At 40.8% G+C, this 230,686-nt stretch carries 194 protein-coding genes, 1 tRNA gene and 1 pseudogene (2 of these 196 only partly in view); 67 read left to right on the top strand and 129 right to left on the bottom strand.

The annotated features are described in order from the left end of the window. The 9 genes from WAA86_RS02565 to hemH all read right to left on the bottom strand — a co-directional run. Positions 1 to 561, bottom strand: the 5' portion of a protein-coding gene (locus WAA86_RS02565; RefSeq protein WP_337299402.1) for a PA0069 family radical SAM protein. The gene continues 513 nt to the left of window position 1, outside the view; only the first 561 of its 1,074 coding nucleotides appear in the window; its start codon is at positions 559 to 561; its stop codon lies off the left edge, out of view. Between the two features lie 47 nt (positions 562 to 608). Continuing rightward, positions 609 to 2,159: a hypothetical protein gene (locus WAA86_RS02560; RefSeq protein WP_337299401.1), complete on the bottom strand. Its 1,551-nt coding sequence runs from the start codon at positions 2,157 to 2,159 to the stop codon at positions 609 to 611. A 23-nt stretch (positions 2,160 to 2,182) separates the two neighbouring features. Beyond that, positions 2,183 to 2,965: an enoyl-CoA hydratase/isomerase family protein gene (locus WAA86_RS02555; RefSeq protein ID WP_337299400.1), complete on the bottom strand. Its 783-nt coding sequence runs from the start codon at positions 2,963 to 2,965 to the stop codon at positions 2,183 to 2,185. 75 nt (positions 2,966 to 3,040) lie between these two features. Continuing rightward, positions 3,041 to 4,447, bottom strand: a complete 1,407-nt coding sequence (locus WAA86_RS02550; protein WP_337299491.1) for an ATP-binding protein — start codon at positions 4,445 to 4,447, stop codon at positions 3,041 to 3,043. Positions 4,448 to 4,570: 123 nt separating this feature from the next. Further along, positions 4,571 to 5,122: a CopD family protein gene (locus WAA86_RS02545; protein ID WP_337299399.1), complete on the bottom strand. Its 552-nt coding sequence runs from the start codon at positions 5,120 to 5,122 to the stop codon at positions 4,571 to 4,573. A 92-nt stretch (positions 5,123 to 5,214) separates the two neighbouring features. Beyond that, a complete protein-coding gene (locus WAA86_RS02540) occupies positions 5,215 to 8,352 on the bottom strand; it encodes a VPS10 domain-containing protein (protein ID WP_337299398.1) in 3,138 nt (1,045 codons plus the stop codon). A 78-nt stretch (positions 8,353 to 8,430) separates the two neighbouring features. Next, the gene (locus WAA86_RS02535) at positions 8,431 to 11,565 is read right to left on the bottom strand and encodes a VPS10 domain-containing protein (protein WP_337299397.1); all 3,135 of its coding nucleotides are present in this window, start codon (positions 11,563 to 11,565) and stop codon (positions 8,431 to 8,433) included. Positions 11,566 to 11,613: 48 nt separating this feature from the next. Then, positions 11,614 to 13,005 carry an MATE family efflux transporter gene (locus tag WAA86_RS02530; RefSeq protein WP_337299396.1) on the bottom strand — a complete coding sequence of 464 codons (1,392 nt, stop codon included), beginning with the start codon at positions 13,003 to 13,005 and terminating at the stop codon, positions 11,614 to 11,616. Continuing rightward, complete coding sequence (gene hemH / locus WAA86_RS02525) at positions 13,005 to 14,036, bottom strand: ferrochelatase (RefSeq protein ID WP_337299395.1); 1,032 nt, start codon at positions 14,034 to 14,036, stop codon at positions 13,005 to 13,007. The genes WAA86_RS02530 and hemH overlap by 1 nt, the downstream gene beginning before the upstream one ends. Positions 14,037 to 14,221: 185 nt before the next feature. Between hemH and WAA86_RS02520 the strand changes: the two genes are divergently transcribed. The 3 genes from WAA86_RS02520 to WAA86_RS02510 all read left to right on the top strand — a co-directional run bounded on the left by WAA86_RS02520 (position 14,222) and on the right by WAA86_RS02510 (position 19,789). Further along, positions 14,222 to 15,310 carry a mechanosensitive ion channel family protein gene (locus tag WAA86_RS02520; RefSeq protein ID WP_337299394.1) on the top strand — a complete coding sequence of 363 codons (1,089 nt, stop codon included), beginning with the start codon at positions 14,222 to 14,224 and terminating at the stop codon, positions 15,308 to 15,310. 104 nt (positions 15,311 to 15,414) lie between these two features. Then, positions 15,415 to 18,933 carry a TraB/GumN family protein gene (locus tag WAA86_RS02515; RefSeq protein ID WP_337299393.1) on the top strand — a complete coding sequence of 1,173 codons (3,519 nt, stop codon included), beginning with the start codon at positions 15,415 to 15,417 and terminating at the stop codon, positions 18,931 to 18,933. Positions 18,934 to 18,943: 10 nt separating this feature from the next. Further along, positions 18,944 to 19,789 carry an N-acetylmuramoyl-L-alanine amidase-like domain-containing protein gene (locus WAA86_RS02510; protein WP_337299392.1) on the top strand — a complete coding sequence of 282 codons (846 nt, stop codon included), beginning with the start codon at positions 18,944 to 18,946 and terminating at the stop codon, positions 19,787 to 19,789. A gap of 217 nt (positions 19,790 to 20,006) precedes the next feature. On the opposite strand, the gene WAA86_RS02505 is transcribed toward WAA86_RS02510, so the two are convergent. From WAA86_RS02505 to WAA86_RS02450, 12 genes are all read right to left on the bottom strand, one after another. Beyond that, on the bottom strand, positions 20,007 to 20,411 hold the full coding sequence (locus tag WAA86_RS02505; RefSeq protein ID WP_337299391.1) for a hypothetical protein: 405 nt from the start codon (positions 20,409 to 20,411) through the stop codon (positions 20,007 to 20,009). Positions 20,412 to 20,444: 33 nt separating this feature from the next. After that, the gene (chrA, locus tag WAA86_RS02500; RefSeq protein WP_337299390.1) at positions 20,445 to 21,584 is read right to left on the bottom strand and encodes a chromate efflux transporter; all 1,140 of its coding nucleotides are present in this window, start codon (positions 21,582 to 21,584) and stop codon (positions 20,445 to 20,447) included. A gap of 39 nt (positions 21,585 to 21,623) precedes the next feature. Beyond that, on the bottom strand, positions 21,624 to 22,274 hold the full coding sequence (locus tag WAA86_RS02495; protein ID WP_337299389.1) for a M24 family metallopeptidase: 651 nt from the start codon (positions 22,272 to 22,274) through the stop codon (positions 21,624 to 21,626). Between the two features lie 32 nt (positions 22,275 to 22,306). Beyond that, positions 22,307 to 23,743 carry a pyridoxal phosphate-dependent decarboxylase family protein gene (locus tag WAA86_RS02490; protein WP_337299388.1) on the bottom strand — a complete coding sequence of 479 codons (1,437 nt, stop codon included), beginning with the start codon at positions 23,741 to 23,743 and terminating at the stop codon, positions 22,307 to 22,309. A gap of 297 nt (positions 23,744 to 24,040) precedes the next feature. Beyond that, complete coding sequence (locus WAA86_RS02485) at positions 24,041 to 24,643, bottom strand: short chain dehydrogenase (RefSeq protein ID WP_337299387.1); 603 nt, start codon at positions 24,641 to 24,643, stop codon at positions 24,041 to 24,043. Positions 24,644 to 24,701: 58 nt separating this feature from the next. After that, positions 24,702 to 25,859 (bottom strand): N-methyl-L-tryptophan oxidase, encoded by a 1,158-nt coding sequence (solA, locus tag WAA86_RS02480; RefSeq protein WP_337299386.1) that lies wholly within the window; start codon positions 25,857 to 25,859, stop codon positions 24,702 to 24,704. A 48-nt stretch (positions 25,860 to 25,907) separates the two neighbouring features. Next, the gene (locus tag WAA86_RS02475) at positions 25,908 to 26,948 is read right to left on the bottom strand and encodes a zinc-dependent alcohol dehydrogenase family protein (RefSeq protein ID WP_337299385.1); all 1,041 of its coding nucleotides are present in this window, start codon (positions 26,946 to 26,948) and stop codon (positions 25,908 to 25,910) included. 129 nt (positions 26,949 to 27,077) lie between these two features. After that, complete coding sequence (locus tag WAA86_RS02470; RefSeq protein ID WP_337299384.1) at positions 27,078 to 27,692, bottom strand: MarC family protein; 615 nt, start codon at positions 27,690 to 27,692, stop codon at positions 27,078 to 27,080. Between the two features lie 200 nt (positions 27,693 to 27,892). Beyond that, a complete protein-coding gene (locus WAA86_RS02465) occupies positions 27,893 to 29,083 on the bottom strand; it encodes a transglutaminase domain-containing protein (RefSeq protein ID WP_337299383.1) in 1,191 nt (396 codons plus the stop codon). 303 nt (positions 29,084 to 29,386) lie between these two features. After that, the gene (locus tag WAA86_RS02460) at positions 29,387 to 30,727 is read right to left on the bottom strand and encodes a DUF4932 domain-containing protein (RefSeq protein WP_337299382.1); all 1,341 of its coding nucleotides are present in this window, start codon (positions 30,725 to 30,727) and stop codon (positions 29,387 to 29,389) included. Between the two features lie 253 nt (positions 30,728 to 30,980). After that, complete coding sequence (locus tag WAA86_RS02455) at positions 30,981 to 33,005, bottom strand: hypothetical protein (protein ID WP_337299381.1); 2,025 nt, start codon at positions 33,003 to 33,005, stop codon at positions 30,981 to 30,983. Positions 33,006 to 33,397: 392 nt separating this feature from the next. Further along, on the bottom strand, positions 33,398 to 34,288 hold the full coding sequence (locus WAA86_RS02450; RefSeq protein ID WP_337299380.1) for a helix-turn-helix domain-containing protein: 891 nt from the start codon (positions 34,286 to 34,288) through the stop codon (positions 33,398 to 33,400). 204 nt (positions 34,289 to 34,492) lie between these two features. Between WAA86_RS02450 and hemA the strand changes: the two genes are divergently transcribed. The 13 genes from hemA (at position 34,493) to WAA86_RS02385 (ending at position 46,845) form a co-directional block, all read left to right on the top strand. Next, on the top strand, positions 34,493 to 35,749 hold the full coding sequence (gene hemA, locus WAA86_RS02445; RefSeq protein WP_337299379.1) for a glutamyl-tRNA reductase: 1,257 nt from the start codon (positions 34,493 to 34,495) through the stop codon (positions 35,747 to 35,749). Further along, positions 35,746 to 36,660: a hydroxymethylbilane synthase gene (gene hemC / locus WAA86_RS02440; protein ID WP_337299378.1), complete on the top strand. Its 915-nt coding sequence runs from the start codon at positions 35,746 to 35,748 to the stop codon at positions 36,658 to 36,660. The genes hemA and hemC overlap by 4 nt, the downstream gene beginning before the upstream one ends. A gap of 37 nt (positions 36,661 to 36,697) precedes the next feature. Next, a complete protein-coding gene (locus WAA86_RS02435; protein ID WP_337299377.1) occupies positions 36,698 to 37,384 on the top strand; it encodes a uroporphyrinogen-III synthase in 687 nt (228 codons plus the stop codon). Positions 37,385 to 37,401: 17 nt separating this feature from the next. Next, positions 37,402 to 38,430: a uroporphyrinogen decarboxylase gene (hemE, locus tag WAA86_RS02430; RefSeq protein ID WP_337299376.1), complete on the top strand. Its 1,029-nt coding sequence runs from the start codon at positions 37,402 to 37,404 to the stop codon at positions 38,428 to 38,430. Next, positions 38,430 to 38,924, top strand: coding sequence for a DUF6973 domain-containing protein (locus tag WAA86_RS02425; RefSeq protein ID WP_337299375.1), 495 nt, complete (start codon positions 38,430 to 38,432; stop codon positions 38,922 to 38,924). The genes hemE and WAA86_RS02425 overlap by 1 nt, the downstream gene beginning before the upstream one ends. Continuing rightward, positions 38,921 to 39,823: an oxygen-dependent coproporphyrinogen oxidase gene (hemF, locus tag WAA86_RS02420; protein WP_337299374.1), complete on the top strand. Its 903-nt coding sequence runs from the start codon at positions 38,921 to 38,923 to the stop codon at positions 39,821 to 39,823. Before WAA86_RS02425 ends, hemF begins: the two co-directional genes overlap by 4 nt. A gap of 12 nt (positions 39,824 to 39,835) precedes the next feature. Next, positions 39,836 to 40,222, top strand: coding sequence for a YchJ family protein (locus WAA86_RS02415; RefSeq protein ID WP_337299373.1), 387 nt, complete (start codon positions 39,836 to 39,838; stop codon positions 40,220 to 40,222). Positions 40,223 to 40,314: 92 nt separating this feature from the next. Next, positions 40,315 to 41,289: a porphobilinogen synthase gene (gene hemB, locus WAA86_RS02410; protein WP_337299372.1), complete on the top strand. Its 975-nt coding sequence runs from the start codon at positions 40,315 to 40,317 to the stop codon at positions 41,287 to 41,289. Positions 41,290 to 41,433: 144 nt separating this feature from the next. Beyond that, the gene (locus WAA86_RS02405; RefSeq protein ID WP_337299371.1) at positions 41,434 to 41,901 is read left to right on the top strand and encodes a DinB family protein; all 468 of its coding nucleotides are present in this window, start codon (positions 41,434 to 41,436) and stop codon (positions 41,899 to 41,901) included. 418 nt (positions 41,902 to 42,319) lie between these two features. Further along, a complete protein-coding gene (locus WAA86_RS02400) occupies positions 42,320 to 43,549 on the top strand; it encodes a hemolysin family protein (RefSeq protein WP_337299370.1) in 1,230 nt (409 codons plus the stop codon). Next, positions 43,549 to 44,022: a methylated-DNA--[protein]-cysteine S-methyltransferase gene (locus WAA86_RS02395; protein ID WP_337299369.1), complete on the top strand. Its 474-nt coding sequence runs from the start codon at positions 43,549 to 43,551 to the stop codon at positions 44,020 to 44,022. The genes WAA86_RS02400 and WAA86_RS02395 overlap by 1 nt, the downstream gene beginning before the upstream one ends. Positions 44,023 to 44,340: 318 nt before the next feature. Then, a complete protein-coding gene (locus WAA86_RS02390; RefSeq protein ID WP_337299368.1) occupies positions 44,341 to 46,131 on the top strand; it encodes a DUF4153 domain-containing protein in 1,791 nt (596 codons plus the stop codon). Next, a complete protein-coding gene (locus WAA86_RS02385; protein ID WP_337299367.1) occupies positions 46,132 to 46,845 on the top strand; it encodes a 3'-5' exonuclease in 714 nt (237 codons plus the stop codon). Here WAA86_RS02385 and WAA86_RS02380 read toward each other — a convergent pair. Together WAA86_RS02380 and WAA86_RS02375 are read right to left on the bottom strand one after the other, a co-directional pair. Further along, a complete protein-coding gene (locus tag WAA86_RS02380) occupies positions 46,842 to 49,052 on the bottom strand; it encodes a S8 family serine peptidase (protein ID WP_337299366.1) in 2,211 nt (736 codons plus the stop codon). The genes WAA86_RS02385 and WAA86_RS02380 overlap by 4 nt on opposite strands. A gap of 167 nt (positions 49,053 to 49,219) precedes the next feature. Next, a complete protein-coding gene (locus WAA86_RS02375) occupies positions 49,220 to 50,194 on the bottom strand; it encodes an endonuclease/exonuclease/phosphatase family protein (protein WP_337299365.1) in 975 nt (324 codons plus the stop codon). Between the two features lie 76 nt (positions 50,195 to 50,270). Between WAA86_RS02375 and hflX the strand changes: the two genes are divergently transcribed. Further along, on the top strand, positions 50,271 to 51,482 hold the full coding sequence (gene hflX / locus WAA86_RS02370) for a GTPase HflX (protein WP_337299364.1): 1,212 nt from the start codon (positions 50,271 to 50,273) through the stop codon (positions 51,480 to 51,482). A 687-nt stretch (positions 51,483 to 52,169) separates the two neighbouring features. Here the strand turns inward: hflX and WAA86_RS02365 are convergent. From WAA86_RS02365 to WAA86_RS02315, 11 genes are all read right to left on the bottom strand, one after another. Beyond that, entirely contained in the window at positions 52,170 to 53,102 is a 933-nt protein-coding gene (locus tag WAA86_RS02365) for a DUF3078 domain-containing protein (protein ID WP_337299363.1), read from the bottom strand. Positions 53,103 to 53,171: 69 nt separating this feature from the next. Continuing rightward, a complete protein-coding gene (locus WAA86_RS02360; RefSeq protein WP_337299362.1) occupies positions 53,172 to 53,675 on the bottom strand; it encodes a DUF2480 family protein in 504 nt (167 codons plus the stop codon). A gap of 28 nt (positions 53,676 to 53,703) precedes the next feature. After that, positions 53,704 to 54,033 carry an SUF system Fe-S cluster assembly protein gene (locus tag WAA86_RS02355; protein ID WP_337299361.1) on the bottom strand — a complete coding sequence of 110 codons (330 nt, stop codon included), beginning with the start codon at positions 54,031 to 54,033 and terminating at the stop codon, positions 53,704 to 53,706. Between the two features lie 41 nt (positions 54,034 to 54,074). Next, on the bottom strand, positions 54,075 to 54,497 hold the full coding sequence (locus tag WAA86_RS02350; RefSeq protein ID WP_337299360.1) for a SufE family protein: 423 nt from the start codon (positions 54,495 to 54,497) through the stop codon (positions 54,075 to 54,077). Between the two features lie 37 nt (positions 54,498 to 54,534). Further along, positions 54,535 to 54,966 carry a hypothetical protein gene (locus WAA86_RS02345; protein WP_337299359.1) on the bottom strand — a complete coding sequence of 144 codons (432 nt, stop codon included), beginning with the start codon at positions 54,964 to 54,966 and terminating at the stop codon, positions 54,535 to 54,537. A gap of 74 nt (positions 54,967 to 55,040) precedes the next feature. Then, entirely contained in the window at positions 55,041 to 56,102 is a 1,062-nt protein-coding gene (locus WAA86_RS02340; protein WP_337299358.1) for a zinc metalloprotease, read from the bottom strand. A 208-nt stretch (positions 56,103 to 56,310) separates the two neighbouring features. Further along, the gene (locus tag WAA86_RS02335) at positions 56,311 to 57,525 is read right to left on the bottom strand and encodes an aminotransferase class V-fold PLP-dependent enzyme (RefSeq protein ID WP_337299357.1); all 1,215 of its coding nucleotides are present in this window, start codon (positions 57,523 to 57,525) and stop codon (positions 56,311 to 56,313) included. 170 nt (positions 57,526 to 57,695) lie between these two features. After that, entirely contained in the window at positions 57,696 to 59,012 is a 1,317-nt protein-coding gene (sufD, locus tag WAA86_RS02330) for a Fe-S cluster assembly protein SufD (protein WP_337299356.1), read from the bottom strand. Between the two features lie 68 nt (positions 59,013 to 59,080). Beyond that, positions 59,081 to 59,833, bottom strand: a complete 753-nt coding sequence (sufC, locus tag WAA86_RS02325; protein ID WP_337299355.1) for a Fe-S cluster assembly ATPase SufC — start codon at positions 59,831 to 59,833, stop codon at positions 59,081 to 59,083. A gap of 52 nt (positions 59,834 to 59,885) precedes the next feature. Further along, on the bottom strand, positions 59,886 to 61,331 hold the full coding sequence (gene sufB, locus WAA86_RS02320) for a Fe-S cluster assembly protein SufB (RefSeq protein WP_337299354.1): 1,446 nt from the start codon (positions 61,329 to 61,331) through the stop codon (positions 59,886 to 59,888). Between the two features lie 68 nt (positions 61,332 to 61,399). Then, on the bottom strand, positions 61,400 to 61,729 hold the full coding sequence (locus WAA86_RS02315) for a HesB/IscA family protein (RefSeq protein WP_337299353.1): 330 nt from the start codon (positions 61,727 to 61,729) through the stop codon (positions 61,400 to 61,402). Between the two features lie 280 nt (positions 61,730 to 62,009). Between WAA86_RS02315 and thiL the strand changes: the two genes are divergently transcribed. Further along, a complete protein-coding gene (gene thiL / locus WAA86_RS02310; protein WP_337299352.1) occupies positions 62,010 to 63,059 on the top strand; it encodes a thiamine-phosphate kinase in 1,050 nt (349 codons plus the stop codon). On the opposite strand, the gene WAA86_RS02305 is transcribed toward thiL, so the two are convergent. Beyond that, entirely contained in the window at positions 63,060 to 63,314 is a 255-nt protein-coding gene (locus tag WAA86_RS02305) for a hypothetical protein (protein WP_337299351.1), read from the bottom strand. A 267-nt stretch (positions 63,315 to 63,581) separates the two neighbouring features. Here WAA86_RS02305 and brnQ point away from each other — a divergent pair, with 267 nt between their 5' ends. After that, positions 63,582 to 64,874, top strand: coding sequence for a branched-chain amino acid transport system II carrier protein (gene brnQ / locus WAA86_RS02300; protein WP_337299350.1), 1,293 nt, complete (start codon positions 63,582 to 63,584; stop codon positions 64,872 to 64,874). Between the two features lie 93 nt (positions 64,875 to 64,967). On the opposite strand, the gene WAA86_RS02295 is transcribed toward brnQ, so the two are convergent. Further along, positions 64,968 to 66,260, bottom strand: coding sequence for an aminopeptidase P family protein (locus WAA86_RS02295; protein WP_337299349.1), 1,293 nt, complete (start codon positions 66,258 to 66,260; stop codon positions 64,968 to 64,970). A gap of 289 nt (positions 66,261 to 66,549) precedes the next feature. Here WAA86_RS02295 and WAA86_RS02290 point away from each other — a divergent pair, with 289 nt between their 5' ends. Next, positions 66,550 to 69,408 (top strand): VPS10 domain-containing protein, encoded by a 2,859-nt coding sequence (locus WAA86_RS02290; protein ID WP_337299348.1) that lies wholly within the window; start codon positions 66,550 to 66,552, stop codon positions 69,406 to 69,408. Positions 69,409 to 69,478: 70 nt separating this feature from the next. On the opposite strand, the gene WAA86_RS02285 is transcribed toward WAA86_RS02290, so the two are convergent. After that, positions 69,479 to 70,468: a succinylglutamate desuccinylase/aspartoacylase family protein gene (locus tag WAA86_RS02285; protein WP_337299347.1), complete on the bottom strand. Its 990-nt coding sequence runs from the start codon at positions 70,466 to 70,468 to the stop codon at positions 69,479 to 69,481. 315 nt (positions 70,469 to 70,783) lie between these two features. Between WAA86_RS02285 and WAA86_RS02280 the strand changes: the two genes are divergently transcribed. From WAA86_RS02280 to WAA86_RS02260, 5 genes are all read left to right on the top strand, one after another. Next, positions 70,784 to 71,452: a succinate dehydrogenase cytochrome b subunit gene (locus WAA86_RS02280; protein WP_337299346.1), complete on the top strand. Its 669-nt coding sequence runs from the start codon at positions 70,784 to 70,786 to the stop codon at positions 71,450 to 71,452. A gap of 2 nt (positions 71,453 to 71,454) precedes the next feature. Continuing rightward, a complete protein-coding gene (locus WAA86_RS02275; RefSeq protein ID WP_337299345.1) occupies positions 71,455 to 73,458 on the top strand; it encodes a fumarate reductase/succinate dehydrogenase flavoprotein subunit in 2,004 nt (667 codons plus the stop codon). A gap of 53 nt (positions 73,459 to 73,511) precedes the next feature. After that, positions 73,512 to 74,258, top strand: a complete 747-nt coding sequence (locus WAA86_RS02270; RefSeq protein ID WP_337299344.1) for a succinate dehydrogenase/fumarate reductase iron-sulfur subunit — start codon at positions 73,512 to 73,514, stop codon at positions 74,256 to 74,258. 102 nt (positions 74,259 to 74,360) lie between these two features. Further along, positions 74,361 to 74,843 carry a very short patch repair endonuclease gene (locus tag WAA86_RS02265; RefSeq protein ID WP_337299343.1) on the top strand — a complete coding sequence of 161 codons (483 nt, stop codon included), beginning with the start codon at positions 74,361 to 74,363 and terminating at the stop codon, positions 74,841 to 74,843. Between the two features lie 62 nt (positions 74,844 to 74,905). Continuing rightward, positions 74,906 to 76,063 (top strand): methionine aminotransferase, encoded by a 1,158-nt coding sequence (locus WAA86_RS02260; protein ID WP_337299342.1) that lies wholly within the window; start codon positions 74,906 to 74,908, stop codon positions 76,061 to 76,063. On the opposite strand, the gene WAA86_RS02255 is transcribed toward WAA86_RS02260, so the two are convergent. From WAA86_RS02255 to trhO, 8 genes are all read right to left on the bottom strand, one after another. Next, positions 76,060 to 77,214, bottom strand: coding sequence for a serine hydrolase domain-containing protein (locus WAA86_RS02255; RefSeq protein WP_337299341.1), 1,155 nt, complete (start codon positions 77,212 to 77,214; stop codon positions 76,060 to 76,062). The genes WAA86_RS02260 and WAA86_RS02255 overlap by 4 nt on opposite strands. 36 nt (positions 77,215 to 77,250) lie before the next feature. Further along, positions 77,251 to 77,772 (bottom strand): GNAT family N-acetyltransferase, encoded by a 522-nt coding sequence (locus WAA86_RS02250; protein ID WP_337299340.1) that lies wholly within the window; start codon positions 77,770 to 77,772, stop codon positions 77,251 to 77,253. A gap of 377 nt (positions 77,773 to 78,149) precedes the next feature. Then, entirely contained in the window at positions 78,150 to 78,803 is a 654-nt protein-coding gene (locus WAA86_RS02245; RefSeq protein ID WP_337299339.1) for a CoA transferase subunit B, read from the bottom strand. A gap of 2 nt (positions 78,804 to 78,805) precedes the next feature. Beyond that, positions 78,806 to 79,507 carry a CoA transferase subunit A gene (locus WAA86_RS02240; RefSeq protein WP_337299338.1) on the bottom strand — a complete coding sequence of 234 codons (702 nt, stop codon included), beginning with the start codon at positions 79,505 to 79,507 and terminating at the stop codon, positions 78,806 to 78,808. 110 nt (positions 79,508 to 79,617) lie between these two features. After that, a complete protein-coding gene (locus tag WAA86_RS02235; RefSeq protein WP_337299337.1) occupies positions 79,618 to 81,948 on the bottom strand; it encodes a penicillin-binding protein 1A in 2,331 nt (776 codons plus the stop codon). Beyond that, the gene (locus WAA86_RS02230; protein WP_337299336.1) at positions 81,948 to 82,430 is read right to left on the bottom strand and encodes a gliding motility lipoprotein GldH; all 483 of its coding nucleotides are present in this window, start codon (positions 82,428 to 82,430) and stop codon (positions 81,948 to 81,950) included. Before WAA86_RS02230 ends, WAA86_RS02235 begins: the two co-directional genes overlap by 1 nt. Next, a complete protein-coding gene (locus tag WAA86_RS02225; RefSeq protein WP_337299335.1) occupies positions 82,423 to 83,649 on the bottom strand; it encodes a PSP1 domain-containing protein in 1,227 nt (408 codons plus the stop codon). The genes WAA86_RS02230 and WAA86_RS02225 overlap by 8 nt, the downstream gene beginning before the upstream one ends. Before the next feature lie 233 nt (positions 83,650 to 83,882). Next, entirely contained in the window at positions 83,883 to 84,914 is a 1,032-nt protein-coding gene (gene trhO / locus WAA86_RS02220; protein WP_337299334.1) for an oxygen-dependent tRNA uridine(34) hydroxylase TrhO, read from the bottom strand. 309 nt (positions 84,915 to 85,223) lie between these two features. Here trhO and recA point away from each other — a divergent pair, with 309 nt between their 5' ends. From recA to WAA86_RS02200, 4 genes are all read left to right on the top strand, one after another. Further along, positions 85,224 to 86,231: a recombinase RecA gene (gene recA, locus WAA86_RS02215; RefSeq protein ID WP_337299333.1), complete on the top strand. Its 1,008-nt coding sequence runs from the start codon at positions 85,224 to 85,226 to the stop codon at positions 86,229 to 86,231. 88 nt (positions 86,232 to 86,319) lie between these two features. Next, on the top strand, positions 86,320 to 86,742 hold the full coding sequence (locus WAA86_RS02210; RefSeq protein ID WP_337299332.1) for a hypothetical protein: 423 nt from the start codon (positions 86,320 to 86,322) through the stop codon (positions 86,740 to 86,742). A 37-nt stretch (positions 86,743 to 86,779) separates the two neighbouring features. Next, positions 86,780 to 87,313: an RNA polymerase sigma factor gene (locus tag WAA86_RS02205; RefSeq protein WP_337299331.1), complete on the top strand. Its 534-nt coding sequence runs from the start codon at positions 86,780 to 86,782 to the stop codon at positions 87,311 to 87,313. Positions 87,314 to 87,331: 18 nt separating this feature from the next. Next, positions 87,332 to 88,828, top strand: coding sequence for a hypothetical protein (locus tag WAA86_RS02200; protein ID WP_337299330.1), 1,497 nt, complete (start codon positions 87,332 to 87,334; stop codon positions 88,826 to 88,828). Positions 88,829 to 88,900: 72 nt separating this feature from the next. On the opposite strand, the gene WAA86_RS02195 is transcribed toward WAA86_RS02200, so the two are convergent. Further along, positions 88,901 to 89,659 (bottom strand): lysophospholipid acyltransferase family protein, encoded by a 759-nt coding sequence (locus tag WAA86_RS02195; RefSeq protein WP_337299329.1) that lies wholly within the window; start codon positions 89,657 to 89,659, stop codon positions 88,901 to 88,903. Between the two features lie 72 nt (positions 89,660 to 89,731). On the opposite strand from WAA86_RS02195, the gene trpS reads away from it, so the two are divergent. Beyond that, positions 89,732 to 90,700, top strand: coding sequence for a tryptophan--tRNA ligase (gene trpS, locus WAA86_RS02190; protein ID WP_337299328.1), 969 nt, complete (start codon positions 89,732 to 89,734; stop codon positions 90,698 to 90,700). 272 nt (positions 90,701 to 90,972) lie between these two features. Here trpS and dprA read toward each other — a convergent pair whose 3' ends face one another. Next, positions 90,973 to 92,076: a DNA-processing protein DprA gene (gene dprA / locus WAA86_RS02185; RefSeq protein ID WP_337299327.1), complete on the bottom strand. Its 1,104-nt coding sequence runs from the start codon at positions 92,074 to 92,076 to the stop codon at positions 90,973 to 90,975. A gap of 104 nt (positions 92,077 to 92,180) precedes the next feature. Here dprA and WAA86_RS02180 point away from each other — a divergent pair, with 104 nt between their 5' ends. Together WAA86_RS02180 and WAA86_RS02175 are read left to right on the top strand one after the other, a co-directional pair. Next, on the top strand, positions 92,181 to 93,125 hold the full coding sequence (locus tag WAA86_RS02180; RefSeq protein ID WP_337299326.1) for an SPOR domain-containing protein: 945 nt from the start codon (positions 92,181 to 92,183) through the stop codon (positions 93,123 to 93,125). Positions 93,126 to 93,182: 57 nt separating this feature from the next. Continuing rightward, positions 93,183 to 93,698 (top strand): acyl-CoA thioesterase, encoded by a 516-nt coding sequence (locus WAA86_RS02175; protein ID WP_337299325.1) that lies wholly within the window; start codon positions 93,183 to 93,185, stop codon positions 93,696 to 93,698. Between the two features lie 55 nt (positions 93,699 to 93,753). Here WAA86_RS02175 and WAA86_RS02170 read toward each other — a convergent pair whose 3' ends face one another. The 23 genes from WAA86_RS02170 to WAA86_RS02060 form a co-directional block, all read right to left on the bottom strand. Beyond that, complete coding sequence (locus tag WAA86_RS02170; RefSeq protein WP_337299324.1) at positions 93,754 to 95,016, bottom strand: murein hydrolase activator EnvC family protein; 1,263 nt, start codon at positions 95,014 to 95,016, stop codon at positions 93,754 to 93,756. 1 nt (position 95,017) lies between these two features. Then, entirely contained in the window at positions 95,018 to 95,791 is a 774-nt protein-coding gene (locus WAA86_RS02165) for a DUF4292 domain-containing protein (RefSeq protein WP_337299323.1), read from the bottom strand. Between the two features lie 17 nt (positions 95,792 to 95,808). Beyond that, positions 95,809 to 96,729: a tetratricopeptide repeat protein gene (locus tag WAA86_RS02160; RefSeq protein WP_337299322.1), complete on the bottom strand. Its 921-nt coding sequence runs from the start codon at positions 96,727 to 96,729 to the stop codon at positions 95,809 to 95,811. 24 nt (positions 96,730 to 96,753) lie between these two features. Further along, positions 96,754 to 97,770 carry a sugar phosphate nucleotidyltransferase gene (locus WAA86_RS02155; RefSeq protein ID WP_337299321.1) on the bottom strand — a complete coding sequence of 339 codons (1,017 nt, stop codon included), beginning with the start codon at positions 97,768 to 97,770 and terminating at the stop codon, positions 96,754 to 96,756. Between the two features lie 82 nt (positions 97,771 to 97,852). Beyond that, positions 97,853 to 98,287 carry a dUTP diphosphatase gene (gene dut / locus WAA86_RS02150; protein WP_337299320.1) on the bottom strand — a complete coding sequence of 145 codons (435 nt, stop codon included), beginning with the start codon at positions 98,285 to 98,287 and terminating at the stop codon, positions 97,853 to 97,855. Beyond that, on the bottom strand, positions 98,284 to 99,747 hold the full coding sequence (locus WAA86_RS02145) for a lipopolysaccharide biosynthesis protein (RefSeq protein ID WP_337299319.1): 1,464 nt from the start codon (positions 99,745 to 99,747) through the stop codon (positions 98,284 to 98,286). Before WAA86_RS02145 ends, dut begins: the two co-directional genes overlap by 4 nt. A 51-nt stretch (positions 99,748 to 99,798) precedes the next feature. Beyond that, positions 99,799 to 100,314: a hypothetical protein gene (locus tag WAA86_RS02140; protein WP_337299318.1), complete on the bottom strand. Its 516-nt coding sequence runs from the start codon at positions 100,312 to 100,314 to the stop codon at positions 99,799 to 99,801. 146 nt (positions 100,315 to 100,460) lie between these two features. Further along, positions 100,461 to 101,321 carry an ATP synthase F1 subunit gamma gene (gene atpG / locus WAA86_RS02135; RefSeq protein WP_337299317.1) on the bottom strand — a complete coding sequence of 287 codons (861 nt, stop codon included), beginning with the start codon at positions 101,319 to 101,321 and terminating at the stop codon, positions 100,461 to 100,463. A 116-nt stretch (positions 101,322 to 101,437) separates the two neighbouring features. Continuing rightward, entirely contained in the window at positions 101,438 to 103,018 is a 1,581-nt protein-coding gene (gene atpA / locus WAA86_RS02130; RefSeq protein WP_337299316.1) for a F0F1 ATP synthase subunit alpha, read from the bottom strand. Positions 103,019 to 103,068: 50 nt separating this feature from the next. Next, positions 103,069 to 103,608 (bottom strand): ATP synthase F1 subunit delta, encoded by a 540-nt coding sequence (atpH, locus tag WAA86_RS02125; protein WP_337299315.1) that lies wholly within the window; start codon positions 103,606 to 103,608, stop codon positions 103,069 to 103,071. 9 nt (positions 103,609 to 103,617) lie between these two features. After that, positions 103,618 to 104,118, bottom strand: coding sequence for a F0F1 ATP synthase subunit B (locus WAA86_RS02120; RefSeq protein WP_337299314.1), 501 nt, complete (start codon positions 104,116 to 104,118; stop codon positions 103,618 to 103,620). 94 nt (positions 104,119 to 104,212) lie between these two features. Next, on the bottom strand, positions 104,213 to 104,401 hold the full coding sequence (atpE, locus tag WAA86_RS02115) for an ATP synthase F0 subunit C (protein WP_062056832.1): 189 nt from the start codon (positions 104,399 to 104,401) through the stop codon (positions 104,213 to 104,215). A 35-nt stretch (positions 104,402 to 104,436) separates the two neighbouring features. Next, a complete protein-coding gene (atpB, locus tag WAA86_RS02110) occupies positions 104,437 to 105,615 on the bottom strand; it encodes a F0F1 ATP synthase subunit A (RefSeq protein WP_337299313.1) in 1,179 nt (392 codons plus the stop codon). A gap of 80 nt (positions 105,616 to 105,695) precedes the next feature. Further along, on the bottom strand, positions 105,696 to 106,097 hold the full coding sequence (locus tag WAA86_RS02105; RefSeq protein ID WP_337299312.1) for a DUF6168 family protein: 402 nt from the start codon (positions 106,095 to 106,097) through the stop codon (positions 105,696 to 105,698). Between the two features lie 4 nt (positions 106,098 to 106,101). Next, on the bottom strand, positions 106,102 to 106,329 hold the full coding sequence (locus tag WAA86_RS02100) for an AtpZ/AtpI family protein (protein ID WP_337299311.1): 228 nt from the start codon (positions 106,327 to 106,329) through the stop codon (positions 106,102 to 106,104). Next, a complete protein-coding gene (locus tag WAA86_RS02095; RefSeq protein ID WP_337299310.1) occupies positions 106,307 to 106,726 on the bottom strand; it encodes a bactofilin family protein in 420 nt (139 codons plus the stop codon). Before WAA86_RS02095 ends, WAA86_RS02100 begins: the two co-directional genes overlap by 23 nt. A gap of 4 nt (positions 106,727 to 106,730) precedes the next feature. Continuing rightward, the gene (gene porW / locus WAA86_RS02090) at positions 106,731 to 109,286 is read right to left on the bottom strand and encodes a type IX secretion system periplasmic lipoprotein PorW/SprE (RefSeq protein ID WP_337299309.1); all 2,556 of its coding nucleotides are present in this window, start codon (positions 109,284 to 109,286) and stop codon (positions 106,731 to 106,733) included. Between the two features lie 132 nt (positions 109,287 to 109,418). Continuing rightward, positions 109,419 to 110,114 (bottom strand): ABC transporter ATP-binding protein, encoded by a 696-nt coding sequence (locus tag WAA86_RS02085; RefSeq protein WP_337299308.1) that lies wholly within the window; start codon positions 110,112 to 110,114, stop codon positions 109,419 to 109,421. A gap of 30 nt (positions 110,115 to 110,144) precedes the next feature. Next, the gene (locus tag WAA86_RS02080; RefSeq protein WP_337299307.1) at positions 110,145 to 111,617 is read right to left on the bottom strand and encodes a DUF5687 family protein; all 1,473 of its coding nucleotides are present in this window, start codon (positions 111,615 to 111,617) and stop codon (positions 110,145 to 110,147) included. A 55-nt stretch (positions 111,618 to 111,672) separates the two neighbouring features. Then, positions 111,673 to 112,371 carry a hypothetical protein gene (locus tag WAA86_RS02075; RefSeq protein ID WP_337299306.1) on the bottom strand — a complete coding sequence of 233 codons (699 nt, stop codon included), beginning with the start codon at positions 112,369 to 112,371 and terminating at the stop codon, positions 111,673 to 111,675. After that, positions 112,368 to 113,006, bottom strand: coding sequence for a hypothetical protein (locus WAA86_RS02070; RefSeq protein ID WP_337299305.1), 639 nt, complete (start codon positions 113,004 to 113,006; stop codon positions 112,368 to 112,370). The genes WAA86_RS02075 and WAA86_RS02070 overlap by 4 nt, the downstream gene beginning before the upstream one ends. Continuing rightward, a complete protein-coding gene (locus WAA86_RS02065; protein ID WP_337299304.1) occupies positions 113,003 to 113,671 on the bottom strand; it encodes a hypothetical protein in 669 nt (222 codons plus the stop codon). Before WAA86_RS02065 ends, WAA86_RS02070 begins: the two co-directional genes overlap by 4 nt. 11 nt (positions 113,672 to 113,682) lie before the next feature. Next, positions 113,683 to 114,021 (bottom strand): PadR family transcriptional regulator, encoded by a 339-nt coding sequence (locus tag WAA86_RS02060; RefSeq protein ID WP_337299303.1) that lies wholly within the window; start codon positions 114,019 to 114,021, stop codon positions 113,683 to 113,685. Positions 114,022 to 114,145: 124 nt separating this feature from the next. Here WAA86_RS02060 and WAA86_RS02055 point away from each other — a divergent pair, with 124 nt between their 5' ends. Beyond that, the gene (locus tag WAA86_RS02055) at positions 114,146 to 115,195 is read left to right on the top strand and encodes a ferredoxin--NADP reductase (protein WP_337299302.1); all 1,050 of its coding nucleotides are present in this window, start codon (positions 114,146 to 114,148) and stop codon (positions 115,193 to 115,195) included. Positions 115,196 to 115,229: 34 nt separating this feature from the next. Here WAA86_RS02055 and WAA86_RS02050 read toward each other — a convergent pair whose 3' ends face one another. The 3 genes from WAA86_RS02050 to WAA86_RS02040 form a co-directional block, all read right to left on the bottom strand. Further along, positions 115,230 to 116,042 (bottom strand): patatin-like phospholipase family protein, encoded by an 813-nt coding sequence (locus tag WAA86_RS02050; RefSeq protein WP_337299301.1) that lies wholly within the window; start codon positions 116,040 to 116,042, stop codon positions 115,230 to 115,232. A 95-nt stretch (positions 116,043 to 116,137) separates the two neighbouring features. Next, a complete protein-coding gene (locus tag WAA86_RS02045; RefSeq protein WP_337299300.1) occupies positions 116,138 to 116,314 on the bottom strand; it encodes a hypothetical protein in 177 nt (58 codons plus the stop codon). Between the two features lie 144 nt (positions 116,315 to 116,458). Beyond that, positions 116,459 to 117,454 carry an NADP-dependent oxidoreductase gene (locus WAA86_RS02040; RefSeq protein ID WP_337299299.1) on the bottom strand — a complete coding sequence of 332 codons (996 nt, stop codon included), beginning with the start codon at positions 117,452 to 117,454 and terminating at the stop codon, positions 116,459 to 116,461. Between the two features lie 315 nt (positions 117,455 to 117,769). Between WAA86_RS02040 and WAA86_RS02035 the strand changes: the two genes are divergently transcribed. The 8 genes and pseudogenes from WAA86_RS02035 to WAA86_RS02000 all read left to right on the top strand — a co-directional run bounded on the left by WAA86_RS02035 (position 117,770) and on the right by WAA86_RS02000 (position 127,764). Next, positions 117,770 to 118,465: a DUF2064 domain-containing protein gene (locus WAA86_RS02035; protein ID WP_337299298.1), complete on the top strand. Its 696-nt coding sequence runs from the start codon at positions 117,770 to 117,772 to the stop codon at positions 118,463 to 118,465. Between the two features lie 64 nt (positions 118,466 to 118,529). Next, the gene (locus WAA86_RS02030) at positions 118,530 to 121,733 is read left to right on the top strand and encodes a SusC/RagA family TonB-linked outer membrane protein (RefSeq protein WP_337299297.1); all 3,204 of its coding nucleotides are present in this window, start codon (positions 118,530 to 118,532) and stop codon (positions 121,731 to 121,733) included. A gap of 9 nt (positions 121,734 to 121,742) precedes the next feature. Next, positions 121,743 to 123,194, top strand: coding sequence for a SusD/RagB family nutrient-binding outer membrane lipoprotein (locus WAA86_RS02025; protein ID WP_337299296.1), 1,452 nt, complete (start codon positions 121,743 to 121,745; stop codon positions 123,192 to 123,194). Between the two features lie 35 nt (positions 123,195 to 123,229). Next, complete coding sequence (locus WAA86_RS02020) at positions 123,230 to 124,561, top strand: sodium:solute symporter family transporter (RefSeq protein ID WP_337299295.1); 1,332 nt, start codon at positions 123,230 to 123,232, stop codon at positions 124,559 to 124,561. Next, positions 124,549 to 125,163 (top strand): annotated as a pseudogene (locus WAA86_RS02015) (metallophosphoesterase family protein); the annotation flags it as partial. The gene WAA86_RS02020 and the pseudogene WAA86_RS02015, both read left to right, overlap by 13 nt. Positions 125,164 to 125,415: 252 nt before the next feature. Next, entirely contained in the window at positions 125,416 to 125,751 is a 336-nt protein-coding gene (locus WAA86_RS02010; protein ID WP_337299490.1) for an arsenosugar biosynthesis-associated peroxidase-like protein, read from the top strand. A gap of 108 nt (positions 125,752 to 125,859) precedes the next feature. Continuing rightward, positions 125,860 to 126,915 (top strand): arsenosugar biosynthesis radical SAM (seleno)protein ArsS, encoded by a 1,056-nt coding sequence (gene arsS, locus WAA86_RS02005; RefSeq protein WP_337299294.1) that lies wholly within the window; start codon positions 125,860 to 125,862, stop codon positions 126,913 to 126,915. Positions 126,916 to 127,149: 234 nt separating this feature from the next. Continuing rightward, positions 127,150 to 127,764, top strand: coding sequence for a TetR/AcrR family transcriptional regulator (locus WAA86_RS02000; RefSeq protein WP_337299293.1), 615 nt, complete (start codon positions 127,150 to 127,152; stop codon positions 127,762 to 127,764). A gap of 8 nt (positions 127,765 to 127,772) precedes the next feature. On the opposite strand, the gene WAA86_RS01995 is transcribed toward WAA86_RS02000, so the two are convergent. The 3 genes from WAA86_RS01995 to WAA86_RS01985 are packed head-to-tail and all read right to left on the bottom strand — an operon-like array spanning position 127,773 to position 130,407. Continuing rightward, entirely contained in the window at positions 127,773 to 128,774 is a 1,002-nt protein-coding gene (locus WAA86_RS01995) for a glycosyltransferase family 9 protein (RefSeq protein WP_337299489.1), read from the bottom strand. Positions 128,775 to 128,832: 58 nt separating this feature from the next. Beyond that, entirely contained in the window at positions 128,833 to 129,438 is a 606-nt protein-coding gene (locus WAA86_RS01990) for a DUF4254 domain-containing protein (RefSeq protein WP_337299292.1), read from the bottom strand. 30 nt (positions 129,439 to 129,468) lie between these two features. After that, entirely contained in the window at positions 129,469 to 130,407 is a 939-nt protein-coding gene (locus WAA86_RS01985) for a DUF6427 family protein (protein ID WP_337299291.1), read from the bottom strand. A gap of 39 nt (positions 130,408 to 130,446) precedes the next feature. On the opposite strand from WAA86_RS01985, the gene WAA86_RS01980 reads away from it, so the two are divergent. After that, positions 130,447 to 130,668 carry a DUF6341 family protein gene (locus WAA86_RS01980; RefSeq protein ID WP_337299290.1) on the top strand — a complete coding sequence of 74 codons (222 nt, stop codon included), beginning with the start codon at positions 130,447 to 130,449 and terminating at the stop codon, positions 130,666 to 130,668. Positions 130,669 to 130,755: 87 nt separating this feature from the next. Here WAA86_RS01980 and purD read toward each other — a convergent pair whose 3' ends face one another. The 25 genes from purD to WAA86_RS01855 all read right to left on the bottom strand — a co-directional run bounded on the left by purD (position 130,756) and on the right by WAA86_RS01855 (position 159,288). After that, positions 130,756 to 132,030, bottom strand: a complete 1,275-nt coding sequence (purD, locus tag WAA86_RS01975) for a phosphoribosylamine--glycine ligase (RefSeq protein ID WP_337299289.1) — start codon at positions 132,028 to 132,030, stop codon at positions 130,756 to 130,758. 201 nt (positions 132,031 to 132,231) lie between these two features. After that, entirely contained in the window at positions 132,232 to 133,218 is a 987-nt protein-coding gene (locus tag WAA86_RS01970) for a UDP-glucuronic acid decarboxylase family protein (protein WP_337299288.1), read from the bottom strand. Positions 133,219 to 133,321: 103 nt separating this feature from the next. After that, positions 133,322 to 134,674 carry an exopolysaccharide biosynthesis polyprenyl glycosylphosphotransferase gene (locus WAA86_RS01965; RefSeq protein ID WP_337299287.1) on the bottom strand — a complete coding sequence of 451 codons (1,353 nt, stop codon included), beginning with the start codon at positions 134,672 to 134,674 and terminating at the stop codon, positions 133,322 to 133,324. A gap of 75 nt (positions 134,675 to 134,749) precedes the next feature. After that, positions 134,750 to 135,865 carry a glycosyltransferase family 4 protein gene (locus WAA86_RS01960; RefSeq protein ID WP_337299286.1) on the bottom strand — a complete coding sequence of 372 codons (1,116 nt, stop codon included), beginning with the start codon at positions 135,863 to 135,865 and terminating at the stop codon, positions 134,750 to 134,752. A gap of 21 nt (positions 135,866 to 135,886) precedes the next feature. Next, positions 135,887 to 137,191, bottom strand: a complete 1,305-nt coding sequence (locus WAA86_RS01955) for a lipopolysaccharide biosynthesis protein (RefSeq protein ID WP_337299285.1) — start codon at positions 137,189 to 137,191, stop codon at positions 135,887 to 135,889. Then, the gene (locus WAA86_RS01950; protein WP_337299284.1) at positions 137,184 to 138,365 is read right to left on the bottom strand and encodes an O-antigen ligase family protein; all 1,182 of its coding nucleotides are present in this window, start codon (positions 138,363 to 138,365) and stop codon (positions 137,184 to 137,186) included. The genes WAA86_RS01955 and WAA86_RS01950 overlap by 8 nt, the downstream gene beginning before the upstream one ends. Positions 138,366 to 138,411: 46 nt before the next feature. After that, positions 138,412 to 139,473 (bottom strand): hypothetical protein, encoded by a 1,062-nt coding sequence (locus tag WAA86_RS01945; RefSeq protein ID WP_337299283.1) that lies wholly within the window; start codon positions 139,471 to 139,473, stop codon positions 138,412 to 138,414. Between the two features lie 6 nt (positions 139,474 to 139,479). Further along, positions 139,480 to 140,652: a hypothetical protein gene (locus tag WAA86_RS01940; protein ID WP_337299282.1), complete on the bottom strand. Its 1,173-nt coding sequence runs from the start codon at positions 140,650 to 140,652 to the stop codon at positions 139,480 to 139,482. After that, positions 140,645 to 141,385, bottom strand: coding sequence for an acyltransferase (locus tag WAA86_RS01935; protein ID WP_337299281.1), 741 nt, complete (start codon positions 141,383 to 141,385; stop codon positions 140,645 to 140,647). Before WAA86_RS01935 ends, WAA86_RS01940 begins: the two co-directional genes overlap by 8 nt. Before the next feature lie 9 nt (positions 141,386 to 141,394). Continuing rightward, positions 141,395 to 143,197 carry an asparagine synthase-related protein gene (locus WAA86_RS01930; RefSeq protein ID WP_337299280.1) on the bottom strand — a complete coding sequence of 601 codons (1,803 nt, stop codon included), beginning with the start codon at positions 143,195 to 143,197 and terminating at the stop codon, positions 141,395 to 141,397. 74 nt (positions 143,198 to 143,271) lie between these two features. Beyond that, positions 143,272 to 144,579: a hypothetical protein gene (locus WAA86_RS01925; protein ID WP_337299279.1), complete on the bottom strand. Its 1,308-nt coding sequence runs from the start codon at positions 144,577 to 144,579 to the stop codon at positions 143,272 to 143,274. 1 nt (position 144,580) lies between these two features. Next, positions 144,581 to 145,627 carry a pseudaminic acid synthase gene (gene pseI / locus WAA86_RS01920; RefSeq protein WP_337299278.1) on the bottom strand — a complete coding sequence of 349 codons (1,047 nt, stop codon included), beginning with the start codon at positions 145,625 to 145,627 and terminating at the stop codon, positions 144,581 to 144,583. Then, positions 145,611 to 147,500, bottom strand: coding sequence for a UDP-2,4-diacetamido-2,4,6-trideoxy-beta-L-altropyranose hydrolase (pseG, locus tag WAA86_RS01915; protein ID WP_337299277.1), 1,890 nt, complete (start codon positions 147,498 to 147,500; stop codon positions 145,611 to 145,613). Before pseG ends, pseI begins: the two co-directional genes overlap by 17 nt. Then, entirely contained in the window at positions 147,478 to 148,182 is a 705-nt protein-coding gene (gene pseF, locus WAA86_RS01910; protein ID WP_337299276.1) for a pseudaminic acid cytidylyltransferase, read from the bottom strand. The genes pseG and pseF overlap by 23 nt, the downstream gene beginning before the upstream one ends. Then, positions 148,175 to 149,323 (bottom strand): UDP-4-amino-4,6-dideoxy-N-acetyl-beta-L-altrosamine transaminase, encoded by a 1,149-nt coding sequence (gene pseC, locus WAA86_RS01905; RefSeq protein ID WP_337299275.1) that lies wholly within the window; start codon positions 149,321 to 149,323, stop codon positions 148,175 to 148,177. Before pseC ends, pseF begins: the two co-directional genes overlap by 8 nt. Next, complete coding sequence (gene pseB, locus WAA86_RS01900; RefSeq protein WP_337299274.1) at positions 149,320 to 150,333, bottom strand: UDP-N-acetylglucosamine 4,6-dehydratase (inverting); 1,014 nt, start codon at positions 150,331 to 150,333, stop codon at positions 149,320 to 149,322. Before pseB ends, pseC begins: the two co-directional genes overlap by 4 nt. A 17-nt stretch (positions 150,334 to 150,350) precedes the next feature. Then, positions 150,351 to 151,127, bottom strand: coding sequence for a dTDP-4-dehydrorhamnose reductase (gene rfbD, locus WAA86_RS01895; protein ID WP_337299273.1), 777 nt, complete (start codon positions 151,125 to 151,127; stop codon positions 150,351 to 150,353). Next, positions 151,124 to 151,669 carry a dTDP-4-dehydrorhamnose 3,5-epimerase gene (gene rfbC / locus WAA86_RS01890; RefSeq protein ID WP_337299272.1) on the bottom strand — a complete coding sequence of 182 codons (546 nt, stop codon included), beginning with the start codon at positions 151,667 to 151,669 and terminating at the stop codon, positions 151,124 to 151,126. Before rfbC ends, rfbD begins: the two co-directional genes overlap by 4 nt. Positions 151,670 to 151,694: 25 nt before the next feature. Further along, positions 151,695 to 152,552 carry a glucose-1-phosphate thymidylyltransferase RfbA gene (gene rfbA, locus WAA86_RS01885; protein WP_337299271.1) on the bottom strand — a complete coding sequence of 286 codons (858 nt, stop codon included), beginning with the start codon at positions 152,550 to 152,552 and terminating at the stop codon, positions 151,695 to 151,697. A gap of 62 nt (positions 152,553 to 152,614) precedes the next feature. After that, complete coding sequence (locus tag WAA86_RS01880; protein WP_337299270.1) at positions 152,615 to 152,968, bottom strand: four helix bundle protein; 354 nt, start codon at positions 152,966 to 152,968, stop codon at positions 152,615 to 152,617. Between the two features lie 82 nt (positions 152,969 to 153,050). Then, entirely contained in the window at positions 153,051 to 154,076 is a 1,026-nt protein-coding gene (gene rfbB, locus WAA86_RS01875) for a dTDP-glucose 4,6-dehydratase (RefSeq protein WP_337299269.1), read from the bottom strand. 3 nt (positions 154,077 to 154,079) lie between these two features. After that, complete coding sequence (locus tag WAA86_RS01870) at positions 154,080 to 155,135, bottom strand: hypothetical protein (protein ID WP_337299268.1); 1,056 nt, start codon at positions 155,133 to 155,135, stop codon at positions 154,080 to 154,082. A gap of 3 nt (positions 155,136 to 155,138) precedes the next feature. Continuing rightward, positions 155,139 to 156,824, bottom strand: a complete 1,686-nt coding sequence (locus WAA86_RS01865) for a DUF6909 family protein (RefSeq protein ID WP_337299267.1) — start codon at positions 156,822 to 156,824, stop codon at positions 155,139 to 155,141. A gap of 87 nt (positions 156,825 to 156,911) precedes the next feature. Further along, positions 156,912 to 158,411, bottom strand: coding sequence for a GH3 auxin-responsive promoter family protein (locus WAA86_RS01860; protein WP_337299266.1), 1,500 nt, complete (start codon positions 158,409 to 158,411; stop codon positions 156,912 to 156,914). A gap of 7 nt (positions 158,412 to 158,418) precedes the next feature. Then, positions 158,419 to 159,288 (bottom strand): M23 family metallopeptidase, encoded by an 870-nt coding sequence (locus tag WAA86_RS01855; RefSeq protein ID WP_337299265.1) that lies wholly within the window; start codon positions 159,286 to 159,288, stop codon positions 158,419 to 158,421. Positions 159,289 to 159,487: 199 nt separating this feature from the next. Here WAA86_RS01855 and tatA point away from each other — a divergent pair, with 199 nt between their 5' ends. The 6 genes from tatA to WAA86_RS01825 all read left to right on the top strand — a co-directional run bounded on the left by tatA (position 159,488) and on the right by WAA86_RS01825 (position 170,298). Beyond that, positions 159,488 to 159,679, top strand: a complete 192-nt coding sequence (gene tatA, locus WAA86_RS01850) for a twin-arginine translocase TatA/TatE family subunit (RefSeq protein ID WP_337299264.1) — start codon at positions 159,488 to 159,490, stop codon at positions 159,677 to 159,679. Between the two features lie 427 nt (positions 159,680 to 160,106). Next, a complete protein-coding gene (locus WAA86_RS01845; RefSeq protein ID WP_337299263.1) occupies positions 160,107 to 165,290 on the top strand; it encodes a gliding motility-associated C-terminal domain-containing protein in 5,184 nt (1,727 codons plus the stop codon). A 40-nt stretch (positions 165,291 to 165,330) separates the two neighbouring features. Next, positions 165,331 to 166,251, top strand: coding sequence for a PorP/SprF family type IX secretion system membrane protein (locus tag WAA86_RS01840; RefSeq protein ID WP_337299262.1), 921 nt, complete (start codon positions 165,331 to 165,333; stop codon positions 166,249 to 166,251). A gap of 337 nt (positions 166,252 to 166,588) precedes the next feature. Then, complete coding sequence (locus WAA86_RS01835) at positions 166,589 to 169,228, top strand: OmpA family protein (protein WP_337299261.1); 2,640 nt, start codon at positions 166,589 to 166,591, stop codon at positions 169,226 to 169,228. Positions 169,229 to 169,600: 372 nt separating this feature from the next. After that, positions 169,601 to 169,771 (top strand): DUF6747 family protein, encoded by a 171-nt coding sequence (locus WAA86_RS01830; protein WP_337299260.1) that lies wholly within the window; start codon positions 169,601 to 169,603, stop codon positions 169,769 to 169,771. A 356-nt stretch (positions 169,772 to 170,127) separates the two neighbouring features. Further along, on the top strand, positions 170,128 to 170,298 hold the full coding sequence (locus WAA86_RS01825) for a DUF6747 family protein (protein ID WP_337299259.1): 171 nt from the start codon (positions 170,128 to 170,130) through the stop codon (positions 170,296 to 170,298). 264 nt (positions 170,299 to 170,562) lie between these two features. Here the strand turns inward: WAA86_RS01825 and WAA86_RS01820 are convergent, their stop codons facing one another. From WAA86_RS01820 to WAA86_RS01810, 3 genes are all read right to left on the bottom strand, one after another. Beyond that, entirely contained in the window at positions 170,563 to 171,555 is a 993-nt protein-coding gene (locus WAA86_RS01820) for a DUF4837 family protein (RefSeq protein WP_337299258.1), read from the bottom strand. 20 nt (positions 171,556 to 171,575) lie between these two features. After that, on the bottom strand, positions 171,576 to 173,198 hold the full coding sequence (locus WAA86_RS01815) for a lytic transglycosylase domain-containing protein (RefSeq protein ID WP_337299257.1): 1,623 nt from the start codon (positions 173,196 to 173,198) through the stop codon (positions 171,576 to 171,578). A 116-nt stretch (positions 173,199 to 173,314) separates the two neighbouring features. Further along, complete coding sequence (locus WAA86_RS01810; RefSeq protein WP_337299256.1) at positions 173,315 to 174,508, bottom strand: phosphoglycerate kinase; 1,194 nt, start codon at positions 174,506 to 174,508, stop codon at positions 173,315 to 173,317. A gap of 217 nt (positions 174,509 to 174,725) precedes the next feature. Between WAA86_RS01810 and WAA86_RS01805 the strand changes: the two genes are divergently transcribed. Together WAA86_RS01805 and WAA86_RS01800 are read left to right on the top strand one after the other, a co-directional pair. Next, positions 174,726 to 175,877, top strand: a complete 1,152-nt coding sequence (locus tag WAA86_RS01805; RefSeq protein WP_337299255.1) for a DNA polymerase III subunit — start codon at positions 174,726 to 174,728, stop codon at positions 175,875 to 175,877. 33 nt (positions 175,878 to 175,910) lie between these two features. Further along, the gene (locus tag WAA86_RS01800; RefSeq protein ID WP_337299254.1) at positions 175,911 to 176,309 is read left to right on the top strand and encodes a DoxX family protein; all 399 of its coding nucleotides are present in this window, start codon (positions 175,911 to 175,913) and stop codon (positions 176,307 to 176,309) included. A gap of 74 nt (positions 176,310 to 176,383) precedes the next feature. Here the strand turns inward: WAA86_RS01800 and WAA86_RS01795 are convergent. The 7 genes from WAA86_RS01795 to WAA86_RS01765 all read right to left on the bottom strand — a co-directional run bounded on the left by WAA86_RS01795 (position 176,384) and on the right by WAA86_RS01765 (position 199,949). Next, a tRNA-Cys gene (locus WAA86_RS01795) sits at positions 176,384 to 176,454 on the bottom strand. A gap of 301 nt (positions 176,455 to 176,755) precedes the next feature. Further along, the gene (gene folB / locus WAA86_RS01790; protein WP_337299253.1) at positions 176,756 to 177,112 is read right to left on the bottom strand and encodes a dihydroneopterin aldolase; all 357 of its coding nucleotides are present in this window, start codon (positions 177,110 to 177,112) and stop codon (positions 176,756 to 176,758) included. Positions 177,113 to 177,156: 44 nt separating this feature from the next. After that, a complete protein-coding gene (locus WAA86_RS01785; RefSeq protein ID WP_337299252.1) occupies positions 177,157 to 178,104 on the bottom strand; it encodes a PorP/SprF family type IX secretion system membrane protein in 948 nt (315 codons plus the stop codon). 25 nt (positions 178,105 to 178,129) lie between these two features. Continuing rightward, positions 178,130 to 195,052 (bottom strand): T9SS type B sorting domain-containing protein, encoded by a 16,923-nt coding sequence (locus WAA86_RS01780; RefSeq protein WP_337299251.1) that lies wholly within the window; start codon positions 195,050 to 195,052, stop codon positions 178,130 to 178,132. Positions 195,053 to 195,339: 287 nt separating this feature from the next. Beyond that, positions 195,340 to 195,477, bottom strand: coding sequence for a hypothetical protein (locus tag WAA86_RS01775; RefSeq protein WP_337299250.1), 138 nt, complete (start codon positions 195,475 to 195,477; stop codon positions 195,340 to 195,342). Positions 195,478 to 195,579: 102 nt separating this feature from the next. After that, positions 195,580 to 197,685, bottom strand: coding sequence for a PorP/SprF family type IX secretion system membrane protein (locus WAA86_RS01770; RefSeq protein WP_337299249.1), 2,106 nt, complete (start codon positions 197,683 to 197,685; stop codon positions 195,580 to 195,582). 5 nt (positions 197,686 to 197,690) lie between these two features. After that, a complete protein-coding gene (locus WAA86_RS01765) occupies positions 197,691 to 199,949 on the bottom strand; it encodes a gliding motility-associated C-terminal domain-containing protein (RefSeq protein ID WP_337299248.1) in 2,259 nt (752 codons plus the stop codon). 262 nt (positions 199,950 to 200,211) lie between these two features. Between WAA86_RS01765 and WAA86_RS01760 the strand changes: the two genes are divergently transcribed. From WAA86_RS01760 to WAA86_RS01745, 4 genes are all read left to right on the top strand, one after another. Further along, entirely contained in the window at positions 200,212 to 201,897 is a 1,686-nt protein-coding gene (locus WAA86_RS01760) for a glutamine--tRNA ligase/YqeY domain fusion protein (protein WP_337299247.1), read from the top strand. A 345-nt stretch (positions 201,898 to 202,242) separates the two neighbouring features. Next, on the top strand, positions 202,243 to 202,572 hold the full coding sequence (locus WAA86_RS01755; RefSeq protein ID WP_337299246.1) for a YtxH domain-containing protein: 330 nt from the start codon (positions 202,243 to 202,245) through the stop codon (positions 202,570 to 202,572). Between the two features lie 6 nt (positions 202,573 to 202,578). Beyond that, positions 202,579 to 202,929, top strand: a complete 351-nt coding sequence (locus tag WAA86_RS01750; RefSeq protein WP_337299245.1) for a hypothetical protein — start codon at positions 202,579 to 202,581, stop codon at positions 202,927 to 202,929. Further along, on the top strand, positions 202,926 to 203,141 hold the full coding sequence (locus tag WAA86_RS01745; protein WP_337299244.1) for a DUF6327 family protein: 216 nt from the start codon (positions 202,926 to 202,928) through the stop codon (positions 203,139 to 203,141). Before WAA86_RS01750 ends, WAA86_RS01745 begins: the two co-directional genes overlap by 4 nt. Positions 203,142 to 203,225: 84 nt before the next feature. Here WAA86_RS01745 and WAA86_RS01740 read toward each other — a convergent pair whose 3' ends face one another. Beyond that, positions 203,226 to 204,176, bottom strand: a complete 951-nt coding sequence (locus WAA86_RS01740; RefSeq protein ID WP_337299243.1) for an SPFH domain-containing protein — start codon at positions 204,174 to 204,176, stop codon at positions 203,226 to 203,228. A 150-nt stretch (positions 204,177 to 204,326) separates the two neighbouring features. Next, positions 204,327 to 205,838: a glutamate--tRNA ligase gene (gene gltX, locus WAA86_RS01735; protein WP_337299242.1), complete on the bottom strand. Its 1,512-nt coding sequence runs from the start codon at positions 205,836 to 205,838 to the stop codon at positions 204,327 to 204,329. 337 nt (positions 205,839 to 206,175) lie between these two features. Here gltX and WAA86_RS01730 point away from each other — a divergent pair, with 337 nt between their 5' ends. The 5 genes from WAA86_RS01730 (at position 206,176) to WAA86_RS01710 (ending at position 213,733) form a co-directional block, all read left to right on the top strand. Beyond that, on the top strand, positions 206,176 to 209,622 hold the full coding sequence (locus WAA86_RS01730) for a hypothetical protein (RefSeq protein WP_337299241.1): 3,447 nt from the start codon (positions 206,176 to 206,178) through the stop codon (positions 209,620 to 209,622). Further along, the gene (gene ybeY / locus WAA86_RS01725; protein ID WP_337299240.1) at positions 209,615 to 210,034 is read left to right on the top strand and encodes an rRNA maturation RNase YbeY; all 420 of its coding nucleotides are present in this window, start codon (positions 209,615 to 209,617) and stop codon (positions 210,032 to 210,034) included. The genes WAA86_RS01730 and ybeY overlap by 8 nt, the downstream gene beginning before the upstream one ends. Positions 210,035 to 210,043: 9 nt before the next feature. Next, a complete protein-coding gene (mnmG, locus tag WAA86_RS01720; RefSeq protein ID WP_337299239.1) occupies positions 210,044 to 211,912 on the top strand; it encodes a tRNA uridine-5-carboxymethylaminomethyl(34) synthesis enzyme MnmG in 1,869 nt (622 codons plus the stop codon). Positions 211,913 to 212,151: 239 nt separating this feature from the next. After that, positions 212,152 to 212,976: a class I SAM-dependent methyltransferase gene (locus WAA86_RS01715; protein ID WP_337299238.1), complete on the top strand. Its 825-nt coding sequence runs from the start codon at positions 212,152 to 212,154 to the stop codon at positions 212,974 to 212,976. Positions 212,977 to 213,226: 250 nt separating this feature from the next. After that, entirely contained in the window at positions 213,227 to 213,733 is a 507-nt protein-coding gene (locus WAA86_RS01710; RefSeq protein ID WP_337299237.1) for an OmpH family outer membrane protein, read from the top strand. A gap of 61 nt (positions 213,734 to 213,794) precedes the next feature. Here WAA86_RS01710 and WAA86_RS01705 read toward each other — a convergent pair whose 3' ends face one another. The 3 genes from WAA86_RS01705 to rnr all read right to left on the bottom strand — a co-directional run bounded on the left by WAA86_RS01705 (position 213,795) and on the right by rnr (position 217,395). After that, positions 213,795 to 214,460 (bottom strand): LysE family translocator, encoded by a 666-nt coding sequence (locus WAA86_RS01705; RefSeq protein ID WP_337299236.1) that lies wholly within the window; start codon positions 214,458 to 214,460, stop codon positions 213,795 to 213,797. Positions 214,461 to 214,466: 6 nt separating this feature from the next. Then, on the bottom strand, positions 214,467 to 215,147 hold the full coding sequence (locus tag WAA86_RS01700) for a head GIN domain-containing protein (protein ID WP_337299235.1): 681 nt from the start codon (positions 215,145 to 215,147) through the stop codon (positions 214,467 to 214,469). Positions 215,148 to 215,208: 61 nt separating this feature from the next. Then, entirely contained in the window at positions 215,209 to 217,395 is a 2,187-nt protein-coding gene (gene rnr, locus WAA86_RS01695) for a ribonuclease R (protein ID WP_337299234.1), read from the bottom strand. 628 nt (positions 217,396 to 218,023) lie between these two features. On the opposite strand from rnr, the gene WAA86_RS01690 reads away from it, so the two are divergent. Then, on the top strand, positions 218,024 to 218,455 hold the full coding sequence (locus WAA86_RS01690; RefSeq protein ID WP_337299233.1) for an RpiB/LacA/LacB family sugar-phosphate isomerase: 432 nt from the start codon (positions 218,024 to 218,026) through the stop codon (positions 218,453 to 218,455). Positions 218,456 to 218,522: 67 nt separating this feature from the next. Further along, positions 218,523 to 218,969, top strand: a complete 447-nt coding sequence (locus tag WAA86_RS01685) for a GNAT family N-acetyltransferase (RefSeq protein WP_337299232.1) — start codon at positions 218,523 to 218,525, stop codon at positions 218,967 to 218,969. Positions 218,970 to 219,015: 46 nt separating this feature from the next. Here the strand turns inward: WAA86_RS01685 and WAA86_RS01680 are convergent, their stop codons facing one another. Beyond that, complete coding sequence (locus WAA86_RS01680; protein ID WP_337299231.1) at positions 219,016 to 219,390, bottom strand: hypothetical protein; 375 nt, start codon at positions 219,388 to 219,390, stop codon at positions 219,016 to 219,018. 178 nt (positions 219,391 to 219,568) lie between these two features. On the opposite strand from WAA86_RS01680, the gene WAA86_RS01675 reads away from it, so the two are divergent. Continuing rightward, on the top strand, positions 219,569 to 219,925 hold the full coding sequence (locus tag WAA86_RS01675; RefSeq protein WP_337299230.1) for a HopJ type III effector protein: 357 nt from the start codon (positions 219,569 to 219,571) through the stop codon (positions 219,923 to 219,925). Here WAA86_RS01675 and WAA86_RS01670 read toward each other — a convergent pair. The 4 genes from WAA86_RS01670 to WAA86_RS01655 are packed head-to-tail and all read right to left on the bottom strand — an operon-like array spanning position 219,920 to position 223,463. Continuing rightward, on the bottom strand, positions 219,920 to 220,891 hold the full coding sequence (locus tag WAA86_RS01670; protein ID WP_337299229.1) for an MBL fold metallo-hydrolase: 972 nt from the start codon (positions 220,889 to 220,891) through the stop codon (positions 219,920 to 219,922). The genes WAA86_RS01675 and WAA86_RS01670 overlap by 6 nt on opposite strands. 10 nt (positions 220,892 to 220,901) lie before the next feature. Further along, positions 220,902 to 221,471, bottom strand: a complete 570-nt coding sequence (locus WAA86_RS01665) for a pentapeptide repeat-containing protein (RefSeq protein ID WP_337299228.1) — start codon at positions 221,469 to 221,471, stop codon at positions 220,902 to 220,904. 56 nt (positions 221,472 to 221,527) lie between these two features. Next, complete coding sequence (locus tag WAA86_RS01660) at positions 221,528 to 223,072, bottom strand: GMC family oxidoreductase (RefSeq protein WP_337299227.1); 1,545 nt, start codon at positions 223,070 to 223,072, stop codon at positions 221,528 to 221,530. Between the two features lies 1 nt (position 223,073). Then, positions 223,074 to 223,463 (bottom strand): hypothetical protein, encoded by a 390-nt coding sequence (locus WAA86_RS01655; protein ID WP_337299226.1) that lies wholly within the window; start codon positions 223,461 to 223,463, stop codon positions 223,074 to 223,076. Between the two features lie 317 nt (positions 223,464 to 223,780). Here WAA86_RS01655 and WAA86_RS01650 point away from each other — a divergent pair, with 317 nt between their 5' ends. From WAA86_RS01650 to WAA86_RS01630, 5 genes are read left to right on the top strand one after another with little or no spacing between them, the layout of a single operon-like run. Next, on the top strand, positions 223,781 to 223,945 hold the full coding sequence (locus WAA86_RS01650) for a Lacal_2735 family protein (protein WP_337299225.1): 165 nt from the start codon (positions 223,781 to 223,783) through the stop codon (positions 223,943 to 223,945). Between the two features lie 28 nt (positions 223,946 to 223,973). Then, positions 223,974 to 224,195 (top strand): hypothetical protein, encoded by a 222-nt coding sequence (locus tag WAA86_RS01645; protein ID WP_337299224.1) that lies wholly within the window; start codon positions 223,974 to 223,976, stop codon positions 224,193 to 224,195. A gap of 10 nt (positions 224,196 to 224,205) precedes the next feature. Continuing rightward, positions 224,206 to 224,754, top strand: coding sequence for a glutathione peroxidase (locus WAA86_RS01640; protein WP_443217561.1), 549 nt, complete (start codon positions 224,206 to 224,208; stop codon positions 224,752 to 224,754). 33 nt (positions 224,755 to 224,787) lie between these two features. Next, complete coding sequence (locus WAA86_RS01635; RefSeq protein WP_337299223.1) at positions 224,788 to 225,225, top strand: DUF2452 domain-containing protein; 438 nt, start codon at positions 224,788 to 224,790, stop codon at positions 225,223 to 225,225. After that, complete coding sequence (locus WAA86_RS01630) at positions 225,218 to 225,499, top strand: TIGR03643 family protein (RefSeq protein ID WP_337299222.1); 282 nt, start codon at positions 225,218 to 225,220, stop codon at positions 225,497 to 225,499. Before WAA86_RS01635 ends, WAA86_RS01630 begins: the two co-directional genes overlap by 8 nt. Positions 225,500 to 225,584: 85 nt before the next feature. Here WAA86_RS01630 and WAA86_RS01625 read toward each other — a convergent pair whose 3' ends face one another. From WAA86_RS01625 to WAA86_RS01590, 8 genes are all read right to left on the bottom strand, one after another. Continuing rightward, positions 225,585 to 226,349 (bottom strand): hypothetical protein, encoded by a 765-nt coding sequence (locus WAA86_RS01625; protein ID WP_337299221.1) that lies wholly within the window; start codon positions 226,347 to 226,349, stop codon positions 225,585 to 225,587. Positions 226,350 to 226,368: 19 nt separating this feature from the next. Continuing rightward, complete coding sequence (locus tag WAA86_RS01620; RefSeq protein WP_337299220.1) at positions 226,369 to 227,406, bottom strand: methyltransferase; 1,038 nt, start codon at positions 227,404 to 227,406, stop codon at positions 226,369 to 226,371. Positions 227,407 to 227,745: 339 nt separating this feature from the next. Further along, positions 227,746 to 228,354: a YkgJ family cysteine cluster protein gene (locus tag WAA86_RS01615; protein WP_337299219.1), complete on the bottom strand. Its 609-nt coding sequence runs from the start codon at positions 228,352 to 228,354 to the stop codon at positions 227,746 to 227,748. A gap of 112 nt (positions 228,355 to 228,466) precedes the next feature. Then, positions 228,467 to 228,925 carry a DUF4174 domain-containing protein gene (locus tag WAA86_RS01610; protein WP_337299218.1) on the bottom strand — a complete coding sequence of 153 codons (459 nt, stop codon included), beginning with the start codon at positions 228,923 to 228,925 and terminating at the stop codon, positions 228,467 to 228,469. Between the two features lie 88 nt (positions 228,926 to 229,013). Further along, positions 229,014 to 229,205: a cold-shock protein gene (locus WAA86_RS01605; protein WP_337299217.1), complete on the bottom strand. Its 192-nt coding sequence runs from the start codon at positions 229,203 to 229,205 to the stop codon at positions 229,014 to 229,016. A 109-nt stretch (positions 229,206 to 229,314) separates the two neighbouring features. After that, positions 229,315 to 229,944, bottom strand: a complete 630-nt coding sequence (locus WAA86_RS01600; protein ID WP_337299216.1) for a chloramphenicol acetyltransferase — start codon at positions 229,942 to 229,944, stop codon at positions 229,315 to 229,317. 17 nt (positions 229,945 to 229,961) lie between these two features. Continuing rightward, positions 229,962 to 230,438: a nucleoside deaminase gene (locus tag WAA86_RS01595; RefSeq protein ID WP_337299215.1), complete on the bottom strand. Its 477-nt coding sequence runs from the start codon at positions 230,436 to 230,438 to the stop codon at positions 229,962 to 229,964. A gap of 242 nt (positions 230,439 to 230,680) precedes the next feature. Continuing rightward, a protein-coding gene (locus WAA86_RS01590; RefSeq protein WP_337299214.1) for a S41 family peptidase crosses the window boundary here: on the bottom strand, positions 230,681 to 230,686 show its 3' portion. It continues 1,623 nt past the right edge of the window; only the last 6 of its 1,629 coding nucleotides appear in the window; its start codon lies beyond the right edge, outside the window — the gene reads right to left on this strand; its stop codon occupies positions 230,681 to 230,683.

Genomic DNA, 230,686 nt, shown 5'->3' with positions numbered 1-230,686 from the left:
CAGGCTATCCTTTGCCAGTTCCTTTAACAGATCCAAATCCTTTAAAACCATGGCATTTTTGGTAATGATCCCTACTGGATGTCTATATTTTAAGAAAACCTCCAGACAGGCCCTAGTAATACCATATTCCCGTTCCGCAGGTTGGTAACAATCCGTATTCCCCGAAAGTACAATGGTCTCGGCCTTCCAACGTTTCGATTTAAGTTTTTCCTCCAATAAACGGGGTGCATCCTTTTTAATAAGGATCTGTCTTTCAAAATCCAATCCGGCACTGTAACCCCAAAATTCATGGGAATTGCGAGCGTAACAATAAATACACCCATGCTCACAACCCTGATAGGGATTCATGGAATAATGCATCCCCACATCGGGACTGCTCACCTTATTTACGATGGATTTAGGAAAAATGGGGAGGTATCTCGTTCTGTTATTATCTGCCTCTTCCCCCTCCAAACGACAAAATTCCAAGAAATCATCCCGTAGTTCATGGATATCCCTTAAAAAGCGATTCGGGACATTTTGTTGGGCACCGCGCCCTTTCAGATAATCGTTTGATTTCAAAACATGGATTTATTCCAAAATTATGGAATATTTCCAATTAATGAAATTTAATTAAAAGATACTTTTACCAATTGTTTCTTTGTGCCCCTTTTTGCATAAAAGAGCATGCTATTATCTGCTTTATCGGTAAAAGGCAAGGAAACCATCAATGGGAGTCGCGCATCCTTATCATCAATAACCTTTTCATAGCTCATATCCCCTTTTGCGTCCAATTTGATCAAAAAAACATTTCTGTTCCTGCTATATCCCTGTTTGAAAATAATTCGTTGGTTGCTCAACTGTTGTGGGTTTTCACTTGCGGTGCTGATAAAAAAATAGGTGTCGTTCCCCAAAGTATAGGTACTATAGGAGGCATAGGCTGCATCGTTTTGGGTAACCTCTGATTTATTGATATTCCTGGTCCATATCAAGTCGCCTGAAACATTCAATTTGGCACTGACCATATCATTGTAATGATAACGGTCTATATGTAGGCGGGCACCACTGGCGTCTTGTTGTATGCTCTTGGTCACAAAATACTCCTCCGCATTAAAGAGGATATCCTTTTCCTCGGTCACACTCACACTCTTAAAAATCAGGTTGGTAATTTCCCGCTCTTCCCCAGTACCAAATTTATCGGCCATAAATTGTTGGGAAAAAGGATGGTATTTTTTTTGTATATGCTCCAAGGAGTCTGGATCCAGTTCAAAATATACCAGTCCGTTGTAACGATTGTCCTTTCTATCGGCATAAAAACCAACAAACACCAATTTGTCATCGATAAGTATTGGCTTCAGCGCTTCTGAAAATTTACCGGGATCATCAAAGGTCTGTGTCCTCCCTCCATTTTCATCTATCAACAACAATTCGTATTGAAATTTCCGCTCGGTGGCCGAAAACCGCTTTTTCTTGAAATAGGCCTTGCCAATGAGGTAGACCTTTTTTAAATCTTTGGAAACCGCAATATCCTCAAAAGCATAGTTCTTTTCCTCTATCTCGGCGGAAAAGTCGTACTCCATAAGCTTGGTTCCATTGATATCGAACAAATAAACAAAATGCTGGTTATCTTTCCGTTTCTTAAAGTGGGTGGTAATGGCAAAGGCCGATTTATGCTCATTGAACAGGACAGAAGTTGTAAACCCCGAACCGAAATTCCTGTTGTAATAATTCTTGTCCAATGGGTTTTCTACCGCTACCGATGGAATGGAAAGAATTACATCCTCTTTAAAATCCATTACCGATAGCGGTGAGCGGTGGATTACATATTCATAGGCTTCCGTACCTGCATTATATTTCAGTAAAAGAAGGTTCAGATGGCCATTTTTGACATAACCTTCCACAAAATCGATATCTGTGATCCTGTAATTAAATTCAGAGACCAGTTCCAGGTCCTTATTGTAATGCTCAATGTAAAATCCCTTTGGTTTCAGGATCAAACCGGTATAGTAGGATCTGACCAAAATGGAACCACCATCCCCATCATCTGCCATGGTCAGCAAGTTGGAATATTTGTAGCGGTCACTGTACCGCTCTCCAAAATCATAACTAACGGGCATTTTTTGGGCATAGGCCATCATGTTGGCAGCCAACAAAAAGAGTACAATAATCCTGGTTTTCATAGAATTTGTAGGTTTAAGATTGGTTATGAACCGGGGAATTCAGCCTTTCTTTTTTCCAAAAAGGCAGTAGTTCCTTCTTTAAAGTCTGCGGTACCAAAACATTTTCCAAATGCCTTTACCTCGGCCTTAAACCCGTCCACATCATTTTTAAAACCCGCATTTACCGCTTTTATTGCATAACCAATGGCCACAGATGAATTATTCGATATCTTGCTCGCCAATTTCTCACACAGGGGCATTAGTTCCTCTTGGGTCACTACATAGTTCACCAAACCATGGGCCAAAGCTTTCTGTGCATCTATCATGCCAGCGGTCATGATAAGTTCCATAGCCAGGCCTTTTCCTACAAGCTGGGGCAAGCGCTGCGTACCTCCATAGCCCGGAATAACCCCTAGGGATACTTCTGGAAGTCCCATTTTTGCATTGTCACTGGCCACCCTAAAATGGCAGGCCATGGCAAGTTCAAGGCCACCGCCCAAAGCAAATCCGTTAACCGCAGCAATTACGGGGGTGGAAAGGTTTTCTACAAAACTGAAAAGCTGCTCCTGCCCTTTTTCGGCAAGTTTATGTCCTTTTCGTTCGCTAAAATGGGCAAATTCAGAAATATCGGCACCGGCCACAAAAGCCTTTTCACCACTCCCTGTAATAATGATCGCCTTAACATCTTTGGCTTTGTCCAGCGCTTTAAACGCTTCATGGAGATCTGCGATGGTGGCCTTGTTCAGTGCGTTCAACTTTGTTGGCCTATTGATGGTGATCACCGCCATGGCATCTTTCTGTTCTACCAGTATGTTCTCGTAACTCATAGTTCTGTTATTTTTTCTATTATCAATTTTTTCGATTGGTGTACCTCAACCATTAAGTGCCCAAATCGGGCAGGACTATGCCTTGGGGAACCTCACGGTAAAGACCGTACCCGTATCCTTTTTGGAGGTAAAATCGATCGATCCTTTGTACATTTCCACGATATTCTTTACCATACCCAGGCCAAGGCCCATTCCACTGGATTTTGTTGTGAATTTTGGCTCAAAAATCTTTTCCCGGTACTCATCCTCAATACCAACTCCATTGTCCTCCACGGTGATCTTTACATCCTCACCTTCAGAAGCTACGGTAACCAGAATTCGGGGCGCTTCCACCATAGGAACGGCCTGAATGGCATTCTTCACCAAATTGGTGACCACCCTGATCAATTGGGTACGGTCCCATTTGGCAATAATTTCTTCCTCCTCACAAATAAAGTGGATATAATCTTCCTGAAAAATATCCAACGCCAATTTTACAATTTTCACCACATTAAGGGTTTCATTTTGTTGTGCCGGCATATCGGCAAAATTGGAAAACGCGGAAGCGATATTGCTCAAGGTATCTATCTGTTGTATCAGGGTTCTGGAATATTCATCTACCTTTTTGTGAATATTGGGATCTTGGGGGTCAAACTTACGCTCAAAACTCTGGACACTTAGGCGCATCGGGGTCAAGGGATTTTTTATCTCATGGGCCACTTGTTTCGCCATCTCCCTCCATGCCTGTTCCCGCTCACTTCGGGCCAATTTTACAGCACTCTGCTCCAATTCGTCTATCATGGCATTGTAGGCCTCGATCAACTTTCCTATTTCCTGACTGGGATTGTCCACCAAGATCTTCTCGTTCCGTTTTTCAAAATTGGTCTGGTTCAATTTGTCGGATACGGTCTGTAGGGACCGTGTAATATATTTTGAAATAAAATAGGCCAGGGCAATGGCTATCAACAACATCAATAGATACACCCCGCCCAAGCGCATCAAGAATTCTTTCAGCTCCTTATTGTTAAATGAATTGTCCTCAAAATAGGGCAAGTTGAGGATCCCTACCGGTTTAAATTTGGTATCTGTTATATAGGTATAGGAAGCTTGGTATTTATCGCCTGCTGTGCTCTTTTCCTCTACATAGCGTTCATCGGTACTGTCCTGTAAATTGTTCAAAACCTCTGCCGATAGACAGGTGGAAATGGAATCCCTTTCAAAGGTGGGCCTAGAGCTCTTGATCAATTGGCCTTCGAGATCATATATATTGAAATTCACATTTTGCACATCTGCAATCTGGTAGATTTCATCCATAAAAATATATTCCAGATTCTCTGTGGTAACGGGATATGTAGTCTTTTGGATGGTATAAACGATACTTTGTTTGATCTGTTCCTCTTTCCGCTCCAAACGATCTGCATGATAATCCTTGGATTGTTCCCGATATTGATAAATGGTCACCCCAGCGATCAAGACCGATGCAATGAGCACCAGTAGGATCATGGTAATGAATATCCGGGATCTAAGCGATAATTTAGTGAACAAGAATGACCTATTTTGTGCTAAATATAGCAATTATCACGCCAAATGGGGGCAACCAATCCAACCGTATAAAAAAGTCACACATCAGGCATTTGGGTTTTTATTGCGGATCCCCTTGTATATTTTGATACCCAGCATCAACAGCACTCCTAGGGCAATGATTCCCACCACCCCAAAAATCCAATTGAAGGTGCTTTTTAGAATCACCAAGAACACTACAGCAAAAAGGATCAAGGTGGCACCTTCGTTCCAGAGTCTCATAAAATTGGAGGTATACTTCACCTCATCCCGTTGTAACTGCCTGAATATTTGGTGGTTTTTAAGATGATATAGGATAAGCAGCACTACAAAACCCAATTTAATATGCATCCAGGGTTGTTGTAACCAAACCGGCATCAATACCAATAACCAGATGGCAAAAAGGGTAGCCAGTACTGCTGACGGCCACGTAATGATATACCATAACCTTTTGGTCATCAATTTCAATTGTTCGGTCAGGATTTCTTTCTCCGGAGATCCCTTCTGCGCTGCTTCAATATGATAAATGAACAACCTGGGGATATAGAACAACCCTGCGAACCAAGTGATCACAAAAATGAGATGTAATGATTTTATATAATTGTAATAGTCTTGCATGACATTCTACTGTGAGGGAACAAATTTCGGGATTTAAAGTTCAGGAACAAATGGAAAAATGGTCGTTTTGGAAATTATCACCCGCGTACCAACTATCCCTTATTCCCAACCCTGATCGCTCCGATCCCCGCCTTCCACAATTCCCTGTTATATTCCGGAATTTCTATCTCCATTAACCTTAAAGCCCTTTGATCCAACTCTTCCCATTGGGCATCCAACTCCATTTTTCGATCTATGGAAGATTGATTTACCCTAGGGATATCGCCACTGGTCTGATTGATCAAAAACAAGTATTCGGCGGTAAACTTATTGGGAAAATTCTCCACGTCATCATAGGCCTGTGATTTTCGTTGTACCATATCCGCATCCCATGCCTCCAACCGGTTCAAAAGTTCCTCCCCTTTCTTCTTCAATGTGGAGTCCTCCAAATCCGAAACAATTTTATGCAACTGCTGTTGGGCCGTATATAAAAGATTGACCTTTCGGTGCATTTCGGAAACGTTCTGCTCCATGGATGTCATTAGCTCATCATAGGTCTTATACTGTGCTGCACTGATTTTATAGGTAGGAATTTCCAAGATGGTCCCTATGGTTTCCACCATTGCACCTTGGGTCCTTAGCTTTAGGGTATAGTCTCCGGGAGGCACTATGTGGCCCCGAAAATTGGCCTCCATATATACATGGGGAATGCCTTCCAAAATGGGATATTTCAGATCCCAAACAAAACGGTTTAGGCCTTCTTTTTTAGACAATAGTGGTGCCGGTGGAGGTCCGCCACCATTATTTTTCACATAATTGGCATCGTTTTCAGAAGAAATGCTGCGCACCAGTTTGCCCGATGCATTATAAATTTCCAGAGCTATTGGAGTTGCATCTTCCATCTTTGGCAATATATAATATATGACCATCCCGTTTGCAGGGTTGATCCCATCAAAAGAATCTGACCCCGTAAACCCTTCGGAACTGCCGCTCAAGGGGCTGCCCCATGATCCATTGTAAGCTGGACTTGGCCTTAAAATTCGGACCCCCTTTTTGCTTGGGTCGTACTGCGCCAAGGCCTTCAGGTCATCCAAAATCCAAAATGATCGGCCCGAAGTGGCCACGACCAAATTACCCTGATGGACCTTTAGATCGGTTATTGGGGTTTTGGGCAGGTTCAACTGGAAGCTCTCCCAGTTTTTGCCCCCATTCCAAGAAAGGTAAACTCCCTTTTCGGTACCGGCAAATAGCAAATCCTTTCTGGCTGTATCTTCACGTACCACTCTGGTAAAGCTACCGTATGGAATCCCCGAACTGATGTTGGACCAGGTTTTACCGTAATCCGTGGTTTTGTACAAGGCCGGGGTATAATCATTGAATTTATATCTTGTAGTGGCAATATAGGCCGTTCCAGGATTATGGGGAGACACTTCTATGGCGTTCACCAAACATTCCTGAAGTCCTTTGGGCGTTACATTCTCCCAGCTTTCCCCGCCATTTTTGGTGATATGCACCAGGCCATCATCACTTCCGGTCCAAAAAACGCCTTTTTCATGGGGAGATTCTACCATATAGGCAATGGTACCGTAGTTTTCGGCCCCCACTGCTTCGTTGGTATATGGTCCACCGCCTTTACCTTGCTTATCGTCCATATTCCGGGTGAGATCTGGAGATATTTCCTCCCAGGTCACCCCCATGTCCCTTGTTCTGAGCACCAATTGTGCACAATGGTAATAGGTATCGGCATCGTGTTGCGACCGTATGATGGGCGCATTCCAGTTGTACAGATATTTCATATCCCTGGCATCCCTTCCGAGATATTGGATAGGGGCGGCCATGATCTGTGTGGAAGCCTTGGACTCCGTATCCAAAAGTTCTATGGTGCCCAGGTAACTACCTCCCATCACATACCTAGGATTTTCGGGATCAAAGGCCAAAAAAGCACTTTCCCCACCGGCGGAATAGGTCCAATCTTCCCGGGTGATACCTCCTCTACCTATGGATAGACTTGCAATCTTTACCGAGGTATTGTCCTGTTGCCCTCCATAGATATTGTATGGAAATAGGTTGTCCGTACTGATACGGTAGAACTGTGCCGTGGGCATATTGCTCTGTGTGGACCATGTTTTCCCAAAATCAAAACTGATACCGGCCCCACCGTCATCAGAAATGACCATATTCTTGGAGTTCTTGGGATTGATCCAAAGGTCATGGTAATCGCCATGTGGGCCAGAAAGTGTTTCCCAGGTTTTTCCGCCATCCTGCGAACGCAATGCAGGGGCACTGAGCACATACACCGTATTTTCATCGTTGGGATCTGCAAAGACCTCTATATAGTACCATGCCCTTTGTACCAGTCGGTTATCACCGCTTACCATACTCCATGACTTCCCTGCATCTTCAGAAACAAAAAGTCCGCCTTGATCCTTATTGGAATCGCTCTCAATCAAGGCATACACCTTGTTGGAATTGGCCGGACTCACGGCAATGGCCATTTTACCCTTTTCTTCAGGCAGTCCCTGGTGGATTTTGAACCATGATTCTCCACCATCGACCGACTTATAGAGACCACTGCCCTCACCCCCACTGATGACCATGTTCGGTTTTCTTTGGTGGTGCCACATTGCGGCGTATAAAACTTCCGGAAAGTTGGCATCCATGGAAAGTTCAACACCCCCCGTTAGCTCATTTACAAAGAGTACATTCTTCCAGGTGAGTCCCCCATCGGTGGATTTGTAGATGCCACGTTCCTTAGTTGGACCGTACAGTGCGCCTTGGGCCGCAACCCATACTACATCTGGATTTGTTGGGTGAACCACAATCCTTGAGATATGCTGGGTCTTTTCCAACCCCATTTTTTTCCAGGTCCTACCAGCATCAGTAGACTTATATACTCCATCCCCATAGGAGGTCATAACCCCCCTTGGGGCATGTTCCCCCATGCCGCAATAAACGATATTGGGATTGGAATTGGAGACGGTTACTGCACCTACGGACCCCAATTCAAAATATCCGTCCGAAATATTCTCCCAACGCTGACCTGCATCCGAGGTTTTCCAGAGTCCGCCTCCCGTGGTTCCCATATAGTAGGTCAAAGGATCACCAACCACCCCCGTGGCAGTAACAGACCGGCCCCCACGAAATGGCCCAATGTTCCTGTACTTCAAAGGTGAAAAATAGTTTTCTGCAGTTTGTCCAAAGAGCATGGTCCATGGCACTAAACAAACGAATAGTAATAGTTGTTTTCTCATAATGTTGGTTGGTTCAATGGCATGTAAAGAAAAAGGTCCCAAGAATAAAATATCCTTTGGGACCTTTGGGCTTTATATTTATTCCAAAAACAGATAATTGAGTTTTAAATTATTGAAGGCCTCGTTGAATGCCTTTATCTCGGTATCCACAAGGGCGTCAAAAGTTGCCAATTCTTTGTTGATCTCTGCTGTCAGTTCGTTTTTGACAACGATATCCTGATCTGTTGGCGGAAAATCATCCATGGTCACCAGACTGTTCAAGTGTCCCAATTTGTTGGTAAGCCTGATGGGGAAATTTAAGGGATCTTGTCCGCTCCTGTTCTGTGTTTGGTATAAGGCCTTCTCTATTTCCTCAAAATCCGCTTTCATCTTTTTGGCCTTTTCTACCAACTCCTTGGTAGCTTCATTATCCTTGTACTGCTTGGTAAAAGCATCCAATTGCGCACTGATCTTGCGAATTTTTTTGATGGATTGGTGCGCCCTGTCCACAGTGGCGTTAACGTCCTCCACAAAATCATACTGCTTTTGCATGGCTTCAACACCCACTTCGGCCCTTGGGTCGGGTAAGATGGTAAAGGTTTCTGAAGTGTTCGTACCGTTTACATTTAAATGCACTTTGTAATCTCCGGGAACTGCCTTGGCTCCTTCCAAATTGGCCCACCAAAGGATCATTCCATCCAGTTCTTCGGCACCTTTACCTTGGGTATCCCAAACAAAGGTGTTCCCGCCTTTTTTTACGGTTAATTTCTTGTCCTTTTCCGTGGCCTTGGTACTGTAAGATTTCAAGGTATCCCCGGCCATAGTAGTAAAAGTCAGGGCAATCTTGTCTTCTTCCTTCACATCGTTCAAGTAAAAATGGGTAATAACACCATTGGGATGGTTCATCCCTGCGGTCTTTGAAGGAGTTCTGGCCGCCCTTCCCTTGGTCCTATAGGAATCTTTAGGTTTGTACAGGATCGTATTGGTGTTTTTCTTTGCTTCGTTCAACTGGTGCAAAACGGTTAGGTCATCAATAATCCACAGGCTTCGTCCTTGTGTAGCCACAATAAGATTGTTGTCCTTAATGGTCAAATCTGTAATAGGCACTATGGGAAGGTTCAATTGGAATGGTTTCCAATTGGCTCCGTCATTGAAAGAAACATACATACCGGTTTCTGTACCAGCGTACAAAAGCCCTTTGCGTTTTGGATCTTCCCTGACCACCCTAGTAAAATGCTCATTGGCTATCCCATTCGTAATTTTGCTCCAGGTCTTTCCATAATCCGTGGTTTTGTAGAGGTAAGGCTCAAAATCTCCCAATTTGTAACGGGTGGCAGCCACATAGCAGGTCCCTTCATCAAAGGCGGAAGGCTCTATGCTGTTTACCATAGACCATTCTGGCATTCCCGATGGGGTTACATTCTCCCAGTTTTGTCCACCGTCCTTGGAAACATGGATTAGGCCGTCATCACTACCCACCCAAAGCAAGCCTTCTTTCAACGGACTTTCATTGGCCGCGAAAATGGTACAGTAATATTCCACACTGGTATTATCCTGGGTAATAGGTCCCCCACTGGAAACCAATTTTGTGGGATCGTTCCTTGTCAGGTCACCGCTCAATAATGTCCAGCTCTGCCCTTCATTTTCGGTTACATGGACATGATTGGAAAAAGTATATAATTTCTTGGGATTGTGCTTACTGAAAATGATGGGGAAATTCCATTGGAAACGGTATTTCATACCTTCCGCTCCATGCCCCATTGGGTTGTCTGGCCATACATTGATACCTCTTACGGTTCCTGTCTCGTGGTTTACGCGGGTCAGGAATCCGTCATAACTACCCCCATAGACAATATCATTGTTGGTTGGGTCTACGGCAATATGGGCCGATTCGCCACCGGCAGTCTCCTCCCAATCCCCTTCGCCAATACTGAATCCGTCACTTCTGTGATTGATACGTATGGTAGAGTTGTCCTGCTGTGCCACATAAATGCGGTATGGGAAGGAATTATCCGTTGTCACCCTATAAAACTGGGCAGTTGGCTGGTTGTAATACGTACTCCAAGTTTCTCCTGCATCATAGGAAATCTGAGCACCGCCATCATCTCCTATAATCATTCTATTGGAATCCTCTGGTGCTATCCACAAATCGTGGTGATCTCCGTGTGGGGCATTGAAGGTTGAAAATGATTTACCGCCATCCGAAGATTTATGGTAGTTGACATTCAATACATAGACCACATCTTCATCTTCAGTATCGGCATACACCCTGGTGTAATACCAAGCTCTTTGTCGCAATTTCCGTTCATCGTTTACTTGGGTCCATTTATTCCCCCCGTCATCACTGCGGTAGAGACCTCCTTTGTCCTTATTCTCAACAATGGCCCAAACGCGCTCACTATTTTTGGGGGAGACGGTTACGCCAATGATTCCCAAGGTATCTTTTGGAAAGCCTTCATTTTTGGATATTTCCTTCCACGTTTCCCCACTATCGGTACTTTTCCAAAGGGCAGAACCTTCCCCTCCACTGCTCAAGCTGTATGGAGTTCGTTGGGCGCGCCAGGTAGAGGCATATAATATTCTTGGATTGTTGGGATCAAAGGTAAGATCTACGGCTCCCGCTTGATTATTTACAAACAACTTTTGGGTCCACGTTTTTCCACCATCGGTACTTTTATAAATACCCCTATTCTGGGTAGGTTTGTATATGTTCCCCAAGACAGCGGCATAAACAACATCTGCATTGGTAGGATGTATACGTATCCTGGGCACATGTCTACTATCTTTTAATCCTGCGGAAGTCCATGTTTTTCCCGCATCCTCGGATTTCCAGATTCCGTACCCGGAAGACACGTTACCTCTCAAGGTTTTTTCGCCCCCTCCTACATAGATCACATTGGGATCGCTTTTGGCCACTTCGATAGCGCCGATGCTCCCTCCAAAAAAGCCGTCCGAGATATTCTCCCATTCACGTCCGCCATTTTCTGTTTTCCAGACACCACCTCCGGCGGCTCCAAAATAAAATAGGTTGGGCTCCCCCGGTACTCCGGTCACTGCAGCGGAACGACCGCCACGGAAAGGACCAACAAGGCGGTATTCCAAACTGGAATAGAGCTCTTCTGGATATTGTGTATCCGTACTTGAGGATTTTTTCTTTTTTTGTGCGTTACTACTTAAGGGCAATAAAATAACGATCAGCAGGAAGATGCCAATCCTTGAAAGGAAAGATTTCATTTAAGGTTGTATTAGAATTAGTCCCTCTAAAAATAGGATTAAAACAATTTATGACGAAATCTTTATGATTAAATTAGTACGAATTTCCTTACGCAGAAAATATCCGGTGACCAAGGTCGCCAAAACATCTGCAATGGGAAAGGAGATCCAAACCCCCAATTCTCCCAGATATTGGGGCAATACAAGAACCAATGGTATAAAAAAGAACCCTTGTCTGCTCAAGGTGAGCAACAAGGCAGGAACCGCTTTGCCCACTGCTTGGAAATAGGCAGCACCTATCAATTGAAGGGCAATTATTGGTGTAGCCGCAAATACCCACCTCATGGCACCGGGGGTATTTTCCAGCACAAAAGCGTTCATGGCAATTTCCGATGGGGTCATTCCCGGTTTTTCACTCAAAAACAAGGAAGCAATTTCTGCCGGAAAGATCATGAGGCCCACAAAAACCATTGTCGCCAGAATGGCCGCATATTTTATGGCCGTATTTATGGATTCCCTGACCCGCTCGTATTTTTCCGCCCCGTAGTTAAACCCGGCAATAGGAAGAAAACCTTGCGTCACTCCGAATACCGGGAACAGGGCAAACATCAGCATGCGCCCAATAATGGCATATACGGCCACCATGGCCTCTCCGCCAAGGTTGAACAGTACATTGTTCATGATCAGGTAGATGATGCTGACAACCGCCTGCCTGGCCATGGTTACAAAGCCCAAGGCCCCAATTTCCTTCAATATCCTGCGATCTAGCCCAAAATGGCTCCAAGAGATCTTCAGTTCCGAGTTTTTGGAGAGGAAAAAATAGAAAACATAGCTGAAACACAGGAAATAACCAATGGTGGTTGCCCAGGCGGCACCTTCCATGCCCCAATCAAAAACATAAATGAATATATAGTCCATCAGTAGGTTGCCAACGGATGGAATAATCATGGCAACCATGGCAAATTTGGGCTTCCCTTCTGCTCTGATGACGGTATTGCCCATCATACATAAGGCCAAAAATGGCACTCCGTAGAGTACAATGGTGTAGTAGATCTTGGCCGGGCCAAAAATATCACCCTTCCCCCCAAAGGCAGGGATCAGGGAATCAATAAAATAGAGTCCAAGGAACACCATGGTAATGGTGACCAAGAGCGAAAGGGTAATCTGGTTGCCAAAAACCTTTAGGGCCTTTTCCTTGTCGTTGGCGCCAAGGGCCCGGGAAATAATACTGGATCCGCCTATCCCTATGGACATTCCCAACGCCCCAATAAAAAAGGACACGGGCAATACCACATTGATGGCCGCGATGGCGATGGAACCAATCCAATTCCCAACAAAAATAGAGTCTACCAGAACATTGAGCGACATCACCAAAATACCGATGGATGCCGGCAGGGCCTGCTTGATAAGCAATTGCCCTATGGGTTCAGAGCCCAGCTGTTCCGAAGACACCTTGGCCATTAGACGGGGAGTGTTTCAGTAGCTTCCCATTCATTGACCCATTGTGCCATAAGGTTGACCCATTTTGGACTATCATTGAGGCAGGAAATGTGCTTGTAGTGTTCTCCACCAGCCTCTTCGAACTGTTCCTTGCCTTCCATGGCAATTTCTTCCAACGTTTCCAAGCAGTCCGAAACAAAGGCAGGGGTTACTACTGCCAAACGTTTTTTACCTTCTTTGGGAAAACGTTCAAATTCATAATCGGTGTAGGGCTTCAACCATGGATCTCCCGCCAAACGCGATTGAAAGGAAACGCTCACCTTGTTTTTAGGAAGGCCCAGGTGTTCAATGACCAATCTGGTCATCTCATAACATTGGTGCCTGTAACAGGTGTGGTGGGCCACTGAATTGATCTGGCAACAACTGCCGTCTATCTTACAGTGAAATTTGGTAGGATCGGATTTACGGATATGCCTTTCTGGTATCCCGTGGTATGAAAACAATATTTGGTCGTATTCAAAATCTTCCAGTCCCTCCGCAATACTTTCCGAAAGAATTTTAATATAATCAGGATTTTTATAGAAGGCAGGAAGGGTGGTCACCTTCATTTCAGGGAAGTAATTTTGTTGGTCCTGCATCACCTTGACCACTACCGTCTCATAGGAAGACATGGCATAGTGCGGGTACAATGGCACCAACAATACTTCATCCACGCCTTGATCCTTAAGCTCCTGAAGGGCATTTTTAATGGTCATGGAGCCGTAACGCATGCCCAATGCCACTGGCATTTTGGTGTTTTTTCTAACCGCCTCGGCAAACCTTTCAGAAATTACAATCAAGGGTGAGCCTTCTTCCCACCAGATCTTCTTATAGGCTTCGGCTGATTTTTTGGGTCTTGTCTGTAAGATAATCCCCCGAACTAGGATGTTCCTCAATATTTTGGGGACATCAATCACCCGTTCATCCATTAAAAACTCATCCAAATACGGTTTTACATCTTTCGGGGTTGGGCTATCAGGAGACCCAAGGTTTACCAACAAAACTCCTTTCATGTATCTAAATCTTTAAATTTTCTTTTTCACCGCAAAAATAACACTTGTAGGGGAACTATAATTTAAAAGCACAAAATACTTTCTTGATGCCGGTATAGACAAATCCAATTTTAAACCAGAAAGTGGCCTTAGAAATAGGGTTTTTTGTAAGTTAAGGGCTTCAATGGAAAACAGGGAAGCAAAAAATGGATAAATTATTCAATAATTCGGACATCCAGACCACGGTATATGCCTTGGGAACCTTTCTCATTCTGGCCACACTTTACATCATCACCAATTACACCTTGCGAAAACTGGGTGCCAACCCCAAATACCTGATCCCCAAAGATTCCATCAAAAAGGTGGGCACCCCCTTGTTTCTCTTGTTTTTCGCGTTTTTGATCCGCTCCCAATCCCTTCAGACCATTTTAATGGTGGAGGATTTTTCTTATGCCATCCGCAAAACCAGTACCCTGTTGATCATAGGGTGTATTACTTGGTTGATCCTAGTGGCCCTTAAAGTCGCCAAAAAACTGATCATCCAAAACTATGACGTACAGGCCACCGACAACCTGAAGGCCCGGAAAATATACACCCAATTCAATATTTTGGAACGGATATTCATTGTTGTTGTGGTCCTCTTGGCCATTGCCGCAGCATTGATGAGTTTTGAAAGTATCAGGGAGGTTGGGGTAAGCCTCTTTGCCTCAGCGGGAGTTGCGGGCATCATCATAGGGTTTTCTGCCCAAAAAATGATAGGTACCATCCTGGCAGGGATACAGATTGCCATTACCCAGCCCATTAAAATTGATGATGTGGTAATCGTTGAAGGGGAATGGGGGCGCATTGAAGAGATTACCCTGACCTATGTGGTGATTGCCATTTGGGACAAAAGGCGACTCATTGTGCCTACCCCTTATTTCATAGAAAAACCTTTCCAAAACTGGACCAAAAGTTCTGCCGATATTATGGGAACCGTTTTTATCCATACTGATTATCATGTGCCTTTTGATAAATTAAGGGAAGAGCTTACCCGTATTTTGGAAAGCACCGAACTATGGGACGGCAAGGTTAACGTACTTCAGGTTACGGATGCAAAAGAGAGGAGCGTTGAGATCCGAGCCCTGGTAAGTGCTTCAGATTCCCCTACCGCCTGGGACCTGAGGGTACTGGTGCGGGAACAACTGATCACTTACCTCCAAGAAAATTACCCGGAAAGCCTGCCACATACCCGACTTTACCTTAAAAATGTAACTGAAGAAAAATCAGAAAACGAACCAAAAGATAAAAAATAACCGGTTTTTGAAATAACTTCTGAGCCAAGAAAACGTTAATTACCCAATAACATTTTATTTCTATGTTTTTTTAAGGCATTTTTAATCCTAATTAAGAGATCCTTATGCGCTTCTTCGTGGCCCTGGCCATTATCTTTAATATCGTTGGTTCTGTTGCCCAAGATAATAACAGCCTGCTTTGGGAAATTTCCGGAAACGGATTGGAACAGAGCTCCTACCTCTATGGCACCATGCATGTCAGCAAAAAAATTGCCTTCCGCTTGGATGATGTATTTTATGAAGCCTTGGAACAAAGCGATATGGTTGCCTTGGAATCAGATCCCGATACTTGGTTGGATGATGAGGAAGGTCTATATGATTCAGGCTATGGACAGGGTGCCAACTTTGCCGCCAAAGGTTTTTATATCTATCCATTTCTGGTCAAGAATCCAAAAAAAGAAGATATAGCCGCCTATTTGGCCTTTGAAGACCGACTGATCAACACCATTTTGTATCGGTCAGATGGGTTCTCGGGGAATTTTGAGGAAGAAACCTATCTGGACATGTTCATCTACCAGGCCGGTAGAAAATTGAACAAGCCCATCATCGCATTGGAGGAATTGGCCGAATCAACGGCACTGGTGGGAAGGGCCAATTTAAATGCCCTAAAACCCAAACCTGACGAATGGCTCCAAAAGACAATACAACAGCAAGACCCCATCGTCTTGATCCAAGACGCCTATAGGGAAAGGAACATCAATTTCATTGATAGCATCAACCAAGCGATCTACAGCAAGTACTATCTAAAAAACATGCTCTATGAGCGCAATCTCCAAATGGTACAGCGCTTGGATTCCATCATGAAAAAAGGGAAAGTGTTTACTGGCATAGGCGCAGCACATTTGCCGGGCAACAAAGGGGTAATTGCCCTATTGCGCGACAAGGGATATACCGTGGAACCGTTGACTTCAAAGTTGAGCAGTAAAGGACGCCGTATAAAAGAGCAGCTGGAGAAGCAAGTGATGGTCAATAACTATGGGGAAACCCGACCGGATGATGACTTTTTTTCCATTTTGTTGCCCAGTAAACTCTACCCCATTTCCGAGTTGACCAATACAACCTATATAGCACCCGACCTGGCCAATGGCAGCTATTTTATGGTCAATCGCATTCCCACCCATAGCTTTCTAAAAAAGGATGCCCGTTTCACCATTGAGGATATAGATCGGTTTCTTTTCGAAAATATTCCTGGAAAAATCAGCGAAAAAACAGCACTTTTCAAAGATGGATATTATGGGTTGGATGTAAAGAACGAACTGAAAAATGGGGATCGCCAACGGTATCAAATTTATATCACCCCTTTGGAAATCCTCATCTTTAAAATGGGGGGACAAGGGGATTATGTGACCCAATATTCGGACACCATTTTCAATAGTATCAAGTTCAAAAAAATTACGGCCCAAAAAGAACTGGTGAGCTCTGGTTATAAGGATTTTCAGGTCAAAATGCCCTCTTTGTACACCTTTCCCAATCGCTACCGTAATGGCGCCAGGTCTCTTGAAGGCCACGACCAAAACACAGGGGCCTACTTCTTTTTGAAGAAAGTAACCTTGAATGATTTTAATTTTATTGAAGAAGACAGCTTTGAACTGAAGCAGATACAGCAACGTTTTTACGATGACCTAGCGTTGGATCCAAAGTTTGGCAAAGTGACCGATAAGTCATTGCGTTCCGCAGCACCTTTTTCTTCCGGACAGAAATTGCACCTAAAAACGGTGATCAACGGTGGGGATTACTATCTATTGGGGGCCCTGACCAATAGTGACCTTGAGGCCAATTCCTATTTTAATTCCTTCAGCCTACATCAATCCGTTTATTCCGAGCCTTTTGAAAAGGTCAAGGATACCGCTCTTTATTTTACCACGGTAAGTAATGTTGTTCCCCCAAAATTCGTGGAGAACAGCAACCATTATTACGCTGGCAAGAACAAGCCAAAACCATATAGCCCATTTGTAAAGAAGACCCTTTATTTGAACAAGAACAATGAGGCTATTACCGTTGAACTGAGCAAAGCCCACGATTACCTCATGTTTCCCAGTATAGATTCGGTCTGGGCGTTACGTAAAAAGATTTATTCCAACAGAAATTTTACCATCCACGATGAGCAAAGCTCCGTCTCCCCCAAAGGATATTATGAACTAAATCTCAGTTTGGGGGATTCGGCCAGTTCTACAAGAATTATGGTAAAAAACATTGCCAAGGGGGGACTGATGTATGAGCTTAAAACCAATACGGACACCCTTGTTGAACCAACAGCCTTCGTCACTGAATTCTTTGACAACTTTAAACCCATGGATACCCTAATCGGCAGGGATCTCATGGAGGACAAAGTGCCCGATTTCTTTAAGGCCCTAAGGGAGCGCGACAGTATTAGTATGGACGGCATCAGATTTTTGCATTTTACAAGAAAACATTTGGATTCTCTGATGCACTATATTTCTGATTTTAATTTTAGGGAAGACCAGAAGAACATTCAAGCAACCCTAATCCAAAAAATGGGTGAAATTGATGATCCCGCGGTTTTTCCATTTTTTAGGACATTTTATGTAAACTCCTACAACAACTCCAATGCCCAGACCAAAATTTTACAGGCGATATCCAAAAAAGCAGATGACAGTTCCACAGAGCTATTATTGGATCTTATGTCCAAAGATCTGCCGTTGATTTCCAATAAACTGGAAATCCACACCATCTTTAAACCCTATATGGAAAACCTCGAGCTCGCCAGTAAACTGTACCCACAAATATTGGATTATAGTACCATTGAGGAATACAACAGTCCCATATTTTCCATCTTGGCCGATTTGGTCTCCAAAGGGATGATCAAGCCAAAGCGTTATAAAAAATATAGCAAGCAAATACTCAATGATGCCAAATTACAACTGAAAAGACATTTAGGGCAATGGATCTCCCCGGATAGCCAAAAGCGATTTTTTAGCAATACCCAATTACAGAACACCAATATTCTGGAAGACTACGAAATATTGCTGTATCCATTTATCAAGGACAAAGAGGTACAACAGTTTTTTAACCGACTTTTACTGAGCAATGATCCAAAAATAAGAACCACCTATGTTACCCTGCTGGCCCAGGACAATAAAAATATACCTTTTGGAATGATCGATTCCCTGGCCGCCAATATCAACAGCAGATCCCTTTTGTTCAACAAAGTGAAAGACATGGACAAGCTCTACCTTTTCCCTGTGCAATATAGGACACAGCAGCAGTTGGCTGAAGCCTCATTCTTTGATCAGGAGGAATATGACGCATCAAGGAACACCATACAGTACCTGACCTCCAAAAAATTGGAATATGAAAACAAGGAATATACCGGTTATTATTTTAAATTGAGGAACAACCAAGATTATGACGACGGCTATCAAATGTACCTTGTGGTATATAGCAATGACCAAGGCCTACATACGAAGCCATTTTACAAGAGCCAGGGCCTCCGAATAGAAGATACAGAAACCGATCTTGAGCTCATAGATCTGGTCACCGAAGAGTTTATGTTAAAGGATAGGCAACGTGCCATTGTGTACAGGCCCTATCAATTCAGTAGTTATAATCAGTTCGGTTTTTAATCTTTGCCATATGAAAAATACACTCTTTTGGATATTCCTCTTACTATGGTTCCAGCCAATCCTATCACAAGAAGTGGTTTGTTCGCCCAAGGACAGGACCGCTTTTGAGCAAAAAATTGCCGCACTCCAAAAAGTAAAGGTGACTGCCGACTATGGATCGTTATTGGCAACCATTGGAAAGACATTTTTAAAAGTTCCCTACGTTGCCAAAACGTTGGAAATAGGTACTACCGAGTCCTTGGTGGTAAACCTACAAGGTCTGGACTGTACCACCTATGTGGAAAATGTCATGGCCTTTGCGTCCATGGTACGGAAGGGCAAAACCGATTTTGACACCTATTTAAATACCTTGGAACATATTAGATATGAGCATGGCAAGCTGGACGGATACGCCTCACGACTCCATTATTTTTCCCAATGGATCAAGGATAATGAAAACAAGGGTCTCGTTAAGGATATTACCGCTGACCTGGGAGGGCTAGAAATCTCCAAGGAAATCAATTTTATGGGCACCCATAGGCACCTTTATCCGTTCTTAAAGGACGACACCAATTTTAAAAAGATACAAGAGACAGAAAAGCACCTCAACCGACAACCGCTCTGTATTTTGCCGCAGGACAAAATTGCGGGCAGTGAACACCTCATACAAACAGGTGATATCATTGCCTTGACCACGAACATCAAAGGATTGGATATTACCCATACCGGATTTGCTTTGCGGAAAGCAGATGGTCGCATCCATTTATTGCACGCCTCCACAGGTTCCATGCAGGTAGAGGTCTCAGAACTGCCCTTAGCAGATTATCTCAAGAAAATAAAAGGAAATACCGGCATTATGGTGGCCAGACCGCTCTAGAATCAAATTTTGGAGCCAGATTCATGCTATTAGCTAGTTCTAACTGAACCTTGATTACAGACCGACCGGTCTGCGGTACCATTAGGTAATGCCCAAAAGTATCAAAAAATGACCTTTGACCGATACGGCCTTCCCTTTCATCAAACTGATACCTGCGCTATAACATGGTATGGAAACCAAAAAACCAACCCATCAGTCGGTTTGCGCCCTATACTGCCTATTCGCCTTTGTTTACAAAGATTTCCTGCAATTTTGCTTGGTCTTCTGGAAATATTCCTTCTAAATCGATCTCCAATAGGGCCCCATCGGTCATGGTAAGGAAGAGGGTATTGTTTTTTAGGACTACCCCGCCAACTTGGTTAAAACGCACGGTCTTTCCAAAGCGCGTTTTGATCTTATAAACAATTTTTGTTTTGTTCCATTCCACGTAATTTTTGTGCCAGAACATTTTGCTAAAATGAAGTCCAAAAAACACATAGCCTACGACCGTGGAGGACGCCGTCCATATATTACCCTGTCCCAGATAATTTTTATAAAAGCCAATCAAGATTAAGGTCAGGCCTATCAATAAAAGGATAATGGCCTGAAAACGATTCAATTTATTAAAATGGATATGTTTCATAGAATTTTGTTTATAGTAATTACCCTGTAATATTTACAGGAGCATCAGCAGATATCCCAACAATGCCCCTCCCAATACGATAAAGGCACTGTTCAACTTTTTAAAAACGAATACCAACACCAAACTTGCCATAGCGATCACCACGGTCCTCCAATCGGTCAACGTTTCCTTTCCCATGGAAACACATACTGCGATGATTACCGCCACCGCAGCTACATTAACGGCATCCAGAAAGGCGCCCATTATTTTTGACGCACGCATTTTGGGAATCATCGGATTTAAGATGGCCACAAATATAAAGGAAGGCAAAAAGATTCCCAAGGTCGCCGCCAATGCTCCCCAGATACCGTTCATTTGCCAACCTATGAATGTGGCAGTGGAAAGCACGGGCCCTGGAGTAAATTGCCCTACCGCTACGGCATCGATAAGGGCTTGCCTGGTGAGCCAACCCTGTGTTACCAGCTCCGCATCCAAAAAGGCAAACAGCACATACCCACTTCCGTACAAAATGGCCCCAATCTTTAAAAAGGTCAAAAATATATGCCAGGTATCCATTTTGGCCATACCAATTCCTTGCAAAAACAACAAGGGCATGATACTGTGTAGGGTCTTGCCCGGTTTTTTAAAAAAATATAACAACAGCCCCAAGCCGCCACAACCAAAAAGAGCCAAAATCTCATTCAACCCCAAAAGACAAGCGGCCAGGGTGGCCAATCCCAAGATCCATAGTTCCGTAGATTTAAAGGCCTTGGTCCCAAGCCGATAGGCAGCCATTGCTATAATGGCTATAACGGCGGGTTTGATGCCATAAATATAGGGCTCCACTGCTGGCAACTGTCCATATTCCTGATACAGCCAGGCAAAGACACCAGTGATGATCACTGCAGGAAGAATAAAGCAGCATCCGGCCACCAAAAGGCCTTTCCATCCTGCTCGCTCATAACCGCAGTGCATGGTCATCTCCGTAGAATTGGGACCCGGGATAAGATTGGTGGCTCCCATCACATCCAGAAAATGCTGCTGGGTCATCCATCCCCTTTTTTTGACCACCTCATCTTCCATCATGGCAATATGGGCGGCAGGTCCTCCGAAAGAAATACTTCCCAGCTTAAAGAAAAGGGCCGCAATTTCTTTCAAACGGGAATTTTTGGAATCTAGATCTCTTGCACTCATTAAATATCCTTATTCTTGATAAACATTTTTCTTGGGAAACTAGGTCAATAACTGCTCGTAAAAACTACCAATCTCCCTTTCCCTGTCCACAAAATGTATTTCGAGGATCCACTCCCTTTTATTTCCCTTGGTATCCGGGGCCAACATATTTTGATGGTTATTGGGGTGTACATAATTCGTCTTTATTTCCTTCTCCAATTTCTCGTGAGGGAAATGACCGATCAGATGCCCTGCAATCTCCCCGCCAAATTCCCATCCATATCTTTGGGCGGTGGCCACTACATGGGCATAAAATTCAGCACCTGTTATTTCCGTCCTAAGATCGAAATAATCTTTACATTCCTTCCAAGCTTTGGCCGTATCTTCCTTGATCTTATGTTTTATCGGATCATTGCCCAGCACGAACGTACGACCGAAGTCGGCCTCCCATTCGTCAAAGATGGGACCAAAATCTATAAACAGGATATCGTCTTCCTGTAGGGTAAGGTCCTCCGGATTTTCATCATAGGGCTTTAACGTATTTTTTCCTGCCCTTACGATTCTTTTATGCCAATATTTTTCGATGCCATAAAGTTCATAGGCCAGATCAAAAATATCCTTGTTCAGTACCTTTTCCGTTTTACCGGCCACTAGGAGACCCCTTTTTTCAATTTCGGCGAACAAAGCTGCTGCCTTAAGCTCTGCCTCCATTAAATTTTTCTTTGCTATATCCATATGTACTACTACTCTCCTTTATTATTATTTGTGAGGTCCACAGCCGTTTCTTTGATGGATTTCCAGGCATTTTTTATATGGGATTGCGCCACGTTGGTCTGCCCTATGGACATGCGTAGGGTATATATGCCATGGATTTTGGTATGCGTCAGGTACAGCTTGCCCATGGCATTCAACTTCTGCATCAACTGCTCATTGAGCGTATTGAGATCTTCCAATTTATCAACGCCCTTGGGCACGTACCTGAAACAGATCAGGTTCATACTTCGGGGTACCACCAGCTCAAAATCGGGTCTCTTGTTAATTTCAGTTTCCATCCAAACGGCCAATTCGATATGAAACCGCAATAATTTTTGTAGGCCTTCCATCCCATAATACCGAAGTACGAACCATAGTTTTAGGGACCTAAAGCGCCTTCCCAAGGGAATGCCCCAATCGCAATAATTGTTCACCAGTCCGTCTGAAGCTGTTTTCAAATATTCCGGCAAGATAGAAAAGGTATTCAGGAGCCCCTTCTTGTCCTTTACAAAATAGGCCGTACAATCAAAATTGGTGAACAGCCATTTGTGGGGATTAAAGACAAAACTATCTGCCCTTTCAATGCCACTCATCAGAATTTTGTACTCGGGCAACAAAAAGGCAGCCCCGGCATAGGCCGCATCCACGTGCAGCCAAATGTTATGATCGTTTGCAATCTTTCCTATGGCCTCCAAGGGGTCCATGGCCATAGTCCCGGTGGTCCCCAGGGCAGCAACTATACACAAAGGTTGAAATCCCTCCGCTATATCCGCTTCTATTTGTTCCAGCAATAGGTCGGTTCGCATTTCCAATAGATCATTGGTGGGGATCTTAATGACATTCCTTTTCCCTACCCCTGCTATCTTAGCTCCCTTTTCTATGGAGGAATGGGTCTGGTCCGAGCAGTACACCCGTAAATTGGTGTACCCTCCATACCCCTCATCATTGACCTGATAGTTGGAGCGTTTCTCCCGGGCTGTTAGAATGGCCGATAGCGTGGCCATGGACGCTGAATCTTGGATCACTCCGGCCCAGCCTTCGGGAATACCGATACCGTCTCCCAGCCATTCCATCATTTTCTCTTCCAATTCGGTAGCCGCCGGGGAGGTTTCCCATTTCATTCCCTGTACTCCCAGGGTTGCCGTGAGCATTTCGGCCAAAATGGAAGGCGGACTCGTATTGGCTTGGAAATAGGCGTAAAAGTTGGGGTTCTGCCAATGGGTTATTCCCGGTAAAATAATCTTCTTGAAATCGCTGAATATGGATTCCATTTTTTCACCCTGTTCGGGGATTGCAGCATGGATCTGTTCATAGATGTCACGGGGCGCTACCTGGGATTTTACCGGATAGTCCTCTACATTTTCCATATAATCGGCCATCCAATCTACCATAAGATGGGCTTGCTTGCGAAATTCGTTGGAATCCATTTTTTATTTTTAAACCATTATTGATGCTGTAGGAAGCGCAATCCAAGTATGCTACACTCGGGCTAAAATAGGAACAAAAAAGAAGAATGTAAAGCCCTTGGCTACAAGTAGGACGACCCCGAAAATAGCATTTCCGATAAGACATACATTTTTTCCCAAAATACCTTATGGTTGTTCTATGTAGCCCTAAAAGGGCTTAAATTAGGCTGATATTCGCACAATACTGAATCAATAATAGTTTTTTAATAACCAATAAGCATCATTAAAACCGGTTAGAATTACCCTTTTTCAGGACTTTCAACCATAAATCCTGATCACTTCCCCATTCCCTATACCTTTTACACTCCGTACATAACCATTGATGACCTTCTGCATCGGTATCGGATTGTGACCCGGGAAGTAATCCTTGTATTTTTCATAGGCATCCTCCACCATTCCGGATGACACCACATTGACGCGTACTTCATTTTCCATTTCCAGGGCAGCAGCCTGTACAAAACTGTGAATACCACCATTGACCATGGCCGCACTGGTCGTTTTCACCACTGGATCATCGGCCAGGATTCCGGTGGTCAGGGTAATGGAACCTTTTGGATTCACATAATGCTGCCCTATACGCACCAGATTTACCTGTCCCATCAGCTTGCTCTTGAGTCCTATATAGTAATCCTCTTCGGACAGTTCGCTGAAACTTGCCCATTTGGCTTCACCTGCAATACAAATTACGGCATCGACCTTTCCAATTTTCTCGAACATTTTTTTGATGGAACCGCTATTGGCGATATCAACGGTTACATTGCCGTTACTACGCCCTGCGATCAATACTTCGTGTTCCTCTTCAAAATGGGCGGCAACCTTGTTTCCAATGGTTCCATTCCCTCCTATGATCAATATCTTCATATGCTTCTATATTCATTGTTTTTCTATGTGATCGTTTCTACCCCCAATCGTTTTCAATTTACATCCTAAACCGCTCTGACGACAAAAAGTCGATAGGGTTGTCGGTTTTGCCCTCCAAACTAAGATCGGCCAAAATTTCCCCGACCAAGGGGGCAAACTTAAATCCGTGCCCGCTGAATCCACAGGCCAGGCTCACATTCTTATGCTCATGATGGTTCTCCAATATAAAATCTCCATCATCCGAATAGGTATAGATACAACTTTTAACCGTCTGTACCGTTTGGAAGCCTTCAGGAATATAGACCGACATAAATTCCTTGATCATTTTTGATTCCTTTTCCCGATCAAAATTGTGCAGCTCATAAGGATCAATAGCTACGCCAGGAGCATGATACCCAATTTTTATCCCCATTAACCCCGAACCGTTCCCCAAGGGAAGCATTGGAAAACCATAAAAACTAGCAGGCAGGTCTTGGGTGGTATATAAAAAACACGGAAACTTTTCACTGGTAAACCAAGCAGGATTTTTTGGTTGGAACCAGCAAATCACCTGTCTTCTGGTTACCAGACGAGTATTGAGGAAGGGCAATAGCCTTTGTGTAAATCCACCTGCCGTAAAAATAATTTTCTTGGCGGTATACGTAGTGGTTCGGGTTTTTACGGTAACGGTTTGGTCAACATCGGTCCACGATTCTACCCTTTGGTTCTCCAAAATGGTTGCACCTTTACTTATGGCCAAGTCGCAATACCGTTTTACCACCTCTTCCGGAATTACATAACCGGCATCTGGTTCCAGTAAATACTCATAGTCATGGGGCCGTTTGAAACTTGGAAACCTTTTGGCACAATCCTTCTCGTTCAGATGCTCCAATGGGATATCATATTTTTGTGCGGATAGTTTCACCCCTTCCAAAAGTTCATTTTTCTTGGGTCCGGCATAAAAAATTCCGGTTTTGTGAAATAGTTTTTTGCCGGCCATTTCTTCCAGATCGGACCATAGTGCATACGTTTTTTCCAAGAGTGGCACATAATCAGGATGTTCAAAATAGGCCTTGCGCACCATCCTGCTCTGACCGGCATGGGAACCGTTTTCGTGTACAAGGCCAAACTGCTCCAGGCCCAGCACTTTCACTCCCCTAGAGGCCAAGGAAAAACAGGTAGCTGCGCCCATGGAGCCAACACCTACCACGATGACATCAAAATGCTGATTGGACATATAACCGAGCTTTTATTTTTCTTTAGATTGTATATTTTGATTTTGCCTTTAAAACGAATTGATCACCATGACCCCTTTGTGTTCAAATTTGTTCATATGGGGCAGGGCAACACAGGCCTCCTCCAGTGAAATGGTCTTTTCTATGAGTTTTTCGGGCTTTAATTTTCCATGCTTGATCATGTCCAGCATTTCTGGGTATTTAAACGCCTGCATGCCATGGCTCCCAATAATTTCCAGTTCGTTGGCCAAAACTTGGTCCATAGGCACTTTTGGATGCTGATGGTCACCCGTCATTAGTCCGACTTGAATATGCTTTCCTCTTTTTCTCAGGTTGGCTATGGAATTGAAGCAGGTGGTCTGGCTCCCTAGGGCATCCATGGAGACATGGGCCCCACCCTTGGTCAAGGCTTTGATCTGTTCTACGACATCCTCATTTTTGGTGGCATTGACCGTGACCATAGCTCCCATTTCTTTGGCCAATTTTAGCGACCTGTCATTAATATCCACAGCTATTACCTGTGCCCCCAGCGCATTGGCGATCATAATGGCGGACAACCCCACCCCTCCACAACCGTGGATGACCACATATTGGCCTCCAGTGACCTTGCCCTGTTCCACCATGGCCCTGAAGGAAGTAACAAACCTACAGCCCAGGGTGGCAGCGGTCAGCATATGGATGGCCTTGGGAATTTTCACCAGATTGATATCGGCATGGTCCAATGCCACATATTCCGCAAAGGAGCCCCAATGCGTAAACCCCGGTTGTGATTGGTGGTCACATACCTGATGGTTACCCGAGATACACTGCCCACAGCTGCCACAACCGCAAACAAAGGGAACCGTTACCCGGTCTCCCACCTTAAAATTTCGGACCTCTTTACCAATGGCAGCAATGGTTCCGGCCAGTTCATGTCCTGGAACATGGGGCAAATTAATATCAGTGTCGTGCCCCATCCACCCATGCCAATCGCTTCTGCAAAGGCCCGTTGCTTTAACCTCAATTACCACCCCATGGTTTTTTGGCGTGGGATCAGGAACATTTTGTACGGTGATGGGACCTTGAAATTTCTCGTATACGGCTGCTTTCATGACTCTAGAATTGGTTATAGAAATATACGGACTTATTGCTTAAAAAGCATCCAACGCCAATATGAATTGTAGGTCACTTGCCCTTTGGAAAGCAATATAATTTCAGAACTATGGGATGTATTGCCCGTCCTATTCCAATACCACGAAAAATCCCTTTAGACCTGACAAAATACTTTGAATGGCGTAGGACGCCAAGATCAATCCCATGATTTTACTCACCACCGTAATTCCGTATTCGCCCACGCTTTCTTTTACTTTGTTCGCGGCAAGGAGCAATAAGCAGGTAAGAAGAATAACTACGAACACTAAAATGGTAGTGATAATTTGTTGCTCTATGGTATACACATGGTTATCGGTCATCAGCACTACCGCCATAATGGCCCCTGGGGAGGCAATGGACGGGATGGCCACAGGAAAAATGGTCACGTGCTTGTAATCTGTGATCAGATGTTTTTCGGACTCTGGTTTGCCATCACCAAAGATCATGGTCAGGGCGAAGAGGAACAAAATTACCCCACCGGATATCTGAAAGGCATCCAAAGAGACCTCCATCCCTTCCAGTACGAGTTGCCCGAGGACGATAAAAATCAATAACACCACAAAGGCCACGGCCGAACCTTTCACGGCAATACGTTTCCGATGTTTTAAATCGAATTGTTTTGTAGCTTCCAAATAAACGGGCACGGAACCCAAGGGATCTATAACGGCAATTAGAAAAAGTATGGTGGTTAGGATTTCATTCATAGGGACAATTACTTCTAGTTTTTAAAAGTAAATATTTAAGTTTTTTGCAGGGTAGTACTGAAGGATAATTTTCATGAAGAGGCCCACATTTATCAAAAAACAACCAATTTGTCCATTTTTTAGCAAAAATATGGCATATTCCTAGAAATAACGCATGAATCTAAGAAATCATAAAAGTAACACAGGTAGTTGTTCCCTGCTTACTGTCTTTTTTGATAATACTCCCAGTTCTTACCAATTGAGGCTTCCAATTTTAAATTCGATTCCTTTAGCTGGGCAATATAGGCGAGGAGATTTTTTTTGTTTGTTGTCGTATGCTGGAGATGGTCCTTATTGTTCCCTAAATACTCCAAACTCCCGAGCTGGGATTCGGCCATTTTTATAAACGCCTTTCCTTTGGCGAGGTGATCACTGGCATTGCCGAGGTTTGTTTTGATCCCCCTATCTCTTTCTTGTGACTCCCCTTGTTTTTTATTGATCATCTTAAAAAAGGCGTTGTGGTAGGCTACCGCAGAATTGATTTCATCCACAGCCAGCTTTAGTTCCCCATTGATGGCATTGAAACGGGACACCCAATGATTATAGTGGTAATATTGAATCAAATTCTCCATTTGAGAGATTTCTTCCCGAATAAGAACGTTGGTCACCCCGGCCTTTTTTATCCTAGCAATGCTTTCTTTTATGCTGGAAATGGAATCCAATGTGGTCATTTTTGCAATGGAATCCCGAAAGGCAAAATTTCCCTTTTGCCCCAGTCTTGAAAAATCTTTGGAGGCATAGGCTGTATGGGTCATGGGATTGTTAAGAAACTGCCAAATGGGATCAAAGGGCATATGGGTTTTTAAAAATTCCTTTGGCTCTATCAAAAAGAAGTCGTCCTGGAACTCGTGCACATAGCCGCCTTTGTTAAAATACCCGGCATCCCAAGTGGCGTCTACCAGGTAGTATTTGTTGTTTACCACTACGCCATTCCAGGCATGGTTCAAAGGATCAATTTTAGCACCGTCTGCCTGTCTGGTATAGCCGGGAATCACATAGGAGGGTATCCCAATGGCGCTGCACATGCGGGTAAAGAGTTGGGCATAGTGTTCACAAACGCCTTTTCTGTTTTTCAGGGCCTCCTCTGCAATATCCGTCTCTTCGGTATAGGTGATGGGAGTACTGATCTGGGCCATATCGTATTGGATATTATGGGTGATCCAGATATAGATGGCCCTTACCTTTTCGTCTTCCTTTTTTAGATCTTTGGTGAGATAAAGGGCAATTTCATCTGCGGTATTTAACCCCTTGGGCACTTTTTGGGACGCACTGTCTATGACGTTAAAACCAGTTTGCCCAAAAAGTGGGACCATGGATACAAAGAGGAGTAAGAAAAAAAGGGCTTTGGTCATTACGGAAATGGCTTAGTTCTAAATGGAGTGATGTTAATCAATTTTCTTGCCAAGGTATATTAAATGAATTGTTTAATGCAGAGTACACTTATAAACGCCCAAGGGAATGTTTGTTAGTAACGATTTAGGCTATCATTTGGGTTGTTGAGATTTGATGTTAATTAAATCGAGCTTGTGATCACACAGGTCCAATGTACCGTAACTTTGAAATTTTAGTATAAGCTACTTTGTGGTCCTTACCTGTGACAGGTTATTCATAGAGTCAACTTTTCATTTATGTTAGCGCCGAGACCTTTCCTCCGTTTACTTGATACTTTTCATCACATTTAAAATATCATCATATGAATCATATAGCGTCCGACTAGTATTCTTCATATGATTTTGCAGTTTTTCATTGAATACCTTAAACTTAGAAAAACCTCTTCTTTCCATTAGGGATATTCGTTTATCAATTATTGTTTTTGCAATGTCCTTAGAATAATTCTCCAAGATATAATGACAAAATACCGCATGGGTCATATATTCATTAAATATGGCATACTCACTTTTATAATTATGTTGTGCATCCTTTGTTGCCCATAAATCCTTGTTGTGAAATAATGATTTGATTTTTTGAACATATTCATCACTTGTTGGATTAACATAATTGTGGTCAATTTCAGTAAATACAATTCCAGACATAAGACCTTCTTTAATTTTTTCTGAGTAGTCAGGGTTGGAATCAATATTTTCGGTAGCGTTGACGAACATAACACATTCCTGAAATTCTGGGTCACGGAAAAATCCTTTTTGAAATTTTTGGGTGCTATGCGAACCCTCGATTAATGGAGAGAAAATAATTTTATAAGAATCCATTCTTTGTGGGAATTCTTGCTCAAGCCACTTCCACATACGATGGATAGGCATTAGTTCTGCTTCCCTTTCTTTTAATCTTTCATAGTACTCCAGATTGTTGTTATAGAAACCCCTAAAATTTGATAGATCAGCAAAATCCTGGATGAGGTAAAGCATGTTCCTAAATTGACCACCCATGATTTCAGAATTGTCCCAATAAACTTGTTTATATGGTGTATCGTAGGTCAAATATTCTTCAACAAATTTAAAGGCCATGCTGTTTTCTCGAAAGCCGTAATAGGTATCCCAATAATCCGATTTAGAACATTGCTGGTTCAAAATTTGAATTAGCTTATGGTTTTTAAAGGCTGAAAAATGTTCTGCTAGATTTTTAACATAAGCCGTATTTTCGGGATAATTATTCGTTTTTTTCGAACATTCGCTCAAATAGAGAATTATGTTTGCGAGCTCATAGGCCTCTGGAATTTCAAAGCTTGCTTTTCCTTTGTTATTTACAATATAGTTATCGTCAAAATTGGAGGTGCTTGCTTGGAACCTTAGAATGCAGAGTGTTGTGTCCGTTGAAGATACTAAAGGAATTTTTATTAGTTGCTCAAATGGGTAGTTTACATGGGGTATTTTAATAGTATCCAAATCGGTCCAAATCTCAAAATAAACTCCTTTGTAGCCATTGGTCCCCCAGTTAATAGTTTCGTCTTTAGATATCCCTAACCTCAATTCTTTGTCCCATTTTGGACTATGTATATATACAGAATCATTACTACTCCTTAATGTATCCGGATACATCATTTGTGGTTCCAGGTTTTGAGCCACTACTACCGAGATTAACAAGCATGAGAATATAAAAGAATAAATAAGTGATTTAATGCCTATCATAATATGTATCGAACAATTGAAGATAACGGTCTTGTATATGAAAAGTAGCGGATTTTAAGCTATAACTTTTCGGTTTATAGCTGACCTTTGTTGTATTATTTATGTTTAGTTTAAACACTTAAACCGCTATTTTTTATATACGTTGTTGCCTACAGTATTTTTATTTCTATGCAAAAAGTTTATCAAAAAATGCACTATGTCTGTTTTGGGCTATATCTAATAATTTTCTAAATGTCATAACTTCAATATGCATATTCAATTCAGATTGAATTTTGTAATAAGTTCCAAATGGCGTTTTTTTCCATCCTTTTCCTTCGTTAAATTTTGCTAAAAGTGGTGGAATTACGTCTAAAACTATGAATCCAAATTTTGGGGTGTTTTCCGTTATTATAACGTGATTTCCTTTATAATTTTTTTTGTCTTGTTTGTAAAGAAATTCATCAAAATAGGGTTCCACTAAATCAGAGAATTGCCATCTATAATCTCCTTTGTTTTTCTGATGAGCAATTTCTCCTGGACGCTTAAACTCAAAAATCACCATTGAATTGACTTCTCCCGCACTTCTATTTCCAAAACTAATTGGATTATCAAACATTTCTGGGTTATCTGTCAAAAGTAAATCAGGTTCTTTACTACTTTTCTTTTGTGAAAAAGATGTTATAGATTTATCTGAAGCGATAAACTTATAATTAATAAACCTTTCGTCCAATAACCATAGATTATGGTTTTCGTATGAGGTTTGGTCATTAGTCAAACCCATTGGAAAAATTATGTTGTGAACATCTTCCTCTAATTTATATCTACCTTCTTCATCAGCATCTAAAAATTTCTCGAACAATTGGATCATTGCTTTACGTCTTGTCATATAGTCCGCTAAACTGTCAATGTCGTATGCAGTTTTTTCTCTTATGTCATCTTTTATCTTTTCAATTGATTCTTCACTAATATGTTTTTCCGCAATGAATTTTTCAATATGATTTTCAACTTTTTTACGTGCCGAATATGAAATCTTATATAGATGTTCCTCTAGTTTATCTTCCGAAAGATTTGGTGGAATAGAATCTAAAATTGCAGGATTTTTTAAAAAACTCCTGTATCTAGGCGCATTGTCAATTATGTAATTTTCTATTTGCTTTTGACTTTTAATTTTAGAGTCTTTTACAAATTGGTCATATTCATCTTCTAAAACTTCTGTAAGTTTTTCTTCAATATCTTGGAATGTAACCTGTTCTGAATTGTTAAAAAGTAGATTTTCGTTTTCTTTTGGAATATTAAACCCGTTTCTAGTGCTAAACGCTTTTTGATTTAAAAATTCTGATACTACATAAACATCTAAATAATATAAATTACCGTTTTTAGAAATAGGATAATTAAATAGGCTATTGAAATTTTTAATGTTTTTTGGATTACCAACCACTCGTGAATTCGCACAATAATAAACGTAATTGTTTTTTCTGTTTCCTTCTTTTGGTGTTTTAGTAATGTAAATTTTAAAAGGATGATTTTTTACAGTAAATGTTCTTTCTTTTTCTTTTGAAACTCTTGCAAAAAGGTCATTTATATATTCTGCTTCTTTGCCTTCTTCATCATAAACGACAATACTTGGTAAGGAATCATTGAGGTAATAAATTAAACAATGTTCCATAATTTTTTCTGAAATCTGAATTAATGATAAAGCAGATTTTTCTTTAATAATTTCATTAAAGCAATTACTTAATTCAACAGTTGTTTTTGATTCTGGCTTGTCTGAAATCTCGAATCTTATTGGTTTGAGTTCGTCATTTGAGTTAAATTCAAATTCTCTATAATGCCAATCTCGATTTTCAAAATAATTACTTCTTGCTTTTAAATTTTCAAATGCTGCCAAAACTGTAAATCTACCAATGCCTTTACAGCCGAATTCTTTATTTATTTTTGAGAAAGGTGTTTCAAATGATTTGTAATTTTTCTCGTTGAATCCAATTCCATTATCAGTAATGACAATGCTATCAATAGTTCTTATATTGTCGAAGCTTGCTTGTTTTGGTGAACTACCTCGAATGATTTTTACTTGAATAATTTTTTTATCATTTGGTTTGTCCAATTGTTGCAAGCTAATAACAGAATTTACTATACATTCCATCATTGGCAATAGAACGTCATCAGCTGTTAAATCAACAGTTTCAACAATATTTTCGACAGGCACAATCATTCTTTATGGTTCTTTTTTCAGAATTGTAGGCAAGGTCTGAATAAAGTAAACCATATGGCCCACCTATCCATTTATAATTAGACACAATATAGAAAATAATACGATAGTACGCTTCACGAAATGCATAAAAGAAATCTACAATTTTAAGTTGAAAATATAAGACCATTAAATAGTTGGAGAAATACAAGAAACCGCCTATTTATAGCCAATAAGCATTAAAAAGTCAATTTTAATAGTATTTGAGGTATCAAAAAAGAAAAATTGATTACCAAGAAGCATCAATAAAAACCAATAACTATGCTAAGTTGCTTTTGGAAAAAGGAGAAAGACAACAGGAAAAGAGAAATTTCCTACCCCATATTCATATCCCAAACCCAAAAGGCGCCAGTGCCCTAGCCATTGGCCAGTGACATCAGGTATTTCTTGGGCGTGGTGCCATACTTTTTCTTAAAGGCAGCAATAAAGTGACTGGCAGTACTGTACCCCACTTTGAGTCCCACTTCATTGACATTGTGCATACCAGATTCGAGCATCTTGCGGGAGTACTCCATCTTATAATCGAACAAAAAGCTATAGACGCTGTCCCCATAGATCTGCTTGAAACCTTCCTTCAGTTTTTTAAGGCTGAGCCCTATTTCCTCGGAGAGTTCTGCAAGGGATGGGGGTTCGGCCATTCTGGCGATGATAATTTCCTTGGCCTTGCGGATACGTTTAATATTGTCCTCATCCACCAAAAACGGACACTGCTCCACATCAGCATCCTCACTACGGTTAAAGTATAGTGCAATAAGCTCGTAGATTTTTCCTTTGATATACAACTCCTTAATGGAAGGGTGCAAATGGTAGTTCATGACTTGGCTGAGGATCACTGCAATCGCCGGGGTTACCACCTCTTGGGTGTAGTATTTTTTATCCTTGTTCTCCGCACTGAGGAAAGGGATGTAATTGGCCTCTTTGGAAAAAAGGGAATGGAATTTCCGAATGGTCATCACCACGGACACCAACCAGGAATTAGGGTTGAGCTCCAGGTTCAAGGGGAGGTCCATCTGGGTATTGTACAACAACAGGGAGTTCTCTTCCGATACGTCCAGAGCGTAGCGCCCATCATTAAAAATAAATTTGGCACCCCCTTTCAAACAGAAGTGGAACTGTATAAAAGAACTATCAATCTGTCGCGTAACCTTTTGAATCTGAGGCGCATCATTCTGGATTTTAAGCACATAAAATCCATCTTCAATAAAAACTTCCTCGAATGAACCTTCAGCGATATTTTTTGTTTCCATAAACCTTTTTCTATGTGAGCAATCTATTTAGAAACGTTCTAAATTATTTTTTGTAGAATTTCGTTAACCCTAACAAAAATAGCACATATGGGCGAATTTGACCTAAAAATGACGTTAAAAAACTTGAATCGTTACTTATTGTTCCTACAGCGTTATTTTTATAGCTTCTATGAAATTATTTTTGTGGTCGATTGAAAGGATTGTATGAAGAATTACCATATCTCCAAACATAACTCTTTTTACACCATTGGCCTGAACTACAAAAAGGCAGACGCCGAGGTCCGTGGAAAGTTCAGTTTGGAAGAAGAAGCCATGGAAAACTTATTGAGGCAGGCCAAGGACCAGGATATTGATGGTCTTTTGGTGACATCTACCTGTAACCGTACCGAACTGCACGGTTTCGCCCAGCACCCTTTTCAATTGATCAAATTGCTTTGCGACAATACCAATGGCACCGTGGAGGAATTCCAGGATGTGGCCTATGTGTACAAGAACAATGACGCCATCAGCCATTTGTTCCGCGTGGGAACTGGATTGGACAGTCAGATATTGGGCGACTTTGAGATTATCAGTCAGTTAAAACAAAGCTTTAACCGCTCCAAGCGTCTCGAGATCGCCAATCCGTTTTTGGAACGTTTGTGCAATTCGGTCATACAGGCCAGTAAGCGCATCAAAAACGAAACAGAAATTTCTTCAGGGGCCACTTCCGTAGCTTTTGCCTCGGTACAATATATCATGAACAATGTACCCAACGTTTCCGACAAGAACATTTTACTTTTTGGAACGGGAAAAATAGGGCGCAATACCTGTGAAAACTTAATAAAACATACCAAGAATACACATATTACCCTCATTAACCGCACCAAGAACAAGGCCGAAAAGATAGCTGGCAAGTTCAACTTATTGGTCAAGGACTATGGGGATCTACAGACCGAGATCCGCACCACGGATGTACTGATCGTGGCTACGGGCGCACAATCGCCCACCATTTCCAAAGAATTGATCTATACCAAAAAGCCATTGTTGATCTTGGACCTTTCCATTCCCAAGAATGTTTCCGATGATGTAGCGGCTTTGGACAATGTGACCGTAGTTCATTTGGACGACCTGTCCCAGATGACGGATCAGACCTTGGAACGAAGAAAGCAGTATATTCCTCAGGCCGAAGTGATCATAGACGAAACCAAGGACGATTTCATCAAATGGTTGGAGACCAGAAAATTTGCTCCTGTCATCAAGGCCTTAAAAAAGAAATTAAAGACTATGAAGGAGGAAGAGCTCGATTTCCAGAGCAGAAAACTGTCCGACTTCAATTCCATACAAGCGGAAATTATTTCTGACCGCATTATCCAAAAGATTACCACCCGTTTCGCCAACCACCTCAAAGGGGACGATACCGATGCGGATATCAGCCTGGATCTGATCCAAAAGGTATTTCAATTAGAAATAGAGTCCAAATGAGTAAGGTAATACGCATTGGAACGCGCGATAGTGAATTGGCACTATGGCAGGCAAACACTGTTAAGGACAAGCTTTCCGCATTGGGGTACGAATCCGTGCTCTTACCGGTAAAGTCCCAAGGAGATATTATCCTTGACAAACCTTTATATGAACTGGGGATCACCGGCATTTTTACCAAGACGTTGGACATTGCCATGATCAATGGCACCATTGATATTGCGGTTCATTCCATGAAGGATGTCCCTACCGCCCTCCCCAAGGGCATGGTACAGGCAGCAGTTTTGGAACGCGCCCGCACCGAGGATATCCTCGTCCACAAAGGTTTGGGATTCTTGGAGGCAGAAGGAACCATTGCCACGGGAAGCTTAAGGCGAAAGGCGCAATGGCTCAATAAATACCCATCCCATACCGTAGTTGATCTCAGGGGCAATGTGAACACCCGTTTGCAAAAACTAAAGGACAATGCATGGAACGGCGCTATTTTTGCCGCTGCAGGATTGGAGCGCATCAACCTATTGCCAGAACATTTTTTGAAATTGGATTGGATGGTCCCAGCCCCGGCACAGGGAGCCATGGTCGTTGCTGCCATGGAAAAAGACTCCTATTGCAGGGAGGCATTGGCAAAACTCAACCATTCCCAAACAGAAATCTGCACCACTGTGGAAAGGGAGTTTTTAAAAACACTCGAAGGTGGCTGTACGGCACCCATCGGAGCCTTGGCGACCATAAAGGATGATGTACTAGACTTTAAAGGGGTCCTGTTTTCTTTGGATGGGTCTCAAAAATTACAAATAGAAAAAAGCATTCCCCTGGTACAGGCAAGCGGTTTTGGCAAAAGCTGTGCCCAAAATATATTGCAAAATGGAGGAGCCCAACTGATGGCTACCATAAAGAAAGAGATGACAAACTAACGTTTTCCTACTCAAGGAAGACGAAGTTGAACGTACTATGAAGACCATACTATCCACAAAAATCCTGTCCCTTGCACAAAAGGAACGTCTGCTGAACGCTGGGATTGCCGTGGTTTCGTACGATGCCATTACCATAGCGTTCGCTGATTTCTCCATGGACAACAGTTTCCAAAATCTAATTTTTACCAGTCAGAATGCGGTTATGGCCTTTCTAGAAAATATCAGCAAGGAAAAAAATGTGGATCTCTCCCTTTTGAAGTGCTTTTGTGTGGGTGAAAAAACAGCTGCTCTTTTGGAAGAAAATGGACTAAAAGTGGTTGAAATAGCCAATTATGGGGCAGAATTGGCCGAAACCATCATCAAATCTCATAAAAATGAGTCTTTTTTGTTTTTGTGCGGCAATCTACGACGCGATGAGCTTCCCAATCGCCTGCGCGAGAACAACATCCCTTGTAAAGAGATCACGGCCTATGCCACCAGACTAAATCCCAAAAAATTCGACCGTCATTTTGATGGGGTATTATTTTTTAGTCCGTCTGGAGTAGAAAGTTACTTGACGGCAAATACCATAGGAAACAGTACAGCTTTTTGCATAGGCACCACAACGGCCGCTGCTCTAGAAGCATTGACAGACAACATAGTCATCGCAAATAAACCAACCATAGAAAATGTGTTGGTACAGGTAATAAAAACATTTAATAATAGGCCCTTGGAGAGCGCTTAGGGTTACAACATTTATATATGAGCATAAAAAACGACTTATTCTTAAGAGCTTTAAAAGGAGAAACAGTAGAAAGACCCCCGGTTTGGATGATGCGCCAAGCAGGACGCTACTTGCCAGAATTTATGGCCTTGAAAGATAAATATGATTTCTTCACTCGTTGTGAAACTCCAGAATTGGCCTCTGAAATTACAGTACAGCCCATACGCAGGTATGGTATGGACGCCGCCATTCTCTTTTCGGATATTTTGGTAATCCCTCAGGCAATGAATATTGATGTGGAGATGAAGCCCAACTTTGGACCTTATTTACCAAATCCCATTCGCTCCCAAAAAGATCTGGACCGCGTGATCGTGCCAGACATCCAAGATTCCTTGGGCTATGTGATGGAAGCCATTAAAATGACCAAAGAAAAACTGAACGATGAAATCCCCTTGATCGGTTTTGCGGGATCCCCATGGACCATACTTTGTTATTGCGTTCAGGGACAGGGGAGCAAAAATTTTGATAAGGCCAAAGAACTTTGTTTTACACAGCCGGTAGTGGCGCACGCGTTATTACAAAAAATAACGGATACCACCATTGCCTATTTAAAAGCTAAAGTGGCTGCAGGAGTCAATGCGGTGCAGGTATTCGATTCTTGGGGAGGCATGTTGTCACCCACCGACTACCAGGAATTTTCTTGGCAATACATACAGCAGATCATTGATGCCCTAAAGGATGAGATTCCGGTCATCGCCTTTGGAAAAGGATGTTGGTTTGCCTTAAAGGATATGTCCACTTCCGGAGCATCGGCATTGGGTGTAGACTGGACCTGTTCCCCCCAAAACGCCCGCTATTTGAGTGGTGGAAAAATAACTTTGCAGGGAAATTTTGATCCTTCCAGGTTATTATCGCCACCAGCGGAAATCAAAAAGATGGTAACACAGATGATCAATGAGTTTGGGAAGGACAGGTATATTGCCAATCTGGGCCACGGTATTTTACCCAACATTCCCTTGGAAAATGCCAAGGCTTTTGTGGATGCCGTAAAGGAATATAAAGGATAATGGACTTTTGGGGGGTATGGAGATTGGTGACGCCCAGGGATGCTTGGCGACTTTTGAAGCTACTCCTTCGTTTTCCCTTGTTCGCATACCCCACATTAAGTGCCACGATACAATGTATACGCCTCTGCAATGCATATTTCGGTAGGAAACACCACAAGAACAATGTGGCCAATGCATTTAGACATGCGCTATGGAACTTTTTGATTGCAGCTGAATGCAAAAAATGGACCCGCAAGAACAGTAAGGCCGTTCTTTGGGCTGAATTGATCACCAACTGGCATGAAGATTTTTCACCAAACAGGGATCTGGCCAGGGCCATGGACCTCCACAATAATGAGGTGGGCAGGAATGTATTCTTAGGAAACGGCACCGTGTCCAAGGAAGAAGGGATAACTCAATTAAAATTGAAGCTTCCCGATGCAATAAAAATTAAGACCTCGGATGGTTTAAAGAAGCATACTGATCGACTTGTATATATAGTAGACCTAAAATGAAAGATAAATTTTACAATTACATACTTCAACTTCAGGACACCATCACGTCCAAACTATCGGAAATTGATGGTAAGGCGAATTTCAGGGAGGATCTTTGGGATCGTCCTGAAGGTGGTGGTGGTCGTACCCGGGTTATAGAAAATGGCAATGTCTTTGAAAAGGGCGGTGTAAATATTTCAGGGGTACATGGAGAGCTCCCCAAAAGCATGCAGGATTATTTTGGCGTGAAAGATGCCAATTTTTTTGCCTGTGGCCTGAGCCTGGTGCTTCACCCCAAAAATCCAATGGTGCCTACCGTACATGCCAACTGGCGGTATTTTGAGATGTACGACCAGGAAGGGAATATTGTTGACCAATGGTTTGGAGGAGGACAGGATCTTACCCCCTACTATTTGTTTGATGAGGATGCCGTCCATTTCCATTCGGTTTGTAAAAGAGCCTGTGATGCCCACAACCCTGAATTCCATGTAATGTACAAGAAAAAATGCGACGAATACTTCTGGAATACCCATAGAGGCGAGGCCAGAGGTGTAGGCGGACTCTTTTTTGACTATTGCAAGGCCACCGAAGAAATGGACATGGATGCTTGGTACAATTTTGTTACAGAGGTGGGAAATAGCTTTTTGGAAGCATATGTACCGATTGTTATAAAGCGAAAGGAGCTGCCCTATACCAAAGAACATAGGGATTGGCAGGAGATACGTCGCGGCCGTTATGTGGAATTCAATTTGGTACATGACAAAGGCACCTTATTTGGTTTAAAGACCAATGGGCGTATCGAAAGTATTTTGATGAGCCTACCGCCGCATGTGCAATGGGTGTACGATCACCACCCGGAAAAAGGTAGTGAAGAGGAACGTTTATTGGAAATTTTAAAATCGCCCAAAAATTGGGTTTAATCACTGCGATATATGTACTGTCCTTGTGGAAATGATAAAAAATATACCGATTGTTGTGAAATCTCCCACCAGAATATTTCTGATGCGGTGACTGCGGAACAATTGATGCGTTCCCGGTATACGGCCTTTGTATTGGCCAATGGGGATTACCTGATGGCAAGCCACCATTCCTCGACCAGACCTTTGAAAGAAAAAAAGGCCATTGTTGAATGGGCAAAATCGGTCAATTGGATCCGGCTGGAAGTTTTGGAATCTACCCTAGGCTCCCGTAAGGACAACCATGGAACCGTCACCTTCAATGCGTATTATTACAAAGATGGCAAGGTGGAGGTCCTCCATGAGAAATCGGCTTTTGAACGTGAAAACGGCCATTGGATGTATGTAGGTCTGGCAGAATAAAAATAGAAAACATATTAATCGACATCAAAGTTAAGGATCATTGGCAGCATTTGGCATTCCTTTATCTTTACTGTACTAAAATAGCATAAACTATGTACCCTTTAAGACGCAATAGAAGACTCCGAACCAACGAATCCATCCGCACCTTGGTACGTGAGAACATTATAACCCCAAGTGATTTTCTGGTTCCACTGTTTGTAGTGGAAGGAAAAGGGGTAAAAGAAGAAATACCTTCTATGCCCAATTACTTCAGGTTGAGCTTGGACCATTTGGAGAATGAAGTAAAAGAACTGTGGAAGATGGGCTTGGGCGCGGTTTTGCTTTTTGTAAAAGTTCCTGACCATTTAAAGGATAATAAGGGCACAGAGGCCCTAAATCCAGATGGCCTGATGCAACGGGCCATTAAGACCATTAAAAATGCCTGTCCGGACATGTTGGTCATGACAGACGTAGCTTTGGATCCGTATTCCTCCTATGGTCACGATGGCATTGTGGAAGACGGACAGATCATCAATGACGAAACTGCTGAAGTCTTGGCCGAAATGAGCATATCCCATGCCCTTGCCGGAGCAGATTTTGTGGCTCCCAGTGATATGATGGATGGCAGAATCCTGACCATCCGCGAAGCTTTGGAAGAAGAGGGTCTGGTCCATACGGGTATCATGAGTTATAGTGCCAAATATGCCAGTGCGTTCTATGGCCCTTTTAGGGATGCCTTGGACTCCGCACCCGGTTTTGGCGACAAAAAAACCTACCAAATGGATCCAGCGAACCGTTTTGAAGCCATTAAAGAGACCGAAATGGATATAGATGAAGGCGCGGATATCGTCATGATAAAACCCGGATTGTGCTATTTGGATATTGTTCGCGAAATTAAAAATGCCGTTGATGTCCCAGTAGCGGTCTACCAAGTATCTGGAGAATATGCCATGGTAAAGGCGGCAGCCGAGAAAGGATGGCTAGACCATGATGCCGTGATGATGGAGCAGCTTTTGGCGATAAAAAGGGCCGGCGCCAACATTATCGCTAGCTATTTTGCCAAAGACGCCGTTAAACTAATGGGATAAGGCCAATAGCCTTCCCAAAACATTTATAAATGCCTTTACATGAATCATGTGAAGGCATTTTTTTTGAGTAAATTACAACCGCTAAATAAACAATACGCTACAGTCCAAATGAAAATTCTCAGTTTTATACTCCTCAGTCTATTTATGAGTCAAGCTCACTCCCAGGACCAGACCATACCCACATTTCTCGAAAAATGGCAGAATTCAAAGGCTTACTTATTGGAAGTTGCCGAGGCCATGCCCCTTGAACAATACGACTACAAACCTACCAGCAGGGAAATGACCTTTGTAGCGCAGTTGCTACATATCCAGCAGAATATGGAATGGTTGGGAGAAACCTACTTCAATACACCGAAAAGGGAACCCATAACCGACACCGATCTAAAGGTGCAGACCATCACCAACTTGTCCAACGCATTTGATATGGTAAGCGAGGCCATAAAAAATACACCCCCAGAAGACCTGAATACGAAGGTGGCTTTCTTTGCGGGTGAAAAGTCAAAACTTCAAATATTGAATTTATTGCAGGACCATGTTACCCATCATAGGGGCCAATTGATTGTCTATCTAAACCTCAACCATATAGAACCCCCGAGTTATAGAGGATGGTAATCCTCTGATATATTTTCCATGATTCCCCATAAGCAACTACCCACCGTGCTTCGTCACTACTAAAGAACCTTGTGCCTTTATAAATTTAGTAATGTATTGTATTGCATCTACTTATCACCCAAGACTTACAAACTTACTTTAATACTACAAATTGCTTTTCCAAATAGGCCAAAACTGCAAAACTATTTGGTATTTTTAACCAATCGTTATTTTTTTAGGCTCTAACTTCCTTAAACCACGTAGAGCTATGGCCCACGATTTGGTAAGGATTAAAATCCGATTCTCTGCAAGGTGCCCACTGAATCCATCCCCTTTGATAAGTAGCGCTTTGAAACTTCAAGTGGAAAGGATCACAATCTCTTCGTTTAGGGCTATTCTCTTTTTCATTTTATGCTTACCTTAGAATTTTAAAAAATATATGGGTCTACTCATTCTCTTTGCCATTATCTCGATTCTGGTATCATTTATCTGCTCTATCCTAGAGGCCGTGCTATTAAGCATTACTCCAACATTCATCAATGTCAAAAAAAAGGAGGGCAAAGGTTTTGCCTTTATTTTAGAAGACCTTAAAAAAGATGTTGACCAACCGCTAATCGCAATTCTGACTTTAAATACCATAGCCCACACCGTTGGGGCTATTTTAGTGGGAGTCCAAGCCAAGGTTGCCTATGTGGAACTCTACGGGAGCACCGAGAAAAATCTTTTTGGGATACCCTTTACGGAAGAAGCCATGGTAGGGCTTGTATCTACCATTATGACCATCCTTATATTGGTGGCTTCGGAGATCATTCCAAAAACGATAGGAGCCACCTATTGGAAAAAATTGGCCAATTTCTGCGCCAAATCATTAAAAATTATGGTATTGGGACTTAAATGGACAGGTCTTTTATGGACCCTACAACTCTTTACCAAACTTATAGGCGGAAAAGGACATCACGGAAGCATACTCAGTAGGGAAGATTTTACGGCCATGGCAGATATTGCGCAAGAGGAAGGCGTGTTCGAAAAATCTGAATCCACCGTGATCAAAAACCTGTTGAAATTTGACCAGATTGTGGCCAAAGATGTGATGACCCCAAGATCGGTGATGAAAACGGCCTCTGAAAAGATAAGTATCAAAGAATTTCGTGAAGCCAACCAAAAGCTCCGGTTTTCAAGAATTCCAGTCTATAATGAACGTGTAGATAACATCTCGGGTTTTGTCCTCAAAGACGAGGTCCTGGAAGCTATTATCAATGAAGAGGGGGACACCCCCTTATCGGAAATAAAAAGGGATATTCTGGTGGTGGAGCGCCACAAGCCCATTCCTGAACTCTTTGAGAAATTTATATCCAAGAGGGCACATATTGCCCTCGTGGTTGATGAATACGGCTCTGTAAGTGGGTTGGTCACCATGGAAGATGTCATAGAGACCTTGTTGGGACTTGAAATCATGGATGAAAGTGATGATACGGAGAATTTGCAGCAGCTGGCCCGAAAAAATTGGCAAAAAAGGGCCAAAAGATCGGGTATCATTGATGATACCAAGCCACTGGATAATTCCAAAACCCGTAACACCAACACCGCGAACCCAGAGGATGACAACAGTAATGCCGAAAAGGCCAAGGAAGACAATTCCAATAAAGACCTTACCGAAGAAGACAAGTAATGGAAACAGCTTTCATAAAGACGCCATTGGGGATTGCTAAACTGGAAGGTGATAAAATGGGGCTGTCCAATATTACGATATTGGATTCCCAAGAAAAGTTAACCGATATTATTCCGGAAGAATTGGAGGATGCCGCCTATCAGCTCCAAGAATATTTTGAAGGAAAGCGGACGCAATTCAGTCTCTCTTTAAATCCCGAAGGCACCGAATTCCAAAAAAAGGTCTGGGAGGCACTGCAACAAATTCCCTACGGTAAAACCGTATCCTATATGGACCTATCCAAAGACTTGGGCGATCCAAAGGCCATTAGGGCCGTTGCGGCCGCCAATGGGAAGAACCCGCTGTGGATTATTGTACCCTGCCATAGGGTTATTGGCAGTGATGGCTCCTTGACCGGTTATGCAGGGGGCCTGCACCGCAAAAAATGGCTTTTGGAACACGAAAGTCCGGCTAAACAACAATCCCTTTTCTAAAAATTACAGACCGCCCGGTCTGTTTAAACTCCACATGGGCTACCATCTGTTCAAATGGTCGCCATACAACGGTTATTCTTTGTTTTCAACCCAGATCCCAGGCCGCCAATCCTATTTGGACCAATTACAAAACAAACCCCATGGTCTGTTTTATGGTATATGGACTATTAAGATGAACATGTCCACTTAAAGTACATTGGAACAGCCAAAACGCTACCTCCATATATTGCAAATCCACAAAATTGGCGAAGACACCATGTACACCCTATATCGATCATAGCGTAAATTTACTTATCTTTAATAGAGAAAAACCAACCTATGAACCTTCCATCCATCAAAGAAATCATCACCCAGGCCAGGGATGCTTTCCAGAGATTTCCGATTACCTTGAGTTGGGCTGTCCTCGGTTCCCTTTTTGGCCTTTATATCATAGAGTACAAACCCACCAGCCTATTTGAAGAGCATGGGGGTACAGTTCTAACCCTCATCATGGGCATTGGTTGGCTTCTGGGAACCCAGTTTTTTGTAGAGCAAACCGCAAATCCCAAGAAATGGAAATGGCTAAAGATCGCTGTACTTCTCCTCCTCTTTTTATATTACTACCATCTCCCGGAATTCATAGAATTCGACATCAATCCCAAATATTTTATACGTTTCTTCCTGTACCTCTTGGCGGGACACCTCTTTGTCCTGTTTGCCCCTTTTGCCTTTACCTGGAACAGTCCTGCCTATTGGAACTATTTGAAAAACATTGTCCTCTCCATTGTGAGGAGCCTTTTCTTTTCTGGCATTCTATTCCTTGGATTGGTACTTGCCATGACGGCCGTAAAGTTTCTTTTTGAATTTGATATTGATGCCAAGCGCTACGGCCAACTGTTTATCATCTGTCTGGGTATAGTGAACAGCTGGATCTTTATGGCCGATTTCCCAAAAGATATCATGAAGCATACACAGGTAAAATATGCCAAAGCCCTTGAGGTCCTGGTCTCCAGTATCCTAATACCCCTGGCCCTGCTCTATATGTTGATCCTATATGCCTATAGCATTAAAATTATTGTGGCCTGGGAATTGCCCAAGGGATGGGTCTCCTATTTGGTAACGGCCCTGGCCTTTTTGGGATTCCTGATCCAAGTCCTGATCAACCCGGTACAAAAAACCTTAAAATCCTGGTCCATCAATTACTTTTATCCCCTATTCTACCTTTTGCTGGGACCCTTGTTGATCTTACTTTTTGTGGCCATTTCCAGACGTATCGCAGATTACGGGATCACGGAAAATAGATATTTTGTATTTGCCCTGGCTCTATGGATTTTGGGCAATACCCTATATCTTTTATTGAGCAAGAAAAAATCGCTCCGCATACTGCCCATTTCCCTGTTCTTGATTGCCATGGTCGTATCCTTCGGCCCTTGGGGTGCCTTTACCGTCTCCAAGACCAGTCAGGCCAATCAATTTGAAAAAGTATATACCCACATCAAGAAAAATAATGGCCAAGCTTCTGGATCCGAATATGAACAACTGCGCTCCATTCTAATATACCTCAACGAACGGGATGCCATCCCCCTTTTGAACGAGGTAACGGGCATAGCAATTGACAACGCTTTTAAGGATTCTACCGAGACCACTACCAGATTTGGATATCTGCCCACGGAACGAATCCTGGATACTTTAAATATCCGGTTAGATCCCGATACCATAGATACCTTTGGCAATGCCAACAACTACTTTAGTTACTATGATCCCAATGAAAAGGTCCATAGCTACCCCATTTCCGAATATGATTATTTTGCCACTTTAACCCATTACATGAACGAGAAAAACCAGTCGAACATAGGGCCTTTTACAGCGACATTCGATACAGCCAATACCGAAATGATCATTTCGAGAGCGGATCAGAAAGTGGTACTGACCGTCCCCCTTAAAGAACGGTTTAAAAGGTTGGCCTCCTACAATGACTATAATGCCGTGCTAGACCAGGATCTGGTTTTCAAGGCACAAAATGATAGTATTACGGCAGAGCTAATCTTTACTGAATTAGGATTCAATCTGAAAAAAGATTCCGTTCAAATAAACAATGTAAAGGCTTTTCTTTTCCTAAAACAATACTAAATGTTGCATAAAATAAACTTGGAACACATCTTGTTCCTCGATATTGAAACGGTCCCAGAACAAGAAAACTATGCCCAATTGGATGGGGAAAAACAAGAACTGTGGGAATTGAAATCCAAATACCAGCGCAAGGAAGATTATACGGCTGAGGAATTTTATGAAAGGGCCGGTATTTGGGCCGAGTTTGGAAAAATAATCTGTATTTCCGTTGGCTATTTTACCCATAAGGGAGAAATTAGGAATTTAAGGGTCACCAGCTTCCATGGGGATGAAAAAAGCCTTCTTAAGGAATTCAAAAACCTGTTGGATTCTTATTTCAACCACCCCAAATATTTGCTCTGCGGCCACAACGGGAAGGAATTTGATTTTCCGTATATCGCCCGTAGAATGATCATTAATGGTATTAATTTGCCAGCAAAATTGGATCTTTTTGGGAAAAAACCATGGGAAATCCCACATTTGGATACCATGGAACTATGGAAATTTGGGGACTACAAGCATTTTACCTCCCTAAAGCTCATGGCAAATGTCTTGGGTATCCCATCACCAAAAGAAGACATAGACGGGAGCATGGTCAAAGAAGTTTATTACAAGGAGAAAGATATAGACAGGATCATCAAGTACTGTGAACTGGATGTGATCACTACGGTTCAGGTGTTTTTACGATTGCGGAATGAAGAACTGCTGCACCAGGACGATATTGTCCGGGTTTAGCTCTTGTAGAACTTTGTGGACTTTACACCTTCCAAATCCTGAACGGTAAGGATATATAGTCCGGTAGAAAGATTGGCAACATCAATTTTCTTCTGACTGGCCTCTCCGGTCTTCACGGTAAGACCCATGGTGTTAACAATAGAGAAACGTGCATTTTCAGAAACAGCTCCATTAATACTGATCTGCTCTACGGCAGGGTTGGGATATATGGCCAATTTAAGCGGCTCTTCTATGGAAAGCACTTCGTATACCGCCTCTTCTTCCATCTTTGTCGCTTCACCTTCAAAGGTAAACTCCATTACAGAAGTATAATCCGACATCACATTCTCACTACAAAAGGTCCTCAATCTAACCTCATATATCTTACCGTTGGTAAGACCATTGAAAGTCTTTACAGCTTCGTACTGATATTCCGTTGTCCAATTGGCAGCACCTTGCTCCTTGTACTGTACTTCAAAAAGGGCATCGGTCTGTGCATTCCAAGAAATGTTTACCTGCTCTTTGGAAGCTTCGGCAATAGTTGTTCCTGTTGGTACAGTGATAGCACAATTGTTGGTTTTGATACCGGAAACAACAAGAGAGAAATTTTGTAGTTGCCCTTTCAGAATACCCTTGTTGGTAACCACTATAGTGTATTCCCCAGCAGCATTACCGATTTCAACTCTTTCATAAGGATCTACCGTATTGTCCCCTTTGGTAGCCGCAGCCGTGGCCTTGGCAGCACTTAATTTCCAAGGCAGGTATTCTTTTCCGTCCTTTAGGATTCTAATATCCAAATCGTTCACCAAAGCAGGAGTAATATCGTTCAATATCCCTCTGTTCACATATTCGGCAGCAGGATCGGTCCAAGAAATAGAAGCTATTAAAGGATGGGTACCATCGGCCTTAACGGTCATGGTAAAAGTCGCTCCGTTGTTCAATGTTTCTTCAGAAATTATGGAGGTATAATCCTTGTTGGTAATAAGTTCAGCAGCTTTTTTGGCGTTCATTACTCCCCATCCCATTTTAAAATCAGGACCTGGAGCATCCACATCGTCCGCAGTATGCAAAACGATCCCCTTCAAGGTGGCCGCCTTCATAAAGGTAGCGTTCAAACGCTCGTAATACTGTTGCAACAACAACATAGAACCGGTGATTCCCGGAGTAGCCATAGAAGTACCGGAGGAAGTATCGTAACTGGTAGTACTGGAGGAATTGGCGGCATAAATGTTGTTTCCACCTCCTGCGATATCTGGTTTGATACGGCTATCATCCATAGGACCAAAATTGCTGTAGTTGGTTACGGTTGCAGAAGCCAAAGAACCATCGCTGTTGATCCTAGTATCGGCAGCAGCAACGGTCACACCGTTTTTAGAAGCGGCAAAACCCAACATCAAATCAAAACCATCAGACGTTTTTCCAAAAATAGGTGCTGCATTGTCTCCCATTCTCTGGGCATTTCCTGCAGCGCTTACCATTAAATAGTAGGGAGCATTGAACATGATTTTGTCCCAATCTTGAGATACCTTGATATAAGAACCAAAATACCATTCAGGGACCCTATCACTTTTTATACCGTAAGAATGGTTGGACAATAAAAGACCGTTGGCAGCAGCTTCGGCCACTTCAATCTTATCCCTGGACCAATCATTGGTTGTAGCGTTGGCCTTAAAGGCAACACCTTTGGCCTTTTCCTTGACACCTGATGCGATAAGGGTTCCCAATACCATAGTGGCGTGGGCACTTACCGAATTGGCGGCATCACCGATATTTGCTCTTGTATCGAACTCTTGGTGTGACGATAAGGCTACACCACCATCCCAAACACCAACTTGCATTCCCTCACCGGAAAGATCAAGTTGCAGAGCACCATTGCTGTATAAGGCATTGGCTCTTGACACCTGACTAACATTGTCACTAAACGTACTGTAATAAATTGGGGCTCCATCTGGACCAACTTCCTGTAGTTCCACAAAATTACCATCCTTCAGTGTCTCGGAAATTTTCCATCCATTGGCTTTGGCCATGGACAATACTTTGGATCTGGAAGTGGTAAAATCTTTTTTAAGTTCTGATGTAAAAGACTGGATATCGGAGACGTTCGTTTCTTCTTGGATTCGCAACGCCTGTTCCCTGTTCTGACCGAAGGACAGAACTGAAGTAAGCAGTGTAAGCGTTAGAATAATACGCTTACAAGTTGGGAGACTTGTAGGAATATTAATATCCATAACAGTAGGTTCATTAAGATTGGGATGATAAATGTAGGACAATACCATTTATTATCGATAAAAAACATCTTTTTTTCGATGAAATACACTATTGTTTTCGTATTGTGGGGTTTTTGTAGTCCTAAATCATCTTTTCAGTAGGAAAAAGTAGCGAGGAGTAACGTAGTTCAGGTATTATATTTCAACTGTATGTAGACCGGAAAATGATCACTGTACCCTCCTTTGTATTTATTACCCACAAACGTTCTTAAGGGACTGCCCTTGTACCTGCCCTTGTCCTCCTTCAAAAAATGCTCGTCAAAAATGTTGGCATGGGCAAAACTGTGGGTTCCTTTTTCATAATTAAAAAAATTATGGGAAACGATGATCTGATCGAACAGGTTCCATTGTCTTTTATGTTGTGCACTGCCCCGAAAAGGACTGTGCATCTTCTCCATAGGATTGTACAATTGTTTGGACGCGACCAAATGCTGCATACTTTCAGAACTGGGATCATCATTAAAATCCCCCATCACGATGTAGTTTGGATCCTGATGGCTTTCCTCCAGTTTGGCCATATACTGCAGTATTGTATTGGTGGCATGCATCCTTTTATAAGCTGTTGCCACACCTCCCTCCCTACGAGAAGGCCAATGGTTAATAAAAAGGTGCACCTCCTCTCCGTTTAATGTGCCAAACACATATAAAATATCCCTGGTCCTGTCCACGACACCTTCCAGACTGTATACATCCAAGGGAATGGCCTCTGTTCGGATCACATTAAAATACCTTTTTCTGTACAAAAGGGCCGTATCTATCCCGCGTTCATCCGGGGAGTCAAAGTGCACATAACCATAATCGGTTTTTTTAAGGCTGTCGGTTTGTATCAGGTCGTTGAGCACCAGTCCGTTCTCCACTTCGGACAAACCGACCAATACGGGTGGATGTTGATTGAATTTTTCACCTATCCGGGAGATGGCCCTGCCCAGATTCACAATCTTCTTTTGGTATCGTTTAGGGGTCCATTTCTTAATGCCATTGGGGGTAAAACCTTCATCCAAAATATGGTCATTGTTCCGGATATCGAACAAATTTTCCAAGTTGTAAAAAGCAACGGTATAAAGATTTTCGGTAGTATTGGATCTAGGAGATGTAAAAAGCATTCTTTTTAAGCTTATGGGTTAAAAATACGAAAATCGCTTGGCAACTATTCATTAGATTTGTACTTTAAATCATCCTATGATAGAGAAGAAAGTTATTGAATATGAAAAAGCGGTCCTTATTGGAGTAATCCATAGGGAACAGGACGAGAAAAAGGTAACCGAATATTTAGATGAGCTGGAATTTCTTACCTATACCGCTGGGGGCGAAGTTTCAAAACGGTTCGTACAGCGTATAGATGTCCCGAATCCCAAAACCTATATTGGGAGCGGTAAATTATTGGAAGTGGAGAACTATGTGGCCCAAAACGATATAGGCACCGTAATTTTCGATGATGAACTTACTCCTGGCCAACAACGAAACATTGAAAGGCAACTGAAGTGCAAGATCTTGGATAGGACCTCCTTGATTTTGGATATTTTTGCCCAACGCGCCCAGACCAGTTATGCCCGTACCCAGGTGGAACTTGCCCAATACGAATATTTATTGCCCAGACTGACCGGACTATGGACCCACTTGGAACGCCAGAAAGGGGGTATTGGAATGAGAGGTCCCGGGGAAACAGAAATAGAGACCGATAGACGTATTGTCCGTGACCGTATCTCCCTGTTGAAAAAGAAATTGCTGAAAATTGATAGGCAGATGGAAACCCAAAGGGGCAACCGGGGTGCCCTTGTTAGGGTGGCACTGGTAGGATACACCAACGTGGGAAAATCTACCTTGATGAATGTAATCAGTAAGAGTGAGGTTTTTGCAGAGGACAAATTATTTGCCACCCTGGATACCACGGTACGGAAAGTGGTCATTGGCAACTTGCCATTTTTGTTGACGGACACGGTTGGTTTTATTCGAAAGCTGCCTACCCAATTGGTGGAAAGCTTTAAGAGTACCTTGGACGAGGTCAGGGAATCAGACCTATTATTGCACGTGGTAGACATCTCCCACCCCACCTTTGAGGAGCATATAGAGTCCGTAAACAAGATTCTGGACGAAATTGACAGTGCCGACAAACGGACCATTATGGTCTTCAATAAAATTGACCAGTACCATCACGAAACCATTGATGATGACGACCTGATGACCGAAAGGACACAAAAACACTTTACACTGGAAGAGTGGGAAAGGACCTGGATGCAAAAGGTTGGGGACAAGGCCATCTTCATCTCTGCCCTGAACAAAGAAAATCTGGATGAGTTCCGTAAAAGGGTATACGATGAAGTGAGGGATATCCACGTGACCCGTTTTCCATATAACAACTTTTTGTATCCGGAACAGTTGGACGAATATTAGAATGACCAAAAAAAATAAATGTAGTTCACCGAATAAAAACAACAGTTTATTAGTACACCACAAATTACACTAGGTTCACATCAAAAATTTAGGCAGAAGGAACACAAGGCATATCTTTACCATGTATTAAAATAGAAGTGATCGTGTTTAACCCCAAATAATACCATCGCTTTAGCAATAAAGTGTTATGATTCCCCAAATCGACACTTGAACTTTTAAAGAATTATGCCGATTAACCATCGGAGCCAAACTAAATTTTTCAAGACCTACTTGACTATCAAAAAGCCCTTTACAGAGGGCTTTTTTTATGCCATAAATCAAAACCTGGCCTCCCAATCCCATTGTTGCTCATCACCCATTGGTACATAGGTAAATTCTTACCTTACCCCTTACGATTGGATTTCGAATCTGAAAAAATTGGTTGTTCATCGGGAAAAACAAACCGTTTACTATTTCGCAACAGATAACTACCCCTTCACAACATAAATTGTTCGAATACCGTACTACCTCTGTATCTTTACATTGTAATTAAGAGATAGTATTTACCCCAAATAAAACTATACTTGACAATAAAGTACCTTTTTTCCCAAATCTGTACTTAACCAAAGACAAACCCCAAGTTTGCGAACCCTACAAAACAAAAAAAGCCCTCCAGAAGAGGGCTTTTTTTTATCTTAATAGTTTCTACTAGAATGAATAGTTCAATCCCAAGACCCAGTAGGTCTGCAATTTGTTGTCCACGGTCTCAAAGGTAGGTGTTGGATCTGGCATCGCTTGGGTCTTCAAGGCATAATTCAAGGCCTCCTGTTTGTTCTTGCGAAGACCAAAATCAAATCCCACCCCGATCATTTTCCATAGGGTATAGCCAAAGGAGTTTGTCCACGTCCAATTGGAAAAATCGGCGCTCTTATAGCTTTGGAAGGCGGAAAGGTTGGATTTAAAGCTAACCTTGCCCAACTGCCTTGTGTAATCGGCTACGATTTTGGCACCCAGGGAAGATTCAAAAACATTGTCACCCTTGCTGAACACAAAGTTATAGTTCAAAGGATGTACCACGACCACAAGGTCCTCTATGGGTGTCCAAGTGGCACCCACACCCAGATCCAAATACCCAGGATCGTTAAAGTTGCTCAAGATGGTGGTCCTATATTCCCCTAAGGTTGAGATGGCAAATTTCTTGTTCAATCTGTGACCATATAGGGATGTAATGTTAAAGACATCGTTGGCCTGTCTAAAAGAATCATCATCCGTTGGGTCGTCCGTATCATCTATTTTCACCCAGCTCAGGTTTATATTGGCAGCGTTCCTCCAAAAGAACTTGTCTTCCTTTAAGTTCGCATAGGAATTAACGGTAAATCCAATATTTCCAGCTGAAGAATTGGGAATACCCTTGGCATACCAGTTATTGAATTCAGAGAAACTCCCCCCAATGGTTCCAAAGGCGCCAATTTTCCAACCAGGCATGGCATCAATCTTTTTTTGAATGGCGTTTATTCTAGATTGGATGGCGGCTACCGAATCCTTTTTTGGTGCCATTTCCGATTTTAATTCTTCAACAGTTTGGGCATAGGTCCCCAAGGTCCCAGCAATTATTGCAAGGATCAGAAGTATCTTTTTCATTTTTTCCGTGTTTATTGTTTTACTAACAAAGGTAAGAAATGAAATCTATAACCATGATTGAAGTGGATGCTACCTCCTTTTAAATAGGGGTACCGAGGAGCAAGCTTCCCCGTACATGACGCTTTTGGCAACGGTCTGCATTTTGGAGGTGATCCACAGATAAGCGTTGGGAGGTACGGGTTTGTTACTGCACCCTTTGATAATAACGGGCCTGTCCTTGTATTCAGAGAGGTCCAGGCTCTCGATGATAGGTTGATATAGGCTTGTTTCCAGTTGCTCCAGGTCCCCGATCAGCATGTTTTTTGCATAGGGCTGCAACTGCGTGGCAATGAGCATATAGGCCCATCCGGGAACAATGGCATCCGTTGAGCACGTAAGAGCCACATAAGCATCACTATATTGCTCCCAGTCATGGTTGCTGATAGCCGCCCTAAACTCCTTTTCCCGCAAGATAAGTCCTTCGTACAGCCATTCTTTTATATCCAGAAGTATACGCTCCCCTTTGGGGTAATAATCTTCCAGGTTAAAGGTGACCAAAGCACTCTGGGCCACACGGTTTACAATTTCGGACATAACTAACTGAATTAAATTTTTGGACGTTTTACAGCATCCCCAACTCCAACTTCGCTTCCTCGGACATCAGATCCTGGGTCCAAGGGGGATCAAAGGTGATTTCTACCTCCACATCCTTAATGGCATCGATAGATTTTACCTTCTCCTCTACTTCTACAGGCAAGGTTTCTGCCACGGGGCAGTTGGGAGAGGTCAATGTCATCAATATTTTGACCTCATAGTCCTCATTGACAAAAACATCATAGATCAATCCCAATTCGTAGATATCCACTGGGATCTCCGGATCATAAATTGTTTTCAGTACCCTTACTATCTTTTCTCCCAGCTCTTGGGTATCTACAGTTGTCTCTTCACTCATTTTTATTTCCTTTTGGGGTTATCCCAGATTTTTGGTCCCTCTTAACTTAATTGTGTTTGGTAGGCTATGGCGTACATTTTCAATTGTTTGATCATACTGACCAATCCATTGGCCCTAGTGGGGGACAAATGCTCTTTCAGTCCAATCTCATCGATGAATTGGGTGTCCGCCTCCATGATATCCTTGGGCTTTTGGTTGCTGAATACACGGATCAGGATAGCTATAATGCCCTTGGTGATAATGGCATCACTATCGGCCGTAAAAACAAGCTTGTCGTCCTGCAATTCCGCATGGACCCAAACTTTGCTCTGGCAGCCCTTAATGATATTGTCCTCCGTCTTGTATTGCTCCTCTATCATAGGCAGGGATTTCCCCAACTCAATCATATATTCATAGCGCTGCATCCAATCATCGAACATGGAAAATTCATCTACAATCTGTTCCTGTATCTCTTTTATACCCATATCAAAATTTTGTCCAAAGGTACAACAACTCTTCTACCTATTCAATACTTTCAGACAAGGTTAACATGTACGCTACCAATCGTTTTAGGGGCTGTGGTGGATTTCCATGATCAAAGGAACAGGAATACCTGTGATTTCCCGTTTCAATTTCCAAGTGGGCTATGGCCGCTGCATCTACTTGGCTTTTGGTAGAGGGCGATGCCATGGAATTGAGCTTTCGGACATCAAATTCCGAAATAAGGGTGACGATGCGCTGCCATTTTTCATCAGTGAACGGTTTGTTTATGGAATTGTCCCCTTCCCTGCTTCGCTCAACTATAATATTCTCTTCATTGATTTCTATATTTATGTAAAAACCTCTGGTACCAGCATTGTAATTCACTGATTTTATCTTGGAAATATCTGCCGTCCTTTGTGCGCAGCCCATGGTGGGAAGCACCATTGCCAATAGTATTAGATATAATTTCATAGACTTAAAATTAACAAGTAATATTACAAAAAAAGGCGCCACTAGGGGCGCCTTTTCAATTAAAGGTTGGTTGACTAATTAACAAAACCTTCGCGTGCTCCTCCAGGGACAAACAAAGCTCTCATTCTATCGTTTTGACCATTGGAAAACATATACATACAGTCATCCTGCACGTAGTCCATATAGTTCATGGTCATATCATTGGATTGGCAATTTACGGTTGGGTAAGATGGACAGTTGTAGTTTGGACCATCAGAGGTAGGGGTATCGGCTACAAAATCATCTTGCCTACATCTCCCGTCTCCCCAAATGTGTCTCAGGTTCAACCAGTGGCCCACTTCATGGGTGGCTGTTCTTCCCTTACCATAAATACCTCCTGCAGCTGTTTCACCGAAGAAATCTGTCCCTATCACCACTCCGTCCGTAGTGGCAGATCCGCCAGGAAATTGGGCATAACCCAAGATTCCGCCACCTATTTCACATACCCAAATATTCAAGAAATTAGATGTGTCTGTGGCATCGATACCTCCTTGTGAGGAAAGCTTCATGGCATCATTGGTCCCCCAAGAGGTTCTGGTATCTACCTTTCGAACCACATTGGCCAAGGTAAATGTCACATTGGCATCAGCTACCAAACCTGCAAATTCACTCGGCACATTACTTGTCCTAGGGTTGTTGTTGTTAAAATCTTGGTTAAGTATGGCTATTTGAGAATCGATCTGGGCTTGTGTAACATTCCCAGCAATTTTTTCAATGATATTTACCACAACCGGGATTGAAACAGGTCCGGCATAAATTGGGGGTGGGGTACCTCCCCCGTCACCACCGCCTGGCTTGCCCTTACCGTTAGCATTTTTCATGGCAATGGCTTTCCTGGTCTGATACTCTATATCGTACATTCTTTTGTGAAGACCTTGGTCTTTTTTGAGTCGGTACTCCAAGTTTTTCATGGAATGGCACTTGTCCAACGCATTAGCAGATTTTCCTGCGAGATCATCGTCGGCGACCAGCAGGGTAAAATCGCTCATATCTACCTGCACCTCTTGGGTAGACTCAAGATTGGCGTCGTTTTGATCTTGCTCACAAGAGACAAGTACCATAGCTAGCGCCGCAAAACTTAGGAAAACTTTTTTCATAATTTGAGTTGGTTTTTTTAACAATCGATGCTTAATATATAATTATTTAACATATTATTCACATACTGTTAAATTATTTTACCAAAACTCCATGAGATCAAAGGTTGCATTTCATCGATGACCTGCCGTGTTTAAAGAAAGAAAAGAGCCCCAAAAAAATAAAATTTTTTTGGGGCTCAAATGCCTTTATAATGAAAAATGTGGGGAATTACAACAACATGGCTTTGGCTCGCTTTACGCTGGACACCAAAATATCCACTTCTTCTTTGGTATTGTAAAAGCTAAAACTCGCCCTAACCGTACCTGGGATCTTATAAAAGTCCATGATGGGTTGGGCACAGTGATGACCTGTACGTACGGCCACCCCTAATTTGTCCAAAATAGCTCCTATATCATAGGGATGTATCCCTTCTATATTAAAAGAAATCACCGCCGTTTTTTCTTTGGCCTCCCCATAGATCTTTAATCCCTCTATGGCCAAAAGCTGTTTCGTGGCATATTCCAATAGCTCATGCTCATAGGCCGCAATATTGTCCAAACCAATGCTGTTCATGTAATCCAAGGCTGCTCCAAAAGCGATGCCTCCACAGATATTTGGGGTTCCGGCTTCAAATTTATGGGGCAGATCTGCATAGGTGGTCTTTTCAAAACTCACCTCTGCAATCATTTCTCCACCCCCTTGGTATGGTGGTAATTTTTTAAGCCATTCCTCTTTTCCGTATAACATACCTACTCCTGTAGGTCCGCATAATTTATGGGCAGACACTACATAGAAATCCACATCCAACTCCTGAACGTCTGCTTTAATATGTGGTGCTGCCTGGGCCCCATCTATGAGCACGGCTGCACCGACCTCGTGGGCCGCATTAATGATTTCCACAATGGGGTTTACCGTACCCAGAGCATTCGAAACATGGTTACAGAATACTAGTTTGGTATTCTCGGAAAGCAGCTGGTGGTATTCTTCCATGACCAATTCCCCATTAAGATCCATGGGAATGACCTTTAGGGTGGCTCCCGTGCGTTCACAGAGCATCTGCCAGGGCACAATATTGGAATGGTGCTCCAAGGCCGAAACTATTATTTCATCCCCTTTTTCAAGGATGGACGCAAAACCATTGGCCACAAGATTGATGGCGTGGGTGGTACCGGAGGTGAATATCATCTCATAGGGATGGGCAGCATTGAAATGCTGTTGTATTTTTTGTCTGGACTGCTCGTAGGCATCCGTAGCTTCCTGGGATAGCGTATGCACCCCTCTATGTATATTCGCATTGTACCTGCTGTAGTAATCCACGATCACATCTATCACCTGTTGGGGAGTTTGTGAGGTTGCAGCATTGTCCAAATACACCAAAGGCTTTCCATTCACTTCCCGATGTAGAATAGGGAAATCTTTTCGGATTTTAAGTACGTCTATCATAGCTATTTCCATAGTTACAAAGGTAACAACTATTTGCCTATATGCCCCTTCAACAAAGGGTTGTATTCGTTAAATTATGCTAAAAATAAGATTTATGAAGTCATTTTGCACCCATAAAAAAAGGGGCCAATTGGCCCCTTTTAGGTTAAAGTATTCGGTATGCTACTAACTTATAGGTCGAACCCTAAATTAACCCCCAATTTGTTGGCGATCAACTTATTGATTCTTGTTTTTAGTTCTGGAATACGCACACTGGCCAATACGTTATTGGCAAAAGCATACATTAACAAGGCCCTTGCTTCTTTCTTGGGGATTCCCCTAGACTGCAAGTAGAAAAGGGCATCCTCGTCCAACTGACCAATGGTACACCCATGGGAGCATTTTACATCATCTGCAAAAATTTCCAATTGAGGTTTGGTGTTGATGGTAGCCTTATCACTGATCAAAATATTATTGTTCTGCTGAAATGCGTTGGTCTTTTGGGCTATTTTGTTCACAATGATCTTCCCGTTGAAGACCCCAGTAGAACTATCGCCGTAAATACCCTTATAGTCCTGGTGGCTCTCACAGTTAGGTTCAATGTGGTGCACCAAGGTATGATGGTCTACATGCTGCTTATCTCCTAAGATGGTTACCCCTTTCATGGTAGAATCTATATATTCTCCGTTCTGGTAAAAATTAAGGTTGTTTCGGGTCAGTTTTCCTCCAAAGGAGAACGTATGCACCCTTACCACACTTTTGTCTTTCTGATCTATATACGTGTTGTCTATCAAGGAAGCCGAAGCGCTATCGTTCTGAACTTTGTAATAATCCACATTGGCGCTTTTGGCCGCAAAGATTTCCGTTACCGCATTGGTGAAAACTTCATTGGTGGTAAGACTCTGATGGCGTTCTATCACCTGTAATTCCGCATTCTCCTCTGCAACGATCAAGCTACGTGGCTGTAACATCATGGCAGCCTCATTTCCCGTAGAAAAGTGTATGATCTCTACCGGTTTTTTAGGCACCTTGTTTTTGGGGATATAGATATAGGCCCCTTCTTTACTGAAGGCTGTGTTCAAGGTGGTCAGCGACTCGTCCTTGGAAGCTATCTTGTTGAAGTACACGTCGATCACAGCCTTGTAATCGGGTTTGTTCAATGCAGAACTCATCAAGCAAATGTCCACACCGTCATGGGTGGTCTCTGAAAGATAAGAGCTGTATACTCCATCAACAAAAACGATCTTATAACTATCTATCTCGTGTAAAAAATACTTTTTTACATCTTTATATTCCAAGGTAGCTTCCTTTTTTGGAAACACGCTGAAATCTACCTTTTGTAGGCTGTTCAACGATGTATATTTCCAAGCTTCCTCTTTTTTGGTAGGAAATCCTTTAGCCTCAAAATTCTTAATGGCTTCAGAACGGATATCGTGTACCGGGTGGTCCACATCTATATTGTTCTCGAATGCCATAAAGGAAGAAACCAATTTCTCTTTTAAATCCATTTTTTTCAATTTTCAGTTCTCAACAAAATACTTGTGCCCTGTGACACCAAATTTGCTGTTCACTCCAATTATACTGCAGTTTCCGGTTTCAACCAGTCGTATCCTTTTTCCTCCAATTGCAGTGCCAATTCCTTGCCACCGGTTTTTACGATCTTACCGTCGTGCAAAACGTGCACGAAATCCGGTACGATATAATCCAACAAACGTTGGTAGTGGGTAATTACGATTACCGCGTTATCCTTACTCTTCAATTTGTTCACCCCATTGGCCACAATACGAAGGGCATCGATATCCAATCCTGAATCCGTTTCGTCCAGGATGGCCAATTTTGGTTCCAACATGGCCATTTGGAAGATTTCGTTACGCTTTTTCTCGCCTCCCGAAAATCCTTCGTTCAAGGATCTGGACAAAAATTTACGATCGATCTCCAATAGCTCCGATTTTTCGCGGATCAACTTCAACATCTCATTGGCGGGCATATCCTCGAGACCTTTGGCCTTTCGGGATTCATTGATGGCCGTTTTCATAAAGTTGGTCACGGACACCCCTGGTATTTCCACGGGATATTGGAAGGAAAGGAAAACACCTTTATGTGCTCTTTCTTCCGGGGAGGTTTCCTCCATATTTTCACCGTCCAATTCCACAGAACCTTCGGTTACCTCAAATTCCTCTTTACCGGCAATGACCGAAGCCAATGTACTCTTACCCGATCCGTTTGGTCCCATGATGGCATGCACCTCTCCTGCCTTTACTTCTAGGTTTATTCCTTTTAGTATCTCCTTGTCGTCTACACTCGCATGTAGGTTGTTGATTTTAAGCATGTTCAATTTTTTATATATAGTAACTTACTTTCTTGTTTTGGATGTCCAGCGTTTATCCTACGGACCCCTCTAAACTGATTTCCAATAATTTTTGTGCCTCTACAGCAAATTCCATTGGCAGCTTGTTCAATACCTCTTTACTGAACCCGTTTACGATCAGGGCAATGGCTTTTTCGGTATTGATACCCCTTTGGTTGCAATAGAAAATCTGATCCTCCCCAATTTTACTTGTGGTGGCCTCATGTTCAATTTGAGCTGTCTTGTTTTTTACCTCGATATATGGGAAAGTATGGGCTCCACATTCGTTCCCCATCAAAAGGGAATCGCACTGGGAAAAGTTCCTTGCATTTTCTGCCCTACTATTTATCTGTACCAAGCCCCTGTAACTGTTCTGGGATTTCCCTGCAGAAATACCCTTGGAAATAATGGTACTTTTGGTGTTTTTACCAAGATGTATCATTTTGGTACCCGTATCGGCCTGCTGATAGTTGTTGGTCACCGCAATGGAATAAAATTCCCCTATGGAATTGTCCCCTTTCAATATACAGGAAGGATATTTCCATGTCACGGCAGATCCGGTCTCTACCTGCGTCCAGGATATTTTAGCATTCTTTTCGCAAAGACCTCTTTTTGTCACAAAATTATAAACACCACCTTTTCCCTCTTTGTTCCCGGGAAACCAGTTTTGAACGGTAGAATACTTTATTTCCGCATCATCCATGGCGATAAGTTCTACCACGGCAGCATGCAATTGATTCTCGTCTCTGGACGGTGCGGTACACCCTTCCAAATAACTCACATAGCTTCCCTCATCGGCAACGACCAACGTTCTTTCAAACTGTCCCGTTCCTGCTTGGTTTATCCTAAAATAAGTTGACAGTTCCATGGGGCATCGTACTCCTTTTGGGATGTAACAGAAAGATCCATCTGAAAAAACAGCTGAATTCAGTGCCGCATAAAAGTTGTCCTTTTGGGGAACTACGGTCCCTAAATGCTTGCGCACCAATTCAGGATGCTCCTTTATGGCTTCTGAAATACTGCAGAAGATGATTCCTTTTTCCGCCAACGTCTTTTTAAAGGTGGTCGCTACGGAAACCGAATCCATCACGATATCGACCGCTACACCGGCCAATTTCTTTTGCTCGTCCAAAGAGATGCCCAATTTCTTGAAAGTCTCCAACAATTCTGGGTCTACCTCATCAAGGCTATCGTACTTTGGCTTTTTGTTCGGTGCCGAATAATAGGAGATCGCCTGAAAATCGGGCTTCGTATAATTTACATTGGCCCATTCCGGCTCCACCATTTCCTTCCATATACGGAATGCCTCCAATCTCCATTCGGTCATCCATTGTGGTTCTTCCTTTTTCTTGGAGATGGCCACGACGATTTCTTCGTTAAGACCATTGGGAAAGGTATCCGATTCTATATCTGTGTAAAAACCATACTCATATTCTTTGGTCTCCAGCTCCTTCTTTAATTCTTCCTCTGTATATGCCATTTTAGCAACTTTTCTCCCTAAAAAGGGATTTTACATTTTATTCTTTATTCGATCAAACCTGTTTCCTGTTACAATGAGAAACTCTCACCGCACCCACAGGTCCTCTGTGCATTGGGGTTGTTGAACACAAACCCTTTACCGTTCAGTCCACCTGAATATTCCAAGGTGGTCCCTACCAGGTACAAAAAGCTCTTTTTGTCTACAACGATCTTTACGGCGTTATCCTCAAACATCTTATCCGACTCCTCAATTTTATTGTCAAAACTTAGGTCGTAAGACAGTCCACTGCAACCACCGCTCTTCACACCCACGCGGACATAATCCTTTTCCGCATCATAGCCACTCTCCGTCATTAAGGAGACTACTCTATGTTTGGCTGTTTCCGATACTTTTATCATAGTCTAATTGGATTTATTCTAAATAATTTACAAATATACGCTATAAGTAGGGTTTTCCCATACTTCCTAACATTATTATAACGAATTGTCATATAAACTTTATCTATTAGAAATAGTTCTTGTATAGGCCTTGAAATCTTCGGTTTTAGCAAGAAAACTTCATTTTGATTCCCATTCTACCAATGGACCTCCTTTGAACCAGAGTCCTGTTAATGAAAACATTAGCAGTTTATGGCCACAAAAGATTCATAATCACAGTAATCCTACTTATTTTTGCACCATGCTTGAAAACAAAAACACAGAAAAAACGTCTTTGGAGTCATTGGGGGAATTTGGTTTGATAGACCATTTGACCAAAAACTTCACCCTTAAAAACGAATCCACCATCAAAGGCATTGGCGATGATGCGGCCGTATTGGACTTTAAGGACAAGAAAGCCGTCATATCAACTGATCTGTTGATTGAAGGGGTACATTTTGACCTCAGCTACATGCCTTTAAAACACTTGGGGTATAAATCGGTCATGGTGAACCTCTCCGATATTTACGCCATGAATGCCAAGGCGACCCAAGTTACCGTTTCCATGGCCGTATCCAACCGCTTCCCTCTGGAAGCCCTGGAAGAATTTTATAGCGGTGTGGCCTTGGCCGCAGAACTATACAATGTAGATGTAGTTGGCGGGGACACTACGTCTTCTACCAAGGGCATGCTGGTCAGTATTACGGCCATTGGCGAAGCCAAAGATGAAAATATCATCTATAGAAATGGCGCAAAGCCCAATGATCTCTTGGTTGTTTCAGGGGATTTGGGAGCTGCCTATTGTGGGTTGCAGGTATTGGAACGTGAAAAAGAAGTTTTTAAAGTAAATCCAAACAGCAATCCGGACCTATCCATGTATACCTATATCGTGGAACGCCAACTGAAACCGGAAGCCAGAAAGGACATCGTGGAATTATTGGATACCTTGGGGGTCAAACCTACTTCGATGATCGATATCAGTGACGGACTTTCATCTGAAATCCTGCATTTGTGCAAGCAGAGTGGGGTAGGATGCAATTTATATGAAGATAAAATTCCACTGGATCCTACGGTAATTGCTGCCTGTGAAGAGTTTAATATTGATAGCACCTTGGTAGCGCTTAGTGGAGGGGAGGACTATGAACTTCTGTTCACCATAGACCAAAAAGAATTCCTGAAAATAAAAGGCAATCCCAATTTAACTGTCGTGGGGCACATGACAGAACAAAACGAAGGGGCGCATTTAATCTCCAGGAACAATACTAAAATTCCGTTGACCGCTCAGGGCTGGAATTCGTTTTCCAATGATTGATTAGGCTACCTGTTGGGCAGTGCTCCTATGTTTTTTCTGATATAAATGTTCAAGGGTATTGTTGATATCCTGACGTTCAGGGGTCAAACTGGAAAGGTTGCCACTTACATCTGTGGTCACCTCTTTTTGACAGTGGATACATTTGTACTCCTTGATGTGGAAGGTAACTCTTTTTGATACCGCGTAGTGATGTCCAAAAATGCCGCAGCAGAAGGAGCTGAGCTTTGTGCCGTAGTTAGAAAAGACTTTTTTCATAATGTAGGTTTTAGGTGTGCATCGGTTCGGTTTGGGGACCTTAAATGCAAAAGTTAGACTAGGTTTCTTCGGGGTAATAGCAACTCATTGACCTGCTATAATTTAACAACGTAAGTAGATACGATTATATTGGGCGCATTGGATGTTTTTTTTACTTTTTTCGATGAACGTAACTTTTTTTCTCGAAACGCTCCATTTTAATCGGATAAAAAACACGTTTTGAAGTATGTCATTTTCCACTATCTTTCGGTTAATTTTAATTAAAATATGAACAAGACCAAAGAAACCCTCATAACCGCCTTTGCGCTTTTTTCCCTGTTCTTTGGTGCTGGAAATTTAATATTACCACCACTTTTGGGCTTTAAATCTGGCGATCTATGGTGGTTGGTGACCCTTGGATTTTGTCTTTCGGCCGTGCTTATCCCCATTCTGGGGATCTTGGCACATGCCAAGCTACAGGGAACTATCTTTGATTTCGGTAAAAAGGTATCCCCAACATTCAGCCTGGTCTACTCCCTTATTATCTATGCCATTTCCATTAGCCTGCCCTCCCCTAGGACAGCCTCGGTGACCCACGAAATTGCCATACAGCCTTTTTTTGACACTCCATATCTCCTTACCAGTATCATATACTTTGGTCTGGTCTTTCTTTTTGTTATGAACCGATCCAAACTATTGGATATATTGGGAAAATTACTGACCCCGGCCATCATTTTCATTCTTTTGATGATCATAGGGATAACCCTGTTTTCGGAAGATTTCAATTTTGGGATATCCCAATTCAAAAGCCCATTCACGGATGCTATCTTGGAGGGTTACCAGACTTTCGATGCCATAGGCGCCGTGGTCGTGGGAGGGGTAATTATTGTTTCCATTAATCTTAAGAGCACAGCCACCTATGCCGATAAAAGAAGTCTTATCCGCCGTGCCGGCTGGTTGGGCGGTCTGGCCCTCTTTTTGATCTACGCCGGATTGATATTGACAGGGGCCTTGAGGCACAACAATTTTGACGGTGAAATAACCCGAGTGGCCCTACTGACGGGAATCAGTATCCAAACCCTGGGCAGTACCGCCAATCTGTTTTTAAGTCTTCTGGTGAGTCTGGCCTGTTTTACCACAGCCGTAGGAGTGGTGACGGGAACAGCCGATTTTATGAAATCACGGTTCCGAGAGTCCCAATTGGCCTATAATATAACGGCTGTTGTTGGGTGCCTTTTGGGAGTCCTAATGGGGCAATTTGATGTGGCATATATCATTGCAGTGGCGCTCCCCGCACTTATGTTCATCTACCCTATTACCATTGTGCTCATTGTTTTGAATGTAGTGCCCAACAAGTGGGCCTCCCCTTTTGTTTTCAAGGCTGTAATCCTAATGACCACCATTTTCAGCATCCCTGATTTTATGAACAGTATCAACCTGGGATCCTACTTGGGAAATATTAACCCCATGATTCCCTTAAGCGATTATAGTTTAGGCTGGGTATTGCCCGCTCTTGTAACTTTTATCATTGCCAATTTACTGCGTAAAACTCCTCCCCAGAATGCTGACGATCCAGCATAAAAAAAGAGGGACTCGCAAAAGCCCCTCTTGTAATAATTTTAAATCGTACCAACGGCCATCAGTTTTTGAATTAAAACCGACTCGTTTCTGGATCTATTGGTTCATCAATGTTTCGATCTCCTCCACCTCAATTGGAATATTTCCCATCAGGTTGAACGGCTCCCCTTTTTCTTGGATCACCACATCGTCTTCCAAACGGATTCCAAAACCTTCCTTGGGAATATAGATTCCAGGTTCTACGGTGAACACCATGTTTGCCTTCATAGGGGTTTTCAACAATCCGTAGTCATGGGTGTTCAATCCTATATGGTGACTGGTACCGTGCATAAAATATTTCTTGTATGCAGGCCATTCCTTCTTCTCGTTTTGTACATCGGCCTTATCCAACAATCCAAGCCCCAGAAGCTCGGAGGTCATCAATTTCCCGACCTCTTTATGGTATTCTGCCCATAGGGTCCCTGGCACCAACATTTTGGTCGCTTCATTTTTTACCCTGAGTACCGCTTCATAGACCGCTTTTTGCCTGTCTGTAAATTTTCCGTTCACCGGGATGGTCCTACTGAGGTCACTGGAATAATTGGCGTATTCGGCTGCAACATCCATCAATAACAAATCTCCATCCTTACACTGTTGGTTGTTCACCACATAGTGCAGCACATTGGCATTATTTCCCGATGCAATAATTGGGGTGTAGGCGAAACCTTTGGATTTGTTCCTCAAAAATTCGTGCATCAATTCTGCCTGGATCTCGTATTCCCAAACGCCAGGTTTCACAAATCCCAACAACCTCCTAAATCCTTTCTCTGTGATATTACAGGCTGTCTGCATAATATCGAGCTCCTCCGGTTCTTTGATGCCCCTGATCTCCTGTAGGATCGGGTTACTTTTTGCCCATTGGTGGGCCGGGAAGTCCTGCTTGCATTTTTTGATAAAACGGTCCTCACGAGTTTCGGTAACCACCGCTTGGCGATAGTGTTCGTTGGTGTTGAAGTAGATCGTATCTGCCTCCGTCATCAGGTCAAAGAATATTTTGTCGAATTCACTCAACCAATAGATTGTTTCTATTCCTGAAACTTCAGTTGCCTTTTCTTTGGTGAGTTTTTCTCCCTCCCAAACGGCAATGTGATCATTGGTCTCGGTTACGAACAATATTTCCCGATGTTTTTTGTCCATGGCTTCAGGAAAAAGCAACAATATGGTTTCTTCCTGATCAGCGCCACTTAGATAGAAAAGATCTCGATCTTGCTCAAAAGCCAAGGTGCTATCTGCACCTATAGGGTATACATCATTGGAATTGAAAATCGCAATACTCTTGGGCTTCATTTGTGCCATGAATTTTTTGCGGTTCTTAATAAATAATGAATTGGGTATCTGATCGTATTTCATCTGTTGATTTTGATTAATATTTTATTCCATGGATCCCTTGAAAAGAGTTGCTCTCTATCCACTTTTTTCAGGGCATTCCCAGAGATTTTTGATTTTCCCAAAAGTAGCGAAATCAATATCCAATCAAAAAAAAGCAGCAGGTAATTAAATTTCTTTAACTTTTATTTAGACAATAAAAGACATGGCCCTATATATTGGGACAAACACTATCCCTTCTACAAGCCCCCTCTTTTGACAATGAAACAAATTGCTTAACTTACCCCCTTATACTCTAATTCACTTTACTTCAATGAAAAAACTTCTCTTATCCGTTATTTTGGCTTCTACAGCAGTAGGTGCCGCTCAAATAGCACCAACCTCAAAGGCAGACATTCAAAAAGCAGTCCAACAGAAGGAATCCAAAGACGCCAGCTCTTTGGTGAAAAATATCCCGTTCAAAAATATTGGCCCCACTATCATGAGCGGTCGTGTGGTAGATATTGATGTTAATCCCAATAATCCGACCGAATTTTATGTGGGCTATGCCTCAGGGGGACTTTGGTACACCAACAATAACGGAACATCGTTTACACCGGTCATGGACAACAGTCCGACCCAAAATGTTGGAGATATCGCGGTAGACTGGAAATCGGGGACCATTTGGGTAGGTACCGGTGAAAATAATGCATCCCGTTCGTCCTATGCCGGTATCGGTCTGCTCAAATCTGAGGACAAAGGCAAGACCTGGCAACAAATGGGACTGGAAGACTCCCATCATTTCGGAAGGATCCTGATCAACCCCTCAAATCCCAACGAAGTCGTGGTTGGTGTCACCGGGCATCTGTACTCTCCCAATGAGGAGCGAGGTGTCTATAAAACCACCGATGGCGGAAAAACATGGAACAAAACCCTTTTTGTATCCAAGAATACAGGCATCATAGATGTGGCCATGGCGCCAAACAACTTTAATATCCAATTTGCGGCTTCTTGGGAAAAAGACAGGAAGGCTTGGGATTTCATTGGCAACGGCAGTGGTTCCGGAATTTACAAAAGTACGGATGGAGGAACATCATGGAACAAGGTTTCCACAGCACAAAGCGGATTTCCCACAGGAGAGGGAGTAGGCCGTATCGGTTTGGCCGTTTATGATGAAAACACGGTATATGCAGTGCATGACAGTCAATTCCGGCGTGAAAAAAAGGGCGAATCAGAAAAGAAATCCGATGGGCTGACCAAAGAGGACTTTAAGAGTATGAGCACGGAAACATTCCTGAAATTGGAGGACAAAAAATTGAACGAATTCTTAAAAACCAATGGCTTTCAAGAAAAATACCGCGCCAACAATGTAAAGCAATTGGTGGAAAGCGGTACCGTAAAACCAATTGATATTGCCCATTATCTGGAGGACGCCAATTCCATGCTGTTTGATACCCCTGTTGTAGGGGCAGAGGTGTACCGCAGTGATGATGGGGGCATGACCTGGAAGAAAAGGAATGAAAATTACATAGACGATCTATTTTATAGCTATGGGTATTACTTTGCCCAGATTGCCATTGACCCATCCAATAAGGATAAGATTTATCTGGCGGGTGTGCCTATTATCAGATCCGATGATGGCGGTAAGACCTACACCTCCATCAACGGTGACAACGTGCATTCCGACCACCATTCTATTTGGATAAACCCCAAGATGTCCGGGCATATCGTAAACGGTAATGATGGTGGTGTAAATATTTCCTATGATGATGGTGCCCATTGGATCAAAAACAACACCCCTTCCGTAGGGCAGTTCTATTACATCAACGTAGATAACGAAGAGCCCTATAATGTATATGGCGGACTCCAGGACAATGGTGTTTGGAAAGGCGCACACAATGCACAGGAGAATACGGAGTGGCACCAAGATGGACAGTATCCTTGGAAATCTATTATGGGAGGCGATGGTATGCAGGTACAGATAGATGTAAGGAACCACAACATCGTGTATACCGGATTTCAGTTCGGAAACTATTACCGACTGGATTTGGAAAATAACAAACGCACCTATATTCAGCCAAAACACGAGTTGGGAGAAACCCCATATCGCTTTAACTGGCAGACACCAATTTTACTATCTACCCACAACCAGGATATCCTGTATATAGGAGGTAACAAATTACACCGCTCCATGAACCAGGGCGATGATTGGGCAACCATATCCGGAGACCTGACCAATGGTGGCAAAAAAGGAAATGTGGCCTATGGCACACTGACTTCCATTTCCGAATCCCCATTCAAGTTTGGACTGATATATACCGGTAGTGACGACGGTTTGGTCCAAGTGACTCAGGATGGAGGAAGTCGTTGGGAAGTCCTAAATCCAGTTGGCAATAGCAAACCCGCTGAGCTATGGGTAAGCCGTGTGGTTGCCTCGCAACACAAAAAAGAAAGGGTCTATGTTGCCTTGAACGGATACCGCTGGGACGACTTTACACCCTATATTTACATGAGCAATGATTACGGAAAAACATGGAAGAACATCGCCAATAATATTCCGACCGCTCCAGTCAATGCCATAATTGAAGATCCTGCGAATGAAAATGTTTTATTTGTGGGAACGGACAACGGGGCCTATGTCTCTTTTGACCAAGGAGGTTCTTGGGAAGCATTCTCGGAAGGACTTCCCAATGTGGCCGTACACGATTTAAAAATTCAGGCCAAGGCGAAACATTTATTGGTAGGCACACATGGTCGCAGTATCTACAAAGCCGATATTGGAAATATTCAGCAAATGGAGTCGGCCGACCTCAACAAAAATCTTGTGGTATTCAAGGTAGGGGATATCAGGCATTCGGATAGATGGGGCAATTCTTGGAGCTCATGGTCAAAACCAAGCACACCCGGAATAGACCTGACTTTTTATACCTCAAAACCCGGTAGTTTTACCACTAAGGTGCTGACCGATGGAGGTATCGAGGTGAGCCAGGGCCAGATGGACGCCGACAAAGGCTTCAATGTAGTTTCGTATGATGTCGCCTTTTCAAAAGCAGGGAAATCTGCCTTTCTAAAGAAAAACAAAATGGAACTGAAAGAGGCCGGGAATGGCAAGACCTATTTGCCCAAAGGAAAATACACCATGGAAATTTCTGGAAATGGCAGTTCGGAAAAAGTAAGTTTTGAACTGAAATAATATCAGCAAATCACCTAATAAGTTAGAAAAGCCCCGAACCATACCTTGGATCGGGGCTTTTTAATGGGATCTATTTCCCAATGTGAAAAAGGGCGTCTCCCTGGTTGACCACCGCCTGATGGTTGATGCAGAAAACATATCCATCATAGGGGGCCTTAATTTCTTTGTTGTAGGTGGCAAAGGTATCGGCAACAATTCCCAAGATCTGTCCTTTCGTGATTTCCGAACCGTTGGTCACTTTGGGGATAAACATTCCGGCTGTTGGTGCACGGAGCCATTTTTTCGTCAATAAGTGCTTACTGCGTTCCTGTTTCTTGGACAAGGGGTTGATCCTGTCTATCATCTCAAAATTGATCATTACGTTCAATATTCCCTGGATCCCGCGTTTAATGGCAAAATCATCAAAACGCATGCTCTCCCCCGCCTCATATACAATGGTCGGAATTCCCTTTCTAAAGGTGGCCTTCCGAAAAGATTTGTTGATCAGGTCTGAGGAAAATGTAAGAGGGGCATTGAATATGTCGGCAATCTGCTTACTGGCCTCATCCCCTTCAGTATACCTCACTTGGGGGAAGTTGTCATGACGGGCACCTCCGGTATGGAGATCAATGCCATAATCGATCTGGGGAAATATCTCCGTGGTGTAATGATGGGCGATCCTACTGGCAAGGGAGCCTGTTTTACTGCCTGGAAAACTTCTGTTTACGTCCTTGCCATCGGGTACATCCCTGGAGAAATGTATAAATCCGAACACGTTCAACAAAGGCACTACCAATACGGCTCCCCTCTTGACCTTGAAATATTTTTTGTGCAACATACGCCTCACAATCTCAATGCCGTTGATCTCATCCCCGTGGAGTCCTGCCTGAATCAGTACCGTTGGTCCAGCTTCCTTGCCATTGAACACATATATAGGAATATCGATCAATGTCCCCGTAGGAAGACGGTCAATATTGATGTGCAACAACTTTTGTTGGCCGGGAGCCACGCGTTCCCCCCTGATTACAATATCCTTATTCTCTCTAATAATATCCATTTCTGTTCCTTCGATTTTTTCCATGGGCCATCCACAGGATTATAAAACTGCGACCAAAAGTAAGGCTTCCCAAATTGTTGTATGTCAATTTTAAAGGAATATCACATAAAAATAAGATTGTCTCAATTCCACCCCGGAGACCGTTAAAAAAATACAAATATTTACCGGACAAAAACTTTTTTTTGTTCAAGATATCAGGAAAAACTACATCGTTTTCGGCTTAAATCTTAAACTTGTTGAAAACTTCTTTAAACTGGTTCTAAATAATAGTAGGAATACCGTCTAAAGTTTGTTAATAACTCTCTTGTGCTGTAAATTTGTTTTTAAAACTAATAACTAATGAGTGGTTTGACAAAATCATCTATCGCCAGAAAAGTAGTAATGGCTTTATCTGGCCTTTTTTTGGTCTTATTCCTTGGGCAACATTTTACCATCAACATTACTTCGGTAATTGCCCCCGACACCTTTAACGAATGGTCGCACTTTATGGGTTACAACCCCTTGGTGCAATATCTGCTTCAGCCGATCTTGATCGCTGGTGTGGTCATTCATTTTGTAATGGGCTTTGTTCTGGAAATCCAGAACAACAGAGCTAGAGGTGTCAAATACGTAAAGTACAACGGAGGTTCCAATGCCCCATGGATATCGCGAAATATGATTGTTTCAGGTGCCGTGATTTTGGCTTTCCTTGCTTTGCATTTCTATGACTTTTGGGTACATGAAATGACCTATAAGTATATAGAGAGCAACCCTGAGGACCCAACGAGATACTATGCGGAAACGGTTGAGAAGTTTGAACCGATGTGGCGTACCTTGCTTTATGTACTGTCCTTTGGCTTATTGGCCCTGCATTTGTTGCACGGTTTCGCATCTTCCTTTCAGACCATGGGGGTGAACAACAAATACACTCCGGCCATAAAAAAATTCACTAAGATATATGCGATTGCCATCCCATTGGGATTTGCCTTTATCGCCTTGTACCATCACTTTAACCCAATTACACATTAATTATGGGAATATTGGATTCGAAAATTCCATCCGGTCCCTTGGCCGACAAATGGACAAAACATAAAAACGATATTGATCTTGTCAACCCTGCCAACAAACGTAACATTGATGTTATCGTGGTAGGAACGGGCTTGGCCGGTGGTTCTGCAGCCGCAACATTGGCAGAACTTGGCTATAACGTAAAAACATTCTGCTATCAGGATTCTCCAAGAAGGGCACACTCCATTGCTGCCCAAGGAGGTATCAATGCAGCAAAAAACTATCAGGGAGATGGTGACAGTAACTACCGTTTGTTCTACGATACCGTAAAAGGTGGTGACTACCGTTCCCGTGAGGCCAACGTTTACCGATTGGCCGAAGTATCAGGAAACATCATTGACCAGTGTGTGGCCCAAGGGGTACCATTCGCACGTGAATATGGTGGACTCTTGGATAACCGTTCTTTTGGTGGGGTGTTGGTATCCCGTACCTTCTATGCCAAAGGACAGACTGGCCAGCAATTGCTACTCGGTGCCTATTCTGCGATGAACAGACAGATTAACAGAGGTAAGATCCAAGCATACAACCGTCATGAAATGATGGATCTGGTAAAGGTAAATGGCAAGGCCCGTGGTATCATTGCCCGTAACCTGGTTACTGGTGAAATTGAACGCCACTCGGCACATGCCGTAGTTTTGGCATCCGGTGGTTATGGAAATGTCTTTTTCCTTTCAACCAATGCCATGGGCAGTAACGTCATGGCCGCATGGAGAGCACACCGTAGAGGGGCTTTCTTTGCCAATCCGTGCTTTACACAAATTCATCCTACCTGTATTCCTGTTTCAGGGGAACACCAGTCGAAATTGACCTTGATGTCGGAATCGTTACGTAATGATGGTCGTATCTGGGTACCTAAGCACAAAAAAGACGCGGAAGCCATACGAAATGGACAATTGAAGCCTACACAGCTTAAAGAAGAAGACAGGGATTACTACTTGGAAAGAAGGTATCCAGCCTTTGGTAACCTTGTACCGCGCGATGTGGCCTCAAGAGCGGCCAAAGAGCGTTGTGATGCCGGTTTTGGTGTAAACAAAACAGGAGAAGCTGTTTATTTGGATTTTGCTTCTGCCATCATGAGATACGGTAAGGAAAAAGCATTGACTTCCGGATTAAAGGATGCAGATGACAACACCCTCCGCCAATTGGGTGAAGAAGTCATCGAGGCCAAATACGGTAACCTTTTCCAGATGTACGAGAAGATCGTGGATGAAAATCCATACAAAACCCCTATGAAAATATATCCTGCCGTGCATTATACTATGGGTGGACTTTGGGTTGATTACAACCTACAGACAACCATTGAAGGATGTTATGCCGCAGGGGAAGCGAATTTTAGTGATCATGGAGCCAACAGATTGGGTGCTTCCGCTTTGATGCAAGGTTTGGCAGACGGATATTTTGTGTTGCCATACACCATCGGTGATTACCTGTCCAAAGATATCAGAACAGGAAAAATTCCTACCGATACCGCTGAATTCGATGCCGCTGAAAAAGAGGTACGCGATAGAATTGCGAAATTAAAGGCAGGAAAGGGTACACATTCTGTTGATTACTACCATAAGAAATTAGGTAAGATCATGTGGGACAAATGTGGAATGTCGCGTAACGCCAAAGAACTTCAAGAGGCTATAGACGAGATTTCTGCACTTAGAGCAGATTTCTGGGAAAATGTACGAGTTCCTGGAAGCCCTGAAACCAAAAACCAAGAATTGGAAAAAGCAGGTAGAGTGGCTGATTTCTTGGAACTGGGAGAGTTGTTCGCCAAGGATGCCCTTTCAAGAAATGAATCTTGTGGTGGTCACTTCCGTGAAGAATACCAGACTCCGGAAGGAGAGGCCTTAAGGGACGATGAAAACTTTAAGTTTGTTTCTGCTTGGGAGTACAAAGGAGAACCAAAGGATGCCGTACTTCACAAGGAAGACCTAGTGTACGAAAACATAGAACTGAAGACAAGAAGTTATAAATAGATTACCGCTGTTGGTGATGCAAAAAACCAACTACTAACAACAAAGCAAAAGCTATGAAGCTGAATCTAAAAATATGGCGTCAGAAAGATGCCAAAACAAAAGGCCAAATGAAGAACTATCCTATCGATGGGATCGATGGAGATATGTCTTTTTTGGAAATGATGGACATCCTTAACGAGGACCTAATCACCCAAGGTGAAGAGCCCGTAGAATTTGACCATGATTGTAGAGAAGGTATCTGTGGATCTTGCTCCATGCAGATCAATGGGGAACCACACGGGCCAGATCGTTTGGTGACCACTTGTCAGTTGCACATGCGTAAGTTCAAGGACGGGGACACCATCGTGATAGAACCTTTTAGGGCAAAGGCATTTCCGGTTATCAAAGATTTGATAGTGGACAGGAGCGCATTTGATAGAATTCAACAAGCAGGAGGTTATATATCCGTAAACACTTCTGGAAATACTGTGGATGCCAACGCTATTCCGATCAACAAGGAGAATGCAGACGATTCTTTCTATGCTGCTGCCTGTATCGGTTGCGGAGCATGCGTGGCCGCTTGTAAAAATGCCAGTGCCATGTTGTTCACCTCGGCAAAAGTGTCCCAATACGCTCTATTACCACAGGGGCAAGTGGAAGCTACTGAAAGGGTTCAGAACATGGTCCGCCAAATGGATTTGGAAGGATTTGGCAACTGTACCAATACAGGAGCCTGTGAAGTGGAGTGTCCGAAAGGAATTTCCTTGGAAAATATCGCTAGGATGAACAGGGAGTATTTAAGTGCCAATATAAAGGGATAACCCTTTACCATATATCTTTCATAACAACAGAAACATACCCCATTCCCTTAAAGGAATGGGGTTTTTGTTTATAGGTACCTTAAAAATCCCGTATCTTTAAATATGTCCAAAGTATATGATGAAGAACGAATCAAAGTACCTCGTTTCAATGAAGCGTTAGGTTTTTACACCACTCCCGAGCGTTCCAAGATGATGGGCAAGATCAGAGGAAAAAATACCATGCCCGAGATGCAGTTCAGGAAAGCCTTATGGGCAGCGGGCTACAGGTACCGTATAGATTACAAAAAGCTCATGGGCAAACCGGATATAGTCCTTGAAAAATACAAGACTGTCATCTTTATCGATGGGGAATTTTGGCATGGATACCAATGGGAAGAACGAAAGGGGAATATAAAGACCAATAGGGAATTCTGGATCCCAAAAATAGAGCGGAACATCCAAAGGGACCGGGAGGTGAATGCAGCATTGAAAGCATCGGGTTACGCTGTATTCCGTTTTTGGGAAAAGGAAATAAAAAAGGAACTGGAATTCTGTTTACAACAGGTGATCTCACATTTGGAAAATCGTACTCCCAAAACACAATAATGCTCACATTGCTATTTCCGAACAACCTTTAATTATAATACATTTATAATTCAAACACAGCCATGCCAAACCAAAGGAATCCAATCCATAGTAAATTACCCCAGGTGGGCACAACCATTTTCACCACCATGTCGCGTCTTGCGGCGGATCACAAAGCCCTAAACCTATCCCAGGGATTTCCTAATTTCCCACCAGATCCCCTCCTTGTACAATTGGCAACCGAGGCCATACAGGGAGACTATAACCAATATGCCCCTATGCAGGGAATATTTCCCTTGCGGGAGGCTATTTCGGAGAAAATCCAGAATCTACATGGCATCCATTACCATCCCGAAACAGAAATAACCATTACGGCCGGAGCTACACAGGCTATATACACCGCCATTTCTACCTTTGTACGGCCTCATGACGAAGTAATCGTAGTTAAGCCCGCTTACGACTGTTATGAACCAGCCATAGCCGTGAATGGAGGCATTCCGGTGTATGTACAGCTCCAAGGGAAGGACTATCACATGGACTGGACGGAATTTCGGGATAAAATCAATCCTAAGACCAAAATGGTCATTATCAATACCCCCCATAACCCGACAGGAAAGGTATTCTCCAAAGAAGATATGTTCACACTGCAGGAGATCCTAAAAAACACGGACATTGTACTATTGAGTGACGAAGTTTACGAACATATCGTATTTGACGGAACAGCGCACCATTCTGCATGTGCATTCCCTGATTTGGCCGAAAGAAGTATTATCTGTGCTTCCTTTGGAAAGACCTTCCATATCACTGGTTGGAAGATGGGTTACTGCATAGGGCCCAAAGAACTGATGCAAGAATTACAAAAAGTGCACCAATTCAATGTCTTTTGTGCCAATCATCCATTGCAAAGGGCGTTGACCACCTATTTAAAAAATCCAGCCCATTATCTGGATCTCAACAATTTCTACCAAGGTAAAAGGGATCTTTTTCTCAACGGTCTGAAAGGTTCCAAATTTAGGTTCACCCCGGCCCAAGGCACCTATTTCCAACTGCTGGATTATAGCCTAATTACGGAGGAACCTGACCATCTGTTTGCGGAGCGACTCGCTATGGAACATAAAATAGCCAGTATCCCAGTGTCCGGCTTTAACCTAAACCAAACGGACCATCATCAATTGCGGTTTTGCTTCGCAAAAACAGATGACACATTACACAAGGCCATAGATATCCTACGAAAGGTCTAATACAAGGCATTATTCACTTTTACCATAAATTCCTCGATCTTTGACGGTTCTAACCAACGGGTAACCACCACAAGATCGTGCTCCTTATCAACCACAATAAAATTACCGCCAAATCCAGCGGCATAGTAGATATTTTCAGATAGTTGCTTCCAATTTCTATCCCCTTTGGAATTCAACCACCACATAAAGCCATAATTCGTATTAGGTACCGATGGGGTCATTGCTTCTTTGATCCATGCCTTACTGATGAGCTGTTCATCCTTCCATTTTCCGTCATTCAGGAACAACAATCCAAATCTGGCCATATCCTCCGTATTGATAAACAGGCCTCCACCCGAGTGCCCACCCCCTGTAACGGATTTCATTTGGATACCGTCAATTTCCGTCCATGCATTTTCATAGCCATACCACCTCCAAGTGCTGCTGGCCCCAATCCTATCCATGATCTCATCCTTGAGTACCATGGGCATTGGTTTTCGCCAAACATGCGTTAAGGCATAAGCCAGTACATTTACACGAACATCATTATATTCCATTACGGTACCCGGTTCTTGCAGCGTTCTGTATTTCCAATCATCAACACCACCTTCCTTTGGGGGCCTATCGGCCCAGTCCTTTCCGCCCCATATCTCACCAGACCAATCGGAGGTCTGTTGCAACAGATGCCTCCAAGTAATTTTATTGTTGTGCTCCCCATCAAATGTACCATCCCAAACATAGGACGATACCCTATCGTCCACCTTGGAAATAAGCCCTTGGTCTACAGCAAGGCCCGCCATCGTAGACAAAAAGCTTTTGGTGACACTGAAGGTCATATCCACCCTTTGGGTATCTCCCCAAGATTTGATCACAAAACCATTTTTCAGGATCATGCCAGCCGGTCCCCCACGCTTCTTGGTCGGACCCAGAACATCGTGGTAAGGCTCACTTTTGAATCCTTCAAGAATAGCTATTCGCAAATCTCTGGAGCCCGAATATTCGTTAGCCTTGGCAAAATCGACTGCCATATTCAACTGATCATTGCTTATGTTCAAGTCCTTGGTATCCTTTTGAAGCCATACCCCGTTACTTGCAGGAAAATAATAAGGTGTCTGTGCATCAACCGGAGCCAGCGCCAAACCACAAAATAATACCATCAAAATTAACTTCATATTCCAAATTTTTAATTCTATTTGAGTCCCTATAAACTACCTTTCTACATCACAGCGCATCAACCAATCGGTCTGCTTGTCCGTGCCAATATAATATGGGTGTGTTCCAAATTTTCGGAAGCCATACAACTCATAAAAGGCTATTGCCTTAGTATTGTGCTCCCACACCCCTAACCAAACGAACGACTTTTGTTTGACGAGGGCCAATATTTTCACCTGCTCCAACATCCATTTTCCTATCTGTTGCCCTTGATATTCTTTCAAAACATATATCCGCTCCAATTCCAAGGCCTTTTTATCTTTGATATCTGTTTGAGAGTCCAATTGATTTAGCTTGAAATACCCGACTATTTCTGCATGCAGGTATACAAAATAAAAATGGGAGTCCGCATCCTGCACCTCTGCCGCAATCCGGTCCGGGTTAAAGGCAAAATCGAGATAGCTTGCAAAATCTTCCGGATTATTATCCTTTTCAAAGGCATCCACAAAAGTTTTTTTAGATATTTCCACAAGGCGATCCAGTTGATCCAATCCACATTTTTGAAGCCGTAATTCCATTGGGAAAAATAGATGGTTTAAAGACGTTTGAAGATAAAGAAAAAAGGCATAAAAAAAGAGCAATGTCATGGACATTGCTCTTTAATTCTTTCAAAAAAAGGAATTTACAGCATGAACAGTTTTTTTACCAAGGCAAAAACACCTCTGTAAAAACCGCTTCGGTCAATGTAAATTACTTCTTCTTCAGGCAAATGGTTCATTTGTAATTCCATAACATGAATTTAGGCAAAAATTAAATTTGGGGTTTAATTTTTAGGTTCGTCACAAGATATTTCCTTTAACGTAAATTTCAAAATAATTGTTGTGTATCTTATCGAAAATGTGGCAAGAAAATTAAAATTTTTGGTCTATCCGATGAACGACACCCTAAAGACTTACTACAGCACCATTTCAGGAATATTCCCATCTACGATCAGGGTACCTTCCGTTGCCTTTTTAACATCTTCAACACTGATCCCTGGAGCTGTTTCCAATAATTTAAATCCTTTTGGAGTTACTTCCAGCACCGCCAAATTGGTCACTATTTTTTTTACACAGCCTACTCCTGTCAAAGGCAAAGAACAACGTTTCAACAATTTTGATTCCCCAGCTTTGTTGGTATGCATCATGGCGACGATAATGTTTTCTGCAGAAGCTACAAGGTCCATGGCACCTCCCATACCCTTCACCATTTTTCCGGGGATTTTCCAATTGGCAATATCCCCATTTTCGGAAACTTCCATGGCACCGAGGATGGTTAGGTCTACATGTTGACCTCTGATCATTCCAAAACTTGTTGCCGAGTCAAAAAATGAAGCTCCGGGCAAGGTGGTAATGGTCTGTTTACCCGCGTTGATAATATCAGCATCTTCCTCCCCCTCAAAAGGGAAAGGTCCCATACCCAATACACCATTTTCACTTTGGAATTCCACACTGATATCATTTCGAACAAAATTGGCCACTAGAGTGGGTATGCCGATTCCCAAATTGACATAATATCCGTCCTTTACTTCCTTGGCTATGCGTTTTGCTATTCCGTTTTTATCCAACATAACTATGATCTTTGTCTTACGGTTCGTTGCTCTATTTTCTTCTCATAGGACTTTCCTTGAAATATTCTCTTTACGAAGATTCCCGGAACATGTATTTCATTGGGGTCCAAGGAGCCCGCAGGCAATAATTCCTCAACTTCGGCTACCGTGATCTTGGCGGCACCACACATACATGGATTGAAATTTCTTGCGGTTCCCTTAAAAATTAGGTTCCCGGCCTCATCTCCTTTCCATGCCTTTACAAAGGCAAAGTCGGCCTTAAAAGCTTCCTCCAGCACATACATCTTCCCATTGAATTCCCTGGTTTCTTTCCCTTCTGCCACTTCAGTTCCATATCCGGCCGGAGTATAAAAGGCAGGGAAACCAGCTTGGGCAGCCCTACATTTTTCTGCAAGCGTTCCTTGGGGGGTCAGTTCCACCTCGAGCTCACCGCTCAACATTTGTCGTTCAAATTCATCGTTCTCGCCCACATAGGAAGAGATCATTTTTTTTACCTGATGCTTTTGTAGGAGCAAGCCAAGTCCAAAATCATCCACCCCCGCATTGTTTGAAATACAGGTAAGGTCCTTTATGCCCAAACGCACGAGCTCATTAATCGCATTCTCTGGGATCCCGCAAAGTCCAAAGCCTCCCAACATAAAGGTCATTCCGTCCTTTACGCCAGCCAACGCTTCCTCCACAGATCCTACTGTTTTAGATATCATATACTGAAATTTTGTGCAAGTAATTTACGAAAAACATCCTTAAAACAAGGCGTATTTACACACCTGGTTTGACCAAAATAATTCACCCGATACGATTTTGGGATAGGATACTAGAAGTCCAGGTCATCCAAATCATCACTCGGCTTCTTCTTACCCGGCAACGCTTCCTTGGCCCTACTGCAATCCACATTGATGTTCAAATCCTCCGGCATTTCAAAAGCGGCCTGGGAAACTCCCAGATCATTTATGGCGTAGTTCTTCTTCATGTAAAGGCCCCAAATGGGAAGGGCCATAGTGGCTCCCTGACCGTAGGTAATACTCTTAAAGTGCGTAGCCCTTTCTTCTCCTCCTACCCAAACACCGGTGACCAAATTGGGGACCATTCCCATAAACCAACCGTCACTTTGGTTCTGAGTAGTTCCTGTTTTACCGGCTATGGGATTTTTGAATTCGTAGGGATATCCGGTAATCACCTCTTTATAAACAGATTGTCCTATAGCCCCGGTGGTCCTTAAACGTGTTCCCGAACCTCCCTGGGTAACACCTTCCATTAGATTGACCATGGCATAGGCCACATCTTTACTCAATACATCCTTGGTTTCTGGTACATATTCATAGAGTACGGTCCCATTTTTATCTTCGATCCTGGTCAGCATTACCGGTTTTACATAAACCCCTTGGTTGGCAAAGGTCCCATAGGCCCCTACCATTTCATACACATTTATGTCCGGCGTTCCCAAGGCTATGGAGGGGACCTCTGGAATATCGGAGCTAAGCCCTAGGTTTTTAGCTATGGTTACCACAGATTTAGGACCAATCCTATCCATAAGCTGTGCTGTAACAGTATTGACGGAATTGGCAAGCGCATGCTTGAGCGTCATGTTCTCCCCAGAATATTTTCCATCTGAATTGGAAGGGCACCAAGCTTCCATGTTCCCATGTTTATGAGCTTCTATGCAATATTGGATATCGGAGAGCATATCGCAGGGCGATAAGCGCAACTGATCAATGGCAGCAGCGTAAACGATGGGCTTAAAGGTAGAGCCTACCTGACGGGCACCTTGGATAACATTGTCATATTGAAAATGCTTGTAATTTAAGCCCCCTACCCATGCCTTAACATGGCCTGTTTGTGGTTCCATGGACATCATAGCGGTCCTTAGAAAGGATTTATAATATCGTATGGAATCCATAGGAGTAAGCGTAGTATCTTTTTCCCTGGTAGGACTGTTCCAATCGAATACAGTCATTTCCGTTGGCACTTTAAAGGAAGCCCTGATTTCTTTTTCCGATTTCCCTTCATTTCTCATGATCCTCCACCTATCCGAAGATTTCATGGCCCTTTCCATGATGGAGTTCACCTCTTCAGGCGTGATATCCAAAAATGGAGCAGTTTTGTTTCTATCAGGGGTATTCTGGTGAAAGAATTCTGCCTGAAGTCTTTTCATGTGTTCCTGTACCGCTTCTTCCGCATTTTGCTGCATACGGGAATCTATGGTGGTATATACTTTCAATCCGTCTGAAAAGATATCATATCGCTCTCCGTCTGGTTTGGGGTTTTCCCTTACCCATTTGTTCAAAAATCCTTGAATGTACATCCTAAAATAGGTAGCCAATCCTTCCCGGTGGGATTCAGGGTTAAAATTGATGTCCATTTTTGTAGCCTGCAGGGAATCGCTAACCGCTTCAGTAATATAATCGTACTTGGCCATTTGCTCCAGAACGGTATTTCTACGGTTGAACACCAATTCTTCGCGGCGAATTGGGTTGTACAAAGAGGAGTTCTTTAACATCCCTACCAATACGGCAGATTCTTCAATTTTAAGGTCTTTGGGTTCTTTTCCAAAATAAATTTTTGAGGCGGATCGTATTCCATCGGCAGCATAGTTGAAATCATAGATGTTCATATACATCGCAATGATTTCTTCTTTGGTGTATTGGCGTTCCAATCGGATGGCGATGACCCATTCCTTTACCTTCTGCAGTATCCGGTCCAAGGTGCTCGAAGATGCCCTTTCCGTAAATAACAATTTGGACAATTGTTGGGTGATGGTACTAGCACCTCCTTTGGTGCCCAGATAGGCTACTGCGCGGATGGTTCCCCTGGCATCTATGCCCGAATGATCATAATATCTGGCATCTTCCGTTGCTACCAGTGCATCAACTAGGTTTTGTGGCAAATCTGAATATACTACAGGGGTTCTGTTGTCATCCAAATACAGTTTTCCCAGGGTTTTCCCATCGGAAGAGATGATTTCTGTTGCCAAATTGGTTTGCGGATTTTCCAAACGGTCAAAAGAGGGCAGTTCTCCGAAAACTCCCCAAGAAGCCAATAAAAATATAAGCACTGCCATCCCAATACCGGAGGCAAACAATATCCAAAACCATTTGATGTATTTGGAGAAATCCGTGTTCTTTTTTTTCTTAGGAGCCGCTGCCATTAATTACTTTTTTCTATTTGAAAACCAACATCTGTAATTCCCTTGAGATCCATGATCCCATCAACACTGCCGTTCTTTCTCATGGCGTGGGAAATTTCTAAAATATATACGCCCTTAGCGGGAAAAACGACGTTTTCTTTATACCATAATTTGTTCTCTTTGAGACTGCCATGTCCGGTCCCCAACCACTCCCCATTGGGCTTGGACATTTCATACTCCAAGGTATCCCTAATGGTCTCTCCCGTAGGAAAATTTAGTTCTGCAATAAGGAAAAGGTTGCTATAGGAATAGGTCTCGTCATTCCTAATATTGATAAACATATTATTCTTGGAAATGGTATCCTGTTCTGTAAACCTAAAGGATATTGTATGATCCTTGTTCCAGTAACCATTGTTGGTAGATTTGTATTCCGAATGGAGCGTATTGGTTTCACAGGAAGCCATAACCGCAACAACAAGAATCGGCAAGATAATCTTAAGCATTTTTAGCGGGTCGTTTATTATTGTTTCTACGCTTGTTGTTCTGGTTCTGACCTTGCTTTTGGTTCTGACTTGGCTTTTGCTTTTGGTTTTGACCTTTTTTCCTTCTACGCTTTTGCTTAGGTTTGTCAAATCGCGTTAAACTATCCTGACCAACAACATTTTCAAATACCTTTTCCTTTTCAAGGATCACCACTTCATTGTCTGCGGCATATTCCTCAAGGCTTGCTACCTTTTCGTTGTTTTTGTTTTTTGCAAGGATTTCATTGACCTGATCTTTGGTCAGTGTATGCCAATTGGCAGGTTCGTCCCTATAGGAGAACCATAACATACCTTTGAAAATATCAACTTTTTGACAAAAAGCTACCCCTTTTTCCGTGGCAATTCTCGATTCCTGGGAAGGAAAATCTTTTAGAGCATCGAGGTAGACATCCAGCTCATAGTTAAGGCAGCATTTTAGCTTGCCGCACTGACCGGCCAGTTTCTGTGGGTTCAGTGACAATTGCTGATATCTCGCGGCTGCCGTGCTCACCGACCTGAAATCTGTAAGCCAAGTGGAACAGCAAAGTTCCCTACCACAAGAACCAATACCTCCAAGGCGCTGTGCCTCTTGGCGGTATCCTATTTGTCTCATTTCAATACGGATGGAAAAGGCCTTGGCCATATCCTTGATGAGCTGTCTAAAATCTACGCGCTCTTCGGCCGTATAGTAAAAGGTGGCTTTGGAACCATCACCTTGAAACTCCACATCGGAGATCTTCATTTGCAGGTTGAGGGCAATGGCGATTTCACGGGCGCGCTTCTTGATTTCCTCTTCACGGTCCCGGCATTTTTGCCAGATATCAATGTCTTTTTGTGAGGCCTTACGGTAGATTTTTGGCAGATCCTTATCGTTGTGGTCTTCCTTTTTCTTTTTCATCTGTACCTTTACCAGTTCTCCGGTAAGGGTGACAATTCCGATATCATGTCCGGTTTTGGACTGTGTGGCCACGATATCCCCTATGGATAGCGTGATATTGTCGGCATTTCTAAAAAATTCCTTTCTGCTATTTTTAAAACGAACTTCCACACAATCAAACGGTTTTTGCCCGTTCGGAAGTGACATATTGGAAAGCCAATCAAAAACTGTCAGTTTATTACAACCATCGGTTCCACAAGTACCATTGTTCTTGCATCCACGCGGCTGTCCGTCTTTACCAGTTGAACAACTGCTACAACCCATATTTTATATATTGATTTAGTGAAAGCAAGAGCTCGCACTAAAAAAGGTTCATAAATAATTACTTGAAGGTAAAGATAGTATAAATTGTGGCAGGAGCGAAATAAACCCTACAATTGAATACCTTCCTCAACCTTAAGGGCATACCAAAAAAAATACCGTTTCCAAAGATCAAAAATACCCAGTGATATATGGCCTGAGATTCCAAAGCAACGCCAAGGACGGCGCCCAGGGAATTATTTTTTAAATTTCAAGACTTCGGATCTTCCCTTTTTAAAAATTTTGTTGCTGACCACTTTTCCTTTCCTAAGTTCTTTCTGCTCTTCGTAAGGCAAGGCGTGTATTTCCTTGCAGTCATCGGAACAACAATTGTTCATGGCCGTGGCACAGTCCTCACATTGGATGAACAAGAGGTGACAGGCTTCATTGGCACAGTTCACATGTGTATCACAAGGGTTGCCGCATTGGTGGCAATTGGCGATCACATCTTCTGAAATTCGTTCGCCCCTACGGTGATCAAAAACAAAGTTTTTTCCCAAAAATTTGTTCTCCAACTTTTGGCTTTCTACCTGTCTTGTATACTCAATGATGCCCCCTTCAAGTTGGTACACCTGCTTAAACCCCTTGTGTTTGTAATAGGCACTGGCCTTTTCACAACGGATCCCACCGGTACAGTACATCACCAATTTTTTGTCTTCCTTGTGGTCGGCCAAATCCTTTTCAATAATATCCAGGGAATCCCTGAAAGTGTCCACATCCGGAGTAATGGCATTTTTAAAATGACCTATCTCACTTTCGTAATGGTTGCGCATGTCCACCAAGACCGTATCAGGGTCTTCTATCAGCTGGTTGAACATCTCGGCATTTACATGGACCCCTTTGTTGGTCACATCAAACGTACCATCATCCAGACCATCCGCAACGATTTGATTTCGCACCTTTACCTTGAGCTTCAAAAAAGATTTATTGTCGTGTTCAATGGCTATGTTCAGCCTGACATTCTCCAAAAAAGTGATGGTGTCCAGATGGGCCTTAAAAGCTTCAAAGTTCTCTGCGGGAACGGAAAGTTGTGCATTGATGCCCTCCTTGGCAACATAGATCCTACCCAACACCTCCAAGGCGTCCCAATTGATGAAAAGATGGTTTCTAAAAATTTCGGGGTTCCCGATGTGCGCGTACTTGTAGAAAGAAATGGTAAGGCGATCTTTTCCCGCCTCTTCTATTAAAATTTCCCTTTCCTTAGCGCTTAATGTATTGTACAGTTGCATGCTATACCAATATTTAAGTTAAAGAATAGCCCCGAAATACTCGGGAGAGTGCAAAAATAGTCATTCTAATTTTTAGAACAAATAAAAAGGGCCTTGGATACTTCCTAGGCCCTTTTTTGCCAACCACTGACGGTGTTTTCTTTTTCAATAGACTTTTACCAAGAGGTCGACTTATATGGTCCGAACATAAAATTGTGGACCACTGAATTGAGTTAGTTCTTTATAGGATGCAGCTTTTCCAAAAAGGTTGCTTCTACATTGTAATATGAAAAAAGAAATGGTAATTTAGCGCACCTAATAAAAAGACACATGAGCACTGAAAAAGACGCAAAATTAAAAGCACTAAAACTTACACTGGACAAGTTGGACAAGACCTATGGAAAAGGGGCTGTCATGAAGATGGGGGACAGTGTGGTACAAGATGTGGAGGTGATCCCTTCTGGTTCCTTAGGTTTGGATATTGCTTTGGGTGTTGGCGGTTACCCTAGAGGTAGGGTCATAGAAATATACGGTCCGGAATCCTCTGGTAAGACCACCTTGACCCTTCATGCCATGGCAGAGGCCCAGAAATTGGGTGGAATTGCAGCTTTTATTGATGCGGAGCATGCTTTTGACCGTTTTTATGCCCAAAAATTAGGCGTCGATATAGACAACCTGATCATTTCCCAGCCCGACCATGGGGAACAGGCGTTGGAAATTGCAGACAACCTGATCCGTTCGGGAGCAATTGATATTGTGGTGATAGATTCCGTTGCAGCACTTACACCAAAAAGTGAGATTGAAGGGGAAATGGGCGATTCCAAAATGGGTCTTCACGCAAGATTGATGTCACAGGCTTTACGTAAGCTTACAGGCTCTATCAGCAAAACAAAATGTACGGTAATCTTCATCAACCAATTACGTGAAAAGATTGGGGTCATGTTCGGGAACCCGGAAACGACCACAGGTGGTAATGCCCTTAAATTCTATGCATCCGTGCGATTGGACATTAGAAGGTCTACCCAAATTAAAGATACGGACGGTGATGTTCAAGGGAACAAGACCAGGGTAAAAGTGGTCAAAAACAAGGTAGCACCACCATTTAAAACCACAGAGTTCGATATCATGTACGGAGAAGGTGTCTCCAAGGTAGGAGAGATCGTAGATTTAGGTGTGGAATATGAAATAGTAAAGAAAAGCGGTTCTTGGTTCAGTTACGGGGACACCAAACTGGGACAGGGACGCGATGCCGTCAAAAACCTATTGCACGACAATCCGGAATTACTGGAAGAGCTCGAAGGCAAGATCACTGAAGCCATCAAGGCAGTTAAAAAATAATACAGAATCCCGATTTTATCGGGATTTTGTCGTTTTATACGCAACCTTTGTATTGCCGCCCCATCTTTGGTTAAAACAATAATTTATTATGAAACGGGCTTTGTGCTTTTTTTTAATCGTTTTAACCGCCATCACTTTCCATTCTTGTGATGTAGACAATAATGCCGACTTTTATTATGTTTCGCTTCCCATAGAAAGTGTGGAACTCCCGGAATCCTTTAAAGTCAATGAAACCTACCAAATCAACGTCACCTACAAAAGACCAAACGACTGCACCTATTTTGAAGGGTTTGACGTAGCCAAATTGGATACCACCGTCAGGGATGTGGTGGTTGTGGGATCTACCTTTTCTGGCGATAGTGACTGTGCAGAAATATCGGAAGAAATAGAAGTATCATTTAATTTTTTGGTACTTTACACTGATACTTATGTCTTTAGGTTTTGGACAGGTGAAAATGCAAACGGGGAATCGGAATATCTTGAGATAGAAGTTCCGGTATCCACGGAATAAAAACGAATGAAAGAACACAAACAACCCAACCCGCACTTTGAGTTTAAAAGAGCTCGTACATAATTGCAAAAAAGGCAATAGGAAAGCGCAGGAGCAACTGTACAAACAGTATGCTGGATTATTGTTTGGAGTTTGTCTGAAGTATTCACGCAACAAAACCGAAGCCGAGGACAATCTTCACGATAGTTTTATGACCATTTACCAAAAAATTGACCAATATAAATTTAAAGGTTCTTTTGATGGTTGGTTAAAAAGGGTCACCGTAAATACCGTGTTACAGAAATATAGAAAAGAGGAATACCTCTCTGTGATCACAGACAATGTAGAAGAGGAATCTACGGTTGAAACCGGATATGTGGCCGTGGAATTACAAGTTTTGCTCAGGTATATCCAAGAGTTGCCCAACAAGTACCGGCTGACCTTTAACCTTTATGTTTTGGATGGGTACAGCCATAAGGAGATCGCAGAATTATTGGGAACTTCTGTGGGCACCTCAAAATCCAATTTGGCCAGGGCCAGATTGATCCTGAAGGAGAAAATAGAAAAAGAAATTATAAATATCGCCTTGTAGGCAATAGCATAAAGATTGATGAAAAAGAATTTGGACAACTTGTTTCAAGAGAAACTGACCGATTTACATGAACTGCCGAACGAAAAGGTCTGGAAGTCCATAGAAGCCTCATTGGACCAAAAGAAAAAATCGAGACGCGCAATTCCAATTTGGTGGACCTTAGGTGGTGTGGCCGCTTTATTGGCCATAATCTTTTTTATGGCACAACCCAAAAGAACCGGCCTTGACACCAATAGCACCATCACGGATACAGACCAAAATAACACCATTATTCCAACGAATTTGGACGAAGGTCAAGAAAATGGCTTGAGTACGCAAGAGGGATCCGTCACCCTTACTGATGCTCCAGTAGAAAATCAAAAAAACGGGAAGGATAATGTTAAGGGCGCCAAAGAGGATAACAACTCCTGGGTGACAGCAACCCGAAAGGGCCAATACAACTCAACTACCTCCAAGAATGGCAAAGACAGTAGGTCCACTCCTACAAAAAGAAAGAATAATGGAGCCTTAGCCTCAGCTGACCCCAACGCTCCCTTTAAAACATTGGAAACTTCTGAAAACTCCAGCAAAAAAGCGGAATCTATGGACTCCCAAAACAAAAATTTTCCCAGAAGGGATATGTTGCTTTCAGATAGCACCAAAAAAGCGTTGGAGAAAAATACGCCATCCAATAATGCCATTTCGGTTGCCATGCAAGATTCCCTGCATCCAGAATCGCAAATAGTCAAAAAATCAATCTACGATGACATAAACGCACAGGAAAATGAAGAGGCCATAACGGACAACAATACAAAAAAATGGTCATTGGCCACCAGTGTTGCCCCTGTATACTTCAATGGCTTCGGTACCGGCTCCCCTATCCATCCAGATTTTGCATCGAATTCCAAATCGGGCAATGTCAACCTGAGTTATGGGGTCTTTGTCTCGTACGAGATAAGTAAAAAATTAAGGGTACGTTCAGGAGTGCACAAGGTAGATTATGGTTATGATACCGACGACGTGGGCTTCACCTCCTCTTTTGCCTCTACCACCAACAGGAACTTGGCCAATATTGACTATGCGGAAAATGCGGCCAATATCATTGTGGTAAGCACTTCAAAAGGAAAACCGGCCACCAGTATTCAAGGAGAAATTTCAGGCAAGACGCCTGCCAAAAACGGAAGTATGATTCAACAGTTGGGATATCTTGAGATTCCCTTGGAGCTGAATTACACGCTCTTGGACCAAGATTTTGGAATACATCTTATAGGAGGTTTCAGTTCGTTGTTTTTAACGGACAATGCGGTACTACTGGAAGCAAATGGACTAAATACAGAGATAGGCGAGGCCAACAATATCAATGACGTAAACTTCAGTTCCAATATAGGTTTTGGCCTAAACTATAAATTTTCGCCCAAAATTAAACTCAACATTGAACCGGTCTTTAAATACCAACTCAATACTTTTTCCAATTCAGTGGGCGACTTTAAACCTTTCTCAATAGGTATATACAGTGGATTTAATTTTGAATTCTAAAGCGTAGATCGGTATAAAAAATATATTTGCAAGGTACAATTAGTGTGCCCCCTATACTATTATGGGGCATTTTCACCTGTAATGCCTTCGTTCCAAATCCTTTTCCAGATCCTGTAGGATAATGGCTCTGACCTCATCTCTCAAACACTTTTTATCTACTTCCTCCAAATGCCTTGTTTCTATAAAACGGTGTACCTTACCCCTAGTTTTTCCGGGTCCTCCACTGAAGAAAGTAAAAGAAAACCGTTCCTTGTTATCATAAAAAGTTATGGGAACTATTGGGATTTTATGGGCAATCGCCATTTTGAAGGCACCATCCTTGAAGGAATCGAGAATGACATGCTCCTCCGGTACGCCACCTTCAGGAAAAATACAGATGCTCAGGCCTTGGTTTAGCCTTTTTTGTGCCCTTCTGTAAACTCCGGTCCTACTGCGCGTATCGTCCCGATCAACCATAATGCATACCCGCTTGTAAAAAAACCCGAATACGGGGATATTCACCAATTCCTTTTTTCCTACAAATACGAAGGGCGTGCTGCTTACGCGCAGCATTAACATAATGTCCAACATACTGGTGTGGTTGGCCACCAGCATGAGGCTTTTACCACGCTGCAGTCTTTCATCATAGCTTATCCTCGGAATACATCCCATACCGTACAAAATGAAATTGGCCCAAATATTACGGGCCATCCAAAAAAATTGCGGGTACCATTTTTCCGAAATGGAAAATAACACCAATAGCGGGAAAAACAAGACTATTGGAATGGCCACCAAAATATAGAACCAAATGCGGTAAAGAATGTGGCCGAATTTTTTCAAAATTGAAAGCATGAAATCAAAAGTAACAATTTGGATTGTGTTTTAGTATTTATTTTAACTTTGCGTTTCTTTGAAACAAAGCAAATGTCAAGAATTTTAACAGGTATACAAAGTACGGGTACCCCACACCTAGGGAATATTTTAGGAGCTTTAATGCCGGCCATAAAAATGGCTCAAGATCCAAAAAACGATTCATTTTTATTTATTGCGGACATGCACTCGCTAACGCAAATAAAAGATGGAAAAACATTGAGGCATAATACCTATGCTACTGCTGCTACCTGGCTGGCCCTTGGCCTTGATATCAACAAGACCGTTTTCTACAGGCAAAGTGATATTCCGCAGACCACAGAATTGAGCTGGTATCTTAGCTGTTTTTTTCCCTACCAAAGATTGACCCTTGCCCATTCCTTTAAGGATAAGGCAGACCGCTTGGAAGATGTAAATGCAGGTCTGTTCACTTACCCTATGTTAATGGCGGCCGATATCTTGCTCTACGACGCAGAAATAGTCCCGGTAGGCAAGGACCAATTGCAACATATAGAGATGACCAGGGATGTAGCATCCAGATTCCATGCCCAACTAGGGGAAACCTTTGTATTGCCCGAGGCCATGGTACAGGAAGAAACCATGTACATTCCCGGTACAGATGGTGCCAAGATGAGCAAGAGCAAGGGGAATTTGATCGATATATTCCAGACAGATAAAAAATTGCGCAAGCAAATTATGGGGATACAAACCGATAGTACCCCTATGGAAGATCCCAAAGATCCCGATACGGATAATGTATTTGCCCTCTATAAAATATTGGCTTCCGCCGATCAAGTAGCGGAAATGAGATCCAATTATATCCATGGTAATTATGGCTACGGACATGCCAAGCAGGCGCTCTTTGAAGTGATCGTTGAAAAATTTGGGGATGCCCGGGAAAAGTTCGATTACTACATGAACCATTTGGACGAAGTGGACGAAGCCCTTTCATTGGGTGCCGAAAAAGCCAAAAAAGTAGCTGATGGGGTCTTGGCCAAAGTGAGAAACAAAGTAGGATACTAAGAACATTCCAATAAAGCTTAAAAAATACTCGTGCCCAGAAAAAAGACCTGTTGGTCGGTTTTCGGGGCATTTTTTTGAGCCATGGGATCTTTCCAATGGACCAATGGTTTTTATTCCTTGTTTAAATGCTTATTCCGGCCCTTTTTGAACGCACATATCCCAGGGAACAAACCAAGTGGTCGGTAAAAACCAAGGATCAAAAGGTTCCCACACCCCCATTCTTATCAGATTCACATACTTGAATACCGCTTAAACCCTTTCCTTTGACCGGCTTAAATGGCCTCGAAAAGTTTTCCAGGCAGCGGCCTGACCACCCCTTTCATTTCCATGTTAAATAAGGTGGTGGCAACCTTAAAAACAGGTATTTGGCATTCTAGGGCTATAATATCCAATAACTGCTTGCCCTCTTTTTGCAAATAAGCATGAACCTTATGTTCCAGATCATCCATCTGAACAAATAATTGCTTTTGCACCGAGGGTACTGTTTTGTCCTCCAATTCCCAACCCAACAGGTATATTAAATCTGCCGCGGAAGTAAGCATATGTGCTTTTTGCTGTTTAATTAGGTTGTTACATCCCATACTGTATTTATCATGAGCCCGGCCGGGAACAGCAAAAACATCCCTATGGTAACTATGGGCAATATCCGCTGTAACCAGACTGCCCCCTTTTTCTGCTGATTCTATGACAATGGTAGCCTCACCCAAACCTGCAATGATCCTGTTTCGCCTTAAAAAATGCTCCCTTTCTGGTTTACTGTTACTCCAAAATTCGGTAAAAAAACCTCCTTGTCGCTCCATCTCAGAGGTGAACCTCCCATGGGATTTAGGATATATTTGGTTCAAGCCATGGGCAAGGCACCCTATGGTCTGCAAGCCATGCTTTAATGCAGCCCGATGGACGCAAATATCCACCCCATAAGCAAAGCCACTGACAATAATGGGGTTTAAGGGCGCTATTTCCTCAATAAACCGTTCACAAAAATCCGCACCATAACTCGTGATGTTCCTAGTACCCACCACACTGATGATCTTTCTTCCCCCAAGCTCTATGGCACCCTTTTTAAACATCAATATAGGGCCATCTATGCAGTGTTTAAGGTATGAGGGATATTCCTTATCTTTATAATAGGTGAATTCTATTCCTTCCTTTCGGATGAACTCAAATTCGGCAAGTGCAGCTTCAAGATGCGTTTTGTCCTGTAAATTTCGCAAGGTATGGGTACCAATACCATCTATTTTTAGCAAATGATCCGCTTTGTTACTGAAAACTTCTGCCGCATTCCCGCAATGTGAAATTAATTTTTTGGCCGTAACATCGCCAATATTCGGTATGCTCTGTAGCCTTAAAATTGCAATCAATTCATCGCTAGTCATTTGTAGTTGGTTCTAATTTCTCTAAAAATACAGAAAATAAAATGTTAATAAAAAGTTAGGTGTTGGGTTTTGAAAAGGTTAAATTTATAACAATATTTGCCGCCATGGGAACTGAACAATACATAGCAGAGCTACTATATCGCTACAATTGCGTAATTATGCCCGGATTTGGGGGATTTCTTACGCAAATGAAATCTGCCGTTATACACAGTAACTCCCATTCCTTTTCACCACCGTCCAAAGTAATCTCTTTTAACGGTCAACTTTCTTCCAATGATGGCCTATTGGTTTCCTATATGGCAGAGTCTGAGAAAGTTTCCTATGAGGAAATGCTCAAACGTATCGAAATTGAGTCCAATACCTGGAAGCAAACCCTAAAGGATGGCAAGCGCCTCCTATTGCCCAATGTTGGTGAACTTTGGCAGAACAAGGACCAAAAAATTCAGTTCCAACCGTCTAACCAAGTAAACTTTTTAACTACCTCATTTGGTCTTTCTTCTTTTGTAACGGCCCCTGTTGTTAGGGAAGTTCTAAAAGAAGAGGTCGTGGAAATGGAAGATAAGATCCCATTTATGATTACCCCAGAAACTAGGGAGCAATCAAATAAATTTAGACCTTACTTAAAGTACGCAGCAGTAATTTTGTTGGCTTTTGCCACAGGACTTACAGGATTGCGTTTTTACAATAATTCCATCAACGACCAACAACTGGTACAGGAGGAAGCTCAGGAGCAGGTTGCCAAAAATATACAGGAAGCAACATTTTTCAATACTGCACCTTTGGAATTGCCCGCCTTAAAATTAGAGATCACCAAAAAGGACCAAATCCATTACCACATTGTTGCCGGAGGTTTCAGAGCCCAAGAAAATGCCGATAAAAAGGTGGCTCAGTTAGTGGAAAAAGGATTTGAAGCTTCTAATTTGGGTTTGAACAAGCACGGCCTACACCTTGTTGCCTATGGCAGTTTTACCAATGTGGATGAAGCTTTGCAATACCTGAGACAAATAAAGCGCACAGAATCCAGCGATGCCTGGTTGTTCCAAGAATAATCGCACTTCTTCTTTTTGCCCCGCAATATAGGTGTATCTTTGCAAAAAATTTTGAGTATGCAGGCTAAGACTCCTAGTGATTCAAGGACTATCATGACCGATTTGGTGCTTCCCAGCGAGACCAATCCATTGAACAATTTATTTGGGGGTGAGCTTCTCGCCCGAATGGACAGAGCGGCAAGTATTGCCGCACGTAGGCACAGCAGAAGAATTGTAGTTACCGCCTCCGTGAACCACGTGGCTTTCAATAGAGCTGTTCCTTTGGGAAGTGTTGTTACCGTTGAGGCGGCCGTTTCTAGGGCTTTTTCTTCATCCATGGAGGTTTTTATTGATGTTTGGATGGAAGATCGATTCAGTGGGGAACGAACCAAGGCCAATGAGGCCATATACACCTTCGTTGCCGTTGATGACACCGGCAAACCTACAAGCGTACCTAAGATTGAGGCCGAAACGGAGCTCGAAAAGCAACGATATGACGCAGCTTTAAGGCGAAAACAACTGAGCCTTGTACTTGCCGGCAAAATGAAGCCATTGGAGGCAACAGAGCTTAGGGCCCTGTTTCAGGAACAGTAATACGATCCCTTAAATATCTTCAAGCGTTTTAGTAAAATACCAGGCGTAATTTACATTACAGTCGGTATATCCATTCTTGTGGATTCAAACGATTGGCATCTTGGTAGAGGTAGAATTTGAGCTGTGTCTGACCATTCAACCGATTGGTATAAATCTCTCCCAGTTCTTCTTTTCTGGTCACCCTATCTCCTTTCTTGACGTATAGTTTTGACAGGTTGTAATAGGTACTGATATAATTTCCGTGCTTGACCTGCACTCCCATGTTTCCACCGGGTACGGCCATTATCCCTATAACTTCCCCTTCAAAGATGGAACGCGCCTTGGAACCCTCATCTGTAGCGATGATCACCCCATTGTTCTGATGTTTTATCCCTGGGTAGACCGCATCACTATAAACCCCAAAACCACGGCTGACGATGCCTCTTTCCACGGGCCAATCCAATTTCCCTTTATTGGCAGAAAAATTCTTGGCCACAATGGTCGCCTCAGGGGTCAAAACAAACTTACTGCTACTACTGCTGCCCCCGCTGCCCGTACTGCTTGCGGTGGCATTGCCTGCAGCCTTTTTATTGCTTGCCGCAATAGCCAACCGGATCAATTCATCTATCTGTTGGTCTATTCTTCTGGCTTCCTGCCTTTTCTTTTCTATGGCGGCGGTATACTTGGTTTCATTCTTGCGAATCGTTGCCAGTAGGTCCTGTTGGTCTGCCCTTTCCTTTTGCAATTCGTTTTTGGCCACCAAATTCTCCGCTACCAATTGCTCCTTTACCTTCCGTTGCTCTGTCAGATCCCGGTTGAGTTGGGTCAATTCCTCGGTCTTTACAACTATCTGTTCCCCCTGTTCTTTTCTGTATTGGGTATATTGTTTTAAATACTGCAGTCTTTTAAATGCCTGAAAGAAATTTTCAGAGGACAACAGGAACATCAATCTGCTCTGTTGTGACTTGTTCTGGTACGACTTCTGTATCATGGTGGCATAATCTTCCTTAAGCACCTCCAAGTCGTCCCTGAGCTTCGAAATATTCCGGATATTGGTATTGATCTGCCTATTGAGAAGATTGGATTGCTGGTTGGTCACATTGATCAACTGTTCCCTTACGTTGATCTTTTGTTCCAGTGCCTCCATTTGCTCCATGACATTGCCCCGCTCCTTTTTCTCGGCAAACAACAACCTATTGATATTTTTTATTTCGTTTTGAAGCTGTTCCCGCTTGGCCTCCAATGCTTTTTGTTCATTGGTTTGCGCCAATGCAATAGTTCCAACAAATAGGAACACAAGCAGGATATGACTTTTACTGATCAAGGTCTTTAAGCTCATACTATTTTAATACTATCTCTTTAAAACCATTTGGTATTTTATATGGAAAGTTTACCGATCTGTTGAATTCCATATTGCGATATTCTATAGAAATGGTGTTACTCTTATCGCCATCAATAGCCATAATCCCTATTTCATTGGGCAGAACCCTTTTGTCTATGGCCTGATAATTCCTGTACTGTATTTCTAAAATCCTTTTCTTCTCTGGCTGGGCTATCTGCTGGGCCGCCATCTTAAAATTCTTTGGTTCTATTTCAAATAAGGTCTTGAAAAGTTCCATGGACTTTTTGGGTTTCAACTGATAATTGTTCTCACTGATTGCGGTATCGTACTTTCCCTCTTTCAGATCGAACAAAGCTTCCCCTAGCAATAAGTTCTGCACTTTGGCAAAATTGAGCTCTACCCCCAACAAATTGCTCAGGTATAAAAAGTCGCCATCAAAATATTCGTTGTCCAGTTTATTATAAAAGCTAACCCTTTCCGGTGTAATATAGGCCTTTACGACCCCCAATGGGGCACTGATCCAAATTGCCTTGTCCTTTTCCATACGAAGGCTCACACTAACCCCTTGGGAAGATTCCCCATCGGAATAATCAATCTTCATTTTACCGCTCAATGTCTTAAAATTAAGCTGATTGCTGTAGTGATTTTTTATGATCGTCTTAGCACCGAGGTTGGTGTCCAGCGTACCATCCGTAAGTACCTTATTGGATTTACAGGAAAATACCAACAGCACAAACATGCAGGAAACCACTAATTTTGGTATTTTTAACATACTCTTCATCATTGTGTTTAAGACCTCGTTTTTATTTTACTAAGATACATATTTGCCTTTGAAGAATTTCCCAAAGCAATATGGGCGTTTGCCAATTCTTTGTGAAATTTGTTGGCCAATAGTTGGTCCTCCAACAGATAGTCCAACCCTTCCTCCATGACAGCCACCGCCTCCTTGTGTCTACTTAATTTGTTCAAGGCCAAACCCCTGGCGTAATAGAAATAGGGTTGCAGGGGGAATGTTTCCAATGCTTCGGCAGACACCGTCTCCAACTGCTTAAAATCCTCTTTTTCAATCAGCTGTGCCATTCCCATCATAAAGTCATCCAAAGGGCTCTCCTCCTTTTCCCCTTGTTGCTCAACCTCCTCCTCCAAATCGGATGAAACATCCTCTCCCTTGGCATCGGCGATTCTCCTTCTCAATGTATTGACGGCACTTGTTTTTCTAAGACCCTCCAATACAAATAGGGCATTATCATAATTTTGACGGTTATAATAGATCTGGGCCAAATGTTCCCGCAGCATTTCGTTGCTATAGGGTATCAATGCTCTTACGGTATCAAAGGAGTTGCCTTGTTTCTCGGTAATATCCACTAGGGTATGGAGGAACCAAAAATTTTCAGGCGCCAGGTTTATGGCTTTGAGCACATAGTCTTGTGCATTGATGAAATCCCTGTTGAGGGCATAACTCTTGGCCAGTTCATGGTCTATGACCGGATTGTTATTATCCATGGCCTTACATTCCAGGAACAAATTGATGGCCCTATCGTAATTTTCAATACCCTTTTGTTTTAGGGCTTCAAAAAACTTCTCTTGAAATTCATCGGAATACGCCTCCAACATTATTTCTGCACTTTCTTCCGGTTCTTGGGCAAAGATGTGCCCGGCGGACAAAAGTACCGCTATGCAAAGCAAGAGAAAGTGCAGCCTTTTTTTCATAAACTTATGCCCACTGGCATTTAACTATTCCATGACCGAGTAATCCCCGATACTGATGGTCTCAAAATTACCATTGAACACCACATGGTTACCCACCATAGCGTTGTCCAGGTTGGCATTGCTGATCTTGTTATTGGTCTGTATAAGACTATTCTTTATGGTAGAATTCTCAACCACCGTGTGATCTCCAATGGATACAAAGGGTCCAATGGTAGTGTTTTTCAAAACAACGTTCTCCCCTATAAAACAAGGCTCTATAATTTGGGCATTCTCAAGGGTAACAGTGTCCGAAACCAATTTCTCTCCATCTTTTTCCAAAAAGCCCAGCATACGCATATTGGTTTCTACCGTAACATTCTTATTCCCGCAATCCATCCACTCTTCAACCTTACCAGGAGCAAATTTCATGCCTTTTTCCATCATTCTCTTTATACCGTCATTGATCTGGTACTCTCCCCCGTGTACAATATTGTTATCCAGCACATATTGAAGTTCGTTCTTCAAAACGGAAACATCTTTGAAGTAATAGATGCCTATGACCGCCAAATCGGATACAAAATTGGCCGGTTTTTCCACCAATTCCACAATATTCCCATTGTCGTTCAGTTTTACCACCCCGTATGCTTCAGGTTGGTCTACTTGTTTTACCCAAATAACGCTATCAGCTGATTTGTCCAGATCAAAATCTGCCCTGATCAGGGTATCCGCATAGGCAATAACCGCTGGTCCGCTCAAGGATTCCTTGGCGGCCATAATAGCATGACCTGTACCCAATGGTTGGTCTTGACGATAAATGGAGGCTTTGGCCCCAAGGCTTTCGGCCAATTCTTTTAAACTTGCCACAACATCATCCCCAAAGAATGCGGGATCCCCCAATATAAATGCCACTTCATCTATATCCTCGCCCAATACTTTGGCGATATCACTTACCAAGCGATGTACAATGGGCTTCCCTGCTACAGGGATTAAAGGTTTTGGCACAGTCAATGTATGTGGTCTTAAACGGGAACCTCTGCCCGCCATAGGTACAATAATCTTCATGATAATAGTTTATTTGTTGTTTTTCCCTGATCGGGATATTCTTTTGTTGTTCTTGAGTTAAAACTCTTCTTACGTTTCAAATTTATTTCACCCCGGTGCTACCGAAGCCGCCCTCACCTCTTTCCGTTTTGGACAGTTCCTTTACCAGGATCCATTCGGCACGCTCGTGTTTGGCGATGACCAATTGGGCGATCCTTTCCCCGTTTTCGATGGTGAACGGTTCCTTGGACAAATTTACCAGAATGACCCCGATCTCACCTCTGTAATCAGCATCCACTGTTCCCGGAGCGTTGAGCACTGTAATTCCCTTTTTGGCCGCAAGTCCGCTCCTTGGCCTAACCTGAGCCTCAAACCCCATGGGCAACTCAATAAACAGTCCCGTAGGAACTATGGCTCTTCCCAAAGGTTCAAGGCTGATCGGTTCTGTAATACTGGCACGCAAGTCCATGCCAGCCGAGGCGATGGTTTCGTAATGCGGCAGCGGATGGCTGGAATTATTGATTATCTTAATATTCATTTTTTGAGAAATATTTTTTTCAGTTGCTCTTTTTCCAATTTTAAAACCATGGCATAGAACAGCAGCAAAAGTACAATTCCTATAATCAGGTTTCTGTCAAAAAGATAAAATGACAGGATGGAAAATAAAGTGGATATGGAAAAATAGAATACAATTTTACGGAAATTATAAGGGATAGGATAATACATCCTTCCAAAATAAAGGGACATCGACATCATGGAACCATATGCCACCAAGGTCGCCACAGCCGAAGCCATATATCCAAAATAAGGTATAAACACATAGTTGATGACAATGGTCAAAATAGCGCCAACTATGGAGATATAGGCTCCAATTCTCGTACGGTCCGTTACCTTGTACCAAACCGAGAGGTTGTGATAAATCCCCAAGCAAAAACTTGCCAAAATAATGATGGGCACTACGGACATGGCCTCCCAATAATCGGCATTGGGAACAATGATCAACTTGAGCACGTCCGCGAAGACGACAACAGAAAGCAGAATGACACTTCCCAAGATGACAAAATAATTGGTGATCTGCGCATAGGCCTTTTGAGGATTGTCACTTTTAAAATGACTGAAAAAGAAAGGTTCTATGCCCATTCTAAAAGCTGTGGCAAACAAGGTCATAAACAAGGTGAGCTTATAGCAGGCTGAATATTTCCCAATTTCGCTTTCAGCGATATCCTCTGGCAATAGCCAATCCAGCATAATCCTATCGAAAACTTCGTTGATGGTAAAGGCAATACCCGCTACCAAAACAGGAGAGGCATATTTCAACATGCTTTTCCATATGGACATATCAAAAACATAGGGCCTTCTCAAATATAGGCGCAACATCAACAAGAGGGTCACACCGCTCGCAATGAGCATCGAAATGAAGATATAGGAGATTTCAAAGTTCGGCTTGTACAGCACGCTTAAAACCGAATCTGGAGCACTTTTGACGATTGGAGGCAGTATCATCAGGAAAAAACAATTCAATCCCAGGTTGATGCCGACGTTCGTGATTTTTACCAGAGCGTAGCGCATTGGTTTTTCATTGGCCCTTAACCAAGAAAACGGAATGATGACCAAGGCATCCAAAACCAGAATCCATATGGCGTATGTAATAAATTGCGGATCTATATCGCTAAATGTAGAAACAGCCCCTTTGAACAAAAATGCAAGGAACATAAATACAAAAGAAGAAGCTCCAATGGATATCAAAGAGGTAGTGACCACAGTCTTTTTATTCAATGTGGAATCGTGGTAGTACCTAAAAAAGGCGGTCTCCATACCATAGGCCAAAAGGACGTTGAATATGGCAAACCAGGCAAAAATAATGGAAACTTCCCCGTAACCGTCTGTCGGAAGAACAGTCACGTACAAGGGCGTTAAAAGAAACGATAGCATTCTGGGCAATACCGTTGCCAAACCGTAAATAAAGGTCTGTTTAAAAAGTTTTTTTAACGGGTTCAAATGTGCTAATGTTAGGGATTAAAAGTAGTTATTAAAACCCTCACAACAAAGTTAGTTCTTTGGTTTCGTGGAATAAATGAGTACCGCCTTTTCTTTGATCCCAGAAATCTTTACATATTTCATGCGATTCTTTACAATGTAGCTCAAAACTGCCTCATGGAAAGTCAAATCAAATGGAAAATCTTGGGCCGCTTTGCCACTTAAAGGTGGTTGCTGGCCACCCATTTCCCTTTTAGGGTCTTCAGGCGTGAAAAGCCCCTGCTCCTTGGGAACTTTTTTAAAATTGCCCTGCACTGTCAATCCTTCCCCCTCTCTATCCGTGGAGACCTGTACTATCTGGCCCCTAAAATACATATCTTGAAAACTGACATTTTTTGATATGGCGGATATAGGTACGACCACGCTGATCCCAGTCCCACTTTCTTCCCTGCCTCCAATCCACTCCTGTGATGTTGCAGCTCCCATAACAAAGGGGACATCGCCCTGTAATGTCTTTTGGGTCCTGCAAGAAGTAAATGCTGTACCAAGGAGTAAGGAGATCAGGATGTAGGTTTGGATAGATTTCATGCCACTGAATTTCAAAAATATGATTAGAACAATAGAAATGCCAAGATACAATTTATAGTTTTTATGCGCCCGAACACAAAAAAACCCCGCATGTATCAGCGGGGTTCCAAATATATTTTGCCTATCGGTCGGCCTCAGACCAGGTTTTAGTTGTTCAAAGCTTCAGCTCCACCAACAATCTCCAGGATCTCGTTGGTAATGGCAGCTTGTCTTGCCTTGTTATACGTTAGTTTCAATTGGTTCCTCAATTCTGTGGCGTTATCAGTAGCCTTGTGCATCGCTGTCATACGGGCACCGTGCTCACTGGCAAAAGAATCACGTATCCCCTTGTACAGTTGTGTTTTCAACGACTTGGGAATAAGCTCTTCTATAATTTCCAATTTTGATGGCTCAAAAATGTAATCTGCATTATTCGTAGCTTCCCCTTCCAGCGGAACAATAGGAAGGAACTGCTCGGTCATCACAATCTGAGTGGCAGCATTTTTGAATTTATTGTAAACAATATCGATCTTGTCATAAGAACCATTTACGAATAGTTCCATTAAATCTTCGGCAATTTCAGACACATTGTCAAAAGTTAAATCGTCATAAACCTTACTGTGGTTCCCAACAACTTTAAATCTTTTGGAAAGGATATCATTCGCCTTTTTTCCAATTGCCATAAAATCTACCTGTTTACCAGCATAGGTTTCTTTGGCCAAAAAGGCACTGTGCTTCAATATATTGGTATTGAATGCGCCACAAAGTCCTCTGTTTGAGGTAATGGCCACGATCAATACTTTTTTAACCTCACGATTATCGGAGAATTTACTTCCAGCATCAGAATCCAAGCTTGCACTTAGACTTTGTAATAGTTCTGTTAGCTTATCCGAATAAGGCCTCATGGCCGTAATGGCGTCTTGGGCTTTTTTCAATTTTGCAGCAGAAACCATTTTCATGGCGCTGGTAATCTGCATCGTTGAGGATACGGAAGCTATTCTATTACGTATTTCTTTTAAGTTTGCCATTTGTATTTTAGTGTTGAGTACCGATTATAACAGTTATAAGACCCGTACTTTTCTAAATGTTTGACCCATTGGAATGCAACGTTGGGCGGCTAATGCCACCCAACGCAGCTCCCATATTACTTTACGTATTTAGCAGACAAATCTTTGGTAACAGCGGTTAGAACATCTGTAACCTCGTCTGTTAATTTACCAGCTTTTAATGTATCCAATACATCTCTGTGCTTGGCATTCAAGAAATCGATGAAATCCCTTTCAAATTCCTTTACCTTTTCTACAGGAACATTTCTCAACAAGTTTTTGGAACCTGCGTAAATAATGGCTACCTGATCTTCTACGGTAAAAGGATCATTTTGGGCTTGTTTCAATATCTCAACGTTTCTACGTCCTTTTTCAATAACGTTCAATGTTGCGGCATCCAAATCAGAACCGAATTTAGCAAACGCTTCCAATTCACGGAACTGTGCTTGATCCAGTTTCAAGGTACCTGCCACCTTTTTCATTGATTTGATCTGTGCGTTACCACCAACTCGGGATACAGAAATACCCACGTTAATTGCTGGACGAACCCCTTGGTTGAACAAATCTTGCTCCAAGAATATCTGACCATCGGTAATGGAAATTACGTTGGTAGGGATATAAGCGGAAACGTCACCAGCCTGAGTTTCGATAATTGGCAAAGCAGTCAATGAACCACCACCTTTTACCATTGGTCTCAAAGTTTCAGGAAGATCGTTCATGTCCTGTGCAATCTTATCATCTGCAATAACTTTTGCAGCACGCTCCAATAATCTGGAGTGAAGGTAGAAAACATCCCCAGGGTACGCCTCACGTCCCGGTGGTCTTCTCAACAATAGGGAGATTTCACGATAGGCTACCGCTTGTTTTGACAAATCATCATAGATGATCAAAGCAGGACGACCTGTATCTCTAAAGTACTCTCCAATTGCAGCTCCTGCAAATGGTGCATATACCTGCATAGGAGCAGGATCTGATGCGTTTGCGGCAACAATAGTGGTATAGGCCAAAGCTCCTTTGTCCTCTAATGTCTTGGCGATGTTTGCAACCGTTGAAGCCTTCTGGCCAATAGCTACATATATACAATATACAGGTTCCCCTGCATCGTAAAACTCTTTTTGGTTCAAAATGGTATCAATACAAACGGTAGTCTTCCCAGTCTGACGGTCACCAATAACCAACTCACGCTGACCTCTACCTACTGGGATCATGGCATCTATGGCCTTGATACCTGTCTGTAACGGTTCGTTTACCGGCTGACGGAAAATAACCCCTGGGGCCTTGCGCTCCAATGGCATTTTGTAAGTATCACCAGTAATAGGTCCCTTACCGTCGATAGGAGCACCCAAAGTGTTTACAACACGACCAACAATACCTTCACCAACATTGATAGAGGCAATAGTTTGCGTACGTTTAACCACAGATCCTTCCTTAATGTCTCTAGATGGACTCAATAAAACCACCCCAACATTGTCTTCTTCCAAGTTAAGAACGATTCCCTGAAGACCTCCTTCAAACTCAACCAATTCTCCGTATTGAACATTAGAAAGACCGTAAACCCTTGCGATACCATCACCAATCTGTAATACGGTACCTACTTCATCCAATGAAGCTGAGGCTTCGAATCCTGATAACTGTTTTTTCAATATTGCTGATACTTCAGCGGCTTTTACTCCTGCCATGTTATTAGATATAAGACGCAAGACATTTGATTGCCTTGACCATTTTAATATTATAAACTATTTGTAAACTCTCTTTTTAAATTGCTCAATTTGGTAGCTATACTTGAATCGTACTGCATGTCTCCAATTCTGAGCACAAACCCACCTACGATGCTTTCGTCCACGAAATTTTGAACAACTACTTTTTTTGGCGTCAATTCTGAAATCTTGGCCAAAATTTTCTTTTCCAAATCCGCACTCAAAGGTACTGCAGTTGTAACAAATGCTACGCCCTCACCTTTTAGTTGTTCGTTCAGTATGATATATTTCTCGGCAACATCGTCCAATAGATCGACACGTTTGTTGGCAACAAGAATATCAATCAACCCGGTAGTAATCGCATTACTGCCCTCAAAAACTTCCAAAAGAACATTTTTCTTGGCTTCACTACTAACAACGGGACTTGCCATCATCTGATGCAATTCCTTGCTATCCCCAAGGGTGCTCAATACAGAACGCATATCTTTCTCTACGGCATCAGTGGCTTTGTTGTCCACTGCCAGGTCCAAAATGGCCTTGGCGTAACGTATGGCTGCTCTAGATTCGTTCATCTCTTGTTTTTAGTTAAGCTTAATATCACCAACCATATCCTCAACAAGTTGTAATTGCTTGTTATCGTTGGACAATTGACCTTTGATCACTTTTTCTGCTATTTCCACAGATAGTGTAGCCACTTGGTTCTTTATATCGGCCACGGCCGCTTTCTTTTCACTTTCGATAGCTGCTTGTGCCTGCTTGATCATTTTGTCACCTTCCGCTTGGGCCAATTCTTTGGCATCGGCAACAATCTTCTCCTTCATTTCACGCGCTTCTTTGATCATAGCCTCACGCTCTACACGCGCTTCCTGCAATAGACGCTCGCTATCCGCAGTAACGTTCTGCATTTCTTTTTTGGCAGCTTCAGCAGCGGCAAGTGCATCGGAAATACCTGCTTCCCTTTCGTTCAAGGAATTTAGGATTGGTTTCCAGGCAAATTTTACCATTAAAAATATCAAACCTATCAATAGGATAGTCTGCACTAAAAATAAACCAGGTGAAAAATCGTTCAGTAAAGTTTCCATTATCTTGAAAAATTAAATTTCTTCTTTGTTTAATTTTGAAAACATGTTCTGCAACCAACCGTTGCAGAATCATGTTTTGCTGTTTTCGTTCGAATTATTTTCCTAAGAATAATGCTCCGAATGCCAAACCTTCCAAAAGTGCGGCAATGATAATCATCGCTGTTTGAATCTTGTTGGTTGCCTCTGGCTGACGAGCAATACCTTCCATTGCTTTTCCTCCGATTTGACCTAATCCAATCCCTGCTCCGATTACGATTAATCCTGCTCCAATTAAATTGTACATAGTAATTGATTTATATTAAATTAAACAAACTCTTATTAAATGAAATTCTCTCTGACATCTTCTGCATCGGGAACTTCATGACCGTGCTCATCGTGATCGTGCGCGTGATCGTGTTCTGCCACTGCCATACCGATAAATAGGGCAGACAACATGGTAAATATGTAGGCCTGTAAGAACGCTACCAAAACTTCAATCAATGTTATAAAAAATGACAACACCAAAGAAAGACCTGTAGCCCCTACAACCCCTAAGCTATTTTTCAAGGTGAACATTATTGCGATCAAACTCATCACAACAATATGTCCAGCTGATATGTTCGCAAAAAGTCGGACCAACAATGAAAAAGGCTTAATCAAAAATGCACCCGCCAATTCAATTATTGCCAAAACTGGTCTAATAAGAACAGGAACGCCCGGCATCCATAAAATATGTTGCCAATAATCTTTGTTTCCACTAACGGTGTATATGATCAATGTAAATACTGCCAAAGCCGCTGTTACCGCAAGCTGACCGGTAACGTTGAAACCAAAGGGAGTCAAGCCCAAAAGGTTCAATATCCATATAAAGAAGAATACCGTAAGCAGGTAACCCGTAAATTTTCTGTATTTCTTTTCACCAATATTTGGTCTTGCAATTTCATCCCTCACATAAATCACCAAAGGCTCCAAAACACGACCAAAACCGGTAGGGATATTTTTCTTTTTGTATTGTCTAGCCAAAGAGGAGAACCACAACAGCATGAAAAGACCAACAAGCAAAATACCGACAACACTTTTGGTAATGGAAAGATCCAAAACCTTGGCCCCATTTTCTATATGGCGCTCTTCATCAAATTCTGCAGCCTCAGCACTTTGCGGCAATTCATATATCTTACTGTGGACTTTGGCGAATTTAAGGCCGTTCCTTTCTACAAGAACCTCCCCATTATCATCATGGTGAAATTCGGATGACATAAAAGTCACCAGACCGTTGCTGGACCACACGATTACCGGTAATGGAAACCCAACATGCTTGCGCTCACCTTCACTATTGGTATAGGAAAATAAATGAAAATCATGGGAATCTTTGATGTGGTGCAAAATGTACTCTGATACTTCATCTTGCCCACTTACTTGCCCCCCTTCACTAGGCTCTGAATTTGAGTACCCATTGAACGTGGTCAAAAGAATGAATAATAAGGCAATGTTGCTTAAGTATTTGGATGCTATCTTCATTATGATAATTTCAAAAATTTGGCTCCCTTAAAATTTGCGCAAAGGTAGTTATTAAAAATAATAATCAAACTTTTTTCAAATTATTTATTCTCGTATCCTGTTCGCCCTAAAATTTTTATGATGATAATCACCTCAAAAAACAAAAACAGGAACACGGGGACCAATAAAGATATCCTTTCCGCAAGCGAATCCTCTTCCTTCTGAAATAAAGGGCCTTTAAAAATAAGTACAAACAATAATAGCTTCAAGAGCAGGGAACCCAAGTAGATAAAACCAAGTTGGCCAGCAAACCGCTCCGTGTTGGACAAAAAATGGAAGGTGGCACAAATTAAGAATGAAAATAGGGCATGGAAGAGATAAATCCCAAATAAGGGCAAGGATATAAAAATTTCATTGGCGCGAAGTACAAAACTATGCGCATAAAATCCAAAAAACAGTACAAAACCAAAAAGTACGGCTTGCAGAAGAACTTTTTTTAACAAATTTCTATTTATTAATGTCGTTAACTTGTCGGATCATGGAGTACATGGACAAAAATATGGCCAGCAATGTAACTGTGATCTCAAGATAGTTTGTCTCAAATTTATGATCCAACCAAGACCCCAGAAGGTTTCCCAAATATATGGTCAATCCCATTTGAATGCCGACACCCGAGAGTTTTGCGGCATTTTGAAGACCGGTATTCTTTTTTTTAGGAGGCTTTGGCTGTTCCATTGGCAGTCGTGTTCTCGTTCTGGCTTACAGCACCACCTTTTCCATTCATACTACAGGCAGCGTTAAATGTAGCTCCTGGTTCTACCTGCAATTTAGAAACTATGACAGTCCCTTCAATAACGGCAGATGCCTTTAAGGTGAGTAGGTCTTCCACCAAAAGCTCCCCATTGAAACTTCCTTCAATATCCGCATTGACACATTCCACTTTTCCGTGGATGTATCCATCCTTGCCTATGACGACCTTGCCCGATGTCTTTACATTGCCATCCAATTTGCCATCGATCCTAAAATCGGCTTCGGAGACAATATCGCCTTTGATCTTTGTATTCTTTTCAATTCGGTTGGGCTGTCCGCCTATTTCCGTTACCACGCGGGTTTTTTTGTTGTCTGAAAACATTGTTCTAGGGTTTTGGGATTAATTGCAACTTTTTGTAATCCTCCAGGTTTTTGTGTACCTGAATGATCTTATAATTAGAGGATAAAATTACAAAATTATGATTAGCCACTTTGTAATCCTTATTGTTTTTAAGCAGTTCGGCGTAGCCCAAAGCAAACTCCTTTGACCTGAAACCATGCACAATAACGAACTGATCTTCCAAATTATATATGTCCTTGGAGACTATATTGTTGTACCTTAAATCCTTGATGGATTTTTCTAGCTTTTCCATGAGTTGGACCGCTTTGTCATTGTCCCTTATTTTGAAAGGGAACACCAGCTTCCAATTTCCTGTTCCAACAGATTCCGTCTCCGCCGAAAATTCTTTGGGTTCCAGTTTTGGCAACTGCTCCTCTACCATGGCCTGGGCTTTTTTGCCCTCTGGGTTATTTGGATAGTTCAGGGCCACATAGTTCAGGGCTTCTTTAAATGCCTCAAAGCCTTCAATCCTTCCAATGGCATTGGCCTTAAGGATTTCAAACTTGGGAACAATTTCATCCCCTGTGTATCTATTTATATTTTCTTCGGCCCCTGCAATTACCTGTAAATATTGTTGGTTCTCGTACTGCCTATAAAGGGCTGCATACCTTGCATCCGGACTATCCGTAGCATCGGCCAGCACCGCTTCCGGATTCAACAAGATGACCGCATAGCGGGAATCTGCATGGTTCTCAATGATGTCCTCCTTCATTCCATTGGCCAAAGGACTTCCTGTTTCTTGATAGATCTTATACAAATTGTATTTCGACGGCAAGATCAATCTTTCCTCCGGGTTGGCCTGGAGCACTTCGTTGAACTTAATGGCCGCCAGTAAATTTTCCTTAAATTTTTCTTTGTAAATGACCCCCAATTGATAGTTCGCAAAGTTCCTTTCTGTTATTAAACTGTCTATGACAGCCTTATCAGTAGGAATTTGAGCCATGTAATAGTCTGTGGAATATTTCTGTTCTTCCGTGATTTCTTGGGCTTCCACATTGGTATCTGCCTCTACCTCATCGGTCTGTCCTGCCTGTTGGGTCACATTCTTACTGGACCACCGCCAGTTATCCTCCAACTCCCTTTCTCCCCATTTATTTTTAAAGTCAGCTTTACCGTATCCCAAACTGGTAATGTTGTAGAAATAGAATTTTCCTTTGTTCTCTTGACCACCTTTGGAATCTACAAAAGCGGCGAACCCCGCTGTAATTTTTTCTTTTTCCTTTTTAATGGCCTCTTCCTCCTTGGCCTTTAAATCGGCAATATACCCCTCGAAATAGGCAAATTGTTTATCGGCTGGCATATTGTAGATGGTTATGACACTATCTGCATATTGTACCATGTCCTCATAAGAAATAACATCTTCCAGATTGTCCAATTTCTTTTTAATGGCCCGATATTTTTTGGAGTCTACCACAAGATTGGTCAATGTACTATCGTAATAGGCACCAGAAGCCTTGTATGCGTTCCTGTCAAAATTATATTCCGCTAAATTCTCATAATTCAGTGCATTCAACCTAGGCTCGTTCCTCGTAGCCTTCAATGATTTATTGAAGTAGGCCAAGGCCAAACTGTCTGATTGGTTTTCCAAATGATATTCTGCTATCTGCCGGTATATTTTGTCCAAAAAGGGTCTGTTTTCCCTATTTTCTTCCAGATCCGTTAGATATTCGAGCAATAGTTCGTTGTTTTGGGGAGTAATCTTGGTATTCTTAATCTTTTGTAGATGGGCATTGATCATGTATACCCTAGGTGATTTTCTGTTCAATGCGATCACCTTGTCAAAGGCATAATTGGCACTGTCCCTATGTCCCAATTGATTATAAAGCTGCCCAATAATAAAGTAATACCTTCCCTTTTCAGGATTTTTTTTGGTGTAGGCCGATGCAATTTTCAATTGTTGTATAGCCGTGTCAGGGGCCTTTAGATTGATATAGGCCTGTGCCATCATTGCCCTGGCATCTGCATATTCTTGATCCTTTAAGCGTTCGTATTTTAGGAGTCGCTTTAAATTTTTAAGTGCCAGATCCTCGTTTTCCAATCGGATGTGGACCTTCTCCCTCCAAATGGTAGCTTCATTGAGCTTATCACTTTCGTTATACTTGTTCAGGATATAGTTAAATGCTTCCAGTGCCGGAATATAGCGTTGGTCAAAGTATCTGGATTTTCCAAGAAGTAGAAAGGCCTCATCCGTTACCGGATTGCGTTCCTCATCTTTGATGTCCATACTGTGCTTCTGTATGGCTTTGGAGGCTTTTTCTTCTGCACGTAAAAATTTAGGGTTGTTGTCTTCCGAATCCAGCTTGATTTCATCCGTTACCTTTAGGCGCTCTATGGGAAGTACCTCCCAATAGTTGTCCTGATAGGCGTCATTGAGCTCTTCACGCCCTTCCTCAAAGGCTATGTTCCCGTTGTAAAGGACATTGTATTTGGTGTTAAGGGCATGCCAATTACGATTTATAAAGGCATCTTTTTTAGTGGAACATGCATGAAATAGCAGTCCACCCAAGGCAATGGCCATAAATGATTTAAAACGAAGCTTCAAAATAAGTGGTATTCGTACGTATCCTAAACTAAAAATTAACCTGTTTATTATACCGTTGGTCGGTAAAAATACCTTTATTTTTTATTAAGAGAAAATTCCGCCCCAAACATAGGTCCAATAGAGACTTCCTTCTTATCCCGCAAAAAAGGTTTCCAGTTCCTTAAGGGTTTCTTTGGAGGTTTGAATGTCATTGACAATTTCCCCTTTGTGGAGGACAACGATACGTTCGGCAACCTCGGTCACATGGATAAGATCGTGGCTGGAAATCAAAATAGTAACTTCCTTATTGGCCGTAAGATTTTTTATTATTCCCTTCAGTCGAATTTGCGTGGTAGGATCCAAATTGGCAAATGGCTCGTCCAGGATAATCACCTCCGGATTTCCAATAAAGGTAGCCACAATACCCACCTTTTTCTGGTTTCCCTTGCTCAGATCCCTCAAATACTTTTTTTGGCCCAATATCTCCCCATGGAAAAAATCCTCGAATCCTGCCAAAAGGGCATTGACATCCGCTTTGTTCTGACCCCTCAACTCTCCGATAAAGTAGAAATATTCTTCTGGGGTCAAGTACCCTATCAAAAAAGTCTCATCGATAAAAGCAGAGGTAAAAGGTTTCCATGCTTCACTCTGTTCTACCTGCACCCCGTTGCTTACAATTTGGCCCGTAGTGGGCTGTATAAGATCCAACAATAGACTGAAAAAGGTAGTTTTTCCTGCGCCATTGTTACCAACCAGACCAAAGCTCTGGCCTTTTGGGATTTCCAAGTGCGGGACATTCAATACTGTGGCTGAGCCGTATGTTTTGGTGAGATCTTGTGCTGTTATCATGGTGTTGTTTCGATTAGAATAAAAGGTGTCTTAGTTGGTTTGTTTATAGGCCAAAAGGGTCTTGTACTTTTCCTTTTTATAGATCCCCTCAATCATTTTGAATACGGAATTTTTAAAGGCAAATCCCATGACTCCTGCAGCGGCCACAAAAATATAGCCTGCTGTAGGGTTGATCGTATAATGCCCCAGTGCATAAAACCCTAGGGGCAATAATAATTTAGGAAGCGTCAGCAAGAGTGTTTTGGCATTAAAAGCCTGTTTGTCGCCAAAGGCCTTCTTGTTGGATGTAAGATCGATGGGTGTTTTTATATAGGCACCACCCCAAAGAACTAGGTAAGAATTCACCCCAATATTATAAATGGCCCCAACCAGGACCGATAAGTAGGCATCCAGTCCAAAATACAGGTAAAACGATGCTATTATCGTACTTATAACAGTTGCAATAACCATCAGGTACCATTTGGAGTCCAGATATTCCCTGTATTTTATATTCTGGCTCATCATCAGGGGATAATAGGAACTATCCCAACTGGGTACAAATTGTCCGAAACTAAAGAGAAAGCCCCCGGAGATAAAAATACCTGCAAAAATCTGCCAAACGGGATGTTCATAGGTCTCCACTGAACCTGTGAAAAATAGAAAGCCATAAAATATAAAGAAAAAGCTCATGATTACCGAGGTCTTGGATCGCTTGTTTCTTTTGATCAACTTGATATCGTTCTTCAAAAAGGTCCCTAGATTGCCAAAACGGTTCAACCAGGTTAGGTCCTCTGTCTTGGCTTCGGTTTGTTTAACGGCCAGGCCGGCATCCAAGTACATATGTTTTTTAAAATAAGTATATGCGGCCATATAGAGTCCAACTAAAATAGTCCAGGGCACAAGTGCCATCCACGGAAGGCTGTACAGGGCGTCAAATAGAGGAGCGGTAAAAACTGTAATGTCGAATAGGTGGAAGTATTGACAGCCTGCCAAAATTATCAGAAGGGCTGCTGCCGGGTAAAAAACGCTATCCTTGTTATTGGCCAAGATATTGATGAAATTGTTACTGTAGATCAAAGCCAGCATCCCCAAATGCCACCCAATAACACCGATAGGGTTATACCCTTCAATCAGGAGCACAATGGAAAAAGGCACAAAGAAAAAAGCATGTGCAATATTGAAAAAAGAAACCACCGCCTTGCCCAGGGAATAATGGACTACCTGCTGTTTTTTAAATGGCAGGTAGAGCATTGGTTTTATATTGGTAACCGGCATTTTTTGCATCATGTACCTGATGAAAAGATCCATCCCCAGGTAATAGATCAGGTATTTGTTCACGATGACCAACGGATCTCCTATTTCGGCTTTTTGGATGATATAAAATACCCCTACCCCCAAAAACAAAAACATAGTTATAAAGTACAGGGCGCCAAAGGCCATGAGTATTTTAAGAGCAATGTTGGTCTTAAAGGAGGCGGACCTGATAAAGGCTTTCCACTGCAGGTTGATAAAGTGTTTAAACATAAGGGTTGGTTCGTAATTCTAGATGGTTAGTGTTTCTAAAGTGCAGTTTGTTACACTATTTGACCATTTTATATTCCGGATAGGTCTCTGTAAGGAGCTGTTCCGCTTTTGGGGGGATGACCACCACAAGAACATACAGCAAGATGATAAAACAAACTGCATAAAATGAAATAGCCAACAAAAACCAATCATTATGAAATAATTTATCTGAATGGAAGGTTAGGTTGAGCAAATGGATTGGCAATTGCCATAGATTGAAATATCCTATTTGATTGAAAATCATCTCCTCCAATATCCATTTTCGTTTTTTTGAATTCAGTTTTTTTCGATACTTGAAACTCGTATACAATATTGGTAGAAGAGCGACAATTTGAGTTACCCAAAAGAAATAATAGCCTGTCTTAGTTTCAAATAATCGTAATACACTAAAGTAGATCATAGTCAGGCAAACGATCAACAATATTTTGGGTATTTTAAAATACTCCTTATGAAACCGCCAGATGATGCCCCTGTATTTTTTATCCATCGCCTTCATGCGCTCGCTAATAACATCTTGAAACCCAAAGATGCCAAACTTTTTAAATTCCCTGTCCAGGGCTTCACGGAAAGTTAGGGAAAGTGTTGCTTTCCATTGTTGTTCTATTCCGTTGGCCAGGTGATCTACCAACTCCGTTTGCAGGTCATAGTGTTCTACAAAATGTTTTCTTGTAAAGGTGTAGAGTTCTTGTATTTGGTCGTGGTTTAATTTTTTCATACGCTTAATTTGGCAAAACGTTGCTTATAGAAATTCCGGTAATACAATAGGGCTCTTAGAAAAGAAAAGGACACTATTATCCATAGACTTATCAACACAAAACACAACGTGACAGACTCTCCAATTACAAACTTGGAATGGATGGGACTGAAGAATAATTGCAATAGTTGGTACAATAAAAAAAAGTACCATCCTAAACGTTCCAAACCAGAATAGCGCAGTTTTTCAACCCTATATGCCAAAAAATAAACCAAAAGGTAAATAAAGAAAGAAACATAAGGCATAACTCTAATAATCTGTTCCCCAAATTCTAATTTTTGAATTTGCAATAAAAGCAGGTAACAAGCTGGCAAGAATAGTAAATTGTACGGTTTGCATAAATAATGCAGTATCTGTCCAAATACTTTTTTTTCCGTTGTCCACTTAAATTTTTCATGTGATTTTTGCAGTCCTTTTTTATGGGCAACCATATAATTCTTGAAGGCATCATAAAATGAGAGTCCGTCTGCCTCCATTTTTTCTTCCACATGAGAAGCCACATGATCTACCATTTCCATCCGAACATCTACAAATTCAATTTCGGAATTCTTTAGATAGGTGTCTATAAAAGTGATATCTTCTTTTGTTAATTTCATGGCGCCAATCTAAAGTTTATTGTTGCCCCATGTTTACGGAAAATTTTAGCGAAAAGAAACGTCCATACAAAGATCCAAGCATGTAGAAATATCCATCCGAATCCTAAACTAATAGGTGAACCATATCCAAAAGTAGTATCGACCAAAGGATTAAATATAAAGATGCTTACAACAGAACCTATTGTATTTATCTTGATAAAATACCCATATGAAGTTTGCTTTGGAGATTTACGAATTCTTATATACCAATAAACCCATAGAAAGACGCAGATAAACATACCTGCGCCTACAAAAGCGTTTATTATTGCTGGATTAGCTTTTAATGGGAACAAGCTTTCCGCAACAAAAAGACAAACTGCCACTACCAATGCAGCAAAAAGGCTTTTCAAATAAAGTTTCTTTATTGTTCCAACACATTTCTGCATTACTAGTTTAGGTCCCGAATGAACCAATCCCAGCCAATGGCTAGAGTAGGATTTTAACTCGGGATTCCATTTTTTACATTCCAATTCAAAAGCCTCAGAAAATGTGCTGCCCATAGACATCTTCATTTCAATACTTTCCACCATATGATCAAAGATCTCCATCCTAAGATCCAGATGATATAAATCCTTGAAATCAAGGTAATTATTAATATTCAATAGTTGGTCGTTGTTCAAGCTCATTGTCCCACATTTTAATCGATACTCCATTTTGGGTTTACCAGATGCTGCATGCTCCTAATAAAATCTTCCAATTCCGCCAACCTATTTTTAGTTTCCTTTACGCCCGCCTCGGTAAGCTTATAGTACTTGCGCAAACGGTTGTCCACTTTGGTTACCTCAACATCCAAAAGCCCTTCGGCTTCCAGTTTGTGCAAGGCAGGATAAAGGGCTCCTTCTGTGATCTGTAGTTCTCCTTTGGTCAGTTCCTTAACTTTTTGGGTAATCTCATATCCATACATTTTTCCTTGCTCTTCCAACAGCTTCAAGATGATGGTATTTAAACTTCCCTTGTATAATTTTGCATTTCCCATATACGCGACTATAGACTCAAATATAGCTAATTTTCGTATACCTAAGAATTTTAGGCATAATTTTTTGTTCATTCCCATTTTGTATCAAGTGGGCTTTGCTTAATTTTGCAGTCAAATTTATACTATGGCAGATTTTCATTCCCTCACGGTACATCACGTAAAACCACTTACACCCGATTCCGTTGCGATCACTTTTACCATTCCAAAAGAATTGATCCAGACGTTCAAGTTCACTTCTGGTCAGTATATTACCATCAAAAAGGAAATAAAGGGAAAGGAATTGCGTAGAGCTTATTCCATTAGCTCCTCTCCTAAGTCGGACTCCATTACCATTGGAGTGAAAAAAGTGGATAAAGGTGGATTTTCGGACTATGCCAATACCAAAATAGCTGCTGGGGATGTCCTGGAAGTGATGCCCCCGGAAGGAAGATTCGTTTTTTCGCCTACAGATAAGGTGAAAAATATTGCCGCTTTTGCTGCCGGAAGTGGAATTACCCCCATTATCAGTATTGCGCGTACGGTTTTGGCGAGTAACCACAAGAACAAATTTATGCTGGTCTATGGGAACAAATCGTACAAAGAGACCATGTTTTACACCGAATTGGTAAAACTACAACTTGAATATCCCAATCGGTTTTTTGTTCATTTTATCTGCAGCCAAGAGCAGGAAGTTGATTCCCTATTTGGACGCATAGACGTATCAACCGTAAACTTTGCCCTAAAGAACAAGCACAAGGATACCATTTTTGACGATTTTTACATTTGCGGTCCGGAAGCCATGATCAATTTGGTAACGGATACTTTAAAAGAGGATGGTATTTCAGAAGATAAGATTCATTTTGAATTGTTCACTTCCACCGAAATAATGGATGAACTACCCGAACATATTGAGGGGCAGTCCCAAATTACAATAACTTTGGATGATGAGGAATTTACTTTTTCCATGTATAAAAAGGCCATTGTCTTGGATGCCGTTCTTAAAGAAAACATCGATGCTCCTTATTCCTGTCAAGGTGGGGTATGCAGCAGTTGTATCGCCAGGGTAACCGAAGGAAAGGCAGAAATGGTTAAAAATCAAATTTTGACCGATGGTGAGATTGCGGAAGGATTGATTCTAACCTGCCAGGCTCATCCCATCACTCCGACCTTAAAAGTAGATTACGACGACGTATAGAAACTTACCAACATCATACAAAAACACCACTCATTCAGTGGTGTTTTTTGTGTTCGGACACCTCTGCCTTGCCCAGTAACCCGTCCAATTTCCTCAAGGCGTGATCGTATCCAATAACGTATGCTTTTTCAATACCTTTTTTATCTAAGATCCCGATCAGTTCCAGTTCCTTGGGCTCAAATAAAAGATCACATTTTTGCACCTTTTCCCTATTGATGGCATAGATCATCAAAGCCGTGGTCCTTGTAGCGAGCTGAAAAGAGGTACTAATGGCGTTCTTAGGAATTTCCTTGATACTTGAAACATTGCTACCAATTATAAAATCGGAGGCATCTGCAATTTCGTGATATGGAAAATTGTTCATAATTCCCCCATCTGCATAAAGGTTGCCTTTAATACTTACCGGGCTAAAAACCGGCGGTAATGCTGCAGATGCCAATAATGGTCTGATCAGTTCCCCTTCCGAAAAAACCTTCTGGTCACCTTTTTGGAGATCTGTGGTGATTACATGTAATTTTCGGGCCAAAATAGAAAAGGAGTCTTCGGTGAAATACGTTTTCAACAAATCAAAATATCGCACGGTATCCAAAAGTCCCGGTTTTAGAATCGTCATAAAATTATAGCGGAACAAGGGGGTTTCCTTAAAAAAATGCAGCATATCCGTAACGGAATTACCGTTTGCATAAAGTGCCCCGACTAGGGCTCCCACACTAGTACCGGCAACCACATTGGCACTGATACCGTGTTCGTCCAAGGCCTTGAGCATTCCAATATGGGCCATACCCTTCACACCTCCCCCGGACAATACTAGGCCTACTGATTTTGATTGCAATTCCGATAGTTCCATGAATGATAAAAACTTTAAATGATTTTGTTTAGCACCCTACTTAATATAGTTTAAAATTACCTATTTCAGTCGTAAATAATCCTGATTTAAGTCTTCTAAAGTTCAGAATCAACAAACCGTAAGGTCTGCAAGCCCAAACAATCCTCCAAAATGATGCTAATGTTGTTCCCTTTAACGACAAAAACGATATCCATATCTAACTTGTCCCAATCAAACCTGATTACCACAAAATTCATACCGACCAATAGGTTGGTTTTCTGATTTATTCCCATTTCTCACCCATATCCAAATAACCTTCGGCCACCTTTGGCCCATTGAACTTAAAAAAAACCTGTTATCACTTATGAAAACAGGTTTTTTCTAGCTCTTTTTTAAACAAAAAGTTAGACTCCATCGGTCGTTCAACCTATGGTTAATTAAACCTTTACCACCATCTTTCCTTTGTTTTTACCGTCAAACAGATCGATGAATGCTTGTGGGGTGGCTTCAAACCCCTCTACAATGGTCTCTTTATAGGTCAGTTTGCCTTCTCCCAACCATTGACCCAGTTGTTTCATGGCTTCCGGATACTTGTCCACATAATCAAAAATGATAAACCCTTGCATTAGCGCGCTATTTTTTATCAAAAAGGGCTGCACACTGATACTTTTGGGTAATTCTGTTTCATTATAGACCGAAATGGCCCCGCATATGACGAGTCGCGCTTTCTTATTGATATTATAGAAAACGGCATCTGAAATATCGCCTCCAACATTATCAAAATATACATCTACCCCATCCGGGCATTTTTCCGCAATAGCCTTTGCCATATTGTCGGTGGTGTTGTAGTTTATGGCATCGTCGAAGCCAAAATCAGATTTCAATAGGGTCACTTTCTCATCGCTACCTGCAATACCAACAACCCTTAATCCAAGAATTTTTCCTATTTGCCCTACTACACTACCAACAGCTCCTGCGGCACCAGAAACCAATAATGTTTCTCCTTTTTTAGGTTTTCCGATTTCGGTGAGCCCCAAATAGGCCGTTAGTCCGGTCATTCCCAATATTCCCAAATAGGCAGACAATGGCGCCCTTTCAGCATCTACTTTGATCAGGCCATCCCCGTTGGATACCTGTTGTTCCTTCCATGCCAAGGTGCCTGAAACAAAATCTCCTTTGGAAAAATCTTTGTTTTTAGACTCCATTACCTCTGCGATGATTCCAGAAACAATAGGCTTTTGTAGTTCAAAAGGAGGGATATATGATTTAACATCCCTCATTCTACCCCTTAGATAAGGATCTACGGAAATATAATGGGTCTTCAAAAGTATTTCTCCTGAATTGACTTCGGGCGTGGTTTCATTTACAAATTTAAAGTCGGACTTAGTTGGCTTTCCTTCGGGCCTTTTGTCCAGTAAAATTGTCTTGCTCATAATCGTAAAAATTTCTTTCATTTATTAAAAACGCTTTCACAAAGTGCTGGGAATTATACATTCTGTTAGCATCTGAATATCTTTTGGAACACCAAGATACCTACTTAATGGTAGTTTATGCCACATAGAACTTCTTTAACAAAATTATATAACTATTACTCCGCTTTTTGACCATAACACTTAGATTATTTCTCATATCAGGAATATAAAATAACAAAATGTTAAATTTCTTAATGAACATGTAATGGAAAAGTTCGACCTTCGACCAAACCCTTAACACGTTTTTAACGTAGGTAGATCAAAGTCAAAATTTTCATGCCCCCAAAAGCACATTTGTCCACGGCAGTTCTGGTATTTGCACTTTCCCCATCTGAGGAAATGTTGCACAAACCCATCCCTAAAGCCGCAGAATTATATACTGAGCTTACCAAGAATACAATTCATACGGTAGAAAAATCTGGTCTTTCCTATTTTCATGTTACGGAAAACGAACAGATAGGGGCCACTTTTGGGGAACGGTTTACCAATGCCATACAATCTGTTTTTGATCATGGTTATGAGAATATCATTACCATAGGCAATGATAGTCCCTTATTGCAAGTTGAACAGATTAAAAGCGCATCCTTACATTTAGCGAACCGGCAATCGGTTATGGGCCGTTGTGCGGATGGTGGCTTTTATTTAATGGGCATCCACAAATCCCAATTTGATGCCATTGAATTTAAAAAAATCCCGTGGCAAACGAACCGCACCGCCGCTGCAGTATTAAATCTGATTCAAGAAAACAACAAAGCCATCGTTCAACTTGTAACACTTACAGATATTGATTGTGTCCAAGATTTGAAGGATATTATAAAACTACAATCCCAGGTTTCCGATCGACTAATACAACTCATGTTGTACATTATCGGTTTCCATAGTTATCATATTGAATACAAACAATATGAATATTCCGAAGTACATAGCGAATGCATTTACAATAAAGGATCACCTCTTCTAATTGTGGTCTAAACTTATTCAAGTGCAAAATTCTCTTTTTGCAAAAAACCAATACTATTACCATTACAAGAATTAAATGAAACGAATCATTATAATAATGACCTTATGCTTATGTGCATTGGGTACATCACAAACCATTATCTCGGGCAAAGTAACCTCTGAAACGGGCGAAGGACTGCCAGGTGTGAATATCGTATATGTTGGAACGAACCAGGGGGCTACCACGAACGACTTAGGGGAGTATGCCATTAATATTCCGGACAATACAGGTTCCTTGGAATTTTCATCCTTGGGTTTTGAGACTCAAATTATTGCTATTCGCCAAAGGCCCATGATCAATATGGTGCTGCGAGATTCAAGTCAGGAATTGGATGAAGTTGTACTAACGGCTTTTGGTCTTAAAAGGGAAAGTAAAGAATTGGGATATGTGGTACAGAGCATCGATTCAAAAGGACTGACAGAAGTTAAATCGGTCAATTTTTTGGACAACTTATCTGGAAAATTGGCCGGTGTAACCATCAACCAAGGTGCCACAGGGGTAGGCTCCTCCTCAAAAATAACCATAAGGGGCGAAGCATCTTTTTCCAATAACAACCCTTTGTTTGTTGTAGATGGCGTGCCCATCAACAACAACTCAATATTTAATTTTACCAATGAAGCTGCGGCAGGGTTTCAAGCCATAGATTTTGGAAACGGAGCGATGGAAGTAAACCCAGATGATATTGCTTCGGTGTCTGTACTTAAAGGCCCTAGTGCTGCAGCCCTATATGGCACAAGGGCATCCAATGGGGTCATTGTCATTGAAACAAAAAATGGGGCCAATAGCAGGGGATTGGGAATTAGCTACAACACTAGTTTTTTTGTGGATTCGGCCTTTAAACTGCCTGAATTTCAAAATGAATATGGACAAGGTAATTCCGGGCAATTTGCTTTTGTGGACGGTCTAGGAGGCGGAACAAACGACAATATCACCTATAGTTGGGGTCCTCGATTGGACCAAGGCTTATTGATACCCCAATTTGATAGCCCGGTATTTTTACCTGACGGCAGAACAGTCCGTGGCGGGGATACGGCATTATATGATGATATTGCCATTACACCTACCCCGTTTATATCCCACCCCGATAATTTAAGGGATTTCTACGAAACCGGTACTACCACCATCAATAACCTTTCCATTGGTTCCGGTTTTGATAAAGGCAACTATAGGCTGTCTTTTACCGATTTAAGAAGCGAATCCATTATCCCTGGAGTTAATTTGGATCGCCAAACCATAAGTGCCCGACTTGGTTTTGCACCTACGGATAAACTGAAAATCAATTCTGCCATCAGTTATATCAATTCACAAAGTGACAATAGGCCGTCCAATGGTTATGGTTCCGAAAACGTGAACTACTCTTTGGTAGCATGGGGACCAAGATCATTGAATATAGAAAGCTTGAAGGATTATTGGCAGCCCGGATTGGAGGGACTGCAACAGTATTCCTACAACTATACCTTTTTTGACAACCCTTATTTTATACTTAAAGAGAATACCAACTCTTTTAATAGGGACAGGGTTTTTGGCCACATATCCGCCAAATATGAAATTACAGATCATCTGAGTGCTACCATACGATCAGGAATGGACTATTCCAGTGAGCTCCGACAATTGAAAAGAGCTTTCAGCTCCAACCGCTTTAGAAATGGTGGCTATGCAGAGCACGATGTGTTCTTCCGTGAGATCAACACCGACGTCCTTTTGAATTATACCAATAGGTTTAACGACTTCAAGGTAGATATTTCATTGGGTGGCAATAGAATGGATCAACGGGCGGCTACCAACCAATCCCAGACCACTAGTTTGGCCCAGCCTGGTATTTTTAAACTATCCAATGCCGCTTCTCCGGTGGAGGTATTCGAATTTGAGTCAGAAAAAAGAATCAATAGTTTCTATGGTATTGCAAAACTGGGCTACAAAAACTATTTGTTTTTGGATATTACCGGACGTAACGACTGGTCCAGTTCGTTGGCGACTCCATTTTCAGTAGACAACACCTCTTTCTTTTACCCATCGGTCTCCAGTAGTTTTATCATTTCTGAAGTAGCAGACCTACCAGCATTTATATCTTTTGCAAAGTTACGTGCCAGTTATGCCCAAGTGGGAAATGACACGAATCCCTATCAGACTACAGGGGCATTTGTAGCCCAGACCCCATTCAACGGTCAGCCCACTTTTAGCGATCAAAATACCATCGCCAACCCTAATCTTAAACCAGAAACTACAAGTTCATTTGAAATTGGAGCCGATATACGCTTTTTTAGGGACCGCCTGAATTTTGATGTTAGCTATTATAATGCACTAACCAAGGACCAAATCATATCCCTGCCCATAGGAATTTCATCTGGGTATACCCAACAAGTGGTCAATGGAGGGGCTGTAAGATCCCAAGGAATAGAAATCATTGCAGGTATTACCCCCATAGCTACCCAAGATTTTAGGTGGAAAAGCACACTAAACTTTAGTACCAACAGGGCTGTAGTGGAAGACCTTCCCCAAGAGGATGGAAGGTTGACCTTGGCCTATTCCAGAATATATGATAGTCAAAACCAAACGGTATTTTTACAGGTTGAAGAAGGTGGGCGTGTCGGTGATCTTTACGGTACGGGATATCTAAGGAACGAGAACGGGGAATTTATCCTAACAGATCAGGGGCGCTATATTCCGGATAACAATTTACAGAAATTAGGGAACTACAATCCAGACTTTATGATGGGCTTCAACAATCAATTTCAATATAAAAACTGGGATTTGGGTGTTCTTTTGGATTGGAGACAGGGTGGTATTATTGTGTCCAGAACAAGAGCTCTTGGTAATGTGGGTGGACAGTTGGCCGAAACTTCAAATAGACCAGAAGATGGCATAGTACCCAAAGGAGTTGTTAATGTAGGTACCCAAAGTGCCCCGGTTTACCAACCCAATACGGTTGCCGTGACGGCCGAAAGTTATTACCGCCAATTCTATGACAGAAACCATGAAGAGAACAACACCTACGATGCATCATTCTTAAAACTGAGACAAGTGGCCTTAGGTTATACCTTTGATAACCTCAAGGTTTTTAAAACAGATGCCACCCTAAATATTTCACTTATTGGAAGGAACCTATTTGCAATAACCGAAAACCCCCATTTTGATCCTGAGCAGCTTGCCGTTCAAGGACAAGGATTTGTAAGTGGTGTAGAGGATATGTCCTATGCAACCACAAGAAGTATTGGGTTAAAAGCAGGAATTAATTTTTAAGTACGACAAATGAAAAATTATATACATACGAAGGTTTGGGTCTTAATCATGGCATTGGTCGTTGTAGGCTCTTGCACCAAAGACTTTGAAGAAATCAATACCAATCCTAATGCACCTGTTGGCGTACAGCCGAATCTTCTATTGCGCCAAGTTATTTATGATTATGGGGAGCAGATGTCCTATGAAGGCTTCACCGCAGGTAATCTTTTGGGGCAATACACCACGGCATTGGATTTTAACCTTTTTGATAGGCATAATCTAAAATCCCCTCAATTGGGAGGCAATCCATGGCCCATTTTTTACAAAAACCTACGTGACAATGAAATCATCCTAGATCAGGCGCGTACCATAGAAACCTTTGCTGTTTATGAAGGTCCGGCCCTTATTCTAAAAGCGTATATGACCGCTGGACTGACAGATATTTTTGGGGATGTCCCTTATGCAGAGGCTTTTAGGGGCAAGAGCGAAACGGTTACACCAAGTTATGATGCCCAAGAAACTATTTATATGGCCGAAGGAGGCATCTTGGACAACTTGGACAAAGGAGTTTTGGCCATTCAAAACTATTCGGGTACCATTGCCCTGGAGGGAGATATATTGTTCCATGGGGATCTGGAAGCTTGGATTCGTTTTGCCAATTCCCTGAAAATAAAAGCACTGATGAGAATATCCAACAAAATGGATGTAAGCTCAGATCTGCAACTCATTTTTGATGGAGGCGAATTTATAAACGACAACACACAAAATGCTGTTTTTGATTTTACCGATGGGGAACCCAATAATTTTAGATTGGCACGCTTGCGCATAGGAGATTTCAACAATTTTGTCCTTTCCGAAACCATGGAGGAGATATTGACCGATCTTAACGACGATAGGATAGAACGATTGTTCCGTCCGTTTGCCAATAGCACCAATGAAGAGTTCAATGGCCTTTTAAATGGTATTGATGCCTCCCAGACCTCCATAGCCTTGGCAGATTATTCTTTGACAGGTACCATTTTTAGGGAAAATACCGGACTCTTGGATGCCAATTTTATGACCGGTTGGGAAACACAGTTCCTGTTGGCAGAGGCGGCCGAAAAAGGTTTGATCAATGCCAACGCCCAGCAATTATACGAAAGAGGGGTAACTCAAGCTTTTGAATACTGGCAAGTTCCTTTGCCTTCTACCTATTTGACGATTGATGCGGCATATGGTTTAACAGGTGCAGATCCTCTGGAACAGATTATCACCCAAAAATGGATAGCCAATATGATCAATGGTTATGAGGGTTGGATAGAATACAGAAGAACAGGATTCCCGCAATTAAAAACTATTTCAGCGAGTTTGAACAATGACCTAATTCCGGTTAGAATGCCCTATCCGGCAGAAGAAGAGGCGTTGAACAATAAAAATTATTCCGCTGCGGCAGCGGCAACGGATGGGAACAGCATCAATGTAAGGGTATGGTGGGACCAATAGAAAAAACAAAATAAGTAGAATATAAATAATTAAGTATGGAACAAATTTGGCAATGGGGCTTGATTGTCACCTCAAGTGTGATACTGTTCCTACTTTCTCCACTTGCTAAAAATACCAATCAGTTTTTTAAGGCTGTGCACCATAAGAAAGCTCCTAACACCTTTATGTTGATGGGGAGTCTGGTCATCTCATGGATATTTGCCAAGAGCATAACCAATGCGGCAAATTTGGGATTGGATTATGGAATCGTAGGTGGCGTGGCCTATGCTGCCTATTATGTCTCTTTTGCGGTTGCCGGACTTATTATTTTTCAAATGAGAAAGCAGGGCAAATTTAAAAGTATCCACCATTTTCTAATTACCAGATTTGGCAAAGGTGCAGTAGCTGTATTTTCCATATTGATCGCGATACGACTATTTAACGAGGTATGGAGCAACACCATGGTCATAGGAACCTACTTTGGCGAAACAGGATCATCTCCCTATTATTGGTCCATTTTGGTTTTTACCGCACTAACGTTGGCCTATACCCTGAAAGGGGGACTGAGCAGTTCTATTTTTACAGATGTCATTCAAATGGCCTTATTTTCCATCTTACTGTTCATCATCCTCTGGAACGTTTTCCATGTAGATACTTCCTTCTCCCCTTCCAAGGCGTTAACTACTGGGGTATGGAGTTTTGAAATGGGTGTCAATCTACTTTTGGCAGCACTTCTACAGTCTTTCAGTTATCCTTTTCATGATCCGGTACTAACCGACAGAGGATTTATAAGTAGTCCACGAGTTACACGAAAAAGCTTCTTATGGGCCAGTTTGGTGGGAGCTCTCAGTATTATACTTTTTAGTATCATTGGTGTTTATGCCAAGCATAGCGGTTTGCAAGGACAGGCAGCGGTTGAAGTTGGAAAAGCTTTTGGTGTGGTCATTCTTTTGGTGATCAATTTTATTATGATCACTTCGGCCGCCTCCACCTTGGATTCCACTTTTTCATCTTTTTCAAAGCTGTTATCAGTTGACCTTAATATGGGCAATACCTTAAAATTTGGGCGTTGGTCCATGGCTGCCATTGCCATTTTAGGCACTATTCCTGTATTTTTGGATGCAGAAATTTTATCGGCCACCACCATTAGCGGAACCATGGTTATTGGCTTGACCCCTGTCTTTTTGTTCTGGAAAAGTGAAACACCAAAAATCAGTTTCTATTTAAGTGTTTTTTGTGGTATATTATTTGGATTTTTATTGCTTTTTGAAATGTTCCCCCAAGCATTGATCTTCACAAATGGTAAATACGCAGATTTACTTTGGATAAATTTTTGGGGAATATTCTCCTGTATCCTTTTATATTTTATACCCAAATGGATAAAATGATAACACAATTAGGCACCCTTTCGGGCAAACTCCTATTATTTGGCGGGGTCTATAGCAACCTACAGGCCTTGGAGCGTTTGATGGCCATTGCCGAAGAAAAAGGCATCCCGGCAGAAAATTCAATCTGTACAGGTGACATTGTTGGCTATTGTGCCCAACCAGAAGAAACTGTTTCCCTTTTTAGAAAATGGGGTGCCAGAAGCATCTCTGGCAATGTTGAACAACAGTTATACGAAGGGGGAGAAGACTGCGGCTGTGACTTTACGGAAGGCAGCAGATGTGATGGATTTTCCAAACTATGGTACCCTTATTCACAAATGCAGCTTTCGCAAGGGTCCATTGAATGGATGGGGAGGCTGCCCCATCATTTGGCCTTTACCTATGGTGGCAAAAAGGTCATGGTTGTGCATGGGGATTATAATAATGTTTCGGAGTTTATTTTTGAATCCACTCCAGAAAATATCAAACAACAAAATTTTGAACAAACCCAAAGCGATGTTATCATAGCCGGCCACTGTGGACTTCCATTCCACCAAAAGTTGGGGGATAGGTTATGGCTGAATCCTGGGGTCATAGGGATGCCTGCCAATGAGGGGCAAACAAGGGTTTGGTACATGATCCTTGAAGATGTTGATGGTAAGATTGGGATTTCCCATGAATATTTTGAATACGATCATAAGACTGCCAACCAGTTAATGATAAAAAATCATTTACCCGAAGCCTATGCCGATACCCTCCTGACCGGTTATTGGGACAATATGGAAATACTTCCCTTGGCGGAAAGGAAACTAAAAGGGGTTGCATATAATTTTGGCAATAAAAACGAACATACAGAAACTAAAAAACAAAAAAAGATGGCAGATTCATATTACGATCCAGCAGATTTAAGAAAGTTTGGAAAAATTACCGATTGGAGTGAGGAATTAGGGACGAAATTCTTTGACTACTATGGAAAGGTTTTCCAAGAAGGAGCATTGACCGCCCGTGAAAAATCGCTCATTGCTTTGGCCGTTTCACATGTGGTCAAGTGTCCTTACTGTATCGATTCTTATACCAAGGACGGATTGCAAAAAGGAATTACAAAAGAAGAAATGATGGAAGCGGTACATGTGGGGGCAGCCATTGAAAGTGGTGCAACCTTGGTACATGGCGTACAGATGATGAAGAAATACGACAAACTGTCCATGTAAGTTGAATTATTGCAAATGCAGTATCTACAAGGTTTCCAGAATAAAGAAATCAGCTTTATTCTGTAAACTTCACAAGATTTTGCGTACTAAATATTGAATACAAAAAAAATGGCTACAAAATCATTGAAAGCAAGACATGATGATCTTGCAATTGGCAACAAGCAACTGGAAATTCTTAACGGAGGGATCTTTGAGGATGGGGAACTCCCCTATTTTAAGGACAAGATTGATCAAATAGGTCAATTTCCGCTTAGACCCAAGAAATTGGAAATCCTACAGATCAATGTGGGCTATATGTGCAATCAGGTCTGTGAGCACTGCCATGTTGATGCCGGACCGGACCGAAAGGAAATCATGACGCGCGAAACCATGGAACAATGTTTGGAAGTCATCCGCAATACGGGTGCCCATACTTTGGATCTTACCGGTGGTGCCCCGGAAATGAACCCAGATTTTAGATGGTTCGTAGAAGAAGCGTCCAAGGCAGGAATCCAGGATTTTATTGTTCGATCTAACCTGACCATCATCAGGGCCAATAAAAAATACTACGATCTTCCAGAGTTCTTCAAAAAACATAATGTCCATGTAATTTCATCCATGCCCCATTATACCAGAGGTAAAACGGACAAACAACGTGGGGATGGAGTTTTTGACAAATCCATTAAAGCACTACAGGAATTGAACGCTGTTGGGTATGGCATGCCAGGAAGTGATCTGCGATTGGACTTGGTATACAATCCGTCCGGAGCATATCTACCAGGAGACCAAGCTGCCATGGAGCGCGATTTTAAAAAGGCTTTGAAAGAAGATTTCGATATAGATTTCCACAACCTCTTTGCCATAACCAATTTGCCCATTGCCCGCTTTTTGGATTATTTGATAGCTTCAGAGAACTATGAAGATTACATGTATGCCCTTGTGGAAGCCTACAACCCTGCTGCTGTTGCCAATGTAATGTGCACCAATACCATTTCCATCAGTTGGGATGGTTGGTTATACGATTGTGATTTTAATCAGATGCTGGATCTTAAAGTGGCCAGTAAGGTAAAACATATAAAAGACTATAATGAAGATATCTTAAATGATAGGAACATCATTATATCACAACATTGTTATGGCTGTACCGCAGGTGCAGGGAGTAGCTGTCAGGGTACAGTAGCCTAAATTCAGCCCATTTTAGATCATCATATGTTGTGCAATTGCACTTCATCCAAGAAACAATCCGACCAATTACCAACTGATTGGTCGGTTTGTTTTTTGAAATCAAGTCATTTTTGTAGAAAATAGACGTTATAACGATTTTAACGTGCAATTCGTCTTTTAATATTTACCAAATCTTATATCTGCCAGTTCTTTGTAAAAGACTCTCGGGTCTGTTTTACCCAAAACCCAAATCTTATGGAAAAGAACCTAAAACGCATGGCTACCATGCAGCGTATGCAGAGTACCGGACTGGAATTGTTTTACCAACAAGGGTATTATAATACCAGTATAGACGACATCTTAAAAAAGCTATCCCTGTCCAAAGGCGCTTTTTACTACCACTTTCAATCCAAGGAAGATTTCTTTATCAGCATCGTACAGAACCTTCTGTTCCAAAAAGTGTACAGTATGCTTGTTGAGCCCATTGAAGGCCAAGAGGATCCTTTAAATGTCATTATAACAGCCATTGATGATGCGCTGGAAACCGCAGAGCACAATGAATTGGATTATGGATTCGTATTGAGCAACTTTATCACAGAATTCAATGGTAAGAATCCGGAAATCATGAAATATCTTTTGGATATAATGAGCGTATGGGAAGTAAATTTGATCACGACCCTACAAAAGGGAAAGACCGATGGCTATATAGACAGACATGTGGACAGTGAGGCTGTAGCCACCTATGTTATCTCTTCATATATAGGCATAAGAACCCTAATGGTAGAAGGCAACCCTAGAACATTGCGATATAAGTATATCCAGCAATTGAAAAATTACTTTAAGCTGATTTCCCAAAAAGCGGTTGCCTAGGAAGAAAATTACCTTCTATTCAAGACCGCATTTATTTTATCGATAACCGCCTCAGGGGCTATGGTTTCCATAACCGATTCATAGCCCTTGGGAAATTTGTTCCCATAGACCGAGGTAGGGATCAATGGATATTGTTCCCTATCGGCCAAAAGCGCATTATTTGGGTCCTGACCAAACGGATAAAAACCTGCATAGGGATGGGTAACACCCCAAAAAGTAATGGTAGGTATCCCATAAATAGCCGCCAAGTGGGCATTTCCACTATCCATGGCCACCATGAGATCCAATTGGGAAATAACAGTCAATTCTTCCTCAAAGGCAATTTTCCCGGCCATATTTACACAATTTTTAAATTCTACAGCCCAGATATCCAACTGTTGCTCCTCTTTTTTGCCTCCTCCGAATAATAGAATTTTGAAATCCTTGTTTTCACAAAGAGCCTTAACCACCTTTCGCATTTGGGACAACGGATACATCTTACCCTCAAAGGCAGCAAATGGAGCAATTCCGATCCACTTTTCAGTTTTTGGCCCTACAACCTTTTCAATGGTTGCAGATATTTCACTTTGTGATGCAGGGGCGACCGATTCCAAATCAATAGGGAATCCTAATACGGCAAAAACATCGGCATATCGCTGATGGGTTGATTGTAATGGACGGAATACCTTGTTGGTATGGGCGGTAAGTGCCTTTTTGCCGGCGCGGCCCTTATCTATTTGTACGAAGGGAATATTGGTTAGCCTGAAAAAAGTTTTTAAAATGGAACTTCGCAGTACATAGTGTAGATCGGCCACTGCATCTATTTGAAGTGTGGTCAGCTCTTTAAAGAGTTTGTACAGCCCCAATACACCTTTATGTTTTCCTTTTACATCCGCAGCATAAACTACCACATTGGGAATACCCTGGAACAAAGGAGCAAAAAAACCTCTTGTCAATACGGTAACCTTCACATTCGGATATTGGTGGACCAAACCCGAGAGCACGGGAACCGTCATGGCCACATCTCCCATAGCTGACAGTCGGATTACCAGTAGGTGCACCGGCCTGTCTGAAGAATGTTCTAAAATCTTACCCTTTTTGGCCACGAAGAATAGGGTTTAATTCCTCATCGTTGTACATTTTCATTTGTTTATACACCTTCATGTACTTATTGCCAGCTTCAATATCTGCCAATAATTGATCAATGGCTGTAGAAAGATCTTTCTTTTGCTCTATAAGAACGTTTAACTTCTCTTGGCATTTTGCCAAGTGCTCTTGGGAAGCATCGGTCCGCTCTGCCTCCTCCTTCATATGATAGACCTTCAACGCCAAAATGGAAAGTCGGTCTATCGCCCAAGCAGGACTCTCGGTATTGATTGTGGCATTTGGCTTCTTTTCTACTACTTGGTATTTTTGTAGAAAATAGCTGTCAATGTATTCTACAAGATCCGTCCTGTCCTGATTGCTTGCATCGATCTTACGTTTTAAAACCAAGGCTGCCTTAGGATCTATATTTGGATCCCTAATGATATCCTCATAATGCCACTGGACGGTATCGATCCAGTTTTTTCTGTATAACAAATGGGCGATATCATCCTTTTCATATGGATTGTCAAAGGTTTGATCAACATCATCCTTTTCGTGATATTTCTGAATGCTTTCTTCAAAAATAGTATAGGCAAAGTCACTGAACATTATTGTGCATATTTAAGGCAAAGATACTTTTTATTTATTCAAAAGCTCCCCGAAGAAGACAAGGAAGGGAACGAGCACAGCAGCTATCAGTACCATCTCCTTCATGTTGGGCTTCTTTATGGATTCTATGTAATGTGTAAAGAAAATAACTGCTGGAAAAAATGTCATTAATACCGGATAGGTATTATCGGCGGAAATGAGCACCACCATGACCATGGAGATGAAAAAATAGAGCGCAATTAGTCGCATCGCTATGATCTTTCCGGAACCTGAGCTCCGTAATTTCACGAAGGCCACCAACCCTGCGATTGCAGTCATCAGGATATAGATTACCAATTTAATGCTGTTTCCAATATGGGTAAAATAGGCCACATTGAACTGAAAGTTAAATTGGTAATGGTCATTTAAAAATTCGGGGTTGTCAAAAATCAGCAAAATTCCATAAGCAATCATGGCCACGGTAAAAAATCCCGTAAATGGCACCAGCCAATTCCTACCATTTTTTGGGTCATATAAATAAATTGCAATAAACACCAGAACAAGATAGAATATGGCCCAATCGTAAAAGAGGCTGGCCACCATAATCCAAAGCGAGGCATCGTAAATTTTTACCTTTATGTTCTTCATGGATTTTATACTCAACAATCTTCTGGCTGCCAACAAAAGAAATACGTTGCACCATATGGCATTCTCATCGGTGAGCACCTCAGGAAAAACAACCATCAACATAGTGAAAAATAGGATGGCAAAAGAGTTGGTCTTGGTGAGTTTGTTACGTTTCAATATGAAATCAACCAGAAAAACACTGAACATCAGAAGAATCAAAAAACCCATTTTATAAAGTAATTCCTCGGATAGTCCGGTATCTACAAAAAGAAAAAAATGGGCAAACCAATAGAACAAAAACAAGAACACCAACAAAATAATGTAGTTAATAGGTTTTGTTTTGCCAAAAATGCTTGAAATCATTCTAGGTTTTTATATTTTTGTGCGGTAAAGATAAATAACATGACAGCATTTTTTGAAGGCATTGCGGATTTATTTGTGAACTTCCTGTTTTGGCCATTGGACCAATTGCGTTTTATGGAAAACTGGTGGGCGGCTAATTTTTTAAACTGGATGTTTATGATCATTGGTGCCGTAGCCATGGTTTACTGGATGATACAATTGAAAAAATTCAACGATGCCGGTGAGGAAAGTAAGGACGCCAACGCGCACTCCTTTCTTTAGTAGATTTCCGCAAGAATACATTAAAAATCCGCATTGGTTATAGCAATCTATATCCAATGCGGATTTTCTATTGTTTGAATTCTCCCTTTATTTTAGGTCGAAACCAAGATCTTTTCGGAAATACATCCCGTCAAATTGTAGCTTTTCCAAATTCTGATAGGATAAAGCCAGTGCTTCTCTGAAATTATTACCATAGGAGGTAATTGCCATGACTCTTCCGCCGTTGGTAACTACTTTACCATCTTTTAGGGTAGTACCGGCATGGAAGACCAAAGAATCAGAGATAGTATCATATCCCTTGATCTCCTTGCCCTTTTCGTAGGCTTCGGGATATCCTCCGGCAACGGTCATTACCGTGGTGGCGGTCCGCTCATCAATTTTCAGATCGATCTGGTCCAAGGTCTGGTTGGCTACTGCTTCGAACACCACTAGTAGATCATTCTGAATCCTAGGTAAAACCACCTCAGTCTCAGGATCCCCTAAACGAACGTTATATTCGATCACCTTAGGGTCATTCCCAACTTTGATCAAACCGATAAAAATAAATCCTTTATATGGCAAGTCGTCCTTTTTAAGACCTTCTACGGTAGGTTCCACCACTTGTTCATGTATCTTGTCCATAAACGCCTTATCCGCGAACGGCACAGGGGAGATAGCGCCCATTCCTCCTGTATTGAGTCCGGTATCACCTTCTCCTATGCGTTTGTAGTCTTTGGCTGTAGGCAATACCTTATAGTTTTCCCCATCGGTCAATACAAAAACACTCAGTTCTATACCCGACAAAAATTCCTCAATAACCACGGTAGCACTTGCATTACCAAATTTGGCATCTACGAGCATGCTCTGAAGTTCCTTTTTTGCGGCATCCAAATCATTTAAGATCACCACTCCTTTTCCAGCTGCCAAACCATCGGCCTTCAGCACATATGGCGGATTCAATGTTTCCAAAAATGCATAGCCTTGCTCCAGATTATTCCCAGTAAAACTTTTATAAGCCGCCGTGGGAATGTTGTGGCGCATCATAAATTCCTTGGCAAAGTCCTTGCTGCCTTCCAAGTTAGCTGCCGCCATTTGTGGACCTATAACAGGAATGTGTTGAATTTCTGAATCGTTCAAGAAGAAATCATGGACACCGTTCACCAGCGGATCTTCAGGACCCACCACGACCATTTGGATATTATGGGAAAGCACCGCTTTTTTGATGGCCTCAAAATCATTGACTCCAATTGCCAGGTTTTTTGCGATGGCTTCCGTTCCAGCATTGCCAGGGGCAACGAACAGTTGATCTAGTTTTGGACTTTGCTTTAATTTCCATGCTAAGGTGTGCTCACGGCCACCTGCACCAAGGATCAGGATGTTCATTTTTGTAAGTTTTGGGCAAAAATACAGTTTTCTCCTAGATAATATATTTTTAGTATCAAACGGAATGTAAAATGTAACTCTTAAAAGGAAAAATCAAACTTTCCAAAAGGCAAGTAATTATGAAATAGAATTGAGGATTCCAATCTGCTCTCGGGTCGTACTCCAATAAAAAACCCACCTTGACCGGTGGGTTTTTTTTATTTAGTTTCTATTTCTATCCGCAAAGTCTCGGTGTTCTGTCTTTACCAATTCCTCTTGGGATAAAGATTTAAAGTAATCAAAGGTCTTCTTCATCCCTTCTTCCCTACCAACCTTAGGTTCCCATCCCAATATTTCCTTGGCTCTGGAGATATCAGGTTGCCGCTGCATAGGATCATCTTTAGGTAATGGTTTATAGATGATTTTTTGATCCGTTCCAGTTAGTTTGATAATTTCCTCCGCAAAATCCTTGATGGTAATTTCATGTGGATTTCCAATATTGACAGGGTCGGTATAATCACTCATCAACAAGCGATAGATTCCTTCAATCTCATCATCCACATAACAGAAAGATCTGGTTTGTGAGCCGTCACCAAAAACGGTAAGATCTTCACCTCTTAATGCTTGCCCCATAAACGCAGGTATGACACGACCGTCGTTCAATCGCATTCTAGGTCCATAGGTGTTAAATATCCGCACGATACGGGTGTCTACCCCGTGGAATCGGTGATATGCCATGGTAATGGACTCTTGGAAGCGCTTGGCCTCATCATAGACCCCTCTAGGACCGATGGTGTTCACATTGCCGTAGTATTCCTCGGTTTGCGGGTGCACCAAAGGATCACCGTAGATTTCCGAGGTGGACGCAATAAGAATCCGTGCCCCTTTGTCCTTGGCCAATCCCAATAAATTGTGAGTACCCAATGCTCCTACTTTTAGGGTTTGGATCGGGATTTTCAAATAATCGATCGGACTTGCCGGTGAGGCAAAATGCAGAATATAATCCAATTTACCAGGCACGTGGACAAATTTGGTGACATCGTGGTGATAAAACTCAAATTGTTCCAACTGGAAAAGGTGGTCAATATTTTTTAGATCGCCAGTGATAAGATTGTCCATGGCGATGACATGAAAGCCCTCTTTAATAAAACGATCACATAAATGCGATCCCAAAAATCCAGCTGCCCCGGTAATTAAGACTCTTTTCATTCCAAATGCTTTTACTTACTTCTATAAAATTATCGAAAATACCATAATAAACTTCATGGTGGGATTATTCAAGATTAACAGCCAAAATAAAGGATTACTTGTATTAATATGCCTTCTCCTCCCCTTTGATGGCATTTAACACGGTTTGGAAAACTATTTTCATATCCAGGAACAGGGACCAGTTTTCAATATAGAAGATATCAAATTTAATCCGGTTCAAAATATCAACTTCTGTTTCTATTTCACCTCTATAACCTCTGACCTGTGCTAAACCGGTAATACCAGGCTTCACAAAATGCCGCAACATATATTTATCGACCTTATTGGCATATTCAAATGTATGCCTTACCATATGGGGTCTAGGGCCCACAACGGACATATTCCCAAAAAAAACATTGTAGAATTGTGGTAATTCATCAATACTGGTTCGTCTTATAAACCGACCAACTTTTGTAATCCTCATGTCATTTTTACTGGCCTGAAAACGATCGGCATCTTTGTTGGGCGCCATGGATCTGAATTTATAACAGTAAAACTCCTTATTATCTATACCATTCCTTTTTTGTCTAAAGAATATGGGTCCTTTGGATTCCAACGATATGATTATAGCCAATAAAGGTGTAAGCCAGGAGAGTAAACCAAGGATGACAATAATCGCAAAGATAACGTCGAAGCCTCTTTTAATAAATGAATTGATGGGATTGTGCAAGGGAATATCCCTTAAGGACAGAACAGGTATATAATCGTAATATTCAAACTTCAGCTTCTTTGCAAAGATGTTTTTATTGTCCGGTATAAACTTTAAGGTCTTAAGGTTGTTGTCCGCAAAATTGATAAACTCATTGATTTCACTATTCTTTAATTCGGAAATGGAGCAGTAAATTTCATCTATTTGTTTGATCAAGATATAATCAAACGTTTTTTGGATGTTAAATCCCCTATCCTTGGGACAAAATTGCTTTACAAAATGATATCCATATTCAGCCCTATTGGTGAACACTTCTATCAGCTGTTCTGTTTTTTTGTTTTTACCAATCACAACAACATTTCGCAAATTACCCTTTACCCGTTCCCTGTACTTCATGAGTAAAACATAATTGAGGAATTTAAAAGCCGAAACGGTCAACCCTACCAAAATGAAATATTGACCCAAAACCAATCGACTAATATTGGGCTGCTTAAAAAAGCCTATAAAAGCATAGAGCGTTAGAAAAAAGAATACGAACTGCGAAAAAATTAATTTTACGATATAGGTCACTTTGGTATATCGATATACCTCATAAAACTCATTTTTAAAGGATATGACCACCCATAAAATAGAAATATAAGTATGGAATAGAACAGGTGTCAAAAAATTAATGGGCAGGTAATAGGCAAAAAGGTTGATCACCGATAAATCCACCGCATAGGATATGGGGTTGATAAAACCAGAATAACGGTGTTGGTTAGAGAACATTATTTGGATTGGAAATTAATTCTAAACGCAAATATAATATTATAAAAATGATAAATTATGACCTAACAATATTCCTTATCTAAGCTTTTTAAATTTAGAATATTCTAATTCAACATAATTTTTCATTTCTAGTTCAAACCGGTTCTTTGAAAATTTTTCAACACTTTCCCGAATTATTTCGGGTTCAAAATTTAAACTTTCAAAATATAAAACTGCCTCCCTTATTGAATTGACAGATTGCTGACCGAAATGAACACCTGAAATCCCATGCTTAACCGTCTCCAACAGCCCCCCTCTACCGTAACCAATCACCGGAGTTCCACAAGCCTGAGCTTCCACAGGTACAATTCCAAAATCTTCTTCCGCTGCAAAAACAAATGCCTTGGCTGATTGCATGTAACGCTTTAATATTTCTTCGGAAACAAAACCTAAAAATTCAATATTATCTTTTGCTAATTTTTTAATTTTCTCAAAATCAGGACCTGTACCAGCAACCACCAATTTTTTGTCTGGCATTTCATTGAAAGCTTTTACAATTAGGTCAATTTTTTTATAGGGAACCATTCTAGAAGCCGTAAAATAGAAATCCTCTTTATTTCTTTCGAGCTTAAAAGACTCAGTGTCCACTGGCGGATAGATCACCTTTGATTCTCTTCTGTATACCTTAAATATTCTCCTTGCAATAAATTCAGAGTTTGCCACGAAATGATCAACACGATTTGAACTTATTATATCCCAATTACGCATCTTATGTAGCACATACTTTGCATATATCCCTTTCATTCCTTTATCCAAGCCTGCCTCATTTAAGTATTGGTGATATAGATCCCAGGCATACCTCATAGGGGAGTGGCAATAACAAATGTGCAATTGATCCTGATGTGTAATAACCCCTTTTGCAATGGAAGAAGAGGAACTCAAAACAAAATCATATTCTTCCAAATTAAATTGTTCAATAGCATAAGGGAACATTTGAAGAAATTTCCGGTGATTGGACTTTGCTGTTGGCAATTTTTGAATAAAACTAGTTTTGACCATTTGCCCATTCAATATATAAGCCCTGTCTTTTTCAGATAAAAAATCTACTAACCCAAAATGTTCAAAGTCCGACCATATTTGGTTAAAAGAATGAATAACCTTTTCTGCTCCTCCATTTATATAATACCAATCGTGTATTAAAGCTTTTTTCATAATTCAAATATCTATTTACACCTATCGACTAAAAAACATCAAGGAAGTTATTGTAAAACTTACAAATAATACTACGGCCGATTTATAAAAATAAATGTCCTTTTTATACAGACTATAATATTGAATAATACATGCAATAAAAATTGATGAGTATAATGTATAAGCAACCAGTTCAAAAGTCATAGACGCTTTAAACAGCAAAAGGATTGACATAAATACCACTACAAGTATTATGAACCTAATATTGTTTTGTTTCATTAAATTCTCTCTATCTATTATATTAGAATTTAGTGCGGAAGCAATCCATACTACCATTTGAGATGAAAGAATAAAAAATACAGCGCTATTGTCAGAATAGGTCTCTCTAAAAAATGTTGACAGAGAGTTCATTACTATAGGCGAACTGTAATAGAAAACAATTGAAAAACTAAAAATAAAGGCAAAAAATCCAGCAAAATAGTTGTCTAGAATCTGTGGCTTAACAGTATATATTTTTTTAAAATATGTAATATTGATTATTTGATGAACCATAACCACTATAGCTGCAAGTCTGTAATAAAATCCATAAATACCTACTTCATCGAATCCAAAAAACCATTCCACAACTATTCTCCCTGATGAGGTTATTAAAAAAATAAGAAAAGAAGCTATTAACAGATTTTTACTGTACCTCAGAATTAGCTTATAATGTACTACAATATTCTTTTTGTCCGCTTTGCTGAAGTTCTTTACTCCCAAAAATGCATAGTAAATACCATACAGGAAAATAATACAATTAATGGCAGGAATAGAAATGGCAACTAATTTTAGTTTGAAAATTATATAGGAAACGAAAAGAACTAAGTAAACACCGGAGTCTAAAACTACCGCTAATGCTGACTTCTCATGACTTTTCAGTTGTATCGAATAGAATATTTGATTGGAAATCACGAATGCAATATTCATGGCTAGAAATATTTGCTCATCAACAGCTTTAAATAAGTATAAAATTGTGTTAACTATAAAAACCAGTAACAACCATAGAGGATGAATGCTAAATCCATTTCTAACATTGATTTTTTTCTTTTTAAGGATAAAATATGGGTATGATCCTGGCACTCCTAAATTTAGCAGGGTATTTAAAACAAAACCTAAGCCTGAAAGCGCATATTCAAGAATACCAAAAGACTCAATACTTAGAATTTCAGCAAACAACAATGGCGTTAAAAACACAAGCCCTTTACTAACTGCAAAAGAAATGAAGAACCAAAATTGGTTTTTAAGAAATAAAAATATTTTACTAAAACCGGAGTTGTAAAATATTTTTTGAATATCCCAATTATTCATGTAAAACAGATTTCAATTCTTTGTCGTAGCCAAGAAAAAACGGAATGAAAAAAGCGAAAATCATAACACCATGTTGTCTTTCCAATAAAGATTCAAAAAAACAAGAAATAGCAAAGGAAAATATCATAAATAAATAATATTTGTCCTTAAAGGAGGCTTTTTGAAATAAATAAAAAATTAAGATTAAGAATGAAGTGCCACCAAGCAATCCAATTCTTAGAAACTCAGTGATATATTGATTATGGCAGTTTAAATTTAATTTTAAGCCTGTCTTAAAATTTATCTCCTCAAAACGATTGTATAAAACTTCTTGATAATCTCCAGTCCCAACACCAAATGGTAAGTTTTTAATTATTTCAGACAGCGAGATATTCCAAATCAATATTCTATGTTCAAATGTATTTTGGGTATATGTAACACTGTTTTTAGTTTTAATTATCTCTATATCAAAATCAGTAGTTTTAACAAAAACTTCATATTTAGATTTGAACTCTTTTGTTGAATAACTCATTAGAAGTAAAAAAACTAAGCTTATAGTTATAACCGAAAGGATTTTAATTTTTAAACTACTTGTGCGAAGGACTTTATATAGCCCAATTAAGAGAAGAACGAATGCAAGAACAAAAGAAGTTTTGTTATTTAATATCATTATACAGAAAAACAAAAAAGTTATGCATAAAATATTTATAACAAGCTGCTTTTTCTTTTCTAATTCATAAAAACAATGTAAAATAGGTATGAATAAGATAAATGCAATATAAAACTGACTTGCACCAATTCTTCTATATATAGCATATTGCACAAACGTACCCAATTGCCTGGATTCGATATAAAGATGGTTAAAAATCAAAAGGAGAAACGAAAATATTACTAAATATTTGACATATTTTAATATAACCTCATAGTGTTTGAGGTTCAGTTGTTCACTTATCCATATGGCAGGCAATATTATCAATGGTGACAAGCTTATCACTTTGTTCAATCCTTGTTGCCAATTTTGGCTATAACTGAGACCTACAAGGATAAAGATAAAATACAAGCCATAAATTAGCACGGCTCTATTTTTAGATAAAATTTTTAATTTATGACTTACATTATTTTTATCTATAAAAAAGAATAACAAGAACACACCAAACATTATTGAGCTAATGGCAAAGGACCATATAAAGCTCATAAAAAAGATAATTGTTAAAAAGGAGAGAATTTTTTGCCTAGGTTCCCTAATTGATCTTATTTTCAAAAACATCTATTCTTTTAACTATAATGTTACTTTCGAGTTCATCAACAATTAGCGTGTCCCTATACTTGGTATCCAAAACCAATCTTTCAATGACTGTAGGCATATTTGGTTTACCCTTATCCAATTTTAAAGGAAACCCCTCCGGTGAATTCTTGGTATAAACAGTTATATTTTTGAACATACAATTATTGCATCTGTTTATCCAAACACCAGATTTTATATGTTCCTGGCCAGATTTCGCCTCTTGCATTTTGGACATAAATCTTGTTGTTCCCTTTCCAAAATTATAAATGACTAAGGTATCAATTTTATGATTATTACCTGTTATATATGCACCATGAGTATCGGAAGAATTAATAATTACTTTTTTAATAAATACGCTGTTTGGACTATCTCCCATTCCATCTATAACCAAAGCTGCATGTGTATTTATATATGCTTTGTTCATTCCCGAACCAGAGTCATCAATTTCCAAGTGATTTATATGCAAATTAGATACTCCTTTGTAGATGTGGCAACCCCTACTTCTAAGTCCACTGAGATTTTTGGTCGTATCCGACTTTAGTATCAAGCTTTCAATTAATACTTTATTAGCTTGATGTATGCCGAATCTATCAAAAAGCACCAATTGCCCCCTTAATTTTATATCCGATGATTTTATATTTTTGGAACCAGAGATGGTTAATGCATTAAAACTTGTGTTAAGGAAATTAAGTTTTAAATTTTTCCTTGATTTAATATTCAGATCATGTGGGTAATCGCCTGTAATAAAGGTGATTTCAATATTTCTTTTTTCAGCGAGGTCCAATAGACTTATTATTACAGGTTTTCCTGTAATCGGATTAATTTCAGTATTTGTAGAATTGGGAAAAACACCATAACGCCTAGCATCTCCAACAACATATTCGGCATTAATTACATAGCCTTGGTCATTTACCGAACTAATTACAGTCTCCTTTTTTTTTTCTAAATTATTCTTACAGTTCCAAGCAAAAATGATTGGTGTTAAACCTAACAAAAGAAGAAATACTCTATGATTCATAAGTGGCTATTTATGTGGCTTCAAAAAAGAGAATACAATTAGCCAGTAAAAAAGATTTGCGGAGGCGCCCAAATGAAACGTTTGAACAAACATACAAAATATAAACAAAAATATATAGAACACATCCATTGGGGTTTTCTTTATAGAAACAATAATTATAAGAATTATCGGAATAAAATAATATACAAACCCTACAATTCCATTATTCAACAGTAAAGTTAACCAACCATTCTCGGCATTATTGTTATACACACTTTCAAATTTTCCATTGTTTCCAAAAATAAGGTGAGTTAAATCTGTATGCATCAACATTTTAAAACCATCGATCCAAAACTGGATTCTATCAGAATTTCCCTTATTGGAAGTATTAAAAGCCTCAGTTAACCTTTCTATAGATGCTTTATCCAAAACACTAAAAAATAAAACTATAACTGATATAAAACTAGTGAGTATAATTAAGAGCGTTTTTGGTTTAAGTATAAATGAGCCTATATCGTATCTTTTAAAGTAATAAAGTGCGATAACACCCACACAGACAACTATTCCCAATCTTCCATTAGCAAAAATAGAAATCAGAAGTATCGCGTAGAGAAGTTTGAGATTATTCCTGAACAATAAGGCCGCACCAATTGCAAACTGTGATAATGCTAAAGGCCCTTCGAAATATACCTTTGCTCTAAAAATGCCCGACAATCCACCAAAAAAAACTTCATCTAATCTTCTAAAACCCAAATATGTCTGTCTTTCTACAACAAAAAGATACTCTTTAGTCACGAATTCATAAAACGCCAATAACAATGTGCAAAAAATAAAGACTTTAATTGCCTTTAAGAAGAACTCATAGTTGTTGATTATTACAATAGCGGTAATTGCACTTAGGTATACGTTTATATCATAAGGAACAAGCCAAAAAGGGCTGGATATTGCGTAAATTATTAAGGATACGGATAAATAGAAAAATAATTGATGATCTATTTTTATCTTACCGGTAATAAAAATATTGAGTAAAAAAAAGATGTAAGCCAAAAACAAAAATGCCGGTCTAAAACTAAAGGAATCAAAGACTATCTCAGCAATTAAATAAAAATAAAACCCTACAATTATTAGGATCACGCTTAGGTTTCCCAATATATTGGAGGGTGTTATTCTATTAATATTTAATTTTAAACCATTATACATTTTTAATATACACTTCTTCTACCGATTGAAAGTCATCCATTCTATCAAGTTTTGACTTTACTTTTTCCATATCATTATCGATATACCTCAACGATTGACTCACATACATTCCTGATTCCACGAGATTTTTGGAAACCGTGCTTCCTGCACCAATATGAATAGCCTCATTAACCACAACCCCTGGATTAAAAATACAACTAGATCCAACATAAACGTTGTTCTTGATTATAATTTCACCGTCTATTCTGATTCTCTGACTGCCCTTATCTGAATGATAGTAACCATGTGTCCATAACTGGGTACCGATCCCTGCGATAATAGAATTTTCCCCTATTTCTATGGACCTCGTTAGATCTAAAAAATGGTTGGAGACTATGAACGAATTATATCCCAAACTCAAAACAGCATTGCCATATGAGATGGGTGGGTTGGACCTTCTAATTTTGTTTTGTTTTGAAATTCCCGCCTTACTATCCAAAGACATTTCGAAAGGCCCGTTTATTATGTTAAATCTTCCTATAAAACTTCCGTCTTTTAGTACAAGTTTTTTTATTTTGATGAAATTGAAATTGTTAATCTTAGCATTATTATTTAATTCTATCCTTTTTATCAATAGCACTGAAATTCCTATTTTCGATTTGTAAGAAATTTTATGCCCAAGGGAATTCAATAAAAATATTTTAATAATATTTATTGGGATAAATCCAAATAATAAAGTTAATAATGTAATCATTCCAGTAGTTTACATATTGATTAATTGATTCCTGTAAACGATAAAAGAAACAAGGTAATAAACTTTGAGTAAAAATTTATCATCAGTCATTTTCCATTCCTTCTTGTTGTTCAAAAACTTTGAAACGAAATTATTCAATTGGTATTCACGTATAAATGAAGATTTGGATTCTAAATCTTCATTTATGATTTTTTTCAAAATAAGATCTAACCCTTGTGTAAATATAAGATGTCCCGTTCTTGAAACAGCTTTTGACCTCAGGTAAGTTTTTTTGTCTATTTTATCTATTAAAGCTTCACGAAGAACAAACTTATTAATCCTACTTGAATTATCACTGAATTGAGCCTTGCCAACCATCGTTTTAATTGAAAGCTCGAAAGGTATGCTTGCCGAAAATTTAGCTAGATCGATATCATAAAATGGCATTGCCAGTTTAGCCCCTTTGACATTTGCCATATCTACCATATAACGGATATCGTTTACGTATTGTTCAGGCCATTTTTTTAGTACGATGTTGTTGTAAAGTGACCGCTTATCAGAAATTTTATCTAAAGAAAATTCATATTTAGCCTTAATTTTATCAAAATGATCTATCGGAAGTTTAAGTGCTTCAAGAATGGTCTTGTCTGCCTTGAAGTAAAATAACTCAATGTATTTTTTAGTATTGAAAATGAACAATGCTCTTCTCAGGCCAAGGAAGTACTTGCTTTTGGAATTAGTGACCTTCAAAAGGAAAGAGAACATTAGTTTGAAAGGCCATAATAAGAGATCAAAAACGTAAAACACTGTTTTAAATCCTTTTTTGGATAATTTAAATATTTTAAATGCGATATCGTCAAGGGCATTTAATGATGGCGTATGTAAACGGGTATCTTGTCCTGCAAAATAAGTTGTATGTTTGGAGTTGGATAACTGATTTCCAAATATCCACATTCCAGGATAAGGATTGTTCATTTTTAGAATCTCCTGCTTAAAGAGTTTTTCATTCAATTCATTTGAAAAATCCCTTTCTATAATTAATAAGTTGTTATCTAAATGATTTGCTATACTTTCAGCGTAAACGGTTTCATCCTGCTCAGTACCTTTGACCTTGAATGAGTGATTTACAATATTTTCTTTTCCCGTAAGATCATTCAGAGCAATTAACATGGCTACAGAATCGATTCCCCCAGACAAGAAAACCACATTCTTATCGTTTACATAATTTTTGTGTGCCTCAACTATTTCCATTCTCAGCCTTTTTATATTTTCTTCTTCTGAGAGCTGATTTTCTTCTTCCAATATTTCGGGTAGATTGAAAGTGTTTTTTAGGATATCAAATTTTTTACTTAGCACTAATTCACCCCCTTGCCTTAATTGCTCAATTCCCTTATAAATTGTCTGCCCATCCCACAAAAAATCAAAATATAACATTTGGTACACGGCTATCTTATCAAGCTCCTTTGCTTTTCTAAGTGCCAAAGAGTGTACATTGGTACATATAGAGACCTCTTTTTCATTTATGTGGTAATAGCCCGTACAAATTCCTGAAAGATCCCTATGAACTGAAATTTGGTTATCTTCCTTTTTTACTATTACCCAGAAGCCGTCCTTTTTGAAAGAATCATAAATAATTCTTTGTGTTACTTTTTCCGGAGCACTGAGTATTCCGTTGATATATTCTTCTGAGTAATTTGATTTCAAGAACAAATAAAACTTTGAGTTCTCAAAGAATACCTCCTTTTCTTCTAACTGATAATGAATAGTAAAGTTGTTACATATTCTATTATCAAAGTTTTCTGCAGCCTTAACATGGTCTAAAATTATTTGCATTTTCTCGACTTAATTTCTGGATTAGAATTTTTCAAACAATGGTAATTAATCAAAATATATACCTGTTGAAAGAATTATTTTTTGAGTATTGATTCAAAAGCTTTAACAAGGTCTGCAATATTATTAGGGGACATACAATTCTTGTCACTAAACGGATCAGAAATTATACCCTTATAACTACTGCGATTCAGAACATTTATAAAATCTATCTTTTCTTGGTTAGTAAGAGGAGAATATTTTTTTTCTATCCTATTAATTATCGACATTAAGTCATTTTCCAAGATTGAAATAAATTCACAATTACCTGCTTTATTGTTTATTGTTTTTACCAAAGTAGCAATTGGTTTATTGCTCAAAATACACTCTATAGCGATAGTTCCCGTAACTGTAAGAACTAGATTCATATGGGGCAAAACATTATCCATCTTAGTAGAATGATGTAAGCTTATTATATTAGCTTTATTGTTGACTAATGAAATTAACTCATTTGTTAGTTCATATTTAGATTTAGGATTTGGTTTTATATAAAGCAAACAATTATCTGGTAGTATATCAGCTAATCTTCTAATGAGATTTGTTTGGTCCCTGTATTTTTTCCCCCAAACATCAATATTTGCCTCTGGTTGCATTTGTAGAGGATATAAAATCTTATACGAAGAGCAATTATCAATAAGTTTTTTAGCGCTATCATCCCAAACTTCAATATTTCTTTTTTTCTTTTTTTCTATTTTATACTTTACTATGGGGCTTGGCGTGTTATACTTTTCTCCCTTTGCGTAAGAAATTAATTTTTTCAACTTGTCCTCTAAAATACGTTGTTTAGAAACCGGAGAGGGTTTCATATAATCAGGAACTGTTTTTCTATTAATTATTTGATCTATTACTTCCTCAGCATCTCTAATTGATAACTCTTCATTACTGCCTTTGTATGGCTCCAAGGAATCGTATTTATAAAATGAAAAGCGACCAATAGGATATCTACATGTTGATGGATTCAAATAAGGAATCTTTTGATTTTTACAATTCGCTATGGTCAAAAGCTCATGAAAAGCGGTAGATTCACCAAATACATAATCAGGGTTTAGATTTTTGAGGTATTTTTTGATGACAGAATTATAGTAATAAAAATAAGAGGTATCTTTTTTCCCAAAATGATTAATCTGCCTGTCACTTCTAATAACTTCTTCAACGGCCTCATCCTCCTCAAAATGAACACTTTTTTCTGTCGGATATTCTATTACAAACTTCTCAAAATCTCCGGAGGGTAAAAATTGTTTGTTTTGAATAAGCCAATGTATTTCATGGCCACTTTTGGCTAATTGATCGGCAATTTTATCGTAAAAAAATGTTTTATATCTGTTCTCTATAAAAAGTAACTTCATCCTAGTTGCTATCAATCATATCAATGAATAATGGTTCTCCTCTTTTAGAACTACTTTTAAATTTTTTTCCCAAAATATCATTATAGTGCTTTGGGTGCATTCCATATCCTGGCCGTATGGAACGAATATTTTCTTTCGTAATTATATCACCCGCTTTAACATCTTTAACCACGAACAGGGATCTTGCAAATTTTTTGTTTTTTTTCACTTTATCAGAAATTTCATAGGATATCTTTCCCAATAGTTTTTCCGTGTCCCTAACTTGGTTGACCAAGTCGGTAAACTCTTTAACGTCTAAAGAAAAATCAGCATCAGGACCACCTACAGCCTTGTCTAAAATAAAATGCTTTTCAATAACTTTTGCCCCCAAGGTTGTTGCCACTGTTGGCGCTAAAGAACCGTATGTATGGTCACTAAACCCAACCTCAACCCCAAAACGGGCTTTTAAATCCGGAATTGTATTTAGATTTGCCAATTCTAAGGGTGCGGGATATGAAGAAGTACATTTCAATAAGATTATATCATTATTGCCAACTTTTCGGCAAGTATCCACTGCTAATTGTATATCTTCTTCTTCAGCTATTCCCGTTGAAATGATAATAGGTTTTCCCTTTGATGCGGCATATTCTATCAATGGAATGTCTTGTATTTCGAATGAAGCTATTTTATAAGCAGGAACATTTAAATTTTCAAGAAAATCAACCGCTGTATTATCGAATGGAGAAGAAAAACAAATTAAGCCTTCCTCTTCAGCAACCTCAAACAATTTTTTGTGCCATTCCCAAGGGGTATAAGCTTCCCCGTATAACTCGTATAATGATTTTCCATCCCAAAGTGTGCCTCCCTCTATTTTAAAGTGATCATTGTCACAATCAATGGTTAAAGTATCTGGGGTGTATGTTTGGAGCTTAATGGCATCTGCCCCTGTTTTTTTTGCGGCTCTAATTGTTTCGATGGCCACATTTAAATCCCCATTATGATTAGCAGATAATTCTGCAATTATAAAACATGGGTTTCCCCCTCCTATAGATTTAGATCCTATTTTCATAACAAAATGTTTTTCCTACTGTAAATGTACAATTTTCAGTTCTTATAATATCTAGATTTATCCCACCGTCGTTGACCTTAACGACTATTGTAGGGGCACTTTGAACAATAACACCATTTTGTATGTTGTTTGATATTTTCATATTAGAAATAGACACCTTATCTATTATTATTTTCTGCCCTTCGTAATAAGTAAATGCCCCTGGATACGGATGTGCCTGTGCTCTAACCCAGTTTCTAATGGCTTCTTTGGTCCAATTCCAATTAATTTCTCCGTCTTTCGGCTTACGTATTCCAAAATACGTAGCATCTTCCTCCTTTTGAATAGTTGTTGTTAATTGGTCATCGACAACATCTTTTATCACCTTTTTGACTAAAGGATAATATGCATTTGCATACTTTTCAAGCATCGTTGCTCCTGTATCTTCGGCTTCTATGGGTGTTTCTATCTGATGTATTATATTACCTGTATCGCAACCTGCATCAATAATATGGGCTGTGATTCCAGCTATATCTTCACCGTTTATTATTGCCCAAACATGTGGTGTTCTTCCTCTATATTTAGGCAATAATGATCCGTGAATATTAAACGTTAATAACTTAGAATGATTAATTATATCTTCATCAATTAAAAACAAATAATTAATTGATATGATGACGTCTACGCTAAATTCTTTTATAAAATTAAAACCCTTGCCACTTCGTGGATTACCAGCATAAAATGGAATGTTATTTTTAGTGGCAAATTCTATAATTGCATCCGAATTACTATCCGTTAAAATAAAATGTACCGTATGATTTTTAACTATTTTTGACAGGGTATCCAGACCTAATCCACCACTGCAGAGCACTCCTAAGGTTAATAAACTTTCTTTGATTAAACTTAAATGTCTAGCTGCAATTTTATCATCAAATAATGCTTTTTGGGCAACTATTTGATCATTAAATTTATTTTCTTTTAAAATTACTTGAATTTTCTTTACAAAATCTGAAACCTGATAATCACTCAAATTTCCACCTTTATAAATAGCATCATTATTTAAAAAGCCTTTATATATCAGTTCTTGATTGTCTACATAAAAACCACTTAAAATCGGCATATTAATACAAGAGAGTTCAAACAAAATGGTGCTTGCTGGTGCAATAGCAAAGTTGCATTGTTGCATTACTTTTATTAGGTCTTCCTCGGAAAGATTTCGATATATTAAAATTTTATCAGAATGTATCTCTTCAAGATCAAAAATGTCTGTATCTCTATACGCTCCGCCTAAAACAACGTGTATATTTTTAAAACTAGGTATTTGTAAAAGCGCAATAACCGCCTTTAATGTTAAATTTAGAGGGTCTGCGCCACCAAAACATACGAAGGCACTATCAACTGTTTCTATAGTCTTTATGTGTTTGGCTTCTTTTAAAAAAAGTGGCCTTAGCAAGGCATACTTTGTTCCTAGCGCTAGTTTTGTATAAGCTTCTTTTTTAAAATGTTTTTCCTGTATATAGGGGGAGTGATTTACAACCACATCAGCATACATATGTTCTTTGGCTAAATCATCGATATATATTAAATTAAAATTTTTATCCTTTATTTGTTTTTGATAAGAAGAGGAGAATTGATATCCATCCGCAATAATAATATATTCATCAGGTGAAAAATTAGTTGCAATCCATTCTGGCTCTCCGTCAATACTAATTTCTTGAGGTATAAATGCTAGGTTATAGTTTTTAGGTATTACTGAACTTGTTGAGGATTGACTAGTTAAAAAAACAAAATTTAAAGTGTCCTTAACAATTTCAACCAGACTAAATAATCTGTATAAGTGACCTAATCCAGTGGATGAATTTCCATCGGCCCTAAAGATTACATTTTTGGTCATTCAGCATGAGTTTATATTTTATTTCGGCAAGCTTCCAGTCAGTTTCTGTATCAATATCTTGTGCGTGTAACTCTGAAATTACAATCGCTCCAGAATTGTCTGTAAATAGCTTTTTCCCTGCGCTAAAAGCGGTATATTCCAACCAATAAAACTGACCAGAATCATGGTACCTGGGTTCTAAATCTTGTGAACGAGCGTTTAAGTTTTCGCTCCAAACCATTGTTACTTTATCGTCATTCATTTTTAGTGAACGTTGGATGGGAAATGAAAACTCTAAAACCGGAAAAACACTGTCAAAATTATTATCTGTAAGTTTTTTATAGGCTTCAATAATTTTGTTTGACTTTACAAAAGGTGCAGTTGGAAGGATACAACAAATATTGTCAAAAATCTTGTTTTGCTTCTTATAGTTTGAAACCACTTCTTGAACTACATCTGCCAATACAGCAAAATCATTTGCAGTTTCATCATTTCTCAAAAAAGGAACTTTTGCGCCATATTGTAGGGCGATTTCAGCAATTTCCTCATCATCGGTCGATACCATAACCTCTTCAAACAAATTGCTTTTTAAAGCTGCCTCGATAGAGTAAGCAATTATAGGTTTTCCTAAAAAAGGTTTAATATTCTTTCTTGGAATACGTTTGCTTCCTCCTCTCGCAGGTATTATTGCTAGATTAGCCATTGATATAATTTAATACTTTTTCTATAACAAACATTTGTTCATCGTTTGTTAAGCTTGGATACATAGGTAAGCTAATGCACTTGGAATAATAGTTTTCTGAGTTACTTAAATTAGCATTGCTGTAGCCTATTTCCTTATAATATGGCAATGTATGTACTGGAATATAGTGTATTTGCGCAAAGATGTTTTGTGTTCTTAAAAAGTCATACAACCCTTTTCTATCTTCTACTTCAATTACAAATAAATGGTGAGCATTCACCATGCCCTGTGGTAAACTTTGATATTTAATTTTACCTTCAAAAGCCTTTTTATACTCATCAGCAATCTCATTTCTTTTTATGACACCAGCAACATTTTTGACAAGCTGAGTAATTCCAAGTGCCGATTGAATATCAGTTAATCTATAATTAAATCCAAGATCTTGCATTTCGTAATACCACCCACCATGGTCCTCTGTCATGTTATCCTTGGTGATTCCATGTGTTCTTAATAAAGATAGTTTATCATATAATGCCTTAGAGTTCGTGGTTATCATCCCGCCTTCGCCACATGCTATATGTTTAACTGGATGAAAAGAAAATATGCCTATATCTGCATAATTACCATTTCCGCATTTTTGCTTTTGACCTTTTGAGTCAATAAAATAACCCCCTGGAGCATGACAAGCATCTTCAATTATCCACAAATTATGATCATTGGCCAAATTTCTGAATGCTTCAAGGTCAACGGGAAGTCCTCCAAAATCAACTGGAATTATACCTTTAAAAAACCCTTTAGGTTTACTTTCAATTAGTTTTCTAGTACTTTCCAATGAAAGCAAATATGAGTCTGAATCAATATCTGCGAACCAAACTTCACCCCCGGCATATCTTACGCAATTAGCAGAAGCGGCAAATGTTATTGGCGTAGTAATGACGCGTTCCCCTGGTTTCAGCCCCAAGGTCAAAACAGCAAGGTGCAGTCCTGCCGTGGCATTGTTGACGGCCACGGCATATTTTGCGCCAACATATTCGGCAAACTTATCTTCAAACTCTTTAACCTTTGGTCCTTGTGTTAAAAAATCTGCTGATAATGTTTTTACCACAGCATCAATATCGTCCTTCTCTATATTTTGACGTCCATAAGGTATCGGTCCCATCATATGGCAAAATTTGAATCTACGTGTTCTTTTATTAGCTTACGTAAGCTATCTACAGTTTCCCACTCGTCATTTTCACCTGAATTATAGCTAAAATTCAATGGCACCGCTTTAGCGTTAAATTCTTTGATAAAATCTTCCAACCTCCATTTGTGGGTTGAAGGTAAGATTGCATAGTACTTTCCTAGATCGTAGGTGTAAAGTGAATCTGAAGGTGTGATCATTTCTTCATGGACTTTCTCTCCCGGCCTAATTCCAACTATTGGCTTATCACATTCAGGAGCAATAGCTTCCGCAACATCCATAATTCTATAAGATGGAATTTTTGGCACGTACAATTCTCCTCCCCAAGCATATTTTAAGGCATGCATTACCATATCAACTCCGCCTTGAAGGGATATGTTAAAACGAGTCATATTCGGATCAGTAATGGGCAAGGAGCCCTCCTTTTTTTTATTGATAAAAAATGGAATTACAGAACCATTGGATCCCATGACATTGCCATATCTAACCACTGAAAACTGAATTGGATTGTCCCCTTTAATATTGTTGGCAGCTATAAACAACTTGTCTGATGTCAATTTAGTTGCCCCATATAAGTTTATTGGAGCACAAGCTTTATCAGTGGATAATGCAACCACTCTTTCCACATTGGTAGCTAAACAGGCATCAACCACATTTTGGGCTCCACCTATGTTGGTTTTTATGCATTCCTCTGGATTATATTCAGCTAGGTGGACGTGCTTCATGGCTGCTGCATGTATAACATAATCAACACCCTTAAACGCCCTAATTAACCGATCCTTGTCCCTAACATCGCCGATAAAGAATCTTATTTGGGGAAATTGGTCAATAGGAAATTCTTGAGCCATCTGAAATTGCTTTTGTTCATCTCTTGAAAAGATAATAATCCTTCTAATTTCAGAGTGATTAGATAAAATATGACTAGTTAAAGCCTTTCCCAAGGAACCTGTCCCTCCGGTTATCAAAAGTGATTTGCCTGTAAAATCCATTATATATAATTGTTTCTTTAATTTAAAATACTCTGCCTTGGCCTCTTGGCAAAACTACGATAATTATTGTCCCTGACAACTGTGGCCACGCTACTTAAATTATTTTCAGCGATTATTTTCTTAGAAAATTCGTACCATGTCATACTCTCTCCGTCAGTGTAATGAGAAATTCCATACGTAGAGTTTTCAAGGGTAATAAGACCTAAAATGAATTGTGCTAAATTAACAGCATTCGTTGGGCATCCTATTTGGCCATCAGTAACTTGAATAGGTAAACCCTGCTTTGCTTTTTCCAATATGGTCTTGTAAAAGTTTTTTCCATATTCCTTGTGGTATAACCAAGATGTGCGAACAATGAAATAATTCTTCAAGATCCCTTGAACATGTTTTTCACCTTCCCATTTGGACTTCCCATATTCATTAATAGGGTTTGGAAGGTCATCAACTGTATACGGTAGTCCTTTTTCCCCGTCAAAAACATAATCCGTTGAAATATGAATCAGAACCACATTATACTCCTTGCACGCCAAAGCCATATTTTTGACACCCTCAGCATTAATTTTATATGCGATTGCCGGAGTTTTCTCGGCTTGTTCCACATCTGTATAAGCAGCACAATTGATACAAAAGTCAAAATTTCCGGAATCAAAAATATCCTTTACTTGATCCTTATTGGTTATGTCCAATTGCTCCCTTGTATTAAAGACAAAATCAATATTGGGGTATGTAGTCTGGAGATCACGGATGCTCAACCCCAATTGTCCATTCGCCCCGGTAACCAAAACCTGCCTCATGAATCCAAATCTTTAAGTAATGGTAATTTCAAGTCCTTTTCGGAAAGTATTAAACTATCCTCTGCCATTTCCCAATCAATACCCAAACCTGGGTCACTGTATAAGATCCCAGCCTCCGATTTAGGATCGTAATAGGCGTCGCACTTATATGCAAAAATGACTTCATCGGTCAATGCCAAAAAACCATGTGCCAGACCTTTTGGAATATAAACTAACTTTCTGTTTATAGCTGATAGCTCAATTTTAACATGTTTTCCAAAAGTTGGACTCCCTTGGCGGATATCCACTATAACATCCAACACCTTTCCTTTAATCACATGAACAAGTTTGGCCTGAGCTGAATTGCCCCTTTGAAAATGCAACCCTCTTAAAACGCCTTTTTTTGAAAAGGATACGTTATCCTGCACAAAATTGACCTTATCCCCTACATAATCATCAAATCTGTTCTTTTGATAGGCTTCATAAAACAGTCCTCTTTCGTCCTCAAATACCATTGGCTCCATGAAGAAACAACCTTTTATTGGACTCTCAGTAATTTTCATAGTATCGTCGGTAAAATGGATAACATCATCTTAAATTCATTAGATAGTTTCCGTAGCCACTCTTTAATAGGGGTTCTGCCAGTTTTTGCAGTTGTTCCTTATTAATATAACCCATGGTATAGGCAACCTCTTCAATGGCCCCAATCTTTAGGCCTTGTCGTTCTTCAATGACCTCAACAAATTGTGAGGCCTGCATTAACGACTGAAATGTTCCGGTATCCAACCATGCGGTGCCTCTGTCCAAGATACCTACCTTTAACCTGCCCTGTTCCAAATAAACCCTATTGATATCGGTTATCTCCAACTCTCCTCTTTTACTTGGTTGAATCTTTTTGGCGATGGTTACCACATCGTTATCATAAAAATAAATCCCTGGAACTGCATAATTGGATTTGGGTTTGATAGGCTTTTCTTCAATACTGATAGCTTTGCCTTCTCGATCAAACTCAACAACGCCATATCGTTCCGGGTCCTGTACATGATAACCGTAAATCACGCCCCCATCAGGATCATTATTCTCCTGAAGTAAGGTGGATAGGCCTGTTCCATAAAAAATATTATCTCCTAAAATCAAGGCTACTTTATCCTTTCCAATAAAATCTTCACCAATGATAAAGGCCTCAGCCAATCCATTGGGACTTTCTTGTGTCGCATATGAAAAATCGCACCCTAGCTTTGAACCATCTCCCAAAAGGTTTTGGAACAGTGCTATATCTTTTGGTGTGGTAATAATGAGTATCTCTCGTATTCCGGCCGACATTAAAGTTGAAAGAGGATAATAAATCATAGGCTTGTCGTATATCGGCATCAGTTGTTTGCTCATCGCCATGGTAATGGGATAAAGTCTAGTTCCTGAACCACCTGCCAATATGATACCTTTCATTTTTTTAAAACTGTTATCTTGTTACGTTTGTTATGTTGTTATGTTATGTGTTGTAAAAAGCATTATTGTTTTAGACTTCTGATCAATTTTGATAACATTCTTCTGATATAGGTAATTTTCAATATCACATCGTCTAAATTTTTCACATAGTTTAATTTGAGAGCTATTTCAATCTGTGTTTCAAGTTCGGATAACGAACCTAAAGCAATATACAAGAAACGAATAAATTCTTTAGATCCATTTCTACCTGCTCCTTCAGCTATATTTGATGGTATAGTTATTGATGCTCTCCTTATTTGACTGGTTAATCCGTAAAGTTCATACTTGGGAAATTCCTTCGTAGCGGCATAAATTATTATAACCAACTCCATTGACTCTTTCCATACTTTGAGATCTTTATGGGATTTAACTTCCATTAATTTCTATTTGAATTTATTATAACTCCATCACAACATAACTATCATAACTCAAAACCGTATTACTTCTGTTATTTCCGCATTAATCCATCTCGCCTAATTTCCGGTACTTTCCTAAATACCAATCAACTGTCCTTTCCAAACCTGTTTCAAAGTTTTCCTCAGGTTGCCATCCAATTTCTTGTTTCACTTTAGAGAAATCTATGGCATATCTATAATCGTGCCCCGGTCTATCCTCAACGAAGCGTATTTGATCTTTGTAACTCCCGTCCTTCTTGGGAATTTTACGCTCCAGTAACTGACAAATTTTAATGGCTATGTCCTTATTGGTCCGTTCGGCATTTCCGCCAAATAAGTAGGTTTCCCCTGTTTTTCCAGTTAAAAATACTTCCCAAATTCCTCGGCAATGGTCCTCTACATACAACCAATCCCTTATATTTTTTCCCTCCCCATATATGGGAATGTTTTTTCCCTGTATGGCATTTCTTATTATGGTCGGAATTAATTTTTCGTCGTGTTGTTGAGCACCATAATTATTCGAACAATTGGTTGTAACCACATTTAATCCATAGGTATGGTGATAACTTCTGACCAAAAAGTCGGAGGAGGCCTTAGTTGCACTATAGGGACTGTTGGGAGCATAAGGGGTATTCTCTTTAAAATATCCATTGGGACCAAGGCTTCCGTAAACTTCATCTGTTGAAATATGATGAAATCGTGCATTCTCAAATTCTTGTTTTACCACAAATGGCGCATCCATCCAATACTTTCGTGCCGCTTCCAAGAGAACAAAAGTTCCTTCAATGTTGGTCTTAATAAAGTCAACTGGACTATCAATAGAATTATCTACATGGGATTCTGCAGCAAAATGAATGACCGCATTAATCTTATAGTTGTCAAATAATTCGGTAACCAATGAACTATTACAAATATCACCTTTAACAAAGGTATACCGTTCATTACTTTTAAAAGATTCCGTATTCCTGAGGTCTCCTGCATAGGTCAAAACATCTAAATTGATCACTTTACAAAGCTTATCGGTTTTTAAAAGATAGTCAATAAAATTACTCCCTATAAATCCGGCACCGCCCGTAACCAATATGTTCATGACCTATTCTTTTTTGTATTTTTTTAAATATGTGTTTAGTTCAAGAATACTTAGTACCAATAACGTCAACCCAATGAGTCCAACGGGAATCCAGAATTTATAACTGTTCCATACTCCTTTCACCTCAACCCCTCTCCTGGGAAAAGCGGAGATAACATTTAAAATACTAGACTTGTTTGCGCGCTCTTCGTTCAAAAGAACCAAACTAGTTTTTAGCTCCTCCATTTTATTGATCAATGCCAGTTCCTTATTCTCTTTTCCGCCGTTTTCTCCCAAACTAATGTTGGTCCCCTGCATGGGCTTGTCAGCTTCCTTGATCATGACCTTTTTGTACAGCAGTTGAAGGGAGTCTATTTCATTGATTTGTTTGCTGTAAAGGCTATCTTGGAGCTCAATATTGATATCACTAATCGACTTTTGCAAATTAAAATATTCGTTCCTGGATATAGAGTTGATAATGGAGGGCTGTATCTTTTTGGCGATGGTATTATTTGTTGCCGTTACGGAAACGGTATGAAACCGAGCATCTAGCGAATTAAAGTTCAAAAGATACTTCTCCATATCTATAGCCTTCTGGGTAGTCGTGTCCAAACTCCGCACAAACTTATCAAAAAGTTGCACTTTCTGGTTTTCATCCGAATAGGACTCCACTCTGAACATCTTAATATGTCCAGCTTCAGAGCGTGTAATATCCAAGGCTTCGGCCAATGCCGAGGAATCTTGGGAGATTGCTAATTCATTATAGAAATGCACGTTGTTATACAATTGTTGAACACTATTAAAATTAGGCTCTACCACCATGGTGGAAATGTATTTAGGCTCCTTGATTATATCCAAATAAACCCCTATTGCCAATCCAACCACGGCAGCAACAGCAAACTTTATAAAATGCTTTTGTATAAAGAGCAAAAAATAGATGATAATCTTGAAAATGCCCTTAAAAATATTGCCAATAAAGTTGAAGAGTTTTCTAAAGCCGTTTCCAATCATTTGGAACAGTTGGCCCAAATCTACTTCCTCTGAAGACGTATTATTATTTACCGGTTGCTGGTTAGACATATGTTAAGAATTAAATATTTGTTTAAGTATTTTGTCGGTAATCAAATAGGTTGGTTTTACCCCTGTAGTACCCAATCCTCCAGAAGCCAAGGTGCTTCCTGTTTCCAATGGGTTATCCGAGGCATAATAGGCATAGCGGACCTTTACGTCTTCACGAATACTCCTTCTGACTTTTGATGCTGCCTGGATTGCCTTTTGGTAATGCACCCCTTCCATTTCCAGCCCAATCACATTCCAAGTAGATTCATGGAAGAATTTTAGGATATCCTTGTTCTGTAGAGACGTGCCTAATACCGTGATCATGGCACCTTCCAGAACATTGAGACCGTTGCCTTTAAAATCATCGGCGTTAAACTCGTTTTTAAAGGGGTAATTGTCCGCCGTACCCTCAAAAATATGGGAGGTTGGAATCATGATATCTCCTTTGCCACCCTCCAATATGCCTGCCTTTCCCATAATGGAAATTGAGGCCACATCTAAAAATACCTGTTGGTTTTTTTTCTTTTTGTACGGTTTCAAAAATTCATCAATGGTTTCGTAGGCCTGCTCTCCAAAGGCATAGTCCATCACAAATATGACAGGCTTTTTATCATCGGGAATACCCTCCCTCAGCTCAAAACAACAGGCATCCTTTCCTAATTTGGCAGTATCAAAAATTTGTACGTCGATATTAGTACCTGAGGTATCGTCCAAAGAGATCATGCCATTTTTCTTCGCCATGGCTATCACCTTGTTCCTCAAGGCACCATTTTCGGGGGAGCTAAGCGCCTCATAAATCTCCAAGGACGGTTTGTTACCATATTCCTTGGCCAATGCATTCTTTGCAAACAAAGAATTCATTACGCTATGCATGTTGGCACTAATAATATGAATGGGCCTTTCCAATAGTCCATTTGCCTTTAAAGTTTCCTTAATTGCATTTGCCCATCGTTCCCCATGGATATGGTGACCCAATCTTTCCCTCAATAAGGGAGTGAAAGTAATAGCCCTTTTATTACCCGTGGTTTCTTCCTCTATGGCCAGTTTTCCCAACCAGTAAACGATCTTAAGAAATCGTTCCGGTTCCGCTTTTGTGGCCAATTTTTTATGTATTTCTATGGCCTCGGTAAAGGACCGTCCCAAAATTTGTGCCGTATGGATCAAAGCGACCTCCCGTTCCGTTTGGGTCAATTTGTTTTTTTTAACAGCCTCTTCCAGTTTTACCCAATCCCTAATGGTCCTGTCCGTATCCTCTATCAATACCCTTTTTGCTATTTTCTGTGATTCAACAAATAAAAAGGTAAGATGGGTCAGAATATCATAGATATCGGAGCGGCCCCTGGTAATCTCAATGTTCATCTGCTCATCGTCTATTCTGTAGCAGTTTCTTCTTCTTTTAGGGGGAATAATTGGTTTAAAATGAGATTTCCCATATCCTTCGTCCGAAGTTAGGTTGATAAACCTACATTGCTCAATGCCCTCTGGCAAACGCTCCAAGACATAGATCAAACCGTTCAATTCTGTTTTTTCCTCCGCAATGGAACCGTAGATCTCTGGTCGCAATTGCAATAGGGCATTTCTCAAGGTCTCCCCTGATACGCCCATTGGCTTATAAAACCCCCTATTGAACAGGTGGCGCATCGTAATATATAATCGCTCAATGGCATTGGTAGACTCTTGAGCTCGAGTTGTATTTTTCAATTTATTCATAATATTGCCTGCAAAATTACACTTATTATTTAGGATTACCCATAAGTGCGCTTATTTTCTAAAATAGGACCGTAATAATGAAAAAATCTAATCCACCGCATAGGCCCTTAGGGCTTCTGCTACTTTTCTGTCATTGGACAATCGCTGCACCTTGTTCTGACCACCCAATTTCCCCAAGGATTTCATGTATTCATTGAAGCCTCCTTTTTTAATGACCGTTACCTTTAAGGTTTGAAGTACTTTCCCATCAATTAGGTCAAAGTAATAACTATTCTGTTGTTGAAGTTCTTTGTCCAAGGCATTGATAAAGGAATTGTAATCTGAAGGTTCTTTTTCAAATTCCACCAACCACTCGTGGTAGGGCAATTGGTTCCCCTCCGGAGCAATCTGTGGGGCAACCGTAAATTCATTGATCCTAGCGTCCGTTGTTGAAATTGCCTTTCTCATGGCCTCTTCCACTTCCTTACCTATTACATGCTCCCCAAAGGCCGATATAAAATGCTTGATACGCCCCGATACTATGATTTTATAGGGCTTCAATGAAATAAACTGAACGGTATCTCCAAGATTGTATGCCCATAGGCCAGCATTCGTGGAAATGATCATGACGTAATTGACCCCTATTTCAACGTCCTTTAAAGTAAGACGTTGGGGGCTTTCCTCAAAAAATTCGTCCGACTTCACGAATTCGTAAAAGATTCCGGAATCCAATAACAGGAGCATTCCTTTTTCTTTTTGGGAGTTCTGATAGGCAAAAAATCCCTCGCTGGCAGGAAACAGCTCTATACTATCCACTTTTTTGCCCATGAGACTTTCAAATTTTGCCCGATAAGGTTCAAAATTAACTCCCCCATAGATAAAAAGCTGAAAGTTCTTGAAAAGCTCTCCGACCTTCTTTCCAGATTTTTGATTCAGTTTTTCAAAATACATCTGCACCCAAGAAGGTATGCCCGCTATAACGGTCATATTCTCATTTTCGGTCTCCTTTACTATTTCATTGACCTTGGTTTCCCAATCCTCAATACAATTGGTCTTCCAGGACGGCAATCTGTTTTTTTGAAGATAGTTGGGAACATAATGGGCAGAGATGCCTGACAACCTCCCCAATTTAATTCCGTTCTTCTCCTGCAGTTCCGGACTCCCTTGGAGAAATATCATTTTCCCGGTAACAAAATCAGCGTTCCCAGTTTCGTCGATATAATTTAGGATGGCATTCCTCGACGCCTCTATCTGATATTTGATGGATTCATCCGTAATTGGAATATACTTGGCCCCCGAGGTGGTCCCAGATGTTTTTGCAAAGTAGGCGGGTTTACCAGGCCAAAGAATATCCTCTTTTCCCTGGATCACTTCTTCCACATAGGGCTTAAGGTCCTCGTAATCGCGGATAGGCACATTTTTGGCAAAATCTGAATACGTTTGGACGTTATTGAAATTATGGTCCTTGCCAAACTTGGTTTTTGCTCCTTTTTTAACCAGCTGTAAGAACACCCTTTCCTGCGCCTGCAATGGATTATTGATCCATTTGGCATTCTTCTTTGCAATTCGTCTTGCAAATATCCGTGCTGCAAACGATTTTAATGACATAGGTTATTTATTTAAAATCGATGTAATCCAAAGGGTTTACAGGGCCTCCGTTGTTCCAAAGCTCAAAGTGCAAATGTGGTCCCGTGGTCAATTCGCCCGTGTTGCCTACTGAGGCAATAACCTCTCCGGCCCTTGCCATATCACCCTGACTTTTGTTCAGTGATCCATTGTGCTTATAAACCGATAACAGCCCATCCTTATGTTCCAAGATGATCACATATCCCGTATCGGCGGTCCATTCAGAGAATATTACCATCCCGTCGGCAACGGCCTTGACAGGGGTGTTGGTAACTGCCACTACATCCACCGCGTAATGTTTCTTTTGAGGATTGTACTCCTGGGTCAAGGTTCCTTCAACGGGAGGGAAAAGCACCAAGTTGACATTTTTGATGTCCCTTTCAAATAGACTGTACTTATCCTCTAGCGCAACTTGTTGGCGCAACAAGGAATCTTCCCGTATAGGTGTTAGATCTATAGACGACGGATCCAACTTGAATTGTTCGAACAGGGAATCCCTATTCATCTGATTATTGGCAATATCCCCGTTCAATACCATTCTGATATTATCCAAATACTTATTGGTATAATTTAGAACGGTGACCAAAGAATCTGTTTTATAGGTCAATTCTGTGGCCTGTCTTTTTAATTTGGTTGAAGAGTACCCGGGAATATATTCCCTTAATGGGGTAAAAGCGATAAGAACGGTGGTAAAAGCAATCAGGGCCACAATAAAAAGGGAGCCAGTCACAAAAACGTTCAATCGGCTCAATTTAAAAGAAATCTTTTCCTCAAAAGTATTTTCGTTAAGTATCACCAAACGATACTTGTGCAAAAGCTTTTGTTTTATTTCCTTTCTCTTTTCCCCTTTCTTGGCCATAGTTTACAAATATAATGCTACTCCCGAATATTTCAGAAGAGTTTTGATAATTCTACCTTTTACATTTCTTTATCAGATAAAATGTATACGCTAATAAAAAGGTTTTGGTTTACATCGTTAAATTACCATTTCCAATGTAATAATAAATGAATACTTATAACTTTTTTAGTACCTTTGTGGTCTATTTAAATTATCTGAAATGATATCTTCAAACATTTTTTTAGCAGTTGGCCCTTGGCAAGTAGTAATTGTGGTTCTGGTCGTTCTTTTATTGTTCGGCGGGAAGAAAATTCCAGAATTAATGCGTGGACTTGGTAGTGGAATTAAAGAATTTAAGGACGCCTCCAAGGAAGATGATAAATCAAAAGACACTATTGACGAAAAAAAATAAGCTTATAAAGCCGAAATAAAGACACCCCTAGCGGGTGTTTTTTGTTTTAATACTTTCCTATAAAGTTGCTCCATGTTTACCCATTAAAACATTCCAGATCCAAGTACCCTATCAAAGTATCCCTCCTTATTATATCCAGATATTTCTTGTTCCTCTGTTCTCTATTTTCCATGCAATATATCTTCATTGTACTTTGTAGATAAAGATTGATTCTCAAAAGCCTTCACTGGTTTTGTTCAACGTGCCCCTAAAAGTAGCAACTACAGCTTTTGTGCTATTCGCAACAGGTAAAGATATCCTTGCAACAATAAATCTTCCATTCTTTGGTTATCTAATAGCTTTGCCAATACGTCCCAAGATGTAATTGGTCGTTAAACAAAACTTAACCAAATCCCCCCATAGGGGCAACCCTATGAAATTATATTTAATGACAAACAACACACGTAAAAAAGTAGTTCTTTTCTGCTGTTTTATATTCCTATCAGCCTCCATTGGAATGTCCGCCCAATCGGGCAATGGAGCCAATTTTGGAATTGAGGCCGACACATACTCCGGGATCCCTGATGTAAATACGGACGATTGGTTTATTGGCACTTCCGGGCTGGGGGTTATAGACGAGAGCAGTCAAGTATTATTTAAAAATTACATCGACACAGGTGAAAATAAGGCATTTGAAGCTTTTATGAGTGAGCCCAACTACAGTAACATCAATGGAAAGTTGTGGTATGGCTCCATATTTGCCCATGATTATATTGCCGAAAAGAATGATAAGACAACTTTTGGTAATGGAAAAAACGGTGATAACCCAGCAAACTGGGTCGTTAAATCTTCTTCCATTTCAAAAAAAGCTGATATTGTTGATGCATTTGTCCATGTTAGACGTAATGGCATAACTCCTACCGATGAACTCTGGGTGAATATGGCAGTAAGCACCTCAGATAATGGAGGGGCACATTATACCGACGTTGAGTTTTTTATAGAAGAATTAAAATTAACAGGAAATACTTTTTCCAATGTCGGAACGGATGAAGGCCATACTTCATGGGAATTTGACGATAATGGCAAGGTTACTAAAATAGGAGACTTGGATGTTGGATTTGATTATTCTGGATCCAGTGTCATGAGCTTGGACATTAGAATTTGGATCTCACGAAAAGATTATTTGTCCAACACAGGTTTTCAATACACAGGTTTTGATGGAGAATCTCTAATATCAAAATACGGGTACGCTCATGTAAATTATGGAGGGAATACCTACAGTAAAATTAATGGTGTCCCCACAGATGCCCCACCTTGGGGCACTTTTAACACTGACCTATCACCTTCGAGCACTTACAGTAAGGAATCCTTGGCGGAGGTTGGTATTAATTTCACTGGTCTGGGTTTTGACCCAGCCACTATTTTTGGTCTGGAAGGAACATGTTATTTTCCATACAGTGCCGTTTTGGTCAAAACAAGGGGTTCTGCATCCTTTAATTCCGGCTTGGTAGATTTTTCTGGACCATTCCCGTTCTTAGGAACTGCCAAGGAAGGGGCTATTGACACAAGTATAGCTTTGCCTGCTAATTTTACTAGCTGTACTGGTACGGAAACACTCTCGCTTCAGGCAAATTTCAAGTCTCCAACAGCCCTTTATTTTTGGAAATCCCTAACAGAAGGGGTGACCTTTATAAATGGGACCGTTGAAATGGAGGGAGTAGGATTGGACGAGATTACAATAAACCAGCCAGGAACCTATGAGTTAAACATAGCGCCTTGTGAAGGCTGCATACCTGACCCCTCAAACGTAACCACAGTAATTGTTTATGCCCAACCATGTGCAAAAGATGACATGGTTATGGTCAATACAAATAATTCAATTGTCATACAGGCATTAGAGAATGACAAGGATCTTGATCAAAATATTGACATTACATCAATAAACAATAGTGGCCTTTTACAACCATCGCATGGGAATCTATCCATTGCCAAGTCTACAGGGGAATTGCATTATACACCAAACCCCGGATTTATAGGGGTAGATACATTTGAATATCAAATATGTGACACTACAGGATTATGTGATATTGCCAAGGTTACCGTTGAAACGCTGAACGATATTCCTCCACCTTTTGATGACTCGGACGGAGATGGGATATTGGACCGCTCAGATTTGGATGATGATAATGACGGTATCCCCGATCTACAAGAGTTAAATACGGTTATAGCCAATTCCCAACCACAATGCGGAGGTGAAACGACACTGGATTTTAGTGCAAATGCTGTTTTGGTCTCAGGGGATGCCCTAAAACAAGGGGCAGTATATAGAATCCCAAATGTAACTGGCGGAACGGATGCGCTGGTCACTATTGTTCAAATCTATAACGCCACAGTCAAGGAAATAGATAACAATAGTAAGGACAAGCCTGCATTTAGACCCTTTACAGCCTTTAATTTTACCAATAAGGGAGATCAAGGTTTGATTGAATATAAAATTAGGTTTGTAACTGCAGGAGGATCGTCACCAGTTGTATTGGACAGGATTCTGATGAATTTTAATGATATTGACGGTACCAATCAGTATGGGGAACAAACATGGAGTTACAATCCCACGAGTTATGTGATTGCCAATCCAACGGAATTAACCATGTCCACAGATGGGAAATGGGTAATAGGAACAGGAGGCAACAAAACTTATCCAGGGGCCAATAATAAGCAATCCCAAGTAAATTTCGGGGTGAATTATAATTCCAGATCGGAAATAACCATTCGTGTGGGAGCCGTAGCAAGAATTCCAGGGGCTTCCTCTACCGAAAGACAACACAATATTGAATTTGGTTGTGTCACCAATTATATCGATCCACAGGTCTTTGGCTTGGATAACGACTCAGATGGAGTGACCAATCAACTGGATTTAGACGTGGATAATGACGGTATTTATGACGCTGTGGAAGCTGGTCATGAACAACCGCACACCAATGGTGTTGTAAACGGAAGTTTTGGCGCCAACGGTTTGGCGGATGTGGTAGAAACAACGGTGGATAGTGGTATAATTAATTTTACCATTAGAAATACCGATGGCTCCCAAGGTCCGGATTATATGGATACAGATAGTGATGATGACGGTTGTAGTGATGCCAATGAAGCCTATTTTAACATGAATGCCGATAAGGGTGATAACGAATATTACGGATTGGGCAACCCGCCCAAAACCAATGCCGATGGGGTTGTAATAGGCGCAACGTATCAAACACCAGCGGACATCGATAAAAATGGTATCTATGAATTTAGGGAGAATACTGCTCCCACTATTACCTCTCAACCCAAGGATCTAGAAATATGCCCGGAAAATAATGCAACCTTTAGTGTCACAGCTATTCGGACAGACCACTACCAGTGGCAGTTATTTAACGGTACTACTTGGGTTGATCTAAGTGATGCCGGTATTTATAGTGGTACTAATACAGACACCCTACAAATTACCAATGCGACAATTTTAGATAATGGCAATCAATATCGGGTGATGGTATCCAATGACACCTACATATGTCCTGCAGATGCTTCGGCTTCAGTCACACTAACAGTAAACACGCCCCCTGTTGTTACGGCCAATGCCTCTTCCACGAAAATAAATTCAGGGGAACCAGTTACCTTAACAGGGGCCGGAGCAGATTCTTATATGTGGGATAATGGTGCCGTGGATGGTGTACCGGTCATTTTATTCTCAACAACCACTTTTACCGTAATCGGTACCAATGCAAATGGCTGTGAACATACCGATTCAATTACCATAGAGGTGAACGGCACCGCTGATTTAAGCTTAAACAAAGATGTGGATATCAGTAATCCCAATGTAGGGGATACCGTACTATTTACCTTAACAGTAACCAATGACGGTCCCGATGATGCAACCAATGTGACAGTGGTGGATAATGTGCCAAGTGGATTCTCTATTGGCACCATTGGCAATGGAGGTACTTTAAATGCAAATACAATTACATGGATATTGCCTTCTGTTGGGGTTGGAACACAGGTTCTGACCTATGAGGCGGTAATAAATGCCCCTTCAGGAACGGCTGATGAATACAAAAACATTGCTGAGATAACCCAGATGGACCAAGTAGATCCTGATTCTGCACCGAACAATGATGATAATGATCAAAGTGAGGACGATGAGGATAGCCATACCATCCCCATACCAACTGTAGATTTGGCCATTGACAAAACAGTGAACAAACCTGAGTCTTTTATTGGAGATACCGTTGTCTTTACCATAACTGTTACCAATAATGGCCCATATGCCGCAACAAATGTGGGAATCACCGATGTGCTGCCTGCCGGTTACGCATTTGTATCCTCAACCTCCACTAGTGGAAGCTATGATCAAAGTTCATCGGTATGGAAAATACCTTCTATAGGTGTTGGACAAACCGCAAACTTGAAATTAACAGTTGAAGTAGCTTCAATTCATGATTACAACAATATAGCCTCTTTGAGCTTTGTAGACCAAACAGACCCCAATTCCCAAAATAATAAGGATGAAATTGGCATTACGATCAATGAATTTTCAGATTTAAGCTTAAAAAAGACTGTTAATACTACCAACCCTAATGTTGGAGATACTGTCATCTTCTCTTTGATTGTGACCAACGACGGTCCCAATGACGCAACAAATGTTACCATAGTAGACCAAGTGCCGAGCGGATTTGCTCTAGGCAACATAAACAATGGTGGTATATTGGAAGGAAATATCATTACTTGGGAGATTCCAAAAATTGAAATTGGAGACAAAATATTGACTTATGAAACAATTGTATTGCCACCAACAGGTGCTGCAGGTGAGTACAAAAATATTGCGGGAATTACCAAAATGGATCAAAATGACCCAGATTCGTCCCCAAACAATGACAGTAATGACCAAAGTGAAGATGATGAGGACAATCATACTATTCCAACTCCTACGGTTGACTTGTCCATAAATAAAAAAGTGGATAGGCAGGAAGCCATGGTTGGGGATATTGTTGTTTTTTCCGTAACAGTCACTAATAATGGCCCCTACGATGCCACCAATGTAGAGATAAGGGATGTTCTGCCAAAAGGATACCAATTAGTATCTTCAAAGGTGGATAACGGCAGTTACAATCAAACCAGCTCCCTTTGGGAAATTCCATTTCTTAGGATTGGTGCTACTTCCCTATTAGAAATGACGGCCACCGTAACAGCAATTAATGACTATGTCAATATTGCTATTCTAACGTATGCAGATCAAATAGATCCAAACACGAACAACGATATGGCCGAAACCGGTATAGACCTTTTGGAAGAGCAATCGGTTGAAGATGAATGCCTTGTAATCTATAATGAATTCTCACCCAACAATGACGGTTTGAACGACGTTTTCTTTATAGAATGTATAGAAGACTATCCTAACAACTTCCTTCAAATTTTCAATAGATGGGGAAATAAGGTGTTCCAAAAGAAAGGATATAAAAATGACTGGCAAGGTACAGTTTCCGAAACCAGCTATTATGGAAAGGACATGAATCTTCCTGTGGGTACTTATTATTTCCTTTTGGACTTCGGAGATGGTAAAACCCCTGTAAAGAGCGGGTGGATATACATCAGTCGATAGGCTATTTCTAATAACATAAAGTTTAAACCATATTAAGTAAATGTTCCCCAAAAATTTTCAAGGTCCCCTTTTGTTATTGTGCCTTATAGCGTCTTTCTGTTATGGACAGCAAGAGCCGCAATACACGCAATACAATTACAATACCATGACAGTAAATCCCGGATATACAGGTTCCCGAGGTGATCTTACCATTCTCTCCCTTTATAGGAGCCAATGGGACGGAATTGAAGGCGCACCAAAAACCATAACGTTTGGTATAGAAGCTCCTGTTGGTATTTTTGATGGGATTGGCCTTTCTATTGTCCATGATGAATTAGGCCCATCCCAAGAGACCTATATGGACGGTAATTATGCCCACAATATAATATTGAATAGAAGGGGGGACCGTCTGTCCCTTGGCTTTAAAGCCGGAATTAAATTTTTTAGTTTGGACTGGTCCAAAGGTCGCTATCGCGATCCTGAAGCCGCTTTCAATGAAAATATTAATAGTAGGGTGCTACCTACGATTGGCACAGGTCTCTTTTATTATACCAATAAGTCTTATTTAGGTTTGTCCACCCCAAATTTATTAACCGGACATCATTACGATAACATTAAAGAGTCTGAAGCCACAGACCGAATTCATCTATACGTAATTGGGGGCTATGTTTTTGACCTTAATCCCGATTTAAAATTTAAACCCTCGTTCTTTATAAAGAATGTTATTGCCGGCACTATGTCCATTGACGTTTCCATAAACTTCCTTATTTACGAAACTTTGAATTTAGGCGTTAACTATAGACGGGAGGATTCATTGAGCGGCCTCTTTGGTTTTCAAGTCAATCCTAGGATCAATATAGGTTACGCATATGATTATAGCATAAACGAGCTAAACAATTACAATAATGGAACCCATGAGATACTATTTAGATATCAATTAATTTCCAAGGACAAAAAACTCAAATCTCCCAGATTTTTTTAATAAACCATACATGAAAAACCTTCTTACAAACTTATATTCTTGTTTTTTTAACCAAACCAACAGGATTGGATTTCGTTTCATTCAACCTTAATTGACTCGAAAAATGAAGTTTTTAGATTCTTCTCCTAAGCATAAACCCCTTGTTTACGACAAAATGCATCACTTTCACAACAAAAAGTAATCGAATGGCACTTCATCCGTTAAATTCGTAGTTTAAAGACCATAAGGATTTAAACTTACTGAAAATCAGAACGCTACACCAACTCAATAAATGAGTTGCTTTTTACGTTATCAATTAAAGATTTTAAAGACAAGTTCCCAATTAATAGCTGCACCAATGAAAAACCTTCTTACAACCTATATATTCCTTCTCGCTATATTATGCAGCGCCCAGGGTATAAAGAAGAATTACACAGCAAGTAATGGCGATTATGCCTCAGTTACACATTATAACAAAAGTCGAAACATTTATGCAACGGCACCTACCAAGAGAGTTTCCGGGGATGCGTTTAAAAGAGCGGCTGCCAAAAATAACATCAATAGTAGGACCTTCTATAACCTAAAAGGGGCAGAAGAAGGATATTATATAGTTTCTGGGGTATTTTCAGATTTGGCCAATGCCAAAAAATTAGTCCAAAAACTTAAGGGAAAAGGATTTAATGCCGGTTATATAAACAATTCCAACAATGGTCTCAATTATGTCTACCTGGCCCAATACGATTCCCTGGACCTGGCCATTAACTCCTGTAATTCCCAATTGAACGGGACCTACCAAGAGCCATTTTGGTTGATGAACGTGGACAATGGAGGTAAAGCCAATAAAATTGATATCAAGGACAAGTCTATAAACCCTTTACCCTTAGCTGACGATCTCTCCGGTACCAAGGCAACACAACAAGAGCCTAAACCTACAGATAAAAAGTCTTCCAAATCAACTACTTCCGAACAACAATTGTCCATAGATGAAGTAACATACGAGATGTTGAATGCCGTCGAGGAGGAAGAGGTACCTGTAAATAAAAGACGTTCCAAAAGAACGGTTACTTATTCTAAAGACAAGGATAGCCCCAATGCCACTAGGCTTATTCAAAAAGCAGATGAGTACTTTAATAAAATGTGGTATGCTGAGGCCGCTGAACTATACGAAGAAGCCTTAAAAAAAGATCCTAAAAATTACTCTTTTACCGTACTTGAAAAAGCGGGGGATGCCTATTATTACAATACGGACATGCCAAAAGCGTATTATTGGTACAACGTACTTTATGAAAGATATGAGAAGGACATGACTCCGGATCAACTTTTCAAGTATGCGCACACTTTAAAAGGTACGGGCAAATACGGTAGATCCAAGCGATTGATGCGTCTGTATGACCAAGAGATGGGAAAAAGCAAACCCAACAATACCAGAACGGCCCTCCATACAGAAAAGAAAGAGGCCGTATTGGATAATATTTTGAGTAAGGAACAAGATTTCGGAATTAAAAATTTGGCCATCAATACCAAGTATTCTGAATTTTCACCCATGTTCCACAACAAGGACGAAATTGTTTTTGCCTCTGCAAAGGATTCTTCCTTTTTACAAACCAGACGGTATAAATGGAACAATCAACCGTATTTAGACCTCTATGTATCCAAGATCAACCAAGAATCCCAGGATTTAAAAAGTGCCATTAAATTTTCCAAAAAAATAAATACCAAATACCATGAGGCCTCGGTTACGTTTGCTCCTGATAATCTTACCATGTATTTTACGCGAAACAATTATGGAAAGAAACTAAAAAGAGCAGAAAACGGAGACAACAATCTTAAAATATACCGATCAGTAAAGATTGATGGGGAATGGACCGAAGCCGAGGAACTACCTTTCAACAGTGATGAATATTCTACAGGACACCCTGCATTGAGTCCGGATGGAACAAAATTATACTTTGTCTCCGACATGCCCGGAAGTATAGGGCAGACCGATATTTTTGTTGTTGATGTCCTTGAAAATGGTCAGTATTCAGCACCAAAGAACCTAGGCCCTGGAATCAATACAGAACAGAAGGAGATGTTCCCTTTCATCAATGACAAAAAACTGTATTTCGCATCCAATGGACACGTAGGGTTAGGTGGGTTGGACGTTTATGAGGTGGCTTATGATGAGGAAGGATTTAAAGAGGTTGTAAATATGGGACAGCCTATTAACAGCAACAAGGATGATTTTTCCTATATCGTAAACGAAGATAACCAAAAAGGCTATTTTGCCTCGAACCGAAAAGGCGGTAAAGGCGATGATGACATCTATTCTTTTGAACGATTATTGGTTGAGGAAATCGTGCCCAACCAAAACGCCATTGCCGGAGTGGTGACGGAATTGGTTACCGGCGATATTATGCCACAAAGTCTGGTGACCCTTTTGGATGAGAACAATATTAAATTAAAGGAAATGGTCACTGGCGATGATGGTAGTTTCTTGTTTGAAGACCTGGAAGGCAAAACCAAATACACCATTAAAGTATCCCAGGACACTTATTTTGATCAAGAGCAGCAAGTAACCACTAAGGATAACGAACTGATAAATATTGATATTTCAATCAAAAAATTGAAGGACCTGATAGCCATAGAGAACGGTATACGCAAACTTAAAACTGACATGATCTATTTCGACTTTGATAAGTTCAATATTAGATCGGATGCAAGTTTGGAATTGGACAAAGTAGTCAATGTTATGAACGAGTATCCAGAGATGGTCATTAAAATTGAATCCCATACGGATTCCAGAGGTAACGATGTTTACAACAAATACCTATCGGATAGAAGGGCCAAATCTACCAGGGATTATATTATCTCCAAAGGTATTGATGCAGCCCGTATTGAAAGTGCCATTGGCTACGGAGAAGAACAATTGATCAACGAATGTAAAAATGGGGTGCGTTGTTCTGGCACCAAGCACGAATTGAACAGGCGTTCAGAAATTATTATCGTAAATATGTAAATGAACCTTCAGGAATATAAAAGTATTACTTAGCACACACCAACTAGAGCCATAAAAAAACATACTGATCCTTATGTTTTTTATGGCTTTTTTCATACCCATTCATTTTTAACCCCTTGCGTTTTATTTTGCTCATCCTCAACATATAGTTGTATGGATAAAGCATTATTTATACCCTTAATTTACACAGCTTCATTTTATCGTGTTTTTATGACCGTTTAACTTAGCGGTTTGTCGACAAAATTTACTGTTCATCGCCCATTAAACAATAAGCTCCTTTTCATCCGCATAAGCATCCATTTGACCTAATTTTTTTCGTAACTTCCTTTATCCCAGCGATCTTTGAGATAACTTAATCTTAAAATGTGGGGTATGACTAAACTATTACTTATCAAAGAAATTTATTTAGAAGGATTTAGAAACTTGGGACATTACATTGTCAAGAACTACTTAAAGGTCTTTTCATGGGTCTGTTTCGCACTCATCTTAGTCGCCATGTATGCCTTGGTATTTAGAATGTCTACAGGTTACGTTTGGGATTAATGTAAATTCCAACGACAATGAATATAAACCCCTTAGAATAACCTCTAAGGGGTTTTTTAATGTATCCCACCCTTGGTCTATCCACTTACCGAAACTTGAGCTGTTGTACCCCTGCAACGCCCGCTCCAAAGAATAGACCGTCCTGTCCGCTGTGGCCTTTGCTATTTTTCTGGGATCAAAAAACAAAGTAGAAGTATCCCAGCCCATTCAGTTCATCCCACAAAAAAAGCCGTTCACAGATGAAATTAAATAGGAGGTTTCCTACGTCCAATATATTGTCCCTTAAGCCAATAAATTATAAATCGGCCTATCATCAACCTATCTTTAAGATAGTATTAACCCGAAAAAATACCATTATGGACAAATTACTACTTGTTAAAGAAATATATCTAGAAGGTTTTAAGAACTTAGGACATTTATTGATCAAAAACTACTTCAAGGCCCTTTCGTGGTTTTGCTTTGGCCTCTTTGCCGTTGTGGTATATGCCTTTGTTTTCCGATTGATAACAGGATTTGCTTTTGATTAAATAAGGCAATCTTTTAAAATACTATTTTTCCCACAAAAAATGGTTAAGTAAATTTGTTTCTGTTTTATGTAAAAGGGTCGCGATGCGGCCCTTTTTTAGTGCTTTTAACGACCTCCTTTACACACGGCAACAAACTAGTCCATGCATTAGCATTTCAGCCTTAGGTGGGACCCCTATCAATTTAGAAAATCCGATTGGTTACAATTCAGAAATAAAAAAAAGCGATCCGATGGATCGCTTTGGATTTCTGAAATATAAATTCCGTTATTTCTTTTGGTCAACGAATTTAATAGACTTTAATATGGCCTCCAATTCAAACATATAATCCCTCTTTTCTGTGGATGGGGCAAAAGTAAAACCTTCAATGACCAGTTTCCGATTATTGGCCTCATCATTGATGATATAGGATAAAAATGGTCCAGCCATCGGATAACCATTGATCTCCCAAATTCCTCTTACTTCTACCGCCTTTTTCCCGGCAATCTCCGCAGGAAAGACGTAAGGAGAGAATGCCTTTTCTGTCATCATATAAGTAATCTTGTCCGGAACATCAGGTCCAGGAATATACCTTTGGCCAATTGAATCCCTCATCGCCACGATATCCTTTACAAAAGTGGAATCGTTCTTAAAACTATCCTCCGGCATACTGTAAACAATGATGTTCATGACCCCTTTAGGGATCTGACGGTCTATCCAAACAAAATTGTCCTCTTGTTTCCCAACTTTATATACGGAGGGCATGGAGAGGGTTATCCCATACTTATCTTTCAGGACCGTTTCTTTGTTCACCGACCTTAGAAACCTTTTTTGAGCTTCACTGATTTCTACAGACTTGAATGCTTCAATGATCTTGGCGGCATTTTCATCAATATTTTCAATAATTTCAGCCTCCGTGCTTCCTTTTATTACTGCCACCTTTTGTGGTCTTGCATAGACATCGGTTTTGATATGCCCTAAATCCAACGAATCCTTTTCTACAAACAATACCGATCTGGTATTTTTTACAGTACCTGTAAAAACAGCAGATGACATATGGTTTATAGTAAATAACGGTTCCTCCCATGATAGGCCAAGGACGGGTGCAGCAAAATATTCCCTTACCTTGTCCCCTACGGGTCCTTTCCAAAGTTCATTGTCCATAACCACTGCCACGGCATTGATGGCCCCAATGGATTCTGGCTTATATTCAATTTTCTTTTCTTTGCAAGAACTTACAGTAATTAAAAGAACAAGTAATAGTGTTCCAAATTTTTTCATGTTGGTTTGAGTATTAAGGTTTAACAACTGCACAATTTTAGTTTTGCGCCGATTTTAATGTCATTCCCTCTAATACCGTTCCATTCTCGCAAATTATCTATAGTAATTCCAGGATATTTTTTTGAGATGGTCCAAAGTGAGTCTCCGCTCTTTACCGTATGCACCTTGGCATCACTTGCCATTGCTGACTTGGTTGAACTATTGGACGATCTTGCTGAAGAATTGGAGGCTACAGAATTTTTTGTATAAATAGTAAGTCGCTGTCCAATCCTTACCGTATTTCCCCTTAGGCCGTTCCATTGTTTTATTTGACTCACGCCAACACCGTGCCTTTCGGCAATCCTACCCAAATAGTCACCACTTTTTACCCTGTACACTATCCGCTGCTCGGCATTTACCAATTGTGCCAAGGGCTTCTCTTCTGTCTCCAGCTCGGTTTTCACATGGGCGTAGATGGCGTTTTCATTATTGACAAACTTGCCCATGGCCTCCCTAGGCAACCTCAACACGTAATTTTTTCCTTCCACATAGGGGATAACGTCCAATTTGTAGGATGGGTTCAGAACCTTCAGTTCCTCTACGGAAACATCCACCAATTCGGAAATCTGATTGAAGGTAATCAGGCTTTTTACATGAACGGTGTCCGTGTCAAAGAAAGGTCTTTCAATCTTAACCCTTTGTAAACCGTGCTCTTCGGCGTATTCAAATATATACATGGCCGCCAAAAATGCAGGTACATAGCCCGCTGTTTCCCTAGGTAGATTTCTTCTAATATTCCAATAATTGGTATAGCCACCAGATCTTCTAATGGCCTTATTGACATTCCCGGGCCCAGAATTATAGGCCGCCAATGCCAAATCCCAATCGTTAAAAATCCCGTGCAGCCTGGACAAGTATTTAGCCGCGGCCTTGGTGGAAGCAATTGGATCACTGCGTTCATCCACATAACTGCTCACATCCAGATTGTACATTTTTCCGGTGCCGTACATAAATTGCCATAATCCTGTAGCTCCAACCCTGGACTTTGCCCTAGGATTTAATGCCGATTCAATTACCGCCAAATACTTGAGCTCCAAAGGAACATTGTTATTATCAAGTTCCTGCTCGAACATAGGAAAATAAAATTGGCTTGCTTTAAGCATCCGCTGCATAAAACCTCTCTTTCTGGTTAAAAATGTTTTGATCACATTTTCAAGGGAAGGGTTATATGCGATGTTAAAAGGGGTCTTTTGATCCAATATTTTCAACCTGGCCTTTAAGGTCTCCGTATCCAAATCATAATGATATATGGAATCGACTTCCAATTCGGTCACCGTGTTATAAATGGAATCAAAAAGACTTTGGTTGTCGTATAGCTCTTTTAACCAAAGCTTATCGTATTTGGCAGCATCCTTGCGGTCCGAAAGATTGTACTTATCGCTTACTTTTACCAAAATTGCAGGGGAGTCCTCCAATTGCCCTGGGGATTCCAAAAGTTCAATCTGCTCAACACCTTCCATATCCATCGCAATGGTGTCTACTGGTGCCTCCTGAACAACTTTATTCTTTCGTTGTTTTTTTCGGGTACCGTCCTTTTGTTGTGCCATAAGTGACACTGTAAAAAGGCAACAGAGTACCAGACCAATGTTCTTTAATTTCATCATAAGCTTTCTTCAGATTAAATTGGGGTATAACGAAAATCGTACAAATTTAGCAAACATTAAAAAATACAGTCTTAAAGTATTCGTAAACTAAATTGCCGCTACCATTCATAACGTTTCTAATCCTCTAATATTGCGGCAATTCCGGGCAAAACCTTCCCTTCCAAACTCTCCAGCATAGCCCCTCCACCGGTAGAAACATAGCTCACCTTATCCTCAAAACCAAACTGCTTTACAGCAGCGACAGAATCTCCCCCACCAACTAAGGAAAAAGCGCCTTTGCTGGTAGCCTCATCTATATAATTACCAATGGCAATGGTACCTTTGGCGAAACTTTCCATTTCAAAAACCCCTATAGGCCCATTCCATAAAATTGTTTTGCTCTGTAGGATCACCTCTTTAAAATTGGACAACGTTTTTGGACCGGCATCCAATCCTTGCCATCCATCGGGAATTGCATTTACTTCCACAGTTTTTGTATTGGCATCATTGCTAAAACTATCGGCCGCCAAGACATCCACAGGGATATGTACTTTTACCCCTTTTGCCTCGGCCTGTTTTAAAATATCCAGGGCCAAATCCATTTTATCATCCTCGCAAATGGAATCCCCTACGTTACCCCCTTTGGCCTTTATAAACGTATAGGTCATACCACCTCCAATGATCAAATGGTCTACCTTGCTCAAAATATTTTCTATAATGGTAATTTTAGAAGATACCTTGGAACCTCCCAATATAGCGGTAACTGGCTTTTCACCCGTTCTCATTACTTTTTCAATAGCCTCAATTTCCTTGGCCATCAAACTACCGAAACATTTTTTTCCTTTGAAAAATTGAGCTACAATGGTCGTTGAAGCATGGGCCCTATGAGCCGTTCCAAAGGCATCATTGACATATATGTCGCCCAATTTGGACAACTTTTCTGCAAAGCCCCGGTCTCCTTTTTCCTCTTCGGCATGAAAACGAAGGTTTTCCAATAGCAATACTTCTCCGTTTTTGAGATTGGCCACAGCCTTTTCCGCATCTTCGCCAATACAGTCATTAACAAATTTCACTTTTACCCCGATAATTTCAGAGACCACATTCAAGATATGCTCTAAGGACATATCTGCGTTTGGCTTACCATCTGGCCTACCGTAATGGCTCATCAAAACAGCGCTTCCACCATCTTCCAAAACTTTGATAATGGTTGGTTTTGCGGCTTCTATCCTATTGGTATCCGTAACATTGAAATCTGCATCCAAAGGAACATTGAAATCAACACGAATAAGGGCTTTTTTATCTTTAAAATTAAAATCGTTAATGGTTTTCATCTTTACAAGGATTTTTTGAGAGAAGCAAATGTAAAGATTTCTATAGTATGTTTAAACCAGGGATGCCAATTCTTTAGGGATCTGTCAAAAAACAGCTTCTTATTTGGTGTTTTATGACCATTTGCCCTCCATACCTTATAAAATATATCTGCATACATCCAAAACTCCACGTACATAACCATTATGGAGGAACCATCAAATAAACTATATTTGGCCTATGCTTTTTAAAGATATTTTAGGACTGCCCCACATAAAAAAACATTTGACACTCAGCGCTGATGCAGGACGTATTCCCCATGCACAGTTGTTTGTGGGAAGAGAAGGTTGTGGAACACTGCCTATGGCCATGGCCTATGCGCAATACATTATCTGCTCCAATGCACAAGGTGAGAACGCCGGGGGCAACGATGCCTGTAATATTAAATGCAACACCCTTTCACATCCGGATGTTCATTTCGCTTTTCCGGTATCCAATAGCGATAAGGTAAAGAGCCATGCCGTAAGTAACCACTATATGGAAGAATGGCGGGAGTTTCTAAAGGAGCAACCTTATGGCAACCTGTTCGATTGGTACCGACTTATCGGTATAGAGAAAAAGCAGGGGATGATTGGGGTTGACGAAGCCTTGGAGGTTGTAAAAAAGCTTTCCCTAAAATCTTACGAAGGTGGCTATAAGGTCATGATTATTTGGATGGCCGATAAAATGAATACTTCGGCCGCCAACAAACTATTGAAACTTATAGAAGAGCCTCCGGCCAAGACTGTTTTTATTCTTATTACAGAAGAAGAGGAACAAATTTTACAGACCATACGTTCCAGGTGCCAGATTCTTCATTTTCCTCCGTTGGCAGAGGATGTTATTGCACAGGGCCTTGTGGAAAAAGGACTTTCCAATGATGAAGCCTTGCGCATTGCACACGAATCGGATGGTAATTTTAACAAGGCTCTGGATCTGATGAACAAGGACTCCGAAGATCTGGTCTTTGAAAAATGGTTTGTACAATGGGTACGCAGTGCTTTTAAGGCCAAGGGCAATAAAGCTGCCATCCATGATCTTATCCTTTGGAGTGAAGAGGTGGCCAAAACGGGTAGGGAAACCCAAAAGAAATTTTTGTTGTACTGCCTCGCCGTAATGCGACAGGCCATGCTCTCCAATTACAATGTATCCGAACTTACCTATATGAAAATTCATGTGGAAGGGTTTCAATTGGCAAAATTTGCCCCGTTTATACACGAGAACAACATCATACAGATTACCCAAGAACTTGAAGATGCCATCTATCACATAGAGCGTAATGGGAACTCTAAAATAATATTGACAGACCTATCCATAAAACTAACGCGATTACTTCACAAAAAGGCCGCATAGCGCCGAAAACATAATAAATAAACTTGATTTTGTATGGAAAACATCACTAACAACGCCACCGAAATTCTCTTGCTATTTTTCTTGTTGATCACTTTTTTACAAAGTGGAATTGACAAACTTATTGATTGGAGCGGTAACCTATCTTGGTTGACGGGTCATTTTGCCCAGTCCCCTTTAAAGAATATGGTCCCTATGTTATTGGGGATCGTGGTGGTCACCGAAATGATTGCAGGAGTACTGTCTGCTGTAGGGTTGTTTCAAATAGCCACTGTAGGGGAGAGTCAGCTTGCATTCTATAGTGCAATCATATCCTGTGTGGCACTTTTAATGCTGTTATTTGGACAGCGGATGGCAAAAGATTACGAAGGCGCCAAGACCATTGCGGTGTACTTTATACCGGCTATCTTTTTGGTCTTCCTATTGCAAGGATAAAAGGGGTTAATTGCCTCAGGTCATCCAAAATGGCACAAAATAAAAAAACCGTCCAGTTGGACGGTTTTTTTTTGAGGCATCGAGCAGATTCGAACTGCTGTACAAGCTTTTGCAGAGCTCTGCCTAGCCACTCGGCCACGATGCCAATTTTGGTTTGCAAATCTACAAAAATTAATTCTAAGAAAAATCAATTTTCAAGTAGTTTTATTTAAACCCAGAACTAGGCCCATTTGTTCCCGTCCTGTCATCAATTCCAATAATGCACCATCGGGCTTTCTGGAAATTGAAAACGGTCTTAAAAAAAGACCGCTGCGTTTGAGGCATCGAGTGGACTCGAACCACTATAAAGGTCCTTGCGGGACCCCGTCTCTCCATTTCGACCACAATGCCAAATATGCTACAAATGTACTTTTTTATCCAACCAGAAAAAACTCAGCCTATGTTTTTCAACGAGTTCTTTGCAAGATAATCGAAACCATTTCGACGTCGCCACCAATTGGGGGGTTAATCTTGGAAACCGATATTTCCATGGCTTCCACGGTTGTCAATTCAGAAAAAACCCTGTCCATAATACGTTTGGCAACATGTTCCAATAGCTTGGACCTTACGTTCATTTCCTCCTTTACAATGCGGTTGAGATGCACATAGTCAACGGTATCCTCCAAATTGTCTGATTGTGATGCCTTTTCAAGGTTGGTTTCTACCTCAAGGTCTACCCTGTAATCACTGCCAATGATTGCTTCTTCCCGAAGGCAGCCATGGTGGGCGTAAACCCTGATGTTGCTTAACTTTACTTTCCCCAAAATCGATGTAAATTTTTACAAATTTAATCCAATTGAATGACAAGTTAGTACATACATCTACAATTACTAAGTCCTTGGAAGAGATCAACCCCTAAGGTAACCACATGGGTTCCGGTGCTGAAGCCCATAATTTCGTTCAAGATAACCTGATAGGAGTATCCGAAATAGAAATTGTTCTTTTTGAGGCCAAAAATAGGAGCAATATATAAGGGGTTTCCTATCTGATCGTTAAGGAATCGGTAATTGATACCTGTATAATAATAGTCCTCAAAATTGTAAAACCTGAATTTTACATTTAAATCGGTTACAGAACGCCCGTCACTCTCAAAATACTGAAAGAAGACCGAGGGCTCTATCTCCATATCGCTGTTTTTGTTCTTTTTATACCTGTATCCCGTATAAATATAGTAGTTCCTAAGCCTGTTGGGTTCAAAGACAGGATTGAATTTGGTCAAATCCTTATCGAGCAGGTTGGACGCATTGGCACTTAAATAGAACTTATCCTTGCGGTAAAGGATTCCTACATCAAAGTTATGATTCGTAGTGGCCCTATCATCGGTAACCGAAGCATCATTATTGTCCCTGAAATTTTCTATATCGATACGGAACTGGTTGAAGTTATAAGATATTCCAAAGGACATGAACTCGTCATCATAACGATCCAGTGTCAAATGGTGTGCAAATGAAAGTCTAGCTCCACGTTGCTTGGTCTCCCCGTTGCTATCATTGTATAGGAGCATTCCGATACCCGACTTTTCACCAATTCTGGCATCTGCTGCCAAAGATTGCGTATCCGGCGCATCTTTAATACCCACCCATTGGGTAAGGCCATTGATCCTAACCTTGATATGGTCTCCAATTCCTGAGTAGGTGGGCGATATTACAAATGGGTTATCGGCCAAATATTGGGAAAGCTGGGGTAGGGTCAACTCCTGTCCTCTGGAGGCCAATGCAACAAAAAGTAACACTAGGGTCAACGCCGTATTTCGCATAGTTCTTTTTAGGTTAAGTCTTTTATTATCTATAAAGGGTAAAGTGACCTACAAATTCCCTGTCGTCCTCTTCTCCTTTCAGTTTGAGTACGTACCAATAATCCCCAGTTGGTAGCTCGGTCTCCTTATAGAAACCATCCCAACCTTGATCATTTAATCTCATTCTGTACACCTCTCTACCATAACGGTCAAATATTATGGTTAGTATATTGGGCCACGATTCTTCATTCTTTGGTTTCCAGAAGTCGTTTTGTCCGTCTCCATCTGGGGTAAAGAAGTTCGGAATTTCGATGTCTATAAACTCTACAAATATTTGTTGTGTAGCCTCGCAACCGTTCTCATCAACAACAGTCACTGTATAGGTATCTGTTCTATTGATGAAGAATGTAGTTTTGGATCCCTTGTCCTGATCTCCCAGATAGAAGGTATAATTTTGTCTTCCACCTGATGCCACTGCTGTGATTTCATTGATGTTCTTTTGCTCCAATACCAATGTTAACGGCTCATATTGCTCAATTTCAAAATCAATGGTCTTGATACATCCATTGGCATGGGATACCGTGATATAATGTTGTCCTGGAGCAATATTGGTAAAGTTGGGATCCAATACCATATCCGCTGGATCCGTTGAATCCAAAGCGTATAAGACATCATCGGATACTGACATGTCCGCCAACGTTAGGATAATTGAGGCTTCCGGAGTAGCTCCTGTACATTCGTACACAGGCTCTATCTCAGCGTTTAGGTTTACGCCTTCCTCTATTTCCACAATGATGTTGGTTTCACACCCTAGACTGTCTTTCACAAAAATCACATAGGTCCCTGCTGCCAAATCGGTGAACGAGGTTTGTCCTGGTACAAAATCCGATGGGTTGTTAGAGTTGAAAGCCGCACTGTATGGTGCGGTTCCGCCAGTAATATCGATGGTGATGGAACCATCTTCGCTTCCGGCACATATCTCCGATTGAACCAAGGTAGTCGTAACTTCCAATGGAAGTGGTGCCACTATTTCAAGATCGAATATGAAAGGCTTACAACCATTGGAGTCTTGTGCGATGACAGTATATGTACCAGGTAATAAATCGGTAAATACATTTTTAGAGCTAAACTGATTCAAGTTAGGGGAAATGGCATATTGATATGTACCTGTTCCGCCAACCAAGCCAACTTCTATGCTACCAAAATCATCGGCACACATGGGGTTGTTTACGATTGGCGTATTGGCCGTCAATTCATTTCCTTCGGTAATAATCACTTGCTCCCTGTCCATACAATCCTGACTATCAACTTGTATGTAATAGGTTCCAGCAGCCAAATCATTGAATATTCTACTGGTCTGTGCTGGCCTAACCACAGTAATCTGGTCTTGTGCCAATAGGGTATAGGAATATCCTCCCAATCCGCCAATGGCCCTTACTTGGATAAGACCGGTAGCCTCACCAAAACAACCCACATTGACAATGGCATCTGTTGTTAATTTTAATTCTGGTACTGCATCCACTGTTACCCTATTGGATATAGTTGAAATACATCCATTGGCATCCCTGATAAAGTATTCGTATGCACCTACGGCCATATTGGTCAAGCTAACGGTATTTCCCGCCATTGGGGTGAACACTCCAGAAGTTGTAGTACTATAGCTGTATGGTGCAGTTCCACCACTGGCGGTCAATCTAAGATTGGCACCAACGGTACAGGTATTCATTTGGGTGATGGCCAAGGATGCAACCACTTTGGATGGTTCGTTGATCACTACCGTTGCAGTAGTGAAGTCACAGTTCCAACCATCGGTAACGGTTACCGTATAATTTCCAGCAGCCAAATTGGCAAAAATGTTGGACGATTGTGGTCCGGAAGAAATACCCAGATCCAAATAGTTAAGGATATAGTTATACCTAGCTGTTGGATCAATCGCAGGCCTTCCACCTCCGGTAACAGTGGTAGTAATAGATCCTCCGAAATCTCCTTCACACATAATCGTGGCCGTAGCAGAAGCAGTAGCACTGATCTGAACTGGCTGCACCAATGTTTCTGAAGAGAATACCTCACATCCGTTCAAATCCCTCACATATACTTCATATGTTCCAGCGGCAAGGCCTCCAAAAACATTGTTTGTCGTAAAATCTCCTGCTGATGGTGGTGTTCCTTGAGCAATGGCGTAGGTATATGTACCCCAACCACCAGTTCCATTCGCTGTAATTTGCCCTAGGTCGGAACAGGTTACCTCAGCTGTGATATCGGTTATCAATTGCAGGGGATTGTTCGGTGATGCAATTTTAATGGTGTTTGAAACATCATCACAGAACGGTGTCCCTGTTGCTACAACATTTACATAATAGTTGCCTGCAGGCAATCCGGTAATGCTTATTGGGTTCGTTGATGTATTTGAAGCAACAACCCCAGTCACCGACGTACCATTGGATCTGAATACCTGATACGTATATGATCCTACATAATTGTTTACCTGTAAGGACATGGCACCATCAGTATCCCCGAAACAAGTTACCGGTTTCGTGGGAGTAGCTACAACGTCTATAATATCAAAAGGAACTATTGTATATGGAGTGGTTGTAAAATAACAACCCGTCACATTATCTGTTACCCTGAACACATAGTCCCCTACTGCCGTTAAAGTGAAGTCCGCTGTTTGTACTCCAGCACCCGGCGAAACCGTAGCGGTTCCCATTGGCAAGAGATCAAATTTGAAATCTCCAGATCCTCCAACAACTGATAAGCGAACTGTTTCATCATTGATGCAGGTAATCGCTGTTTGTTGTGTAAAATTCACAGCTGTAATTTTTGGCAATGGGTTAACGGTGACCATGGTCGTATTGGTACATCCGTTATCATCTTTAACGGTTACCGTGATATTCTGTACAGCTCCAGTGTCCGTTATGGCAAAAGTATTGGAGTTTACAAAGTTCACTCCATTGATGCTATAGGTATAAGGAGCAGTACCATTAGCGCCAGTGGCAGTAATAATTACCTGGGCCACCGAATTATTTGCATTACATGCAAACTCGGTATTTGTTGCCGTTACGGTTACAATAGATGGTTCTATTATGGTTACGGTTTGTGTATCGACACAGTTCCTATCTGAAGTAACTGTGATATCATATGCTCCCGCGGCCAACCCTGTAAACAAATTGCTGTTTTGGGTAGTGCTTGTAGTGCCATCAAATATGGTATAGGTGTACGGCGGATTATTATTGGAAGCATCAAGAATAACCTCAATGGAACCGTCTGCCCCTCCATTACAAGACACATTTTCTTGGGTAAAGGTAAATACAACTGGCGTAGGTATTTCCAAAGAAACCGGTGCCTGTGTACTACATCCAGGGCCTCCATTATCATGAAGAACGGTAATATAATTCCCAGGTGCCAATCCAGCAAAAAGATTAGATGCTTGAGGTGCCACCAATTGGGCTCCGAATTCATCCTGTAGTTCATATAGGTAATTTCCTGAACCTCCTGCTGCGGTCACGGTAACCTCTCCATCACTGGCTCCACAAGAAGGTTGTAAAGTAGCAATAGGCGTTGCTCCCAAAGGTGGCATTATCACCATAGGCGTTGTTGCGATACAGCCATTGGCATCCCTCACAGAAACGGTATAGGTGCCAGGTGCGGATACAGTAAGGATTGCACTGGATTGGAAGCCGTTACCTACACTGTATTGCAATGGTGCCTTTCCAGTACCCGTTGCCGTAAATGTATATGAGGTTCCATTTGATGTACACTGATCGTCCGCGTAGGCTGGTACAGAGACCGTTGGTGTAGGATCTTCATTGACCGTAACGGTGATGAAGGTAAAGCATCCCCTAGAATCCTGAACATACACATCATAATTAGCAGGGTAGACAGCAGGGTTTACCGTTGCCGTAGCACTTGCCTGATAATCTGCTGGTGTTATAGGATTTCCTTGTGGGATAAACGCATAGGTATACCCTGGGGTTCCCCCATTGGCCTTAACACTCACTTGTGCCCCAATGTTACAATTAGCATTTACATTATTGGTTTCAATAAGACTTATAGCAGCATTAGGGGAGGCTATGGTCACTGTATTTGTGATATCATCGCAGAATGGAGAATCGGTAGCGATTACACGTACTGTAAAGTTCCCTGCAGGCAGTCCGGAAATAGTCCTTGGGTTGCTAGAAGTGTTGGAAGCTACCACCCCAGTTATAGAGGCTCCAGTTCCATCCAATACTTCATAGGTGTAATTACCTAGGTAATTGAAGACCTCAAGGCTCATTTCCCCATCAGAATCCCCAAAGCAGGTTACTGGTTTGATTGCCGTAGCCTTCACATCTATAATATCGTAAGGGGCTATGGTGTAAGGGGTTGTTGTAAAATAACATCCTGTTACATTATCTGTAACTCTAAAGGTATAATCGCCAACAGTGGTCAATGTATAGTCCGTACTATAAACACCTGGGCCATGGGCAACAGTCGCCCCTCCCACAGGTAACAGATCGAAAGTGAAATCACCAGAACCACCAGTCACCGTTAAACGTACCACCTCATCATTGATACAGGTAATGGCCGTTTGTTGTGTAAAGGTAACATCAGTGATTATAGGTAATGGGTCAATTGTTTGCGTCAATGGAGCAACAATCGTACATCCTTTGTTGTCCTTAACATTCACTGTAAAATTACCCGCGACATTGGTTACGTAGGTATAATTATTCTTGGCTGCTCCAGTCCCTTCAAAATAGGCGCCACCGTTGACACTGAAAAAGTATGGTCCTGTTCCTGTAGTAGGGTCAGCAGTAATATCAAAAGAGGCTGTCTGCGCAGTATTGTTCGCATCGCAGGCAAAATCAATTACATTGCTTATAGAGGCCACCAATTGTAGTGGTTCCAAAATAGTCACCTGATCTGTAATTACACAGTTGCGGTTAGAAGAAACTGTAATGTCATAGATGCCCGGATTTAACCCTGAGAAGAACCCATTGTTTTGGGTAATGGCAGGGTCTGTTCCGTTATTTATGGTATAGATATACGGAGGATTGTCATTGACTCCCGCGCCTGGGGCAACCAATCTCACATTTATAGTTCCATCCGCTGCACCAAAACAACTAATATCTGTTTTCTGGGTAGGCTGTAGGGTTACAGGTGTCGGCTCTTCCAAAGTTACTTGTACTTCCTTGGTACAATTGGCAGGGTTTCCTAGGGTATTGTCCGTAACACGAACTATGTAGGTTCCAAAGGCCACTCCTGTAAATTGGTTTCCAGCTGGAGCAATCCCGGTTGGGGTAATTCCATCAGCTTCGAACAATTCTACAGTGTTAACTCCCGATCCACCCGTTACAGCAAAATCGATAACCCCATCGTTGGTTGTACAAGTAGGCTGGGAGTTAACTGAAGCGGTAAATTCAAGCTCTGGACTAATGGTAATGGATTCAATTTCACCACAACCATTGGCATCCACCACTTCTATATCGTATGATCCTGAAGACAGGTTGCTGAACGTATATGGGAAAGCTGCTATATTTTGGAAAGCATTTCCAACTATTCTAATTCTATATGGAGCTACGCCAGTATTGACAGCATCCATACTTACATTTACCGAATAGCTGCCTTCAGCCTCACATTCATCAACAATAGCCAATGAAATGTCTGGTCTGGTATCCTCCGTGATGGTAATATCCAATACTTGTGAAATACAACCATTGGCATCTTGTGCATATACATCCCAGTTTGAGCCAAGACTAAAGTCAAGGTTTAGCGTTTCATCCTCTGGGAAGGCCCCTGGAACAGCGGCACCATCCAAGACAACGGCATAGGTATAAGGTCCTGTTCCTCCACTGGCCTGTACCACTACAATGGCATCTTCATTACAATTATCAGGAGTATTGCTTACTTCAACCACAATCACTTCTTCTGGGGCATCTATGGTCACTGAATTGGAAACTTCAAAACAGAATGGGTCTTGGGTTTCTGTTATTTCAACGGTATAGGTCCCAGCAGGCAATGTTTGTGGAATCACATAGTTAAATGGATCTGATACGGCATCCGAACTTCCAGCAGCTCCTGCAACAGGATTCCCTACATTATCCAAAACTCGATAATTAAAAGTCCCTATATAACCCGTAATATTAATTTGCATCTGCCCATCAGAACTATCACTACAGGTGGCATCAGATACCAAGGATGCGGTTACCTTAATGAAATCATAAGGAGCGATGTTATGCTCAACGACAAATGTACAATTGGTAATATTATCCAATACCTCATATACATAGTTGCCTGGCGCTGTCAAGACAATATTTGAAGGATCCGCAACCGCATTACCACTAGGCAATTCTGTATAGGTGTAGTCTCCAGAGCCATCAGCTGGAATTATTGCAATAATCTCGTCATTGGAACAATCAATTGACTGTATTTGGTTTATGCTGGCCGTAACCTTTTGTTTTGCAGGAACAGGCACAGAAATAGACGTGGTACATCCGTTGTCATCTTTAACAATAACACTCACATCGGGAGAGCCATAAGCTACCCTATAAGTGCTGTCCGATTGGAAAGAACCACCGTTGAAACTGTACAGGTATGGAGCGGTACCGGATGGATTCCCTGTACCGTCATTCTCAACGGTTACCGTTACCGTACTGGCGTTATCATCACATGTATAGTCAGAGGCAGTGGCCGTTATAGTAAGCTCTGAGGGCTCGGTAATGGTGCTAGTTTCATCATGGGTACATCCCTTTCCTGAAATTACCGTAACGGTATAGTTTCCTTGACTCAAACCGGTAAATACATTGGAATTTTGGGTTGTAGTGCCCCCATCCAAGCTGTACACGTAAGGTGAATCCAAATTACCAGCGTCCAAACTAACGGTAATTGTTCCATCAGTACCACCAAAACAACTTACATCTGTTGCAGACAAACTAAATGTTGGATCAACAGGTGCCTCTATGGTAACAGAAACATTTTTGGAACATCCTGTTATATTATCTACCACGCTAAAATCGTAGGTACCACTTGTCAACCCAGTAAATACAGCATTATTGACTTGAGAAGGACCTGCCGGATTGGTTTGGGTAAATGTAAAATCATTGGAACCACCGTCTGTTATAATGGTCACTTCTGCACTGTTGGAAGGGTTGCACTGCTCCTCAGCAGTTACACTTGCCCTTGCGAACAATGGAGGATGTATTGTAATAAGTTCTGCAGCTTCCCCACAACCACTGGAATCTACAACCCTCACGGTATGATTTCCAGAGGAAATGTTGGTAATTACTACCGAATCCCCAGAATTATTAAGATTAACCGGCTCCAAAGAACCGCCATCTATGCTCATATAGTATGGAGCAACTCCATCATTATCCAAGGTTACCGTTATTTCATAAAATCCTTCATTGGCACAAGCCGTGGTCAGCGCAATAGAAATGGTTGATTCCGGTTCCAAATCATTGGTAACGGCATCAGAAACAATACAGTTGTTTGCATCTTTTACATAAATGATATAATCACCGTATTCCACATTTGCATAATTCTGAGAAATCCATCCCGGACTTGTTGCCGTTGGAGCAGGGTCAGCAGGAGTCAGGAATTGATATTGATAAGGGGAAGTACCATATTTTGCTGTTCCGGTTATGATCCCTGCATTGGTCATGCAATTGTCATCCTTAACCGAACTAGCGGTCAATTCCAATAAAACAGAGGATTCATCAATAGTAAAATTCTCAGTTCCTACTGAACAATCATTATAAGCACCACCTACTTCTTTGAAAAGTACGTAGTAAATGCCTGGTGCCAATGGCCCTAAATTTGAAACACTAACTGGTCCTGCTGGCGGGTTCACTGGAGAACTTCCAGTTATTCCAGTTGATGCATTTGATTGTGCATTGAATATTTCGTATGTCACATCAGTTGCCCCGACATCATAATTATCAAAACTAAATGATATCGACCCATCCGCTGCCCCTTTACATGTAACGTCTGTGATTGCATCCCATGTAGAGCTTAAATTCGAAGGCGAATCTATTGGCGATGCTGCAGATTCAAAATAATAACAATTATTTGTAAGATCATGTACAACAAAAGTATAGGTAATCCCAGGTGTCAAGCCTGTGAAGGTCGTAGTTTCTGGAGTTCCTCCATCAGCAGGCTGATAGGCAGTTGGATCTGCGTACGGAGCTGTATAACGATCCAATATCGCAAACTCATAATTACCACTCCCGGTTGCAGAAGAAACGGTAACAACAGCAGTTCCTCCTACCGAGCAATCAGCTGTAATAGCTGAAACATCAATATCTAAATCATCTGGTGGAGAAGCAATAATATCTGTTTTACGCAAAGAACATCCATTGGCATCAACGACATCTATTTCATAGATACCAAATTCCAAGATGGTAAAAGTATAATTTTCCCCTCCCGAGGTAGTAACATATTGTTGCGAGTACCCATTATTACCAGTTAGGAAATAGCTAAATTCAGCAGTCCCTCCAGAAAGGTTTTCAACAGTTATTGTCCCAGGAGTTACTCCACCCGCATCACATTGGATAGGAGTTACAGAATAATCATAGGCAATTGGATCTGGTTGCCCAATGGTAATGGCAAAAGGATTTGATTGACATCCCTTGCTATCAGTAATGGTCACTTCATAATTTCCTGCAGGCAAACCAGCAGTTTGACTTCCGTAGTTAACTGTACTACTCACATTTATAACTTCTGTTGTAAAAGGCCCAATTCCTTTAGATGTGTCAATTGTAATATTTAAAGTACCAGTACTATCACCATTACACAACGGATCTGTGGCCGATACTGTCAATTCCGGTTGTTCCGTTGAGTTTACGGTCACAGGATTGGAGTATGCATCACAGCCATAATCATCAAAAACTCTGAAAATATAATCGCCAGGGACATTGGTGCTGAAAGTAAATGTAGCTCCGGCCAAGGCTCCTCCAGGAGTAAAAGTTGCACCTCCATCGGTACTGTATTCATAGCGGTCATATGGCGTGTATCCACCATTTATAGACACGTCAATTACGGCATCGGTTGGCGCGGAACATGTAAGGTCTTTTGTTAAAACCGCACTTGCCACAATAAATCTTTTGGGAACAACTATTTGTAATGTAACAGCACTACAGCCATAAACATCCGTGACATCAAAATCATAGGTGCCGGGAATAAGTCCCGTAAAAGTATTGCTGAACTGATAAGCCCCTCCATTTACCCTATATCTATACGGACTCTGTCCACCGGATGCTTCTAGTTCGATGGTAACCCCATCAGCGTCATAACAGAGATCTGAGTTGGCCCCTAGTACCAAGTTAGGTGTGGAAGGAGGTGCAATGGAGATGGGCTTGTTGACAACACATCCATTGGCATCCATTACATAAATGGTATAATCACCAGCCGGAACATTACTGAAAACCCTATTTCCTTGGTAAGGCACTATGGTAACCGTACTTGTTGCATCCATTAACTGGTATTGATATGATCCCCATCCTCCTGTAGCGTTTACCGTAATGGCTGCATTGTTCAAGCAAGTTACATCGGTATTGGTATACGTGAAATTTAATGGGGAAATGGGCTCACTGATCAATGCTGGTGCCGAAGCGGTACAGGTAGTCTGATCATCGGTTACATTTACACTATACGTTCCAGTTGCAAGATTAGGAACAGATATAGGTGTGGTCGTAGATATATTATTTTCAAATTGTACAGTAACTCCCGAGCTATTTACAACAGTGTAGCTAAAGGTAGAAACAAAGTCACTTGCCGTAAAGGCAAACTCTCCATCGGCGTCCCCTTTACAGGTTACATTTTTAACCAATTGGTACAATACACTAACTCTAGGTATGGTATTGATCGTATAATTTTTTCGAATAGAACATCCCTTGGCATCCGTAACTTCAAACGTATAGGTCCCTGGAGTCAATCCTACGAAGGTGTTGTTGTTGCCGTTATTGGTAGCTTTAAGAGCGGGCGCTACAATCTTATAAATGAATGGTCCGTTTCCATCGGTTACCGTCACGGTAACGTTACTAACTATGGCAGGACAGGTCATTGCAGATGGAGCAAATGAAAGGTCTGTAGGAGCGTTCAATGGATCAATAGTTTGTGTACTGGTCGCCGTACACCCTTTTGCATCTCTAGCGGTAATGGTATAAGTTCCGGCCATTAATCCACTGAATGTAGTAGCTGCTCCAAAATTCACCCCATCAATACTGTATTGGTAGGGTGCAGTACCCCCAGCTGTACCCGTTACGGTAATCGTTGCCGATCCGGAAGTACATGTATAGTCCTGAGAAACAGAAGAGGTAGTAGTCATAGGGGCAGGATCGGTTAATGTGACCGTACCTGTAATTTGACACCCTTTGGAATCTGTAATGGTATAATTATAATTTCCTGCTGCCAAACCTGAGTATACCGTCTGGGTAGATGGGGCGCTGCCATTGAATACAATTTGATATGGAGGAGTACCCCCAGAAACACCTAGGTTTACTGAACCATCGGCAGAGCCTGCACAACGTGGGTCCGTAACTACTGGTACTGCCGTTGGTGGGGTATTACTACTTACTATAATTGTATTGGAAGTCACAGTACATCCAGAACCATCGGCAATTACGAATTCATAAGAACCAGCAGTTGCGGTGTTGTAAGTAAATGGGGTTGCTCCTACGGCCATACTGGCTTGGAACAATGCTCCATCTTTAAAAACTTCATAGGTATATGGCGTGGTACCATTTGAAATGGCAACACTGATATCTGCAGCCGGACTGGCACTACAATCCAAATCCTTAACCAAGGTCGCATTTACGGAAAGCGTTGGGTTAACGGTTATTGTTTCTGAATCAGTACAGTTCTTACTATCTATTACATCAACGGTATAGGTCCCTGGAGCCAACCCACTAAATACATTTCCAGACTGGTAGGCGCCCCCATTAATTCTATATTGGAAAGGTGACTGTCCTCCAGAAACAACGGAAGCTGTTATGGTTAAACCAACAGTGGCATCATAACACAAGTTGTTGGCACTGATGGTCAAATCTGGTGCAATAATTGGATTTATTGTAAAAGTACCGGGAACAACACATCCATTTGCATCGGTAACCGTTACATTGTAAGATGCTGAAGTATCCAACAAGCTGCCAAAAGTTCCTGAACTATTGGAAGTTACTACGCCACTAGGGTCTGTAACTTCATAAGTATAGCCGCCCCATCCACCAGAAGCGGTGATGGAAACAGAACCAGGCACTGTTCCACTAGGAGAACAGGTTGGATCCGTAACAGAAATAGTATCTATAGCCAATGGTGTGGCCGGTTCGCTTACCGTAATGGTGGTAGTATCGGAACACAGGGTGGTTTCATCCGTGATTACTATAGTATAATCCCCGGCAACCAAACCATTAATAGTTGTAGTAGTCGCTGACTGATTGGTCACAGGTGCTCCCCCGTTAATGGTATATTGATACGTTGAGGTAAAACCGGAAGCATCAAAAGATATAACCCCGTCAGCCGCACCCATACAAGTCACGTTACTCACCAAAGTGCCAACAATGTTAATAGGGGTTACAGGTGATATGGTAAATGTTTCTGAATAAGAACAACCATTGGCATCGGTCACCAAAAAGGTATAGGTGTCTGGAGCCAATCCAGAAAACACATTATTATTTCCGTTGTTGAACGCGGCTGGGGCTGTAATTTCATAGGTAATCCCCCCTGTACCACCAATAACTGTAAGCGTTACATCTGATGTTTGTGCGGGACAATTTGGTGCCGTTGCACTAAAGGTAATATCTGTTGGTGGATCTAGTGCAGGAATTACTACACTATTGGTTACAAACGTACAACCACTGGCATCTTTTACAGTAATAGTAAAAGTACCATCCGTTAAGTTGGCAAAGGTATCGGAACCAACAAAAGTAACACCATCAATGCTATACGTGTAAGGAGCTGTGCCACCCGTTACATTTTGAGCTTGTATGGTTCCATTCTGTAAACAGGTATAGGGTTGAGTCAATACGGCATCTGCAGCAATAGGGTTAGGGGTTGATAATGTTACGCTGTCGGTATAGGTACACCCTTTACTGTCCTCTACAATATAAGTATAGGTACCCGCACCCAGACCGGTATATAAGGTTTGGGAAGAAAGGCCCATTCCATTAAAATCTACTTGATAAGCCGGTGTTCCAAAATTGCCATCTATAATTATTTCAACACTTCCATTGGTCGCACCATCACAGTCGGGATCAATGGCATTGTGAGTAGCCACAGGAGTTGATATTGGATCAACAACCACTGTTGTTTGGGCTGTACAACCTTCACTGTCTGTTATTAAAAAGATAAAAGAACCGTCGGTTGCCGTAGTATAAGTTATGGTATTCCCTACCACTGGAGTACTTGCGCCTCCATTGATTTGATAGGAATAAGCGGTATATCCTCCATTAATGGTAATATCTATTACTGCATCTGGAGAAGCACTACAGTCCAATTCCTTGGTCAAAACCGAGGAGGTAGTTAGTTGTGGGTTAATTACAACTGTATTGGAAGTTGTGGTGCAACCATATGCATCCCTAACCACTACTGAGTATGATCCAGGGGTAAGGTTGTTGAAAACATTTCCGTTTTGTGCAGGCGCCCCATTTAAACTATAGGTATATGGCGTTACCCCCCCAGAAGCGTTGGCAGTTAAGCTTACGCCTGTTGCGGGCGAATAACATAGGTCCGTAGTGGGATCCAAGCTAACCGTAGGATTTACGGGGGCGGTAATATTAAAGGTATTTGTTACAATACATCCACCGGCATCGGCTACACTAATAGTATAGTTTCCGGTCTGGGTAAGCCCAGAAAATACATTGCCTGCCTTTGGTCCAAGAACACTTCCATCGGGTTGTGTCAATTGGTGGGTATATCCTCCCCAACCATTGGTAGCGGTTATGGAAACAGATCCATTTGCTGTACAAGTAAGCGGTGTCACATTAAAGGTAAATCCTAATGCAGCTGAAGGTTGGTTTACTGTTATTGTTGTAGTATCGGTACAGGCAGTTGCCTCGTCCGTAACTTCTATGGTGTAATTTGCTGCGGTAAGACCCGTTAAATTGATTGTCGCAGAGGACTGACCCGTTACAGCGGTCCCACCGTTAATGGTATACTGATAGGTGGTCCCAAAGCCGGCTACATTGAAATCAATTGCCCCATCATTACCACCAAAGCAGCTCACGTTGTTCACTAAAGCTCCATTAACGGCAATATAGGTGATGTCATTAATAGTATAGTTTTCGGTATAGATACAGTTGTTCTCATCGGTCACCTCAAAAGAGTAGGTACCTACAGCCAATCCATTGAAGGTAGCTGTAACCCCATCGGTAGAATCAGGGTTTTTTACAGACGGACTTGTCATTCTATAGGTCAATATCCCTTTCCCACCTGTAGTGCTTAAAGTAACATTTGAGGTAGGCACGGCACACGTGATCTGTGTAGCGCTAAAGCTCAAGTCTGTTGGAGGTGTAAGTGGATCAATGACAATTTGTGGCAGGGCTATAATACAGGCAGGGTTGTTTGTGTCCCTTATACTTGGAGAATAGGTGCCATTGGTTAAATTGGAATATGTGGTTGCGGCACCAAAAGTGACCCCGTCCAAACTGTATTGATAACTTCCCGAACCACCTGTGGCACCAGAAAAAGTAATGATCCCATTTTGCAAACAGGTATAATTCTGTGTTAAGGTAGCCGTTGCAGTAATTTCCGTAGCAGGATTAATAGTGATTGGATAATCATAATCACACCCGTTATTCCCTTTCTTAAGACGAACATACAATGTATAATCCCCTGGGGCCAGATTGTAATAATTCTTTTGGCTGGTAAAAGTTATACCATCCAAACTGTATTCTACGGTAAAGCCATTGCTATTGATAAGATCAACGCTAATACTTCCATCATTGGCATTAAAACAAGTCTCATCGGTGTGCGTAATATTGTAATCCGCTTCCTCCTCCAAGGTTATTGTTACTGGGTTCGAAATGGCGGCACAGTTATTATCATCCAGAACCACATATTGGTAGGTTCCCTGTTCCCCGATCTTAACATCAAAAATTACACTGGTTTGGTATGCCGAGGCTGGAATATCATTTACATCAGCATATAGTGGCCCTCCAGCTCCATTTTCATCAACATAGCTCCAAACGGCATAGAAGTACTTTCCAGAACCACCTGCACCTTTTACTTGGATATTACCTTCCTTACAGCTCACATTTTGAGAAACAACAGCCGAAACAGACAAGGAAGAACTTGAATTGATACTTACATTTTGGGTATAGGAACAACCATCATCCGTAGTTGCTATCACTGTATAGTTTCCTACGTTTACAGAATTAAAGGTGTAATTGTTATCGTCAGAAGGACCAAACGAATCGACCAAGGCACCACCTTGCCTTAATTCATAATAATATTGGGGGTCTACATCATTAACTGAAATGCTGATCGTACCTTTTCCATTGGCACAGAAAGGATCTGTTTTGGTTACGTTAACGGAAAAGTTACGTTGAAAAATATCAATACTCTTTACCTCAAAGATACAAGGGTTTGTCGATACATTTTGTTGTCTGATGTATACATTATAAGCACCAGGGGTGGCTATATCAAATACACCAGTAGTATTGGAATTACTCCAATCATTTTGGTTTAAACTATATTCATAACTACCCGGTACGTTGGTAATGGTAATATTCCCAGGTTGTCCGCACATAATGTCTTTTTTGATGACATTGGGCGTTAATATGTTCTCATACACCTTAAAATTGAACCTGTTGGAACAGCCATTTTCATAATTTACTACAAAACGAAATGTTCCCGCTTCTGTGGCCGTGTAGTCTTCCGTGGTGGCCACAGTGGTCCATACACAAGACGCATTTGTGGTAACACAATTGTCTGAAGCAGGAGCAGAACAACTGCCTTCATTCAATTTCTGCCATGCAAAAGAAATGGCATCTGTAAACGTAGTTTCAATTAAACGTTCATCATTGGCCCCACAAAGGAAAATTTTTGGCAAGGCAGATCCATCATTGGAGCAGGTTGCCACCTCATCTGCGTAGGGGATTACCGGGTTGGGTACGTTATTGGTAAAAGGAACCACTTTGATCACCTCATCAAAGCTCAAACAAGGTGCAGGAGCTGTTTTTGTTACCGTGTAAGTACCTAGTTTGGTCACTACAATACTTTGGGTATTCCCAACAACATTACCGTTTTCATCCTTCCATTGATACGTGTCAAATCCGGTACCGGCTGTCAAGGTTGCTGTGCTACCGCACAAATATTGTTCTCTGGTAAAATCACAATCCCCTAAATTTACCAAGAAGTTGGTAGCACCGGGCACCGCATATCCACAATTGTCAAATTTGGAAACACTGGGATCATCAGAGATGACATTATTGTTAAATACACCGCTATACGTTGCGTATGCGATGTTTTGAATAATATTGGAACAGGCATCCCTTAGCCTGTAACAATCAGGGACTACGCGCACTTTTAATTTTATGGTGTATCGTGGGTCTCCTTTTTCTACAAATTCTTTTGGAATGGTAAAAACTACCTCATGTTTGACTTGATCATAAACATAAGTTATTGCATTTCCATTGATTGGTGCAGGGAGCACCAAACCACTAGGGACAAAATCCACATTGGTAGGAAGTGCGTCCTTTAGGGTAAAGTTTACCGCATTATCATTACCAATATTTTGGAATTTAAGGGTGTAGAACATTTCCTGACCCAAGGTAACATCAGCGTTGGAAATGTCATTACCGGCCACATCCTCTACATTTTTTGTCACATCGATTTCCGGTTCAATGATCTCTACATTGAAGGAATTGAAAAAAGGATAATATTGATCACCTGTTGACGTAAACCTAAAAGTTGCTGCGGTTTCCGAGTTGGGCAAAGTAGCGTTCGCGGGGTTGTCCAACAAAAAGATATCGGTATCATAACCCAATGTATTGGCACTATTTGGGTTTCTAGTAGTTACTACAGCTCCATTTTGGGTTATGTTACTATTAAAAAAGTTGTCTATGGGATTGGTGGCATTGCTCAATTGGGTAAACGTAGCCTTACTTGCGGCCTTAATACTCAATTGATCACCACTGATCCTAAAATCTCCTTCCAATGCCGCAACACCAATATTGGCTCTTACGGGACCAGCAGGAATTGTTTTAAAACCTGCATAGTTTACATCTACCTGTGGATCAGCTCCTCTTACCCTGGCAAATCCATCAAACGTGGTAATGAGCTTACCAGTAACTGTTGGATTTTCATATACAATAACTAAAGTCCACCCACCTGCGGCCCCACCACCAGGAGAAAGGGAACCCGTAACCGAACGAATATTTGCAATGGTGTAAGTTCCTTGTGGATTGGCTTGAGCAGTTAATATTGAGGTGACATCGGCATAACAAGCATACGGGCTATTTTGTCGCATACTGTTATCCGTACTAGTAAAGCCGTCGTACAGAATTTCATCAGCAGTTACATCAACGTATGAGCCACCAGGCACCTTTAATTTAACCCTATTAAAATCGTTCTGCCTCCCCGTTCCCACAGCCTGACCAGCTTGGGCACTTGGGTAGGTCGCAGACCAATAGAGCCCGGCGTACCTTATCTGATTACATTCCGGAGAGGGGTAAGCCAAGGTAGCACTACTGGAACTGAAGGTTGATGGGTCACTATCCACATCAATATATTGCATGTTCTTGGAGTCGTTGTAATTATTGGCGCCCCCTGTCTCAGTATTACCGTTCCCATTGGTGCTTAGGTTGTTGTAGGCATTATTGGGCCTGGTAGTTCCTGTTCCCCCATCCCTATTGACGATATTATTGGCAATAAAAGTTAGGTCTCCCTTGATATTGTTCTGGTACCGCACTTCAAAATTATTGAATTGCTGCGCAAAACCGGTGTAACCCAATAGAATCACCAATCCCAAGATTATTTTTGAATAGAATGTTACTTTCATTCGGCTAATTCGTTTGGTAAAACCCGCAAAAAATATATCGTGCGGACATCCGTTGTTATTATTTTTGAATGACTGGGTATTGTAGGATTAACGTGGGGGACTTCCAATAGCCAAGTATTCAATAACAAATATTGTCTATAATACCGAGGTTGGGAAGTTATTGTTGTGGGGTCGTATAATTATGTTGTGAAACGCATTTTGCGTATGGTGTGATCTCTTTTTCTATAAAAAGGTCAAAAATGCCCGTATCGACAGGATGCAGCTATTATCGACTAAAGGATGGCCCTTTAAATATCTTGCCATTGGGATACATCCGCGCTCTTTAAAAGACGGTCCAGCATACCCCTGGGATTCTTAAATGACCATCTTGGTGTGCTATAGGTATCATCTTCCACCGGGCAACCTGTGATCATGCTCCAATTCATAATGATGGAGGTAAGCCTCCAATTTGATATTCTACATTTAAGAAAGAAGGTCCGATAATAGGAGCCATAGAAGACTATGGGGAGGGTTACTTCTTTACATGATTAAGCGATAAGGTTGGGGGTAACCCTCATGATCCACATTTTCTGGTCATAAGCTTGGTTGATTTTGGAATAGTAGGATACTAGGGCATTGTTCCAAGAACCATGTTTTTTGAGATATACATAACGATAGTTATTTTTTGGATTGATGAAATAGCTGGCATTCAATCCTTGTGCATTCAACATCTTTACAAAGCGATTGGCATTGTTTGCATTTGAGAATACATTCGCAATAATATAATAACCAGAATCCACGCCATTGATCTTAAAGGTTTGGGTTGATGGTGTAGTAGAAGTCAATTTATCCTTGGCCACAATATTCTTTTGAAGCACGTCTACGCCATACTTGGAAGACTGTTTTTTAATCTTGGACACATTGTCCACATAAGCCTTATCTGGATCGGTATATTTTGTATTGTCCACGTTCATGATCCATTTATCTCCAGCATAAGAGCCATCAACATTTGAATTATGTGCCGCAACGGCCTCCTGCCAGGTATCGTAACGTTTCAGATACACATATTTTAAGCCATTGTTGTTATTGGTAAAATAATCGGCCTCCAGACCTTTTGCATTTAGATCGGACACAAATTTATTTAAATAGTGCTCCCCTTTGTAAACGTTGGCAACAACGTAGTAACCGTCTGCTACACCTTCAAGATTACGGAACCTTCTACTTTTAATGTTGTTCTTTTTGGCAACTTGGGTAAACTCATCTTCCTCAGTAGCCTTTGTGGCCACAACTACATCTTTTACCTGTTCCCTGTTATTTATACCACTTGGTTCATTGTTGTTGATTGTAGGTAAAGGCCTTTTAAAATCGTCCTTCATGGTAGGTTCTTCCTTCATGAAATCCTTTTTGATGTTGGCAACCACGACATTGTCATTGTTCAAGAAATACATCTTCTTGGCCTTGTCTTCCAAATCCGGTCTTTTACCTTGGGTTTCATTGCGCACCATCCGCATGACCATTTCAAACCGCTTTTCCAAATCGGTTTTTCTGTTCTCTTCCAAAGAATCCTGACGGAACATAAGTTCCGCTAGAATTTCATTGTTTTCTGCTAAAGCCTTTTTAAGTTTTTCTATTTCCTCATCCTTGGAGGTTAGAGCCTCTCCTTTATCCAATTCTTCTTCCAAATTGGCCAATTCTTCTTCCTTCTTTTCCAACATTACACGGTCCTCGGTTAGGTTGGGCGTAAAGGAATAGGCAAGAGAAATCTCATGGGTAACACCAAAGTTGTCAAAATTGCTCGAAAGGCCCTTTTCCATGGTATAACCTAAGGATATACGTTTGTTCAAATTGAACCCAACCCCTGCGGCAGCACCGTAAAAGTCATCATATCCTGCTTGTAACCAACCCAATTTGGGAAGGTCCAATATAAGGCTTCCGCCCAGGACCACTTCATTTTCACCCACTTTGCGCACCCGTGCCATGGGCATCAATCGGCCTGACTCCAAAATTCCAGTTTGATTATTAAACTGATGGGTATATTGTAGGTGGCCCGAAAATGTTTTCTCATTGAACTGGGTCACCGACTTGCTGCTCTTCATATTGTAGTCGAACAGGTTTTCAGCAAACATCCCGAAATCGAATTTACCATAAGAGATATTGAATCCCGGTTGAACGGATAGTAGGGAGCTATCCTGGAAACCATTCAACAAAGGGTCTTCCTCAATGGGATTTGCCCTATTTTGGTCAAAGCCACTATTGTAGTAGGATACATTGGCCCCAAAGGTAAAGTTGCTTTTATCACTTAATTTAATTCCATATGCGTAATTGGCCAGGACTCCATAGTTGCTGATTATACCCTCTCTTTGGGTATAAAGACTCAGCCCAAGCCCGGATCTGTCATCAATACGTCCACTATAACTCAAAAAATAAGTTTGATTATTGTCATCAAACGAAACCGATTGGTTTCTGTGCAAAAGATTGATATAGGATTTATCCTCCCTAACCGTTGAAAAGGTGGGGTTTATCAGGAAGCGGTTAAACTTCAATAGGTTTTGTGCTGGCACATCATAGGCCACAAAAGGGTTCTCCTCCTGTGCACCGACCTTGGTCAGTACCATGATAAACAAAAGAATATATATAAGTGGTTGCTTAAGCATCTTAATTAACGTATGATAGTTATGGTACCTTGTTTTAATACCTCTTTATCCGTTTTTATTTTATAGTAAAAAACCATGTTCTGTTTGGAAAAAGCCGTAGTAGACTCTGGCCAGTTGTTTTGATAGTCTTTCACATTTAAAATAACCTCTCCTTTGGCATTATAGATCAGTACATTGATGTCTTTATTTCTGGAATAGGTATTGGGTATGATCCACTGGTCATTGATGCCGTCACCATTCACCGTAATCACATTGGGCACTTTGAAAGTATCCTGCAATGCCACGGAGATCTGTTTGGTAATCTCACAGTTATCAATTTTGGCCACCAATAAATAGCTGCCCACTTCTGTAAAGGTTACCGAGGCAGAGTCACTGAGTTCAGTATTGTTCATATCAAACCATTGGTAAGAAGTTCCTCCACTTGCGGTAACCGTTTTAGATCCTCCCGAAGGAAAAACAACAGTATCCGGTGAATCTAAGGTGATCAACGAATCATCCAATGGAGAAATGTTTACCTCGTTGGAAGGCAAGGGACAACCGTTCCTGTATACTACCAATTGGTATTTTCCAGTTTCTGTAATATTCAATATTTCCGTTGCACGGTTCAGGTTTACCCCATCCTTCATCCAATCAAAAGTAGCGGCTGATAAATCTGTAGTGGTACTTATGGTGATTGATTCCGAATCGTTACAAATTACCGTGCTACTGGCTTCAATGGCCAAGTCTTCATTGACCAAAAGCAACACATTCAATTCATTGGAGGTGGGGTTATACGTATCTAAAACAGCTTCTAGGTCGTAAACCCCATTTTCGGAAATCTCGGTTAGACTAATGGTATTTGCCGTAGCACCGTTCACAATGACGCCATCTTTTTTCCATTGGTAGGCAAAGCTGTTAAGTAGAACGGAGGTCACATCTGTTTTTGCGCCTTCTGAATCAAGAGCATTAATTTTGTCAATACCCAAAACAACGCTGGTCTCCTTGCAATCCTCATATTCGGTGGTGTAGGCAATGTTAATTTCAAAGGACACCGGAACAACAACGGAAGTTGGTTCGGAATCTATAGCGGTGGAAGCACAAGCGCCCCCACTTTGGGATACCCTGGCATTATAAACCCCAGGTTCATCTATATCTATTGTATTGGCAGTTTGTCCGGTTAATAGGGCACCATCCTTGTACCATTGGTACACAGGTGTAGCGGCAGTGGTAGCCACCGAAAGTGTTTTTGTCTGGCCCGGCAATAAAACCATGTTTGCTTCATTGCTCCTTGTAACCGTAAAGTCTCCCGCATTGGTAATGGCAATGGCCGACGAACGTTCCAAACACGTCCCATCCCCATCAATTTCCACGGCATAATCTCCTTCAAAACCTGGAACCGATGCGTCCACGGTATAGGTATGGGCATCCACGACAGGACCGGTAATGGCCTCGCCATTTTTGAACCAAGTGTAGGTAAGGCCCTGCCCCATAATATTAGCCTCCAATGTTTGGGACTCCCCACTGCACAAGGCAGTTTTTGACGGTTCGTTTATGGCAATCCCCAAACTTGCCCCAGTGGTTATCTCTATATCATTGGATAAGGTATTCGCAGAACCGGAACATACAGAACCGTAATCTACCTCTACCATATATATACCCGCTTGGTCAACAGTTATGGAATGACCCTTCTCCGCCAATGGAGTTCCACTTCGGTACCAATTATACCGATAGGTTTCCGCATTGTCTACGTTATGTACCGCTAGGGTTGCACTATTACCGTCACAAAGTTCAATTGTACCTCCAGTAGGTATATTTCCATTTCCGTTTGGACTGATCAATAGGGATGATTTAAAATCTATATAGTACATGGAAAAAGCATCTGAAGCCGGACTTGTCTTCGCTGGACTCGTACTTCTTACACGAAGCTTATATCCTTCTCCCCGTGTTGTAGTCGGTAATTCAAATCTGAAATCGAAATTGAAGTTTGTATTTTTTGTATTATCGGATGCCAGCTCTACAGGATTTGCAAAACTTCCATTGGCATCGGACAATTCCAATATAAAGGCATTGTTGCTGTTCACCAAAGGAGTGTTCCAAGTAAACTTTACATAATATTCATTAAAATCAGCTGAAGCACAAACGGCAGTCCATGGAGAATTGCCCGCCATATTGGGGTTGTCCGCTGGAATTGGTTTGTTCAAAGTCTGCGCAACAGTATGTGACCATCCCAATAATAAAAAGGCAAGTAAAACAATGAAGGGCCTAGTAGTAGTATTTGATCTCATAATTTTTGGCTTATTCATAGAACCAAATGGGAATCTTTTTATTCGATTGATGCAGAAAAGATTTTAAATTGTTGATAAAATCTTGATAACCTTACAGCTCTATTCTATATAACAACAAATATTACATTTAATTATACGGCCCAAAACTTATTGTTGTCTTAGAGATTAAATCTGTTGTGAAACCCTTTTATTACATGGTCATCCGCATTTCTATAATAGGATCAATGCATTTTTGCTACATTTGTGCTCTTAATAAAAACTCATGAGCGAAACATCCAGGTCTCTTAATTTTATAGAGCACATTATTGATGAGGATTTGGCCAATGGCTTCTCCAAAGAAAAACTCCGATTCCGATTTCCACCTGAACCCAATGGATATTTGCATGTGGGCCATGCCAGCTCCATCTGTTTAAATTTTGGCCTTGGTCTAAGGTACAATGCACCGGTCAATCTAAGGTTCGATGATACCAATCCGGCCAAGGAAGAACAAGAGTATGTAGATGCCATTAAAAAAGATGTACAATGGCTTGGCTTTGAATGGGATACCGAGTGTTATGCATCCGATTACTTTCAACAATTATACGACTGGGCCATTATGCTAATTGAGCAAGGAAAAGCCTATGTAGACAGTCAGTCCTCAGAGGATATAGCCAAACAAAAAGGCACTCCCACGGAAGCTGGAACCCATAGTCCGTATAGGACTAGATCCGTTGAGGAAAACCTAGCCTTGTTCAACGCCATGAAAAATGGGGAATTCAAGGAGGGAGAACATGTTTTGCGTGCCAAGATTGATATGTCCTCCTCCAATATGCTGATGAGGGATCCCATTCTTTATAGAATCCTACACAAAGCACACCACAGGACAAATACCGATTGGTGTATTTATCCGATGTACGACTGGACCCATGGTGAAAGCGATTATATAGAACAAGTTTCCCATTCCCTATGTACGCTGGAGTTCGCCATGCACCGCGAACTTTACGACTGGTTTTTGGACCAAGTGGTAGATCCAGAAAAGGTACGCCCCAAACAAAGGGAATTTGCCAGAAGAAATCTTAGCCATACCGTGGTGAGCAAACGGAAACTCTTGCAACTTGTAGAACAAAAAGTAGTAACAGGATGGGACGATCCACGTATGCCAACCATCTCCGGGATGCGAAGGAGAGGTTACACCCCAGAATCCATCCGCAATTTTGTTGACACCATTGGTATTGCCAAAAGAGAGAATGTTGTGGATGTTTCCTTATTGGAATTTTGCGTTAGGGAGCACCTCAATAAAATTGCACCTCGGGTAATGGCGGTATTGGATCCCATTAAACTGGTCATTACCAACTATCCGGAAGGAGCGGAGGAATGGTTGGAAGCAGAAAACAATCCAGAGGACGAAACAGCAGGATACCGAAAGGTACCTTTTTCTAGAGAGCTGTTTATTGAACAGGACGACTTTAAAGAAGAGGCCAACCGCAAATATTTCAGACTGAAATTGGGCGGGGAGGTACGACTCAAAAATGGTTATATCATCAAGGCCGAAAGCTGCACCAAGGATGACCAGGGCAAGATTACCGAAATTCAGTGTACCTATGATCCCAAAAGCAAAAGTGGAAGCGGAACGGAGGAAAGCTTGAGAAAAGTAAAGGGAACCCTTCATTGGGTATCTGTTAAACATGCGGTAGCTGCAGAAGTTAGATTGTACGACCGTCTGTTCAACGATGCTACCCCAGATGGCCATAAAGAGAAAGATTTTATGGAGTTTGTGAACCCCAATTCTTTGGAGATCGTCACCGGATATGTTGAGCCCAGTCTAAAAGAAGCCAAAATAGGGGATATCTTTCAATTTCAACGTTTGGGATACTTTAATATTGAAAAGGACGCCACCCCTGAAAAACTCATATTCAACCGAACAGTTGGTTTAAGGGATACTTGGGGGAAAATCCAAGAAAAAGAATAGTATAATAAAAAGTTATGTACAATAACATACCAATGGTTATTTTCTATTGAAAACGACCTGTTTTAAGCCCCTTTACGGGGCTTTTTTGTTTTTTAACTGCCATATGTACACTTTGTAGTCAAAAGTTACTTAATAACGCTAAAATGTCTATCTTTAGAATACAGTCAAAAGTTTTATGGATGGCATCAATCTTCCTACGATTTCCGCTCTAGTTTTGGACAAAAGGACATAGGAGGGCATCGATCCCTATCGATAAAAGTCGATTTAACCGATTCTTAACAGAGCCCCTCATAATTTGATTGTATCTTTTTACGACCATTGAATATTAATTTTAAATCCATATATATGTCAGACAATACAGGTAATACATTTTTGGCCCTATTAACCGGAGCCGCCATAGGAATTGGCGTGGGAATACTTTATGCACCCGACAAGGGAGAGAAGACCAGAAATAAAATCAAGAAAAAGGCATTGGATACCAAACAGGATGTAACCGATCGTATTTCGCAGCTTACTGAAGAGCTATCCAAGACCGCAGATGCCAAGAAGGCCGATTTTGAACAAACCTTGGAAAAAACAATTTCCAGCATGAGCTACAAGGCAGATGATATTATTGTAACTTTAGAAAAGAAACTGGAGGAGTTGAGGAAGAAAAATGCCCAACTTCAGAAATAATCGCCTATGGCTTTTGAAGAACTAAAGGAAAATCTTTCTGAGGCAGATGCTAATGCGAGGGCCTTTGTAGAGCACAGTAGGGAGTACTACCAACTAAAGACCTTTAAGGTCTTAATGAAAGCGGTTACTTCCCTCATTAAAATGCTATTACTTGGCTCCATTGCGCTATTGGCATTGTTTATCCTCTCCTTCGCAGCCGCCTTTGGGATTGGACAAGCCTTGGAAAATACCTTCTACGGCTTCTTGTGCGTAGGTCTTTTCTATATCCTAATGGGTATAGTGGCCTATGTCTTTAAGGATAAATTGAACAAGCCGCTGTTGGAGAAATTTTCTGAATTTTATTTTGAAGAGATATGATCGCCAAAAAATACAGTTCCTTTGAGGAAATAGACGAACGCTTAAAAATATTAAGACTACAAAAGGATATCAGTAGGGAGTCTTTGAGGTTTAACATCAAGAAATCCAAGGAAACCTTTTATCCAACACATATTTTTGGGGAATTCAGTGGTGTTTTACAAAAAGTACTACTCGGTTTTATTTTAAAGAAAGTCCTTAAAAAATTTACCTAGCTACGATGTCTAACATCAAAGCAAAAACCCATCCCATTCCCTGATTGAAGGAATAGGGTGGGTTTCTTCATTATGGGATTTATGTTAATCCTTCTTAGGCCTTTTTATTTCCGAAGCACTCCCCAATTTGCTTTTTTTCATAGATTCCCCTATCATATTGCTAGCTGTAAAGGAGGCCACCATGTTATTGAGCATATCGCTCCCAGCCTGGGGCGAATTTGGCAATAGAATTAGGTTGGTATTCGTGGCTTCACCAATAGACTGAAGGGTGTCATAATGTTGGGTAACAACAATCAAGGCCGATGCCTCTTGGGAATTGATTCCCACCTTGTTCAGCACTTCCACGGACTCTTCCAACCCGCGGGCTATTTCCCTTCTCTGATCGGCAATACCCTGTCCCTGCAACCTCTTGCTTTCTGCCTCGGCCTTGGCCTTCTCAACAATAAGGATACGGGCGGCATCACCTTCAAATTGGGCGGCAATCTTTTCCCGCTCCGACGCATTGATCCTATTCATTGCCTCCTTCACCTGGGCATCAGGATCTATATCGGTCACCAAGGTCTTGATGATATCATATCCATAATCCAGCATGGCATCCTGCAATTCTGTTTTTACAGCAATGGCTATGTCGTCCTTTTTAACAAAAACATCATCCAATTTCATTTTTGGTACTTCCGCACGGACCACATCAAATACATAGGAGGTTATCTGGTCATGTGGGTATTCCAATTGGTAAAATGCCTCATACACCTTGGATTTTATAACCACATACTGAACCGAAACCTTTAGTTTAACGAACACATCGTCCAAAGTCTTGGTCTCCACAATCACGTCCAACTGTTGTATTTTAAGTCCCACCCGTGCTGCAATCCTATCGATCAAGGGAATTTTCATTTGAAGTCCCGAAGTCCTGATGCTCTGAAACTTACCAAATCGTTCTATGATTACCGCAGTTTGCTGTTTTACCGTAAAAAAAGAAGAAAAAAGAATGACCAAACCGATTAATATTACCGGTATCAATAAAAAATTACCCATGTTACAAAGATTTAGATTAGTTGCTTGAAAGTACAATACTCCGCTAATATCTGTCGCAAAAATTCGATAAATGTTACACCGACCCTAGTTTGGGCCAAAAAAAATCCACTTCAATTGAAGTGGATGTTCATGCAGTCTTTTCTGGTAAGGCTAAGAAAGCGTGGCTATTGCCTTCTTAATTCGCAAAATCACTTCCTCTTTACCGATCAGTCCCATGATATCGAACACATGGGGACCTTTCATATCGCCCACCAAGACCAATCTCAAGGGAGGCATTACTTTACCAAAGGACAGTTCTTGGGCAGCAATCCATTCCTTGACCAGGCTTTCTACATTTCCGGACGTAAAATCCTCTATTCCTTCCAACAAGGTAACGAGAGCATTCAAGATTTCAGGAGTATCTTCCTTCCATTGTTTTTTAACAGCCTTTTCTTCGTATTGGTCTGGGCCAAGAAAGAAATAATCGCTTAAATCCCAAAATTCATGAACAAAAGTTGCACGTTCCTTTATTAAAGTTATAATTTGAATTATATCACTTAATTTTCTTTTCTTTAAAAGATTAGGGTTCTTTTGATTAATGATTTCTTGAAATAATACCGCTAATTCTTCATCCCCTTTCTTCTGGAGATACTGATTGTTATACCATTTGGTTTTTTCAGGATCAAATCTTGCCCCGGACTTGTTGACTCTTTCCAGAGTGAATGCAGATATAAGTTCCTCAAGGCTAAAAATTTCTTGTTCCGTTCCTGGATTCCAACCCAACAGGGCCAAGAAATTTATAACGGCTTCCGGGAAATATCCTTCCTCTTTATAGCCTTTGGATTCGTTCCACGATAATGGAAATACAGGAAATCCGAGTTTCTCACCGTCACGTTTGCTCAATTTGCCTTTTCCAACGGGTTTCATGATCAATGGTAAATGGGCAAATCTTGGTGCCTCCCATCCAAAAGCATCATACAGTTGCTGGTGGAGTGCCAAAGAGGGAAGCCATTCTTCCCCTCTAATCACATGGGAAATTTCCATAAGGTGGTCATCCACAATATTTGCTAGGTGATAGGTAGGCATGCCGTCGCTTTTGAACAAAACCTTATCATCAAGTACATTGGTATCAATTTCAATATTTCCCCTAATAGTATCCTGAAGTGACAATTTCTCATCTTGAGGAGATTTAAAGCGGATTACATAATCTGACCCTTCCGCCAACTTTTTGTTCACGGCCTCATTGGAAAGGGAAAGGGAATTGTTCAACTTTTCCCTGTTATGCCAATTATAAATAAAGGTTTTTCCCTTTTCTTCATGCTCTTTACGGTGTGCATCCAATTCATCAGTACTGTCAAAGGCATAATACGCATGCCCGTTGGCAACCAACTGATCTGCATATTTTTTATATATATCCTTTCTCTCACTCTGTCTATAGGGACCATATTTCCCTTCCTTTCCAGGACCTTCGTCAAACGGAATATTGCACCAATTTAAGGCATCAATGATGTATTGTTCAGCTCCTTCAACATACCTGGTCTGATCCGTATCCTCAATGCGCAATACAAAATCACCATCGTGCTTTTTGGCAAATAAGTAATTGAAGAGGGCTGTTCTGATTCCCCCAATATGTAATCCACCGGTTGGACTTGGTGCAAAACGCACCCGTACTCTTTTGGTCATAACTAAATTTTAAAGCCACAAAGATAAGGCTTGTAGTGGCAAGAAAAAATATTTAAGTTCCTAAGGAGAGACCGCACAATTCTGAAAAGAAACAATGCCTATGCCTGCAATATCAAATAGCTACGGGGCACATTTGGCAAACGGTATAGGCTATTGAACAGAATCATAATCCCTTTTTTCAGATAAATTCCATCTTGTCGTGAACCCTTAGCCCCTGAACACCCATATAATCTAAGAACTTACCTGAACGGCCAATAATGCCTTGGGATGATTTTTAACAGATTTTTAATCCGTAATTTTATCTAATCGGGTATATTGGTAATAAATACAATTGATTTTGAGCAGTTTCAGCAATATTTTAGAAAAACTTAACCGCTTTACGAAGCGGTATTATACTAGGGTACTTCTCAAGGGATTCCTCCTTTTTCTTTCCTTGGGCCTACTTTTTATGCTGATCATATTAGGGGTAGAATACCTGCTATGGCTTGGTTCCAATGGACGTCTGTTACTGTTGCTCCTATTTATTGGCATAGAATCCTATCTCCTGTTTCAATATATTTTGACCCCATTATTTTACCTGTTCCGATTGAAAAAGGGTATAACCAACAAACAGGCCTCCATCTTGATAGGTAAACATTTTCCGGAAGTAGGGGACAAACTGTACAATTTGCTAGAGCTTGCCGATGACCAAGTCAAGTCGGAACTACTTTTGGCAAGCATTGATCAAAGATCTGAAAATTTAAAAAGTATTCCATTTACAAAGGCCATTGATTATAAAGAAGGTCTGTCCTACGCCAAATATCTGGCGCTACCATTACTTCTTTTTGCCCTTTTATGGTTATCGGGCAACCTAAGTTCCTTTTTTGGCTCCTATGACAGAGTGGTCAATTATAAATTGGCATACGAACCCCCAGCACCGTTCTCCTTTAAGCTATTGAACAACAATCTCAATATATTGGAAGGCGAACCATTGACTATTCAAGTAACCACTGAAGGTAAGGTAAACCCCGTGGAAGTTTATATGGTCATGGGCGGAAAGGAAATCTTATTGAAAATGCAAAATGGGGTATATAGTTACCAGTTGAACACCCCTTTAAGATCAGCTGACTTTTATTTTATATCAAACGGTATAAAATCTCCCGATTACGCACTAAATGTTCTTAAAACACCTGTAATACAAGAATTTAGCATGTTACTGGAATTTCCTAGGTATTTGAACATCCCTTCGAAATTGGTCAAGAGCAGTGGCAATACTACCATTCCCGAAGGGACAAAGGTAAATTGGCAAATAGAAGGGGAACAGATCAGCAGTATATCCATGACAACCAAGGATACCGTGCTAACATTTCAACAAAACCGAAGCGAATTTAATCTGAGCAAAAGAATATACCAGGATCTGGCTTATACCATAGCGACTTCCAATCGAAATGTGAAAAACTATGAAGCCCTGGATTATCAGGTTAAAGTAATTAGGGATGCCTATCCGGCCATAAACGTTGCACAGGTCATAGATTCCCTAAACCCCAATATTTTCTATTATGTAGGGGAAGCCTCGGATGATCATGGCATAACCATAATCAACTTGGTCTACTATCCACAGAACAATTTGGATAAAAACCAAATCGTAACGCTCGCCAAACCAAAATCCAATTTTAACAAATTCTATTATACCTTCCCTAGTGGCCTGAATTTAGAAGCAGGAACTAGTTACAGCTACTACTTTGAAGCAACAGATAACGATGCCATCCACAATGGCAAGTCTACAAAGAGTCAAATTTTCAGTACTACGATATTAAATGCAGATGAATTAAACAACAAGGAGCTGGAATTTCAACAAAGCATTATTAAAAACATGGACAAGTCCTTGACCAATTTCAAAAAACAAAGGGAAAATTTAGAGGAGATCAGCAAGGGGCAGAAAGAAAAGACCAGTCTTAATTTTAACGACCAAAACAAAATAACGGACTTCCTTCAGAAACAACAACAACAGGAAAAGCTGATGCAAAAATTCAGCAAACAACTCAATGAAAATTTAGAAAAGACCGGTCAGAATAAAGAAATGAACAAACTGCTCCAAGAGCGTCTTGAAAGACAGGAAATTGAAGCTAAAAAGAATCAAAAACTTTTGGAAGAACTGAACAAAATAGCCGATAAAATAGACAAGGAAGACCTCACAGAGCGTTTAGAGCAACTAGCTAAAAAACAACAAAATAGCGAACGTAATTTAGAGCAATTGTTGGAACTAACCAAACGGTATTATGTAACTGAAAAAGCATCTCAATTAGCGAAGGATCTAGAGAAACTTTCCCAGCGGCAGGATCATTTGGCAAAATTAAAAAAAACAGACGAAAATTCCATAAAGGAACAAGAGGAGCTTAACGATTCCTTCAAGAAAATAGCCAAGGATCTAGAGGAACTCAAGAAAGATAACAAGACACTCCAAAAGCCTTTGGATCTGGAAATAGATTCCCAAAAACAGGAACAGATCAAAGCCGATCAAAAGAATGCCTTGGAAGAATTGAAAAAGACCCTTACAAACGAACAGTCCGCCGACACCGATGTCAAAGAAAACTCAGAAAACAAAGCAGCCAAAAAGCAGAAGTCGGCCGCAGATAAGATGCAACAGATGAGTGAGGCCTTGGAGCAATCCTCTTCTCCAAGTGGTGGTGGATCTACCATTTCGGAAGATGCTGAAATGCTAAGACAGATATTGGACAATCTCATTGTATTCTCATTCAAGCAAGAAAAATTATACGATAACCTACAAAAAATGGATATCGATGTTTCACAATCCTCTAAAATTATCAAGGACCAGCAAGAATTGAGAAATCTCTTTGCGCATGTAGATGACAGTTTGTTTGCGCTTTCCTTAAGGTTGGTAGATATAACAGAGGTAGTAAACGAACAAATTACTGAGGTATACTATAATGTGGATAAGGCTTTGGAAAATTTAGCCGAAAGCAGGACTTATCAATCGCTTGCTTCCCAACAATATGTCCTTACCGCTTCTAATACACTTGCTGATCTCTTGGCTACTATTTTGAGCAATATGCAACAGAGCATGCAATCTGGTAAGGGTTCTAGTTCAGGAGATGGCAACCAGGGTTTTCAATTGCCGGATATCATCAAAGGCCAGGGAGAACTAAAAGATAAGATGGGTCAAATGGGCAAAGGAGGTCAAAATCCGTCTAAAAATGGAAAAGAAGCGGGCGAAGGTCAAGGTAGCAAAAACCGTAATGGCAATACAGATGGAGAAGGAGGACAGGGAAAGGATGGGAAACAAGGAGAGGGCAATGATGAAAAAAATGGTAAGAACGGGAGCAAAAATGGTGATGGGAGTACTGGCAACGGCGAGGGTAAAGAAAAAGAATTGCAAGAGCTCTACCAAATATACAAGGAACAACAAATGCTACGGGAACAGCTTGCTGAACAGTTATTGGATATGATCAAGAAGGAGGATCAGGATTTGACCAAAAAGCTTCTCCAACAAATGGAGGATTTTGAAAATGATCTCTTGGAAAATGGCGTTACAAAACGCGGATTGGAAAAGATCAACAACATACAGCACGAACTCATGAAACTGGAAAATGCAGTTTTGAAACAAGGTCAGAAAACAGAGCGTGAAAGTAATAGCAACGATCGTAATTTTAAGAACCCTATTACGACCAAACCTTCAGTATTAGAGAATTATAGGAACGATGTGGAAATTTTAAATAGACAAGCATTACCTTTGCGGCAAATTTACAAAGAGAAGGTAAAAACCTATTTTAAAAAGAATGATTGATTTCCACTTTGAAACCGAATTTGAACTGGAGAATACAGCCAAGTATTCCGATTGGATAACTAGAATAATTACAGGCCACCAGAGAAGCCATGCACAAATTGATTATATTTTTTGTGATGACGAATTTCTACTGGACATCAACCAAAAATATTTAGACCACGACACCTACACCGATATTATCACTTTTGATTATACGGAAGACAAAACAATTGCTGGTGACATCTTTATATCAATAGATCGGATACAAGAAAACGCAGGGACCTTTGATGTGGAATTCCATAATGAACTTTTACGAGTAATGTCCCATGGCGTTCTTCACCTATTGGGCTATAAAGACAAAACTGATAATGATTCTCTTTTGATGAGAGAAAAGGAAAATGAATGTATCAACATGTTCCACGTGGAACAATAAGACTAATATATGTTTGATAAAGAATACGATGTAATTGTAGTTGGCGCCGGTCATGCGGGAGCAGAGGCAGCTGCTGCAGCTGCCAATCTGGGATCCAAGACCTTGTTGGTCACCATGAACCTTCAAACCATTGGACAGATGTCCTGTAATCCTGCCATGGGTGGGATAGCAAAAGGACAGATTGTACGGGAGATTGATGCCTTGGGCGGATATAGCGGAATTATAAGCGATAAGTCGGCCATTCAATTTAAAATGTTGAATAAATCCAAAGGCCCGGCCATGTGGAGCCCAAGAACACAAAACGACCGTATGCGCTTCGCAGAGGAATGGAGGATTGCCCTAGAGAATACCCCCAATGTAGATTTCTATCAGGAAATGGTTTCCGGTCTCCTAATTGAAGGTGATAGGGTAGTAGGGGTAAAGACCTCTTTGGGCCTTGAAATAAGAAGTAGGGCAGTAGTTCTAACCAACGGAACCTTTTTAAATGGTCTCATTCATATAGGCGACAAACAATTTGGTGGTGGACGAGCTGGTGAAAAAGCTGCCACAGGCATAACAGAACAATTGGTCTCCCTTGGCTTTGACAGCGGCCGTATGAAAACGGGGACACCGCCAAGAGTTGACGGACGCTCCCTAGACTATTCCAAGATGATAGTCCAGCCCGGGGATGAGATACCAGAGAAATTTTCGTACTCCCCAACATCTCCTTTAAAACTGCAACGTGATTGTCACATGACCCATACCAGTAAACTGGTCCATGATCTTCTTAAAGAAGGATTCGACAGATCACCAATGTTCAATGGCCGTATTAAAAGTTTAGGCCCAAGATATTGTCCTTCCATAGAAGACAAAATAAACCGATTTGCAGATAAGGACAGTCATCAACTTTTTGTAGAACCAGAAGGCTGGAACACTGTTGAAGTCTATGTCAATGGTTTTTCTACTTCTTTGCCAGAGGATGTACAATATAAAGCACTAAAATCTGTAGTTGGATTTGAGAACGTAAAATTCTTCAGACCAGGATATGCTATAGAATACGATTACTTTCCACCAACACAACTAAAGCACACCCTAGAAACCAAATTGATCAACAACCTATATTTTGCCGGACAGATCAATGGGACAACCGGATATGAAGAGGCAGCCTCCCAAGGCCTGATGGCCGGTATAAACGCCCATTTAAAAATAAATGAGGAAAATCCGTTTATCCTACACAGGGACGAAGCATATATAGGAGTTTTAGTAGATGACCTTATAACGAAAGGAACAGAGGAACCTTACAGAATGTTTACCTCCAGAGCAGAATATAGGACACTCCTAAGACAAGATAACGCTGACTTAAGATTAACCCCTAGAAGTTATGCCATTGGATTAGCGAAAGAAGATCGACTTAAAAGAATGGAGGAGAAGGAAAAGAATTCAAATAAATTTATAGAATTTTTTAAAGAGACCAGTGTTTCAGCAGAGGACATTAATCCTATCTTGGAAAGTGTCGGTTCGGCACCGGTAAAACAAACCGGAAAGATGTTCAAGGTTTTTTCGCGACCCAATGTAACCATGGACCATATGCTCCAATTGGAAAGCGTATCCAACTATGTAGATCAGGAAAATTTTGATAGGGATGTCTTGGAACAAGCAGAAATACAAGTTAAGTATTCGGGCTATATCGAGAAAGAAAAGAACAATGCGGACAAATTGCAACGTTTGGAAAACATCAAAATTCCCGACAATTTTGATTATTACAAATTGAAGTCACTCTCTTTTGAAGCTAGGGAAAAATTAAACGCAATTAGACCTGTGACCATTTCACAAGCGTCACGAATAAGTGGGGTATCACCAAGCGACATCAGCGTGCTTCTGGTTTTCATGGGACGCTAAATAAACTTCAGTTGTACAATAAAAAAAGGATTGTTCCACGTGGAACAATCCTTTTTTTATTGTATCAATACTTCGTTCTAACCCTTTTTAAAAAAACAGCATTCCTTTACTAAAATTGAAATTCATTGTAACATTGGTCCACGTGGAACAATTGATTTAGCACTTTTTAAAACACAAAAACCTTTTACGCAATCCCATAACAGACTATATTTGATCCCATTTAAAAGCAATCCGTATCCATGCAAAAGAATATAATTGTAAAGGACCACAGTATTAGCCATGAAGAATTTGAACTGGTTTATGATAGTCAATATGATTATTATTTGACCAAACCTGTTCCAAATAATTTGTCCAAATACTATGAGAGCAAAGCCTATATTTCCCATACAGATGCAACGGATACCTTACAAGATAAAATTTATCAATTTGTCAAAAGAATAAACCTTCATCATAAAGTAAAGCTCATTAGCCAATATACCACCAACAAAAAAATCCTTGATATTGGGGCGGGTACTGGCGACTTCCTAAAATACGCCAAGATTAAAGGATGGGACATTACAGGAGTAGAACCAAATGAACATGCCAGAAAACTGGCTTCTGAAAAAGGAATACAGCTTAGTAGCTCCTTCGAAGAACTACCTGCAGAGCAATATGATATTATTACCCTCTGGCACGTATTGGAACATTTGCCCGACCTTGATGCCCACATCAAACAACTACACAATTTATTGCTTCCACAAGGAACTTTGATCATAGCAGTACCCAACTACAACTCATATGATGCAAAACATTATGGTCACTATTGGGCCGCCTTTGATGTGCCGCGACATCTCTACCACTTCTCCCGAAACAGTATAAAGAGAATATTTTCTAAACATAGTTTTTCATTAGTTGCAACCAAACCAATGCTCTTTGATTCTTATTACGTATCTCTTTTGTCCGAAAAATATAAGCATGCAAAGGGCAACTTTTTTAAAGCTTTTTTAGTTGGAACACTCTCCAATATCCAAGGATTGTTCTCTAAAGAACATTCTTCGCATATTTACATCCTAAAAAAGCAGTAATTCTTTATTAGCTGCCGTGTCTGAATACTTTGGTCCTTACTCCTTGTCCATGTATTCCTAAATACAAAAACATCCTTAAAAACGCTTAAAACTGATCTAATTTCATAATTAAAACCAATTTAAAATATTAAAACTATAAGGCTTCATTATAATTACCATGGAATCTATACCAAACGGATTTTAAAACTTTATATCAATCTATATATTATTCAAAAAGCTTTTCTACTTTTGCCTCCATAAAAACCAAGAAATGAAAAAAATATTATTTGCCGCTGTGTTAATGACCATGGTAGGTTGCCAAGAGAATAAGATAGCCTTTGTAGACAACGTTAAATTGATGGATGAATATCAAGAAAAAATTGATATGGAATCCAAATTTAAAACCAAGGCGGAAGCATTGAACAAAACCAGGGATAGTATTTCACAAGCTTTTCAAATTGAAGCCCAGGCGTTTCAAAGCAAAGCAGATAAGATGTCCCAGGACCAGGCCCAAAAAGAATATGGTGCACTGCAACAAAGAGGCCAAATGATTGGTCAACAACTTCAACAACAGGAGCAACAGCTACAATCGGTTAGTCAAACTGAAATGGATAGTATTATCAGCAAGGTAAAGAGAGAAATTAAAGCTTATGGAAAAGATAAAGGATATACTTTTATCTTAGGTGGAGGAGAAGGCGGAAGCGTGCTTTATGGAGATGATTCCAAGGATGTTACCAAAGAAGTTTTGGCCATTTTGAACGAGAAGTACAAAAAATAACATTATTCACCACAAAAAAAGCCCGACCTTATCAGTCGGGCTTTTTTTATACCTTAATTTTTTATTCCCTGATTAGTTCCAGGCCTTTTTCTATATTCAGTTTGTCCTTGGGTAAGAATCCTTTGACAATCAACACCAGGCCACAAACAATCAGAATTATTCCAAGTCCCTTTTTGATCCTGTAAATTCTCGGCGGGGTTAATTTCTTTCTCAGTTGTTTCGCCAATAAAATTTTAAAGAGATCCGTAACGATATACGCTCCTAACATAGAGGAGAAGAACACAATCAACCTATTGGGATCATTGTCCAAACTAGGGCCTACCACAATCAAAACACCCAACCAGAACACAAGTACACCTATATTGATGAAATTCAATAGAAAACCCTTTATAAAAAGTCCTAGATAATCACTTTTTGAGGCCTTAAGTTTTGGCTGTTTATGTTTGATCCCCTTTTTGGTCAGTATTACCAAACCATAAACCAATAATATTGCACCTCCGAAAACGTACAATCCCGGTTGATTACTGAGATTTTCCAGTAATTGAAAACTACTAAAATAGGCAACTACCAAAAAAATAATATCCGCAATGATCACACCTAAATCAAAGCACATTGCCGCCCTAAATCCCCGCAAAGCGCTCGTCTCCAACAATACAAAAAACACAGGACCAATCATAAAACTTAGAAAAAAGCCTAATGGAATAGCTGCCTGAACATCTTCTAACATACAATTCTACATTTTCCTTATTGTACCACCAAAAACCGTTTTTTCCTCAATCTTCGTGGGATTCCCATAGACCAACACCTCACCACCAGCCTTGACTACAGCCTTGACATAACTGCTGGAATAAATAGATGCCCTGGATCCAGCATTTACATTTACGGTACTGAATTTGGTTTTAAATTCCTTTCCCTCATAGATTCCCCCGGTATTGATCTGCACATCTTGGTTATCCGAAGAGCCTGATGCCCTTACGGTGCCTCCTGTAACCGTTTTAACCAATAACTGCTCTACCTGTGCCTTGATGATCAGTTGAGCTCCTTCCTGGGCCTTAAGTTCCAATATTTCCTGCTTTATGACGTCATCGGAAGTGATACGTGCATCTTCATTGACATCAATGACCACCAGGTTTTCGGTATAATACACATCAATAAAGGTTCTATAACCACTGAAAATCTTATCAACCTCCATACGAATCTTCAAAACTCCCTCGTTATTGACTATCGCCACCTTTTTGGTGTTGGCACCGGTTATGACCGCCTTATTAACATTGGATCTTATTAGATTCACGGAAAGTCCGTCAAAAGCCTTGATCTGGGAAAATTTCTGTAACTCTTGGGTAATCTTTTCGTTTTGAGCACTCGCTACATGAGCCCCAAGACAAAAGAAGAATATCCAAAATAACTTTTTCATTCCTTTTACTTTTTAAAAAGAATAGCTGCTTAAAACAAATACTATTCCAAAAAATAATTAACTATGCCTTTCCCAAAAGCGAAAAATCCAAATGTCGCTTCATCAAATCAGTATTCTTCACCATAACAACCACTTCGTCTCCCAATTGGTATGTTTTTTTGGTTTTCTCGCCTACTATGGCATATTGCTTCTCATCAAAGGTATAATAATCATCTTTTATATCCCTAATCCGAACCATTCCTTCGCACTTATTCTCTATGATCTCCACATAAATTCCCCACTCGGTAACACCAGAAATAACACCAATAAATTCCTGATCCTTATGATCCTCCATGAACTTGATCTGCATATATTTAATGGAATCACGCTCTGCATTGGCCGCTAAAGATTCCATGTCTGAGGAATGCTTACACTTTTCTTCGAATATTTCACTTTTAGCCGTGCTACCTCCATCCAAATAATGCTGTAACAATCGGTGGACCATTACATCAGGATAGCGCCTAATAGGCGATGTGAAATGGGTATAATAATCAAAAGCCAGACCGTAATGTCCAATATTGTCCGTGGTATATATGGCCTTGCTCATACTTCTTATGGCCAGGGTATCCACCAAATTCTGTTCTTTCTGTCCTTTTACATCCTCCAAAAGCTTGTTCAGAGAATTGCTAATGTCTTTTTTGGTCTTAAAATTAAGACTGTGTCCAAAACGGGAAATAATACCATTCAAAGCTATTAATTTCTCTTCGTTTGGTTCATCGTGCACCCTATAAACAAATGTTTTTACCGGTTTTTGCTTTCCTATGAATTCTGCAACCTTCCGGTTGGCCAAAAGCATAAACTCCTCTATCAGTTTATTTGCATCCTTACTTTCTTTAAAGTAAACCCCTTCAGGTTCGCCAGTTTCACTTAGATTGAACCTGACCTCCACCTTATCAAAAGATATGGCCCCGGCCTTCATTCTTTTTTCCCTGAGAATTTTTGCGAGTCTGTCAAAGGTCAAGGTAGCCTCCACCACCTCATGGGCTACTTTATAACCCTCTCCCCGTATAGAAATATCCTCTGGAATATCTCCAGAACCCGTTTCTATAATATGTTGGGCCTCCTCATAGGCAAACCTTTCATTGGAATTGATTACGGTTCTACCAAACCATTGGTTCTGTAACATGGCCTTGTCATCCAATTCAAAGATGGCAGAAAATGTATACTTTTCCTCATTGGGACGCAAAGAACAAGCGTTATTGGACAATACCTCCGGTAACATGGGAACCACACGGTCTACCAGATACACGGACGTTGCTCTTTCGTAAGCTTCATCGTCCAAAATCGTATCTGTTCTTAAATAATGCGACACATCGGCAATATGTACCCCTATTTCATAATTTCCGTTTTCCAAAACCTGAAAAGACAGCGCATCATCAAAATCTTTCGCATCCCTTGGATCTATGGTAAATGTCAAGACATCCCGCATATCCCTTCTCTTGGCTATTTCTTCCTCTTTTATGGAAGTGTCCAGCTTATTGGCAAAATGCTCCACTTCCAATGGAAATTCATAAGGTAGTCCATATTCGGCAAGAATTGAGTGGATCTCTGTATTGTGCTCCCCAGGTTTGCCGAGTACTTCTGTAACTTCACCCATTGGGGAATCCCTATCATCGGGCCAATCCACAATTTTTACAATGACCTTATCGCCATCATTTGCCTTGTTCACCTTTTCCAAAGGAACAAAAATATCCGTATACATTCTATGGTCACTGGGCCTTACAAAGGCAAAGGTCTTTTGCAGATCCAAAATACCCACAAAGGTGGACTTATTTCTCTGGGTGACCTTTGTAATTTCTCCCTCTAGTTTTCTTCCTCTCCTTCTAGGGTAAATATATACTTCAACCTCGTCTCCATGAAAAGCCTTTTTAAGTTTATTGAATGGTACAAACACATCATCGTCCAATCCCTCTACTACAATATAGGCATTGCCCCTTCCGGTGACATCAACTTTTCCTGTATGGTAACTTTTGGTTCTTCCTATTGCTTTATATTGACCTGGACCCTCCTCTAGGATCCGTTTTTTTTCCTTTAGTTCAACCAGTTTCTTTATAAGTTCATTTCTACCATTACCTTCAGTAATATTAAGTTTGGCAGCTATTTGTTTATAATTGAAGCTTTTGCCCTCTCCCTTTTCCAACACGGTAAAAATGCCCTTTGTAATCTCATTTCTCTTCTGGCTTTTTGACCTTTTACTCTTCTTTGACATTAATTTCTTTTATTTCTGGAAAATTACAAATTATAATCCATTGAAGCTTCTACAATCAACCAACTTAACTTAATGATAAGAAAAAACATATGATGTTATAAACATATATTATATAATATTCTTTTTCTTTTATTGATTTTAAAAAACAATGGTGGTTATTATAGGCTGTTAATAGTGGATATAAAATTTTTGGGAAAAGATTGCTTTCTATTCAAATGAAAACTTGTTGACATTTTATACACCCCTTATAATCTTAATTATATCTTAAAAATCAAGATATTGTAAAATTCATTAACGGATATTAATAACCCTTATCAACATCTTATTTTTAATAATTTGATATGTTGATAATGTTAATTTCGACAAGGAAATGTTTAATATCTTTTTCTTATTTAATCAGAACTAAATAGTGCTAGTTCCAATAAATTTTACAATTGATTTTAATGGAAAGAAATAAAAATTTAATCCTTATTTTTTATGAGGGTGTTATTAACAATTCTCAAAAAAACCTAAGGTGCATAATTACAGCTAGTTTGGTGAAAGTTGAAATTTATGTTGTTAACAACCTCAATTTTGTGGTAAAACCATAGGTTATTGTACATTTGTGAAGGATTAATACTACTGCGTTATGAAAATAGCTATTGGAAATGACCATGCCGGGACAGAATATAAGCTTGCGGTCATAGGACTATTGAAATCAATGAATATAGAAGTTACCAATTACGGTACGGATGGTACCGATAGTGTTGACTACCCTGATTTTGTACACCCTGTGTCCAAGGATGTGGAACAGGGCAATGTAGATTTTGGCATCATTATATGTGGTAGTGGAAATGGGGCTTCCATGACGGCAAATAAACATCAGAAAGTACGTTGTGCACTTTGTTGGAACAAAGAGATTGTTGCCTTGGCCAGGGAACACAACGACGCCAATATTCTTAGTCTGCCTGCAAGATATATTTCATTGCCCCAAGCATTGGAAATGGTAAAGACCTTTCTTGAAACTAAGTTTGAAGGGGGAAGACATGAAAGAAGAATTGAAAAAATTCCCTGTTCATAATCTATTTTAGCATTGAAAAGCACCACTGCTGGTTGGTAATTAATATGATTTTCTTTTTATTCCATTGATGATACAAATAGAAGTAAAAAAATTTCAAGAACTTTCGTTGGACCAGTTGTATGCAGTTCTTCAATTGAGAAGTGAGGTTTTTGTAGTGGAACAGGATTGTGTGTACCAGGATTTGGATGGTAAGGACCACAAGGCCCTGCATGTTATGGGGATTAAGGATAATAAAGTTGTGGCCTACACAAGGATTTTTAAAAGTGGCGATTATTTTGAGCAAGCCAGTATAGGAAGAGTGGTAGTAAAAGCTTCGGAGCGGAAATTTGGCTATGGAATGGATATCATGAACGCCTCTATAGCAGCCGTGGAACATTACTTTAAGGAAACTACCATACATATTTCTGCACAATGCTACCTATTGCAATTTTATAATTCCTTGGGATTCAATGCCGTTGGTGGGGAATATCTGGAAGACGGAATACCTCATGTTGCTATGGTCAGAAAAAAATAGAGGAGGCCTGAACCTCCTTACTGTAATCTATCAAAAAAACGGATGACTAAACCTTCATTAAATGGTCACCATCCATATTAAGATCTTCCATTAACGTATTGGTAAATTTGTAATGTCCTTTGGTAGTGATGATCTTAAAGCGATTGCTCTTCATTCTACTCAACGTATCCAGGAACAACCATTTGGATTTTAGAAGAGAATGTTTTTCTGATTTTAGACTGATATCAAAAAAATATTTCCTGCCATTCTTAATGGCAACAATATCTGGTGTAACACGCATCCCACTACTTTTTTTCAAGTAGGATTTGGGATGTTCAAAACCCTCCAAATCTGCTTTGATGGATTCAAAGCCTCTCGCTTCCAAGTGGCTTATCGATTTCTTTAAAAATTCTTGGTTTTCTTGCTTTTCTGAGTGTATCATACCTGATAAGATAAGATAAATTTATTAATATGCCAATTTAATGATTTGATTAACAGTATTTTAACGAATAATGAAGATTTACTAAAATCAATGGTTTAAAGTGAAAAAATTCTCTGTCTTACACGTCAACCTATTGACTTGAATTATATTTGCCATCTTTAGTACATAAAATACCTTTATGAGCATTGCTGACTTTTTAAAAAAATTGGGTACAGCTCCCAACGACATAACCTTTATGGATACCATGGAAGTGATAGAGGAACACTATTATTTTGAGCCGGTAAAATTTACCAACGGTAGGATGGTGAATGAAGCGGGGCAGAATTCAGGATCTTGTAAGCTATTTTCTTTTGCAAAACTACAGGGGTTGAACGAAGCAGAAACCCTAGCTTGCTTTGGCGATTATTACAGGTGCGATGTACTAAAAAACCCCCAAGGGGAAGATCATCAAAATATCAGAAATTTTATGAAAACAGGGTGGGGGGGTGTTGCTTTTGAAAAAGATGCCCTTACAAAAAAGCAATCCCCATTATAGGGAAAATGCATCTTTAATATTCGCTACTTTAAAGCCATTTTCAAGAACGGTTCCATAAGCCTCACTACCCATGTCCAACAACGGATTTGTATGGTTTAGATGAATAAAATGGATCTTTGCTTTTTCACTTTCGGGCAGGTGCTTAAAAACGGCCATACTCTCAATCACAAACGGATGTGGTATCTCAGTAATATCCCTATTGTAAATTTCTTCACCATCATAGAAAGTAGCATCAATAAATGCCATATCCACCGCGGAAATAGCATCAATGATATTTGTTTCCCATAGATGCCATTTATCAATATCGGGGATAAACAATACTTTTTTATTGGGGCCGATAATGGTAAACCCTACGGTCTCGGAATATTCATCCCTATGGGGCACCGTAAAGGGAATCAGGGAAAGGTTAGGGGTAAGCACAACTTCTTCCATAGGATTCATTTCCTGTAGCATAATGTTCCCATTAGCTACCAATTGGCTCCATGGCCCGTTATGTTCCAAGAAAGATTTCATTTTGGGCATGGCAAATACCGGGACATTACTGGAATTCAGGGCTTCTTTTCCCAAATATATCAGACCGGTATAATGGCCTATATGTGCATGGGTGAGGAATATGCCATCGGGAATTTCCCCTGTGAGGGACAAATTGAGGTTTTTAAGCGCCTTGGCCTGTTCCGGAAAATCGGGAGTGGCCTCAATAATATAATTCTTATTATTCTTGGTATCCATAATTCCCAGGGAAACTACTTTTCTGTCTTGATTGGGCTGGAAGAACAAATTTGCACAACAGGATTTGGAACAGGCTATATGTGGGGATCCCGCATCTTGGACCGTTCCCAAAATGATAAGGGAAACTTCCTTTTCTGCGGGGTGGCCCATTCCGATTTCAGAGGTAGATTTGTTTTCGGATGGTTTGTTATCCTTACAGGAAAGTAAGGATATCATGACCATTAAAAGTAGTTGCAAAGTCTTTGTCCTATTCAATTTTTATTTGGTATTTGGCCAAAAGTCCCAACGCGCCTTCGGTAGAAAATCTGGCATTTTTTAGTTTGTTCCTTTCCGGGTCAATTTGGATATTATGGGAGGAAGTAAAGTTGACCCTTTCCAGATCTGTAGCGTTAAAAACGGCATGGTTTAGATCACATTCTTCAAATACAGCCTGATTTAGATCTGCTTCTGAAAAGTCTGTGCCTTCCAGATTACAATGTACAAATTTCGTTTTGCTGAGCTTTTTTTGGTAGAACGATGAAAATTTTAGGTTGCACCCCGTAAAACTGACCTGAAACAGAAATTCATCCGTCTCATCAAACCGGAGTCCCATGAGCTTACAGTCCTTAAATGTAATATCCCTGAGGGATGAATTTTTAAGATTTGCCATGCTGAAATTGCAATCGGTAAAGGTGCACTCCAAAAACACGATATTGGATAGGAAACAGTTCGAGAATATACAATTGACAAAAGAGCAATATTCATAGGTCGCTTTTTGAAGGGGCGATTCCATGAAATTGATACCCTTAAAAGTTTCTTCTTCAATATACTTGTCCACGTTATTTATGATTGTATGTTGATTGCCTGTAAAGTTAAGACCATGAATTTTTTATCCTAGGATTTTTTCATGATATCTGCAATATGCCCTGACAGTCGGAGTGAAAGTGCCACCAGTGTTAGGGTCGGATTGGGAGCACCGGAGGTAGGGTAACATCCAGATCCAGCAATATAAAGGTTCGTAATTCCGTGTACCTTACAATTGGAGTCGACCACCCCTTTTTTGGGATCGTTGGCCATTCTGGTGGTGCCCATATGGTGCCAGCCTCCATTTACCGTATCTGGAAAACTGTCATCAGTAGGATCTTGTAAAAATTCCATCAAACGGACCCTTCCCAAGTTGGATATCCCTACGTGTTGCCCTATAAGTTCATAAATTTTTCGGATACTTTTTTTGTCCAATGGGGTGAGCTCCCAGTGTAGGTTGGCCCTGGGAACGCCCAAGGCATCTTTTTCGGACCCGAGTGTGATTCGTGAATTTGGATTTGGCGCCTGCTCAATGCGGGTATTGAGCTGGTAGGCCTTTGAAATGGCCCCTATATTGTCCTTTTTGGCCTTCTCTTCTGCCAATTGCCAATCGCGCATCATATTTTTCATGGCCTTTTTGGGATCATAGTCCGTCCATGAATCCAATCTTGATTTCTGATGTCTTCCTACGGTCAATGGAACTAGGGAGGCTGTACCGTTCAAGATCTGGTTTTCTCTTTGTGCGTATTCGGTAATGGCCAATTCCGCACTGGCCTTGGTTTCTCCATAGGTCCATGCATAGAGGTCTGTAGGAAATGGCTGGGACAACCAAAGTTCAGCGGAGGGTACTTCCAAATGTTCCATAAAATACCGCCCAACAAGATCGTTGTCATTGCCCAGGCCGTTGGGTGAAATGGATCTGGAGGCCAAAAGGAGTCGCGCATTTTGTATGGCCCCACAGGCCATGATAAAGTATTTGGCTTTAACGGTATGACTCTTGCCGGTGAGGTTTTTAATGGTAGCTTCCCCAATATGGTTGCCAAGGGGGTTCGATTTGATTTCCGTGGCACTGGCATAGGTGTACAGATGTATATTAGGGGCATCCATGATGGTATCCCTATAAATTTTCCCGAAACGGGCGGTACTGTACTGCCACATCTTGTTCCAAACCACCTTGTTGTCCAAGGGGAATGGATTTAAATTGGGAAGCACCTGCCTCCAATATTCCAACTCATATTTATAAGGTCCCAATTGCAAAGTCTCATGGGCCTTGGCATAAAAAGGATCAAGGTCTTTTTTGGTGATGGGCCATCCACTATGGGGCACCCAGTCCCTTATCTTAAAGTCGATGGGATCAAAGGGCGAGCACATTCCGGCCCAATGCCCAGTGGTTCCACCAAAGTAGTGCAACCTGCTCGATTTTAAGGGGTAATATCGTTGACCGGATGTGTTCCCGGCATAGGCATCTTGAATCTCATCTTCATATTTAAAACCGCCACCTTCCAAAAGGATGATCTTGTGGGAGGAATGCATCAAATCCAGGGCCATACTGATACCAGCGGTTCCGGCCCCTATGATGCAGATATCCCCCTCAATGAGGGTATTCGCTTCCAGTTCCCTAGCGTCTATATGCATTTTAGGATAGATTTGATTCGGAAATGGATAAAAGGGCACATTGTATGGCTTCTGTCTCCGAAAGGATCCATCCATCCAACATCACGGTATTTCCACGTTCATAATCCCTTTTTATTTTGTTTTCCAAAAGGTCTTCAATAGTACTGTTGTTCAGGTCCATGTTTTTACCAAGCATCTCTTCTAGTTTTTTTTCCAATCCAGATTCTGGAAATTGCCTACGGTATTGTAGGCCTATTTCAACAATCGCAGAGGGTTCCAAAATGGTAGTAAGGATTTTGGGTTCACAAAGGGGATTTATCTTATCCTCCCTGCTTTTCCATACCAAATATGAAGGAACAGCTATGGTTGCCAGTCCGGCCAGGGAAAGCAAAAAGAAATTACGTCTTTTCATTTGGTTGGGTTATTCCATGGAAAAGTTACGAATATTTCGCTACCCAAGAACAATACTTTAAGAAGCTTTTTGAAGGCTGACCATCACATGACCAAGTTCTCCCATGATAAAAAATACCCCGAAAAGAATGGATATGCATGGCAATGTATGTTATATTAAGTTCAGATTTGATCTGATTTTGACAGCCTAAAAGGTTAAATCCATGTTATTTTGTTTAACAAAAACAAAAAATAAATAAACATTTTGTAAATTTACGGAGTACATGTTAATATCGACTTAAGAAAGTATGTACTCCAAAATTTAATACATAAATTGCTATGTTCGGATTATTCAAAAAGAAATCAGAGAAAGAAGTTCTTCAGGAAAAGTATCAAAAACTGATGAAAGAGGCACATGCCCTCTCCACTTCCAATAGAAAACAAAGTGACGAAAAAGTATTTGAGGCTGAAGAGATTATGAAGCAATTGGAACAACTGGATTGATACAACACAAATAATAAATAATTCTTCTATGGATATAATGGATAGAGCTTTGGAGTTTGAACAACGCAAAACTTCATTCAAATCTACAAATGACCGTATCGTTGCCTCTAGGGAGGTCAAAGAACTTATTCTTGGACTCAATGAAGTTTATAAGGAGGAAAAAGACAGTGGGATCATGGATCTTATGAAGCGCTTGACCCTTATCAAACAAAAGATTGAAAAGAGACTTAAAGGTAATTTGTCAGCATAAAATTCCGTTCATGCACCCTTTAAAAACCTTGGCCAAGAAATTGGTTTTGAACAAAACATCTATGGAAACGAAGCCTCAAAAAAAGGAGTCGACCGTTTATGGCATCCATCTAAATTCCCTACAGGGCAGTCCCATAAATTTGGGAGATTTTAAAGGACAAAAGATTCTTTTTGTAAATGTTGCCTCCAAGTGTGGCTATACAAAGCAATACGGGCCATTGCAAAGGCTTCAGGAAACCTTTAAAGGCCAATTGGTGGTCATTGGCTGTCCGTGCAACCAATTTGGTTCCCAAGAGCCTGGAAATGCAGAGCAGATTCAGGATTTTTGTGAGAAAAACTACGGGGTCAACTTTTTACTTACCGAAAAGATGGAGGTAAAGGGGGAAAATCAGCACCCGCTTTACCAATGGTTGACCAAAAAGGAAAACAACACTATAAAAAGTTCCAATGTCAAATGGAATTTTCAGAAATACCTCTTGGATGAGGAAGGGCACTTATTGGAAGTGTTTGAATCTTCGGCAGAACCAATGAGTCCGAAAATCACCAATTTTTTAAAGTAAGACCAGTAACCGGGGATCCTTTCCCTAACTTATATGAGTACGACAAAGAAACCAGATCAGATTGTTTTTGACGAGGAAAGCCAGCGTTATGACGCGGCCCTAAAGCCCTATGCCACAGGGGTAGGCGCCCCAAAAATTACGGCCACAGATACGGTTGCCTGGAAAAATAAGAACATTCACAAAGTGAACCATCAGATCAACACCAAATACCTGGAACTGAAGGCGGCCTACGAGGATATGATGCAGCAGTTTGAGTATAATAACTTGATCTATGGGGCACGTTTTAATTTTGAACCGGTAGTTGGGGAAACCTATCATTTGTATCGGGACAGGAAAGAGGAACCATTCTTGTCTGTTATTGCGCCCCACGAGTGTACTTTTGATTTTGTGGGAAGTTTTAGGTTGAACGCAGATCAGATGTGGGAGAGGACGAACTTGGGATCAAAACCAACAAAAAACATGGATGAATAATACATTTAGCGAAAGGGAATTGGATAGGATCATTGAAATGGCATGGGAAGACCGTACGCCTTTTGAGGCCATTGAATTTCAGTTTGGGACATCCGAAAAGGAAGTCATAAAACTAATGCGGGCCAACCTAAAGGAAAGTAGTTTTAAGCGTTGGCGCAAAAGGGTCAACAGCGGTGTGAGCCAAAAGCACCTAAAGAAACGAAACCCTGATATCAGTAGGTTTAAATCTTCACGTCAAAAGGCTATCTCGGGGAACAAAATCAGCAAAAGATAATGATCCTAACAAATAAAACCCGGAATTAACCGGGTTTTACAATGGGTGTTTATCTAATTGTAATTACACTATTAAATCCAAGGATCTATTGACGTTCCATGGCAATTACTTTTGGGCCAAGTCCACTTAGATCTTCCCGAAACATCCATAGTTCCGATTGCATGCCATTAGTGGTTTCGGCCATCACATTCAAAAAGGACTCCCAGCTACCCTCTCCATGTACAGCTGCAAAATCCTTTGGAAAGGTGTCTTCCCTTCCCAAAAAGCTCATCTTATCAAAAAAATCAACAAAGGCAAAATCCCTGCCGTCCTTGCTATTTGGCATTTCGTTCGTATACATACCATAAGGTTCGTTGGGATATTTTGCTTTCATCACTGCGGCCACCTTATCCAGCTGTTCTAAAAACTGTTGCTCTTTAAAAGACGCCATATCCAACATCATTACTCTTAAGTATTTCAAATTGAAATCTTTTGGAAAGTTGGAGAGGGCCGGATGGAATCTCCAATACGTTTGATCACCTTCTGCCATGGTATAGGGCAAAATGTTGGTATTCCAATCCTCGTCATGACCTTCCTTGGCCGGTCTTGTATCCATAGCACTCCAGGTCAATGGCCCCATTACCCACATATATTTACCCACATTGGTGCCATTGGAAATCCAATAGACTCTTGCCCCATAAGCACCCTCTGCATGATACTTTTTGTTATGGGCTGCCATCCCTTTTTCAAATTCTTTGACTTTTGTCGGATTTGCGGTAATCATCCCATTTTCAATAACGGGATATTCCATGGTGCTCTGTGATACTACCAATAACGGAATTAGTAGCATCGTAAAAATTAGTTTTCTCATAGGTTTCTATATTTAATGGTTATTTATATGCTATGGCAGCACTTGTGGGTCCTGCTAGGGGCATAAATTCGGTCCTTTGAAAACCGGCTCCTTTTGCCCATGTATCAAATTGGGAAGGGGTAAAATCATAGCCTTCATACGTCTCAATGAGCATATTCAGGGACATCAACAGACCGAACACATTTTTTTTCCGTTCCTCGTCAATCATGTTCTCCAAAATCACCAAGGCACCACCTTTGGGGAGGGCTTGATATGCCTTCGATATCAACAGTTTTTTATCCCTGGTACCCCAATCGTGCAGAATATTTCCCATGGTGATCATATCCACATTTGGAAAATCATCATTGAAAAAGTTTCCGGAAACAATCTTTATTCTTGGCGAAAAATCCATTTCGTCCAATTTTTCTTTGGCAATTTCAGATACTCTGGGAAGGTCAAAGGAGATACATTCCATATGGGGGTGGTGTGTAGAGACCTGCATGGACAGTTCACATCCGGCCCCGCCAATATCACAAAGGGTTTTATAATTGGAAAAATCAAAATTCTTGGAAAAGGCAATGAAGTTGGCCATTTGGAAGCCCCCCATGGCACTCATAAACTGACGTAGTCTCTGTTCGTTGGCATACAGAATGTCGAAAAACGGCATATTCCCATTTTTCACTTCGTTCTGTGGCAGTCCCGTTTTTAGGGCGTCCTCCAAATTGTTCCAAAAAGGATAGAGCCTGTTATTGCTCATGACCAGCATGCCCCCAATATACGTTGTCTTATTTTTGTCCAGGTAATGATCGGTCTCCTTGGTATTGCTGTACATTGCTGTTTCCCCCAACCCTTTTCTTTTTAAGAACCCCAGTGCCACCAGGGTATCCAAAAAATCGTAAAGACTTCTGTCGTGCAGCCCCAAATGCTCTTTTATTTCTGCCGCCGGTAAGGGTCCTTTGGCCAAAAGGGTAAATAAACCAAGGTTAACAGCGGTCAGGAGTGTTTTTGAAGCCCAAAAACCCATACCGGTCTCAATGATCTTTGAGGGATTTAGTTCAGTTTTTGTTCTGGTTTCCATAGCCATTTATTTTTAGGTTTACGTAGGTATATAAGTGCGCCACAACAATGTAGGACTATTGTTCTTGGGCTGGCACGTTAGTTCCCAAAGGAATATCGAACCAATGGATCAATCAAGATTCAACGAGGGATAAATAGTTGCCGCTACGGGCATCTTGTTGTACAACAAAAGAGAATTGTTGCCCCCGAATAAATCAAAGTTATAGAAACTAAATAGGGGGGATTACACAAATTACTTTGTTAATATACAGAAAATCAGTAATATAACCATAAAAATGACCTTAAATTTTTTGAATGGTCCGGAACAGTAAAAAAACTTCATTTGAACCTGTGCCAAAAACTAGGCCGTGATTTTGAGTCCACCCGGAAAGGGTCTATACGCATAGTATTGCAGCACCTCTTCAATGGCCAACTTAAATGCTTGGTTGATCGGTAAGATCATATTGCCAAGCTTATAATCGATTTGTGAAAGATTCATATAGTAGTCCGTGAAAATGGGCACATACAAACCCTTGCCGATATCCTCATTGGCCTTAAGATAATTTTCTTGCTGGCTTTCCTTGATTATTTTACAGGTGGCCAATCGCAACTGGCCCATCTTGTCCCTACTTGCTCCATAACCAAACAGACGACAGATCAATCCGCGATATTTATAATGTCCACAACTACCGTTGTCACCACCCAAGAGGGAAACGGGATTGTAAAGAAAACAATGTGTGGCAGTCCGTTCTTTTAGAGTTTCCAAAGTCGTTTCTGCCTTGCCGGTCAGAAAAAGATGGAAGGCCCAAGGCAGAAATTCCAAAGGGGAGGCATCTATGTCCGGTTTGGTACAGCATTTACCACACCCAGAGGCACATTGTAGTTTGGTGTGGGATTGGAATTTGGAAATCTCAATTTCGAGCTTACTGTACAATGCTTCCACTGCAGCGACCCTGCTTTCTATGGTCATTAATTTTTTTCGGCGAATGTACATTAATAAATGTCTCAAAAAAGAAAAATATTGACCCGTGTACCAATCCAATATGGCAATTTAAACAACTGATTATCAATAAATTATTTTATTATTGCTTTTCCCTGATCCGCATTGGCATGGCATCTATGATATCAAAGAGCGCATCAGAGGACATAAAGTTGGACCGGGGCAGTTTAACACCCCCATCCAATCCTATTAGGACGATCTCGAAAGAAGCATTTGTTTTTTTGTATTGTTGGTAAAGTTTCTTGGATCGTTGCCATTGCTGACCCGTTAGGCCAACACTATATCGGGAAGGTAGAATTTGGTAGGTCAACAATTTTCGTTCCTCCATGCCTTTTTGATGCGCCTTGAGTTCCGCTATCTGGGCTTTATAAATATCATCGGATTCATTGTCCACCAGGATCAATAACAATCTATTTTTCCATTGATGCGACGATAGTTCCTGCCCCTGTAGCAAGGTGCTGAATAGGACAACAAATAGTGACAGTACAAAGGTCTGCTCTTTTAAATGCCCCAATCCATGCTTTCGTTTAAAATTGTTCATAACCTATAGGTTCATGTTTCCTGAAATAAAAAAAGCCCGTCGAAGAGACGGGCTGATACGGTACTAAAAAGCGTAGAAAACCAGTAAATTAAATTACTGTTACATTAACTGCATTCATTCCTTTTTTACCTTCCTTAAGTTCAAATTCTACTTCGTCTCCTTCCCTGATCTCATCGATCAATCCAGAAATGTGAACGAAATGTTCTTTTTTTGAACCATCTTCAACGATAAAACCAAATCCTTTTGATTCGTTGAAGAATTTTACTGTGCCTTTACCCATGATAAAAATTAAATATGTTGGATTAAAAATAATACAAAAATTCAATTTTTTTATTTTTTGAATATTATTTTTTTCAGGATAAGCAACTAATGCTCCGCATGTTATTAAACTATTTTTCGTTCAAATATTGCTGAAAGAGTTCCACATACCTTCCCATATGAACCCCATCTACCAGTCCGTGATGGACATGGATGGAGACCGGCATTGTTTTGTTTCCCATAGAATCCGTCATCTTGCCAAAAGATATTTTTGGGATACTGTCTTTTATTGAAAATTTTCTGGCATGGGAAAATGAGGTAAACTTCAACCAGGGCAATGAAGAATAATGGACCACGGCATCGGAGTTTGCGGCTGGTATAAGATCCGAAGCAGCCTGCACCCTTTCAATTTCCTTTTGGGCCTCTTTTTGAAATGTTACAAAATCTTCGTAAAAATCCATATAACTAAACCCAAATGTTCCGTTCGGCCTATTGATGGTAGGAGAGGCACCAATGGTGTCGTGGGCCACAACCCTATCCTCGCTGTCAATTCGATATTTAAACTCTGGGATTTGGTTAATGGCCCTGATCGATTTGTGCAAATACCATAAGAAGAAAGAAGCATTGGCCTCTTTGGCCTTTTGATAGGCGATGGTACAGTCCATATCTACCGTTATCCCCCAGAAAGGCTCTTCAAATCCATTGAAAAAGTGGAAATGCTCTTTCCTGTTCCAGCTATCCATATCCAGATAGGTCCCCATAGTACAAGATTATAATATTAGTAGGCGGTTTTGTTTGATTTATCTTCCCATTGCTCAAAAACTTTCACGCCTTCCTTACGGAGAAGACTGATAAATTTGATCTGTCTGTCCCCCATATCTTTCTTTAACTCATCATAAATGAATTGGTCATCGAACTGTATGGCGGCGGCATCCTCACGGTCACAGGCGAAAAATACCTGTTTTGGGCGGGCCCAATAGATGGCACCAAGACACATGGGACATGGCTCACAAGAAGTATATATGGTGCAATCTTCCAGTTGAAAGGTGCCGAGCTTTTCACAGGCGCGCCTTATGGCCACTACTTCCGCATGTGCTGTGGGGTCATTGGTGGAGGTCACCCTGTTGAAACCTTCTGCGATGATCTCATTATTTTTTACAACTACAGCACCAAAAGGGCCTCCGGCATTGGCATTCATTCCTTCGGCAGATAGGGCAATGGCCCTGCGCATAAAATATTCATCCCGCTCTGTCATAATGTGCTGAATCTTTAAAAATTAAATAATATATAGTTCTATTCTTCCCATGGAAGTGCGGAAGATAATGTTCACAAAAATAGAAATGTAATGTTGTTATCCCAACAATGGGGAGCTAAAAGAATACAGCTTAAAAATAAGTGGAAATCGAAGGAGATTTCTTTATGAAAACCTTTAAAAAGCAAAAAGGCAGAAATATATCTGCCTTTTTTGCCAAGAAAATATGGTGATCGGAATTCCGATTATTT

The sequence above is a fragment of the Sediminicola sp. 1XM1-17 genome (assembly GCF_037203765.1).
Taxonomy (GTDB): domain Bacteria; phylum Bacteroidota; class Bacteroidia; order Flavobacteriales; family Flavobacteriaceae; genus Sediminicola.
The sequence above is the reverse complement of the archived record's forward strand: the minus strand, read 5'-3'. Positions and strand labels throughout refer to the sequence as shown.

Bases quoted from the DNA above. Each gene is read 5' to 3' on its own strand.
- WAA86_RS01770 (WP_337299249.1), bottom strand. From the start codon at position 197,685: ATGCTTAAGCAACCACTTATATATATTCTTTTGTTTATCATGGTACTG.
- purD (WP_337299289.1), bottom strand. From the start codon at position 132,030: ATGAACATCCTGATCCTTGGTGCAGGTGGCCGTGAGCACACCTTAGCA.
- WAA86_RS02535 (WP_337299397.1), bottom strand. From the start codon at position 11,565: ATGAAATCTTTCCTTTCAAGGATTGGCATCTTCCTGCTGATCGTTATT.
- hflX (WP_337299364.1), top strand. From the start codon at position 50,271: ATGATAGAGAAGAAAGTTATTGAATATGAAAAAGCGGTCCTTATTGGA.
- WAA86_RS02505 (WP_337299391.1), bottom strand. From the start codon at position 20,411: ATGAAACATATCCATTTTAATAAATTGAATCGTTTTCAGGCCATTATC.
- WAA86_RS02415 (WP_337299373.1), top strand. From the start codon at position 39,836: ATGTACTGTCCTTGTGGAAATGATAAAAAATATACCGATTGTTGTGAA.
- WAA86_RS01630 (WP_337299222.1), top strand. From the start codon at position 225,218: ATGAATAATACATTTAGCGAAAGGGAATTGGATAGGATCATTGAAATG.
- WAA86_RS02275 (WP_337299345.1), top strand. From the start codon at position 71,455: ATGGGAATATTGGATTCGAAAATTCCATCCGGTCCCTTGGCCGACAAA.
- WAA86_RS01845 (WP_337299263.1), top strand. From the start codon at position 160,107: ATGACAAACAACACACGTAAAAAAGTAGTTCTTTTCTGCTGTTTTATA.
- WAA86_RS02270 (WP_337299344.1), top strand. From the start codon at position 73,512: ATGAAGCTGAATCTAAAAATATGGCGTCAGAAAGATGCCAAAACAAAA.
- hemF (WP_337299374.1), top strand. From the start codon at position 38,921: ATGAAAGATAAATTTTACAATTACATACTTCAACTTCAGGACACCATC.
- WAA86_RS02520 (WP_337299394.1), top strand. From the start codon at position 14,222: ATGGATAAATTATTCAATAATTCGGACATCCAGACCACGGTATATGCC.
- thiL (WP_337299352.1), top strand. From the start codon at position 62,010: ATGCTTGAAAACAAAAACACAGAAAAAACGTCTTTGGAGTCATTGGGG.
- WAA86_RS02050 (WP_337299301.1), bottom strand. From the start codon at position 116,042: ATGGAACTATCGGAATTGCAATCAAAATCAGTAGGCCTAGTATTGTCC.
- WAA86_RS01610 (WP_337299218.1), bottom strand. From the start codon at position 228,925: ATGAACAATTTTAAACGAAAGCATGGATTGGGGCATTTAAAAGAGCAG.
- rfbA (WP_337299271.1), bottom strand. From the start codon at position 152,552: ATGAAAGGTATCATATTGGCAGGTGGTTCAGGAACTAGACTTTATCCC.
- WAA86_RS02490 (WP_337299388.1), bottom strand. From the start codon at position 23,743: ATGGATTCCAACGAATTTCGCAAGCAAGCCCATCTTATGGTAGATTGG.
- rnr (WP_337299234.1), bottom strand. From the start codon at position 217,395: ATGTCAAAGAAGAGTAAAAGGTCAAAAAGCCAGAAGAGAAATGAGATT.
- WAA86_RS01945 (WP_337299283.1), bottom strand. From the start codon at position 139,473: ATGAATCATAGAGTATTTCTTCTTTTGTTAGGTTTAACACCAATCATT.
- tatA (WP_337299264.1), top strand. From the start codon at position 159,488: ATGATATCTTCAAACATTTTTTTAGCAGTTGGCCCTTGGCAAGTAGTA.
- WAA86_RS02400 (WP_337299370.1), top strand. From the start codon at position 42,320: ATGGGTCTACTCATTCTCTTTGCCATTATCTCGATTCTGGTATCATTT.
- WAA86_RS01615 (WP_337299219.1), bottom strand. From the start codon at position 228,354: ATGACCATAGAAAGCAGGGTCGCTGCAGTGGAAGCATTGTACAGTAAG.
- WAA86_RS01835 (WP_337299261.1), top strand. From the start codon at position 166,589: ATGAAAAACCTTCTTACAACCTATATATTCCTTCTCGCTATATTATGC.
- WAA86_RS02465 (WP_337299383.1), bottom strand. From the start codon at position 29,083: ATGACCAAAGCCCTTTTTTTCTTACTCCTCTTTGTATCCATGGTCCCA.
- WAA86_RS01955 (WP_337299285.1), bottom strand. From the start codon at position 137,191: ATGAATAATTGGGATATTCAAAAAATATTTTACAACTCCGGTTTTAGT.
- WAA86_RS01780 (WP_337299251.1), bottom strand. From the start codon at position 195,052: ATGAAAGTAACATTCTATTCAAAAATAATCTTGGGATTGGTGATTCTA.
- arsS (WP_337299294.1), top strand. From the start codon at position 125,860: ATGGCTACAAAATCATTGAAAGCAAGACATGATGATCTTGCAATTGGC.
- WAA86_RS01840 (WP_337299262.1), top strand. From the start codon at position 165,331: ATGTTCCCCAAAAATTTTCAAGGTCCCCTTTTGTTATTGTGCCTTATA.
- WAA86_RS02255 (WP_337299341.1), bottom strand. From the start codon at position 77,214: ATGAAGTTAATTTTGATGGTATTATTTTGTGGTTTGGCGCTGGCTCCG.
- WAA86_RS02155 (WP_337299321.1), bottom strand. From the start codon at position 97,770: ATGAAGATTATTGTACCTATGGCGGGCAGAGGTTCCCGTTTAAGACCA.
- ybeY (WP_337299240.1), top strand. From the start codon at position 209,615: ATGATTGATTTCCACTTTGAAACCGAATTTGAACTGGAGAATACAGCC.
- WAA86_RS01750 (WP_337299245.1), top strand. From the start codon at position 202,579: ATGGCTTTTGAAGAACTAAAGGAAAATCTTTCTGAGGCAGATGCTAAT.
- trpS (WP_337299328.1), top strand. From the start codon at position 89,732: ATGTCAAGAATTTTAACAGGTATACAAAGTACGGGTACCCCACACCTA.
- WAA86_RS02010 (WP_337299490.1), top strand. From the start codon at position 125,416: ATGGCAGATTCATATTACGATCCAGCAGATTTAAGAAAGTTTGGAAAA.
- WAA86_RS02055 (WP_337299302.1), top strand. From the start codon at position 114,146: ATGGCAGATTTTCATTCCCTCACGGTACATCACGTAAAACCACTTACA.
- hemB (WP_337299372.1), top strand. From the start codon at position 40,315: ATGTACCCTTTAAGACGCAATAGAAGACTCCGAACCAACGAATCCATC.
- atpA (WP_337299316.1), bottom strand. From the start codon at position 103,018: ATGGCAGGAGTAAAAGCCGCTGAAGTATCAGCAATATTGAAAAAACAG.
- WAA86_RS01625 (WP_337299221.1), bottom strand. From the start codon at position 226,349: ATGAGAAAACTAATTTTTACGATGCTACTAATTCCGTTATTGGTAGTA.
- WAA86_RS01855 (WP_337299265.1), bottom strand. From the start codon at position 159,288: ATGGCCAAGAAAGGGGAAAAGAGAAAGGAAATAAAACAAAAGCTTTTG.
- WAA86_RS02515 (WP_337299393.1), top strand. From the start codon at position 15,415: ATGCGCTTCTTCGTGGCCCTGGCCATTATCTTTAATATCGTTGGTTCT.
- atpG (WP_337299317.1), bottom strand. From the start codon at position 101,321: ATGGCAAACTTAAAAGAAATACGTAATAGAATAGCTTCCGTATCCTCA.
- WAA86_RS01605 (WP_337299217.1), bottom strand. From the start codon at position 229,205: ATGGGTAAAGGCACAGTAAAATTCTTCAACGAATCAAAAGGATTTGGT.
- WAA86_RS01705 (WP_337299236.1), bottom strand. From the start codon at position 214,460: ATGTTAGAAGATGTTCAGGCAGCTATTCCATTAGGCTTTTTTCTAAGT.
- WAA86_RS02455 (WP_337299381.1), bottom strand. From the start codon at position 33,005: ATGATTGTGCCTGTCGAAAATATTGTTGAAACTGTTGATTTAACAGCT.
- WAA86_RS01785 (WP_337299252.1), bottom strand. From the start codon at position 178,104: ATGCGAAATACGGCGTTGACCCTAGTGTTACTTTTTGTTGCATTGGCC.
- WAA86_RS01925 (WP_337299279.1), bottom strand. From the start codon at position 144,579: ATGAAGTTACTTTTTATAGAGAACAGATATAAAACATTTTTTTACGAT.
- WAA86_RS02000 (WP_337299293.1), top strand. From the start codon at position 127,150: ATGGAAAAGAACCTAAAACGCATGGCTACCATGCAGCGTATGCAGAGT.
- WAA86_RS01985 (WP_337299291.1), bottom strand. From the start codon at position 130,407: ATGATTTCAAGCATTTTTGGCAAAACAAAACCTATTAACTACATTATT.
- WAA86_RS01765 (WP_337299248.1), bottom strand. From the start codon at position 199,949: ATGAGATCAAATACTACTACTAGGCCCTTCATTGTTTTACTTGCCTTT.
- WAA86_RS02375 (WP_337299365.1), bottom strand. From the start codon at position 50,194: ATGCTTTTTACATCTCCTAGATCCAATACTACCGAAAATCTTTATACC.
- WAA86_RS02560 (WP_337299401.1), bottom strand. From the start codon at position 2,159: ATGAAAACCAGGATTATTGTACTCTTTTTGTTGGCTGCCAACATGATG.
- WAA86_RS02290 (WP_337299348.1), top strand. From the start codon at position 66,550: ATGAAAAAACTTCTCTTATCCGTTATTTTGGCTTCTACAGCAGTAGGT.
- WAA86_RS01715 (WP_337299238.1), top strand. From the start codon at position 212,152: ATGCAAAAGAATATAATTGTAAAGGACCACAGTATTAGCCATGAAGAA.
- WAA86_RS02355 (WP_337299361.1), bottom strand. From the start codon at position 54,033: ATGAGTGAAGAGACAACTGTAGATACCCAAGAGCTGGGAGAAAAGATA.
- WAA86_RS01685 (WP_337299232.1), top strand. From the start codon at position 218,523: ATGATACAAATAGAAGTAAAAAAATTTCAAGAACTTTCGTTGGACCAG.
- recA (WP_337299333.1), top strand. From the start codon at position 85,224: ATGAGCACTGAAAAAGACGCAAAATTAAAAGCACTAAAACTTACACTG.
- WAA86_RS01810 (WP_337299256.1), bottom strand. From the start codon at position 174,508: ATGAAAACCATTAACGATTTTAATTTTAAAGATAAAAAAGCCCTTATT.
- WAA86_RS02240 (WP_337299338.1), bottom strand. From the start codon at position 79,507: ATGATATCTAAAACAGTAGGATCTGTGGAGGAAGCGTTGGCTGGCGTA.
- WAA86_RS02495 (WP_337299389.1), bottom strand. From the start codon at position 22,274: ATGGAGGCAGAGCTTAAGGCAGCAGCTTTGTTCGCCGAAATTGAAAAA.
- WAA86_RS02475 (WP_337299385.1), bottom strand. From the start codon at position 26,948: ATGAAAGCAGCCGTATACGAGAAATTTCAAGGTCCCATCACCGTACAA.
- WAA86_RS02280 (WP_337299346.1), top strand. From the start codon at position 70,784: ATGAGTGGTTTGACAAAATCATCTATCGCCAGAAAAGTAGTAATGGCT.
- WAA86_RS01710 (WP_337299237.1), top strand. From the start codon at position 213,227: ATGAAAAAAATATTATTTGCCGCTGTGTTAATGACCATGGTAGGTTGC.
- WAA86_RS02345 (WP_337299359.1), bottom strand. From the start codon at position 54,966: ATGAAATTATATCTAATACTATTGGCAATGGTGCTTCCCACCATGGGC.
- WAA86_RS02170 (WP_337299324.1), bottom strand. From the start codon at position 95,016: ATGAGCTTAAAGACCTTGATCAGTAAAAGTCATATCCTGCTTGTGTTC.
- WAA86_RS02450 (WP_337299380.1), bottom strand. From the start codon at position 34,288: ATGGAAACAAAAAATATCGCTGAAGGTTCATTCGAGGAAGTTTTTATT.
- WAA86_RS02555 (WP_337299400.1), bottom strand. From the start codon at position 2,965: ATGAGTTACGAGAACATACTGGTAGAACAGAAAGATGCCATGGCGGTG.
- WAA86_RS02250 (WP_337299340.1), bottom strand. From the start codon at position 77,772: ATGGAATTACGGCTTCAAAAATGTGGATTGGATCAACTGGATCGCCTT.
- WAA86_RS02180 (WP_337299326.1), top strand. From the start codon at position 92,181: ATGGGAACTGAACAATACATAGCAGAGCTACTATATCGCTACAATTGC.
- WAA86_RS02030 (WP_337299297.1), top strand. From the start codon at position 118,530: ATGAAACGAATCATTATAATAATGACCTTATGCTTATGTGCATTGGGT.
- WAA86_RS02245 (WP_337299339.1), bottom strand. From the start codon at position 78,803: ATGTTGGATAAAAACGGAATAGCAAAACGCATAGCCAAGGAAGTAAAG.
- WAA86_RS01655 (WP_337299226.1), bottom strand. From the start codon at position 223,463: ATGAAAAGACGTAATTTCTTTTTGCTTTCCCTGGCCGGACTGGCAACC.
- rfbC (WP_337299272.1), bottom strand. From the start codon at position 151,669: ATGAAAATTACTGAGAGTCCAATAAAAGGTTGTTTCTTCATGGAGCCA.
- WAA86_RS01660 (WP_337299227.1), bottom strand. From the start codon at position 223,072: ATGCATATAGACGCTAGGGAACTGGAAGCGAATACCCTCATTGAGGGG.
- WAA86_RS02315 (WP_337299353.1), bottom strand. From the start codon at position 61,729: ATGATAAAAGTATCGGAAACAGCCAAACATAGAGTAGTCTCCTTAATG.
- WAA86_RS02120 (WP_337299314.1), bottom strand. From the start codon at position 104,118: ATGGAAACTTTACTGAACGATTTTTCACCTGGTTTATTTTTAGTGCAG.
- sufB (WP_337299354.1), bottom strand. From the start codon at position 61,331: ATGGCATATACAGAGGAAGAATTAAAGAAGGAGCTGGAGACCAAAGAA.
- WAA86_RS02295 (WP_337299349.1), bottom strand. From the start codon at position 66,260: ATGAAATACGATCAGATACCCAATTCATTATTTATTAAGAACCGCAAA.
- WAA86_RS02335 (WP_337299357.1), bottom strand. From the start codon at position 57,525: ATGATAGACGTACTTAAAATCCGAAAAGATTTCCCTATTCTACATCGG.
- WAA86_RS02510 (WP_337299392.1), top strand. From the start codon at position 18,944: ATGAAAAATACACTCTTTTGGATATTCCTCTTACTATGGTTCCAGCCA.
- WAA86_RS01595 (WP_337299215.1), bottom strand. From the start codon at position 230,438: ATGACAGAGCGGGATGAATATTTTATGCGCAGGGCCATTGCCCTATCT.
- WAA86_RS01640 (WP_443217561.1), top strand. From the start codon at position 224,206: ATGCACCCTTTAAAAACCTTGGCCAAGAAATTGGTTTTGAACAAAACA.
- WAA86_RS01935 (WP_337299281.1), bottom strand. From the start codon at position 141,385: ATGATTACATTATTAACTTTATTATTTGGATTTATCCCAATAAATATT.
- WAA86_RS02065 (WP_337299304.1), bottom strand. From the start codon at position 113,671: ATGAGCTTGAACAACGACCAACTATTGAATATTAATAATTACCTTGAT.
- WAA86_RS01635 (WP_337299223.1), top strand. From the start codon at position 224,788: ATGAGTACGACAAAGAAACCAGATCAGATTGTTTTTGACGAGGAAAGC.
- atpB (WP_337299313.1), bottom strand. From the start codon at position 105,615: ATGAAGATAGCATCCAAATACTTAAGCAACATTGCCTTATTATTCATT.
- pseG (WP_337299277.1), bottom strand. From the start codon at position 147,500: ATGACCAAAAATGTAATCTTTAGGGCCGATGGAAATTCATCCACTGGA.
- WAA86_RS02045 (WP_337299300.1), bottom strand. From the start codon at position 116,314: ATGGGAATAAATCAGAAAACCAACCTATTGGTCGGTATGAATTTTGTG.
- trhO (WP_337299334.1), bottom strand. From the start codon at position 84,914: ATGCAACTGTACAATACATTAAGCGCTAAGGAAAGGGAAATTTTAATA.
- WAA86_RS02305 (WP_337299351.1), bottom strand. From the start codon at position 63,314: ATGAAAAAAGTCTTTTCTAACTACGGCACAAAGCTCAGCTCCTTCTGC.
- pseI (WP_337299278.1), bottom strand. From the start codon at position 145,627: ATGAAAATAGGATCTAAATCTATAGGAGGGGGAAACCCATGTTTTATA.
- WAA86_RS01690 (WP_337299233.1), top strand. From the start codon at position 218,024: ATGAAAATAGCTATTGGAAATGACCATGCCGGGACAGAATATAAGCTT.
- dut (WP_337299320.1), bottom strand. From the start codon at position 98,287: ATGAATATTAAGATAATCAATAATTCCAGCCATCCGCTGCCGCATTAC.
- WAA86_RS02165 (WP_337299323.1), bottom strand. From the start codon at position 95,791: ATGTTAAAAATACCAAAATTAGTGGTTTCCTGCATGTTTGTGCTGTTG.
- WAA86_RS02140 (WP_337299318.1), bottom strand. From the start codon at position 100,314: ATGAAATCTATCCAAACCTACATCCTGATCTCCTTACTCCTTGGTACA.
- WAA86_RS02425 (WP_337299375.1), top strand. From the start codon at position 38,430: ATGGACTTTTGGGGGGTATGGAGATTGGTGACGCCCAGGGATGCTTGG.
- WAA86_RS01755 (WP_337299246.1), top strand. From the start codon at position 202,243: ATGTCAGACAATACAGGTAATACATTTTTGGCCCTATTAACCGGAGCC.
- WAA86_RS01965 (WP_337299287.1), bottom strand. From the start codon at position 134,674: ATGTTCTCTAACCAACACCGTTATTCTGGTTTTATCAACCCCATATCC.
- WAA86_RS01930 (WP_337299280.1), bottom strand. From the start codon at position 143,197: ATGCAAATAATTTTAGACCATGTTAAGGCTGCAGAAAACTTTGATAAT.
- WAA86_RS02020 (WP_337299295.1), top strand. From the start codon at position 123,230: ATGGAACAAATTTGGCAATGGGGCTTGATTGTCACCTCAAGTGTGATA.
- WAA86_RS02175 (WP_337299325.1), top strand. From the start codon at position 93,183: ATGCAGGCTAAGACTCCTAGTGATTCAAGGACTATCATGACCGATTTG.
- WAA86_RS02365 (WP_337299363.1), bottom strand. From the start codon at position 53,102: ATGAAAAAGATACTTCTGATCCTTGCAATAATTGCTGGGACCTTGGGG.
- WAA86_RS02080 (WP_337299307.1), bottom strand. From the start codon at position 111,617: ATGTTTAAACACTTTATCAACCTGCAGTGGAAAGCCTTTATCAGGTCC.
- WAA86_RS01760 (WP_337299247.1), top strand. From the start codon at position 200,212: ATGAGCGAAACATCCAGGTCTCTTAATTTTATAGAGCACATTATTGAT.
- WAA86_RS02540 (WP_337299398.1), bottom strand. From the start codon at position 8,352: ATGAGAAAACAACTATTACTATTCGTTTGTTTAGTGCCATGGACCATG.
- hemH (WP_337299395.1), bottom strand. From the start codon at position 14,036: ATGAAAGGAGTTTTGTTGGTAAACCTTGGGTCTCCTGATAGCCCAACC.
- WAA86_RS02395 (WP_337299369.1), top strand. From the start codon at position 43,549: ATGGAAACAGCTTTCATAAAGACGCCATTGGGGATTGCTAAACTGGAA.
- hemE (WP_337299376.1), top strand. From the start codon at position 37,402: ATGAGCATAAAAAACGACTTATTCTTAAGAGCTTTAAAAGGAGAAACA.
- pseF (WP_337299276.1), bottom strand. From the start codon at position 148,182: ATGGCTAATCTAGCAATAATACCTGCGAGAGGAGGAAGCAAACGTATT.
- WAA86_RS01940 (WP_337299282.1), bottom strand. From the start codon at position 140,652: ATGTATAATGGTTTAAAATTAAATATTAATAGAATAACACCCTCCAAT.
- WAA86_RS02235 (WP_337299337.1), bottom strand. From the start codon at position 81,948: ATGGCAGCGGCTCCTAAGAAAAAAAAGAACACGGATTTCTCCAAATAC.
- WAA86_RS02435 (WP_337299377.1), top strand. From the start codon at position 36,698: ATGAAGACCATACTATCCACAAAAATCCTGTCCCTTGCACAAAAGGAA.
- WAA86_RS02485 (WP_337299387.1), bottom strand. From the start codon at position 24,643: ATGAAGATATTGATCATAGGAGGGAATGGAACCATTGGAAACAAGGTT.
- WAA86_RS01600 (WP_337299216.1), bottom strand. From the start codon at position 229,944: ATGGGGACCTATCTGGATATGGATAGCTGGAACAGGAAAGAGCATTTC.
- atpH (WP_337299315.1), bottom strand. From the start codon at position 103,608: ATGAACGAATCTAGAGCAGCCATACGTTACGCCAAGGCCATTTTGGAC.
- sufC (WP_337299355.1), bottom strand. From the start codon at position 59,833: ATGCTTAAAATCAACAACCTACATGCGAGTGTAGACGACAAGGAGATA.
- WAA86_RS02530 (WP_337299396.1), bottom strand. From the start codon at position 13,005: ATGGCCAAGGTGTCTTCGGAACAGCTGGGCTCTGAACCCATAGGGCAA.
- WAA86_RS01970 (WP_337299288.1), bottom strand. From the start codon at position 133,218: ATGAAAAGAGTCTTAATTACCGGGGCAGCTGGATTTTTGGGATCGCAT.
- WAA86_RS02385 (WP_337299367.1), top strand. From the start codon at position 46,132: ATGTTGCATAAAATAAACTTGGAACACATCTTGTTCCTCGATATTGAA.
- WAA86_RS01825 (WP_337299259.1), top strand. From the start codon at position 170,128: ATGGACAAATTACTACTTGTTAAAGAAATATATCTAGAAGGTTTTAAG.
- WAA86_RS01740 (WP_337299243.1), bottom strand. From the start codon at position 204,176: ATGGGTAATTTTTTATTGATACCGGTAATATTAATCGGTTTGGTCATT.
- WAA86_RS01680 (WP_337299231.1), bottom strand. From the start codon at position 219,390: ATGATACACTCAGAAAAGCAAGAAAACCAAGAATTTTTAAAGAAATCG.
- rfbB (WP_337299269.1), bottom strand. From the start codon at position 154,076: ATGAACATATTGGTTACGGGCGGTGCCGGATTTATAGGGAGTAATTTT.
- WAA86_RS01995 (WP_337299489.1), bottom strand. From the start codon at position 128,774: ATGGGAGATGTGGCCATGACGGTTCCCGTGCTCTCGGGTTTGGTCCAC.
- WAA86_RS02100 (WP_337299311.1), bottom strand. From the start codon at position 106,329: ATGGAACAGCCAAAGCCTCCTAAAAAAAAGAATACCGGTCTTCAAAAT.
- WAA86_RS01745 (WP_337299244.1), top strand. From the start codon at position 202,926: ATGATCGCCAAAAAATACAGTTCCTTTGAGGAAATAGACGAACGCTTA.
- WAA86_RS02390 (WP_337299368.1), top strand. From the start codon at position 44,341: ATGAACCTTCCATCCATCAAAGAAATCATCACCCAGGCCAGGGATGCT.
- WAA86_RS01805 (WP_337299255.1), top strand. From the start codon at position 174,726: ATGCTTTTTAAAGATATTTTAGGACTGCCCCACATAAAAAAACATTTG.
- WAA86_RS02230 (WP_337299336.1), bottom strand. From the start codon at position 82,430: ATGCTTAAGATTATCTTGCCGATTCTTGTTGTTGCGGTTATGGCTTCC.
- WAA86_RS01950 (WP_337299284.1), bottom strand. From the start codon at position 138,365: ATGAGCTTTATATGGTCCTTTGCCATTAGCTCAATAATGTTTGGTGTG.
- WAA86_RS01880 (WP_337299270.1), bottom strand. From the start codon at position 152,968: ATGGAAGTTAAATCCCATAAAGATCTCAAAGTATGGAAAGAGTCAATG.
- WAA86_RS01800 (WP_337299254.1), top strand. From the start codon at position 175,911: ATGGAAAACATCACTAACAACGCCACCGAAATTCTCTTGCTATTTTTC.
- WAA86_RS01820 (WP_337299258.1), bottom strand. From the start codon at position 171,555: ATGAAAAAATTTGGAACACTATTACTTGTTCTTTTAATTACTGTAAGT.
- WAA86_RS02545 (WP_337299399.1), bottom strand. From the start codon at position 5,122: ATGCAAGACTATTACAATTATATAAAATCATTACATCTCATTTTTGTG.
- chrA (WP_337299390.1), bottom strand. From the start codon at position 21,584: ATGAGTGCAAGAGATCTAGATTCCAAAAATTCCCGTTTGAAAGAAATT.
- WAA86_RS01775 (WP_337299250.1), bottom strand. From the start codon at position 195,477: ATGAATTGGAGCATGATCACAGGTTGCCCGGTGGAAGATGATACCTAT.
- WAA86_RS02200 (WP_337299330.1), top strand. From the start codon at position 87,332: ATGAAAAAGAATTTGGACAACTTGTTTCAAGAGAAACTGACCGATTTA.
- WAA86_RS02470 (WP_337299384.1), bottom strand. From the start codon at position 27,692: ATGAATGAAATCCTAACCACCATACTTTTTCTAATTGCCGTTATAGAT.
- WAA86_RS01870 (WP_337299268.1), bottom strand. From the start codon at position 155,135: ATGTCTAACCAGCAACCGGTAAATAATAATACGTCTTCAGAGGAAGTA.
- WAA86_RS02210 (WP_337299332.1), top strand. From the start codon at position 86,320: ATGAAACGGGCTTTGTGCTTTTTTTTAATCGTTTTAACCGCCATCACT.
- WAA86_RS02225 (WP_337299335.1), bottom strand. From the start codon at position 83,649: ATGGGTTGTAGCAGTTGTTCAACTGGTAAAGACGGACAGCCGCGTGGA.
- rfbD (WP_337299273.1), bottom strand. From the start codon at position 151,127: ATGAGGCAGGTTTTGGTTACCGGGGCGAATGGACAATTGGGGTTGAGC.
- WAA86_RS01650 (WP_337299225.1), top strand. From the start codon at position 223,781: ATGTTCGGATTATTCAAAAAGAAATCAGAGAAAGAAGTTCTTCAGGAA.
- WAA86_RS02550 (WP_337299491.1), bottom strand. From the start codon at position 4,447: ATGATCCTACTGGTGCTCATTGCATCGGTCTTGATCGCTGGGGTGACC.
- WAA86_RS02405 (WP_337299371.1), top strand. From the start codon at position 41,434: ATGAGTCAAGCTCACTCCCAGGACCAGACCATACCCACATTTCTCGAA.
- mnmG (WP_337299239.1), top strand. From the start codon at position 210,044: ATGTTTGATAAAGAATACGATGTAATTGTAGTTGGCGCCGGTCATGCG.
- WAA86_RS01990 (WP_337299292.1), bottom strand. From the start codon at position 129,438: ATGTTCAGTGACTTTGCCTATACTATTTTTGAAGAAAGCATTCAGAAA.
- WAA86_RS02025 (WP_337299296.1), top strand. From the start codon at position 121,743: ATGAAAAATTATATACATACGAAGGTTTGGGTCTTAATCATGGCATTG.
- WAA86_RS01830 (WP_337299260.1), top strand. From the start codon at position 169,601: ATGACTAAACTATTACTTATCAAAGAAATTTATTTAGAAGGATTTAGA.
- WAA86_RS01980 (WP_337299290.1), top strand. From the start codon at position 130,447: ATGACAGCATTTTTTGAAGGCATTGCGGATTTATTTGTGAACTTCCTG.
- gltX (WP_337299242.1), bottom strand. From the start codon at position 205,838: ATGACCAAAAGAGTACGGGTGCGTTTTGCACCAAGTCCAACCGGTGGA.
- WAA86_RS01865 (WP_337299267.1), bottom strand. From the start codon at position 156,824: ATGAATAAATTGAAAAATACAACTCGAGCTCAAGAGTCTACCAATGCC.
- WAA86_RS02285 (WP_337299347.1), bottom strand. From the start codon at position 70,468: ATGGAAAAAATCGAAGGAACAGAAATGGATATTATTAGAGAGAATAAG.
- WAA86_RS02195 (WP_337299329.1), bottom strand. From the start codon at position 89,659: ATGCTTTCAATTTTGAAAAAATTCGGCCACATTCTTTACCGCATTTGG.
- WAA86_RS02060 (WP_337299303.1), bottom strand. From the start codon at position 114,021: ATGGGAAATGCAAAATTATACAAGGGAAGTTTAAATACCATCATCTTG.
- WAA86_RS02035 (WP_337299298.1), top strand. From the start codon at position 117,770: ATGCCCCCAAAAGCACATTTGTCCACGGCAGTTCTGGTATTTGCACTT.
- WAA86_RS02350 (WP_337299360.1), bottom strand. From the start codon at position 54,497: ATGGGTATAAAAGAGATACAGGAACAGATTGTAGATGAATTTTCCATG.
- WAA86_RS01960 (WP_337299286.1), bottom strand. From the start codon at position 135,865: ATGAAAAAAGCTTTAATACACGATTGGTATTATATAAATGGAGGAGCA.
- sufD (WP_337299356.1), bottom strand. From the start codon at position 59,012: ATGGATTTAAAAGAGAAATTGGTTTCTTCCTTTATGGCATTCGAGAAC.
- WAA86_RS01815 (WP_337299257.1), bottom strand. From the start codon at position 173,198: ATGATGAAATTAAAGAACATTGGTCTGGTACTCTGTTGCCTTTTTACA.
- WAA86_RS01700 (WP_337299235.1), bottom strand. From the start codon at position 215,147: ATGAAAAAGTTATTTTGGATATTCTTCTTTTGTCTTGGGGCTCATGTA.
- WAA86_RS01620 (WP_337299220.1), bottom strand. From the start codon at position 227,406: ATGGAAACCAGAACAAAAACTGAACTAAATCCCTCAAAGATCATTGAG.
- brnQ (WP_337299350.1), top strand. From the start codon at position 63,582: ATGAACAAGACCAAAGAAACCCTCATAACCGCCTTTGCGCTTTTTTCC.
- WAA86_RS02260 (WP_337299342.1), top strand. From the start codon at position 74,906: ATGCCAAACCAAAGGAATCCAATCCATAGTAAATTACCCCAGGTGGGC.
- hemA (WP_337299379.1), top strand. From the start codon at position 34,493: ATGAAGAATTACCATATCTCCAAACATAACTCTTTTTACACCATTGGC.
- hemC (WP_337299378.1), top strand. From the start codon at position 35,746: ATGAGTAAGGTAATACGCATTGGAACGCGCGATAGTGAATTGGCACTA.
- WAA86_RS02075 (WP_337299306.1), bottom strand. From the start codon at position 112,371: ATGAAAAAATTAAACCACGACCAAATACAAGAACTCTACACCTTTACA.
- WAA86_RS02040 (WP_337299299.1), bottom strand. From the start codon at position 117,454: ATGAGCAAGACAATTTTACTGGACAAAAGGCCCGAAGGAAAGCCAACT.
- WAA86_RS02360 (WP_337299362.1), bottom strand. From the start codon at position 53,675: ATGTCCGAAATTGTAAACCGTGTGGCCCAGAGTGCTTTGGTCACCTTT.
- WAA86_RS02095 (WP_337299310.1), bottom strand. From the start codon at position 106,726: ATGTTTTCAGACAACAAAAAAACCCGCGTGGTAACGGAAATAGGCGGA.
- WAA86_RS02085 (WP_337299308.1), bottom strand. From the start codon at position 110,114: ATGATAACAGCACAAGATCTCACCAAAACATACGGCTCAGCCACAGTA.
- WAA86_RS02340 (WP_337299358.1), bottom strand. From the start codon at position 56,102: ATGAAAAAAGTTTTCCTAAGTTTTGCGGCGCTAGCTATGGTACTTGTC.
- WAA86_RS02160 (WP_337299322.1), bottom strand. From the start codon at position 96,729: ATGAAAAAAAGGCTGCACTTTCTCTTGCTTTGCATAGCGGTACTTTTG.
- WAA86_RS01645 (WP_337299224.1), top strand. From the start codon at position 223,974: ATGGATATAATGGATAGAGCTTTGGAGTTTGAACAACGCAAAACTTCA.
- pseB (WP_337299274.1), bottom strand. From the start codon at position 150,333: ATGGATTTTACAGGCAAATCACTTTTGATAACCGGAGGGACAGGTTCC.
- pseC (WP_337299275.1), bottom strand. From the start codon at position 149,323: ATGATGGGACCGATACCTTATGGACGTCAAAATATAGAGAAGGACGAT.
- WAA86_RS01675 (WP_337299230.1), top strand. From the start codon at position 219,569: ATGAGCATTGCTGACTTTTTAAAAAAATTGGGTACAGCTCCCAACGAC.
- atpE (WP_062056832.1), bottom strand. From the start codon at position 104,401: ATGTACAATTTAATTGGAGCAGGATTAATCGTAATCGGAGCAGGGATT.
- solA (WP_337299386.1), bottom strand. From the start codon at position 25,859: ATGTCCAATCAGCATTTTGATGTCATCGTGGTAGGTGTTGGCTCCATG.
- WAA86_RS02070 (WP_337299305.1), bottom strand. From the start codon at position 113,006: ATGAAATTAACAAAAGAAGATATCACTTTTATAGACACCTATCTAAAG.
- WAA86_RS01860 (WP_337299266.1), bottom strand. From the start codon at position 158,411: ATGTCATTAAAATCGTTTGCAGCACGGATATTTGCAAGACGAATTGCA.
- WAA86_RS02460 (WP_337299382.1), bottom strand. From the start codon at position 30,727: ATGATGTATCCGGATACATTAAGGAGTAGTAATGATTCTGTATATATA.
- WAA86_RS02265 (WP_337299343.1), top strand. From the start codon at position 74,361: ATGTCCAAAGTATATGATGAAGAACGAATCAAAGTACCTCGTTTCAAT.
- WAA86_RS02380 (WP_337299366.1), bottom strand. From the start codon at position 49,052: ATGGATATTAATATTCCTACAAGTCTCCCAACTTGTAAGCGTATTATT.
- dprA (WP_337299327.1), bottom strand. From the start codon at position 92,076: ATGACTAGCGATGAATTGATTGCAATTTTAAGGCTACAGAGCATACCG.